General features: G+C 54.2%; 163 protein-coding genes and 1 other RNA gene (1 of these 164 only partly in view). 75 read left to right on the forward strand and 89 right to left on the reverse strand.

Features of this window, described 5'->3' with window-relative positions:
- From phoR to HP566_RS05560, 4 genes are all read right to left on the reverse strand, one after another.
- Nucleotides 1-290, reverse strand: partial view of a phosphate regulon sensor histidine kinase PhoR gene (phoR, locus tag HP566_RS05545; RefSeq protein WP_249976267.1) — the 5' portion only. It extends 1012 nt beyond the left edge of the window; the window shows 290 of its 1302 coding nt (coding positions 1-290); the start codon lies at nucleotides 288-290; its stop codon lies beyond the left edge, outside the window.
- 2 nt (nucleotides 291-292) lie between these two features.
- Nucleotides 293-982 (reverse strand): phosphate regulon transcriptional regulator PhoB, encoded by a 690-nt coding sequence (gene phoB, locus HP566_RS05550; protein ID WP_249976268.1) that lies wholly within the window; start codon nucleotides 980-982, stop codon nucleotides 293-295.
- A 110-nt stretch (nucleotides 983-1092) separates the two neighbouring features.
- Complete coding sequence (gene ubiA / locus HP566_RS05555) at nucleotides 1093-1983, reverse strand: 4-hydroxybenzoate octaprenyltransferase (RefSeq protein WP_249976269.1); 891 nt, start codon at nucleotides 1981-1983, stop codon at nucleotides 1093-1095.
- 33 nt (nucleotides 1984-2016) lie between these two features.
- Nucleotides 2017-2583 carry a chorismate--pyruvate lyase family protein gene (locus HP566_RS05560; protein WP_249976270.1) on the reverse strand — a complete coding sequence of 189 codons (567 nt, stop codon included), beginning with the start codon at nucleotides 2581-2583 and terminating at the stop codon, nucleotides 2017-2019.
- 88 nt (nucleotides 2584-2671) lie between these two features.
- Between HP566_RS05560 and HP566_RS05565 the strand changes: the two genes are divergently transcribed.
- The 4 genes from HP566_RS05565 (at nucleotide 2672) to HP566_RS05580 (ending at nucleotide 5590) form a co-directional block, all read left to right on the forward strand.
- A complete protein-coding gene (locus HP566_RS05565) occupies nucleotides 2672-3862 on the forward strand; it encodes an NAD(P)/FAD-dependent oxidoreductase (RefSeq protein ID WP_249976271.1) in 1191 nt (396 codons plus the stop codon).
- 106 nt (nucleotides 3863-3968) lie between these two features.
- Nucleotides 3969-4241, forward strand: a complete 273-nt coding sequence (locus HP566_RS05570) for an HU family DNA-binding protein (RefSeq protein WP_249976272.1) — start codon at nucleotides 3969-3971, stop codon at nucleotides 4239-4241.
- A complete protein-coding gene (locus HP566_RS05575; RefSeq protein WP_249976273.1) occupies nucleotides 4241-4597 on the forward strand; it encodes a hypothetical protein in 357 nt (118 codons plus the stop codon). Before HP566_RS05570 ends, HP566_RS05575 begins: the two co-directional genes overlap by 1 nt.
- Before the next feature lie 54 nt (nucleotides 4598-4651).
- Nucleotides 4652-5590 (forward strand): LysR family transcriptional regulator, encoded by a 939-nt coding sequence (locus HP566_RS05580; RefSeq protein ID WP_249976274.1) that lies wholly within the window; start codon nucleotides 4652-4654, stop codon nucleotides 5588-5590.
- On the opposite strand, the gene HP566_RS05585 is transcribed toward HP566_RS05580, so the two are convergent.
- From HP566_RS05585 to HP566_RS05605, 5 genes are all read right to left on the reverse strand, one after another.
- On the reverse strand, nucleotides 5569-7119 hold the full coding sequence (locus HP566_RS05585; RefSeq protein ID WP_249976275.1) for an aldehyde dehydrogenase family protein: 1551 nt from the start codon (nucleotides 7117-7119) through the stop codon (nucleotides 5569-5571). The genes HP566_RS05580 and HP566_RS05585 overlap by 22 nt on opposite strands.
- Nucleotides 7119-8006 (reverse strand): NAD(P)-dependent oxidoreductase, encoded by an 888-nt coding sequence (locus HP566_RS21710; protein ID WP_249976276.1) that lies wholly within the window; start codon nucleotides 8004-8006, stop codon nucleotides 7119-7121. Before HP566_RS21710 ends, HP566_RS05585 begins: the two co-directional genes overlap by 1 nt.
- Nucleotides 8007-8138: 132 nt before the next feature.
- Nucleotides 8139-9296 (reverse strand): M20 aminoacylase family protein, encoded by a 1158-nt coding sequence (locus HP566_RS05595; RefSeq protein ID WP_249976277.1) that lies wholly within the window; start codon nucleotides 9294-9296, stop codon nucleotides 8139-8141.
- Between the two features lie 10 nt (nucleotides 9297-9306).
- Complete coding sequence (locus HP566_RS05600) at nucleotides 9307-9801, reverse strand: hypothetical protein (RefSeq protein ID WP_249976278.1); 495 nt, start codon at nucleotides 9799-9801, stop codon at nucleotides 9307-9309.
- Nucleotides 9791-10609: a DUF3100 domain-containing protein gene (locus HP566_RS05605; RefSeq protein ID WP_249976279.1), complete on the reverse strand. Its 819-nt coding sequence runs from the start codon at nucleotides 10607-10609 to the stop codon at nucleotides 9791-9793. The genes HP566_RS05600 and HP566_RS05605 overlap by 11 nt, the downstream gene beginning before the upstream one ends.
- Nucleotides 10610-10865: 256 nt before the next feature.
- Here HP566_RS05605 and HP566_RS05610 point away from each other — a divergent pair, with 256 nt between their 5' ends.
- The 12 genes from HP566_RS05610 to HP566_RS05665 all read left to right on the forward strand — a co-directional run bounded on the left by HP566_RS05610 (nucleotide 10866) and on the right by HP566_RS05665 (nucleotide 28597).
- A complete protein-coding gene (locus HP566_RS05610) occupies nucleotides 10866-11828 on the forward strand; it encodes a helix-turn-helix transcriptional regulator (RefSeq protein ID WP_249976280.1) in 963 nt (320 codons plus the stop codon).
- Nucleotides 11829-11995: 167 nt separating this feature from the next.
- Complete coding sequence (locus HP566_RS05615) at nucleotides 11996-14206, forward strand: TonB-dependent siderophore receptor (RefSeq protein WP_249976281.1); 2211 nt, start codon at nucleotides 11996-11998, stop codon at nucleotides 14204-14206.
- 22 nt (nucleotides 14207-14228) lie between these two features.
- Nucleotides 14229-15215, forward strand: a complete 987-nt coding sequence (gene fepB, locus HP566_RS05620; RefSeq protein WP_249976282.1) for a Fe2+-enterobactin ABC transporter substrate-binding protein — start codon at nucleotides 14229-14231, stop codon at nucleotides 15213-15215.
- Nucleotides 15212-16234 carry a FecCD family ABC transporter permease gene (locus HP566_RS05625; protein ID WP_249976283.1) on the forward strand — a complete coding sequence of 341 codons (1023 nt, stop codon included), beginning with the start codon at nucleotides 15212-15214 and terminating at the stop codon, nucleotides 16232-16234. Before fepB ends, HP566_RS05625 begins: the two co-directional genes overlap by 4 nt.
- Nucleotides 16231-17274 carry a FecCD family ABC transporter permease gene (locus tag HP566_RS05630; RefSeq protein WP_249976284.1) on the forward strand — a complete coding sequence of 348 codons (1044 nt, stop codon included), beginning with the start codon at nucleotides 16231-16233 and terminating at the stop codon, nucleotides 17272-17274. The genes HP566_RS05625 and HP566_RS05630 overlap by 4 nt, the downstream gene beginning before the upstream one ends.
- 26 nt (nucleotides 17275-17300) lie before the next feature.
- Nucleotides 17301-18125, forward strand: coding sequence for an ABC transporter ATP-binding protein (locus HP566_RS05635; RefSeq protein WP_249976285.1), 825 nt, complete (start codon nucleotides 17301-17303; stop codon nucleotides 18123-18125).
- A 29-nt stretch (nucleotides 18126-18154) separates the two neighbouring features.
- The gene (locus HP566_RS05640; RefSeq protein ID WP_249976286.1) at nucleotides 18155-19486 is read left to right on the forward strand and encodes an NtaA/DmoA family FMN-dependent monooxygenase; all 1332 of its coding nucleotides are present in this window, start codon (nucleotides 18155-18157) and stop codon (nucleotides 19484-19486) included.
- A 115-nt stretch (nucleotides 19487-19601) separates the two neighbouring features.
- A complete protein-coding gene (yccS, locus tag HP566_RS05645) occupies nucleotides 19602-21806 on the forward strand; it encodes a YccS family putative transporter (protein ID WP_249976287.1) in 2205 nt (734 codons plus the stop codon).
- 212 nt (nucleotides 21807-22018) lie between these two features.
- Nucleotides 22019-23095 carry an HlyD family secretion protein gene (locus tag HP566_RS05650; RefSeq protein ID WP_249976288.1) on the forward strand — a complete coding sequence of 359 codons (1077 nt, stop codon included), beginning with the start codon at nucleotides 22019-22021 and terminating at the stop codon, nucleotides 23093-23095.
- Nucleotides 23092-25821, forward strand: coding sequence for a ribosome-associated ATPase/putative transporter RbbA (rbbA, locus tag HP566_RS05655; protein WP_249976289.1), 2730 nt, complete (start codon nucleotides 23092-23094; stop codon nucleotides 25819-25821). The genes HP566_RS05650 and rbbA overlap by 4 nt, the downstream gene beginning before the upstream one ends.
- Nucleotide 25822: 1 nt before the next feature.
- A complete protein-coding gene (locus HP566_RS05660) occupies nucleotides 25823-26938 on the forward strand; it encodes an ABC transporter permease (protein ID WP_249976290.1) in 1116 nt (371 codons plus the stop codon).
- A gap of 123 nt (nucleotides 26939-27061) precedes the next feature.
- On the forward strand, nucleotides 27062-28597 hold the full coding sequence (locus HP566_RS05665) for a DASS family sodium-coupled anion symporter (RefSeq protein WP_249976291.1): 1536 nt from the start codon (nucleotides 27062-27064) through the stop codon (nucleotides 28595-28597).
- Between the two features lie 2 nt (nucleotides 28598-28599).
- Here HP566_RS05665 and recG read toward each other — a convergent pair whose 3' ends face one another.
- Both recG and HP566_RS05675 read right to left on the reverse strand, forming a co-directional pair.
- Nucleotides 28600-30678, reverse strand: coding sequence for an ATP-dependent DNA helicase RecG (recG, locus tag HP566_RS05670; RefSeq protein WP_249976292.1), 2079 nt, complete (start codon nucleotides 30676-30678; stop codon nucleotides 28600-28602).
- Nucleotides 30675-31604 (reverse strand): hydrogen peroxide-inducible genes activator, encoded by a 930-nt coding sequence (locus HP566_RS05675; RefSeq protein WP_249976293.1) that lies wholly within the window; start codon nucleotides 31602-31604, stop codon nucleotides 30675-30677. Before HP566_RS05675 ends, recG begins: the two co-directional genes overlap by 4 nt.
- A gap of 153 nt (nucleotides 31605-31757) precedes the next feature.
- On the opposite strand from HP566_RS05675, the gene HP566_RS05680 reads away from it, so the two are divergent.
- On the forward strand, nucleotides 31758-32639 hold the full coding sequence (locus tag HP566_RS05680) for an SDR family oxidoreductase (RefSeq protein WP_249976294.1): 882 nt from the start codon (nucleotides 31758-31760) through the stop codon (nucleotides 32637-32639).
- A gap of 76 nt (nucleotides 32640-32715) precedes the next feature.
- On the opposite strand, the gene HP566_RS05685 is transcribed toward HP566_RS05680, so the two are convergent.
- From HP566_RS05685 to gmk, 4 genes are all read right to left on the reverse strand, one after another.
- Nucleotides 32716-33105 (reverse strand): RidA family protein, encoded by a 390-nt coding sequence (locus HP566_RS05685; RefSeq protein WP_249976295.1) that lies wholly within the window; start codon nucleotides 33103-33105, stop codon nucleotides 32716-32718.
- Nucleotides 33106-33197: 92 nt separating this feature from the next.
- Complete coding sequence (locus HP566_RS05690; RefSeq protein ID WP_249976296.1) at nucleotides 33198-35330, reverse strand: RelA/SpoT family protein; 2133 nt, start codon at nucleotides 35328-35330, stop codon at nucleotides 33198-33200.
- A 28-nt stretch (nucleotides 35331-35358) separates the two neighbouring features.
- Entirely contained in the window at nucleotides 35359-35619 is a 261-nt protein-coding gene (rpoZ, locus tag HP566_RS05695) for a DNA-directed RNA polymerase subunit omega (protein WP_249976297.1), read from the reverse strand.
- A 92-nt stretch (nucleotides 35620-35711) separates the two neighbouring features.
- Nucleotides 35712-36344 (reverse strand): guanylate kinase, encoded by a 633-nt coding sequence (gmk, locus tag HP566_RS05700; protein ID WP_249976298.1) that lies wholly within the window; start codon nucleotides 36342-36344, stop codon nucleotides 35712-35714.
- 136 nt (nucleotides 36345-36480) lie between these two features.
- On the opposite strand from gmk, the gene HP566_RS05705 reads away from it, so the two are divergent.
- Complete coding sequence (locus HP566_RS05705) at nucleotides 36481-37176, forward strand: extensin family protein (protein WP_249976299.1); 696 nt, start codon at nucleotides 36481-36483, stop codon at nucleotides 37174-37176.
- A gap of 12 nt (nucleotides 37177-37188) precedes the next feature.
- Here HP566_RS05705 and HP566_RS05710 read toward each other — a convergent pair whose 3' ends face one another.
- Nucleotides 37189-37440, reverse strand: coding sequence for a hypothetical protein (locus HP566_RS05710; RefSeq protein WP_249976300.1), 252 nt, complete (start codon nucleotides 37438-37440; stop codon nucleotides 37189-37191).
- Between the two features lie 107 nt (nucleotides 37441-37547).
- Nucleotides 37548-38756 (reverse strand): MFS transporter, encoded by a 1209-nt coding sequence (locus HP566_RS05715; protein WP_249976301.1) that lies wholly within the window; start codon nucleotides 38754-38756, stop codon nucleotides 37548-37550.
- A gap of 249 nt (nucleotides 38757-39005) precedes the next feature.
- Here HP566_RS05715 and HP566_RS05720 point away from each other — a divergent pair, with 249 nt between their 5' ends.
- Nucleotides 39006-39617 (forward strand): DNA-3-methyladenine glycosylase family protein, encoded by a 612-nt coding sequence (locus tag HP566_RS05720; RefSeq protein ID WP_249976302.1) that lies wholly within the window; start codon nucleotides 39006-39008, stop codon nucleotides 39615-39617.
- 61 nt (nucleotides 39618-39678) lie between these two features.
- A complete protein-coding gene (locus tag HP566_RS05725; protein WP_249976303.1) occupies nucleotides 39679-40629 on the forward strand; it encodes a LysR family transcriptional regulator in 951 nt (316 codons plus the stop codon).
- Nucleotides 40630-40659: 30 nt separating this feature from the next.
- Here HP566_RS05725 and HP566_RS05730 read toward each other — a convergent pair whose 3' ends face one another.
- The 4 genes from HP566_RS05730 to HP566_RS05745 form a co-directional block, all read right to left on the reverse strand.
- Nucleotides 40660-41658 (reverse strand): hypothetical protein, encoded by a 999-nt coding sequence (locus tag HP566_RS05730; RefSeq protein WP_249976304.1) that lies wholly within the window; start codon nucleotides 41656-41658, stop codon nucleotides 40660-40662.
- Nucleotides 41655-43043 carry a lyase family protein gene (locus HP566_RS05735; protein WP_249976305.1) on the reverse strand — a complete coding sequence of 463 codons (1389 nt, stop codon included), beginning with the start codon at nucleotides 43041-43043 and terminating at the stop codon, nucleotides 41655-41657. Before HP566_RS05735 ends, HP566_RS05730 begins: the two co-directional genes overlap by 4 nt.
- A 3-nt stretch (nucleotides 43044-43046) precedes the next feature.
- Entirely contained in the window at nucleotides 43047-44444 is a 1398-nt protein-coding gene (gene dcuC, locus HP566_RS05740) for a C4-dicarboxylate transporter DcuC (protein WP_249976306.1), read from the reverse strand.
- A gap of 202 nt (nucleotides 44445-44646) precedes the next feature.
- Nucleotides 44647-45522: a pirin family protein gene (locus HP566_RS05745; RefSeq protein ID WP_249976307.1), complete on the reverse strand. Its 876-nt coding sequence runs from the start codon at nucleotides 45520-45522 to the stop codon at nucleotides 44647-44649.
- Between the two features lie 476 nt (nucleotides 45523-45998).
- Between HP566_RS05745 and hsdR the strand changes: the two genes are divergently transcribed.
- From hsdR to HP566_RS21715, 7 genes are all read left to right on the forward strand, one after another.
- A complete protein-coding gene (gene hsdR / locus HP566_RS05750) occupies nucleotides 45999-49529 on the forward strand; it encodes a type I restriction-modification system endonuclease (protein WP_249976308.1) in 3531 nt (1176 codons plus the stop codon).
- 65 nt (nucleotides 49530-49594) lie between these two features.
- Nucleotides 49595-50779, forward strand: a complete 1185-nt coding sequence (locus HP566_RS05755) for an AAA family ATPase (RefSeq protein ID WP_249976309.1) — start codon at nucleotides 49595-49597, stop codon at nucleotides 50777-50779.
- Nucleotides 50780-50785: 6 nt separating this feature from the next.
- Nucleotides 50786-51322: a hypothetical protein gene (locus HP566_RS05760; RefSeq protein ID WP_249976310.1), complete on the forward strand. Its 537-nt coding sequence runs from the start codon at nucleotides 50786-50788 to the stop codon at nucleotides 51320-51322.
- A 40-nt stretch (nucleotides 51323-51362) separates the two neighbouring features.
- Complete coding sequence (locus HP566_RS05765; protein WP_284041327.1) at nucleotides 51363-52937, forward strand: N-6 DNA methylase; 1575 nt, start codon at nucleotides 51363-51365, stop codon at nucleotides 52935-52937.
- A complete protein-coding gene (locus HP566_RS05770) occupies nucleotides 52934-54334 on the forward strand; it encodes a restriction endonuclease subunit S (RefSeq protein WP_249976311.1) in 1401 nt (466 codons plus the stop codon). The genes HP566_RS05765 and HP566_RS05770 overlap by 4 nt, the downstream gene beginning before the upstream one ends.
- A complete protein-coding gene (locus tag HP566_RS05775; RefSeq protein ID WP_249976312.1) occupies nucleotides 54331-55683 on the forward strand; it encodes an AAA domain-containing protein in 1353 nt (450 codons plus the stop codon). Before HP566_RS05770 ends, HP566_RS05775 begins: the two co-directional genes overlap by 4 nt.
- Nucleotides 55684-55979: 296 nt before the next feature.
- Nucleotides 55980-57866, forward strand: coding sequence for an AAA domain-containing protein (locus HP566_RS21715; protein ID WP_249976313.1), 1887 nt, complete (start codon nucleotides 55980-55982; stop codon nucleotides 57864-57866).
- A gap of 201 nt (nucleotides 57867-58067) precedes the next feature.
- Here the strand turns inward: HP566_RS21715 and HP566_RS05785 are convergent, their stop codons facing one another.
- The 8 genes from HP566_RS05785 to HP566_RS05820 all read right to left on the reverse strand — a co-directional run bounded on the left by HP566_RS05785 (nucleotide 58068) and on the right by HP566_RS05820 (nucleotide 65803).
- Nucleotides 58068-58865 (reverse strand): hypothetical protein, encoded by a 798-nt coding sequence (locus HP566_RS05785; protein ID WP_249976314.1) that lies wholly within the window; start codon nucleotides 58863-58865, stop codon nucleotides 58068-58070.
- Entirely contained in the window at nucleotides 58859-60232 is a 1374-nt protein-coding gene (locus tag HP566_RS05790; protein WP_249976315.1) for an amidase, read from the reverse strand. Before HP566_RS05790 ends, HP566_RS05785 begins: the two co-directional genes overlap by 7 nt.
- Entirely contained in the window at nucleotides 60229-60906 is a 678-nt protein-coding gene (locus HP566_RS05795) for a DUF2848 domain-containing protein (protein WP_249976316.1), read from the reverse strand. The genes HP566_RS05790 and HP566_RS05795 overlap by 4 nt, the downstream gene beginning before the upstream one ends.
- A 32-nt stretch (nucleotides 60907-60938) precedes the next feature.
- On the reverse strand, nucleotides 60939-62225 hold the full coding sequence (locus HP566_RS05800; protein ID WP_249976317.1) for a TRAP transporter large permease: 1287 nt from the start codon (nucleotides 62223-62225) through the stop codon (nucleotides 60939-60941).
- Nucleotides 62222-62818, reverse strand: a complete 597-nt coding sequence (locus HP566_RS05805) for a TRAP transporter small permease subunit (protein ID WP_249976318.1) — start codon at nucleotides 62816-62818, stop codon at nucleotides 62222-62224. Before HP566_RS05805 ends, HP566_RS05800 begins: the two co-directional genes overlap by 4 nt.
- 63 nt (nucleotides 62819-62881) lie before the next feature.
- Complete coding sequence (locus HP566_RS05810) at nucleotides 62882-63946, reverse strand: TRAP transporter substrate-binding protein (protein ID WP_249976319.1); 1065 nt, start codon at nucleotides 63944-63946, stop codon at nucleotides 62882-62884.
- Between the two features lie 35 nt (nucleotides 63947-63981).
- Nucleotides 63982-64785, reverse strand: coding sequence for a putative hydro-lyase (locus HP566_RS05815; RefSeq protein ID WP_249976320.1), 804 nt, complete (start codon nucleotides 64783-64785; stop codon nucleotides 63982-63984).
- A gap of 106 nt (nucleotides 64786-64891) precedes the next feature.
- Complete coding sequence (locus HP566_RS05820) at nucleotides 64892-65803, reverse strand: LysR family transcriptional regulator (protein WP_249976321.1); 912 nt, start codon at nucleotides 65801-65803, stop codon at nucleotides 64892-64894.
- A 194-nt stretch (nucleotides 65804-65997) separates the two neighbouring features.
- Here HP566_RS05820 and HP566_RS05825 point away from each other — a divergent pair, with 194 nt between their 5' ends.
- Entirely contained in the window at nucleotides 65998-66303 is a 306-nt protein-coding gene (locus HP566_RS05825) for a helix-turn-helix domain-containing protein (RefSeq protein ID WP_249976322.1), read from the forward strand.
- A 67-nt stretch (nucleotides 66304-66370) separates the two neighbouring features.
- Here the strand turns inward: HP566_RS05825 and HP566_RS05830 are convergent, their stop codons facing one another.
- The 3 genes from HP566_RS05830 to HP566_RS05840 form a co-directional block, all read right to left on the reverse strand.
- Nucleotides 66371-66673 (reverse strand): nucleotidyl transferase AbiEii/AbiGii toxin family protein, encoded by a 303-nt coding sequence (locus tag HP566_RS05830; RefSeq protein ID WP_249976323.1) that lies wholly within the window; start codon nucleotides 66671-66673, stop codon nucleotides 66371-66373.
- Nucleotides 66674-66677: 4 nt separating this feature from the next.
- Complete coding sequence (locus HP566_RS05835; protein WP_249976324.1) at nucleotides 66678-67451, reverse strand: type IV toxin-antitoxin system AbiEi family antitoxin; 774 nt, start codon at nucleotides 67449-67451, stop codon at nucleotides 66678-66680.
- A gap of 409 nt (nucleotides 67452-67860) precedes the next feature.
- Nucleotides 67861-68739 (reverse strand): YicC/YloC family endoribonuclease, encoded by an 879-nt coding sequence (locus tag HP566_RS05840; RefSeq protein WP_249976325.1) that lies wholly within the window; start codon nucleotides 68737-68739, stop codon nucleotides 67861-67863.
- A gap of 141 nt (nucleotides 68740-68880) precedes the next feature.
- On the opposite strand from HP566_RS05840, the gene rph reads away from it, so the two are divergent.
- Nucleotides 68881-69618, forward strand: coding sequence for a ribonuclease PH (gene rph, locus HP566_RS05845; protein ID WP_249976326.1), 738 nt, complete (start codon nucleotides 68881-68883; stop codon nucleotides 69616-69618).
- Between the two features lie 58 nt (nucleotides 69619-69676).
- Here the strand turns inward: rph and HP566_RS05850 are convergent, their stop codons facing one another.
- From HP566_RS05850 to HP566_RS05905, 12 genes are all read right to left on the reverse strand, one after another.
- Nucleotides 69677-70021: a RidA family protein gene (locus HP566_RS05850; RefSeq protein WP_249976327.1), complete on the reverse strand. Its 345-nt coding sequence runs from the start codon at nucleotides 70019-70021 to the stop codon at nucleotides 69677-69679.
- Between the two features lie 18 nt (nucleotides 70022-70039).
- Nucleotides 70040-71182, reverse strand: a complete 1143-nt coding sequence (locus tag HP566_RS05855; RefSeq protein WP_249976328.1) for an NAD(P)/FAD-dependent oxidoreductase — start codon at nucleotides 71180-71182, stop codon at nucleotides 70040-70042.
- Entirely contained in the window at nucleotides 71182-72570 is a 1389-nt protein-coding gene (locus tag HP566_RS05860; protein WP_249976329.1) for an FAD-dependent oxidoreductase, read from the reverse strand. The genes HP566_RS05855 and HP566_RS05860 overlap by 1 nt, the downstream gene beginning before the upstream one ends.
- Nucleotides 72567-72872, reverse strand: coding sequence for a (2Fe-2S)-binding protein (locus HP566_RS05865; protein ID WP_249976330.1), 306 nt, complete (start codon nucleotides 72870-72872; stop codon nucleotides 72567-72569). Before HP566_RS05865 ends, HP566_RS05860 begins: the two co-directional genes overlap by 4 nt.
- Nucleotides 72847-73965, reverse strand: a complete 1119-nt coding sequence (locus HP566_RS05870) for an NAD(P)/FAD-dependent oxidoreductase (protein WP_249976331.1) — start codon at nucleotides 73963-73965, stop codon at nucleotides 72847-72849. The genes HP566_RS05865 and HP566_RS05870 overlap by 26 nt, the downstream gene beginning before the upstream one ends.
- A gap of 10 nt (nucleotides 73966-73975) precedes the next feature.
- Nucleotides 73976-74770: an ABC transporter permease gene (locus HP566_RS05875; protein WP_249976332.1), complete on the reverse strand. Its 795-nt coding sequence runs from the start codon at nucleotides 74768-74770 to the stop codon at nucleotides 73976-73978.
- A gap of 11 nt (nucleotides 74771-74781) precedes the next feature.
- Complete coding sequence (locus HP566_RS05880) at nucleotides 74782-75684, reverse strand: ABC transporter permease (protein ID WP_249976333.1); 903 nt, start codon at nucleotides 75682-75684, stop codon at nucleotides 74782-74784.
- Nucleotides 75677-76741: an ABC transporter ATP-binding protein gene (locus HP566_RS05885; protein WP_249976334.1), complete on the reverse strand. Its 1065-nt coding sequence runs from the start codon at nucleotides 76739-76741 to the stop codon at nucleotides 75677-75679. Before HP566_RS05885 ends, HP566_RS05880 begins: the two co-directional genes overlap by 8 nt.
- 92 nt (nucleotides 76742-76833) lie before the next feature.
- Complete coding sequence (locus HP566_RS05890) at nucleotides 76834-77868, reverse strand: ABC transporter substrate-binding protein (RefSeq protein WP_249976335.1); 1035 nt, start codon at nucleotides 77866-77868, stop codon at nucleotides 76834-76836.
- A complete protein-coding gene (locus HP566_RS05895; RefSeq protein WP_249976336.1) occupies nucleotides 77865-78005 on the reverse strand; it encodes a hypothetical protein in 141 nt (46 codons plus the stop codon). The genes HP566_RS05890 and HP566_RS05895 overlap by 4 nt, the downstream gene beginning before the upstream one ends.
- Before the next feature lie 48 nt (nucleotides 78006-78053).
- A complete protein-coding gene (locus HP566_RS05900) occupies nucleotides 78054-78962 on the reverse strand; it encodes a LysR substrate-binding domain-containing protein (protein ID WP_249976337.1) in 909 nt (302 codons plus the stop codon).
- 236 nt (nucleotides 78963-79198) lie between these two features.
- Nucleotides 79199-79966: an exodeoxyribonuclease III gene (locus HP566_RS05905; protein WP_249976338.1), complete on the reverse strand. Its 768-nt coding sequence runs from the start codon at nucleotides 79964-79966 to the stop codon at nucleotides 79199-79201.
- A gap of 138 nt (nucleotides 79967-80104) precedes the next feature.
- Here HP566_RS05905 and pyrE point away from each other — a divergent pair, with 138 nt between their 5' ends.
- Nucleotides 80105-80770, forward strand: coding sequence for an orotate phosphoribosyltransferase (gene pyrE / locus HP566_RS05910; protein WP_249976339.1), 666 nt, complete (start codon nucleotides 80105-80107; stop codon nucleotides 80768-80770).
- Nucleotides 80771-80787: 17 nt separating this feature from the next.
- Here the strand turns inward: pyrE and HP566_RS05915 are convergent, their stop codons facing one another.
- Nucleotides 80788-81261 carry a tRNA (cytidine(34)-2'-O)-methyltransferase gene (locus tag HP566_RS05915; RefSeq protein WP_249976340.1) on the reverse strand — a complete coding sequence of 158 codons (474 nt, stop codon included), beginning with the start codon at nucleotides 81259-81261 and terminating at the stop codon, nucleotides 80788-80790.
- Between the two features lie 95 nt (nucleotides 81262-81356).
- On the opposite strand from HP566_RS05915, the gene rep reads away from it, so the two are divergent.
- Nucleotides 81357-83426, forward strand: coding sequence for a DNA helicase Rep (rep, locus tag HP566_RS05920; protein WP_249976341.1), 2070 nt, complete (start codon nucleotides 81357-81359; stop codon nucleotides 83424-83426).
- A gap of 109 nt (nucleotides 83427-83535) precedes the next feature.
- Here rep and HP566_RS05925 read toward each other — a convergent pair whose 3' ends face one another.
- Nucleotides 83536-84366 (reverse strand): c-type cytochrome, encoded by an 831-nt coding sequence (locus tag HP566_RS05925; protein ID WP_249976342.1) that lies wholly within the window; start codon nucleotides 84364-84366, stop codon nucleotides 83536-83538.
- Between the two features lie 298 nt (nucleotides 84367-84664).
- On the opposite strand from HP566_RS05925, the gene HP566_RS05930 reads away from it, so the two are divergent.
- The 3 genes from HP566_RS05930 (at nucleotide 84665) to HP566_RS05940 (ending at nucleotide 87472) form a co-directional block, all read left to right on the forward strand.
- Nucleotides 84665-85342 carry a response regulator transcription factor gene (locus HP566_RS05930; protein ID WP_249976343.1) on the forward strand — a complete coding sequence of 226 codons (678 nt, stop codon included), beginning with the start codon at nucleotides 84665-84667 and terminating at the stop codon, nucleotides 85340-85342.
- Nucleotides 85339-86745: an ATP-binding protein gene (locus tag HP566_RS05935; RefSeq protein WP_249976344.1), complete on the forward strand. Its 1407-nt coding sequence runs from the start codon at nucleotides 85339-85341 to the stop codon at nucleotides 86743-86745. The genes HP566_RS05930 and HP566_RS05935 overlap by 4 nt, the downstream gene beginning before the upstream one ends.
- A 109-nt stretch (nucleotides 86746-86854) precedes the next feature.
- On the forward strand, nucleotides 86855-87472 hold the full coding sequence (locus HP566_RS05940) for a CBS domain-containing protein (protein WP_249976345.1): 618 nt from the start codon (nucleotides 86855-86857) through the stop codon (nucleotides 87470-87472).
- Nucleotides 87473-87550: 78 nt separating this feature from the next.
- On the opposite strand, the gene nhaD is transcribed toward HP566_RS05940, so the two are convergent.
- From nhaD to HP566_RS05965, 5 genes are all read right to left on the reverse strand, one after another.
- Nucleotides 87551-89017 carry a sodium:proton antiporter NhaD gene (gene nhaD, locus HP566_RS05945; protein WP_249976346.1) on the reverse strand — a complete coding sequence of 489 codons (1467 nt, stop codon included), beginning with the start codon at nucleotides 89015-89017 and terminating at the stop codon, nucleotides 87551-87553.
- 157 nt (nucleotides 89018-89174) lie between these two features.
- On the reverse strand, nucleotides 89175-91001 hold the full coding sequence (gene glmS, locus HP566_RS05950; RefSeq protein WP_249976347.1) for a glutamine--fructose-6-phosphate transaminase (isomerizing): 1827 nt from the start codon (nucleotides 90999-91001) through the stop codon (nucleotides 89175-89177).
- A gap of 64 nt (nucleotides 91002-91065) precedes the next feature.
- A complete protein-coding gene (gene glmU, locus HP566_RS05955) occupies nucleotides 91066-92433 on the reverse strand; it encodes a bifunctional UDP-N-acetylglucosamine diphosphorylase/glucosamine-1-phosphate N-acetyltransferase GlmU (protein WP_249976348.1) in 1368 nt (455 codons plus the stop codon).
- A 1-nt stretch (nucleotide 92434) separates the two neighbouring features.
- Nucleotides 92435-93553 (reverse strand): FAD:protein FMN transferase, encoded by a 1119-nt coding sequence (locus tag HP566_RS05960; RefSeq protein WP_249976349.1) that lies wholly within the window; start codon nucleotides 93551-93553, stop codon nucleotides 92435-92437.
- Nucleotides 93554-93583: 30 nt separating this feature from the next.
- Nucleotides 93584-94384, reverse strand: coding sequence for an undecaprenyl-diphosphate phosphatase (locus HP566_RS05965; protein ID WP_249976350.1), 801 nt, complete (start codon nucleotides 94382-94384; stop codon nucleotides 93584-93586).
- 172 nt (nucleotides 94385-94556) lie between these two features.
- On the opposite strand from HP566_RS05965, the gene HP566_RS05970 reads away from it, so the two are divergent.
- From HP566_RS05970 to HP566_RS06000, 7 genes are read left to right on the forward strand one after another with little or no spacing between them, the layout of a single operon-like run.
- Nucleotides 94557-95747 (forward strand): cation diffusion facilitator family transporter, encoded by a 1191-nt coding sequence (locus HP566_RS05970; RefSeq protein ID WP_249976351.1) that lies wholly within the window; start codon nucleotides 94557-94559, stop codon nucleotides 95745-95747.
- The gene (locus HP566_RS05975) at nucleotides 95737-96282 is read left to right on the forward strand and encodes a Na+/H+ antiporter subunit E (RefSeq protein WP_249976352.1); all 546 of its coding nucleotides are present in this window, start codon (nucleotides 95737-95739) and stop codon (nucleotides 96280-96282) included. The genes HP566_RS05970 and HP566_RS05975 overlap by 11 nt, the downstream gene beginning before the upstream one ends.
- Nucleotides 96257-96571, forward strand: a complete 315-nt coding sequence (locus HP566_RS05980) for a monovalent cation/H+ antiporter complex subunit F (RefSeq protein WP_249976353.1) — start codon at nucleotides 96257-96259, stop codon at nucleotides 96569-96571. The genes HP566_RS05975 and HP566_RS05980 overlap by 26 nt, the downstream gene beginning before the upstream one ends.
- Entirely contained in the window at nucleotides 96564-96884 is a 321-nt protein-coding gene (gene mnhG, locus HP566_RS05985) for a monovalent cation/H(+) antiporter subunit G (RefSeq protein WP_249976354.1), read from the forward strand. Before HP566_RS05980 ends, mnhG begins: the two co-directional genes overlap by 8 nt.
- A complete protein-coding gene (locus HP566_RS05990; RefSeq protein ID WP_249976355.1) occupies nucleotides 96871-97791 on the forward strand; it encodes a hydrogenase subunit MbhD domain-containing protein in 921 nt (306 codons plus the stop codon). The genes mnhG and HP566_RS05990 overlap by 14 nt, the downstream gene beginning before the upstream one ends.
- The gene (locus HP566_RS05995) at nucleotides 97788-98093 is read left to right on the forward strand and encodes an NADH-quinone oxidoreductase subunit K (RefSeq protein WP_249976356.1); all 306 of its coding nucleotides are present in this window, start codon (nucleotides 97788-97790) and stop codon (nucleotides 98091-98093) included. Before HP566_RS05990 ends, HP566_RS05995 begins: the two co-directional genes overlap by 4 nt.
- A complete protein-coding gene (locus tag HP566_RS06000) occupies nucleotides 98087-100927 on the forward strand; it encodes a proton-conducting transporter membrane subunit (protein ID WP_249976357.1) in 2841 nt (946 codons plus the stop codon). Before HP566_RS05995 ends, HP566_RS06000 begins: the two co-directional genes overlap by 7 nt.
- 9 nt (nucleotides 100928-100936) lie before the next feature.
- On the opposite strand, the gene mgtE is transcribed toward HP566_RS06000, so the two are convergent.
- From mgtE to argC, 19 genes are all read right to left on the reverse strand, one after another.
- Nucleotides 100937-102325, reverse strand: a complete 1389-nt coding sequence (gene mgtE, locus HP566_RS06005; RefSeq protein WP_249976358.1) for a magnesium transporter — start codon at nucleotides 102323-102325, stop codon at nucleotides 100937-100939.
- A 153-nt stretch (nucleotides 102326-102478) separates the two neighbouring features.
- Entirely contained in the window at nucleotides 102479-102907 is a 429-nt protein-coding gene (locus HP566_RS06010; RefSeq protein ID WP_249976359.1) for a F0F1 ATP synthase subunit epsilon, read from the reverse strand.
- A gap of 24 nt (nucleotides 102908-102931) precedes the next feature.
- Nucleotides 102932-104311 carry a F0F1 ATP synthase subunit beta gene (atpD, locus tag HP566_RS06015; RefSeq protein ID WP_249976360.1) on the reverse strand — a complete coding sequence of 460 codons (1380 nt, stop codon included), beginning with the start codon at nucleotides 104309-104311 and terminating at the stop codon, nucleotides 102932-102934.
- 76 nt (nucleotides 104312-104387) lie between these two features.
- Nucleotides 104388-105278, reverse strand: a complete 891-nt coding sequence (gene atpG, locus HP566_RS06020) for a F0F1 ATP synthase subunit gamma (protein WP_249976361.1) — start codon at nucleotides 105276-105278, stop codon at nucleotides 104388-104390.
- 65 nt (nucleotides 105279-105343) lie between these two features.
- Nucleotides 105344-106888: a F0F1 ATP synthase subunit alpha gene (gene atpA, locus HP566_RS06025; protein WP_249976362.1), complete on the reverse strand. Its 1545-nt coding sequence runs from the start codon at nucleotides 106886-106888 to the stop codon at nucleotides 105344-105346.
- Between the two features lie 16 nt (nucleotides 106889-106904).
- Nucleotides 106905-107441, reverse strand: coding sequence for a F0F1 ATP synthase subunit delta (locus HP566_RS06030; RefSeq protein WP_249976363.1), 537 nt, complete (start codon nucleotides 107439-107441; stop codon nucleotides 106905-106907).
- An 11-nt stretch (nucleotides 107442-107452) separates the two neighbouring features.
- On the reverse strand, nucleotides 107453-107923 hold the full coding sequence (locus HP566_RS06035; protein ID WP_249976364.1) for a F0F1 ATP synthase subunit B: 471 nt from the start codon (nucleotides 107921-107923) through the stop codon (nucleotides 107453-107455).
- Nucleotides 107924-107999: 76 nt separating this feature from the next.
- Nucleotides 108000-108227, reverse strand: a complete 228-nt coding sequence (gene atpE / locus HP566_RS06040) for a F0F1 ATP synthase subunit C (protein WP_249976365.1) — start codon at nucleotides 108225-108227, stop codon at nucleotides 108000-108002.
- Nucleotides 108228-108298: 71 nt separating this feature from the next.
- Nucleotides 108299-109126: a F0F1 ATP synthase subunit A gene (gene atpB / locus HP566_RS06045; RefSeq protein WP_249976366.1), complete on the reverse strand. Its 828-nt coding sequence runs from the start codon at nucleotides 109124-109126 to the stop codon at nucleotides 108299-108301.
- A gap of 15 nt (nucleotides 109127-109141) precedes the next feature.
- Nucleotides 109142-109537 (reverse strand): ATP synthase subunit I, encoded by a 396-nt coding sequence (locus HP566_RS06050; protein WP_249976367.1) that lies wholly within the window; start codon nucleotides 109535-109537, stop codon nucleotides 109142-109144.
- Between the two features lie 212 nt (nucleotides 109538-109749).
- Nucleotides 109750-110679: a ParB/RepB/Spo0J family partition protein gene (locus tag HP566_RS06055; protein WP_249976368.1), complete on the reverse strand. Its 930-nt coding sequence runs from the start codon at nucleotides 110677-110679 to the stop codon at nucleotides 109750-109752.
- Nucleotides 110680-110723: 44 nt separating this feature from the next.
- Nucleotides 110724-111497: a ParA family protein gene (locus HP566_RS06060; protein WP_249976369.1), complete on the reverse strand. Its 774-nt coding sequence runs from the start codon at nucleotides 111495-111497 to the stop codon at nucleotides 110724-110726.
- Nucleotides 111497-112162 carry a 16S rRNA (guanine(527)-N(7))-methyltransferase RsmG gene (rsmG, locus tag HP566_RS06065; RefSeq protein ID WP_249976370.1) on the reverse strand — a complete coding sequence of 222 codons (666 nt, stop codon included), beginning with the start codon at nucleotides 112160-112162 and terminating at the stop codon, nucleotides 111497-111499. Before rsmG ends, HP566_RS06060 begins: the two co-directional genes overlap by 1 nt.
- Nucleotides 112159-114063, reverse strand: a complete 1905-nt coding sequence (gene mnmG / locus HP566_RS06070) for a tRNA uridine-5-carboxymethylaminomethyl(34) synthesis enzyme MnmG (RefSeq protein ID WP_249976426.1) — start codon at nucleotides 114061-114063, stop codon at nucleotides 112159-112161. Before mnmG ends, rsmG begins: the two co-directional genes overlap by 4 nt.
- A 552-nt stretch (nucleotides 114064-114615) precedes the next feature.
- Nucleotides 114616-115374, reverse strand: a complete 759-nt coding sequence (locus tag HP566_RS06075) for an amino acid ABC transporter ATP-binding protein (RefSeq protein WP_284041329.1) — start codon at nucleotides 115372-115374, stop codon at nucleotides 114616-114618.
- A gap of 11 nt (nucleotides 115375-115385) precedes the next feature.
- Entirely contained in the window at nucleotides 115386-116057 is a 672-nt protein-coding gene (locus tag HP566_RS06080) for an amino acid ABC transporter permease (RefSeq protein ID WP_249976371.1), read from the reverse strand.
- Nucleotides 116058-116148: 91 nt separating this feature from the next.
- Nucleotides 116149-116922: a transporter substrate-binding domain-containing protein gene (locus HP566_RS06085; RefSeq protein ID WP_249976372.1), complete on the reverse strand. Its 774-nt coding sequence runs from the start codon at nucleotides 116920-116922 to the stop codon at nucleotides 116149-116151.
- A 149-nt stretch (nucleotides 116923-117071) separates the two neighbouring features.
- Nucleotides 117072-117425, reverse strand: a complete 354-nt coding sequence (gene erpA, locus HP566_RS06090; protein WP_249976373.1) for an iron-sulfur cluster insertion protein ErpA — start codon at nucleotides 117423-117425, stop codon at nucleotides 117072-117074.
- A 102-nt stretch (nucleotides 117426-117527) separates the two neighbouring features.
- On the reverse strand, nucleotides 117528-118562 hold the full coding sequence (gene argC, locus HP566_RS06095) for an N-acetyl-gamma-glutamyl-phosphate reductase (RefSeq protein WP_249976374.1): 1035 nt from the start codon (nucleotides 118560-118562) through the stop codon (nucleotides 117528-117530).
- 221 nt (nucleotides 118563-118783) lie between these two features.
- On the opposite strand from argC, the gene HP566_RS06100 reads away from it, so the two are divergent.
- From HP566_RS06100 to HP566_RS06140, 9 genes are all read left to right on the forward strand, one after another.
- Nucleotides 118784-120583, forward strand: a complete 1800-nt coding sequence (locus tag HP566_RS06100) for a chloride channel protein (RefSeq protein WP_249976375.1) — start codon at nucleotides 118784-118786, stop codon at nucleotides 120581-120583.
- Nucleotides 120584-120592: 9 nt separating this feature from the next.
- Entirely contained in the window at nucleotides 120593-121024 is a 432-nt protein-coding gene (hemJ, locus tag HP566_RS06105; protein ID WP_249976376.1) for a protoporphyrinogen oxidase HemJ, read from the forward strand.
- Entirely contained in the window at nucleotides 121024-121833 is an 810-nt protein-coding gene (gene thiD / locus HP566_RS06110) for a bifunctional hydroxymethylpyrimidine kinase/phosphomethylpyrimidine kinase (RefSeq protein ID WP_249976377.1), read from the forward strand. Before hemJ ends, thiD begins: the two co-directional genes overlap by 1 nt.
- Nucleotides 121834-121869: 36 nt before the next feature.
- Nucleotides 121870-123150 carry a glutamate-1-semialdehyde 2,1-aminomutase gene (hemL, locus tag HP566_RS06115; RefSeq protein ID WP_249976378.1) on the forward strand — a complete coding sequence of 427 codons (1281 nt, stop codon included), beginning with the start codon at nucleotides 121870-121872 and terminating at the stop codon, nucleotides 123148-123150.
- Between the two features lie 143 nt (nucleotides 123151-123293).
- A complete protein-coding gene (locus tag HP566_RS06120; protein WP_249976379.1) occupies nucleotides 123294-123563 on the forward strand; it encodes a hypothetical protein in 270 nt (89 codons plus the stop codon).
- 179 nt (nucleotides 123564-123742) lie between these two features.
- Nucleotides 123743-124351 (forward strand): RdgB/HAM1 family non-canonical purine NTP pyrophosphatase, encoded by a 609-nt coding sequence (gene rdgB, locus HP566_RS06125; protein ID WP_249976380.1) that lies wholly within the window; start codon nucleotides 123743-123745, stop codon nucleotides 124349-124351.
- Nucleotides 124344-125513 carry a radical SAM family heme chaperone HemW gene (hemW, locus tag HP566_RS06130; protein ID WP_249976381.1) on the forward strand — a complete coding sequence of 390 codons (1170 nt, stop codon included), beginning with the start codon at nucleotides 124344-124346 and terminating at the stop codon, nucleotides 125511-125513. The genes rdgB and hemW overlap by 8 nt, the downstream gene beginning before the upstream one ends.
- Before the next feature lie 53 nt (nucleotides 125514-125566).
- Nucleotides 125567-126244 (forward strand): OmpA family protein, encoded by a 678-nt coding sequence (locus tag HP566_RS06135; RefSeq protein ID WP_249976382.1) that lies wholly within the window; start codon nucleotides 125567-125569, stop codon nucleotides 126242-126244.
- An 84-nt stretch (nucleotides 126245-126328) separates the two neighbouring features.
- The gene (locus HP566_RS06140) at nucleotides 126329-127174 is read left to right on the forward strand and encodes a 23S rRNA (adenine(2030)-N(6))-methyltransferase RlmJ (protein WP_249976383.1); all 846 of its coding nucleotides are present in this window, start codon (nucleotides 126329-126331) and stop codon (nucleotides 127172-127174) included.
- Between the two features lie 3 nt (nucleotides 127175-127177).
- Here HP566_RS06140 and mnmE read toward each other — a convergent pair whose 3' ends face one another.
- The 4 genes from mnmE to rpmH form a co-directional block, all read right to left on the reverse strand.
- Nucleotides 127178-128548 (reverse strand): tRNA uridine-5-carboxymethylaminomethyl(34) synthesis GTPase MnmE, encoded by a 1371-nt coding sequence (gene mnmE, locus HP566_RS06145; protein WP_249976384.1) that lies wholly within the window; start codon nucleotides 128546-128548, stop codon nucleotides 127178-127180.
- Between the two features lie 100 nt (nucleotides 128549-128648).
- Nucleotides 128649-130337, reverse strand: a complete 1689-nt coding sequence (gene yidC, locus HP566_RS06150) for a membrane protein insertase YidC (protein ID WP_249976385.1) — start codon at nucleotides 130335-130337, stop codon at nucleotides 128649-128651.
- 115 nt (nucleotides 130338-130452) lie between these two features.
- On the reverse strand, nucleotides 130453-130854 hold the full coding sequence (gene rnpA, locus HP566_RS06155; RefSeq protein WP_249976386.1) for a ribonuclease P protein component: 402 nt from the start codon (nucleotides 130852-130854) through the stop codon (nucleotides 130453-130455).
- Nucleotides 130855-130867: 13 nt separating this feature from the next.
- Nucleotides 130868-131002 carry a 50S ribosomal protein L34 gene (rpmH, locus tag HP566_RS06160; protein ID WP_009723348.1) on the reverse strand — a complete coding sequence of 45 codons (135 nt, stop codon included), beginning with the start codon at nucleotides 131000-131002 and terminating at the stop codon, nucleotides 130868-130870.
- Between the two features lie 534 nt (nucleotides 131003-131536).
- On the opposite strand from rpmH, the gene dnaA reads away from it, so the two are divergent.
- The 4 genes from dnaA to gyrB all read left to right on the forward strand — a co-directional run bounded on the left by dnaA (nucleotide 131537) and on the right by gyrB (nucleotide 137826).
- Nucleotides 131537-133003 (forward strand): chromosomal replication initiator protein DnaA, encoded by a 1467-nt coding sequence (dnaA, locus tag HP566_RS06165; RefSeq protein ID WP_249976387.1) that lies wholly within the window; start codon nucleotides 131537-131539, stop codon nucleotides 133001-133003.
- A 50-nt stretch (nucleotides 133004-133053) separates the two neighbouring features.
- Complete coding sequence (gene dnaN, locus HP566_RS06170; RefSeq protein WP_249976388.1) at nucleotides 133054-134157, forward strand: DNA polymerase III subunit beta; 1104 nt, start codon at nucleotides 133054-133056, stop codon at nucleotides 134155-134157.
- Between the two features lie 105 nt (nucleotides 134158-134262).
- On the forward strand, nucleotides 134263-135366 hold the full coding sequence (recF, locus tag HP566_RS06175) for a DNA replication/repair protein RecF (protein WP_249976389.1): 1104 nt from the start codon (nucleotides 134263-134265) through the stop codon (nucleotides 135364-135366).
- A 39-nt stretch (nucleotides 135367-135405) separates the two neighbouring features.
- Nucleotides 135406-137826 (forward strand): DNA topoisomerase (ATP-hydrolyzing) subunit B, encoded by a 2421-nt coding sequence (gene gyrB, locus HP566_RS06180; RefSeq protein ID WP_249976390.1) that lies wholly within the window; start codon nucleotides 135406-135408, stop codon nucleotides 137824-137826.
- Nucleotides 137827-137895: 69 nt separating this feature from the next.
- Here the strand turns inward: gyrB and gmhB are convergent, their stop codons facing one another.
- The 4 genes from gmhB to glyQ form a co-directional block, all read right to left on the reverse strand.
- A complete protein-coding gene (gene gmhB, locus HP566_RS06185) occupies nucleotides 137896-138489 on the reverse strand; it encodes a D-glycero-beta-D-manno-heptose 1,7-bisphosphate 7-phosphatase (protein ID WP_249976391.1) in 594 nt (197 codons plus the stop codon).
- A gap of 7 nt (nucleotides 138490-138496) precedes the next feature.
- Nucleotides 138497-139294 (reverse strand): hypothetical protein, encoded by a 798-nt coding sequence (locus HP566_RS06190; protein WP_249976392.1) that lies wholly within the window; start codon nucleotides 139292-139294, stop codon nucleotides 138497-138499.
- Between the two features lie 301 nt (nucleotides 139295-139595).
- Nucleotides 139596-141662 carry a glycine--tRNA ligase subunit beta gene (gene glyS, locus HP566_RS06195; protein WP_249976393.1) on the reverse strand — a complete coding sequence of 689 codons (2067 nt, stop codon included), beginning with the start codon at nucleotides 141660-141662 and terminating at the stop codon, nucleotides 139596-139598.
- Nucleotides 141662-142621, reverse strand: coding sequence for a glycine--tRNA ligase subunit alpha (glyQ, locus tag HP566_RS06200; protein ID WP_249976394.1), 960 nt, complete (start codon nucleotides 142619-142621; stop codon nucleotides 141662-141664). The genes glyS and glyQ overlap by 1 nt, the downstream gene beginning before the upstream one ends.
- 109 nt (nucleotides 142622-142730) lie before the next feature.
- On the opposite strand from glyQ, the gene rfaD reads away from it, so the two are divergent.
- Together rfaD and waaF are read left to right on the forward strand one after the other, a co-directional pair.
- Entirely contained in the window at nucleotides 142731-143687 is a 957-nt protein-coding gene (rfaD, locus tag HP566_RS06205; RefSeq protein ID WP_249976395.1) for an ADP-glyceromanno-heptose 6-epimerase, read from the forward strand.
- Entirely contained in the window at nucleotides 143680-144726 is a 1047-nt protein-coding gene (waaF, locus tag HP566_RS06210; RefSeq protein WP_249976396.1) for a lipopolysaccharide heptosyltransferase II, read from the forward strand. The genes rfaD and waaF overlap by 8 nt, the downstream gene beginning before the upstream one ends.
- On the opposite strand, the gene HP566_RS06215 is transcribed toward waaF, so the two are convergent.
- Nucleotides 144716-146368, reverse strand: a complete 1653-nt coding sequence (locus tag HP566_RS06215; protein WP_249976397.1) for a sulfatase-like hydrolase/transferase — start codon at nucleotides 146366-146368, stop codon at nucleotides 144716-144718. The genes waaF and HP566_RS06215 overlap by 11 nt on opposite strands.
- 170 nt (nucleotides 146369-146538) lie before the next feature.
- Between HP566_RS06215 and HP566_RS06220 the strand changes: the two genes are divergently transcribed.
- Entirely contained in the window at nucleotides 146539-147300 is a 762-nt protein-coding gene (locus HP566_RS06220) for a glycosyltransferase family 2 protein (protein WP_249976398.1), read from the forward strand.
- Here the strand turns inward: HP566_RS06220 and HP566_RS06225 are convergent.
- The gene (locus HP566_RS06225) at nucleotides 147262-148314 is read right to left on the reverse strand and encodes a glycosyltransferase family 9 protein (protein ID WP_249976399.1); all 1053 of its coding nucleotides are present in this window, start codon (nucleotides 148312-148314) and stop codon (nucleotides 147262-147264) included. The genes HP566_RS06220 and HP566_RS06225 overlap by 39 nt on opposite strands.
- A gap of 50 nt (nucleotides 148315-148364) precedes the next feature.
- Between HP566_RS06225 and HP566_RS06230 the strand changes: the two genes are divergently transcribed.
- Entirely contained in the window at nucleotides 148365-149513 is a 1149-nt protein-coding gene (locus HP566_RS06230) for a glycosyltransferase family 4 protein (protein WP_249976400.1), read from the forward strand.
- On the opposite strand, the gene HP566_RS06235 is transcribed toward HP566_RS06230, so the two are convergent.
- A complete protein-coding gene (locus HP566_RS06235) occupies nucleotides 149498-150220 on the reverse strand; it encodes a 3-deoxy-D-manno-octulosonic acid kinase (RefSeq protein WP_249976401.1) in 723 nt (240 codons plus the stop codon). The genes HP566_RS06230 and HP566_RS06235 overlap by 16 nt on opposite strands.
- Between HP566_RS06235 and HP566_RS06240 the strand changes: the two genes are divergently transcribed.
- Genes HP566_RS06240 through waaA form a run of 3 tightly spaced genes read left to right on the forward strand, consistent with a single transcriptional unit; the run spans nucleotide 150219 to nucleotide 154022 of the window.
- Nucleotides 150219-151316, forward strand: a complete 1098-nt coding sequence (locus HP566_RS06240) for a glycosyltransferase family 9 protein (protein ID WP_249976402.1) — start codon at nucleotides 150219-150221, stop codon at nucleotides 151314-151316. The two genes, HP566_RS06235 and HP566_RS06240, sit on opposite strands and share 2 nt — an antisense overlap.
- Complete coding sequence (gene hldE / locus HP566_RS06245) at nucleotides 151306-152736, forward strand: bifunctional D-glycero-beta-D-manno-heptose-7-phosphate kinase/D-glycero-beta-D-manno-heptose 1-phosphate adenylyltransferase HldE (RefSeq protein ID WP_249976403.1); 1431 nt, start codon at nucleotides 151306-151308, stop codon at nucleotides 152734-152736. The genes HP566_RS06240 and hldE overlap by 11 nt, the downstream gene beginning before the upstream one ends.
- On the forward strand, nucleotides 152736-154022 hold the full coding sequence (gene waaA / locus HP566_RS06250) for a lipid IV(A) 3-deoxy-D-manno-octulosonic acid transferase (RefSeq protein ID WP_249976404.1): 1287 nt from the start codon (nucleotides 152736-152738) through the stop codon (nucleotides 154020-154022). Before hldE ends, waaA begins: the two co-directional genes overlap by 1 nt.
- Before the next feature lie 16 nt (nucleotides 154023-154038).
- Here the strand turns inward: waaA and rpiA are convergent, their stop codons facing one another.
- Nucleotides 154039-154713, reverse strand: a complete 675-nt coding sequence (rpiA, locus tag HP566_RS06255; RefSeq protein WP_249976405.1) for a ribose-5-phosphate isomerase RpiA — start codon at nucleotides 154711-154713, stop codon at nucleotides 154039-154041.
- Between the two features lie 221 nt (nucleotides 154714-154934).
- Here rpiA and HP566_RS06260 point away from each other — a divergent pair, with 221 nt between their 5' ends.
- The 3 genes from HP566_RS06260 (at nucleotide 154935) to ilvA (ending at nucleotide 158261) form a co-directional block, all read left to right on the forward strand.
- On the forward strand, nucleotides 154935-155741 hold the full coding sequence (locus tag HP566_RS06260; protein ID WP_249976406.1) for a MotA/TolQ/ExbB proton channel family protein: 807 nt from the start codon (nucleotides 154935-154937) through the stop codon (nucleotides 155739-155741).
- A complete protein-coding gene (locus tag HP566_RS06265) occupies nucleotides 155734-156570 on the forward strand; it encodes a MotB family protein (RefSeq protein ID WP_249976407.1) in 837 nt (278 codons plus the stop codon). Before HP566_RS06260 ends, HP566_RS06265 begins: the two co-directional genes overlap by 8 nt.
- A 176-nt stretch (nucleotides 156571-156746) precedes the next feature.
- Entirely contained in the window at nucleotides 156747-158261 is a 1515-nt protein-coding gene (ilvA, locus tag HP566_RS06270) for a threonine ammonia-lyase, biosynthetic (RefSeq protein ID WP_249976408.1), read from the forward strand.
- Nucleotides 158262-158690: 429 nt separating this feature from the next.
- On the opposite strand, the gene HP566_RS06275 is transcribed toward ilvA, so the two are convergent.
- The 3 genes from HP566_RS06275 to HP566_RS06285 form a co-directional block, all read right to left on the reverse strand.
- A complete protein-coding gene (locus HP566_RS06275) occupies nucleotides 158691-159350 on the reverse strand; it encodes a 5-formyltetrahydrofolate cyclo-ligase (protein ID WP_249976409.1) in 660 nt (219 codons plus the stop codon).
- Between the two features lie 6 nt (nucleotides 159351-159356).
- Nucleotides 159357-159539, reverse strand: a non-coding RNA gene (ssrS, locus tag HP566_RS06280) — 6S RNA.
- A gap of 41 nt (nucleotides 159540-159580) precedes the next feature.
- Nucleotides 159581-159889, reverse strand: coding sequence for a cell division protein ZapA (locus HP566_RS06285; protein ID WP_249976410.1), 309 nt, complete (start codon nucleotides 159887-159889; stop codon nucleotides 159581-159583).
- A 221-nt stretch (nucleotides 159890-160110) separates the two neighbouring features.
- Between HP566_RS06285 and HP566_RS06290 the strand changes: the two genes are divergently transcribed.
- The 4 genes from HP566_RS06290 to HP566_RS06305 all read left to right on the forward strand — a co-directional run bounded on the left by HP566_RS06290 (nucleotide 160111) and on the right by HP566_RS06305 (nucleotide 164670).
- On the forward strand, nucleotides 160111-160689 hold the full coding sequence (locus HP566_RS06290) for a UPF0149 family protein (protein WP_249976411.1): 579 nt from the start codon (nucleotides 160111-160113) through the stop codon (nucleotides 160687-160689).
- Between the two features lie 16 nt (nucleotides 160690-160705).
- Nucleotides 160706-162046, forward strand: a complete 1341-nt coding sequence (gene pepP, locus HP566_RS06295) for a Xaa-Pro aminopeptidase (RefSeq protein ID WP_249976412.1) — start codon at nucleotides 160706-160708, stop codon at nucleotides 162044-162046.
- Between the two features lie 81 nt (nucleotides 162047-162127).
- A complete protein-coding gene (gene ubiH / locus HP566_RS06300; protein WP_249976413.1) occupies nucleotides 162128-163354 on the forward strand; it encodes a 2-octaprenyl-6-methoxyphenyl hydroxylase in 1227 nt (408 codons plus the stop codon).
- A 59-nt stretch (nucleotides 163355-163413) separates the two neighbouring features.
- Nucleotides 163414-164670: a UbiH/UbiF/VisC/COQ6 family ubiquinone biosynthesis hydroxylase gene (locus tag HP566_RS06305; RefSeq protein WP_249976414.1), complete on the forward strand. Its 1257-nt coding sequence runs from the start codon at nucleotides 163414-163416 to the stop codon at nucleotides 164668-164670.
- Here HP566_RS06305 and HP566_RS06310 read toward each other — a convergent pair.
- The 3 genes from HP566_RS06310 to gpmI form a co-directional block, all read right to left on the reverse strand.
- The gene (locus tag HP566_RS06310) at nucleotides 164667-165968 is read right to left on the reverse strand and encodes a S41 family peptidase (protein WP_249976415.1); all 1302 of its coding nucleotides are present in this window, start codon (nucleotides 165966-165968) and stop codon (nucleotides 164667-164669) included. The genes HP566_RS06305 and HP566_RS06310 overlap by 4 nt on opposite strands.
- Before the next feature lie 94 nt (nucleotides 165969-166062).
- Nucleotides 166063-167202, reverse strand: coding sequence for a murein hydrolase activator EnvC family protein (locus HP566_RS06315; protein WP_249976416.1), 1140 nt, complete (start codon nucleotides 167200-167202; stop codon nucleotides 166063-166065).
- On the reverse strand, nucleotides 167202-168764 hold the full coding sequence (gpmI, locus tag HP566_RS06320) for a 2,3-bisphosphoglycerate-independent phosphoglycerate mutase (protein WP_249976417.1): 1563 nt from the start codon (nucleotides 168762-168764) through the stop codon (nucleotides 167202-167204). Before gpmI ends, HP566_RS06315 begins: the two co-directional genes overlap by 1 nt.
- A gap of 267 nt (nucleotides 168765-169031) precedes the next feature.
- Here gpmI and HP566_RS06325 point away from each other — a divergent pair, with 267 nt between their 5' ends.
- From HP566_RS06325 to ruvX, 7 genes are all read left to right on the forward strand, one after another.
- On the forward strand, nucleotides 169032-169454 hold the full coding sequence (locus HP566_RS06325; protein ID WP_249976418.1) for a rhodanese-like domain-containing protein: 423 nt from the start codon (nucleotides 169032-169034) through the stop codon (nucleotides 169452-169454).
- Between the two features lie 62 nt (nucleotides 169455-169516).
- Nucleotides 169517-170026, forward strand: coding sequence for a protein-export chaperone SecB (gene secB, locus HP566_RS06330; RefSeq protein ID WP_249976419.1), 510 nt, complete (start codon nucleotides 169517-169519; stop codon nucleotides 170024-170026).
- A 3-nt stretch (nucleotides 170027-170029) separates the two neighbouring features.
- Nucleotides 170030-170785 carry a 16S rRNA (uracil(1498)-N(3))-methyltransferase gene (locus HP566_RS06335; RefSeq protein ID WP_249976420.1) on the forward strand — a complete coding sequence of 252 codons (756 nt, stop codon included), beginning with the start codon at nucleotides 170030-170032 and terminating at the stop codon, nucleotides 170783-170785.
- Nucleotides 170786-170924: 139 nt separating this feature from the next.
- Complete coding sequence (locus tag HP566_RS06340) at nucleotides 170925-171617, forward strand: CvfB family protein (protein WP_249976421.1); 693 nt, start codon at nucleotides 170925-170927, stop codon at nucleotides 171615-171617.
- Nucleotides 171618-171693: 76 nt separating this feature from the next.
- Nucleotides 171694-172650 carry a glutathione synthase gene (gene gshB / locus HP566_RS06345; protein ID WP_249976422.1) on the forward strand — a complete coding sequence of 319 codons (957 nt, stop codon included), beginning with the start codon at nucleotides 171694-171696 and terminating at the stop codon, nucleotides 172648-172650.
- Nucleotides 172651-172714: 64 nt separating this feature from the next.
- The gene (locus HP566_RS06350; RefSeq protein ID WP_249976423.1) at nucleotides 172715-173272 is read left to right on the forward strand and encodes a YqgE/AlgH family protein; all 558 of its coding nucleotides are present in this window, start codon (nucleotides 172715-172717) and stop codon (nucleotides 173270-173272) included.
- Between the two features lie 12 nt (nucleotides 173273-173284).
- Complete coding sequence (gene ruvX / locus HP566_RS06355) at nucleotides 173285-173740, forward strand: Holliday junction resolvase RuvX (RefSeq protein ID WP_249976424.1); 456 nt, start codon at nucleotides 173285-173287, stop codon at nucleotides 173738-173740.
- A gap of 18 nt (nucleotides 173741-173758) precedes the next feature.
- On the opposite strand, the gene pyrB is transcribed toward ruvX, so the two are convergent.
- Nucleotides 173759-174784: an aspartate carbamoyltransferase gene (pyrB, locus tag HP566_RS06360; RefSeq protein ID WP_249976428.1), complete on the reverse strand. Its 1026-nt coding sequence runs from the start codon at nucleotides 174782-174784 to the stop codon at nucleotides 173759-173761.
- Between the last annotated feature and the right edge of the window lie 253 nt (nucleotides 174785-175037).

Here is a 175037-nt window from a genome sequence, read left to right on the forward strand (position 1 = left end):
ATACGCGCAAGCGTTGCGCGCAGGCGGCTTTGCGTTATCCGCTGACTCTTCTGATAGCGATACAGACGATCCAACAATTCGCCCCACATTCCTCTCGCCGCTGGCGGCTCATCATGGGGATGCAGCGTCAACCATTGGTACAGGGCGAGTAACTGGCGCAAATGATAAAACAAGCAAGCCGAGAGTCCTGCAGCCAAACCAAGGCCAGGAGCGCCCAACAACCATCCCAGGCATACCCCCAGGGTGGCTAACCAGGCAATCCGCCACAGCTCACGGCTCCATAAGCGCACGGCTACACCCGGGCGGAAAAGCGATACCCAGTGCCTCGCACCGTTTGAATGAGGTTCTGATGGGCTTCGCCCAGCGCTTTACGCAAACGACGAATATGAACATCGACAGTGCGCTCCTCCACGTACACATTGCCACCCCACACTTGGTCAAGCAGTTGGCTGCGTGTGTAAGCGCGCTCCTGGTGGGTCATAAAGAATTGCAGTAAACGGTACTCGGTGGGGCCCATCTCCAGCGCTTTTCCATAGGCGCTTACCCGATGGCTGACCGGATCCAATAACAGGCCGTTAATTTCAATCGGATCCTCTACCCCGCGGGGGGTAGTACGCCGCAGCACAGCTTTCAAACGCGCAACCAGTTCCCTGGGGGAAAAGGGCTTGGTGATATAATCATCGGCCCCAGCTTCAAGTCCTTGAATCTTATTATCCTCTTCGCCTTTGGCGGTAAGCATGATAATCGGTACTTCTGCCGTTGCCTCTTCACGCTTAAGGCGTCTTGCCAGTTCAATACCGCTGGTACCAGGCATCATCCAGTCCAGCAATAGCAAATCAGGCTGATGGTCAACCACCATGGCATGAGCATCCTGGGCGTTATCCGCTTCAAGCACGCGATAGTCAGCCATTTCCAGCGCCACCGCGATCATCTCGCGAATGGGCGCCTCATCATCGACAATCAGAACGGTCTTGGCGGTCATTCCAGGGCCTCACGGTGTTCAATGAAAACTGGTTTATATGAAACAGTTCAGTGACATGTCAGTGACGATAACACCATGACTTGATGACAATTCTATGACACTCACCGTTTTTAGCCAGTGATTGGCCACCAACTCAGTGCTATACCGGCAAACATCAGCAGACCCGACCAGTGATTATTCAGGAATGCCTGGAAGCATTTATCGCGTTCGCGATGAAAAATTAATCGCTGCTGATGGGCAAAAGTGGCAGCCATGCACACCAGCCCCAGCCAGAAAAAGCCGCCAAGCCCAACCCGCAATCCAACCCAGGCAAGGAGCGCCAAGGCGGCTATTTGCAACAAGCCAATCATTAAGCGATCGGCACTGCCAAATAGCACAGCCGTTGACTTGATACCGATTTTTAAATCATCGTCACGATCGACCATGGCGTACTGGGTATCGTAGGCCACCGTCCACAGCACATTGGCAAAGAATAGTAGCCATGCCTCAAAGGGGACATACCCGAGCACGGCTCCAAATGCCATGGGAATCGCCCAGGAGAAGGCAGCACCCAATACTACCTGGGGAAAATGGGTATAGCGCTTCATAAAGGGGTAGATAAACGCCAGCACTACCCCACCAATGGAAAGCAGAACCGTAAACCAGTTGGTAAGTAATGCCAGAATGAAGGCCGCTGCCACTAGAGCAACAAACAGCAGCTGCGCCTCGGTTTCACTGATTCGCCCGGTGGCAAGGGGGCGATGTCTGGTGCGTTTTACATGGCCGTCAAAGTGGCGGTCAGCATAATCATTCACCACACAGCCTGCAGCCCGCATCACGTATACGCCAGCAATAAAAATCAGTAGCACCTTACGCCCAGGCACACCCTCTGACGCAAACCACAGCGCCCATAGGGTCGGCCACATCAATAGCCAGGTGCCAATCGGCCGATTCAGGCGCATCAACTGTACAAAGTCCGCCACTCGAGCCCATCCCGTTGGCCGCAATAGAGAACGATCCATGCTTACCTCACAAATAAAGATGCGGGTATTAGCCTAGCGCGAAGGCAGGCCAAGATCATCCGCCATGGTGGATAAAAAATACTCTTGCACCAATAACGAAAGCCCACTGTGCAGAAATACCGAGCGCCTGCCCCATACGCTATCTGCTAATAGCGGGGAGTGATGAGCCACAAAGCAGGGGCGATGGGAAGTGGCGTGGAGTGGGCCACGTACCAGATCGTGCTGGCGAAACAGCCAACTACCCAATGAACGCTCTCCAAGTCCCTCCAGACCCTTTCCCTGTAGCTGGCCAAGCGGCGCTACAGAGCGTGCGACGACCCATGGCGTACCACCCAGGCATAGTGCTACTTCCCTCAGCCATGCATAGCGGCGTGGCGCGATGCCCAGTGCCAGCGCTTCATCCCGCCGGGGGAAGCCTGTTGTCTGGCGTAGTAAGCGCACACGAAATGGCTTAACTCCCCCCGCCGATGTTAACCGCACGGTTAATGAATCGGTGGATGCGACCCACTGCCACCAGGAGGAACTCATGGCAGGCCGTACCGCGTTAACGGGTAACCAGTGCGGAAATGATTGGGCGTGCCGGAAAGTCGAGGCCGTCACCAGGTTCTCCAAGGCAGTCAAAAAAAGGGAGGGCTAGTGTAACATGGCGCTCTAACAGGCTTTTGTTCTACCAACGTCTGGTGACTACATGCCCCCACCTATCCCGAAAACAGCTGATACCCATGCGGCGCTGGTAATTATTGGCACCGGCATGGCGGGTATTGGCCTTGCCCGTGCTCTGCGCCGCCAGGGTGACACCCGCACCATCACACTGATTAGCGCGGACAGTGGCGATGAATACAGCAAACCACTGCTTTCCACCGGCTTTGCCAAACGCCTTGCCCCTGAACAGCTAGCCCAGCGCAATGCCGCTGCACTCGCTGAAGAACTGAACGCACAACTGGTAATCCACACCCATGTTGAACATCTGGATATGGATAACCAGACGATACAGCTTAGTACCGGACAGCAGCTTGGCTATGACGATCTTGTACTGGCTACCGGGGCAGGCCCGCATAGGCCATTCAGCGTACCGGAAGAGCTGGCTGGGCGCTGTTTCACCGTCAATGACCTGGACGATTATCGCCGTTTTCATGCTGCCCTAGCTTCAGGCCCTGCACGGGTGGCGGTCATCGGTGCCGGACTGGTAGGTTGCGAGTTTGCCAACGACCTGTATGCCGGAGGGCATCACGTCAGCCTGTTCGCTCCCGAAACGTCACCACTACCGCGCCTATTGCCCGAACCATTAGGCAACGCACTGGGCAATGCGTTTAAAGAGGCCGGTATTCAACTGAGGCTGGGGCACTCCATCCGGAAAATATCACCTGGTCATCACAACGACATTGCCATTGAACTGGATAACAGGGACCGCTTTCAGGCCGATATAATATTGATGGCTACCGGCCTTGCCCCTCGCATTCAACTTGCTGAAGCAGCGGGGCTCGCTGTTACCAATAGCGGTATTCAGGTTGATCGCCAATTGCGCACCTCCCATCCTCATATTTACGCCCTGGGCGATGTAGCCTGTGTTGACGGCATCAACGCCATGTACATACAGCCTTTACAGGCCAGTGCGAAAGCACTCGCAGCGACCCTGGGTGGTTCCCCCACCCATGTGCATTTTGGTGCCTGGCCGGTCATTGTCAAAACGCCGCTGCTACCGGTGGTTGCCTATCCTCCCTCAACGCAACCTGCACAGTGGCGAATCGAGGGTGAACAGGGGGAAATGGCAGCCTTTGCCGAAGATAAAGACGGACGTTTAATTGGATTTGCGTTGACAGGCGGCTGCGTGAGAAGGAAAGTGGAGCTTTCCAGGGCAGCGCCTGCGCTGCTAGGCTGATTTTCGCCGCATTCACGACTAGTCTATGAGATGCAGAACCAGCCGGGTAATGCTTCAAACGACGCTAATGAGCTTAATATTTCTGTCACAAAGGAGATTCCTTACTATGCGCAAACCTGAACTCGCCGCTGCTATTGCTGAAAGTGCAGACATTTCCAAAGACAAAGCAGGCCAGGTCCTGAATGTCATTCTGGATGAAATCACCAACAGCGTTGCCAAAGGCGAAGACGTTGCTTTGATTGGATTTGGTACCTTTACTGTACGCGAGCGCGCAGCACGTACCGGCAAAAACCCGCAAACCGGTGCTCCATTACAAATTCCGGCCAGCAAAAATGTTGCTTTCAAGCCGGGTAAAGCACTCAAGGACGCCGTTTCCTAATGAAACTCAAGCTGACGTTGTGGCTGCTGAGCTTTATGCTCAAGCGAGCCCAGCGCCGCAAACCGCGCTTTCGTGAGCAATTGGAACGTATGCGCGGTCTGGACTGGGGGATTGCCACGGAAGACTTAAGCACTGCCCGCTTTTACCGGATGACGCCAAAAGGCGTCGTCACAGGTAAAGGTTTGCCTGTTGATTTAGACCTTGAGCTACGCTTTCGCGACCAGGGTGCCGCGTTAAAAATACTCAAAAAACCGACTCAACAGGCCTTTCTCGACGGGATGATGAACGGCGAGGTGCGCTTGGTAGGCGACTCGGCTGATATGAACAAGCTACAAAAACTGCTTAAGTATTTGTAGTCAGTCAATCATTGGCTTAACGCCTGACAACTACGTAGAGGTACAACAACAGCGATGGACATTCCTCATCAGCGGTTGGTGTACTTTCGCGTAACGCTTGAGTCTGGCTCTGTCCGACGGGCGGCGGCGCGCCTGAACATTGCCCCTTCCGCCGTAAGCCGACAGATTGTTCTGTTGGAAGAGGCGTTAGGGGCAACGTTAATGGAGCGCCAGCGCGGTGGTATACGCCCCACACCCGTGGGCGAAATGCTACTGGAGTACTGCGAGCGGCGTGGCGCGTTGGACGAGAGCTTTATCACCTCACTTGAAGCATACCAACGCCTTGAAACCGGCACAATTTCACTCACGGTGGGCGAAGGATTTGTGAGCGATCTGGTCGCTTCCCCTCTGCATGAGTTCACTCAGCGCTATGCTGGTATCCAGCTTGACATCCATATCGCTGGTACGTCAGGCATCATTGATGCCGTGGTAGAGGATCACAGCCACATTGGCTTAATGTTCCATGAACGCACACACCCTCAGCTACGCTTCTGGGCATCCAGCCCGCAACCGCTGATGGCTATCTTATCCCCCGACCACCCTCTTGCCAGCCAAACAGCTCCTCTGACGCTTAACCAACTAAGCACCGAGCCCATGGCGATGTGGGATACCAGCCATGGCGTGCGTCAAATGGTGGATCAGGCATTCCAGCAGGCCCGGATTGCCCCACGTATGGCAATGAATACTAACTCCATGGTCATCCTGGCCCAATATGTGCGCAGCGGTATGGGCATTACCTTACTACCGGCCTTTGCGGTGGCGCATGACCTGGAAACCGGCTCTCTGATTGCGCGACCCGTTGATAACCCGCTCTTCCAGCGCTCCCATGCCCATATGGTGACACGGGTAGGACGCCAGCAGCCGAAAGCCTGTATCCTGCTGTTACGCCATCTGCAACGCTGGATGCAGGCGTTTCGTGACCCGGCATTGAATCAGCCCACACCGCTGCCATAGCCAAAGGCAACACTCGCTTCGGGTGCGGTTTCCACCCAAACGCTTTGCGGTACGCTGTATTCTCGTAACCCATCAAGCCCGCTGGAGCGACCAAAACCACTGTCTCCAAAACCACCAAACGGTGACATCACACTGATGGCTTTATAGCTATTGATCCACACCGTCCCTGCTCTTAACTGTCCGGCTACCCGGTGCGCACGGGCGACATCCTGGCTCCACACGGCACCCGCCAGTCCAAAGCGGGTTTCGTTAGCTAACCGAATGGCATGGGCTTCATCATTAAATGCCATGGCCACTACCACCGGGCCAAACACCTCCTGCTGCGCTATCTCCATATCGGGGGTGACATCCACCAGCACGGTTGGCGCAATAAAATAGCCTTGCGCCTCCTCCGGCAGGCCCAAGGGTCGACACCCACCGGTTAACAGCCGTGCCCCTGATTCAACCGCCGCATCAATCATCCGCATCACCTGTTCAAACTGGTGGCGATTCTGTAACGGCCCCATGCGTGTGGCCTCGTCACCGGGTAACCCCACCTGAATCTGTTCCGCTGCGCGAGCCAAACGGGTCGTCACCACCTCAAACACCGAGCGTTCAACCAACAGCCGCGACCCAGCAACACAGCTCTGGCCTGCAGCCGCAAAGATAGCGGCCTGAGCACCTGCCACGGCCTCTTCAAGCCGGGCATCAGCGAAAACGATATTGGCCGACTTGCCCCCCAGCTCAAGCACACTGGGCACCAAACGCCTGGCCCCCGCTTCGGCTATCAGGCGCCCGCTTTGGGGAGAGCCCACAAATACCAGCTTGCTGATCCAGGGGTGCTCGGTCAACGCGGCACCGGTTGTTTTACCCAACCCATTGACGATATTGATAAGCCCCTGGGGTAAGCCGCCGTTTTCAAGTAGTTTGGCAATCACTACTGACGAGAAGGGAGTTAGCTCGGAAGGCTTCAATACCACCCCATTGCCCGCTGCAATGGCAGGGGCCAATTGCCATGCACAGGTAAACATCGGTGCGTTCCAGGGGGTGATTTGGCCCACCACTCCATAAGGCACATGGCGCACATAGTTCAGGTGTGAGGTAGGCACCGGGATCACTTCCCCGTGCTGTTTATCGCACCAGCCTGCGTAGTACTCGAACATCTCGCGTACTTTGCTGACTTCTGCACGGCAGTCACGAATCGGCTTGCCTGCCACGATGCTTTCCAACTGAGCCAAAGCTTCCTCGTGGCCTTTAAGTCCACCCAGCGCCGCATTCATCCTCCGCCCCCGTTCGCTGGCGGTGAGCGCCATCCACTGACGCTGCCCCCTGGCAGCCGCCTGTGTCGCATGCTCAATCAAGGCGCTGCCCGCATCGCGATAGCTCACCAGCGTCTCACCGGTGGCTGGATTGATCAGCGTGATCTCCTCGCCTTCGCCCTCCAGCAAATGTCCGTCAATCCAATTGCTAAGTGGTGTAACAGAGGCCAGGCCAAACCGTGCCAGCAGGTCAGCCAGTTGCTCACGGGCATGTTGACTCAGGACTGTCATCACAACGCCTCCGCTTGGTTGGTCCGCGCCAAAATCGGCGTGGCAATATGGTTAAAATCCTCACTATCCGCCGGATGCTGTGTATCCGTATGCCACGCCTCCACAACGGCTTGTAACAGGCTTAGTGGTATCCCAAGCTGTTCAGCGGCGTCCCGTGCCAGGCGCAAATCCTTACGCATCAAGCCCGTGGTAAAACCGGAATCAAACCGCTCGCTTAACACCCACTCAGGAAAGTTCACTTCACTCACCGCGCTGCGCCCCGAGCCGCTGTTAATCCCTGCCAAACAGGCTTCAGGCGCGACACCGGCCTTAGCCGCCATCGCCACCGCTTCCGCCGTGGTCAACAGGTGCGCGGCGCATAAGTAATTATTGGCAAGCTTCACCACATGCCCACTGCCAGGTCCGCCCACATGGGTACGCTTGGCAGACATTGCCTCCAGCACCGGCGCAACTCGCTCAATGGTGGTAGTCTCACCGCCCAGCAACATGCCCAGCTTACCGCTGGCAGCCCCTTTGGGGCCGCCGCTCACCGGTGCATCCAGCCATAGCAAACCGGCGGCGGAGACTTTTTCCGCCAGTTCTCGGCTAACCGCAGGATCACTGGTGGAGGTATCAATAATCACGCTGCCCTTGGGGGCAAGGTGAAGAATGCCGGGAGTGTTTTCAAGCACATCACGCACATGGGCCGAGGTGGGTAACGACAGCAGATAGATGTCGCTGGCAGGCAGTGCGTCAGGGGCAACCACCGCCAATCCCTTGGCGGCTAACCGAGCCCGTGCCTGTTCGAAGACATCACTGCCGGTTACGTTAAAACCAGCGGCTTTGAGGGTCAGTGCCATATTGCCACCCATCTGGCCAAGGCCGATGACGTTAATGGTGAAAGCCACGATAAAACTCCTTAAAGCACTCTTTAGATGAGATCGCTTTGATTAAATGCCTTGCTTGGCGCAGTCGTTCCCCTACCCATAAGGGCATATCCAGGAGCAACTAGCGGTAAACGTAATTAAAGTGGGACGAAGCTAAACGAGCAGCGTATTCACCAACTCCACCCAGTAGCGAGCCCCAAGTGGCAGCAGCGCGTCGTTAAAGTCGTAATAGGGGTTATGCAGTGAGGCGGACTCTTTGCCGTTTCCCATCCAGATATAGGCACCAGGACGTTCCGCCAACAGAAAAGAGAAATCCTCAGATGCCATACTGGGCGGCGGGTTACGCCGTACGTTATCGCTTCCCAGCAGCCGTTCCAGCACCGTTGCACACTGTTCGGCGTGTGCTGGTGTATTGATGGTGGCGGGGTAACAGCGCTGATAATCCAGTGCCGCCCGTAAGCCATGGAAGGCTGACAAATGCGTAATTGCCTCTTTAAAGCGCGCCTCAAGACGCTCTTTTAGCGCCATATCAAAGCAGCGCAGCGTGCCACGTAGCGTCACCTGCTCGGGAATAACGTTGAAGGTATCGCCGCCGTGAATACTGGTAACACTAAGTACCGCTGATTTATCCGGCGGCGTCTCACGGCTGATTAAGCCTTGTAACTGGCTTACCAGCTGACAGCTGGCCAATACCGTATCGATCCCCAGATGCGGCATGGCGGCATGGCAGCCTTTGCCGGTTAAGGTGAGTGTGAAGATATCAAACGCCGCCATCACGGCAGTATCGTGTACCGCCGCCTCTCCTACCGCCAAACCAGGCCAGTTATGCAGACCATATATCGCATCCATTGGGAAGCGCTCAAACAAACCATCCTCCACCATGGCACGCCCACCACCTTCGTTCTCTTCCGCTGGCTGGAAGATAAACACCACCCGCCCTTTAAAGTCAGGCTGCTGTTTCAATGCCCAGGCTGCACCCAGCAGCATGGCCGTATGGCCATCGTGGCCGCAGGCATGCATCTTGCCCGGCGTTTTAGAGGCATAAGCCAGGCCGGTCTCTTCGCGAATATCCAGCGCGTCGATATCTGCCCGCAGCCCGATGGTTTTACCTTCACCCAGCCGACCATCCAGCACCGCTACCACACCGGTGCCAGCAATACCGGTAGTGACTTCAAGCCCCCACTCATTTAGCAGTGACGCAATGCGCTCGCTGGTACGATGCTCTTCAAACGCCGTTTCAGGGTACTGGTGAAAGTCATGTCGCCATGCTTCCAGTTGCGTGCTTTCCGGCAGGCAAAGTGATGCCTTCATGGTCTTATCCTTAGAGCATTATGTGAGCGACAACCGCGGAACCTATGAAAGTTCCGGTAAAGACCAACAGGGCCACCAGTATCAACTTCCAGCCGGTTTGCTTAAACATGCTAAATTCCCGCCCAGTGAGGGCAAGCCCGGCATAGGCGAGCACCGGGGTGACCACCGCAAGGAAATCCACCTCAGCCAGCCGGGCAATAATCCAGCCATTACCAGGGAAGACAGGGAGCGTTGCCAGAATACTGATCAGCGACACCCAGGCCACACTGGGCAGGTAGAACGGGCATAGACGGCCAATCACCAGGCCAATGATCACCATGGCATAGAGAATGAGCATTCCCGGCAGCGCATCCAATAGCGGTGCACCATTTACCAGGTTACTGAACCAGGCAGATACGCAGACCGCCGCCAGAACCAAGGCGGTCTTGCCCAGTTGATTCTCAGGGCGTAACTCCTTCAGGGCTTCGGCGTCGAACTGATCCACCGCGGTTTCATTAGCTTTCATGACGCGCCTCCACATGCGAGTTGCCTTTCAGGCGCTTGTACATCCACTCGGTAATGGGTAATGCAATAAACAGAGAAATATAGAGCCCCGTTGCATAGGTCAGCAGATTACTGGCCCCGGCAAAGGCAAGTAGCTCATCCCTTGATGCAGGCACTGCTTCAGCCAGCGCCGCCGAGCAGGCCGCCACCATACTGCCACTGCCGACACCACAGGCCATGGCAAGGGCACGGATATCGAGAATATCCAGCGACGCAATGTAGCCCGCCATCAGGGCAAAATAGAGCGTGCCAAACATGGTGCCGACAACGTACACGCCCATAATGCCGACACCTTCCGGGCTTCTTAGTCCGTAACGGTCTGAAATAATGGCAATATTCGGTTCACGCGCAATCGAGTAGGTAGCCCCCACCGCTTCGCGTCCCATTTTGAGCACCAAAACGGCAAACGGTAGCGCCAGCAGCATGGTGCCCAGGTTGCCAAGCTCCTGGAGAATAAGCGCAGGGCCTGCGGCAATAATCTGCTCTATGGCGGGGCCAATGGTGGACCCAAACTTGGCAATAAACGGCAGAATCGCGATCAGAATAACCGGACCCGCCGCATGACTGACCGGCTTGGGAATGATGTTGCCCATGCCTGAAAACAAGTGGGGATTGAACAACACGCCGATAACAAACGCATAAAGCAGCGGTAATAAGAGGAGCGTTCCTGGCCCAAGGGGCATTCGTAAGATGCCTATCCATTCAGCAAACATGGACGTCACAATCACCAGCAGGTGAAGACGCCAGTCCAGCAGTAGTTTTAGATCCATGGGAGTGATCCTGTTTTTTTAGAGTCACTCCGAGTATCGAAAGGTTACTGTTTCAATCATAGAGCTTTTGTGCGCTATTTTTTAGAACACACTTTAAGTTGATGAGAGTTTGCTCTCATCCTATGGGGCTTAAAATGTGCAGGTAAATGAAGAATGAAAACATCTACAAGAACGCTAATGAAAATAATTATCAATTAATGTTTTCTATTGTATGATGCCTTTACCCCGTCACTCACCCTTGTGTCTCGCTTCTTTTATGACCAGAGCGCTCTGTTCTTATCTCAATGGCCCTCGCTCTTATGCAAAGTTGGAGCCCACTCCCATACCCAGCCGAGGGCATCGTCTGCTGCGGCCCGGCCTGAGCCTGTACTTCGAGCGTGGTATTGAGGCACAGGACGCCGAACGTAACGCTAATCTGGATAACAGCATCAGCCTAGTAATGCTGCTGGAGGGAGAGCTGGATCTACGCTTTGGAAACCAGCACTTGAAGCTCAATGCAGGCCGCTATGGCAGCAATAAAGTCTTCTCGCCAACCATGGCCCTGGTGACGATTAACCAGGTCGAATCGTTTTGCCGGACGACAAGACAAGGTGATTTTTCAAGGCGTATTAGCCTTAACCTGAGTCACAAGTGGCTAGAACAATCGCTGTGTGGCGATACCATCGACGACACTTCGGCAACGGCTGCTCAGTTAGAGAAACACTTGAGCACTCGGCAGTGGAAAGCCTCATCCCGTGCTTGCGAACTAGCGGAGCAGATGTTGACGCCACCACCGCTACCCCCTGAATTAATCAGCCTCTACCTCGAAAGTCGTGCGCTTGATCTCTTCCTGGACGCATGGTCACACTGTACCCGCAATCAAGACAGCCGCCCCGCTCGAGGTATCAGCACGCGCAATTACTACCGCATGTGCGAACTGGCAAGCTGGTTAAAGGCTAACACTAACATCCACCTAAGCCTTGAGCAGATAGCCACTGAGGCGAATACGACCACCGCCACCCTACAGCGCCACTTTCGCCAAGCCCACGGGCTTAGCGTATTCGAGTTTTTGCAGCATGCCCGTCTGGAAAAGGCGCGCCTGGCACTACAAAGTGAGGGAATTAGCGTCAGTGAGGCATCCGACATGGCGGGTTATTCACATACCACCAGTTTCTCTACCGCCTTCAAGCGCCACTTTGGTATATCGCCCAAGCAGGTCTTCACCAGAAAAGCGCGTTAGTGCCGCCACCCTGCGACTTTCTTTTTACCCATACGCCTCCAACAGGCAACGGTTGCTTGCTTGAAAAATGATGGGCGTGCCTATGTTTTTGCCTACCTCGCCTAAGACACCAAACGACCAGCATGTAAAAATAATGCGAATAACTATCAATCGCGGTGAGCATTTGCATGATATTCCGATCGCATTATCACACCCCCCGATACAAGGTATTGCCACTCTGCTTACTGTTGGCAGGCAGTAGCACGACGGCCAGCCCACTGTTTGCGCAGACTCAAAGCGATGACGATATCGAACTCAGCCCCCTAACAGTGAATGCCTACCGCGCTGCGGATACCATCAGCGCCGCTACCAAAACGGATACGCCACTGGTCGAAACACCACAGTCGGTAACGGTTATTGAGCGCAACGAGCTGGATGCGCGAGGCGTACAAAATCTCAACGAGGCAGCTCGCTATACAGCAGGAGTTCTGCCAGAAAGCCAAGGCATCGATAACCGCGTAGATGATCTCTATATTCGCGGCTTCGATGCGGGCAGTTTCAGCAATAACGTCACGTTGGACGGGTTACGCATTCCCTCCAACGGCAGCAATAGCTGGAACCGGGCAGCCTTCAATACTTGGAACCTGGAGCGTGTCGAAGTGCTGAAAGGCCCCTCTAGTGTTCTCTACGGGCAAATCGCACCCGGTGGGATGGTCAATCAGGTCAGCAAGGTGCCCACACTCGATCAGGCACAGCAGTTGCGCCTGCAGCTGGACGAGCACGGCCGCTATCAGAGCGCGTTTGATGTAGGGGGCGCCAACGGTAGCGAACGGGCGCGCTGGCGTCTGGTCGGCCTATTCAGCGATGGCGATACGCAAATCGATGAAACCAGCTATCAGCACTGGTTCCTGGCCCCGAGCGCTACTTTTACCTTTAACGATGACACCACTCAGTTGACCCTGCTGGGCACCTACCAGGAAAACGACGGTGGCAGCACCTTCCAGTTCCTACCCTATCAAGGCACTGTGGTTCCTGCCGCTGACGGCTATATCGATAACACCACCTTCCTCGGTGAGCCCGGCTGGAACACCTACGACCGCACGCTGTGGACCGCTGGCTGGCAGTTGGAGCACATGCTGAACGAACGCTGGAAACTTGACCAGAACGCGCGCTATACCCACGTTGACTCGCTCTATCAGGCGTCGGTGGGCAATGGTGTGCGCGGCGCGCCGCTAACGGAACTGAATACCCTCGGAGATGGGCGCATTCTGGCGCGGCGGGCAGTACAGGGCGAAGGCGAAGCCAAGGGGTACAGCATCGATACCCGCCTGGAGGGAGAAATCGAAACAGGCGATGTCGTCCACCGGGTGCTGGCTGGCGTCGACTGGCAGAAGAGCGACTGGTCTTTCTTCCGCCAAGCCGCTAGCGTCGATCCCAACGCTATCGCCATTGATGTCTATAACCCGGTCTATACTCATTTCGACTTCGCGCCGACGCTTGTCGCTCAAACCTCGACCGAAGAAACCGACGAGCAACGGGGTATCTATCTACAGAACCAGTTGGCCTGGAATCAATGGCGCCTGACCATTGGTGGCCGCTATGACTGGTTTGAAATCGACTCGCTGAATCGCCTCACCGATACCCGCTCGGTCACCGACGATCAGGCCTTTACCGCTCGCGCCGGGCTGGCTTATCTCTTCAATAACGGCTTCGCGCCTTACGTCAGCTACGCCGAATCCTTCCAACCTGCTACCGGAACCACCCGCGACGGCAACACTTTCGAGCCGACCATCGGCACCCAGTGGGAGGTGGGCGTCAAGTACGAACCCCGAAATATCGACGGCATGATTACGCTGTCGGCCTACGACCTGCGCCAGCAGAATGTGCTCACCGCCGACCCCCGCAACGATGCCGACGAAAGCTTCCAGGTACAGACCGGCGAAGTACAGATTCGCGGTATCGAGCTGGAGGGCAGGGTCACGCCCACACCGGGCTTCAGCGTGATCGGCGCGCTCACTCGTTTCGACTCGGAAGTGACACGTAACAACGACGGATACCAGGGCAACCGCATGAGCCGGGTGCCGGACTGGATGGGTTCGCTTTGGCTTGATTACTCCTTCTGGGGTGGGCCGCTTAACGGTTTGAGCGTCGCCGCAGGTGCACGCTATGTGGACGAAACCTACGGTGATCTGGGCAACTACCTGCATATTCCCGATTATACATTGTACGACGCCGCAATTCGTTACGATGTCGGCCGGGTGGGCAATACGAATCTGGAGCTGTCGCTCAATGCCAGCAACCTGACCGACGAACGCTATGTCGCCACCTGTAACGCCGCCACCTCATGCTATTACGGCAGTGGCCGCACAGTGACTGCCAGCGTCAACCTCTATTGGTAACCTACGCACTTCGGGAGACGCCATGATGCGCTTTTTACCTGCTAGCTTTCGGCCTCCATTAGTGCGTCATCTACTACGCCCTCGACAGCGTGAGGTAAGAATAATCCTTACTCTGCTAGGGCTACTGGTCTGCTCGCTTGCCCAGGCAAGCAGCTGGCCACGCAGCGTTCACAGCGATGATGGCGTTACGCTACAGCTTACAGCGCCGCCCGAGCGCATTCTCTCCACCTCAGTCACCTTGACCGGTATCCTGCTGCCTATTGGGGCGCCAGTGGTAGCCAGCGCCGCCGACGCTAACGGGGCTTTCTTTGCCCAGTGGGCAGAGGTGGCTCATCAGCGCGGCGTGGAAAATCTCTGGCCTGCCGGAAGCATTGATCTGGAGGCTATCTATGCCTTACAACCGGATCTGATTCTGGTCTCCGCCAACGGCGCCGATTCCGCCCTGGAGCAGATTGACGAGCTGCGTGCCATCGCTCCCACGCTGGTACTCAACTACGGCCAGCGCAACTGGCAGACGCTGACTCTGGTACTGGCGGATGTGCTAGAGCGACGGGAGGTTGCCGATCGCCTGCTGGAAAGTTTCGATCAGCGGCTTGCCGATACCCGCCAGCAGTTGGTTCTTCCCGTCGGCACTGCCAATATCATCAGCTACAACGGCCCCGGAATTACCAATCCCATCGCCATGGATGACGGTACCCATGCGCGCCTGCTCGCCTCACTGGGCGTTGATATTGAGGGGGCAAATCCACACTGGCATGCAGGATTCGACACGCCGGGCGACTTTGTACGTACCGAATATGAGTATCTGACGCAGTTAAAGTCTCCCACGACGTTTCTACTGCGTCGTGACCAGGACGACATCGCACCCTTTGTAGACGACCCTATCCTCGCCAATCTCCCCTCCATACGGTCAGGGCAGGTTTACGGCCTGGGCTCCAACTCGTTTCGAATCGATTATTACAGTGCCCTTGAGATCATCGAGGGTATGCGAGAGAACTTCAGCCCTTGAACCACATAGGCTCTTCCAACTGTCAGCAGCTCAATTGGGGGACACCGCTTGCATACGGAGCAGGCCTTTCCCTTCTCGTACTGCTAAGTACCGCGATCGGTACCCACGATATTGCACCTGCCGTAGTGTGGCAGGCGTTGGTTCACTTTGACCCGACGCAAAGCGACCATCTGCTGATTCGTTACTTGCGTCTGCCGCGTGCACTGCTGGCTATCCTGATCGGTGCGGGACTGGCGGCAGCGGGTGTCATCATGCAGGCACTGACACGCAACCCACTGGCAGACCCCGGCATTTTGGGCGTGAATGCCGGGGCTTCCGTGGCAGTCGCCTCCGGCATCGCGATGCTGGGCATCACCACCCCCCTGGGGCTGCTTATTTTCGGCATGGCAGGTGCCGCCGTGACAGGCCTGCTGATTCTCCTGCTGAGCAGCCTGCGCCTGGGAGGCGATCCGATACGCGTTGTTCTGGCCGGTACAGCGATTTCTGCCGTTTTGCTGGCACTCACCCACATCATTACCCTCAACAGCCAAGAGCAGGTATTCGATCAGTTTCGCCACTGGGCGGTCGGCGCCCTTCAGGGGCGCGGTCATAGCGTGCTGCTACCGCTAGCCATACCTATGCTGATCGGCTTGACGCTCACCCTGCTGCTGAGCCATTCGCTCGACACCCTGGTACTCGGTCGTGAGCTTGGCCGCGCGCTAGGGGTTCATGTTCAGCGTACTTGGTTAACCGCCGGGCTGGTGGTCATTCTACTCACGGGGGGCGCCACTGCTGCTGCGGGGCCGATCGCTTTCATTGGGCTTACCGCCCCCCACCTGGCACGCTTCTTGGTCGGAGCGAGTCATCGGCGACTGCTGCCCCGCGCGATGTTGATCGGCGCCGTACTGATGCTGGCCGCCGACACTCTGGGTCGGCGTATCGCCCACCCCGGAGAAGTCAGCGTGGGTATCATGATCGCGTTAATCGGCGGCCCCTTTCTGGTAGGGCTAGCAAGACGCAGGAGCCTGGCGCAGCTATGAAGGGAATCGCCACGACACGCCGCATATATCGACTGGGTTCGCTCTCCATCGGCATAGCGCCGCGGGTACTACTCATCAACGTGGTGTTGCTATTCATGGTCATCGTACTGGCCGTCAGCCTGCTGATGCTGGGACGTATGTCGCTATCCCCCGCCCAGGTCATTGAAGTGCTAGTGGCCCCCCAGTCGACGGGTATCGAGGGTCGCATCGTGTGGGGCATTCGTCTGCCACGCGTGTTGACCGGCCTCTTTGCCGGTGCTGCGCTGGGTGTCTCCGGTGCCATTTTTCAGTCGATTTCGCGTAATGCTCTTGGCTCACCGGACATTATCGGCTTCACCACAGGCTCAGCGACAGGTGCTATCGCATATATCGTACTGGTGGGGCAGCACACGCTCGGTATTCTGCTGGCGACCGTTGCAAGCGGAACGTTGACCGCGCTAGTGGTGTATCTGCTGGCGCGCCGTCAGGGTCAGGTCGACAGCTATCGCCTGGTACTGATAGGGATTGGCGTTGGCGCCACCCTGAGCGCACTGAACAGTCTTCTACTGGTGAAAGGCAATCTCGACAGCGCCGTGCAGGCCAATGTCTGGCTAGCAGGCTCACTCAATGCACGCCACTGGATCCATGCCCTGCCACCGTTGATAGGCACTCTGACACTGCTGCCAATAGCGCTATACGCAGCGCGTGCATTGAGCATGATCGAAATGGGTGACGATGTATCCCGTCAACTAGGCGTATCGGTCGAACGGACCCGACGGTCAATGATCTTCTGTGGTGTCGTGCTGGCTGCGCTGGCCACCGGTGCCGTCGGCCCGATCGCATTCATTGCCCTGGCCGCCCCGCAACTGATCACGCGACTAACCCGCACCCCTGGCGTTCCCATACTGGGCGCAGCGGTCATGGGGGCAGCTCTGCTGCTATCGGCTGACCTGATAACCCAGTACCTCCCTGGGCAGTTGATCCTGCCGATTGGTCGTATCACCGCCATTGCAGGTGGCATCTACCTGCTCTGGCTCTTGACTCGTCGCCACCCTCGTTAATGCCGTGTGATAGAGAAAACTCACTGATGAACACACCCTTCACTTCACAGACCCTGGCGCCTCACTCCTGGCGTCTGCAGGCCAACAGCATAAGCCTGGCCTACAGCAACACCGTCATCGTGAGCGAGTTGAGTGTCACACTCCCCGATGCGCGCATGACCGTGATCATCGGTCCCAACGGCTGCGGCAAATCTTCCCTACTACGGGCTCTCGCAGGAATCCTGACACCCACCCAGGGGCAGGTTCTGCTCGACGGCAGACCGCTGCAGCGCTACACCACCCGCGAACGCGCCCGGCAGGTGGGGCTTTTACCGCAGGTATCCACCGCTCCCGCCGGTATTACCGTGCTGGATCTGATCTCCCGAGGCCGCTTTCCCCACCAAGGATGGCTCCGCCAGTGGAGCGAAGAGGACGAGTTCGCCGTCACCCACGCCTTGGCACTTACTCGGCTGACGGGTATGGAACATCGCCGAGTCGACGAACTCTCGGGTGGACAGCGCCAGCGCGTCTGGCTGGCTTTGGTGTTGGCGCAGAATCCCTGCATCATGTTGATGGATGAACCGACGACCTATCTCGATATCGCGCACCAGCACGAAGTGCTGGAGCTATGCCTGCAACTCAACCGCAGTCAACGACATACCCTGGTCATGGTGCTGCACGACCTCAATCAGGCAGCCCGCTACGCAGACCATATCATTGCCATGAAGGATGGGAAAATTGCGGCAGCGGGCACGCCTTCTGAAGTGATTCACCCAACAGTGCTGGCTCATGTATTCGATATCGACGCCCACATCATGACCGACCCCATCACCCATACCCCCATGGTCGTTCCCATTCCCACACGACCCTAATAGTCACGACTCATCACCAGGAAATTTACATGTCTCGCGTACCCCCTACCAACAGGCCGTTATGTATCGGTTTATCACTTGCTATAACGTGGCTAACTGGAAACAGCTGGCGTCGAACCGATAGTCTGATCGAAGCGATTCACGATCCGGATTTCTACACAGAGTTTGCCCAAATGGCCGAACAAGCTCACATGGACTTTCTGTTTCGGCCTGATTCCCTGTTCGTCGACCCCGATGTACTGGCACATGCACCCGGCTTCAGTAGCCTCGATCCCACGCTACTGATGGCCGCTCTGGCACAGAAGACGTGCCGTATCGGCCTGGTGACAACGGCTTCCACCACCTTCATTCCGCCTTACCTGCTCGCCCGTCAGCTACAGTCGTTGCACCACATCAGCCATGGACGAGCAGGCTGGAACGTCGTCACCGCCCTAGATGGTCAGCAAAATTTTGGCATCGAGAGCATGCCATCAGCGGACGAGCGCTATGCCCGCGCCGATGAGTGTGTCAACGTTGTCCGCCAGCTGTGGTCAGGCTATCCCGGCTCAGCACTGCTGCATGACCGCCGTCGCGGCCGCTATGCGGATCGCCAGCAGATTGCCACCCTCGACCACCATGGCCACTTTTTCGACATCAAGGGGCCACTGACCCTGCCTTCTCACCCGGCGGGTGATGTCCCCCTCTTTCAAGCCGGTGCCTCCGACACCGGACGCGATTTTGCCGCCCGCATTGCGGATGCCATCTTCGCGGCTACCCCCAGTCTGGCTGCTGCATTGGAATTACGTAAAGACATCCAATCACGAGCCATGCACCATGGCCGTAGTGCATCAGCAGTTCGGGTACTGCCAGGGCTCAGCCTGTTTCTCGGCGATACGCGTGAAGAGGCGCAGGAGCTGTACCAGTCGTCGCTGAGCGAGCATATCGAAAGCCGTCAACACGCGTTTCTACATCAGACGCTGGGCATTGATGTATCTACGTTCGCCCCCGCCCAGCGCATCACTCAGGCGATGCTTCCGCCTCTCGACCACCCTGTAAGGAGCCGTACCCACTCCAACCTGCTGCGCCAACTCGTGGCCCGCGAGTCGCCAACGGTGGCCTCTTTGCTTAAGCGTCCCGAAGCATCTGGTTCGGCCCACTGGCAAGTGGTGGGAACTGTTGAAGACGCGTTGGTGGCTATTGAGCACTGGCATGCTGCAGGTGCTATTGACGGCTTTATTGCTCTACCTGGTGGCAGCATACGTTCACTGGAACTCACCTGTCAGGCACTGGTGCCAGCACTGGCTGAACGAGGGCTGTTTCGCAATGCCTATCGTGGCTCTACGCTGCGTGACCATTTAGGCCTCGCACAAGCAGGAAAGTGATATTCAACAGGCAGAGAAGAGAAAACGTACCAATCAGGCACTAAGATTATGGGAGAGAAATCTACCTCACAAAGGTTATACTAAGGTCTAATAACAGTGACCCATAAGAGACCCTATGCCAATCTCTCTGCCTTTGCGGCGTCTTTGGACTCTCGACAAGTTTGCCTACAGCCTGCGCGTCTTCATTGCCTTCAGCGGCGCCCTCCTGCTGGGCCTGCTCAAGGGTGATATCGCGCTGGTTATCCCTCTGTTCCTGGGCATCATTGCCTGCGCACTGTCTGAAACTGATGACAGCTGGCAGGGGCGGCTGCAGGCTCTGGCCGTCACCCTGGCCTGCTTTGCACTGACCTCCTTCGTGGTTCAGTGGCTGTTTTCCTGGCCCTGGTTATTCGCTTTGTGGCTCGCAATCTCAGCCTTCACACTGATTATGCTGGGTGCCATTGGCCAACGTTACGCCACCATTGCCTCGGGGACGCTGATCCTGTCCATCTATTCGATGATCAATATCGAGCAGCATGGCGGTGTCGACCAGGATGTGACCTCTCAACAGCTGTTACTGATTGCCGGTGCGGCCTGGTATGGGGTGATATCGGTGACCTGGTGCGCGCTGTTTTCCCGCCAACCCGTCAAGCAGAGCATGGCCAGGGTCTACAAGTCGCTTGGTGAGTTTCTGATTTTAAAATCAGCGCTGTTCGAGCCGGTACGCGGAGTGGATGTGCAGGCACGTCGTATCGCGCTTGCGCGCCAGAATGGACATGTGGTTGCAGCGCTCAACCAGGCCAAGGAGATGATTTTTCGGCGCCTTGAGGGACAACGAGGCAGCCGCAAGTTAAATCGCTACCTGCAAATCTACTTCATCGCTCAGGATATCCATGAGCGAGCCAGTTCAACGCATTATCCTTACAGTGCCCTGACCGAAGCCTTTTTTCATCATGATGTGCTGTTTCGCTGCCAGCGTTTACTGGATCAGCAGGGGCGGGCCTGCCGACAGTTGGCCAAGTCACTGCTGCTGAACCGTCCGTTCGACCACCAGCAGAGCGAGGAAGCACTGGTTGACCTGCGTGCCTCCATCGATAACCTGAGTGAGCGGGGCAATCCCCAGTGGAAGCCCTTGATACGCCCTCTGAATGCCCTGGCAGATAACCTCACCACCCTGGAAGCTCAGATCGCCAGCGCCCATAACCCAGATGCCAACGAAGAGGGCCGCGACAGCTCACTGTTTGACAGATCTCCCCAAAGCCTGCTGGAAGCCTGGAAGCGTGTACGCCTCAACCTGACGACCGGATCACCCACCTTTCGTCACGCGGTGCGTCTCGCCATCGCCCTGGTTACCGGTTACGCCATTTTGCAGTGGATCGACCCTCAACAAGGCTTCTGGATATTACTGACCACCTTGTTTGTCTGCAGACCCAATTACGCCACTACACGGCGTTTTCTGGTTCAGCGTATTAGCGGTACAATGCTCGGCCTGCTGGTAGGCTGGGCATCCATCACACTGTTCCCCCAGCCCATCATTCAAAGCATGATTGCCGTCGCGGCGGGCGTTGCATTTTTCGCCAACCGTGAGAAACGCTACGTGGTGGCGACCGCATCGATTACGCTGCTCGTACTGTGCAGTTTCAATCAGGTAGGCGACGGATTTGATCTGATATGGCCACGGCTTTTCGACACCCTGTTAGGCTCACTGATTGCCGGTCTGGCGGTATTCTTTATTCTGCCGGATTGGCGGGGAAGGCGACTGTACCGGGAAGCTGCCAACGTGCTGCAAAACCACTGCCGTTATCTGGAAGAGATCATCCACCAGTACGAAGAAGGCAAACAGGACGATCTGGCGTATCGTCTGGCGCGGCGTAATGCCCATAATGCAGATGCCGCCTTCTCCACTCGCTTAACCAATATGCTGCATGAACCGGAACACTTCACCCGGCAGGATGCCGATAATGGCCTGCGTTTCCTGGTGCTCACCAACACACTGCTAAGCCACTTATCGGCACTCGGTGCGCACCGGCACCAGCTTGCGGCAGATGAGGAGGATGCAGCTCTCGTGCCGGTTGCCAAACGGATGATTGAGATTTTGCAGCATATGGCTGCGCAACTGGAAAAGCGCCAGCCCGTTGAAGACCTACAGGAAGCCGCCATGGCGTTACTGGAAACCCTGGATGAGCAGAGCCTGGATGCTTCCGCCACCCTATACCGACCGATTCTCAGCCAGCTGCGGCTACTGGCTGAACAATTAGCCCCTCTGGGGGAGGCAGCGACACGTTTGGTGAGTAAGTCCGACGCAGCCTCCTCGGAGCCAGTAACCGCATCACGATCTTGACCAGACTTGGTTGTATCAATATCACCCAACACATAAACATAAGGCCGATATTTGTCCAGGCAGCACTGCTTCAAAAGGACATGGCATCCTGCTGTACATCAGTATATTTCGATAGGCGGCATGCCATGATGTATTAATGATCAACATGTTGTATGTGCTCTTCGCCTGAAAACGTTTAATATTAATTATCATTATCGCTTGAGTGAGTCACCATGCCTCTAACCGGTAAAAAGTCGCTCATCTGGGTTGCTATCGCTGCGCTAGCGCTGGCCGTTGTTGGCTACATACTGTGGCAAAGCCTTGCCCCTCAGGGATACGGGTCTGCCATTGCCAGCGGTAACGGGCGCCTGGAGGCCACGGAAATCGATATTGCGACCAAGCAGGCAGGTCGAATCGAGGAAATACTGGTTGAGGAGGGCGAATTCGTCGAAGCAGGCCAGCTCGTGGCGCGTATGAACACCAATACGCTCCAGGCAGAGTTACGCCAGGTGGAGGCAGAGCTGCAACGCAGCCAGAACGCGTTACAAACCGCCCGTGCGAACGTTGCTCAAAGCGAGAGTTATCTAGCGGCTGCCGAAGCGACGGTGCATCAACGCCAGGCAGAACAGAATGCTGCCCGACAGCGTTACGAACGCTCCAACAGCCTGTTGCAGCGTAACGTCATTTCCCACCAGCAAGTGGATGATGACCGGGCTGCCATGCTAAGTGCTCAAGCGGCTGTCTCGGCATCACAGGCGCAAGTCGCCGCCGCACAAGCGCAGGTAGCCGCTTCCCGCTCACAAGTGATCGAATCCGAGTCGGCCATCGCCGCCGCCCAGGCCAATGTGGAGCGCGTTCAAAGCGAAATTGACGATAGCCTACTGCATGCCGACCGGCTGGCCCGGGTACAGTACCGTATTGCCGAGCCGGGAGAAGTACTGGGAGCGGGCGGCAAAGTCATCAATTTGGTGGACCTGACCGACGTTTATATGACGTTTTTCCTACCCACCGCCGAGGCAGGACAAGTGTCGCTGGGTGACGATGTACACCTGATACTTGATGCGCTTCCCAACTATGTTATTCCTGCGCGTGTCAGCTTTGTTTCCAGCGTCGCCCAGTTCACTCCCCGCACTGTTGAAACCAGTAGTGAACGTGAAAAGCTGATGTTTCGTATCCGTGCTCGCATTGATCCTGAGCTGTTGCGTGAGCATATTCAGGCGGTCAAAACCGGGGTACCAGGTACGGCCTACGTAAAGCTTGATGCCACTGTGGAATGGCCTGATGCCCTTCAGGTAAATGTGGCGCCATGAAGAGCATTGCCTCACTTACCGGCATCTCATTGCGGTATGGGCAAACACATGCACTCAAGGCGTTGACGCTGGAAATTCCCGCTCAGTGCATGGTTGGCCTGATTGGCCCGGATGGCGTTGGCAAGTCCAGCCTGATGGCGCTGATAGCGGGCGCCCGAAAACTTCAGCAAGGGGCACTGCAGGTGTTGGGCGGTGATATGGCCAGCACCGAACACCGGCGGCTTACCTGCCCCCGTATCGCCTATATGCCCCAGGGGCTGGGTAAGAATCTTTATCCCACCCTGACGGTGCGTGAAAACCTTGAGTTCTTTGGCCGCTTGTTCGGGCAGGACCAGCAGGAGCGCGAGCGCCGCATACAGGACCTTACCCGTAGTACTGGGCTTGAAGCCTTCACTGAACGCCCTGCAGGTAAGCTCTCGGGCGGTATGAAGCAGAAGCTTGGACTCTGCTGCGCGCTGATTCACGACCCTGACCTGTTGATTCTGGATGAACCCACCACTGGCGTTGACCCTCTCTCACGTAATCAGTTTTGGGAGCTGATTGCACGTATTCGCACTCAGCGCCCCACCATGAGTGTGCTGGTGGCAACTGCCTATATGGACGAGGCTCAAAACTTCGACTGGCTGATTGCCATGGATGCCGGAGCGGTACTGGCCGAAGGCCCTCCCCAACGCCTGCTGGAAAAAACCGCATCGGCGACACTGGAGGAGGCTTTCATCCAGTTGCTGCCACAGGAGAAGCGCCAAGACCATCACGAACTGCACATTCCTCCCCGCACCCCTAGCAGCGATATCGCTATTGAGGCCCATGGTCTCACCAAGCGGTTTGGTAATTTCACTGCCGTTGACCATGTTGACTTCAGGATTGAGCGTGGTGAAATTTTCGGTTTCCTGGGCTCCAACGGTTGTGGCAAATCCACCACCATGAAGATGCTCACCGGGCTGCTTCCCTTTGATGAGGGCGACGCCTTGCTGTTTGGTCAACCCGTCGACCCCAACAATCTGGCTACCCGACGCCGGGTCGGCTATATGTCCCAGGCCTTTTCACTCTACAGCGAGCTGACCGTTCGCCAGAACCTTGATCTCCACGCGCGGCTGTTCCAGCTCCCAGAGAGTCGCTACGCTATCCGCCGCGAACAGCTTTTCTCACGCTTTCAACTGCATGAGGTGGCCGACCAGTTACCCGAACGCTTGCCTTTAGGCATTCGGCAGCGCCTTTCGCTGGCGGTTGCCGTGCTACATGAGCCGGAAATCCTGATCCTTGATGAGCCTACGTCAGGCGTCGACCCCATTGCACGTGACCATTTCTGGCAACTGCTGATTGAAATGTCTCGCCAGCAGGGCGTCACTATTTTTATCTCGACACACTTTATGAATGAGGCGCTGCGCTGTGATCGTATTTCGCTGATGCATGCCGGACAGGTGCTCGACAGCGACACGCCGCAGGCATTGATGGCAAAACGCAGCTTTCAGACCCTGGAAGAGACGTTCATTGCCTACCTGGAGGAGGTTAATGACACTCCTCAACCCGCCAGCGGGAATGAACCACCGCCAACACCCGTCGCGGTTGAGCAGGGCCACGGGGCTGGTGCTCCCCCTCGTTTCAGTCTACGCCGTCTCTTCAGCTATGCCCGGCGTGAGGGCATGGAGCTTCGGCGCGACCCCATCCGAGCCACACTGGCACTGGCTGGCACATTAGTACTCATGTTCATCATCGGCTATGGCATCACCATGGATGTTGAAGAACTATCGTTTGCAGTATTGGATCGGGACCAGACCACCACCAGCCAGCACTACACCCTGAACCTGACAGGGTCACGCTACTTCAGCGAACAGCCACCGCTACAAAGTTACGATGACATGGAGCAACGCCTTCAACGCGGTGCAATATCGCTGGCGGTCGAGATACCGCCCAACTTCGGCCGCGACCTTAAGCGCGGCCACTCTCCCGAAGTGGGCTTCTGGATTGATGGCGCCATGCCTAGCCGTGCCAATACCATTCAGGGTTATGTGCAGGGTATCCACACCACCTATTTGCAGCAGTTGGCCCAGGAGGCCGGTGTAAACAGCACCTCTCTCGCCCCTATCGATATTGCCCTGCGCTATCGCTATAACCCTGATGTGCAGAGCCTTCCGGCCATGGTGCCGGCGGTCATACCACTACTGCTGATGATGATTCCTGCCATGCTGACAGCGCTGGGCGTGGTTCGTGAGAAAGAGTTGGGCTCGATTACCAATTTCTATGTAACCCCGGTAACACGCCTGGAGTTTCTGGCGGGCAAGCAACTGCCCTACGTCGCGATGGGCATGTTCAACTTCTTGCTATTGGTGCTGCTGTCTATTTTCATTTTCGGTGTACCCATCAAGGGGAATCTGCTGCTACTGGCACTGGGAGCGCTGCTCTATGTGCTGTGCGCCACCGGCCTGGGGCTATTGATATCGTCAATTTTCAGCAGTCAGATCGCAGCCATTTTCGGTACGGCGATTGTTACGTTGGTCCCTGCCGTTCAGTTTTCGGGAATGCTGCACCCCATCTCGTCACTTGAAGGGGCATCATGGCTGATCGGGCATCTGTATCCGACTGGTCACTTTCTTATCATCAGCCGGGGAATTTTCTCCAAGGCGTTAGGGTTTTCCGACCTATGGCCCTACTTTGCCGCCCTGTTCGTCACCATCCCAATCGTGGTGGCTCTTAGCCTTGCAGGTCTGAAAAAGCAGGAGCGATAATATGCGAGCCTTGGTCAACATACTGCATTTGGGTTTGAAGGAGCTGCGTACCCTGATTCGTGACCCGGCGATGATGGTGCTGATTGTCTACGCCTTCAGCCTCAGTATTTATTCAAGCTCCACAAGGATTCCAGAAACACCGCACCGGGCTACCATTGCGATTGTCGACGAAGACCGCTCGCCAGCATCACAGCGCATCGTCGATGCCTTCCAGGAGCCCTATTTCCTTCCCCCAACGCTGACCGACGCTGCACAGATGGATCGCGGCATGGACAGGGGACGCTTCACCTTCACCCTTAATATCCCGCCAGATTTCCAGCATGACCTGATTCGTGGCACCCAGACCACCCTGCAGCTTAATGTGGACGCCACTCAGGTCAGCCAGGCATTCACCGGCGCAGGGGCCATTCAGCAAATCATTAACGAGGAAGTCAGCCGTTTTATGGGTAACGACGACGCCTCTTCCCAGCTACCGGTACAAGCCATCGTACGGGCTGTTTTTAATCCTAACCTGACCGAATCATGGTTTGGTGCCGTTAACGAAATTATTAATCAAATCACCATGCTGTCGATCATTCTTACCGGAGCAGCGGTTATCCGCGAACGTGAGCATGGCACCATTGAGCATTTGCTGGTCATGCCGGTAACTCCCTTCGAAATCATGGCCGCCAAAGTATGGTCAATGGGGTTGGTAGTGCTGCTTGCCGCCACCTTATCGCTGTATGGTATTGTCGAAGGGTGGTTGCAGGTGCCGCTTCATGGATCGATAACGCTGTTTCTGTTTGGGGCAGCCCTGCACCTGTTCGCAACCACGTCGATGGGCATCTTTCTGGGGACTATCGCACGCTCAATGCCGCAGTTAGGGCTACTGATTATTCTGATCCTGATTCCCCTGCAAATTCTTTCCGGGGGAATGACACCCCGGGAAAGCATGCCCGACTTTGTACAAAACATCATGTTACTGGCCCCTACCACGCATTTTGTTGAACTCGGTCAACACATTCTCTTCCGAGGCGCGGGATTATGGGTTGTGTGGCCTCAGTTGCTGGCTCTGATGACTATTGGTGGTGTCTTCTTTCTGTTTGCCTTGTCACGCTTGAGAAAGTCGATGTCCTGACACCGATGATGCCAATGCCCAGGAACCGTTATCCCCCCTGGCCATCACGTTAGTATCACTGCTCCCGGTAGCAAGGCCGTAACGGTAAACCGGGACTCACCTTCCGAAATGACAGGAACACAGATGTTCAATACCGTCACAAGGTTATTGCAGTATTTTAAGGCCACTGTTCCCTTCCGTATCGTACCAGCACTCATCTCTACAGCGATTCTGATCGGCCTATGGCTTCTACCCACTCCGGACGGCCTGACGACGGATGCCTGGCGACTGGTGGCTATCTTTGTGACAACGATCGTCGCCATTATTCTTAAAGTCATGCCCATTGGTGTCATGGCGCTGATGTCCATTGTGGTGGTGACCCTGACGCAGGTCACCGCCGACTCTTCTGGTGCAGCGATCAACGATGCCCTGAGCAGTTTTGCCAGTCCATTGATCTGGTTGATCGTGGTGTCGATCCTTATTTCGCGGGGGTTGAAGAAAACCGGGCTTGGTGCTCGCATTGGTTTTATTTTCATTGCCATGCTGGGCCGTAAGACGATTGGAATCGGTTATGGGCTGGCGATCTGCGAGCTGGTACTGGCGCCGTTCACGCCGAGCAATACGGCTCGTGGTGGTGGCATCGTCCACCCGATCATGAAATCGATTGCCAACTCCTTCGACTCTTCACCTGACAAGGGCACACAGGGCAAAGTGGGCACCTATCTGGCGCTGGTCAACTACCACGCCAACCCCATCACCTCTGGCATGTTTCTGACAGCCACCGCTCCCAACCCACTGGTTGTTAACTATGTGGCCCAGGTAACCAACCAGAGCTTCCACTTGTCATGGGGCACCTGGGCACTGTGCATGCTGCTTCCCGGTCTGGTCTGCATCCTGTTGATGCCATTGATCATTTATCTACTCTCCCGCCCTCAAATCACGCAGACCCCTAATGCGGTGGAGCTTGCCAAAACAGAACTGGAAAAAATGGGCAAACTACAGCCCAAGGAAAAGGTGATGATGGGCACCTTTGCTCTGCTACTGGTGTTGTGGGCAGACCTTCCGGCGTTACTACTGGGCGGCTTGTTCGGCGTGGGACCATCGGCTCTTAATTATATGAGCCTAAGCCCTACCGTTGTTGCCACCCTGGGCCTGTTTATTCTGCTGATTACCGGTACGCTCGACTGGGATGATGTGTTGGGCGAGAAAAGTGCCTGGGATACCCTGATCTGGTTTGGTGCTCTGGTCATGCTGGCCGGGCAATTGAACGCGCTGGGCGTGATTGACTGGTTCTCCAGTGGCCTGCAGGGAGCCATCAGTGCCAGCGGCATACACTGGATCATGGCCGCTTCATTACTGGTGCTGGTCTTTGTCATCTCCCACTACTTCTTCGCCAGCACGACAGCCCACATTAGTGCCATGATGCTGGCTTTCCTGGCGGTAGGGGTCAATATCGTGCCGAGTGAGTATGTCATTCCATTCCTGCTGATGATGACCGCAGGCTCCACCATCATGATGACCCTCACCCACTATGCGACCGGCACATCACCGATCATTTTTGGCAGTGGTTATGTCACGCTGGGCAAATGGTGGGGCATCGGCCTGATCATGTGCTTTTTCGAGCTGTTCATTTTTGCCACCATTGGCCTGCTATGGTGGAAGCTGCTCGGTTTCTGGTAGCACTAAACCTGCCCATAGCGGCCCGCCGCCTCTCCTAGCCAGCGCCGTATCAGTATGGCGCTGGCTGCTGGCATGGTTTGCATTTCCGCTGCCAGCAGCGTAACGCGCTCAATCAGATCACCATCGCGCTCCAGGTCGGCGATCTTCATCTGCGCCAATCCTGTCTGGCGGGTTCCCAATACTTCACCCGGCCCGCGGATTTCCAGATCCTTTTCGGCAATGCGAAAGCCATCGGTGGTTTCACGCATCACACTTAGTCGCTGCCGGGAACTTCTGGAAAGCGGTGGATGGTACAGCAGGACACAAAAGCTTTCCGTGCTACCACGCCCGACCCGGCCACGTAACTGGTGTAGCTGGGAAAGCCCCAGACGCTCGGGGTTTTCGATAATCATCAGGCTGGCATTCGGCACATCCACACCCACTTCAATGACCGTGGTAGCCACGAGCAGATCGAGTTCCCCCTCCTTAAACGCTGCCATCACCTCAGCTTTTTCACTGGCTTTCATGCGTCCGTGTACCAGCCCGATATTCAGCTCGGGTAGTGCTTGCGTCAGTTCATCCCGCGTCACTTCCGCTGCCTGGCACTGTAAGGCTTCGGACTCTTCAATCAAGGTACATACCCAATAAGCCTGCCGGCCATCACTACAGGCACGGCGAATACGCTCAACCACTTCTGGGCGGCGCGCGTCTGAAACCACCACGGTTTTTACCGGAGTACGCCCTGGCGGCAATTCATCAATGATTGAGATATCCAAATCCGCGTAGGCGCTCATAGCCAGCGTGCGGGGAATCGGGGTTGCGGTCATGATCAGTTGGTGAGGGGTTAAACCACCGGCTTCACCTTTCTCGCGCAGTGCCAGGCGCTGATGAACACCGAAGCGGTGCTGCTCATCAATAATGGCCAACCCCAGGCACTGAAAATGCACATCGTCTTGAAAAAGCGCATGGGTGCCCACCACCATACGCGCCCGGCCATCGGCAATCGCGGCTTTGGTATCCAGCCGGGCTTTGCCTTTTAGCTTACCCGCCAGCCATGCCACCTCAATCCCCAGGGGTTCGAACCATGCTTTAAACGAGCGGTAGTGCTGCTCAGCGAGAATTTCTGTAGGGGCCATCATCGCCGCCTGGCAATTGCCTGCCAACGCTGACAGCGCGGCCATGGCAGCCACCACAGTCTTGCCTGAGCCAACATCTCCCTGTACCAGCCGCAGCATCGGTACCTGCCGGGCAAGATCCAGGGTGATCTCTTCCAGTACCCGGCGCTGGGCACCGGTCAATGCAAACGGCAGTTGGGCTAAAAAGCGGGTTTGCAGGCTGCGCCCTGAGGGAAGTTCTGGCGCGCCATCCGCCTGGATACGCAAGCGCACTGCCCGTAAACTGAGTTGATGGGCCAGTAGTTCTTCCAGGGCCAACCGGCGAGTGGCTGGATGCTGGCCTTGGGTAAGCTGCTCTAAATCCACATCTGGTGGCGGCTGGTGCAAAAGATGCAGACTGGCATGCAGGCCCGGCAGGCGAAACCGTTGGCGCAGCCCATCGGGAATCACTTCAGGCAGTGCTTCGGGGGTGCGCTCCAGCATACCAAGCGCCTGCTGAGTCAGCGCGCGCAGCCGGGTTTGATGCAATCCTTCAGTAGTGGGGTAAATTGGCGTGTAGTACTCCTCTACCGGGGTTTCGCTGCCTCCGCTCAGCCGGTACTCCGGGTGATAAATCTCCAGGCCCGTTGCCCCTGCCCTGGCCTCACCGAAAGCACGTACGGTCACACCAGGGCGCAACTGCTGTTGCTGGGCAGGCGAAAAATGGAAAAACCGCAGGCTTAAAATACCGCTTCCATCACGCAGTCTCACCAGCAGGCTGCGCCGACGTCCCTTCACCACATCACTGGCGGTCACTTCACCTTCAATCACGGCTTCATACCCTGCCCGCAACTGCCCAATGGGCGTTAACCGGGTACGGTCCTGGTAGCGCAGCGGCAGATGAAACAGCAGGTCACTGACGCGCTCAACCCCCAGCCGAGCCAGCTTAATAGCTAATGCTTCGCCTACGCCCTTGAGCGCTGTCACCGGTGAAGATAGGTCGCTCATGGGGTCACGCTGGCCGTGTGAACAGGCTGTCGGCACTTGCTGATCGCCATAGACAAGGCATCAATGGCTTTGGGCCGCGGAAAGCTTGCCCGCCACGCAATCGCGACGGTACGGGAGGGTGCGGGATCAACAAAGGGGCGGCTCACCAGCATCAGGTTTTCATATTGATCGGTACCTAACGCTGACTGTGGCAGCACGGTAATCCCCAGCTTTGAAGCTACCATATGGCGGATAGTTTCCAGCGAGCCGCCTTCCGCAATCAAGGTGTTGTTGGGGCTGTTCAGCTTTTGAGTAATTGCCGGGCAGGCTTCTAAAATCTGGTCGCGGAAGCAGTGCCCTTCGCCCAGCAGCAGTAGCCGCTCTTCCAGAAGGTCCTCTTTGTTGATCGCCTCACGCTCTACCCAGCGATGGCAGGCAGGCATTAATACCTCGAAGTGTTCATCATAAATCGGCTTGGTAACCACATCCGTTTCAGTGAACGGTAGCGCCACAATAATCACATCCAGCTCGCCACTACGCAGCTTGGTGCGTAGTGTGCCGGTCATTCCCTCTTCGATATAGAGCGGCATTTGGGGCGCAGCATTGGCCAGCGCAGGAATTAAATGTGGAAACAGATAGGGCCCAATAGTGTAAATTGCCCCTATACGCAGTGGGTTCTCCAACTGATCTTTGCCTGCACTGGCCATTTCATAAATCAGGCTGCTCTGCTCCAGCACCCGTTGCGCCTGGGCAATAATTTTCTCCCCCAGCGGTGTTACCTGCACGGTTGATTTGGAGCGCTCGAAGAGCGGTATCTCCAGCTCCTCTTCAAGTTTCTTGACCGCCACAGAGAGCGTTGGCTGAGAAACATGGCAGCGCTCTGCTGCGCGTCCAAAGTGGCGCTCTTGGGCAAGGGTTACGATGTAGCGAAGTTCTGTTAAAGTCATAACGGTGCCGGCTGGCATCCTCTCGTAGTTGCTCGTATCTAATAATGGTGACAATTAACGGGATGGAAGGGACAAGCAAGCTCTATAGACGATGTCACATCTCATAGAGACTTTGTATCTGATAGGGAATATTTATCAAGAGGAGTGAGCAAGGTGAAGCTAACGGTACTGATTATCGGCTGTGGAGACATTGGCATTACCCTGGGTCGCGAACTACTCAGCGAGGGGCATCGCGTTATTGGGATACGCCGCCAGGCTGATGCCTTACAGGGTAGCGGTATTGAGCCGCTTGCGCTTGACCTCAATGACCTTGAGGGCGCTGATGCCTCTGCACTACCTCAAGTCGACTACGTTATTTACACCGTCAGCGCTGACCGGTTCGAGGAGAGCGCCTATCAAAGCGCTTATCCCGATGGCCTAAAACGCGTATTGAGCGTGCTGGAGCAGCATGAAACACCACCCCGCCGCATTTTCTTTGTTTCGTCGACCAGCGTCTACGGCCAACAGGAAGGCGAAGCGGTTAGTGAAGAGAGCCCTACTGATTCAACCAGCTTCTCTGGCAACTTAATGTATGAAGCGGAGCAGGCGCTACTTAACCACCCACTTCCAGGTACCGTTGTGCGCTTTTCCGGCATTTACGGCCCAGGCCGCGACCGCTTGATACATCAGGTGGCGGAAGGCCGCATTGCCGCCGTGACGCCGGTTATCTACTCCAACCGTATTCACCGGGACGACTGCTCAGGGATTCTGGCACATTTGATCCACTGCCAGGAGAGTGGCAAGCCCCTTGCCGACCTGTATCTGGGCAGCGACTGTGAACCCGTCACCCTGCACAATGTAATGTCGTGGCTCGCCAAACAGCTCAAAGTGGAGTCGACGGAAACCATGCAGTCCCCCCTGCGCCGTCGGGCCAGCAAGCGCTGCGACAACAGCCGTATTCGCGAAACAGGCTATACGTTCCGTTACCCCACTTATAAAGAAGGCTACGCCCAGGTACTAAAAGAGGGTGGCTTTTTAAAACTGCAAAAAGCCTGAACCCCCTGGTATAAGCTGAGCAAGAGCGAGCCAGTGGTTCGCTCTTTTTTTATGCACGACAGTGTATCAGCCAAGCTTAATCGCCAATCACCATGACCGCTTCCGCTTCCACCTGACTACCCTTTGGCAGTGCCTTTACGCCAACGGCGGCACGGGCGGGGAACGGTGATGAAAAGAACTCTTCCATTACCTTGTTAACGATTGCAAAGTTATCCAGATCAACCAAGTAAAGGTTCAGCTTAACGATATCACCAAGCGAACCGGCCGCTTCTTCGCAGACAGCTTGCAGGTTAGTGAATACCTGGCGCGCTTGAGCCTCAAAGTCATCAGAGACAATTTCCATGGTCTCTGGGTTCAGTGGAATCTGGCCCGAGAGATACACGGTATTGCCCGCTTTAATGGCTTGGGAATAGGGGCCGATGGCGGCGGGCGCTTTATCAGTATTGATAACGGCTTTATTGCTCATGGGTTCTCATACTCCTTAATGGTTGAATAGTGATTATTTTTGCCCCATAGCTATCGCTGCCAGCCGTTAGCCAGCAACGGGTACCGGAGCTATTAATTTGCCATTCGGGTTATCTTGCCAACGTTGGGCAGGTTGCGGATACGCTTAATAATGCGGGCAAGGTGTACGCGGCCTTTCACCGACAGGGTTAAGTTAACGGTGGAAAGATGTGCATCACGCTCTTCAATGCCGATACGTTCGATATTGGCATCGGCATCCGTTACCAGCCCGGCCAATTCAGCGACCAATCCGCGGCGGCTTTCAATTTCAATGCGCAGCGCAACGGGGAAGTCTTCGTCGATGGTTTCAGACCATTCGAGGGCAAACAGCTTGTCGGGGTCGTTTTTACGCTCAATAAGATTTTTGCACTCGCTACGGTGCACCACCATCCCTTTACCTACCGAAAGATGGCCCACTACCGGATCACCGGGCAACGGGTGACAGCAGCGGGCAAAGTTAAGCACCATCCCTTCACTGCCGCTAATCAGTACAGCTTTCTCACCACCTGGCCCGGAGGTCTGATCAAAACTGCCGCCATGGGCGACATCCACCAGGCGACGCGCCACTACATGCGCCATGCGGTTACCCAGCCCCAGCGCCTCTAGCAACGAGTCCAGCGAGGAGACATCCAGCTCTTTAAAAGCCTGGGTGAACACGCTTTCGTCCAGCTCTTCCAGGCTGGTTTCAAAAGGCGTAAGCGCCTTATTCAAGAGCCTGCGCCCCAGCATGATGGCTTCCGCCTGCTGTTGGTGCTTGAGGGCATGGCGAATCGCTGAGCGTGCCTTGGCCGTAGTCACAAAGTTAAGCCATGCCAAATTGGGCCGCGCACCAGGGGCAGTGATAATTTCCAGGGTTTGACCGCTTTCCAAGCGAGTGGAGAGCGGCGCCAGATGGCGATCAATACGGCAGGCAATACAGTTATTACCTATATCAGTATGCACGCTATAGGCAAAGTCAATCACTGTGGCGCCCTGGGGCAGCTCCATAATGTCGCCTTTGGGGGTGAACACATAGATATCATCGGGAAACAGGTCATTTTTAACGTGTTCAATAAACTCCAGCGAATCCCCTGCGTGACGCTGCATTTCCAGCAACCCCTTCACCCAGGCACGGGCACGGGCATGGCTACCTTCGGCAATGGGATGGGTAGTCTGCCCGGCTTTATAGAGCCAGTGGGCGGCAATACCATTGTTCGCCATGGCTTCCATTTCGCGGGTACGGATCTGCACTTCAATCGGCATACCCCGTTGACCAAACAGCGTAGTGTGCAGGCTTTGGTAGCCGTTCGCCTTGGGAATCGCAATATAATCTTTGAACCGCCCCGGCACTGGCTTATAGAGGTTATGCACCACGCCTAAAATACGGTAACAGCTGGCGACATCTTCGGTGATAATGCGGAAACCAAACACATCCATGATTTCCGCAAACGGTTTGCGCTGGTCACGCATTTTTTTATAGATCGACAACAAATGCTTCTGGCGACCAATCACCGTTCCCTGTAACGCCTCGTCATCCAGGCTCTGCTGGAGCGACGACTGAATTTCCCGCATGGCACTACGACGGTTGCCCCGGGCACTGGCCACAGCGCGCTTAATGCGCTCTGAGCGCATGGGGTGAATCGCCTGGAACGACAGGTCTTCAAGTTCAATCCGGATGGTATTGATACCCAGCCGTCCGGCAATACGCGCGTAAATCTCCAGAGTTTCACGGGCAATGCGGCGCTTTTTATCCGGCCGCAGCGCGCCCAGTGTGCGCATGTTATGCAGTCGATCCGCCAGCTTGACGATGATAACGCGAATATCCCGCGACATCGCCAACACCATCTTTTGGAAATTTTCCGCCTGGGCGACAGCTTTATCTTCAAAGGTAATCTGGGTCAGTTTGGAAACCCCATCAACCAGTTCAGCGACGGGCTTGCCAAATTGCGCTGCCAGGGCCTTTTTCGAAACACCGGTATCTTCAATAACATCGTGCAACATGGCGGCCATCAGGCTCTGATGGTCCATGTGCATGTTGGCAAGAATATTGGCAACCGCCAGCGGATGGGTAACGTAAGGCTCACCAGAGCGGCGGCGCTGACCATCGTGGGCCTGCTCGGCGTAGTAGAAGGCGCGCTTGACCTGCTGGATCTCGTCCGGGGGTAAATAGCCGCCGAGTCGATCGGCCAGGTCATCAATGGTGAACATTTACCGCGCCCCTGATCGGTTCTTAACCTTAGTCGTCGATGTGAGTGCTAGGCGTCATCGCTGGGCGAGCACGCACCGGGGCTTCAACCGGCTCATCCAGTACCGTGTGATCCACCAGGCCTGCCGCAATTTCACGCAGCGCCATTACCGTGGGCTTGTCGTTTTCCCAGGGCAGTTGAGCTTCGCGGGAGCCGCGGGCCAGCTGGCGGGCACGCTGGGTGGAAATCATCACCAGCTTAAAGCGGTTTTCAACATTTTCCAGACAATCTTCAACGGTTACGCGAGCCATGAGGGCCTTCCTGTAATGACGACGCTGGGCTGGCGTTGTAAAAAAACGCCGCCAGCCCAGCGAAAAAAAGAGTAGCGATAGAACCTGATAGATTACTCGACGCCAGGCGCCTGTGACAAGAGCGCATCGAGCAGTGGCGCGTGGCGCGCCTGCATGGCTGCCCGTGTTAGACGACGGCTGATCACCAGCGACTGGAGCTCTTGCAGCGCGGTAGTGAAGTCATCGTTGATCACCAGATAGTCATATTCATTAAAATGAGACATCTCGCTAACCGCATCGCGCATACGCCGGGCAATAACGGCATGCTCATCGGTGCCACGGCTTGAGAGACGGCGTTCAAGCTCACTGCGTGAGGGTGGCAGAATAAAAATCGACACCGCCGAAGGCATTTTCTCCCGCACCTGCTGGGCACCCTGCCAGTCAATCTCTAAAATTACATCCTGCCCTGCATCCAGCAACGTTTGTACCGCCTGGCACGATGTTCCATAGTAATTATCAAAGACCCTGGCATACTCAAAAAGCTCACCACGCTCAATCATCGCTTTAAAGTCGGGCACTTGAATGAAATGGTAGTTCACTCCGTCCACTTCGCCTTCACGCTGCACGCGCGTAGTGTGCGACACCGATACTTGAATGCCATCCAGGCTTTCGATCAGTTCGCGGACCAAACTGGTTTTACCAGCACCCGACGGGGCAGAAATAATAAAAAGCGTACCCTGGGACATGAAGCATTTCCCTAGTTGGCGAAGATGAGTCAGGCAATTGCCGAGCATAATAATTGGTGCGCAGTATCGCATACCCATGGCGTAGACTGTAGGGTTTCGCGCAGGGTGATAAGGAAAGAGTGATAAGGAGATCAGCATGCGCAGCACCATCGTTATTTTATGCGTCATTGCATTAGGTGTCGCATTACAAAAGGGCCTGATTGAAATTCCCCGCCACTGGGCTCCCTGGGCACCACTCTATATTGACGACCCCATTACCCCTGTCACTCAAATAAAGCTAAAACGATTATCCAGTGACCGGGAGGCCTGCCTGGCTGCTCTGGACACCGTACCGGATGGCGAGCTTAGCTATATCCCCATGGCAGATTACTCACCCACCGCCAACTGCCCGCTTACCAATATTGTGCGTATGCAATCCAGTAGCGTCCGTTTTAACCAAAGCTTTGTAGCCACCTGCCCCCTGGCACTGGCATGGGTCATGTATGAACGCCATGCTCTCCAACCCGCCGCCCAGGAGATAATGGGTAGCCAGATTGCCCAGGTAAACCATGTAGGCAGCTTCGCCTGCCGGAATGTGTATGGTCGCGAATCAGGCAGGCGCAGCGAACATGCTACTGCCGAAGCACTGGATGTTGTGGGTTTCCAGTTTGCGAATGGTCAGCACACTACAGTGATCAATCACTGGGATGACGGGGGAGCGATGGGAGATTTTTTACGGGCTGCCCGGGACGGAGCCTGCGATACATTTGGCAATGTACTGGGGCCAGACTATAACGCCGCGCATGCCGATCATTTCCATATGGGCATGCGAGGCTTCAGGCTGTGCCGGTAAAGCATCTGGCCGTTAATCCAGACGAATATCGTCTTCATCGGTGGCAGCACCAGTGGCAGCGCCAACTCCACCGCCAATAACCGCCCCCCGGGTAACACTGCCGCCGGTAACCGCGGCAGCACCTGCCCCCACTGCGGCTCCCACGCCCGCACCACTGGCAGCACGTTCGCCAGTGGTAGAGCCACAGCCAGCCAGAACCAGGGTAAGTGCAGCAATAGCACTTAGCGATAATACGCGTGAGAACTTAATTACCTGGGTATGCATAGGGTCATCTCCTTATGAGTTGCACCTATACACCCTAGGAATGTTTGGCGGTTATTGCCACTTTTCATAACCTAATTCATTAATAAGAAAAGCCTTTTATTAATGCATTAATGCGGTTGGGCAACCTGATAGGTGCGTTTTTCCAGCCAACACCCACCAGCAAAAATCAGCAAGCCCAAGCATGCTAAACCAGCTCCTACTAACCCTGTGCTTGACCAGCTAAAACCTGCGCTGATGGTTATCCCAGCAAGCCATGCCCCTAATGCGTTAGCCCCATTAAAGGCGGCGTGGTTGAGCGAGGCCGCCATAGTTTGGGCATCCTCTGCCACATCCATCAAGCGGGTTTGTAGTGAAGGGGCCAGCGCCATGCTGGTTCCTACCAAACCGACGAACAAAAGCCCTGTCCACACGTTATTAGCCGCGAAGTAAAATAGTCCCTGAACGACACCACACCAGAGCAGGATGGCCGGAATCGCCCGCATGAGGTTTTTATCCGCCATGCGGCCACCGATTAAATTGCCTGCGATTGAGCCAAGGCCAAAAATCACCAGTACAAGTGGCCCTAGTGACTCGCTCATCCCCGCCTGCTGAGTCAGTGTCGGCATCACATAGCTGAAAATAGCGAACATGCCACCGCAACCAATACAGGCAAGAGCCAGTGCCACTAAAACGCGCTGTTTCAACAACGCAGACAGCTCACTCAGGGGGCTCGCAAAGGCATCCAAAGGCTGAACAGGTACAAACAGCCGGATCAATACGGCGGTTAACAGGGCAATAACGCCTACGCCGGCGAACGCGATTTGCCAGCCAAACAAATTGCCGGCCCAGGTACCTAGTGGCGCTCCGATTAAAATCGCCACCGTTAACCCCAGCATTACTCTGGAAATGGCGCGCGCACGCTGGTCCACCGGTACTGCTCCCGCCGCCACCAGTGCCGCAATGCCAAAATAGGCGCCGTGGGGCAAACCTGCGAGAAAGCGCAGCCCCACAAATGACCAGAAACCAGGGGCCATGGCGCTGGCAATGTTACCCACTGCAAATACCAGCATGAGTACAATCAAGAGCAACCGCCTGGGCGCCCTGGCAGCCAACGCTGAAATCAATGGCGCACCCACCACCACGCCCAGTGCGTAGCTGCTGATCGCATAACCCACTTGAGGCACGGTAACGGCTAAATCACCCGCGACGCGGTTCATCAACCCCATGATGACGAACTCGCTGGTACCAATACCAAAGCCACCCAGCGCCAACACGAATTCGGCCAGGCGCGGGTTACGCGCCAGCCCTTGTGGTGACGATGCTGTCGAATCCTGCATACTTATCTCCTTGTGATACCGCTCTGCTGGTATCTCGATTAGCGCTAAATGATCGCAGGATTCGACGAAAGTATAAATACGCAGCATTTAAAAAAGTTAGCAGGCGAATATAACTGGCAGCGCCAAATGAGGAACCCTGACACTGTTCAAGCGTTCTTACCGAACCTATGAACAATACTTGTGCCTAAGAAAGCTAACGTAATATACGGTTCCCTTAAAAGAGGGCTCACTTAACAGCGCGAGGACGCCATGACGCCAACTACTATCGAGCAGGCCATGCAGGCGCTCGCCGAGGCGGATGCGGATATTGCCCGCGCCTACCCGCTAGTGGGCGCCCCCAGCCCGCGCCAGCGTGATCATGGTTTTGCTACGTTTTTCGGCACCATCATAAGCCAGCAGATCTCCACCGAGGCTGCCCGCGCGATCATGGGTCGTGTAAACACCCTGCTGCCGGAACTGCACGCCAAGGCAGTGATGGAGGTGGAGAGCCAGGCCCTGCGTGATGCAGGCCTCTCCTGGCGTAAGATCGAGTATGCAAAAGGGCTCGCGGAAGCGGAGCTAGCAGGTACCTTTAGCGCCGATGGCTTAGCCCATTTAAGCGATGATGACGCCATTGCCGCGATTACTGAGCTGCGGGGTTTTGGCCGCTGGAGCGCAGAAATTTATCTGATGTTCTCGCTTCAGCGCCCGGATATCTTTCCCGCCGACGACCTCGCCCTGCGGGTTGCCCTGGGCCGCTTAAAAGGTATGGAAGACAAGCCTACGCCCAAGCAGGCGCGCCAGTTGGTGGAGCATTGGTCTCCCTGGCGCAGCGTGGGTTCGTTGTTTCTGTGGCACTACTACCGGGGCGAGCCGTTATAAAGGGAGAAACCCGCTATAATCGCTGCCTTAACATGCTTACGGTAATAAGAATAATGGTGCTATGAATTTAAAAGCATTACGCCTGTTTAGGCTGACCGTATTACACGGCTCACTCTCAGCTGCGGCTCAATCCGTCAGCTTGAGCCAGCCCGCCGCCAGTCGCCTGATATCCGCACTGGAAGGGGAGCTGAAGCTTACGCTATTTGTACGCAATCACCAAAAGCTGTCATTAACCCAGGAGGGGGAACGCTTCTACCGGGAAGCCGAGCATATTCTCAATGGCGTTGAGGAGATCCCCTCTATTGCCAGTGAGATTCGCCAACGCAGTGTGGAGGCGCTGCGCATCATTACCTCTGCCCCACTGGGTGCCACCCTGTTGCCTTCGGTTGTCGGGCGGCTGCGAGCATCCTGCCAGGAGCTTAACTGTAAGATTGATATCGGCAGCCGGTTCGATGTCGAACGCCTTGTTGGCTCGCGCCGATATAACTTGGGGCTACTCTCGCTACCGGTTGAGAATGCGATTGTCGATTTATCGGTCACTCCTACCCTCAAGGCTCGCACCCAGGTGCTGCTACCTGTCGACCACCCACTAGCCAAGCAAACATACATTCCGATTGAGGCACTGGCGGAGATGCCCTTCGTTACCCTCAGACCGAAACAGATATGGCGACAACGTCTGGACCGCCTGTTCGAAACCATCGGCCAGAGGCCCAGAATCGCGCTGGAGGTAGGCTCGACCCAACTGGTGCCAAGCTTTGTGGAAGCAGGCTTTGGCTTGGGCTTGCTGGATAGAGCGTGCTGTGGCTCCAACCTTAATGGCAAAACCGTTATGCGCCCGCTATCCCCCGCAAGTGAACTTACCTATGCCTGTATTCTGCCCCCGGCCGGGCAGCGCCCTATTGCGCAACGCTTTATCGAAGCACTGCGTCAGGACCTTGAGGAGAAGTGTGAGCAGGAGCGTGAATTCGCTGACAATATCCACGTTCTGCCCCCGCCCGAACACTTTGTATAACGGTTCCAAATTGTCTCGAGCTGGAGGGTGTCAGTTATTCGGGGCCGTCTCGGGTGTCGTCACATCAAAGGCTCCTGTGCGCTCGAAGGCATCAAACTGCGCAGCGGCGAAGGAAGCAACTTTGGCGTTGTCATGACCAGCCTCCGGTACGGTCTGGAAGACCCAGTTAAAGTCCAGGTCAAAGCGGGTCGCTTGCTGCTCGGCAGTTTTGTAATAGCCCCACGCACGTTCAACACGATGATCTCCCTGTGCCATCGCTTGGTAACTACGGCGCAGAAAACGGTGCCACGGATCATTATCCTCATCGCCCACCGTCACCAGCAGGTTGTGCGCAAACAGCTGGCGTTGCTCATCCTGACCCAATTCGACCGGGGAATTCGCCAACCCATAAGGCCACTCATTGTCGGTGTCGGGTAGCGTCCACCAGCCGGCTGCCGAGCAGATCGTTGCCTGAGCATTGCTTTCGGGCACAAACGTCATCATGCGGTGAACAAACTGGCAGCCCGCGCTATGGCCAAACAGATAGTAACTCTCCCGCTCAGTCTGCCCACCCTCCTGGAGATCGCTGTAGAGGGCATCGATAACGCTAAACGACCACTCCTCGGGCGGGTTTACTTCGCCATCCTCGGTGGTCAGGTTCCCCAGGTTATAGCCTGCCACGCCGGGATAGTCTTGCGGAGAAAAGCGCGGCACCACAATAGTGAAATTGTACTGGTCTGCGGCCTCCACCCAGGCATCACGGTACTCATCGGCATTGCGCCGTATCCCGGTTAACACGAACACGGTAGGCGTTTGGGCGTCAGCCCCTTCGGGGACGTAGTGGTACACATCGATGTGTCGCTCTGTATCCCGCAGCGTAAAGGTAGTCATACCACTTCCCGTGGCAAGCACCTCGCCTGCCATAGCACCTGTTGCCACGCCAATGCCACCCAGCAGCAGCCATGCTGGCCACGGGTTTGCCCTTGCGATCCGGTTTGCTTTGGCCGGGCTTTTTAAGCTCACCGAGTTATTAGCTATTGTTGTTATCATGCGGTTTCCTCATTGAGTGTGCTCCTCAAGCGCTTGGCACTGGCCTGCGCCGACGCCGCTAACTGCAAGGCAATCTGACGGCTTTGGCCGGTGTAGTGAAGCGGATTAAGCGCGGCTTCCAATGCCTGCCGCTCGCTGTAATGACGGCGTACGGTGTCATGCTCGAACAGGGTAGTGGCGAAGGAGTTACCGGTGTCTTGGCTGCGGGTAATCGCCTCATGGACAAGGTCGTGGGCCCGCTGGCGCCCAATGGACCTGGCCAGTTCCAGCATCACCTGCTCCGACATCAACGGCGCGGCATTGGCCATTAACGTTTCCTGCATACGGGCAGGGTTGGGTAGCAGCCGTTCAAGCAGGGTTTGCTGGCTAACTGCCAACTGATACGCCAAAGCCCCCGCCTTATCCAGCAGCGTATAGAGGCGGAAATTGCAGGCGGCATCTCCTTCATGGGAGGGAAGCGCGGTTTCCAGCGCTGGCGCGGCCAAACTTCTTAGCTCCCCCGCTTGGGCGAGCAAATTGACAGCATATTTAGGGTTGAACTTGTGTGGCATAGTACTGCTGCCCACAACACCTTCATCCTGGTCTTCTGAGACCTCTTCGAACTCATTGGCCATTAAGGTATACAGCTCTTGCCCCATGCGTTCACAGCCCGCAGCAAACAGCGCCAATACCCCGATATACTCGACCAGCCCATCAACCGCCGCGCGGGAATGCACCCGGGAGACGCCCAACCCTAGGCGGCCAGCCATCGCCTGCGCCAACGACTGGCCCTGTTCGCCATAGCTGTGCATGGCACCACTTGCCCCGCCGAAAGTGAGCACAAAGGCCCGCTTTTCGGCTAACTCAAGTCGCTGGATATTGCGTTCCAGCTCCTCTATCCAGCCCGCGACCTTGTAGCCAAACGTGATGGGAAGCGCATGACGACGATTGGTTCTCGCCACACAGGGCCAATCAGCTCCCTTTTCGGCCAATGCGGCCAGTAGCTCTAGCTGATTGGCCAGCCGCCCTTTAAGCCAGCGATGGGCACACTGCAACTGCAGTACTTTTCCGGTCAGAATGATGTTCTGAGTGGTCGCACCAAGATGCACATAGCCGCCGGCATCACCATCACAACGCTCTGCCAGTGCCCTCACCAGAGACATCACCGGCGACATGGTGCGTTCAATATCCGCCGCCAGCGCGTCAACATCCAACTGCTCTAGCATGGCACAACGGGCGATCTCGTCAGCGGCCTGCTGGGGAATCATCTCAAGTTCCGCCTGAGTCAGCGCCAGGGCACGCTCCACTTCCAGCCACGATTGCCAAGTGGCCTCGCGGGAGAACAGTGAATCGGCAGAATCAGGCAGTGTTTCACACGCCATGAAGGTTTCCTTGGTCGGCATCATGGGTTACTCAAGTCCAATAAACAATGCGGTATAGATAAACAGCATCACCAACGCGCCAATCAATGGGATGGCTGTACGCTTGACGATATCGATAGGGGAACAGCCAGCCGCTTCACTGACCGCAATAATCACACCCGAGACGGGAGACAGCGCACGCGCCAGCCCTGCTGTGAATTGCAGCGGCAGTAGAATCGCAACAGGCCCCGCCAATGACGTTGCCGTGACGCTAGGCGCAAGCCCGGCAAAAGAGAAGAACGCGGCATTACCCGAACCGGTAAGAATGGTCGTTACCGCTACCAGCAAACAGGTAATCAGTATCATGCCGAACAGCCCAAAGCCAACGTTCTGAGCGGAGCCGATCATAAAATCAATCGCACCAATTGCTGTTAACCCCGCCGCGAAAAACTCCGCGCAGATAATCAGCGAGATGATGGAGGTAAACATTTGCCCCATGCCCTGAAAGAAGGTCATAAAGCCTTTAAATACCGCCTGGAGCTCGTGCCGCTTACGAAACATCTCGCAGAATAGCCCCAGTACCGCCCCGATGATCATCGCTGTCACGACGCCAAGCTCTATCTGATGAATCAGCAGTTGGCTGAAGATCAGGATCATGCTGAGAGGCAAAATCGGCAACAGGGCGTAGAAGGCGGGAATATGCGCTTTTTGATCAGTAGTGCCTGAGTCCTCTACCACCCCGAATGAAGCATTTTGCTCGGGAACATGCCCACTACGACGATCGAAGTACTTGGCGCTAAAGTAAGTGAGAATGCAGATTACCGGCACAATAAACAGGGCGGCGGGTACCTGATACTGGGCGAAGTAGATCGCCACATCCATATCGGCGGTATAAGCCGCCAGATTGGCAGTACCTGAAGCAGGCCCCAGATCCAATACCGACGTGGTACCAATCATGGCCGCAGCAGCGGCTTTACTGACACCCAGCCTGACCAGGGTGGGATAAAGCGTGACCAGGAGCAGCATGGCCAGCCCGGCTGCACTGGGTATAAAAATATTCAGCACCTGCCCCACGGCATAGCCCAATGCCAGCACCACATAGGGTGCCTGCATTCTCAGCAATGGCCGAGTGCCGATATTGACCATCGCCTGAGTCGCGCCAATGTGATCCATATATTTGGCAAACCCACCGGCCGCCATAATGATCAACCCAAGCCCAGCCAGGCGATAGGACATGATCTGATGGATGAACTCGAAGATATCGAAGCCTGACCACCCACTGGATTCGATACCTTCAAACAGCACCGACTGCGCCGGAAAAAAGGCAGCCGTTAGCGCAAACAGCGCTAGCCCCGCCAGCAGCAGCACCGTTTGCGGCTGGTATTTCTTGATGATCAAGGTACCGGCTGAGGCGGTTACCGTGATGGCAAGGAGGAACGCAATCATTTTCACTTCCCGTGATTTTATTGGTGTCATCACGGTAGGGAGGAGTGACTGCGCTTGGCTATTGCAATTTTGCTATGTGCCCATCACATTGCTGCATATTCCTCTATGTGCATGATTAATCAGAAGATAAGGAAACTAATGCGAATAGCTTCCCACACTGGCTAGACCAAAGTTGTAGCGCCAAATCCGCTTGGTACCGGCGCTAAACGTGTAGCCCACCAAAGCGCCCGGCCTGATAATCCTCCACCGCTTGAGCGATCTCTTCACGGGTATTCATCACAAAGGGGCCATGGGAGTAGACAGGCTCATTAATCACATCCCCATGGCCAAACAGCAGGCGCGCATCGCTGCTAGCTTCGATAACAACACTATCGCCATCGCGGTCTACTTCGATCAGGTGGCGAGGGTGAACGGGCTCACCGCCCACCTCAACGTTCCCCTCTACGACATAGAGAAACACCTGCCGCCCAGCTGCGCTGGGTAGCTGCTCCCGAGCACCGGCAGGCAGCCGTAACGTAGACATAAACACGCCAGTTAGCGACTCGATAGGCCCCGCCTGCTCCTGCCACTGCCCGGCAATCAGGTTCAGCTCACCGCCACCCGGTAAGCCAATGGCAGGAATCGACGCCTGCTGCAGCTCCACATAGCGCGGCTCGCTCATCTTCAAGCTGGCTGGAAGATTGACCCACAGCTGCAAAATCTCCAACGGGCCGCCCTCACGCAGAAACTCCGGTGGCGAAATTTCCGCGTGCACGATGCCACTGCCCGCCGTCATCCACTGCACACCCCCTTGATGGATAACGCTTTGGTGTTTGGCACTATCCGCATGGGCAAGCGACCCTTCCAGAATAAACGTCACCGTTTCAAACCCACGGTGTGGATGCGGCCCAAAGGGCAGCCCCCGGTTGTTAGCCGGGTACACCTGCGGGCCGTGATGATTCAAAAACAGAAACGGATCAAGCTGTTCAAGCTTTGGTCCTGGCAGTGGCCGCCGGGTGACCAAATCACCGATATCATCCCGCATGGCAGAGTGCTGGGCGACGACACGACGAACGGATTGAGCATTGGCTGATAGCATAACGTACTCCTTACAAATATCCCCTAGCGTAAAATCTACGCCTGCTAATAAGGAGTGAATAATTTGCCCCGGCTCATTGAAGGAAGTTGGTAGAAGCGACTGTCACTCAGAACTCCATCACCACCGTCACGCCGACACCTTCAAATTTATCTATGTTCATCAGCGCATCAATCACCTGCTCCTGGGTATCAGAAGTGAATCATTTGCCTCTGTGAAATCGCAGAGAGTTGTTGGCTACTCGTCTAACAAGAGCCGCTATTTGCGGCATAGTGTTTGTCGTAATTTTCCTAAGAGGGTCTAGGGAACAAGAGCAGGCACATGCTGTTGAACAGCAGAAGATAGGTAAGGCGCCTTTTACATACATGGTGCCGTCTCTCAAAAGTAGACTTAGCAAAGCACTTTATATTTCATTAATATGGATTTCTATTTTGTGGCAGCGATAAAGCAAAAGTGCAAAGAAATGGAGAGTAAAGAGAATGACAACTACCCATCCCCCCAGCAACTTTGGCTTTTTAGCAGAGCACGCTGCGCTATTTGTCGAACTCTCCACCGCTGCTGAACACGCCTTTGTTAGCGACCCTAACACCACCTTGATCAAGCTGCGTCAATTGGGGGAAGCGCTCGCTCAGCATATGGCGGCGCTCTCCGGGGTTGAGTTTGATAACCAAACCAGCCAAGCCGACCTGCTCTACCGCTTAAACCGCGAGCTGCACCTGGAGCCTCAGGTAAAAGAGCTATTCCACACCCTGCGTATTGAAGGCAATAAAGCGACCCATCAGTTTCGTACCCGCCACAAAGAAGCCATGGATGGCCTAAAGCTGGCCCGCGAACTGGCTATCTGGTTCCACCGCTCGTTTGGTAAAGCAGGCACCGCCTTCAAGCCTGACCCTTTTGTACCGCCCGCCGACCCCAGCGCCCAGCTGCGCCAGCTTCAAAGCGATATTGAAAATCTCCGCCACGAGCTTCAACACGCCAATAAAGCGCTGGATAGTAGCCAGCAGCTTAGCCAACTGGTCGAGCAAGAGAAGCAGGAGTATGAGGCGCTGGCGTTTGCCATGGATGAAGAGTCCCGCGCCCTGGCAAAACAGGCCCAAAGCAACGAACAAGCATTAACCCAGCAGCAACACGCTTACGAAGCCAAAATCCGCGCCCTGCAAACACAGCTCGTCGCACAGGGTGAAAGCAGCGTTAACCAACAGCGCCAGCAGGTAGCCAGTAAAACCAAAGCCGCCAGCGACACATTAGTGCTGAGTGAAGAGTTAACACGGATACTGATTGATCAGCAGCTCAATGAGTCCGGCTGGGAAGCCGACAGCCAAGAGATTACCTTTCAAAAAGGCGCTCGCCCCGAGAAAGGTACCTACCGCGCTATTGCTGAATGGCCCACTCAGCCAGTGCATCAAACCAATGGCCAAAAGGAACGAGCAGACTATGTGCTGTTTTGCGGCTTAACGCCGATTGCCGTGGTCGAGGCCAAAAAAGAGAACGCCAATGTGGCGGGCAAGATTGACCAATCCGAGCGCTACAGCAAAGGTCTAAGCGTTGAGCCACCACAGGTCGGTGCCTGGGAGCTTGCCGGGCGCACCATTGCCTGGCCCGCCGATGAAGAAGGACACTTTAAAGTACCTTTTGTGTACTCCTGCAATGGCCGCCCCTATCTGCCCCAGCTAGCCGAACAGTCGGGCACCTGGTTTCGCGATGTGCGAGAGCCCAGCAACACCCGCCGCGCCCTGCCTCGCTTTCATACCCCCGGCGGCCTGTTAAACCTGCTGGAACGCGATAGAGAAAACGCCGACAAGCTGTTGAAACACGAGCCATTCGGTTACCTGCGGTTAAGGGAGTACCAGCAAAAGGCGATTCTGGCGACTGAACATGCATTGGCCCACGGCACCCGCTCTGCCCTGCTAGCCATGGCCACGGGCACCGGCAAGACGCGCACCATCATCGGCCTGATGTACCGGTTTCTAAAAACCGAGCGTTTTCACCGCATTCTATTTCTGGTCGACCGTACCGCCCTTGGCGATCAAGCCATTGATGCCTTCAACGAAGCGCCGCTGGAGCAGAACCAAACCCTAAGCAAAATCTACAATGTGGCAGAGCTTGGCGATATGGCAGCAGAAGCGGAAACCCGCGTGCAGGTGGCCACCGTGCAGGCTATGGTGAAGCGCATTTTTATGAGCGATCAGCCACCGCCAATTGATCAATTCGACTGCATCATTATCGACGAAGCCCACCGCGGCTACACGCTAGACCAAGAGATGACCGAAGGCGAGCTAGCCACACGTGACGCCAGCCAGTACCTCTCCAGCTATCGCAGGGTGCTTGATTACTTTGATGCAGTCAAAATCGCGCTGACTGCCACCCCGGCCAAGCATACCAGCGAGATTTTCGGCAAACCTGTATACACCTACTCCTACCGGGAAGCGGTGGCGGACGACTGGCTGATCGACCACGAGCCGCCCATACGCTATGAAACCCTGCTGACCCAAGAAGGCATCCAGTTCGAGAAAGGTAAGCCCATAGAGGTGATCAACACCCAAACCGGCGAAGTCGATACCACTGAACTAGAAGATGAGCTGCGCTTCGACATCGACGCCTTCAATCGCCAGGTCATCAACGAAAACTTCAACCGCGTAATCTGCGAGCAGCTAGCCGAAGAGCTAGACCCGTTTGGCGATGAAAAAACGCTGATTTTCTGCGCCACTGACCTTCACGCTGATATGGTCAAACGTCTGCTGGATGACGCCTTCAAAGCGCTCTATAACGGCAGCTACCACCAGGCAGCAGTGGCTAAAATCACCGGCAAAAGCGATAAGGTCGACCAACTGATCAGGCGTTATAAAAACGAGCGCTACCCCAATATCGCGATTACCGTCGATCTACTTACCACCGGCATCGACGTACCGAAAATCTGCCACTTGGTATTTATGCGTCAGGTGCGCTCGCGGATTCTTTTTGAACAGATGATTGGTCGTGCCACCCGACGCTGTGATGAGATCGGCAAGACCGTGTTCACCATCTACGACCCGGTGGATATCTACGCCGCCCTGGCGGAGGTCAACACCATGAAGCCGTTGGTGCGAGACCCCAGTATCAGCCTTGAGCAGTTGGTAGATGAATTGACCGATGAGCACCAGTTGGAAAATGCGCTAAATAGCCCCGGCGAACAGCAGGGCGAAAGCCAGGCAGATGTAGTGCTAAGCCAGCTCAGTCAAAAAGTGATGCGAGTACTGCGCAAAGCCGAGACCAAAGCAGAAAATAAACCCGCGCTTAAACAAAAGCTTAATGACCTGCACAATCTATGGGGCGTGGAGCCCAACAAACTCCATGAGCATTTACATAAGCTGGGGCCAAGGGAGGCATCCAAATTTCTTCGCCAGCATAGCGGCTTGATACACCAGCTAGCCGAGGTGAAGCACCTAGTGGGCAGCGAACGTATGCCGGTGATTTCCGAGCACGATGATGAGATACGCGAGCGTAGCCAGAGCTACGGCGTCCATAAACGCCCGGAAGACTACCTGGATAGCTTCAATGCGTTTATCAAAGAGCAGATCAACCAATCTGCCGCCTTAGCCGTGGTCGTCAACCAACCTCGCGACCTAACCCGCCAACAGTTGAAAGAGGTTAAAGTGCTGCTGGATAACCACGGCTACTCGGAAGCCAACCTACAAAGCGCCGTGCGCAACCATACCAACCAGGATATTGCCGCCAGCATCATCGGCCACATTCGCCGCGCTGCTCTCGGCGAGCCATTAAAGCCGTTTGAACAGCGCGTGGCCGATGCCATGGATCGCCTCTACACCCAGCACGACTGGACGCCCAACCAACGCAAGTGGCTAGGAAAGCTGGCCAAACAGCTTACCAAAGAAGTGATTCTGGATCGGGAGACCGTCAACCAGCTTCCCGCCTTCCAAGGCGGCGCCAAGCAGCTGGATAAAGTGCTTGGGGAACAGTTGGACAGCGTGCTGGAAGAGTTAAATGAGGCAATATGGCCAGAAACCGGCTGATTTCACCTTGATACCACAACGTTAAAAGCGCAGAATCAACAAAATCCTGTTGAATTTTGAAGAATATGATCAAAAACCTGAGCTTCAGAAATTTCTACAGCTTTGCTGATGATACCGTCATCGACTTTGCCTTGGGCAAAAAGCCCACACCCACTGGCTACGATATCGATATCAATGGCGAACGCTACAACAAAGCCATTGCGGTAGTCGGCGCCAACGGTTCAGGTAAAACGCAATTCCTTAAGCCGTTGGCATTTCTGAGCTGGTTTGCCTCCGAGTCTTTTTTAGGTAGCGACCCTGATCTTGATATTCCTTTTGCTGTCCATCGGTTACATGCTGACGAACCATGCCGCTTTGAGCTTGAGTTTATGATTGGTGGCATCGGCTATCGTTACCAATTGGAACTGACGCCTAAAGAGGTCATTTTCGAGGCGCTCTATGAAAAAACGAGTGCCCAATACAGTTATTTATTTAAGCGTGAAAAAACACAGCAAGGGTATAGCTTTAAACAAAAAGGCTTTCCGTTTCCTAAAGCCCAAGCCGAGAAGCTCCGTGGCAATACGTCACTGATCAGCGCTGCCCACAGCTACGATATCGCTGAAGCGAAGTCCTTCATCGAGTTTTTTGACCGTATTGAAACCAATGTTGTCAGCACGGGACGCCGCCACTTTCAGCACGGTGAGGTGGTGGGCGCCGCGGCAAAGTTTCAGAAAGCACCCGATTTGCTCAAGCGTATGTCAGACGCCATGAGCACGTTTGATCTCGGTCTAAGCAGTGTTGAAATACGCAAGCTGACAGGGCGAGATGAAACAGGTAAGGAAGAGGATGTGTTTGTTCCTTTTGGCCTGCACAAAACGGACGATGGCCAAACGTTTGAACTGCCCTTCTTCGAGGAGTCCAGTGGCACTCAGTCTGCGTTTGTGCTGCTTCAGCCTATTTTGAACGCCCTGCAAAAAGGCGGCGTTGCCGTTATCGACGAAATCGACAATGACCTGCATCCGCACTTGGTCCCGCACCTGCTGGAGTGGTTTGAATTTGACCACACAAATCCTCATCAGGCGCAGTTGATCTTCACCTGCCACACCCCCGAGGTGCTGAATCTACTGCAAAAGCATCAGGTCTACTTGGTCGAGAAGCGCAACCAAAACAGCGAGGCTTGGCGATTAGACGATATGACAGGCCTGCGCTCCGACGACAACCTGTATGCCAAATATATGGCCGGGGCCCTTGGCGCCACCCCGGAGCTGTAACTGATCATGGCAAGGAAACATACTCACCAGCGGCGCCATCGGCAGGCAAGTAAAACGGCCCTGTTGATTGTAGGTGAAGGCCCAGACGATCAAGCCTTTATTAAGCATATGCATCAGCTGTTTCGATCTGACTACTCAGACGTTAAGCCAACGATAGAAAAGCAGTCAGGGGGCTCGCCCGGTAATATCATTACCAATGCCACTCGAAAATATGGACACCTGGCATTCGACCAGCGCTTTCTTGTGCTGGATGCCGATGTGCCACCTACCCAGCAGGATCGCGACAAAGCTTCAAAATACGGCTACAAAATTATCCTCTGGTCGCCCACCTGCCTTGAAGGAGCCCTGCTAGAGGTACTGGGTGAACGAGTCATCGGCCATGAAACCGCTCAGCAGCTAAAAAATCGTTTACACCCTCGCTTGGCTGGCAATCACACCCAGCCAGCAGCCTACGCAGTGCTATTCCCCAGAGCCGTGCTTCAAGCATCAGAAAACATCTCGGTCAATACAGTCCGCAACGCCCTTGCAGGACAACTCATTTAATACCTCCGCTCATCATTAAAGCGGGTTAAAAGGCTCCTCCATGACTAATAACGACATCGTTCAAAAACTCTGGAATCTGTGTGACGTACTGCGCGATGACGGCATCAACTATTCCGACTACGTCACCGAGCTGGTGCTGCTGCTGTTTATCAAGATGGTGCATGAGAATACCGAAGCGGGCATTCTGAAAAAGCACCCATTGCCGGAAGGTTGTCGCTGGACTGACCTGAACAATAGGTCCGGTATTAACCTGCTGGACGACTACAAACGTATTTTGCTCAGCCTCTCCAGTGGTCGCGATGGCACCGGCCGCTTAATTCATACCGACCCACTGATCAGCGCCGTGTACGCCGATGCGCAAACCCGCCTGCGGGAGCCGCGCCATTTAGAACAGATGATCAAAACCCTGGATCAGATCGACTGGTTCAGCGCGCAAAAAGATGGCCTGGGCGATTTATACGAAGGGCTGCTGGAGAAGAACGCCAGCGAAACCAAATCCGGTGCGGGCCAGTACTTCACGCCCCGAGCGCTGATCAACAGTATGGTACGTTGCTTAAAGCCCCAGCCCGGCGAGCTGATTCAAGACCCAGCAGCGGGCACCGCAGGCTTTTTAACCGCTGCCGACCAATACATCAAAGAGCACACAGATGACTTGGCAGACCTGGATGCCCAACAGCAACTGTTTCAGCAAAACAGAGCCTTTGTAGGCATTGAACTGGTGCCCGGCACCCGCCGCTTAGCGCTGATGAACTGCCTACTACACGATATGGAAGGCGACGATGAGGGCGTGGTGCATCTCGGCAACGCTCTAGGCCAAGCGGGCACAAGCCTCGACAAAGCCGATGTAATACTGGCCAACCCACCTTTCGGCACCAGTAAAGGGGGTGACGCCAGCATTACCCGCGACGACCTAACATTTAAGACCAACAATAAGCAGCTCGCCTTTCTGCAGCATATTTACCGCAACCTAAAACCCGGTGGCCGCGCCGCTGTAGTTCTGCCGGATAACGTGCTGTTTGAAGCGGGCGTGGGCACTGATGTGCGCCGTGACCTAATGGACAAGTGCAACCTGCACACCATCCTGCGCCTGCCCACCGGTATTTTTTACGCCCAGGGCGTGAAGACCAATGTGCTGTTCTTCACCAAAGGATCGGCAAAAGACAAATATCAGGATACCGGCTGCACCGAGAACGTCTGGGTGTATGACCTGCGCACCAATATGCCGAGCTTTGGCAAGCGCACGCCGTTCGGTAAGCAGCACCTAACACCCTTCGAAGCGGTTTATGGCGACGCCCCCAACGGCCAAAGCCCACGACAGGAAGGCGAGTGGTCGTTCAACGCCGAAGAGATCGCCGTCGATACGGATGCGATGGAAGAGAACCAAAACGTTGACGACGACCGCCTCGCTAAATCCCGCTGGCGCTGCTTCAGCCACGAATGGATTCGCGACACCAAGGGCGACTCGCTGGATATCAGCTGGCTCAAAGACAAGGACAGTGTGGATGCCGCTGACCTGCCCGAACCCAGCGTGCTGGCTGGTGAGGCGATGAGTGAACTGACAGCAGCTATTGGTGAGTTAGAAGCTCTGATCTCGGCCTTGGAGAATGAGGCATGACTGCCCCAAACAACATACCAATAGGGTGGGCGCACTGCTCACTCGCCGATATCGTTACGCTAAATCCAAAGAATGAAGCAAACCCCGAGCAAGTGGCTGGATTCGTTCCCATGGCTTTGGCTCCTACTAGTTACCACGGCACTTTGCATTTTGAAGAGAAACTGTGGGGTGAAATTAAAAAGTCCTATACCAACTTTGCAGATGGGGATGTCATATTCGCCAAAGTGACCCCTTGTTTCGAGAACGGCAAAGCTTCTATTGTTCGTGGTTTGCCTAATGGTATTGGAGCAGGCAGTTCAGAGTTTTATGTTCTCAGGCCTGCTAGCAAAAATATTTCATCAACACTGATTTTTTCGATCATTAAAAGTCAGCCTTTTATGCAGCAGGGCGCGCAGAACATGACCGGTGCTGTAGGCCTGCGCCGAGTTCCACGTGCTTATGTTGAAGCCTTTCCAATTGTGCTGCCTCCTGCTGCCGAACAAAAAGTCATCGCCGATCAACTCGACACCCTACTGACCCAGGTGGAAACCACCAAAGCCCGCCTTGAGAGCATTCCCGAGACCCTCAAACGCTTCCGTAAATCCGTGCTGACAGCAGCGGTGAGTGGGCGGTTGACGGAGGAGTGGCTCAGAGAAAAAAGTACCCAAAAAGAATCATGGCCAATACTGACTGCTAAAGAAATCTGCGAAAAAGTTCAAAGTGGTTCCACACCTAAAAATAATCCATTCGAACAGAATGGCACTGTGCCATTTCTCAAGGTTTACAATATCGTTGACCAAAAAATTGATTTTGAGTATCGCTCACAGTTCATCACTGAGGAAGTTCATACTACAAAGCTAAAACGCTCTATCGGTTATCCGGGAGATATTCTGATGAATATCGTAGGGCCTCCTCTAGGAAAAGTTGCGATCCTTCCGGATACACACTCTGAATGGAATCTTAATCAAGCACTAACTCTATTTCGGCCGGATTCTGGGAAGTTACTACCCAAGTTTTTGTACTACGTCTTATGCGAAGGATCTTTAGTCCGAGACGTAACGCATGACCTGAAAGGTATTGTTGGCCAGGTAAATATTTCTCTGACCCAGTGCAGGGAAGCTAAGATTCCGTGCCCACCGTTGACAGAACAAACCGAAATCGTCCGCCGTGTGGATCAACTCTTCGCCCACGCCGACGGTATTGAGCAGCAAGTCAACCAGGCGCTGGCGCGGGTGAATCACCTCACCCAATCCATCCTCGCCAAGGCCTTTCGCGGCGAACTGACTGCCCAGTGGCGCGAAGATAATCCTGAGCTAATCAGCGGTGAGAACAGCGCCGAGGCGCTGCTGGAACGCATCAAGGCAGAGCGGGCGGCGAAAGTGCCAGCCAAACGGACAAGGAAGAAGGCAATAGCATGACACAGGCAGAGACCATCACTCCCTCGGCCCAACAGTGGCTTCGTTACTGGCGCAATTCGTTGGCGGACGCTGAGAGCGGCCGCGGGGCGCTGACCAAAAAGGAGCTGGGACAAACTGAGAGCCTGGAAAGTACCTTTTATCGTGAAGGGCGTCTGCCGCCCGAACATTCAGTGCTACAAAAGCTGTTCAAAGGTGAACCAGAATCCGTCCGGCTGGTACGGGTAATGTTACGGCCGGCGGTTTACAAGGTGCTGCAGGAACACGGGGCTAAAAAGCAGGCGCTTTTCCCCGATGTCATAACCCCCTTAATCTGTGGTTTATGGGTGTCCCGCGACGGTCATTTGATTCCCGCCGAGCCGCCTGTCATCCCCCGTGATCTTCTTCGCCCCCAGGCCGATGACCGCTTTACGTTGGCTGACGTTGCGGATCAGGATCGCTTCTTGAGCAAGGCTGAACCTAAGGTCTGGTCAGAGAGCGAAGCGCAAACGCTGCTTGAGAAAAGTGAGCAAGACGAACACCAGACACGATGGAAAACGTATTACAATATCTCGCGTCAATTGTTCGACGAGCTGTGCCCGAAAGAGTTGCTTAAAACGGCATTCGTGAGCGCGGATGAAGCACGAATCGTCAAGGTTGATGAACAGCAGGGCGCTGCGCACCATATCATTAAGCTCTACGACTGGCTTTCCACCACAGATAAGCCATTGCCACTGCTAGACACCTATGCCCTGGCGAAGGTCGAACAGTACCAAGCTTGCGTAGAGCCATTATCGGGTATGTCGAACCGTCTTGGTCACGCCAATACGCTATACCCCCTGGCAGTTGCCCAACGCGATGCGTTGGCACAGGTCATGGCGATGGAAGAAGGTGAGGTGCTGGCGGTCAACGGCCCACCGGGAACAGGGAAAACCACGTTCGTTCTGTCAGCCGTCGCTTCGCTATGGGTAAAAGCCGCGCTTGATCAGATAGAACCACCGTTGATTGTGGCAGCTTCAACCAATAACCAGGCTGTCACCAATGTGCTTGAAGCCTTCGCCAAGGAGTTTGAAGAAACGGATGACGCCTTCGGTGGGCGCTGGCTGCCTGAGATCACCAGTTACGGCGGCTACTATCCGGCCCGTAGCAAAGAGAACGAGGCGGCAAAACACTATCAGACGCCATCGTTCTATCGCCGTATCGAATCGCCGGAGTATCTTGATAGCGCCGAGTCGCTGTTTATGCAACGTGCCCGCCAGGCCCTTGGTGATGAGACACTTGATCGTATAGATAGCGTCCGAGAGCAGCTCCATCAACGGCTGGAAAGTAAGCAGGCACAACTGTCTACCTTGCAACAGCACTGGACGGTATGAGAGGCGCTTCAAACACAGCTGATTAAAACGCTGGGAGATACGCCCGAGGAAACGCTAGCGCGCGAGCAGAAGGTACTCGCCGCTCTTCAAACGGATCACGATGCCATTCAGGCAGACCTCAAGCAGTGGCAACGCTTCTGTGCCGAAGAGCCAATATGGCTGTCACTGCTAGCCGTGCTACCACCGGTGGCCAAAAAGCGCAGTTTGAGACGAGAACTGTTTATCGATGAGCACCTTAGCGCTGATACGCAGCGGTTGATCGAGCAAGCGTCAGCGGCGAGCGCTCCAGAGTCCGTGTGAAACCATGGCTAGCTAAGCAGCGCGAGGCCATTGAGCAGAAAGCAGCCTTCCTGACAGAGTGCCAGCAATGGCAACAAGAGGCAGAACTGGCGACGGCAAAGCTCGAATCCGCTTATCGAGAGCTGAGCCTCGATGAATTACCGGCGTCTTTTGGCGCCTTTGATCAGAGGCTGGATACATCGCTGCGTTTTCACCTCTTCCAGCTGTCCGTGCATTACTGGGAGGCGCGTTGGCTCGAAGAGTGCGCGGAGCGTTCAGAGGAGCTGGCTGAACAAACGGCCAAAGGGCGTGAAAAGCCGGGCCTTAGTAAAGTGCGCCCCCGCTGGCGTCGACGCATGATGTTGACTCCCTGCATCGTTTCGACGTTGCACTCGTTACCTTCACACATGACCCACAGCATATTTGAAGGCGAAGGCCAGTATCGGAACGAGTACCTCATCAATGAAATTGACCTGCTGATTATCGATGAAGCGGGGCAGGTGGCCCCTGATGTGGCAGGAGCGTCCATAGCACTGGCCAAGCGGGTACTGGCCATTGGCGATGTGCATCAGATTAAACCGGTTGCCACACAGTCACAGGCAGTCGATGTTGGCAACCTTTCTCATCAAGGTATCATGACAACCCTGGATGAGTATGAAGGGCTGCGTGAGGGTGGGCGCTCCGTGGTCGATGGCAGCGTGATGCGGATCGCTCAGCAGGCCAGCCGTTACCATTATCTCGAACAGGCCGAACCGGGTATGTTCCTGCGCGAGCATCGCCGCTGCCTAAACGACATCATCGCCTACTGCAATGACCTATGCTATCGAGGATTGCTGCAACCACTGCGCACCACATTGGCTACTGATCACGAACTGCCGCCCTTTGGCTACGTGCATATTGATGGCCGGGCTGAGACACCACCTTCAGGCAGCCGTATTAACCGGCTTGAAGCGATCACGATAGCCGAATGGCTGACAGACCAGCGTGATCGGCTGGAAGCAGTGCATGGCAAGCCACTGGAAAAGATTGTAGGCATCGTGACCCCTTTCAAGGCACAGGCCACATTGATCGAGATCGAGTGCCGAGCACGGGATATAAAGGTAGGCCGCGGCGACGGTGAGATGACAGTCGGTACCGTGCATGCCCTGCAAGGAGCCGAGCGCCCTATCGTCATTTTTTCAGCCGTATACTCGCGGCACGACGATGGCAACTTTATCGACCAAGACCCTTCGCTACTTAATGTAGCAGTATCACGAGCCAAGGATAGCTTCCTTGTGTTTGGCGATATGGATGTGATTGGTAGAGGTGCACGAGGAACGCCGCGCCACTTGCTTGCCCGATATCTGTTTAGCAACGAGCAAAACGAACTAGCGTTTACCCCCAGCGTTGCTCGTCCTGATCTACTCGCGTTTTGCCAGACGCCTCGGATCATTAATGATTCTGAAGCGCATGATCAGTGCATTCGAGAGTTGCTTGAAACCGCTCGTCAATGGGTCGCCATGGTGTCTCCTTGGATCTCTTTAAGGCGTCTTAACGAAACGGGCCTACTGGAGGCGTTGCGCCAAGCTTCTCATCGAAATATCGCGATTACGATTTATACCGATCACCATTTCAATACCACCAGCAATAACGTGCCAGATGAAGGTAAAAAGCAGCGCTTTGAACAGTGCTGCAAAGCGTTATCAGAAATGGGACTGACCATTAACGTGGTTCATCAGGTACACAGCAAGCTGATCATGGCCGACGATAGGTTCTTTTGTGTGGGATCTTATAACTGGGCCAGCGCAGCGCGAGAAGGCCTATATAAAAATATGGAAACTTCTATGCTCTATAGCGGGGATTTAAGTGAGGAAATACAGATTCAGTTAGCAGCGTTGGATGGACGTATTCTTTTAAGCAAATAATCAGGTAAAGCTCGGCTGAGGCCGAGCTTTAATCAATTACTCAATGTAAATAATTCCTACCCACTATATTTCGTCATCTTGTAAGTTGCTTTTCAAAAAACGGCAACTAATGTGTTGCTATAAATCATAAAAGCAACTCAATTGATGACATCGCCATGCCGTTACTGAATCAAATCAAAAAGCGCCGTGTTGCATTAGGCTTCAAACAGAGTGACATGCAAAACGCCGGGCTCGCCATTGGCTAAACATGAACAAGCTGGTACTAACAGCCAGCGAGGCGAGCAGGGCCAAAAGAAAGGTGGCCAGCGGGGTCACTGTACCAACCAAGGTAGCGGTGACCACGCCAAAAGCCACCAAACTTAGCATGCCCTGCTGCGCCATGCTCACGGTGGCGCGGGCCACCTCGACGCCATAGCGCTGGTGAAGGGTCCAGCCAATGGTGAGCAGGCCAATAGGGAAGCCCACCAGAATGCCGGAAAGCAGTGGACCGGCATTGGCCGCCAGGGTTGTTGCGATGCTTACCAGCATACCGGCGAGCACGCCACGCAGAACCAGATCGAACCAGCCCGAGGCGGCTACCACCCTGGGCGGCGTCAGTCTGAGGTAGCGCTTCACAGTTTCGGCCAACAGTAGCGCCATGGTGTACATCAGCACCGCCATGGCCACCCCGCCCGGGAGCCGCGAGAACAGCAGCACCGCAGGTATCCAGCACAGCGTCGCCAGCGCCAGGCTGGCCCTGGCGCCCAGCCGCTTGGCCGAGACCACGAAGCAGATAGTGAATACCAGCGTGGCGACCAGGGCGTGCAGGGTCGAGAGTACCGCCTCGCGAATAAACGCCGGCGACTGCTCCTGGAGCATGAAAAAGTAGCCGGGCCCCAGCACGATCGGCATGCCGGCAATAATGCCGCCTAGCCTGGGGCCCAGCTTGCCCACCGCGATGGACACGCCGATGACCACCGCCGCCGTGGCCACCAACTTGGCCGCCAGAACGCTCAGCATCGTGGCTGTATGGTCTCTTCGATGGCCAGGGCCTGGCGCAGTAGCGTGGCATCTGTGCCGTTGCGGCCGACCAGCATCAGCCCGCAGGGCAGCTCTCCCGGAGCGTGGTTGGGCAGCGTGATAGCGCACAGGTCGAGCAGGTTAGCCACCGTCGGGTTGCGCAGCACCAGCAGGTTGAGCCGCGCATACTCCTCGTCACTGGCCACCTCCTCAAGGCGAGGCGGGGCCACCGGCACGGTGGGTGCCAATAGGCCATCGAATTCGGCAAGCCAGGCATCGGCCTGATGCTGACGTTCGCGACGACGCTGCAGCAGTTCGAGGTAATCCGCTGCGCTCAAGGCGGCGCCTTTCTCGATCCGCGAGCGAACGCGCGGGTCGTAGCGGTCGCCATGCTCGTGAAGCCATTGCCGGTGCAGGTAGTAGCTCTCGGCGGCGGTAAACCCACCCCCTTCCATCAGCTCCGGCAGGCTGGCCAGGACCGGCGCCGGGGCCTCGATGAGCGTAGCACCGGCCTCGCTCAGCAGTGTCAGGCTGCGGGTAAAGGCGTTTTCCACCGTTGCTTCCATGCCGTCGAGCATGTAGTCACTAGGCACAACAAAGCGACGGCCCTTCAACGGCAGCGCGATGAGAGGCTGACAGGGCTGCCCGGCGAGCACCGCATCCAAGCGGGCGCAGCAGGTCACGCTGCGGGCGATGGGGCCGATCGAGTCCAGGCTGTCCGAGAGCGGCAAGACTCCCTGGCGCGGAACGCGAGCCTGGGTGGGCTTGAAACCGACCAGGCCACAAAAGGCCGCGGGGATACGTACCGAGCCGCCAGTGTCGGTGCCGATGGCCGCCGCCGCCATCCCCAGCGCCACTGCCACGGCAGAGCCTGAGGAGGATCCGCCGGGGATACGCCCCGGGGCGAGCGGATTGTCGGGAGTACCATAGTGGGGATTGAGCCCCAGCCCGGAGTAGGCGAACTCGGTCATGTTGGTATGTCCGGTCAGCACCGCTCCTTCACGGCGCAGTCGGGCGACGATAACCGCATCCCGCTCGGCCGCCGGCTGCCACCCCTGGGAGCCGGCATGGGTCACTTCGCCGGCCACATCGAACAGCGCCTTGAGGGCAATCGGCAACCCTGCCAGCTGCCCCGCCGGCACTCCGTCTGTACGCAGTCGGTCGGCGGCGGCCGCCTCGGCACGCGCGCTGCGCTCGAAGCGGCGGGTATAGACCTGGGCCTGGAGATCTTCCCGCTCATCGCTGTTCTTGAGGCAGACATTGAGCAGTTCACTGGCTTGCCAGCGACCGTCTCGCATGCCATCGAGCAGAACGTCGAGGGTCGCGGAGTGGCCCTGAAGCGGCTGCAAGGGCGTGGGGTGGCTCATGCCACCACCGCCAGCGACTGGACGGCGTAGCGGTGCTCCAACTGGCGTCCGGTGACGGGATCCTCGAGCACCATGCGAAACGCCTCGGAGGCTCGCACCCCGCCGATCACTGGCAGGGTACCGCACAGCATCACTTGGCCAGGTGCCAGCTGCGGCTGCTCAAGCCCGAAGCGCTTGAGCAGCTCGGCGGGATGCAGCAGCCCCGTCACGGCGCCTTGCTGGTAAAGGACTTCCTCGCCGTCGAAGGTGGCATAGGCGCTCATTTGCAGGCTGTCCCAATGCTCGATCACACTGTCCAGGCGCCACAGCTGCTGGCTGACCGGCTTGACGCAGACCTGCTTGGAATGTGCCACCGACCAGGCTTCAGCCTCTCGGTCGGTATGATCAGAGCCAATGCCCATCAGGGTGCCTTGGGGCGTGCCAATCAGCACGATTTCCACCTCCCCGCTAGAGGCCTCGCCGAGCACCTGAATATCAGCCGCGGTGATAAGCTGGTTGGCCGCGACGCGGTAGAACAGCGGCGTACTGGAAGGCGGTGTGACGCCAATCTCCTTGAGCTCCTCAATGTGCTCGTCAATGGCCGCCTGCTCGCGCCCGGCCCAGCCGGCAATGATCAGTTCCTGTACCTCGACGTCGATGGGTTGTGCTGTCTCTGCGAGATAAAACGTTGTCATGAGGACTCCTTTGTTGTAGGTGGTGTTCAGGGCTATCCACGCACCAGGTTGGGCAGATACATGGCGACCGACGGAAACACAATAAGTACGATGGCCATTAAGAACATGATGCCGACGTAGGGCATGGCACCCAGCATCACATCGTTGAAGGAACCGCCCTGGCGAACCCCCTGCACCACATAGAGGTTAAGGCCCACCGGCGGGGTGATCAGCGCCATTTCGATCAGCAGGATCAACAGGATGCCGAACCACACCGGGTCAAAGCCCATGGCGATAATGATCGGGGCGACGATGGGGATAGTGATCACCATCAGCGACAGCGTCTCGATAAAGAAGCCCAGCACGATGTAGAGCGCGATCACCAGCATAAGCGTCGAGTAGGGGCCCAGGCCTGCTGACTCCAGAAAGCCGGTCAGCTCCCGGGTAACCCCGGTGGAGGCCAACACGAAGTTGAGGAAGTAGGAGGCGATGATGATCAGCATAATCATGCCGGTGGTACGCATAGTGCCATCTAACGCCTCAATGATGATGCCCAGCGATAGCTTGCGCATGAACAGCGCGATCAATAGCGCCCCGATCACCCCCAGGGAGGCCGCTTCGGTGGGCGTCGCCCAGCCAGCATAGATCGAGCCCACCACGATGCCGAACAGGATCAGCACCGGCACCAGGTGCTTGAGCCCCGAGAAGCGCTCGCCCCAGGTGTGGTGGGTGCTTGGGCCGCCAAGGGTGGGGCGCCACAGGCAGATTAGCGCCGTTCCGACCATGAACAGCACGGCCAGCAGAAGCCCCGGCAGCAGCCCCGCCGCGAACAGCTGGGGAATCGAGGTTTCGGTTAGGAAGCCGTAGACGATCAGGTTGATGGAGGGAGGAATCATGATCCCCAGGGTGCCCCCGGCGGCAATCGAGCCAGTGAACAGCTTGGGGTCGTATTCCATCTCCTTACCCTGGGGGAGCGCCACAGTGCCTATGGTGGCCGCGGTAGCCACGCTGGAGCCGGAGGTGGCAGAAAACAGCGTTGCGGTGCCGATATTGGCATGCAGCAAGCCGCCCGGCAGCCACGATAACCAGCTCTCCAAGGCGCGGTAGGTGCCCTTGGCGATGCCAGTACGCACCAGGATTTCACCGAGTAGTATGAACAGTGGAATGGCGATCAGCAGGAAGCTGTCCGAGGCCGACCAGAGCACGTCGCCCATCGCTCTGACTAAAGGGAACGGCGAGAAGAACTCATCCAGGAACAGTCCCAGTGCAATCAACGTTGCTGCCACCGGTACACTGATCAGCAGTAGCACAAGGAGAACCAGCAGTGCGAGTAAAATCATGACAGGGCTTCCTTGTTTTCGTCGTTTATCTGCTCATCCAGCGTCGGGCTACCGGCCAGCCGCTGGACACCTTGGATGTCTCCTCCCAGCAAGCCAAACAGCACGCGTAGGGTAAGTAGGCCGACCGCAATGCTGAACCAGGTTAGACCCAGCAGCCACAGCGCCTGAGGTATCCAGATGGGGGTACCGAGGGGCGTATTGGCGGTGGCGCCACCGCCGTAGGAGTCGCTGGTGATCCCGAAGGCAGAACCCACCACCAGGATGCAGAACAGCGCCATGGCCAGCAGCGCGACCAGATCCAGAACACCACGCACCTTGACAGGAAAATTCAGGTACAGGGCATCAATGCGGATATGCGCTTTGCGCATCAGGGTGTAGGCGAACGACCAGCTGGCGCTGATCGCCATGATATAGCCCGTGAGCTCGGTGGCATGCACAGCAGAGCGGCCCATGAAGCGCCGCGATAGGACTTCGACAGTCACCATGATCACGGTCAGCAGGATCAGCACGCCACCGGCACGCGCCAACCACAGAGAACCGATTTGTACCATATCCAGAAGTTTGTCGAGGGTAGTGTTGACCCGTGCGAACATGTCTCTCTCCAGATCGGAACCAGACTGTCGTGCAGTCTGGTCGCCGACAATGATCCAGTGCGATTACTTGGCCGCTGTCAGGCCCGTCACGGAACCAATGGTCTCGTTCCAGCGATCGACCCACTCCTGGTCAACGCGGTTTGCCCAGTTCGGCAGCAGAGTCTCCTCGAGGTGGCGAGTGGCCTCGCTGAAGTCCTCATCCGTTGCTTCCACCAATACCATGCTGCCGACATCGCCCCGCGTGCACTCGCCTTCACCGGTCAGGCAGGCAATCCCCTCACGAGTTTCCTCCACGGCAGACTCCCATACGGGGTTCTCGTAGTTGTCGTGGATCTCGCTCATCAGCCACTCCTGGGTTTCGCTCGAAAGCGACGCCCATTTGTTGCCATTCATGGCCGTGACAACGTGATCCCAACCGCCCACCGGCAGCGGATAGAGGTGCGTAGAGACTTCATGCCAGCCGGAGCTGAAGCCTGATAGTGATCCAGTTACGGCGCAGTCGATAACACCGCGCTGGAGCGCACCAGGGACTTCGCTAAAGTTGAGGGTGATGCCCTCGGCGCCCAGCGCTTCTAGGAACTCTGCCGTGGTTCGTCCACTGGCGCGTACCTTCTTGCCAGCGAGATCCGAGAGGCCATCGATCTCGACGTTGCAGAAGACCATCTGCGAGGGGTAGGGCACCACTGCCAGTAGTTGAGCATTCTGATAGCGCTTGGCAAAGGCATCGGCCAGCACCGGACGGTAAGCATCCGCCACTTCCCTGGCGGTTTCCACGTCCGGTGCCAGCATCGGCATATCCAGCCCCTCGAGTTCAGGGGCATCCTGCACGGCGTAGTTGATCACAGTGGAGGCGATCTCCACCACGTCACGTCCCATCAAGCGGTAGACCTCACCACCGCTAAGCCCCATCTGGTCAAAGGTGGTGACATTTGTTGAAATGCGTTCGCCAGAGGCCTCTGGAATATGGCGCTCCCAGAAGGGACGCTCGAAGTTTTGGTACAGCGATAGACTGCTCCAACTGCCGACATAGGAGAGGCTGGTTTCATCGATCTCCTGGGCAACAGCATGGGAGCCAGTGACGGCCAGGGTGATGGCAGCAGCTGAGACAAGGGAGTTTCTTGTAATCATTGCATGTTCCTCACTTTCTTCGGTTTAGGTGGGGGTTAAAACAGAGCCAGGTGGCTATCGGGTATATCGCTTACCAGCATATGCCCGGGGCTGTGAGTAATAGCGAATTCGATACCCGCATCGATCAACACCTGCTGCGGGGTGACGCCGCAGGCCCAAAAAAGCGGAATCTCATCATCTCTCACTGACACGCTATCCCCGTAGTCGGGAGAGTCGATGTTGGTGATGCCTATCAGGGCGGGATCCCCGATGTGTACTGGGGAGCCATGTGCCTGGGGATAGCGGGTGGTGATCTGGATGGCACGAATGGCGTCGGCCGCCGAGTAGGGGCGCATCGACACCACCAGGTTGCCGCCAAATCCCCCCGCCGTAGTGAGGGGGATCGTGGTGTTGAACATGGGGACGTTGCGGCCTTGCTCGATATGCCGCACCCCTAGCCCGTCGTGCTGCAAGGCATACTCAAAGGTGAAGGAGCAGCCCAGGGCAAAGGTCACTAAATCATCACGCCACTCGGCGGTTACCTCCACGACGCTGCCGCTGGTCTGACCGTTTCGATAGACGCGATAGGCGGGCAGGTCTCGAGCAATATCCACATCTCTGCCAAGCGCCTCACATCCCCTTGCGCCAGGCTCACTGACCGCCAGCACCGGGCACGGCTTGGGGTTGGCCTGACAGAAGCGCATAAAACCGTTGGCTTGCGCTTCGGGCAGAATCACCAGATTGACTTGTACGAAGCCATTGGCCAGTCCCGCCGTAGGCACTGTCAGCGCTCCCTCTCTGGCAGCGTGACGAACAGCTAACGGAGTAGAATTCGCATCTATGGGGATAGCTGATGACATGGAAGTCTGCCTCTTGAGTGCACAATCACTAAAGCTAAGGCAGAAGCAGTGATTTATACAATTCGGAATTTAAAATCAGTATTGATCAATAATTTGGATCAATAGCCTAGACGAGCTCATTTAGTGGTGAGTCATAGAGGTGGCTCCCGGAGACAACGCTGAAAGCAATTTCAGCCACTGCTTGCACAACATTGTCACCTGGCGCAACGCTGTATGCTGCGTTGAAAACCAAATCCGGAATAGATACTTCCACCTCGAACTGCTTGAGCCGCCCCATCGCCAGCTCCTGCTGAATGATCTCGCGAGGCAGTGCGCTGATGCCGATACCGTCGACCGTCATGCGAATGATGGTGGAGAGTGAAGAACTCGAATGAATCCGCGTCGAGTGGTTCATAGGATCCACCAGGGAGCGAATATTGGTATAGGGCTGGCTCTGGCGCGGATAGGTAATAATCGGCCAAGTAGCTAGACCGGCTGGCGACAGAGGTGTGTCGGGAATTGCTAAATGGGGACTTGCCACCCAGACCAGCGAGTAGCGGCAAAGGCGTCGATTGATCATACCCGGCTGATTGACCTTGCCCATCAGAAAGGCGATATCAATGTCGTGATTGACCAATTTATCGGCCAGATTGACGGAGATGTCGACATCAAGCTCCAGGTTAATCGCCGGGTAAGCCTCACTGACCCTCTCGATCATCTGCGGCAGCCAGGTATGGGCAATGGTTTCTGATACGCCCAGTCGAATAGTGCCGTGAATGGCCGTTGGCTGTGCGACTACTTGCAGCATTTCGCTGTGTAAATTCAGCATTTTCTCGGCATATACTAGCAATTCGCGACCCTTGGCGGTCAATTTGACATGCCGGCCTATCCGATCAAACAGCTCCACGCCCAACTCTTCCTCAAGCCCCGCAATGCGTGCTGATACCGACGGCTGGGAAGAGTACAGTCGCTTCGCGGCTGCTCTAAAACTACCTAATCGCGCGATCCATACAAACGTTTTTAGCGTGCGAATATTCATGCAAACCGTTGCTCCTGAACTGGTTTGAATTTCCAGGGCATTATTTTATTACCCGACATGTGTGGCGCGCTTACTATCAGCAACAAAGCGAACCAACACTCACCCAACCATGTCATCTTATAGATTGCTTTTTAAAAAAATAGCAACTAATGTGTTGCTATAGCCTGAAAAGCAACTTATTTGATGACATCAAAATGCCGTTACTTGATCAAATTAAAAAGCGCCGTATAGCGCTAGGCTTCAAACAAAGTGATATGCAGATGCGCGTTGGCATGTCGCGCCAGCAGTATCAGCGGCTTGAAGCCAGTGGCAACCCGCGCCTTAACACATTAGAGCTGGTCGCTAAGGGGTTAAACAGTGAGATTATGCTGATTCCTCAAGAGAAGCGCGAAGCGGTACTGGCCCTGCTCGCAAGTCATACAGCGGGCGCACCCTGCTCCGACATTGCGGATAATGTCATTGATGCCCCGTGGAAAGGCTTGCTAGGGGATGATGATTAACAGTGCAAAGGCGGGGTAAATGGATCGATTGAGCAAGGCCAGCTCCCCAGCCCTTGTGTGCCGAGGATTAGACGCAGGGCGTCCGCTTTATCCTGGAAAGCTCGAATAACCCGAGTATTGTCGATGCTGGCCGTGATGGTGGAAGCCAGGGTAGGGTATCCAGATTACTCTTGATGCTCTGCAGTGCTTCATGCCGTTCCAGCATGGGCAGGAAAACCAGATCGATATCGACCGAAAGCCGGGGAAAGTCACGAACGAACAAATTGATAGCCGCTCCACCTTTGAGGGCGAAACAGTCGTGCCGGGAAACGAAGGGAATCAGCCACAGCAACAGCTGAACTTGCCGATAGTAGTGGCTTTGTCTGTCCATATTCTTACATCTCCTTCGGCACGGTAATCTGCCAGGTTGGCTCCAGCTTGCCGCCTTTAGCAATCAGTCGTTTACCGGTTCCCAGCGCATACTGATCCGGTGTCAGGTGCTTGAGCCAGGCGTGTTGGTGTCTTCCTGCCAGCCAGAGAAAGAGTCGTTTTGCTTTAATGCTGCTACAGGTTTTCAGCAAGGCGTCCAGCTTGCGAGGTGAAAGGTTGTGCAGTCCTTGCACAAGCTGGTCGGCATGTTCAAAGCTGATGGTATTGGGCACCGCTGCCAAGAGCTCCAAAATGGCTTTCTCTGGACAGGAATAGTGGAGTGGGGGCAGCGATACTTGCCAAGTGTCTTGCCGGAGGTACTTATCGTCTTGCATCAGCGTCTCGGGCCACAGGCGGCGCGTTCCGTGCCACTCAAACTGTGCCGGAACATCGATTCTGCCCAGCCATCGGGGAAGCGCGGCATCGGAATAGAGCTGAACCCTTGGCTTGCTTCCCTTGGGCAGATAATGGCCAAGGCCTTCCAGCTCTAACGCGCTCAAGCCTCCGACATGGACAGGAGCATCGGACATGCGTTGCAAAGAGGCAACGATTCCTTTCCACGACAGCCTTGCTTCCTGCCTTGCGTAAACACCGGCTACGAGAGGGATCAGGGTCTGGCTGCGCACCGCATTGTCCAGAAAGTGCAGGTTGAGCCCTTGTGCCTCCAGCCATGATTTGGTGGCTACCATATCCAAGGGCAGCACCTTCTGTAACTGCTGTCTGGCTTCAGTATTCAGCATGACTGGCCTCAACGTAGTTTGTAAATCATCAAATATACGTTGATTATTGACGTGAATTATACATTTTTCAAACCAATTTAATTTTTAAGTTTGTTGATTTGTTACTTTACGTCAATTACTGCCGTTAAAATTATGATTTTCAAACTATTGCCATGGTGCGGCCAGTAATTCCATTTTCCGCGTACCGGTTGCAATCAAAAAAGCACAAACTAAATAGTTCTCTCGACCGAGCTGTGCCGGCAGCTCTTGCGCTTGATAAAGAATTCAACGAATTCGGATTAGGTAATTGGCGGATTGATACCCACAACTACCCAAACTTAGCAGAGCTCACACGAACATCATGACTGTAAAATTACATAACCATTTGATTTATATTGGTTTAAAGAACGGCATCGAACACCCAAGAACATCACTCAATATTCTGAATCTGCTCCCGCATCTGCTCGATCAGCACCTTCAGCTCCACCGCGCAGCGGGTGGTGTCGGCAACCACGGATTTTGACGAGAGCGTGTTGGCTTCACGGTTGAGTTCCTGCATCAGGAAATCCAGGCGGCGACCTTTGGGGCCTTTTTGGCCCAGTTGGCGGCGCACTTCTTCCACATGGGCCGTTAGGCGATCCAGCTCTTCATCCACATCGGCTTTTTGGGCCACCAGCACCAGCTCTGCTTCCAGGCGTTGCGGGTCGAGTTCGGTTTTGGCGATTTCCAAACGCTCCAGCAGTTGGGCACGTTGGCGCTCCAAAATCTGCGGCAGCAGGCTGTGCACGGTAGCGACCTGCTCGCTGACTGCGGTGAGGCGGGTGGTGATCATTTCGGCAAGCTTTTCGCCTTCCCGGACGCGGGCATCGATCAGCTCGTCCAGGGCTTGGTCAAACAGCGCTTTGGCGGCGGCTTTAATGGCATCCTGATCGAGGTGCTGGGTTTCCATCACTCCAGGTTGGTTGAGTAGCGCAAGCGTGGTAGGCGGCACCGCGCTGGGCACCTGCTGCTGGATAGCCGCCAGGGCATCGGCAATCTCTTTGAGCCGCTGTGCATTCACTGCTGGGGCCAGATTGGCTTCAGCTGCCTCAAAGCGCAGGCTGCACTCCACTTTACCCCGTGCCAGTCGCATTCGCAGGGCATCGCGCAGTACCGGTTCCAGCTCGCGAAGCGTATCCGGCAGGCGGAAGTGGGGTTCCAGATAGCGCTGGTTAACCGAGCGTATTTCCACCTGCAGGGTACCGAAAGGAGCAGCCTGCTCGGTGCGGGCAAAGGCAGTCATACTATGTACGTGGCGTGAGCGAGCCATGATGTTTCCTGTTAAAAGCGCATTTGTGCCAGTCTACCCGATCTGGTGCCAGTTGATATGATCACCTTGAATAGGCCCATCGGGGAGCGCGTTGACGTGTACAATGGGGGGCTTTTCCAACTGATATTGATGAGAGGTGCTATGCGTCCTGACGTTGTTCGCCCCAGCGGTCGCCAAGCCGACCAGCTCCGAGATATTCGCTTAACCCGCGATTACACCCGCCATGCGGAAGGTTCGGTACTGGTGGAGTTTGGCGATACCAAGGTGCTGTGTAATGCGAGCGTAGAGGCGGGCGTACCGCGCTGGCTGCGTGGCAAAAATCAGGGATGGGTGACCGCTGAGTACGGCATGTTGCCGCGCGCCACCCACTCGCGCAGCGGCCGCGAAGCAGCCAACGGCAAGCAAGGTGGCCGCACCCTGGAAATACAGCGTTTAATTGGCCGCAGCCTGCGCGCGGCGGTGAACCTGAAGAAGTTGGGTGAATTTACCATTACCGTGGATTGCGATGTGATCCAGGCCGATGGCGGTACCCGCACGGCGTCGATTACGGGTGGCTGCGTGGCGCTGGTGGATGCGATTCGCCACCTGCAACGGGAAAAGAAGATCAAGGGTGATCCTTTCAAGCAGTTGGTCAGCGCGATTTCCGTGGGTATATACAAAGGCGTACCGGTGCTGGACCTGGACTACCCGGAAGACAGTAAAGCCGATACCGACCTGAATGTAGTGATGACCGAAAGCAGCGAGCTGATTGAGGTACAGGGCACCGCTGAAGCAGGCGCGTTTAATCGTGCAGAGCTGAACGCCATGCTCGATCTGGCTGAGAAAGCGGGTGGTGAACTGCGTGAGAAGCAGCGCGAGGCGCTGGGCATACGTGGATAGGATAGTCTAGCAAACACTATTGCTGTCGAACTCTTTCGCCAGCAATAGCTATATGCCTTTACTTAACAGCAGTCACTACTAATTCCAAAAGAACATTCTCTCCAAGGTCAGCAACACCTAACGTGGCTCGGGCTGGAAGATGGTCAGCATCAAACCATTGAGTCCATACCTCGTTCATACCTTTCTTGAGATTCAAGTCAGAGACATAGGCAGTTGCGGTAACGATTCGCTTATTATCTGTACCTGCTTCGGCTAGATAGCTTTCCAGTTTATCAAGCACTTGGCGTGTTTGACCTGCCATATCAAGCGTAAGATCATCAGCAATTATTCCACCAAAGAAAACAAACCCATTCGCTTCTACAGCGCGGTGCATAATAGGTGTTTGGATATGTCGTTTAATCATAATAATCTCCTGTTTGCCTTAATTGGCGTACGTGAACTCATCCTGTTTAGGACAAGGTGTTTGAAACCTTTGAATAGAAAAAGGAGTGATCGGCAGCTTAGGCTCTCGTTCCATGGCAAGGTCGGCGACTATTTCTCCGGTAATGGGGCCTAACTGATAGCCATGAGCTGAGAACCCAAAAGCGTGAATAACATTGTCGTGTTGGCTGCTAAGACCTATTACAGGAATGTGATCCCGCATGACGGCTTCGACGCCTGCCCAGGTTCGCATGATGCGTGCCTCTTTCATGAACGGAAACAGACTGACGACGGTATCGGCATTCTCTGCCAGTCCACCTAAACGGGTTTCCGCGACATGGCGGGCAAGATCCACGACTCCACGTACCCCACCTCCGATCAAAACAGTACCGTTCTCAAACTGCTTAAAAGATAATGGCCGCGACGTGGCGCCCACTACCGTCCCTAAAAATGGCGATAGTCGCTCAGTGATCATCAGCATGGGAGCTTCAGCCGTAAGAGGAACCGGCTCTCCAAGCCATTTGCAAAACTCTCCTGCCCAAGCGCCAGCACAATTGACCAGCAAATCGGCATCGAAACGCTCTCCGCCACTGCTCAGCTGCCATCCGTTGCTCTTAGGCTCAAGGGCAGTTATCTCAATACCTTCACGAAAGCAGGCACCCTGACGTTCGGCTTCGCGACGCCAAGCGGTAACAGTGCGGTAGGGGTTAGCATAGCCATCACCATCGCACGCCAGTCCTCCTGGGCAATGGCTTGCCAAGGCAGGCAGCCGCTTATATAGCTCATCACGGCTGAGAAGCGTTTCATGGCAAAACCCCAGATTCCGCACTTGGCACTCACGCTCAATGAGGGTAGCCATATCATTATCGTTTTCAGCCACTTTGATTTGCCCAACAGGACGAAACCCACAATCGTCACCGACAATACTCGTCATGTTCAGCCAGCGTTCCCAAGCAGCTATCGCTAACGGTATCTCTGCCGGGTGCCTGCCGAGCCTACGTACACCACCAGCATTGACGCCCGAGGCATGGCGACCGGCATAGGCCTTATCAATGACAGTGACCTCATACCCTTGATTGCTTAATCGCAGCGCAGCACTGCAACCATGAAACCCCGCGCCCACAACCACTACTCGACGAGGCATCAGCCTTCCTCCGCCGCCTTTGCAAGCTGGCCGAGGGTGATCGGTTTGAAAGGTGGTCGCAGCCTGTAATAGCCGGTTTCTTCAACACTCTGCTGATTGGCATCTGCCAGCAGTTCGCTCACGGTAATACCGCACATACGGCCTTGACACGGCCCCATGCCACAACGAGTGAACGACTTAGTTTGGTTGGGCCCTCGGCAGCCCATTTTGGCCATACGCCGGATTTCTCCGCCGGTTACCTCTTCGCATCGGCATGCTAGCGTATCGTCATCGGGTAAACGCCACTGTTTTGCAGGTCTATACAGCACATCAAGAAAAGGCCTAATCGCGGTGTCACGCGCTAGTGCTTTACGAATTGATTGGGCGCGTTCAGTACTGTTCGCCAAGGTTAATTTACCTAGCGCCAGGGCAGCCCCCAGCCCCGCTAATTGACCTTGCATGGCCGCGGCCTTGGCTCCTACGATACCGCCTCCATCACCCGCTACGGCAAGACCTTGGATATCGGTGTTCAGCCACTCATCCAGACATGGTCTCCAAGCTAATTGCTGCTCATCCCACTCATGGTGGCAATCCACCGCCCGAGTGATTTGGGTATTGGGGATAACGCCTTGATGAAGTAGCAAGGTAGGCGTTTCAAGTGTCTGCCATTGATCATCGCCCTGTTGCTTCCATAAAACGCGCTCCAACTGACCACTACCTTCGGCGCGCAGAGCACTTACGTCTCTAATATGGCGAACACCTGCACGGCGTAGTTCACGTAATAGTCCCACCCCCTTTAATAAGGTGCTGGCATTACGTAACGCACCGGGAACGTACTTGAGAGCGGCGCAATAGCGATTCCGTGGCGTAGTATCAAGAATGGCCGCCACCTCAACACCTGCGCGCAGATACTGAACAGCCAGTAGCAATAACAATGGGCCACAGCCTGCCAGAACAACGGGGGCTTGGGGCACGACCCCCGAACTCTTGAGTAATATTTGACCACTACCGGCCGTCATTACTCCAGGTAACGTCCAACCAGGGATTGGCATTGGCCGCTCCATCGCACCCGTGGCAAGGATGATATGTCGCGCACGGATCATCTCGACCTTGTCATCGTGTAACAGGCCAACCTCCCGCTGACGGGTCAATTGCCACACCATGGTTGCAGGTCGGTAATCAATCCGTTGGTCTGCAAGCCCATTGATTAGAGACTCACCTGACCAGTACTCCTCGTCAAGGATGTGGCGGCCACGCAAAGGGGTACGCTCCAGGGCACGATAAATCTGCCCTCCCGCTGCAGGCTGCTCGTCTATTATCACAGGAGTAATATCATGCTTCAGGGCGGTCGCTGCCGCTGCCATACCTGCCGGGCCCGCACCTAGAATAACGAGGTCATGTGTGATCATGAGGTTAGCCTCCTGGCACCTTGCTGCACATGAATACGCATACCATCACGAACCTCTACCTGGCAGGCCTGGATGTTGGGGTTACCATCAACTTCTACTAGGCACTCAAAGCACACACCCATCATGCAGTAAGGAGCACGAGGGGCATTACTGACTGGCGTGCTACGACAAATACTAATACCGGAAGTGAGTAGTGCCGCTGCAATGGTATCGCCAGAACGTGCCGTCAAGGTCTGCTCATCAAAGTGGAAAGTCACCATCGGTCCAGTGGTGGCTTCAGGCGGGGATAGGCGTTTGAACATGGAATCTCTCCGCAGTAAAAGGGGCAATTTCAGCGGGCGCTTCCGCCCCCGCGAACCAGGGAGCCAAACACTTCGCATGAGCAGCAGCTAATGTCACACCACTATGGCAACACGCGACAAAGGCACCTGGGTGAGTTTGGGATGCTTGGTACAACGGATAGCCATCAGGCGTCATGACCCTTAATGCCCCCCAGCTTCGCACCACCCGGGTATCAGAAAGTGCTGGTAGCGCCCGCACGGCACGCCGGGCAATTTGGGCAAGCACAGGCGTTTCGGTACCATCATTGAAACCAACGTCTTCATGGGAGTCGCCCATAAGAATCGTGCCTTCTCCCGTCTGGCGTAGATAGGTCGTTGGCAAGTTGAGCAGTGGCCGCACTCGTTCGGTAACAAGAATTTCACCGCGATTCGGTATTAACGGTGCATCCAGACCTACCTGCGGAGCCAGTTCACGATTACCCAGCCCTGCTGCCAGGATGACGCGATTAGCCAAAATGGTTTTTTGACCACTCTCGACTACATAACTTTCTCCTTTACGCCGAATACTTTTTACCTTGCCAATTGGTAAGAAGCAGCCACCATGACAACGTATGCCTGCATGTAAGGCCCGTAATAAATAGAGGGGATTGGCGTGCCCATCCCAGCTTGACCACGAAGCGCCAGTAACGCTTTCACCAATTTCGGGAATCAAGTCCCGTAACTGGTTATGATCCAGCATGTTGAATTTAAACTGTCGATCCGTGGCCTGAGACAATGCTTTAAGATCTACTTCACGAGCCTCAAGCTCCGCACGGCTATAGCAAAGATGCACTCCTCCGGGGTTATGGTGCTGAGTAGCGACCCCCGTCAGCTCAAGGAGCTCCTGAGAAAGTGTCGACCACATGGATGCAGAACGCATACTCCATAGGGAATAACGCGGTATTTCCTGCCCCTTTCCCTGAACCCATACCAATCCAAAATTGCCACGCGAGGCACGATAGGCCACATCTCCTTCGTCCACCACACTGACTTGGTGGCCTTGGCTGGCCAGTCCATAGGCAATTGCACTGCCTACCAGCCCACCGCCAATGACGGCGAAATCACACTGCTGCATAGCTGGCTCCTTACCTCTTACCGATGAGAACTTTGTCAATTCCATAGAATCGGTCCAGCAACACCATGAATAACACCGTTAATACAATGAGCACGGTAGAGACGGAGGCGATTAATGGGTCGACGGTATGAGCAATGTGGTTATACATCTGCACAGGCAGCGTGGTTGTGCTGGGCGAAGCCACGAAAATGGTCATCGATAATTCATCAAAGCTGGTAGTGAAGGCTAAAATCCAGCCACCTGCGACCCCGGGGAGAATCATCGGCATGGTGATACGCCGAAACATCGTCCATTGTGAAGCCCCTAGCGACAAAGCGGCTTTTTCAGCACTGCGATCCATTCCAAATACTGAAGCCATCACTAAGCGCATGGTATAGGGCATAACGATAATGACGTGTGATGCTACCAGTGCCCAGAAGCTACCGTAGATACCTACTCGTGAGAAAAAGCCAAGAAAAGCGACGCCTAACACAACATGGGGAATCATTAACGGTGATAAAAATAAGCCCACTAACACGTCACGACCACGGAATTGGTAACGGACAATGGCCAATGCGGCAGGCACAGCTAAAACGACCGAAAAACTTGCTGCCGCTATCCCTAAATAGAGGCTATTCCAAAACGCTCGAATAAAGTCACGGTGATCCAGAATGGCCGTAAACCAACGTAAAGAGAAGCCATCCGTTGGGTATGAGAGATAGCCATGAGGTGTAAATGCCACCAGCATTACGACTGCCAGGGGAGCCAGCAGAAAAACGACAAATAGCGAATGAAATATCAGAGCGAGTTTGCTATTACGTAACATCGTAGTGACTCCTAGCCTAGAGTGCGACGGAAACGCCGCTCCATCATGCGGTTATAACTCATCACCACAGCGACATTGGCCACCAGTAAGACAATGGCGATCGCTGCCCCCATGGGCCAGTTCATCGTATTGAGATACTCATCGTAAGCGGCAGTGGCAGCTACTTTTAGACGGCGACCACCGATAATGGCGGGGGTGGCAAAGGCGCTGGCGGCTAAAGCGAAAACAATTAAGCTGCCAGATAATATGCCCGGTAATATTTGAGGAATAACCACACGACGAAAAACAGTGGCATGACTGGCGCCTAACGATAAACCAGCATGCTCCACTGCAGGATCAAGTTTTTGCAGAGCAGCCCATACGGAGATCACCATAAGCGGGACCAATACATGTACCAGCGCAAGAATTACGCCAGTATGGGTGTACATCAAATTACCCGTGCTTGCCTCAGCAATACCAATGCCCTCTAACAACTTGCCTAGCAAACCATTTCCGCCAATCAACAATACCCATCCAAGCGTTCTTACCACCACTGAAATTAACAGCGGTGCCAAAGTGATAACCAGAAATAACGAACGCCACGGATTACGCATACGCGAGAGGATATAGGCCTCTGGCACGCCGATCAGAATGCACAGAACCACTACCGCTATACTGATGCCGTAGGTACGTAAAAATATTTCATGAAAGTAACTATCACTCAGTACCTCCAGGTAATTTTCGAGGCCAAATGAAGAAACAATACCCAACGAATAATCAAAGCTATTAAAACTTAGGATTAGCGTCATGATTAGTGGCATGCCCAGCAAGGCAAGAAAGAAAACGGCACCAGGCGCACTTAACAGCCAAGGAATCGGATTAATGAGCCGGGTACGTGGAGAAGATGGATATAGGGGGGAAATAAGCTCAGCCATTTACTTGTTCCCCTAAAACCTGTACCGCACCTTCCTGCCAGTGGATACCTACATCATCACCTACCGCAGCCCCCTGCGCTCCCAAATTCGGTTGAGTGACCAATAGCTCGCCAACACTACTATCGACTTGATACAGCCAATGGTTACCCAGAAACAATCTTGTACGAACACGTCCCTGTAACTTGCCAGCAGCTTGCTGCGTTAGTTCCAGCTTTTCTGGGCGAATCGATAACTGAATCTGGTCTCCTTTAATATCGTTGGGTACAGTAATTTCCAGCTGGTAATCACCAAGTTTAACGTGAGCTTGTCTGCCTTCACGCTGGTCTATATGGCATGCCAATAAATTAGTCTTGCCAACAAACGAAGAAACAAAGTTATTTTTAGGGTTTTCATAAGCAGCAAAAGGCTCATCCACCTGCACCACTTTTCCCTGATTCATCACCACGACGCGATCGCTAAGCGAGAGCGCTTCCGATTGATCGTGTGTAACCATTAAGGTTGTCGTGCCAACCTGCTGCTGAATATTACGCAGCTCGATCTGCATATTTTCTCTTAATTGTGCATCAAGGTTGGATAGTGGTTCATCAAGTAACAACAACGGCGGGCGAATTACCAAAGCGCGGGCCAAAGCGACTCGTTGACGCTGCCCACCGGATAGTTCGCGGGGATAGCGATCGCCCAGGTGATCAAGGCGAACCAGCTCCAGCGCCTCACAAACCTGCTGGCGGCTTTTACCGGCGGGAACTTTACGCATTTCAAGGCCAAACCGCACATTTTCCGCCACGGTCATATGGGGAAACAGGGCATAGCTTTGGAAAACAATTCCAATGCCCCTTTGATTAGGCTTACAGGATGTAATGTTCTCGCCATTCATTAAGATCTGGCCACGGGTAGGCTCAACGAAGCCAGCTATCATTTGCAGTGTCGTGGTTTTACCGCACCCCGATGGGCCGAGTAACGAGACAAATTCACCTTGGGCAATATCAAGCGTGATGTCTTGTACGGCAGCATTGCTGCCGTAACGCTTGGTCAAGGACTCTAAGCGAAGAAAACTCATGGCAGGAAACTCCTGCACACCCTTCCCCAACGAGCTGAAGGCAAGGGTGTGATGGCTTTAGTGGGTAGTAACGATGGATGAGTAGCGCAGGCCTAGCGCTCGACCTGACGGTTCCAACGATTGGTCCACTCGAGGCGGTTAGGATTGATGACATCCCAGTCCACAGCCACTAACTGGTCGACTCTTTCACCATAGGGGAGAGTTTCTACCAACTCATCAGATAACTCTGCATACCGTTGCGCTGGCCCCCAACCTTGTGTGTCAGCCAGTAATTCCTGCGCTTTTGGTGTTAACAGGTGCTCAATAAATGCCTCAGCCAGCTCGTGCTTCTCGCTGCCTTCGATCACACAGGCAGCCACCATCAAAGCAACCGCCCCCTCTTCAGGGTATGCAAAAGCGCCCGGGAAACCTGTGTTGGCAAGTGCACGTAAGCGCCCACTCCCCCAAACCGACAGGGCTATTTCCTCATTCTGGAATAACTCGGACATTTTGCCTGCTGAAGGCTCGAAAGAAAGGATGTTAGGTGCAGCTTGCTCTTGCATGAACACGAAGCCAGGGTCAATATCACTTTCACTTCCCCCATTTAGACGCGCTGCCATTACCAAAGCATGTACACCATAGGTATTGCTAATGGAAGGAACGACTAGTTTACCGGCGTATTTTTCATCGGCCAGATCGTTCCAGGAGCTAGGCGGTTCCCAGCCATTACGCTCAAACATCTCAGCATTATAGGCAAACCCTGAAGCAACCAAACCAACACCAACAGCCTTATCATCTGGGAAGCGCGCAATATCGTAGACATCATCCAGCATGGCGGTATTTTGCATTGATGAGCAGAAGCCTAAGTTAATGGCCTGGTACATTGGGCCATCATCCATCAACACTATATCCAGCTCCTGATTACCACGTTGAGCTTGCAACTTGGCTAGCGTATCGGTGGAGTTCCCGGCGACATAGATGATTTCAGCATCATGTTCCTCAAGGAAAGCTGGAATGATTTCGTCGCGCATGGCTTGTTCGGTAGAACCACCATAGGAGCCGACATATAGTGGTTCAGCAAAAGCTGTATTCATGCCCAAAAATACTAAGCCTACCATTGCGGTCGTTTGTCTATTCAGTCTATTCATTTTTGCAGTGTCCTGTCATTGATGTTGATGTTTTGATTGTTATTATCAATGGCCGCCACCGCTTCTGTTATTACTAGAAAACGGTCAGAAGGCGTGGGCAGTGCGACCTGCAATGAAGCTAGCATTGCCTCAGACATCAGGACTAATGCCTTTTGTTAGACACTCTATTCGCTAATGTTATACCTTTACTGAGATAGTGGGGTATCGAGTTGATTAGCAAGGTGTATTTTTACTTCCTCAATAAACTCCAGCACTAAACGTGATGGGGGTCGAAAAGCAGGAAGCACGACACTATAGTGGAAAGGTATTTTTGGTTGAAAAGGACGAACAATCAAGCCACGTGAGGCGTAACTACCTGCAGTAATAGGGTCAATTAGCGATACCCCTGCTCCTGCTAAGACCAACTCACATGCAACGCTCGATAATTGTGTTTCTATACGCATGCGACGTTTAACACCCGCTTGGTGAAAAACATGATCTATAAGCGGCCTTACATCCTGCGTCTGACCTAACGAAACAAATGATTCTCCTTCCAGGTCTTTTACAGTAATCATCGCCTGCTGTGCTAATCTATGATCAGGCAGCATCACTAAGCGCAATTCACCGCATGCAATAGAACGGATAGTGACCGAGGGGTCCTCTAAATGCATGCCTATCAAACCTGCATCACACTGCTGAGTTGCCACCCATTCCAATACACGTTGCGAGCTATGCGCTTGTAATGAAACAGTTATTCCCGGATGACGAGCTGAAAAAGCGTGAATCATGGGAGGTAATGCACTTAGCGCAAGGGCTGGCATGCAACTTAAAAAAAGTCTGCCAGTTCGAAACTCTCGGATCTCTTTCGCAGTATCAGTAATTTTATCAAGCCCCACAAAAGCACGATCAACATCTTCATATAAAGCCAGAGCTTCAGGAGTGGGAATCAGGCGCCCCTTGTGCCTTTGAAATAACGCAAAACCTACGTAATACTCCAAGTCACCTATCAAACGGCTTACTGCTGGTTGAGAAACATGCAGCGTCTGCGCTGCCCGCGTAACCGTTTTATGTATCATTACCGCACGGAAGGCTTCGATCTGCCTAAGATTAATCATTCAGAGTCTTCTCCCGAATGTAATAGAGAGGCTTGCTAAAAGTGCAGCCTAAACAGATCAATGAAGTCCTTTGCGAGCCAGAAAATATTAAGGCAGTGAAACTTTTGACGAAATATATAGTGCTTATTTTGAGCCTACATAGCTCCCCTATTATTTGGTTCTAACCTTTATATAATCGCCAACAGGCCAGCAAAATGCTGGCCTGTTGGCAGTGCGACGCGGGAAGTAGCTAACGCTTAAAGCGCTAAATCATACTCAACGATCAGCGGTGCGAACTCAGAGAAGGTCGCATCGTAATCAATCCACGCGTCAACCACATGGCGGCGGAAGTTGGGACCAACCAATTGGTAATCGATCCGCCAGCCTTCCTGGCGCTCACGGGATACATCCTGATCAAGCTTAGGCCACCAGGTGTATTCGCCAGCATCGCGATTGATTTCGCGGAAGGCGTCGATAAACCCAGTTGGACCCAGCACCTGATCCATCCAGGCGCGCTCTTCCGGACGGAAACCAGAGGTGAGTTGGTTATCCGACCAGTTAGCCAAATCCACCGTTTTATGGGCAATATGCCAGGTACCACAGATGATGTATTCGCGGCGTTTACGCGACATCTTCGTCAGGTACTCCTGGAACTGCTCCATAAACGCCTGTTTGGCTTTTTGGTCACTTCCATCAGGCATCAGGAAAGTGGCTATACTGAAGCGGTCATAATCCGCCTGCAGAAAGCGCCCTTCATGGTCACACTGAGGGAAACCCAGGCCATACATAATGGCCTTGGGAATTTTGCGGCAATAAAGCGCCACACCGGCGAACCCGTCTTCTTCAGCATCCAGAAAATAGCCTTCATAGCCTTCCGGATAAAGAATATGGTCACCCAGTTCAAAACTTTTTGCCTTGATGTTCTGCACGCAGACCACATCGACATCCTGCTGAGCCAGCCAGTCCAGGAAGCCACGATCGACGGCATCACGTATACCATTGACATTGATGCTGGCAATTTTCATAAATCGTCCCTTTTGCGTCGCTGCTGTATGATACCCGACGTTTAGACGTTTGGGTAAATAGACAAACCAAATCTTGCTATTTAGCCCCATTTTATTGTTGCGTTTGACTTACATTCCTATCGACAAGAGAAAACCACTGTGGCCACCACTCTACAACCCTACCAACGCGATTTCATTGCCTTCGCTATTGAGCAGGGCGTGCTCAAGTTTGGCGAGTTCACGCTTAAGTCAGGGCGAGTGAGCCCTTACTTCTTCAATGCGGGTCTGTTTCAGACTGGCCGCGCCCTGGCCAAACTGGGCCGCTTCTACGCGCAGGCGATTGTTGATAGTGGCCTTAAGGCGGATGTGCTGTTTGGCCCTGCCTATAAGGGAATTCCACTGGCGGCGGTGACCGCAGCGGCTCTGGCCGACCATCATGACCTGGATATGCCTTATGCATTTAACCGTAAAGAGGCCAAAACCCACGGAGAAGGCGGCAATATTGTTGGCGCGCCACTGGCGGGCGATATTCTGATTATCGATGACGTAATTACTGCCGGCACCGCCATTCGCGAGGTCATGGGCCTGATTGAGCAGAGCGGTGCCCGCGCGGGCGGCGTGATCATTGCCCTTGATCGCCAGGAACGTGGCCAGAGCGAGAAAAGCGCTATCCAGGAAGTGCACGCCCAATACGGTATGCCCGTGGTCAGCATTGTCACTCTTGAGCAAGTGCTTACTTACCTTGAGGAGCATGCCGGGGGTGAAATGCTGGCATACGCTGAAGCCGTTCGCGCTTATCGTGACCGCTACGGCATTGTGGGATGACTTTCTGAATTAATCGCTTACTTGATTGGTAAGGCGCCAGTGTAGTTTTGCTGGCGCCACGCTTCATAACTGACAATGGCGACTGCATTCGAGAGGTTCAAACTGCGGTTATTGGGCTGCATGGGGATGCGCAACTTTTGCTCGTCAGGCAGCGCGGCATGAACCTCGGGCGACAGCCCAGCGGTTTCAGATCCAAACAGCAGCACATTGCCGGGCGCATAGGGGGCATCACTGTGGGCTCGGGTACCCTTGGTGGTAATCGCCCAAATAGTGCGCCCCTGCATTGCACTTTGAAACGCCGTAAAATCAGCGTGGCAGGTAACATTGGCAAGGTCGCGGTAATCTAACCCGGCACGACGCAGCTTTTTCTCTTCGAGATCAAAGCCCAGCGGTTCAATAAGATGTAAACGGCAGCCATTGTTGGCCACCAGGCGCATAATGTTGCCTGTATTGGGTGCCATACGCGGTTCAAACAGCGCTACTTCAAACATCACTACCTGCCTATTATTCGCTCATTGTGCATTCGCCAGCGCTGCCGATTGTAATGGAAATTGCCAGGAAACACTTGTAGAGGTCACCCTTAGCCATGACGCCCCAACCGCCCAAAAGCATTCTTAGCCGCATTAAGGGGCTAAACCCGCGCCAGCAGGAAGCGGTGCGTTATATCGATGGCCCCTGCCTGGTATTGGCGGGAGCAGGCTCGGGTAAAACCAGTGTGATTACCACCAAAATTGCCTATCTGGTGCAAGAGTGCGGGATGAGCGCGCGTAGAATCGCGGCAGTGACCTTTACCAATAAAGCCGCCCGGGAGATGAAAGAGCGCGTGGGGAAAATGCTGAAAGGCAAAGAAGGCCATGGGCTAACGGTTTCCACCTTTCACAACCTGGGGCTGAATATCATCCGCGGTGAGCTGAAAACCCTGGGTTATAAACCGGGTTTTTCGCTGTTTGACCCGGAAGATGCCAAGGCGCTGCTGCGGGATTTGATGAATAAAGACGCCCAGGTAGATGCCGAACAGATCAATTCGGTACAGGCCAAAATATCCCAGTGGAAAAACGATCTGGTGTTGCCTGGCGACGCACTTTCCCATGCGGCTGATGATGACGAACATTTCGCTGCGCGGGTGTACGAAGCGTACGTGCGTCACTTAAAAGCCTACAACGCGGTGGATTTTGATGACCTGATCCTACTGCCGGTGGTGCTACTCAGCCGCGACCCGGAGGCATTGGCCCGTTGGAGGCGCAAAATCCACTATATGCTGGTGGATGAGTACCAGGACACCAACGTCTCCCAGTATCTGTTGGTTAAACTTTTAATGGCGGAACGGGCCACCTTCACCGTAGTGGGCGATGATGACCAGTCGATTTACGCCTGGCGGGGTGCAAGGCCTGAAAACCTGGTGACCCTGGGTGAAGATTTTTCACGCTTAAAGGTTATCAAACTGGAGCAGAATTACCGTTCTACCGGCACGATTCTGCGGGCGGCCAATACACTGATCAGTAACAACCCCCACGTGTACGACAAAACCCTGTGGTCGGATATGGGCGACGGCGCGCCCATTCGTGTGATCGTTAACCGCCATGAAGAGGCGGAAGCGGAACGGGTTGCCAGCGAGATGTTAACCCGGCGGATCAAAGAGAAAACCGAGTGGCGCGACTTTGCGGTGCTCTACCGGGGTAACTTCCAGGCTCGGTTGCTGGAACTCAAGCTCCAGCACTATCAGATTCCTTACAAACTTTCCGGCGGCACATCGTTTTTCTCGCGCAACGAAATCAAAGACACCATGGCTTACCTGCGGCTGCTGATTAACCCTGCCGACGACAACGCGTTTTTACGCATTGTGAATGTCCCCCGCCGGGAAATTGGTCCTGGCACCCTGGAAAAACTCGCTAACTATGCCACCGAACGCTCGATATCACTGTTTGCCGCCTGCCATGAGCTGGGGTTGGAGCAAACACTACCTACCCGCGCCGTGGAGCGGCTATCACGCTTTACCCATTTTATTGATGGTGTACGCAAGCGTATGGATCAGGGCGATGCGATTGCTGCGATCCGCGATATGCTGCGTGATATGGATTACGAGGCGTGGCTATACCAAAACGCCAGTGCCCCTACCATTGCCGAGCGGCGTATGGGCAATGTATGGATTTTGATCGACCAGCTGGAAAAGTCGCTCAATCGAGACCCGGAAGATGATATCGCCTCTGAAACCACCGAAACTGATGGCGTGGAAGCAGCCATCTCCCGTCTGGTACTGCGGGATATTCTTGAGCAGCAGGCTGAGGAGGATGATTCCGACCGGGTACAGTTATTGACGATGCATGCCTCCAAAGGCCTGGAGTTTCCCCACGTCTACTTGATGGGCCTGGAAGAGGATCTGTTACCCCATCGTAACGCCATAGAGATGGGCAGCGTGGAAGAGGAGCGTCGCTTAGCCTACGTGGGCATTACCCGCGCTCGGCGGACATTAACGTTAACCCTGGCCCGTCAGCGTAAAGCCTACGGCGAGCTAATGGATTGCCAGCCCAGCCGCTTTCTAGACGAACTGCCCGCTGATGACCTGGAGTGGGAAGGCCACGCCGATAAAGAGGACCCGGAGAAGAAGCAGGCACGCGGCAAAGACGCCATTGCTGGGTTACGCTCGCTGTTGGGTTAAGGCAACCCTAGCGTTATTAACAAAGTGATAGACAAAAAATATCCACAGGGGGTTTGAACAACCCGCCTGTGGATAACACATTGGTGCAGCTAGCTAGTAGCGCGACAAATTACTCAACTTCAGCGACCATGTAGTCAACAATCGCCATAACTTCTTCATCTTCAAGACGCAGGTTGCCACCTTTAGGCGGCATAGCGCCGATACCGTTAATGGAGTTGGCGTACAGCTCATCGATACCTTTCTCTAAACGTTCGGCCCAAGCGTCCGCATCGCCCAGTGCCGGTGCACCAGCAACACCGGTAGCATGACATGCGGCACAACCCCCGCTGGCATAAAGCGCTTCGCCATCCAAGCCGTTACCATCGCTGGCGGCCGCTTCTTCACTGGCGGTAACCTCATCATCTACGGCTTCATCATCTACAGCGGCGATGTCTTCACCAGCGCCTTCGTCGGCTGCGCTCTCTTCAGTTACAGCTTCTTCATCAGCAGCGCTTAATTCGGGCACTTCCATCACCGGCTCTACCAGGTAGGCGGTAGCTGCTTCCACTTCTTCATCAGACAGGTTGGGATTACCACCACGGGCAGGCATTGCGCCAATACCGTTGATGGAGTGCTCCAGCAGTGTGGCAAAGCCTTGCTCTGTACGCTCGGCCCAAGCAGCTTCATCACCACGCACCGGGGCACCAGCGGCACCCGTTTCGTGACACGCCATACATACGCTGTTATAGATACCGGCGCCATCCACACCGCCACTACCATTGCTGGTACTAGAAGCAGGTGCTGACGCTGTACCGCAGTCCTGGCCCTGTAAACAGAGTTGCCCTACCGGCGCCAGGCGCTCGGCCATTGCTTCACGTGCGGCGTCTTCGGCATAAGCACTGGATGTGCCTGCCATGACGCCGAAGGCCGCCAGCCCGCTCATGATCAGCTTAGATTTCACTCTCACCACCTCTTGAGTATTGTCATAAAACTTTTTGTGCTTACCCCCTGCGCGCGGCACAGCGCCGCCACCAACCTTCGGCAACCAAGACGCCAAGACGTGCATATGGCGGTAGTATACCGAGAACACAAAGAGTAAGAAAATGCTACTAAGCGCGGCTATTCAACCTACTTTGCTCTTAATCATGAAAGTGCTTGCTGAAATATAGAGCGGTTGGTTGAAAAGTGGTCGTCATGGTGACGACATGTCATGTTAAGCACACAGTTGCCGCTTTGAATGAAAGGAGTCATCAGCCGCTATGCGCATTCTATTGGTAGAAGACGATCCCAGTCTGGCTTCGGGCATTCGGTTAGCCCTCAAACCTGAGCACTATACGGTAGACCATCTCACAGATGGCGAAACCGCATTAAATGCACTCAAAAATGAACCCTTCGATGCCGTGATTTTAGATTTAGGATTGCCTCGGGTAGACGGCATGGAAGTACTCAATGCCGTACGCCGCCATGGCATTTCTGTACCTATTCTGGTGCTGACCGCCCGGGACGCAGTAAACAACCGCATCGCTGGGCTGGATGCAGGTGCCGATGATTACCTCACCAAACCCTTTGAGGTCGATGAACTTAAAGCCCGACTACGAGCTCTGCTTCGACGCAGCCAGCACCAGACCAGCTCTGTGCTGGAGTGTCGCGGCATTCACTTAAATCCGCAAACCTTAAGTGTTGTCTATCAGGACCAGGAAATTGCGCTTTCACGCCGGGAACTTACCCTGTTGCATGAGTTTATGAGCCACCCAGGCCGCGTGTTCACCCGCGATACACTTACCCGCCTGGTATATGGCTGGGAAGAGGATGTGGAGAGCAATGCCATAGAAGTACATATTCACCATTTGCGGCGCAAACTGTTTCCTGAAGTGATCCGTACTGTGCGGGGCATTGGTTACGTAATGGATAAAACACTTCAGGAAAACAGGCCATGATGTCGATTCGCCAACGCACACTGGGGCTGACTCTACTGGTATTCGGCATCAGTATGTTAGTTATTGGATTTATTAGCTACCGTTATGCCGCCCAGGAAATTGAAGAGTTATACGATGCCAGTCTGGCGCAAAACGCTCGCCTGCTTGAAGGCCTGCTACAGGCACCACTGTCAGACAGTGACCGCGATATCCTGCTACACAGCCTGGAAAGCACTCTCTTAGAGGTACATGAAGTAGAGAGTCTAGCGCCAGGGCACCGCTATGAAAGCAAACTGGCCTTCCAACTGTGGGAGGATGATCACCTGCTGCTGCGTTCGGCCACGGCGCCCGAAGCACCTCTTGCCCAGCAACCTTTGGGCTATTCAACAATAACCGTTGGGGAGCATGACTGGCGTGTTTACGTGCTGGAAGTGGCAGATTCATCCAAACGTGTGGTCGTGAGCGAACGCGAGGATGTACGCGGAGAACTGATCAGCACAGTGGCACTCCGTACGTTATTGCCGGACCTGTTCGGGCTACCGCTACTGACCATTTTACTGTGGTGGTCCATTGGCTGGGGATTATCCCCCCTTTCACGCATGGCGGAGCAAATTCGTGACCGTGATCCCCACAATCTTAAGCCCCTCTCTGTCCATCCATTACCTCAAGAGCTAGGTACTATTGCGGGCGCCCTTAACCGGTTGCTGGAGCGGCTACATACGATGCGCGTACGCGAAAAACGTTTTATTGCCGATGCCACCCACGAATTGCGCACGCCATTGGCTGTGCTCGACTTACATGCCCAAAACGCGCTGACGGCGGATAATACGGAAGATCGAGAAGAGTCACTTCATCACCTGCGCAGTGGCGTGGCCCGTTCTACCCGCATAGTCACGCAACTTCTCACACTTGCCCGCCTGGATCCAGAAGGAGAACCGTCGCCAGATTTCCGGCTCTCAAATGTGCTGCACGAAACCCGCGAAATGTTAGCAAAACTTTTACCTCTTGCGGTTAAGCGCCAACAGCAGCTTTTTCTGGATGCGGATGACACCGCCCAGTGGCAAATAGAAGAGGAGGCTGGCGCTATCGAAACACTGGTGCAGAATTTGGTAGGCAATGCCATTCAACACGCTCCTGAACATAGCACTATCACAGTTACTCTCGAGGCTACCCCAATGGGAGTGACGATTATTGTGGATGATCAGGGGCCAGGCATTCCTGAACATGAACGTAGCCGCATGATGGAGCGCTTTCAGCGTGCCGGCCCTGGCGCCGGCGCAGGACTGGGGCTCTCTATCGTCGAGCAATTAGTTAAACGTCACGGTGGGCTGCTACAACTGGAGGATGCACCTAATGGGGGGTTACGCGTTCGTGCCGTTGTTGCAAGAACCGCCTTAAGCCAGCGCCGAGCGGCTGAAATATAACAAGGGATTAACACCCTTAAGGCTACCGTAAGAATTCCGTGCAACTGTGAAGGTACAGGGTAGGCGATCAACACACGACCTGCTTCTTCATACAACGGAGGTTCCCCCGATGATCCAGATGATGCACTCACCAAAACCACTTGTTCAGTTCGGTGCCACACCACTTTTAACCCAACCCGCAGCGAAACAGCTATCGCCTGAAAGTCCTGCCATATCAGTGCTGACGGACTTCTCTGTCGTCATGCCACAATCGGTTGCCGATGATACGCCGATCGACGAAGCCCATCTTAAAATGCGCCATGGTGGCGTTCGCCTGCTGTTTGTCATGGACAACAAGGATCACTGCGTTGGCGTACTTACAGCAAAAGAGGTTATCGGGACCCGACGCATCAACCTGGCCATGCAGCAGCGCAACATTGACCGTCAGGAAGTAACGGCAGGAATGATCATGACACCATGGCACACTCTCAGTGCCATGCCCATTACGCAGCTCTCCTCGCTCACTATTGAAGACCTGGTGCTGTCTATGGAGAGTTTCACCGAACAGCATCTACTGGTTACTGAACAGAATGCCAGCCAGGAGTTGAGCGTACGAGGTATTATTTCAGCAACGGATATTCAGAATGCCATGGGTAAACGGGCGAACACTAAAGTGCCTGATACCGTCGTCCCCATTGCCAGCAGCTTTGCAGATATTTGCAAAGTGATTACTGGGCATGACTTGTAACACCCCACAGCCCTTATCACGCCCTGCTCATTTTAATAATGGCACCGCTCCAGCGGTGCCATGTTATTTACATCATTGCTAAAACATTCCGGCGTTAATGAACAAATGCGCCACCACGCTGGCCATATATCCCAGCAGAATCGCTGGCGCCCAGCGCAAATGTACGGCAAAAGTGTAGATGCCTCGCGCCTGCCCCATTAAAGCGACCCCCGCTGCCGACCCCATTGAAAGCAGGCTGCCGCCCACACCCGCTGTCAGGGTAATCAGCAGCCAGTTACCTTCCGACATATCCGGCGCCATCGATAGCACAGCGAACATCACGGGAATGTTATCAACCACTGCAGACATCAAACCCAGTACCACGTTGGCCCAAACCGGATCCCAGTTACCGTAAAGCGTTTCAGACAGCAGGCTTAAATAGCCCATAAAGCCCAGGCCACCCACACACATCACAACCCCGTAGAAAAACAGCAGCGTATCCCACTCTGAGCGGGCAATACGGCTGAAGATATCAAAGGGAACGACGCTGCCCAGTTGCTCAAGCTTTTTCCAGTCGCCGCGACGGGAGTAACGTTCCCGTTTACGCTCCAAGGAGCGTGGTAGACTGCGACGCAGGTAATAGCCAAAGAACTGCAGCAGGCCAAGGCCGAACATCATGCCCATGGCAGGAGGGAGATAAAGAATAGAGTGGCATAGCACCGAAATAGCCACGGTGACTAAGAACAGCACAATGATGCGACGTGCGCCCCGCTTCAGCCATACATTTTCAGTCAGTGTGGCAGGCTGCCGGTTGACGATGAAGAAATTCATAATCACTGCTGGCACCATGAAATTCACGATAGCGGGGATCAAAAGCGCGAAGAAGCCGCCAAACGGCACTTGGCCTGCCTGCCATACCATCAGCGTGGTGATGTCACCAAATGGGCTAAATGCGCCGCCAGCGTTGGAAGCCACCACAACGTTAACACAGCATAAACTGATGAATTTTTTATCGCCTTCGGCCACTTTCAGTACGACGGCACACATCAACATGGCCGTGGTCATGTTGTTGGCAATGGCAGAGATACCAAAGGCAAGAAAACCAGTAATCCAGAATAAGCTGCGGTAGCTAAAACCTTTACGAACCAGCCATGCACGCAGAGCATCAAACACCCGGCGCTCTTCCATGGCATTGATATAGGTCATTGCCACCAACAGGAAGAGCAGTAACTCCGTGTACTCTAACAATGTTTCACGAAACGCCATTTCCGCTTCTTCAGGCATACCTGCCTGAACATATACCCAAGCCACCATGGCCCAGATAATCCCTGCGGCAACCAGCACAGGCTTGGATTTACGCATATGGATGAGTTCTTCACTCATCACCAGCGCATAAGCAAGAATAAAAATAACGACGGCAGTAATCCCTGCCAGCGATGCGGTTAGATCAAGAGGGCCGGTAGCGGCAAATGCAAGGGAGGGGAATGCAGATAAACAAAGTACTATCAACAACCAGGCAACACGGCAATTGGAATGCCGGGCAACATGGGCGCTTGGTGGTTTCATGGTGGCGTGACCCTGGAAGGTTAGGAAAAGAACGCCACAATAATAAGCACACTAATCAAGTGCTGCAATGCAATGATCGCGGGTAAGAGGCTGCTATTCGCCCTACCTTACAGAGCATGTTGAAATCCCACAGCTGCAACTTATTTTTCCACACCGATTACTCTACCGTTACGCTCTTCGCCAGGTTACGCGGCTGGTCAACATCGGTTCCTTTCAACACCGCGACATAATAGCTAAGTAGCTGTAAAGGCAGGGTATAAAGTAGCGGTGCCAGTGCCTCATGAACGTGGGGAAGCTTCATCACCCGGATACCATCCTGGTCGTTGATTCCCACTGCCTGGTCGGCAAAGACGAACAGTTGCCCTCCCCGGGCGCGTACTTCTTGTAAATTGGATTTGAGCTTTTCCAACAAATCGTCGTTAGGCGCCACCGAAATCACCGGCATTTCACTATCTACCAGCGCCAGCGGCCCATGTTTCAATTCGCCAGCCGGGTACGCTTCAGCATGAATATACGAAATTTCCTTTAGCTTTAGAGCACCTTCCAGGGCAATGGGGTAGTGGGCACCGCGCCCTAAAAACAGAGCATGATGCTTTTCCGCAAACGCCTGGGAGAGTGTTTCTATCTGGCCAGCCAGCCCAAGCACTTGCTTGCAAAGCGCGGGCAACGATTGCAGGGCTGCGACAATCTCGGCCCGCTCTGGCTGACCTTTGGCTTTGCTAACCGAAAGCGTCAGCAGCATTAAGGCAACCAGTTGGGTCGTAAATGCCTTGGTGGATGCCACACCAATCTCAGGGCCTGCATGGGTCATCAGCGACATATCTGATTCACGTACCAAAGAGCTGCCCGGTACATTACAAATAGCCAGTGTGCCCACATAGTGAAGGGTTTTGGCAAAACGTAATGCGGCCAGCGTATCTGCGGTTTCTCCCGACTGGGATAGCGTGACAAATAGCGTGCCATCGGGAACCACGGGGTGGCGATAGCGATATTCAGAGGCAACTTCCACCTGTACGGGCACCCCGGCATAACGCTCTAGCCAGTAACGCGCCACTAATCCCGCATGATAGCTGGTGCCACAGGCGATAATATGGATTTGACGCGTATTCTGAAACAGTACCTGAGCCTCCGGGCCAAAGCTTTCCACCAGGACGCTGTTGGTACTCAACCGCCCCTCCAAAGCAGCACTGATCACCTCAGGCTGCTCAAAGATCTCTTTTAACATGTAATGACGGTACTCACCTTTACTGGCAGCACCATCGCCATGCTCAAAGGTGTGTACAGGGCGCTCCACCTGATGGCCATCCCGGTCAACAATCTGAATGGCCCCCTGCTCCCGTATCTCAACCAGATCGCCCTCTTCCAGATAAATAAAGCGATCCGTGACTTGCAGCAGAGCAAGCGGGTCAGAAGCTAAAAACGCTTCGTCTATTCCGACCCCCACTACCAAGGGGCTGCCCTGGCGAGCCCCCACCACGACCCCCGGCTCTACTACGCTCATTACCCCAAGTGCATAGGCGCCGCCCAAGCCACTAACCACTTCCTGGGTTGCTTCAAACAGGCCCAGCCCGCTATTCAGCTTATCTGCCAGCAAGTGAGCAATTACTTCGGTATCCGTTTCTGAAGTAAAGGTATAACCATTAGCCTGGAGCGCTTGTTTGATATGCTCGTAGTTTTCAATAATGCCGTTATGTACCACAGCCACTTGATCACTACTGTGATGGGGGTGAGCATTCGCCTCTGAGGGCTTGCCGTGGGTGGCCCAGCGGGTGTGGGCAATCCCTGACATACCGGGCAAGGGCGCATTGTCCAACTGCTCTGCAAGGGCCGCCACCTTGCCCAAGGCACGGTGGCGCGTCAGCGACCCATTATTGAGCACCGTCATGCCAGAAGAGTCATAACCGCGGTACTCCAGGCGTTTAAGCCCTTCCAGCAGTATTCCTTGCACATTACGTTGTGCAACCGCAGCGACGATGCCACACATGGGGTTTCTCCTTGGGCAATATTTTAAAGCGCTCTTGAACCTATCGGCTCAGATAACGTTCAATCTATTTAGACGTTGTAACCGGGCGTGGCCAATCGGCTTTCTCCAACTGGCGACTGCGGGTCACTGCCAGGGCGTATTCGCTCACATCCTTGGCAATGGTAGAGCCTGCACCAATGGTGGCACCTTTGCCTACCGTTACCGGCGCCACTAATGCGCTGTTCGATCCAACAAAAGCATCATCGCCAATCACCGTACGATGCTTGTTGGCGCCATCATAGTTACAGGTGATAGTACCTGCACCCACATTCACATTCCGCCCTAAATGGGCGTCACCAACATAGCTTAAGTGATTAATTTTACTACCTTCACCCACGTCGGCGTTCTTGGTTTCGACAAAGTTTCCGACTTTCGCCTTCACTGCCAGACGCGTACCGGGCCTCAGACGTGCAAACGGCCCGATTTGATTCAGGCCCGCCGCTACGGTTGAGTCAATCATACTATGGCTCTCAATCACGCTCTCGGCACCAATCGTACTGTTCTTAATCACGCAATAAGGGCCAATCCGTACCCCTTCCCCCAGTTCAACCTCACCTTCAAACACACACCCCACATCAATAAACACATCATGACCACAGCTAAGCTTACCGCGCACATCAAGCCGCGCAGGGTCCGCCAGGGCAACCCCTTGCTCCATGAGCGAATTGGCAAGCTGTTGCTGGTAAACACGCTCCAAGCGCGCCATTTGAGCACGGTTATTCACCCCTTCCACCTCAACTGCCGTGGCTGGCTGGGTGGTACAAACGCTAACGCCCTCTCCTGCCGCCATGGCAATCACATCGGTCAGGTAGTACTCGCCCTGGGCGTTTTCTGCGGAAAGCCTGGGCAGCCAACGTTTTAGTTGGCTACTGGTCATTGCCATAATGCCGGTATTGCATTCGTTAATAGCAAGCTGAGCACTATCTGCATCTTTTTGCTCAACGATTGCCACCGCCTCTCCATCGGTATTACGTACGATACGTCCGTAACCGGTGGGGTCACTTAACGTAACGGTTAAAAGCCCCATATGCTGCTCATCAACCTGGGCCAATAAGGCAGCGAGAGATTCACGGCGGATAAGTGGCACATCGCCATACAGGACCAATACTTTACCGTTACCCAGCTGATTTTGGGCCTGGGCAACTGCATGTCCTGTACCTCTCTGTTCCTTCTGTACAACAAAAGAGACAGTGCTCGCCGCCAGTGCTGCCCGAAGTCTATCAGCACCATGGCCGATAACCACGTGCGTTCTTGAGGGGGAAAGACCAGCGGCCGTATCCAACACATGCTGAACCAACGGCTTACCGGCCAGGGTATGTAACACCTTGGGAATTTGCGAGTTCATACGAGTGCCTTTACCCGCAGCCAAAATGACAATATCGAGTTCTTGCATATTATTCACCTGTGGGTGTTTGGCGGTTGGCTATCGAGGATTCCCAAACTTCAATCCCCAGCTCGTTCATCAACGTCTCACCAAAATAGTGGACGAATGCCGGGCTTGCGAAACTGCGCCAATGGCCTTCATCATCATTGATCAACATCAGTACATTTAGATTGTTTTCCATGGCCATCCGCATACCGGTTTCGCTGCCAACAACGGTCAGGGCAGTCGCCCAGGCATCTGCCCAGGCATTCGAGGGGTGAAACACTGATACCGAGGCAAGGTTATGGGTGACAGGGCGGCCATTGCGCGGATCGATCGTATGTGAGTAGCGCTCTCCATCCACCTCAAAATAGTTGCGGTAATCCCCTGAGGTGGCTACCGAAATACTTTCCAGTGGAAGCACATGCTGTGCCTCTGGCTGACCGTTTTGGGGAATCTCAATACCTATCCGCCAGGGTGTTTCACCCTCCTGGTCACGGTGACCGCGGGAGATCAAATCACCACCTAGGTTAACCAGGTAGTTTTCTATGCCCTGTTGATCAAGGTAAGCAGCCACACGATCCGTTGCATGCCCTTTCGCAACGCCTGACAAATCGGCAAATACCTCTCGGGTGCGCCGTGCCTGCATATTTTGGGTATCCACATCAATGGCGTCATACCCAATAATGGCTAAACGTTCGCTCAACTCGGCTTCAGAAGGCACTTCTTCGGTGCGCGCCTCAGGGCCAAAACTCCATAAATTGACCACATCACCCACGGTAATATCGAAGGCACCGTCACTTGCCTCTGCCACCGAACGGCTGATGGCAAGCACTTCGACCAATTCATTGGAGAGCGGCTGCCACTCGTTAAGGGGAGCCTGGTTAAACACAATAAGCTCTGCATCATCACGATAGGTGGACATCGCCTGATCAACACTTTCAAGCTCGGCCAGAAACCCCTCTTCCAGCGCATTGGCCTCTCCTTGGGTTAACGGATCTACCACGGTAACCTGGTAAAAAGAACCAAAAATGTCGCCTTCAAACCGGACAGGTGACTCAAGTGGCCGGTCATTTTCCGAACACCCCGTCAACACAACGGCGAATAACAACAGTCCAATAAAGATTACCGAACGCTGATTGCATCTCATTTTATTTCCCTTGAATAAAACGCACGGGCGTTAAAAATGGAAAAACCACAGCAGCCAGGCACCAAACAGTACGCGGTAGACGACAAATGGCTGCATTCCAAGTTTTTTAATGAATACTAAGAAGTAGTGTATACAGAGGTAAGCGCTTAGGCCTGACAGTAGCGTACCCGCCAGCATGGCTGTCAGGTCAAAAGCGTGGGGTTGTTTAATTAAACCGACGGCTTCAAGGCCACCTGCCAGCACAATCACCGGGATAGAGAGCAAAAAAGAAAACCGCGCGGCGCTTTCCCGGCTCATCCCCACCAGCAATGCAGCCGTAATGGTAATACCTGAACGAGACGTTCCCGGAATAAGCGCCAACACTTGTGCGCCACCAATGATCAACACGTCCTTAAGGCTCATCTGGTACTCACTGCGCGTGCCTTTATTCTTCCAGTCGGCGTAACCAAGCAACAAACCAAAACCAATCAGAGTGGCTGCAATGATGAGCGTAGAACGCATATAACCCGCAATAACATCGTGCAGCAGAAAACCAACTATGCAGACAGGGAACGTGGCAATAACGACCCACATTGCCAGTCTGGCGTCTTCATTCACCCCCTTGCCACGAAGTGCTGCCAGGCTACTCGTCACCATGTGCCATATTTCGTGACGAAAATAGATGACAACCGCACTTAAACTGCCTAAATGAAGCGCTACATCAAAGGCAAGGCCTTGATCTTCCCAGGTGGTTAAAACTGGCACCAGAATCAGATGTGCTGAACTCGAAATGGGTAAAAATTCCGTTAGCCCTTGTATTAATGCCAACACCACTACCTGGAGCCAATCCATAGGTCATCCTGTTTTACGTCGTTTAATATAGTGTTACCCGCTTGCAGTGGCGCTAAGGATACACATCCATTAATTCATTGTCCGCACGATAGGTCAGTGCAAATTATCAAGAAGGCATAGAGCTACGCTACAATAAGCGTCTAATGAAATGTGTGTCCCTATAAGGTACCTCATGACTCAGACCGTAGAATCGCCAGTGGTTCCCAAACGCGAGCTGGATAGCCAGGAAGCCAAACGGGTTACCTATATCGGCGCCTGGCTGGATGGCCTACTCAGCATTGTCAAAGTGACGGTAGGATTTCTGGTTGGCTCAGCCGCACTGATTGCCGATGGCATTCACTCGCTCTCTGATCTGGCCACTGACGGCTTCGTTCTGGCGGCCATCCACTATGGACGTCAGGAACCAGACGATGACCATCACTATGGTCATGGGCGCATCGAAACATTGACAACACTGCTACTTGGCAGTGTGCTGATCTTTGTTGCCGGCGGTATTGCCTGGTCAAGCCTGGCACGTCTGTTCGGCGGTACAGCGGTCAATGCCCCCGGTACCGTTGTCATTGTAATCACTGTGATCGCCTTAATTAGTAAAGAGTGGATCTTCCGCTATACCATGCGTGTGGCAAAACGCGTGCAATCAAAATTACTTGAAGCCAACGCCTGGCACTCCCGTAGTGATGCCCTCTCAACCGCTGTTGTACTGGTCGCGTTAATCGGTGCGCAGTTTGGTTTCGGCTGGCTGGATGCCATTGCCGCCATTATCGTTGGCCTGCTGGTGGGGAAGGTGGGCTGGGACTTATTGTGGGAATCAGCCCGTGAGTTGGTGGATACTGCACTACCTGAAGATGTTCAGCAGCAAATGTACGAGGTAGCCTGTAGCGTGCCCGGAGTGGATAGCGTACACGACTTACGCACTCGACAATCCGCTGGATGGGTAATGGTCGACCTGCATGTGGTCGTCGGCCCCAAAATCACAGTATCAGAGGCTCATGAAATCGGTAACGAAGTGAGCCGACGCCTGCGCCATGAGTTCCCACTACTCACTGATGTTATTTTTCATGTTGACCCGGAGGACGATGCCGGAGAAGGCGACCCAAGCCGTCTACCCGGTCTACCGTTACGCCCGGAAGTGGAAGCCGCCCTTGATGAGCGATGGAGTAAGCACCCGGTGTGGCGCACACTGAACGAACTACAGCTGCATTACCTGGATGATAAAGTATCGGTATCGCTGATTATTGATGATGCGGTTAACCAACCCCCTCAATGCCTCGCCAGCCAGCTAAAAGGACTGGCTTACGATATCGAGTGGCTAGGCCATGTGGAGATACTGTTCATTACTCGCGCAGCTAGTAATGCACCTTGATACTTTCAGAGTAAGTAGATGGCTTAAACGGTGGCGACCGCCTCCCTGGCCTGCCTTGTTACTGCGTGTCGCTGTTTACAGCGGTCTATGGTGGGTAATCACTGAAGGTAGCGGAAGCGGCTGGTTAGGACTCGTACTGGCACTACTAATCGCACTGTGCGCACCACTCAATGTGGCAACATGGCCACAGCAATTGCGCTGGCGAAGGCTACCCCTCTTCATTGGTTTTATGCTTAAAAACAGTCTTTTTGGCGCACTGATAGTAGCACAGTTGGCACTGTCTCGACGCTGCTCTGCTAATACGCATACGCGTACTTATCGCTTTCGCTTATTAAAGGGTCACCCACAGCAGTTACTTATGGCTAACCTGGTTAATCTGACCCCTGGCACACTGACGTTAAGGCTTGGCTGCGATACGCTCTCTATCCATATCCTTCACTACCAACCGCAAATAGAAGCGCAGCTTATGATGCTTGAAAGCCACATCGCTGCGCTCTATGGTTTGGATCATGAGCCTTGGGAATATGAATATTGAAGAGGGATTACGGATCGTTTATATAATGGCCAGCATTGTACTACTGGCCAATGCAGTGGTATCGCTTTGGCGTATTTATCGTGGCCCCACCAGTGCTGACCGCATGCTGGCGGTAGAGTTTTTCACCACCTCAGCGCTGGCCATTATACTGCTGTTTAGCACTTACTTTACCCTACCCGCACTGGTGGATATTGCCCTGCTATTTGCCTTGTTGGCTGCACTAGGAACCGCTAATTTCGTTGTCAGGCACCATCCACCCAAAAGAGAGGAGCCAGATAACAATGCGTGAGCTGCTGGGTGCAGGGTTTATTCTCCTGGGTATTCCCTTCTTTATTGCCAGCACAGTTGGGCTACTACGCTTTCCTGATGTTTATACCCGCCTGCATGCACTGACCAAAGTGGACAATGTCGGTTTAGGGCTGATCTGTTTAGGGCTTGCTGTGCAAGCCAGCAGTATTGCTGTCGCCCTTAAGATAGTGCTGATTTGGGGGCTGATTCTGCTAGCCTCAAGTACCGGTGCTACATTGATCGCTTCCTCAGCCCTGCGTCACGGACCGCCCCCCCTGCGCAGTGATAGCGACGACTCCCATGCTGGTCGTTGACCTACTGCTCGCCTTGGCAGCTTTGGCCACTGCAGGGCAGTGCCTGCTGCTACCGGGTTTATTTCGTGCCGTCGCCAATTTAATGGCCTTTGGATTGGTGATGGCGCTTATTTGGGTGCGGTTGGAAGCTCCTGATGTAGCACTTGCTGAAGCCGCTATTGGCGCAGGCATTACGGGTGCCCTACTGCTTACTGCCCTGGGGCAACTGCCTGCGTCTCAGCGGGATATTCAACCAGCCCGTGATGGCTTGCCACGCAGGATAATCCCCATCACCATATTGGTGCTGTTAATAACCGGGATGTTGTGGGCAGCCATACTGGGACTCCCCAAACCTGGTTTGGTGGAAGAGGTCGCAACACTGCTCCCAGAGAGCGGCGCTGAGCACGCGGTGACCGCACTTCTACTTAACCTGCGGGGTATCGATACCTTGCTGGAAATTACCGTTATGCTTTGCGCAGTTGCCACCATCTGGTCACTGCAACAGGCAATCCCACCCCCAACTTTGAGCCACTACTATCCTGGATTACCAACCCTGGCGCGTTGGTTACACCCGTTGTTTTTATTAATGTTTAGCTATTTTCTCTGGCAAGGTACCCATGCGCCAGGTGGTGCTTTTCCGGCTGGCGCCTTACTAGGTGCCGGGGGGGTGTTACTGCTGTTAACCGGTAGCATTGCGTGGATGTACCAACGGGCTTATAACCTGCTTCTGCGTTGGTTATTGGCGGCAGGGCTGCTGCTCTTTCTAATCACCGCGTTAGCTGGTTTGCTGATGACCGGTACGCTCTACGGTTTGCCGCCGCGATTAGCTGGCTACTTTATTATTGCCATTGAAGTAGCTACAGCACTCTCAATCACGCTTATGCTGATGACATTTTATTTATTTGGGCGACCGGGAGCACAGCAATGAGGCTTATTTTTGCCGACACAGCGCTAACCAGCGAGACACTTTTCGCGCTGCTTGCTGCTCTTCTGATGGCACTGTCACTAGTCAGCGTATTTACCACTCGCCATCTGATTCGTCGCCTGCTGGCACTCAATATACTCTCTAGCGCGGTGTTTTTGCTGATGGTGTTAACAGCTCGCACTACCGATGGTATTGATCCGGTTCCCCACGCTCTGGTGCTGACCGGTATCGTTGTCTCTGTTAGCACCACTGCCGTCGTGCTGGCGCTCTATTTACGTCGCTACCGTATGAAACCACCATGCTGATACAGCCTTTTTTCGGTGTCCCTTTAAGCGTTAGCAGTGTTCCCGCACTATTAGTCATCGTTCCATTACTGCTGTGTGTCGCAGCGTTTACACGGCTATTACGGGTTGGTCATCAGTTAATCATTGGGCTGTCTCTGATAGCGCTGGGCAACGTCTCAGGAGCCTGGCACCTTGGCCTCAGCCCCGAATGGCCACTAGGCGGCTGGGCGCTACCGATAGGCATACACTGGCGCCTTACGCCCACCGCACTTGCATTAATTAGCTTAACCACTGTGGTAGCCACCGCAGCTAGTCTGGCAGCCTGCAGTGAACGGGCAAAACAGCGCGAATACTGGGCGCTATGGTGGTTGATGTGGGCGGCACTTAACACCCTATGGCTAACCCGTGACGTGTTCAACGTCTATGTGGCACTTGAGTTATTAACCCTAAGCGCTGCTGGCTTAGTGGCGTTATCACCCAAAGACCCCTACGGCTTTTCAGCGCTTCGTTACCTGCTGGTAGCGCTTATAGCATCGATACTGTATCTGCTTGGGGTGGGACTTATGTATGGTACCCATGCCACGCTGGATATCGACTTACTCAGCGAACGGGCATCTTCTGACGCGCTGCATGCGAGTGCGGCACTGTGTATGACGCTTGGGCTGATGATGAAAACAGCGCTCGTGCCTTTACACAGCTGGCTACCCCAGGCCCATTCCCGAGCTACCCCGCCGGTTAGCGCCATGTTGTCCGCCGTGGTCGTTGCCGTGGCGCTTTATTGGCTATGGCAACTATGGCAGGGGCCCTTCCTCGGGCTCTCTATGCAGCCCCTGTTTGCCTTTTTAGGCGGCCTTTCACTGCTATGGGGTGGGTTTAATGCGCTCCAACAAACCCAGCTAAAGCGCTTGATTGCCTACTCGACGATTTCTCAGATGGGCTACGTGCTGCTGGTGCTGAGCCTTTCACCAGAATTCAGCGCTTATCCATTGGCCCAGCAAGGGGCCACCACACTCCTGGTTGCCCACGGTTTAGCTAAAGCTGGACTATTTCTAACCGCTGGCTATCTGGTGGTTTATCACCAAGGCGACCAGTTACATCGATTCACCGGCAGCGCTTTCCAGTTCCCCTGGCTCTGGGTGGGATTTGCCCTATCAGCGGCAAGTCTGGTAGGGCTACCGCCCAGCGGTGGCTTTGTTGGCAAATGGTGGCTTTTTATAGGGCTGTGGGAACAGCAACGCTGGTTAAGTGCCATAGCCTTTCTACTGGGAACACTGCTTACTGCCGCTTACCTGGCCCGTGTACTTGCCATTGCTTTACGCCCAGCGGTTAGCTCCCAAGCAAAGGTTTCCTCCCCCACCTTGTTAGCATTAACTCCCCTACTGCTTGGCAGTTTAGCATGGGGTATTGGCATTACTTTACTGATGCAACATGGCTATTTTTCACTTCCTGGCATTGACCGTACCGCCGCTTTTTTTGCACTACCGGCACTGCTGATTTGGCCACTGGTACTCGCTTGGCAGCACTGGTGCCCGTCACCACCTTCGCGATTTTTCACCATACTGCTGTGGGTGAGCGCACTGCTTCACGCCGTTGCACTTACTTCTCAAGAGTGGCTGACGTTTTATACCGCGCTTGCCTGGCTGGGGGTGATGGGCTGGCTACTAATACTGCATGGTACAAACCGCGCCGACGCGCACTCCTATTTAGCGATGATGCTGATTGCCGAAGTGCTACTCTTTGCGGCAACTGCTGGCCTGGCGCTACAAGGTGAATTGGCGTTTGAAATAGCTGCCTTTTCTGCTGTATTCGTGCCAACTGCACTCCTGCTAGGCAGCGGCTTAGCCATTAAAGCTGGCGTGTTAGGTGTGCATGGCTGGCTACCCATTGCTCATCCCGCAGCGCCTGCCCTGGCCAGTGCGTTACTGTCAGGCGTGATGATCAAGCTAGGGATTTTTGGGGCGCTACGGCTCACCCCTGATAGCACTGATGGGCTACCCCTCGGGCAACTTCTGTTTTATTGGGGGATGCTCGGGGCGCTATATGGCGGTGTGCGAGGTGCTTGCTCACGCACACCCAAAACCGTGTTGGCATGGTCTAGCGTGGGCCAAATTGGCCTGCTTTCAGCGGGGCTGGGTATATTGTTATGGACGCCTGAGAATGCAGCCCTGCGCACCACACTGATGCTATTGGTGATTAGCCATGGCCTCGCCAAAGCGACGCTATTTATAGGTGCAGGAGAGTGGCAGTGGCTTTCCAGCAAGCAGCGACTGTTGATTGGCAGTGGCATGGCAATCGCCGCGCTTTCACTGGTGGGCGTGCCATTTAGCGGCGGGCTGTATATTAAAAGCTGGCTGACCTACGCAATAAGCAGCCAAGGCCTGGCAGGCGGGCTATTAACCCTGGCTAGTTTCACGACTACAGGGGCAATGCTGCGTTTTGGCTGGCTGTTACTAAAACACCCTGTTACTACAGCATCCAGCCCCCAAACTTCTGGAAACCGTTGGCTCTGGGGAGGATGGTTCCTGCTATGCGCCAGTGCCTGGTTAGTGCCGCTTATCTGGTGGTGGTGGCTGCCCTACCCTGGGAGTTGGTTGGCAGCGAATATGAAAGCCTTTGGGGTAGTGATTGTGAGTGGAAGTGCTGCCGTGGTATTTGCATATTTGCACACCACCCTCGCCCTTCAGCCATTGATGCCCCTACTGCTGCCTCGGCTGGCATGGGGCCAGGCAAGCCGTAGTAGGCTTGCCTGGGTAATTGAACGCCAGTTGCGGCATTGGCCCGTCATCGGCCTTATGCTGGTAGCCATCTCAGCGCTTTTTTTATGGATGTACCTGCCACATGGCGTTTGGGGTTAGGGCCGTTAGTTACATGCCCAGATCGGACAAAATGACAGTGGCAATACTGAAGTAAATTAGTACACCTGTAGCATCAATTAAGGTGGTCACCAACGGCGCTGATGCCGTTGCAGGGTCAACCTTGAAGCGCTCCAGTACAAATGGCAAACACATCCCAATCAAACTGCCAAACAACACGATGGTGACCATGCTGAGCGCAACAATAATGGCCACTGCCTCACCACCACGGAAAACACCGATGGGTGTCACTGCGACAGCCATGGTGATGCCCAGAGCACCTGCCACTAACAGCTCTCTGCCGAGCATTTTGCTCCAGTCCTTCACGCCAATATCACCGGTAGCCATACCACGTACCATCAGTGTGGCAGCCTGAGCACCGGCATTACCACCACTACCAATCAGCAGAGGAAGGAAGAATACCAGGGCAACCTGGGCGGCTATCGTATCCTCGAAATACGCAATGCCTGCCCCTGAAAACAGATTGGCAAATACCAGCAACACCAGCCATGTCACCCGTTTGCGGTAGAGGCTCCATAACCGCACACGGCTTACACCATCTTCCAGTTGACCGATAGACATCCCCTTGTGGATATCTTCTGTTGCTTCCGATTCGGCAACGTCCATTGCATCATCGTGGGTCACAATGCCCACCATGCGTCCATCAGCATCAATCACCGGCAGTGCAAGCAAGTCGTAACGGGCAACAATACGTGCCACTTCTTCCTGCTCTTCGTCAACCGGCGTGCTGATCACATCCTTAATCATGATGTCATCTACCAGTGCACCAGGACGGGCGACCATCAGTTGGCGAAGCGACATGGTGCCTATCAACTGTCCATCACTGTCGAGAATATAGAGCTGATACACCGTTTCTGCGTCAGGTGCTGTTTGACGTACCCGCATCATCGCCTGGGACACCGTCATGCCACTGGCTATTGCCACATAGTCAGAGGTCATGATGGCGCCCGCAGTGCCTTCTTCATAACTCGATAAGCGCTTTAGGTCTTCCCGCTCCTGATGCGCCATGCGGCGTAGCAGCGCCTCACGGCGGTCTTCTCCCAACAGATTGAACAAATCCGCACGCTCATCAGAGCCCATCTCTTCCAACAGCTTAAGTACCTGGGTATCTGAAAGCTCGCCCACCACTTCAAGCTGGCTTTCACCAGGCAGGTAGCCAAGTACGTTGGCAGCACGTTCGGTGGAAAGAATATCCAGCACCGATAGTGCCGCCGACAACTCCTCATCCTCTTCGATGAGTTCTTCAAGCACCTCACCAATATCCGCCGAACGAATTTCCGCCAGTCGTTCGGTTAGCAGCTCTTTGCTCGGTTCCTCTTTCACCAGCTCGTCAAGCAGCTCGATTTTTAATTCCTGCAAGATTTCATCGTTCAATGACATCGCTATCTCCCTTTGTGCAGACGCGTTTTGCAGATGAGTTGTTGCAGACGAGCGTCACATGGCTGAATGCGTTCCATCATCTTATCAGACAAAAAAAACGCCCCTTGAACCCTAACGGGTTCAAGGGGCGTTTTGTTCACGCAAAGCGTGTTTTTAGCCTTTACCCGCCTTTTTACGCAACTGCTGAATCGTTCGCAACTGTGCAACGGCTTCGGCAAGTTCAGCGGCAGCACGGGTATAATCCAGCTCTGCAGACTTATCATTAAAGGCTTTCAGCGCTTGCTGACGCGCTTCTTCAGCGGCGGCCTCGTTGAGATCGCCAGCACGCGCAGCCGCATCGGCCAGAATCGTCACCACATCCGGCTGAACTTCCATAAAGCCGCCAGAGACAAAGAAGTTCTCTTCCTTGCCATCATCGTGGATCACACGGATCGGACCCGGCTGAAGCTCGGTCAGCAACGGGGCGTGCCCCGGCAAAATGCCGAGGTCACCCATAATCCCGGAAGCGACCACCTGCTCAACGGTACCTGAGAAGATAGATGCTTCGGCGCTGACGATATTGCAAGTGAAGCTATTCGCCATAGCGAATCCCCCTAATGGACGGGATTACTTCTTCATCTGGTTGGCTTTTTCGACAGCTTCGTCGATGGAGCCGACCATGTAGAAGGCCTGTTCCGGCAGATCGTCGTACTCACCTGCGAGGATTCCCTGGAAGCCACGGATGGTGTCTTTCAGCGACACATACTTACCGGGCGAGCCAGTGAATACCTCAGCAACGAAGAACGGCTGCGACAGGAAGCGCTGGATTTTACGCGCACGGGCAACGGCCAGCTTATCTTCATCAGACAGCTCGTCCATCCCCAGAATCGCGATAATGTCCTTCAGTTCCTTATAACGCTGCAGAACGTTCTGTACGCCACGGGCTACTGCGTAGTGCTCTTCACCTACCACCAGCGGATCCAACTGACGCGAGGTGGAGTCCAGTGGGTCAATCGCAGGGTAAATACCCAACTCGGCAATGGAGCGTGCCAGTACTACGGTAGCGTCCAGGTGCGAGAAGGTGGTGGCCGGCGACGGGTCGGTCAAGTCATCCGCAGGAACGTAAACGGCCTGTACGGAGGTGATAGAACCGGTTTTGGTCGAGGTGATACGCTCCTGAAGAACCCCCATCTCTTCCGCCAGTGTCGGCTGATAACCTACCGCAGACGGCATACGACCCAACAGTGCCGATACCTCAGTACCCGCCAGAGTGTAACGGTAGATGTTATCGACGAACAGCAGTACATCGCGGCCTTCATCACGGAATTTCTCGGCGATGGTCAGACCGGTCAGTGCTACACGTAGACGGTTGCCGGGCGGCTCGTTCATCTGACCATAGACCAGCGATACCTTGTCGATAACGTTGGATTCGGTCATTTCGTGATAGAAGTCGTTACCCTCACGCGTACGCTCACCAACACCGGCGAATACAGAGTAGCCGCTGTGTTCGGTGGCGATGTTGCGGATAAGCTCCATCATGTTAACGGTTTTACCTACACCGGCGCCGCCGAACAGGCCAACTTTACCACCCTTGGCAAACGGGCAGACCAAGTCGATAACCTTGATACCGGTTTCCAGCAGCTCGTTAGACGCTGCCTGATCGGCATAGCTCGGTGCTTTACGGTGGATCGGCATACGCTCTTGCTCACCGATCTCACCTGCTTCATCAATCGGCTCGCCGAGCACGTTCATGATGCGGCCCAGCGTTTCCTTACCTACCGGTACGGAAATCGCAGCACCTGTGCTGGTTACGTCCAAGCCACGTTTCAAGCCCTCAGTGGAGCCCATGGCAATGGTGCGTACCACGCCGTCGCCCAGCTGCTGCTGGACTTCGAGGACGGTCTCAGCATTAGAGACCTTCAGCGCGTCGTAGACCTTGGGCACAGAGTCCCGCGGAAACTCTACGTCAATCACCGCGCCGATGATTTGTACGATACGTCCGCTCATCTTGGTTCCTCTCAAAAACCTGCAAATGAAACCTGTCTACCGGGAGCCGCCTAAGCGATGGCTGGCTCCTTAGGCGTTATACGGCAGAAGCGCCGCCGACGATCTCGGAAATTTCCTGGGTGATGGCGGCCTGACGGGCCTTGTTGTATACCATCTCCAGATCGTCGATCAGGTTGCCCGCGTTATCAGTGGCACTCTTCATAGCGATCATTCGGGCGGCCTGTTCACACGCTCCGTTTTCGACTACCGCCTGATACACCTGCGATTCGATGAATCGAACCAACAGGCTGTCTAGCAACGCCTTGGCATCCGGTTCATACAGGTAGTCCCAGCTTCCGGGACGGGCGTTTTCGTTGTCATCCTTAGCGTCTGCACCCATATCAGGCGACAGAGGAAGAAGCTGACGTACTACCGGTTTCTGCGTCATGGTGTTAATAAATTCGTTATACACCACGAACAGACGGTCGAGACGTCCTTCATCGTACGCTTCCAGCATGACCTTGACACTACCGATCAAACCCTCAACGGTGGGTGCTTCCCCTAATCCGGTTTTAGCGGCAACCAGATTGCCCCCATAGTTGCGGAAAAAAGCACCGGCTTTAGAGCCGAGGGCACAGAAGTCCAGCTCAGCGTCCTGCTGTTTCCAGGCCATGGCTTCTTTCACCACCGCCTTGAACAGATTGACGTTTAAGCCACCGCACAGGCCGCGGTCAGTCGACACTACGATGAAGCCAACGCGGCTAACAGGACGCTCCACCATATAGGGGTGTTGGTCCTCTTGCTCCACGTCAGCATCAGCAATGTGGGCGACTACGTTGCGTATCTGCTTAGCATAGGGCTGACTGGATTTCATCAGATCTTGCGCTTTACGCATTTTAGATGCAGCCACCATTTCCATGGCACTGGTAATCTTTTGCGTATTTTTAATGCTCCCGATCTGGGTGCGTATCTCTTTTGCAGCTGCCATAGCGATCTACCTTTCGTTCGTGGCTCTCAGAAAGCACGCAAGCCCGCCCATAGGCGGGCCGTACATTACCAGCTCTGAGTCGCCTTGAACTTCTCGAGACCCGACTTCAAGCCATCCTGAATCTCGCCGCTGTAGTCGCCGGTCTGGTTGATCTTGTCGAGCAGGTCGCTGTGCTCAGACTTCATGTAATCGTGCAGGGCACGTTCGAAGTCCAGCACTTTATCGACGCTCACGTCATCCAGGTGACCTTCGTTAGCGGCGTACAGAGACAGCGCCATTTCCGCAACTGACATCGGCGAATATTGCTTCTGCTTCATCAGTTCGGTAACGCGTTGACCATGCTCAAGCTGCTTACGGGTTGCCTCATCAAGATCAGAGGCAAACTGCGAGAACGCTGCCAGTTCGCGATACTGAGCCAGAGCCAGACGGACACCGCCCCCCAGCTTCTTGATGATTTTGGTCTGCGCAGCACCACCGACACGGGAAACCGAGAGACCTGCGTTAATCGCCGGACGAATACCGGAGTTAAACAGGTTGGTTTCCAGGAAGATCTGACCATCGGTAATCGAGATAACGTTGGTCGGAACAAACGCAGACACGTCACCACCCTGGGTTTCAATGATCGGCAACGCGGTCAAAGAACCGGTTTTGCCTGTCACTTCACCATTGGTGAACTTCTCAACGTAGTCAGCGTTAACACGTGCTGCACGCTCCAGAAGACGGGAGTGGAGATAGAAAACGTCACCCGGATAAGCTTCACGGCCCGGCGGACGACGCAGTAGCAGCGATACCTGACGGTAGGCCACTGCCTGCTTGGACAGATCGTCATATACAATCAGTGCGTCTTCACCACGGTCACGGAAGTACTCACCCATGGTACAGCCGGAGTAGGCGGCCAGGAACTGCATCGGCGCCGGGTCGGCAGCACCAGCAGCTACAACGATGGTATGCCCCATCGCACCGTGCTCTTCCAGCTTGCGTACTACGTTAGCGATGGTCGACTGCTTCTGACCAATGGCAACGTAAACACAGGTAACGCCTTTGCCTTTCTGGTTGATGATGGCATCAATGGCAATGGCGGACTTACCAATCTGACGGTCACCGATAATCAGCTCACGCTGACCACGGCCAATCGGCACCATGGCGTCGATGGATTTCAGACCTGTCTGGATTGGCTCATCAACGGACTGACGGGTAATAACGCCAGGCGCTACTTTTTCTACCGCATCGGTCAGTTTGGCGTTGATATCGCCTTTGCCGTCGATGGGATTACCCAACGCATCGACAACACGACCTACCAGCTCGGGGCCTACCGGTACTTCAAGAATGCGACCGGTACACTGAGCGGTCATACCCTCTTCAAGCAGCAGGTAGTCACCCAGAACAACGGCACCTACGGAGTCACGCTCCAGGTTAAGTACCATGCCGAAAATGCTGTTAGGGAATTCAATCATTTCACCAAACATTGCGTCTTCGAGGCCGTGAATTTTCACGATACCGTCGGAAACGCTGACGATGGTGCCCTGATTACGGGCTTCAGATGCGACGTCAAGCTTCTCAATTCGCTGCTTGATGATGTCGCTGATCTCGGAAGGATTCAGTTGCTGCATGCCATGTCCCTCAGACTCAAGCGGTCAGCGCTTCGGAAAGGCGATTCAATCGACCACGTACCGAACCGTCAATGACGGTATCGCCGGCACGCAGGATGACACCGCCAATAAGCGACTTGTCTACCTGAGTAGTAATGGAGATTTCGCGATTCAGACGTTTCTTGAGCGCGGTTGCTAGCTTGGTCTTCTGCTTGCTGTCCAGCTTATAGGCTGAAACCACAGTGACGTCGATACGTTGCTCGTGCTCTGCGCGAAGGTGTTCAAACTGATCAGCGATAGCGTCCAATGCCGTGAGCCTGGATTGACCGGCTAACGTGCTCAGAAAACGCTTGAACGCATCATCTGCGTTGTCTGCCAGCATGTCTGCCAACAGATTCGTTTTCTGTTCGCTGCTTAGTTTGGGACTACCTAACAGGCCAGCAACCTGGCGATCTTTAACAATCGCACCCACCATTGCCAGCGACTGTGACCAAGCGTCAAGCACCTGCTGATCGCGCGCGTATTCAAACGCCGCTTTGGCGTAAGGACGAGCGACGGTAGATTGTTCCGCCATGGGTCACCTCCTTACAGTTCTGCGGCAAGCTTATTCAGCAAGTCGCGGTGCGCTTTCTCGTCAACAGAGGCCTCAAGAACACGCTCAGCGCCTACGATGGCAAGGTGAGACACCTGCGCACGCAATTCGTCTTTCGCGCGATTGATTTCTTGCTCAATTTCAGCCCGAGCACCCGCAACCAGACGTTCGCCCTCGGCACGTGCTTGTTCGCGTGCTTCTTCAATCATTTGGGCAGAACGCTTATTGGCCTGTTCGAGAATCTGAGATGCCTGCTCTTTGCTTTCACGCAGCGTTTGCTCTGCACGCTCTTGAGCCAGCTCAAGATCGCGGGTAGCACGGCTAGCAGCGTCCAAGCCATCAGCAATTTTCTTTTGACGCTCATGAAGCGCGTTGCTGATCGGAGGCCACACATACTTTATGCAAAACCAGACAAAGATCGCGAAGGCGATCGTCTGCCCGATAAGCGTCATGTTGATATTCACAGGGATGTACCTCTGACAAATTCGTGGCGACCGGAGTGAAACAAAACCGAGCGGTTATCCGCTCGGTCAAGCTGCATTAACCGGCAACAACGAAAATCAGGTACATCGCGACACCAACACCGATCATCGGAACAGCGTCAAGCAGACCAGCCATAATGAAGGTACGAGTTTGCAGCTGGTCACTTAGTTCAGGCTGACGTGCCGTGTTGTCCAACAGCTTGCCACCCAACATAGCAAAGCCAAAGCCAGTGGTCAGAGCGCTAACACTAATGATGAGGGCGGCAGCAATGTAGACGATTTCCATGATAAAACTCCTGGTAGTGCGTTAGTTTCAAGGGTTTAGGTTGAGGGTATTGTGCAAAACGTTGCTCTTGATTAGTGGTGCTCGTGTGCAGCGCTTAAATATACGACAGATAGCGTCGTAAAAATAAAGGCTTGCAACGAAATCACTAAAATATGGAAGATGGCCCAAGGCACATCCAACATCCAAATTGCCCAAAACGGTAATAGCGCAATAAGGATGAAAATCACTTCACCGGCAAACATGGCTCCAAACAAACGGAAGCCAAGGCTAATGGGTTTAACCAACAGGCCAACAATTTCCAGAATCAGGTTGAAAGGTGCCAGCAGCCAGGTATTAAAAGGAGTCAAGGCAAGCTCTTTACCGAAACCAGCCACACCCTTCACTTTGCAGCTGTAGTAAATAATCATCAAAAACACACCAATCGCCATCCCCAGCGTGGCGTTGATATCAGTGGTCGGCACTATTTTCATGTACTCAAAGCCGAGCTTTCCGAACAGTTGTGGAAAATAGTCTACCGGCACCAGTTTCAGACTGTTCATTAGCAGGATCCACATGAACAGCGTGAGAGCGATAGGACCAATGTGCTTATTTTTCCCGTGGAACGTGGAGCGGGTCAGGTTTTCGATGAACTCGATAACCATTTCCACAGCATTTTGCAAACCGCTTGGTACGCCTGTCGTTGCCGCTTTGCCAGCTTTACGGAATAGCCAAAGGAACAATGCCCCCATCGCTATTGACCAGCCCATAGTGTCGAGGTGAATAGCCCAGAACCCCATTTCGGTTGCTTCGGTAGAGGTGGACGCTATTGACCAGCCGTTCTCCGGGTGCTTTCCGAACGTAAGGTTCTGGAGGTGGTGCTGTATGTAATAGATGGCCGATACTTCGTTATCCGCTGCCATACTGCTTCCTCAGGTTTAAAGGGTTGACCGCTCGCGCACAAGCCAAGGCGTAAGCCAGTACATGAGTTGGGCCACCACATAGGCGACAAAGAAAAAAGCTGGGTTTGAGGGCGGCACTAGAGAAAATACCAGCGCAAATAGCGCCACCGTCAAACCAAACTTACCCATTGCTGCTTGATACAAATTAAGTACGTTGCGTCGGGGTTGTTTGGCGCTACGCCGTGTGCCACGCCACACAAAATAGATAGAGGGCAAGACACTGACTCCCCCACCCACAAACGCGGATAGTACTGCCTGGCTACCAGATACCGTTCCTGCCAGTATCATGATGACCATCGTCGCAACCAACTGGGCTTGAAAGAGCCTTTTAAAATCCAGTGAACGGCGTCGGTGAGTAGATACGTTTTGCACTATATTCACTACTCCATACCGCTATCTACTACGTTCGGCGTTATTACCTGGCGCTTACCGTTCAACGCAACCTTTTGACAAACACCGGCGGATTATAGGGAAGCGCTATCACACCTTCAACCGAAGTTGCACGGATTTCGCGCGTTCAAGCGCTGACTTGCGACCAATGGGCTAAAAAGTAGCCATTTCTAACCGCTTCTTTAATAAGCCTGCTATTTAATATGAGCCAGGATGCCGTCAAGCTCTTCAAGGCTGGTATAACGGATAGTGACTTTTCCTTTCCCTTTTTGACCGTGGTCTATAGAGACTGGGGCGCCCAGCAATTCTCCCAGGTGTGTTTCCAGTCTTGCCACATCGGGAGTTTTGGCAGCGCGTGGCTGAGGTAAATCAGGTGCCTGGTTAGCCTGCACTTTTTTGACGAGCGCTTCGGTAGCACGCACGGTAAGATCATTATTGACCACTTCGTGGGCTACCTGGCGCTGTTGGGAACTGTTTAACGATAACAGGGCACGGGCGTGGCCCATATCCAGGTCACCGCGCTCCAGCAGCGTTTGGACTTCCGGATCGAGTGCCAACAAACGTAATAAGTTGGCTACCTGAGTGCGGGACTTACCTACGGCATCAGCAATTTGCTGTTGGGTAAGCTCAAACTCATCACCCAGGCGTTTCAGTGCCAGCGCTTCTTCAATGGCATTGAGGTTTTCACGCTGGATATTTTCAATCAACGCCAGCGCCAGGGCGACTTCGTCACTGACCTCACGGATGACAGCAGGAATGACATCCAATTCAGCCAGTTGTGCTGCCCGCCAACGCCGCTCACCCGCAATGATCTCGTAGCGCTCTTTCCCAACAGGGCGAACCACAATGGGCTGCATTACCCCTTGAGCGCGAATGGAGTCAGCTAGTTCTTCCAGGGCTTCCGGCTGGATATCCCGCCGAGGCTGGTACTTGCCTCTGGACAGCTGGCCCAAAGGCAGGCGCTCCAAGCGGTCAGCCGCCACGTCCTTGGGGGTAGCGGACGATAGTGGTGCTTCTACGCTATCAAGCGTTGCACCACTGGTAAGATCTAAACTGTCACGACGACGGGCGCCCGCACCAATCAGGGCATCCAGGCCTCGTCCTAGCGCGCGTTTACGCGTCATTCGCTTCCCCTCGAACTTTTAGCACTACGTTACAGCGACATACGTTACAACGACAGTCGCCGAATCATCTCTTTCGCCAACACACGATACGCCTGGCTACCTCGTGAAAAACGGGCATATTGCGTTACTGGCAGCCCATGACTTGGCGCCTCAGCCACTTTTACGTTGCGTGGAATAGTGGTTTTCAGCAAGGCATCGCCAAAGAAATCACGTAGCTGTTTATCAACTTCCCGCGTCAAACTGGTGCGCTTATCGTACATGGTGCGCAAAATGCCTGAAATAGCCAGCTCAGAATTCACGCTTTGCTTGATCTGTTCTACGGTATCCAGCAACGCCGATAACCCTTCCAGTGCGTAAAATTCACACTGAAGAGGAATCAGCACCCCATTTGCCGCCGTCAGTGCGTTGACGGTAAGCATATTAAGTGACGGCGGACAGTCAATCAGCACAGCATCATAGTCGCCAGCAACGGTATTGAGTGCCAGCGATAAGCGGCTTTGCCGCTGATCAATATCCAGCAGTTCCACTTCAGCGGCGGTTAAATCGCCATTCCCCGGTAGTACATCGAATTTTACCGGAAGGTGACGGGCACGCACGATGGTATCGCTGGCGGAAGCATCCCCCAATAGAACGTCAAGTACGCTTTTTTCCAGTTCATACTTATCGATGCCACTCCCCATACTGGCATGCCCCTGAGGATCCAAATCCACCAGCAGCACACGGCGATCAAGGGATGCCAAACTTGCCGCAAGATTAACGGCTGAAGTGGACTTGCCTACGCCGCCTTTTTGGTTGGTCAAGGCAATGATCTGGCTCACTACTCAACTCCTTTTGGGGTCAGAATCAACAGCTGCCGCTCGGCCGTTTCAAAGGGTACGCTCAACAGGTGCCGCTCCTTGAGCGCTACACCTTCGGGTAATTCACGCAGCTCGTCGTCTGCTCCAGGGCCTTTCATCGCCAGCCACTGGCCATTGGCCGCCGGTAAGTCCTGAGTGATTGTGACAAAGTCTACCAAGCTGGCAAAGGCGCGTGAAATCACTTGATCAAACGCATGACCATGGAACTGTTCGACACGAACCTGAGTGGGTATGGCATTGGTAAGCCCAAGTTCCATGATGGCTTGGCGCTGAAAGCGCACCTTTTTGCCGTTGCTATCCAGTAACGTGACCTGAAGTTCCGGCTTGAGAATCGCTAACACCAGTCCCGGTAGGCCAGGTCCAGCGCCAACATCCAGCAGTCGCGGGCCATGCACATAGGGAGCTACCGCAGCGCTATCCAGCACATGGCGGGAAACCATCTCTTCCACATCCCGTACTGCTGTGAGGTTATAAGCCCGATTCCACTTGTGCAATAACGCCAGTAGGCTGAGCAATTGATCGCGCTGTAGCGTACTAACGGTTAAGCCGAGTGCTGCTAACCCTTCATCCAACCGTGGGGCAACCGCACCAGGCAAATTGGACAGCAGCGGTTGAAAACGACTCATCCGTTGACTGCCTCGGTGTGCTTTACCAAATGACGTTTTTTTAAATGAATCAATAAAATAGAAACAGCTGCTGGTGTCACACCTGAAATTCGGGCAGCGTGCGCAAGCGTCTCCGGTCGCGCTTCACTTAGTTTTTGGCGGATCTCATGGGAGAGTCCTTCTACACGCTGATAATCCAGCTCTGCGGGTAGCGGCATGGCTTCATGGCGCTTGAGTTTATCGATTTCGTCCTGTTGACGGTCTATATATCCCTGGTATTTCGCTTGGATCTGTACCTGTTCAGCGACCGCTTCATCTTCAACACCGCCACTCTCCATCCCTGGCAGTTCCACAATATCAGCATAGGTGAGTTCCGGACGTTTAAGCAGATCACTTAAGCAGTATTCCCTGGACAGTGGTTTACCGGTTTTTTCGGCTATCTTGGCAGCTGCAGCACTATTGGGCTGTACCCAGGCCGTGGCAAGGCGCGTGGTTTCACGCTCTATTGTTTCGCGCTTTTGGCTAAACGCTGCCCAGCGTAAATCATCCACCAGCCCCAGCTCACGCCCTTGCTCAGTCAGGCGCAGGTCGGCGTTATCTTCACGTAGCAACAGGCGGTACTCTGCCCGTGAGGTAAACATGCGGTAGGGCTCTTTGGTACCCATGGTGATCAGGTCATCCACCAACACGCCAAGATAGGCCTCATCACGACGGGGGTGCCAGGCATCCAGCTGTTTGGCCCGCCGCGCGGCGTTCAGGCCCGCCAGCAGCCCCTGGGCGCCAGCTTCCTCATAGCCTGTTGTGCCGTTAATTTGTCCAGCAAAAAACAGGTTGTGGATAAATTTAGTTTCCAGGGAGTGTTTTAAATCCCGTGGATCAAAGAAATCATACTCGATGGCATATCCTGGTCGGGTGATATGCGCGTTTTCGAGCCCTTTAATTGAGCGTACTACCTGAAGTTGCACGTCAAAAGGCAGCGAGGTGGAGATACCGTTGGGGTAAAGCTCGTGCGTATCCAGGCCTTCCGGTTCGATAAACACCTGATGACTCGATTTGTCGGCAAAACGGTGCACTTTGTCTTCAATCGACGGGCAGTAGCGCGGACCAATACCTTCAATCACCCCTGAATACATGGGCGAGCGATCAAGATTGCCAAGAATAATCTCGTGGGTACGCTCATTGGTGTGCGCAATATGGCAGCTCACCTGCTGGGGATGCATGTCACGCGACCCAAGGTAAGACATCACGGGCGTTGGTGTGTCACCGGGCTGCTCTTCAAGCTGAGAGAAGTCAACCGTTTTGGCATCAATACGTGGCGGTGTACCGGTTTTTAGCCGGTCGACGCGAAATGGTAAAGCACGCAAGCGTTCCGCCAATGCGTAGGAAGGCGGATCGCCTGCCCGACCACCACGACTTTGATCCAGCCCGATATGGATGACACCACCAAGGAACGTACCTGTGGATAACACGACGGACTGTGCATGAAAACGAATGCCTGTTTCGGTGATAACACCACGAACAGTATCGTTATCCACTATCAGGTCACCCGCTGCCTGCTGAAAGATCGTCAAGTTGGGTTGGTTTTCCAGCATTCCACGAATCGCCGCTTTGTAGCGAATGCGATCAGCTTGAGCACGGGTGGCACGCACAGCGGGCCCTTTACGGGCGTTGAGGACACGAAACTGAATGCCACCTGAATCTGTGGCAAGCCCCATTGCACCACCAAGTGCATCAATTTCTTTAACCAGGTGGCTTTTGCCAATTCCACCAATTGCCGGGTTGCACGACATTTGGCCGAGCGTCTCGATATTGTGGGTTAGCAATAGGGTTTGACAACCCATACGAGCAGAGGCCAGTGCGGCTTCAGTTCCCGCATGGCCACCGCCGATGACAATCACGTCAAAGCGGTCGGGATAATTCAAGAGACACCTCTTCTTGTGCCATTCGGCACGAATGTTGTGAGTCAGTACATCGGTACTGATCGTAAGCCCGCCAGTATAAACCTCCTGTGGGTAACCGTCAGGTTTTTCCACACCCCATCCTAACCAGTCAGCTACTATTAATAACAAAATAAAAATATATAAGAGAAGTTCTGTTAATGTTGTAACTAATGGTGTGGACAAATTCTGTGTATAACTCAATTTATTCCATATATATCAATTGATTAAATTGTTAACCTATGCGTGGTTAAAGGGCGGAGTGCCTGCGTAGAAGCGGTGTCTGACCTGTGGATGGAATGCTGCCTTATCCACAGGGCTGGATGATAAGAGGTTATCCACCGCTCCATACCTTGTTTGTTACCGCACCTGTGAACAAGACTGCATTGAGGTGATTAAACCCTCTGAAGGCCTAGCGGGAGGGAGTTACAAGGCAAACGGGAGGGGAAAATAAAAAATAGTATCCACAGGCGAAAAAAATGGCCTGTCGCTCTGACAGGCCATTAAATGAGCAAAAATCAGGGGTATGGCGTCGCTTTAATGCTTCAATACCCGTGCTAAAAATGACCTGGTTCGTTCATGCTGAGGGGTATCAAATAGCTGTTCTGGGGTTCCTTGCTCGGTTATCTCTCCTTTATGGATAAAGATGATGCGATCGGCTACTTCACGTGCAAAGCCCATTTCATGGGTGACAATCACCATCGTCATTCCCTCTTTAGCCAGCTCACGCATGGCATCAAGCACTTCCCCAATCATTTCAGGGTCAAGAGCGGAGGTTGGCTCATCAAATAGCATGAGCCTGGGTTCCATGGCCAGTGCACGGGCCAGCGCCACGCGTTGCTGCTGGCCGCCAGAGAGCTGGCTGGGATATTTGTCTGCCTGGTCGGCAATGCCTACCCGCTCTAACAGACGTTTTGCCGTCTCCTCGGCATCCTGGCGGTTCCAGCCGCGTACTTTCATGGGGGCGAGGGTGATGTTATCGAGCACGCTAAGGTGGGGAAACAGGTTGAACTGCTGAAACACCATACCCACTTCGGTACGAATGGTTTGCAGGGCTTTACTGCTTTTGCCGTTGGGCAACAGCTCATTGCCATCCACATCCAGTGAGCCGGACTGAAACTCTTCCAGGCCATTAATGCAGCGAATCAGTGTTGATTTGCCTGAACCGCTGGCGCCAATGATGACCACGACTTCGCCAGGGACAATCTCAAGGTCAATAGTATTGAGCACGTGCAGGCTGCCAAAATGCTTATTGAGCTTCTGCATACGCACAATGGGTTGTGTAACGTTGTTCATTGCGCTTGTCCTTATTGTCCGACGAGGCCTCTACGCTCCAACTGGCGCAGGATGATGGAGAGGGTCCAGGTGATGGCGAGATACATCAGTGCCACCATGAAATAGACCTCAAGGGCGGTGAAGGTGGTCGCGATGTAAATTTGCCCCTGGCGTACCAGTTCACCCACGCCAATCACGGAGAAGAGTGATGTATCTTTAATACTGATAATGCCCTGATTACCCAGTGAAGGAATCATGCGACGGAAGGCCTGGGGCCAAATCACATAACGGAAGGCCTGGGCGCGAGATAGCCCCAAAGAGAGTGATGCTTCGCGCTGGCCTCGCTCAATGGATTGCACACCACCGCGGACAATTTCGGAAATATACGCGCCTGAATTGATAGCGATGGCAGCAATCCCTGCCACCAGGGCATTGATCGGACCTCCCAACAATTGCGGCAGGCCATAAAAGATAAACAGCACCTGAACAAGAATGGGAGTACCGCGAAATACCTCAACATAGAAAATGGCTGGCCAGCGTAACCAGCGTACGCGGCTGATGCGCAATAAACCGAAGAAAATACCAATAAAGAAGCCTATGGCGAGGCCTCCGAACGAGATCATCAGTGTCCAGGGGATCCCTGGTAGCAAATAAGGTATTGAGCGAAAGGCCGCCGCCCAATCAAACTGAAAAGTGACTTCCACGCGCATTTCTCCTGAAAGGCAACCAAACAACACAGGGCCGGGGGCTAGGCCGCCCGGCCCTGTGTTGATGATTTAGTATTGGAGCGAGGTATTAATCTTCGCTGGGAGACTCGCCAAACCATTTCTCGTAGATTTCATCGTAGGTGCCATCTTCGTGCATTGCCGCAAGCGCTTCGTTGGTCGGCTCTACCCATTCACTACCTTTATGGAAAACAATGCCGTATTGCTGGCCTTCATATAGTGGGCCTACCACTTTGGTACGGCCTTCCCCTCGGGTTTGGGCGAAGTAGGCAACATTGGGTGCATCATAGAATGCAGCATCAACATTACGGCCTAACAGGGCCATATACATATCGCTGTTGCCTGGGTAGGGGGTAATGTCGGCATCATCACCCAACTGCTCTTGAAGGAAATCGTAGCTGGTGGAGCCTATACGGGTGGCAATGGAAAGGCCGACGAGATCTTCGATGGTCTCAACATCGTCATTATCGGCACGGACAATGATTTGCAGGCCTGAATCGTAGTAGGGGTCTGAGAAGTCGACGATTTCTGCACGCTCTTCAGTAATTGTGACCCCTGCAATGGCGATCTCCTGGCTACCGGTTTGCACCGCAGGAATAATGCCTGCGAACTCCATGGTAGTGAGGTTTATTTCAAAGCCAGCCCGTTCAGCCACTTCATTGATGATATCCATGTCGAAACCGATCATTTCACCGCTTTCGGGATCCATCATTTCAAACGGTACGAAGCTGGGGTCTGTGACGACGTTGACAGTGGGAGTATCGGCAGTGGCCAAGGTAGTCGTGCTGGCAAAACCCACCGTTAAGGCGGTGGCAATAGCTGTCTTGGTAAATATAGGCTTCATTAGTTTCCCCGTGTTTTATATTGTTGTCAGCGATACTTAAAGAAGGTTTTTCTTTAAAAAATCGTGTTAACAACCGTTATTGACCTTTCAACCTTGGCGAGAAACCGCCAAGGCGTCAAGTTGCGGGGAGGGGTTGCAACTAACGTTAGCTAGACCATAAATGAGGCGCCACAACCACAGGTAGTTGTGGCGTTGGGGTTTTGAACGCGAAAGCGCGCCCCGGCAAGCCCCTCTTCATAGTCGATGGTTGAGCCTACTAAATATTGATAAGAGAGAGGGTCTACCACCAGGGTGGCATCACCAAATTCGATCAGGGTATCGTCATCGGCAACGTTCTCAGCAAAGTCAAAACCATACTGAAAACCTGAACAGCCACCACCGGTGACGTAAACGCGGAGTTTAAGCGCAGGATTGCTCTCTTCGCTCATCAACGCTTTGATGCGCTTACGTGCACTATCAGATAACAGTAGTGGGGTTGGAACAAAAGCTTCTGCACCGCTCATGGGTACCTCCCGCGAGCTTTAAAAACGAATAATCGGCATTGGGGGGTGATTATGGGTAATTCCCAGCAAATTGGTCAACTATTGCTGGGAATTCGTCGAGGCTTAAGGCATCAGGGCTGGGGCGTTAAGGCCCATCTTCTCATCAAAACCAAACATTAGGTTGAGGTTCTGGACTGCCTGACCAGAGGCGCCTTTGACCAGATTATCAATCACCGAGAGCACCACCACGGTATTGCCATTGCCAGGGTGGTGAACCGCGAGTCGGCAGGTATTACTGCCTTTAACGCTGCGGGTTTCCGGATGGCTGCCAGCAGGCATGACATCCACAAAGGGCTCATTGGCATAGCGTTGTTCAAACAGTGCCTGCAAGTCGTCAGGCTCCTTTGTTAGCGTACTATAGAGTGTAGCGTGAATACCACGAATCATCGGTGTCAGGTGGGGAACAAAGGTCAGCCCTACCGGATTTGGCTGCATATCCGCCAGCCCTTGGCGAATCTCAGGCAAATGGCGATGTCCGGCGGCACCATAGGCTTTCATGGATTCGCTGGCTTCGGCTAACAGCGATGCTACTTTAGCGCCACGGCCTGCCCCCGTAACGCCTGACTTACAGTCTGCAATTAGCTGTTGATGGTCAATTAATCCTGCTTCCAATAGTGGCAGATAGCCCAATTGAACAGCCGTGGGATAGCAGCCAGGTACAGCAATCAAACGCGCTGTTTTAATCTTTTCCCGATGCATTTCCGGTAATCCATAGACCGCTTCTTTAAGGAGTTCAGGCGCTCCATGAGGTTGGTCGTACCAGCGACTCCATTCATCGGCATCGCGTAAGCGGAAATCCGCAGACAGGTCGATCACACGGGTGCCATTATCGAGCAACTCGCCTGCCAGGGCATGGGCAACACCATGGGGGGTGGCAAAGAACACTGCGTCCATTGCTCCCAGCATTTTGGCATCGGGTTCGCTGAAGGCCAGCGTGTCGTAGTGGCCACGCAGGTTGGGATACATATCGCAAACCTTGGTGCCAGCTTCCGAGCGTGAAGTAATCGCTTCTACACTGACTTGAGGATGCTGGGCGAGGAGACGCAACAGTTCTACACCCGTGTAACCCGTGCCGCCGACAATACCAACCTTAATCACAAACCACTCCTTGCGCGTTACGCACGTTAATAGCTGTCTATTAAGACACCCCAATAATTAACAGCCTAATTAAATGACTCCAGGCTGTCGAAGCGTATCCAGCTATGATACACAAGAGACGTGGCTCTTAAGAGCTCTCAATGGTACCAACAACGGCTGCTTATTTTTAATAAAACGAGCAACCCGCTAAAAAACGAAAAATAAGCGCAAGGATGATCGTTGTGGCTCGCTTTTCCCGATCAGATTTCACTCTGGAGAGTTTTCGTCGCCAATTGGCGAACATTGATGCATTGCCGCAGCTCTGTGTGCTGGGGTTGGTTTCCGGGGTGATAACAGGAGCGGTGATGGTGGCCTTTCGTCTGCTGCTTGAGGCAGGGGCTGCACTCTATATGCCTGACGGTAATCCGGAAGGGTTTGAAAGCCTGGCTCCCTGGCTACGGGCGTTACTCCCTATAGTGGCAGTGAGTGTGATTGGCGTATTGCTTTATCGTCAAAAGGCAGCGGCGCGCAAGCTGGGGGTGGGCCATGTGATTGAGCGATTATCCTATCATCAGGGGCGCTTTCCGCTACGCAACTGGCTGAACCAATGGTGGGTAGGCGTTGTTTCCGTGCTGGGGGGGCTTTCTGCCGGGCGTGAAGGGCCTGCCATTCATTTAGGGGCAGCCGCATCAAGTGGGTTAGGACTTAATCTAAGGCTACCCAATAACAGCCTGCGTGTGTTAGTTGCCTGTGGTACAGCTGCTGCCATTTCAGCATCATTTAATACGCCGATCGCCGGGGTAATCTTCGCCATGGAAGTGGTGATGATGGAATACACTCTGATGAGTTTTATGCCGGTTATTCTTGCCTCCACCATGGGGGCATTGGTAGCCCAGGTGGTATATGGCAACGAGCCTGCATTTCGGATTCCAGAAGTTGCCCTTGGTTCCTTAATGAATTTGCCCTGGGTTGTTGTCATAGGGCTGTTCATTGGCCTATTGGCCGGGCTATTCATTCATATATCTCGTAGTCAGCAGTTACAGGCGTGGCCGCTATGGTTAAGGTTGGCATTTGTGGGCGTAGCGACAGGTGCTGTGGCCTGGTGGTTCCCAGAAATACAGGGGATCGGTTATGACAGCGTAGCGGCAGCGCTTAATAATCAACTTGAGCTTAACGTGTTATTCGCCTTGATGATTGCCAAGTTATTGATTACTGCCATTACTGTCGCGGGTGGAGTACCCATAGGTATTATTGGACCGGTATTGGTAGTGGGGGCCGCTACGGGTGCCTTGGGGGGAATGCTGGGTGGTTGGTTATGGCCGGACAAAGCGGCAGACCCAGGGGTCTATGCCATGCTGGGTATGGCTGCCATGATGGGGGCCGTATTGCAGGCACCGCTGGCGGCATTGATGGCACTGCTTGAGCTGACGCATACGCCCCATATTATGCTACCCGGCATGTTAGTCGTGGTGGTTGCCTGCTTAACGTCCCGCCAACTAACTGGTTGTGAAGGGTTTTTTATCAGCTCAGTGCGATACGGCCTGCACCCGCTGCAACAACCGTTAATGCAGGCGCTTTCCCGTGTCTCAGTGCCGGCGGTGATGGAACGGCATCTGGTGCGCACGGAACGAATGATCACCCCTGATCAGGCTCGCCGTTTGCTGGAGACCAACCCGGTTTGGCTGGTCATTGAGCGTTCACGTGAAGAAAAGCCTGTACTGGCGTTGAAAGCCGCCGAGTTGGCTCGCTGGCTGCTGGAACATGATGAAGCACTACAGGGAGAGGTGCCACCAGATGACGAATTAATAGATTTACTCGAGATACCTGGGCAACGACTTGAAATGGCGCCTATTGGGTTACAGGCAACCTTGTCAGAGGCCTTTTTAAAATTGCAGGGCGGCGCCTTTGGTGCTCTTTATGTTGTGCACGGCTATAGACCAAAGCAGCAGCGAATTTCAGGTATCATCACCCGTGGTGCTATCGAGCGTTATTACCACTACGCCGATCCGCGGGAATCTGACCCCCGCGATCCTACTGCTTAAGGAGAGACAATGTACCTATGGGTGAAGGCCATTCATTTGATGGCTGTTATTACGTGGTTTGCCGCCCTGTTTTATTTGCCGCGTTTATATGTGTATCACGCAATGGCGCGGGATAAAGGCGATGCACAGGCGATAGACTATTTCAAAACCATGGAGCGTAAGCTCTACCGTGGCATTATGACTCCGTCCATGATTCTTGTTTTGATCTTCGGTGGCTGGATGCTTTACCTGGTACCTGGCTGGTTTAGCCAAGGATGGATGCATGCAAAACTCACGTTTGTGGCACTACTGATTGCTTACCATCATGTATGTTTGATTTATTTAAAACAGTTTGCCCAGGCTCGCTGTACCAAGAGTCATGTTTTTTTTCGCTGGTTTAACGAAGCGCCCGTCATTGCCCTGGTTGCGATAGTTATTCTGGCCGTTGTGAAGCCCTTTTGATGCGCCAATCACTTCCTCCCGTTGTACTCGTGCTTGCAGGTCATGACCCTACTGGTGGTGCCGGTCTGGTGGCTGATAGTGAAGCAATTGCTGCCTGTGGTGGCTGGGCGGCGACTATCCCTACCGCACTCACTGTTCAAAATTGCCATAATGTGACGCGTATCGTGCCTGTTGATCCTAATGGCATGCGTCAAATGGCTGAGGCACTGAGTGATATGCAGATTGCGGCGATCAAGCTTGGCCTGCTGGCAGATGAGCCGACGTTGAGGGCTGCGGAACAAATTATCCGGCGCTTTCCTGGTGTGCCTGTGGTCGCTGACCCGGTGTTGAAAGCAGGCGGTGGTGCTGAGTTATCCACAGCTGTTTTGCATAAACTGTATGTGGATCGTTTGTTACCACTTGTGGATATTTTGACGCCTAATCGTTTTGAGTTAGCGGCACTGACACCTGATATTGCCGCTCCCTACGATGATACAGCCCGGGCAGTTGCCTTACTTTCACAGGGTTGTCAGGCTATTTTGGTGACAGCAACCGATGATCCAGTACCAGGTAATGAGCAGCAGGTAGTACATACACTACACTCACCAGATACCACCCGGCAGTGGCAATGGCCACGTTTACCGGAGCTCTTTCACGGTTCAGGCTGCACGCTAGCCTCCGCTATTGCTGCACGCTTGGCTGTAGGTGAGCGCTTACCAATAGCCTGTGAGCAGGCACAGCACTTTACCTGGGAATGTTTGTCTCAGGGTTATCAACCACCCAGTGGCCAGTGTTTGCCTAATCGCTTGCCACGCACCGTACGCTTTTGATCTCATTGGCAGTAAGCCATAAATGTTGAGGATGCCATGACCACATCTGCTGAACTGTTTGACCTAGCGAGCCGCCATATACCTGGGGGGGTTAATTCGCCTGTCCGAGCGTTTAAAGGTCTTCATCGCCCACCTGTTTTTATGGAGCGTGCCCAGGGGGCTTATCTGTTTGATGTGGAGGGTAATCGCTACGTTGATTATGTTGGCTCCTGGGGGCCGATGATTACCGGGCATGCTGATCAGGATGTACTGGCGGCGGTGCGTGCGCGGCTGGACAATGGCTTATCGTTTGGGACTCCCACGGCTGTTGAAACCACCATGGCAGACCTGATCTGCGAGATGATTCCCTCCATGGAAATGGTGCGCATGACCAGCTCGGGTACCGAAGCCACTATGTCCGCCATCCGACTGGCACGCGGCAGTACCGGACGTGACAAAATCGTGAAATTCGAGGGCAACTACCACGGGCATTCCGATTCGCTGCTGGTCAAAGCGGGTTCTGGTGCTCTCACCCATGGTGAACCCAGTTCCCCTGGTGTTCCAGCGTCGCTTGCTGAGCACACTATTACGCTTTCGTTTAACGATCCGGAAGGCGTGGAAGAGTGCTTTGCTGAGGTTGGTGAGCAGATAGCCTGTATCATCGTAGAGCCTGTGGCTGGAAACATGAACTGTATTCCTCCCCAGCCGGGTTTTTTAGAGACGCTTCGCCGTGTATGCAATGAGTACGGCAGCATCCTGATTTTTGATGAAGTGATGACGGGGTTTCGCGTCGCCTTAGGTGGTGCGCAAGCGCACTATGGCATTACCCCAGATCTCACCTGCCTGGGTAAAATTGTTGGTGGTGGAATGCCTGTCGGTGCCTTCGGTGGCAAACGCGACATTATGCAGAATATCTCGCCGTTAGGGCCCATCTACCAGGCTGGTACGCTTTCAGGTAACCCGTTGGCTATGGCAGCAGGTGTGGCGCTGTTAACCAAACTACAGGTACCCGGCTTTCATGATGCGTTAACTCAACGGGTTAATACGTTGTGTAATGGGTTACAAGAGCTTGCTAATGCAGCCCGTGTGCCAATGTTGACGCAGTCAGCGGGAGGAATGTTTGGCCTGTTTTTTACCTCGCAGACGCGGGTAGATAATTTTGCCCAGGCTACGGCTTGTAACCCCGATGCTTTCCGCCGCTTTTTTGGCGCCATGCTGGATCATGGTGTGTATTTAGCACCATCCGCATTTGAGGCAGGTTTTATGTCCAGCGCCCACACCCCGGAAGATATTCAATTCACCCTGGACGCAGCAGAGAAAGCCTTTTCCGTTATGTAATGCAGATAATGCCAAGTCGTTTCTACTGCTACACTGCAAGAGCCGCTCATATCGAGCGGCTCTTGTGGTTCATAACGCTGTTAACAACCGCCATTGTTTCGATTGACTTAACCGCGAGCGTAGTCGCCGCACAGGAGCAGGATATGACACAGATCCACATCACCATGGGCGGTTCGCCAGGCGCTGAGTTTTCTGCCCACTGGCGTATTACTCATGAAGGTGAAACCACAGAACACGTAGAAGAGCATGGTACGGTGCCTGCGGAATTTACGTTTAAAGGAACAACACTAGAGGGAACGGTAACATTGCTGACGGATGATGAGCGTCTTGAGGTGGATATCGTCAAAGGGAGCCATCGTTCACGCTCTTCCACCCAAGGTAAAGGTGGGACGCTGACCGTGAGTGCTCTTTAACATCTTTAAAAGTACTAACATACTAATTTTAAATAACTTTCCTTGTTTTTGAGAAATCTGGCATTGGTTCAGGATGAGTGAGCATAAATTTGCGCACGATATCTTAAACAGCGCCATGTTGGCTTTAGATGCCAATTCGATCAGCGTAAACTGAGTGCTTCACACATGGAGGTTTCCTTATGTCAGCGCTCAATACGCTTGTGTTAGCTAGCGGTAATGCTGGAAAACTTAAAGAGTTCAACCAGTTGCTTATGCCATTAGGCTTGAATGTCCGTCCACAAGCAGATTTTGGCGTACATGATGTCGAAGAAACGGGTCTGACCTTTGTTGAGAATGCGCTCCTAAAGGCTCGGGAAGCCAGCCGGATCAGTGGATTACCTGCGTTGGCTGATGACTCTGGCCTTGAAGTTGACGCACTCCATGGAGCACCGGGTATTTATTCGGCCCGCTATGCCGGAGAGCCAAAAAGCGATCAGCGCAATAATGAAAAATTGCTAAGTGCTTTAAGCGATTGTGCTGAGGGGCAGCGCACCGGGCGTTACTGGTGTGTATTGGTATATCTGCGCCATGCAGAGGACCCTGTGCCTGTTATCGTACAGCGCAGTTGGGAAGGCGAAATTTTAGCGCACCCCCGTGGTGAAAATGGCTTTGGGTATGATCCGTTGTTCTGGTTGCCTGATCAGGGTATGAGCGTTGCGGAACTGCCCAGTGAAACCAAGAACCGCCTTAGCCACCGGGGTCGAGCGTTGCAGGGCCTGGTTGAACTGCTGAAGGTAGCGCATGGCTGAGCTGTTGCCACCTTTATCCCTCTATATTCATACCCCCTGGTGTGTGCGTAAGTGCCCTTACTGCGATTTTAACTCTCATGAACCCGGCTCTGGTGAGCTTCCAGAAGCGGCCTACCTGAACGCATTGCTAAATGATTTGGATGGTGATCTTGCGCTCGCTCAAGGCCGTATTATTCAGACCATTTTTATTGGTGGCGGTACACCGAGCTTGCTATCGCCAGCCTTTTATCAGTGGCTATTCAACGAGATACGCCTACGGTTGCCATTTGCTTCAGATATAGAGATTACCTTAGAGGCTAATCCAGGCACCACCGAGCAACGCCGGTTTATCGGTTATCGTGAGGCGGGGATCAATCGGTTATCACTCGGTGTCCAGAGCTTTCATGCTGAGCAGCTAAAAGCGCTGGGTCGCATCCATAACGGCCAGGAAGCCATCCATGCCGTGGGTGAGGCGCGCCAAGCCGGTTTTGACAATATCAATATCGACTTGATGCATGGCCTGCCCAGACAAACGCCTGCCCAAGCCATGGAGGATATTGACCAGGCGTTGTCTCTTTCACCTGAACATCTCTCCTGGTATCAACTGACGCTGGAACCTAATACTGCCTTTTTCTCGCATCCTCCCGTGTTACCTGAGGAGGAGGCACTTTGGGATATCCAGGAAGCCGGTCATCAACGGCTTGAACAGGCAGGTTTTCACCGTTATGAGATATCTGCCTATGCCATTAAAGGCCGGCAAAGTCGCCACAATATCAATTATTGGCAGTTTGGTGATTACCTGGGAATCGGTGCAGGTGCCCACGGCAAGCTGACAGTGGTTGATCATCAAGGGCAGTGGCAAATAGAAAGGCGCTGGAAAACACGCCAGCCCGATGCTTATCTTCGGCGCTCTAATGACCCTCGGGGGTTTGTGGCGGGTAAGCAGTTAATTGCGATTGATGAACTGCCCCTGGAATTTGCCATGAACGCACTACGTTTAACCGATGGTGTCCCGATGCGTATTTGGTCAGCTCATACGGGGCAACCAGCAGAAGCGTTAATTGCCCGGTTACAAAATGGCCATGAAAAAGGACTTTTGATGGAAATGCCTGAAAAGCTGCGTGCATCACCGCAAGGTCTATTATTCTTGAACGAGTTGTTGGCACTAATCAGTAATGAGTGACCAGCGATAAATAGTGCAATGACCCAGAAGAGAAGATAAACAAGGAGTGAGTGATGCGTATTTCTCGACTACTGACCCCGTTGGCGGCTGCCATTCTGGTAGCGGGTTGTGCTACTTCTGATCCTTATGGTGGCCAGACCCAGCGTTCCAGTACCGCGATGGGCACGGGTATTGGCGCAGCGGTGGGTGCCGCAGCAGGTGCACTATCAGGCGACGGCAGTACCAGCCGGCGTGACCGCGCACTGATCGGTGCTGCCGTGGGCGCCGCTGCCGGGGCGGGCGTAGGTGCTTACATGGACCGTCAAGAGCAGCAGCTGCGCGAGAATCTGCAAGGGTCGCGTATTGAGATAGATCGCCAGGGCGATGATATTGTGCTTAATATGCCCAGCAGTGTAACCTTTGGCTTCGACTCCTCCGAGTTGACTGCAGATGCGCGTCGTGCACTTGGTGAAGTGGCTAATGTTCTGACTCAGTATACGGACACCCGCGTTAATATTGCCGGGCACACTGATAGTGTCGGCGATCCCAGCTACAACCAGCGGCTTTCTGAGCGCCGGGCTCAATCGGTGGGGAGTTATCTAAGCCAAAACGGGGTTTCTTCTGCACGCCTCAACACCATGGGCTATGGCGCTAATCAACCTGTAGCGAGTAATGATACCGAACAGGGACGGGCCCAAAACCGCCGGGTGGAAATTACCCTTACCCCCACCGGAAATGGCCAAGGGTACTAGGCCATTAACCGAATCGGCATTGCTGTTGAAAGCCCGCTATGCTCACATAGCGGGCTTTTTACGTTTAACTGCTAGTGAGCTGCCATGCTGTCCTACCAACACGCTTACCATGCCGGTAACTTTGCCGACGTGCAGAAACATCTGACACTTTACGCGGTAATAGATCATCTATTACGTAAAAAATCAGCTGTTACATATATAGATACGCATGCGGGTAGAGGCCTCTATCCATTTGCGACAAAAGAGACACAGCGGTTGCAAGAGTACCGAGAGGGGGTCTGGCCGCTATGGCTGTTACGCAGCCAATTTTCCAATCCGCTGGTAAATGCGTGGTTAAAGACACTGGAAAGTGCCCAGCCAACCGTTGGTGAGTTTACCCACTATCCTGGTTCACCCTGGTGGCTGTCGCGCTCGTTACGTGAGCAGGACAGGCTCAGGCTGTTTGAGCTTCATCCAGGTGAGCATCAGCATTTGAACGCGCAATCACTGCCTAAGCAGGCGCAACGCATTTATGGGGATGGTTTAGTGGGGTTAAGCCATCAGGTACCGGTTGCGACGCCACGTTTATGCGTACTTATTGATCCCAGCTATGAACGCAAAGTCGAGTATCAGGAAGTGGTGGAAACCGTCGTATATACCATGGGAAAGGTACGCCATGCGGTGGTGATGATTTGGTATCCGTTATTACCGGCAGGCCATCATCACGCGTTGGTGATGGGGCTGAAAGAGAGCGGAATAAGGAAAATCTGGCAAAGCGAGCTGCAACTGCGTGAGCATAATGAGCAAACCCATGGTATGTACGGTAGCGGTATGCTGATTATCAACCCGCCCTGGGGGCTGGATGAGCACCTGGCTGCAGCAATGGCGCAAATTACACCACAGCTAGGTACCACAAGCCGCTACCATGCAGAATGGCTGGTAGCGGAGTAGGTCTCATTTACCGATGCAAAAGCTCCCGAATATTTCCCCCAGCAGATCATCAGCGCTGAATTCACCGGTAATTTCGCCTAAGGCGTGTTGGGCATCGCGCAGGTCTTCAGCCAACAGCTCACCTGCTCCGTAACCCTCCAGCTGGGCGCGTCCTGCTTCCAGTGCGGCCATGGCACGGTCCAGGGCATCCAGATGGCGACGACGTGCTGAAAAGCGTCCCTCTGTTGTGGCTGAGAAGCCCATGATGGCTTTGAGATGGCTTTTTAGGTTATCCACACCGGCTCCCGTTTTGGCGGAGAGACGCACAATAGGAGTGGTTGTGGATAAATCAGTGCCGGGTTGCTCAGCGCTGTTGTCAATTTTATTACGCACCAGGGTGAGGCGCTGTTGATCGGGCAGCCTGGCTACAAACTCTGGCCAAATGGCCATGGGGTCGGTGGCATCAGTGGTGGATGCATCCACCAGCAGCAGTACCCTGTCAGCTTTCTCTATCTCTTCCCAGGCGCGGGCAACGCCAATCTTTTCCACCGCATCGGGTGTGTCACGTAACCCGGCGGTATCAATAATATGCAGCGGCATCCCATCAATATGGATATGCTCCCTGAGCACATCCCGGGTTGTACCGGCGATATCCGTGACAATCGCCGTCTCCTGCTCGGTAAGTGCGTTAAGCAGGCTGGATTTGCCCGCATTGGGACGACCTGCGATAACGACGCTCATGCCTTCACGCAGCAGGGCGCCTTGGCCGGCTGACCTGCGCACCTCCGTTAACGCCTGCTGAACTCCCTCCAAGTGATGGGCAACATGGCCATCGGCAAGGAAGTCGATCTCCTCTTCTGGAAAATCGATGGCGGCTTCGACATATACACGAAGCTCAATAAGCCGTTGTACCAATGCGGAAACTCGCTGTGAAAACTCACCCTGGAGTGAGCGAACGGCGTTTTCTGCTGCCGACCGGGAAGTGGCATCAATCAGGTCGGCAATGGCTTCTGCCTGGGCAAGGTCTAACTTGTCATTGAGAAAAGCACGCTCAGAAAATTCACCGGGGCGTGCTAACCGGGCCCCCAGGTGAACGCAGCGCTCAAGCAGCATATCCATGATCACTGGCCCGCCATGACCCTGCAGCTCTAACACGTCCTCGCCGGTAAACGAGTGCGGTCCGTTAAAAAGCAGTGCGATCCCTTCATCAATAGCATCTTCAGCGCCGTTAAAGGGGCCATAGTAGGCGTGGCGTGGGGTAGGGCAGTGTCCAAGTATAGCGGTGGCGATATCACGGCAGGCAGGGCCTGATACGCGGATAATGCCGACACCGCCACGGCCAGGTGGCGTTGCCAGGGCGGTGATGGTGTCCTGGGTATAAAGTCGTTCGGCCACGGCGTTTCTCGTTTGTGGGTTAAAGAGGATTGTGAAGTTCTTGGGCCTAAAACGCCAGACCCCCGCAAAGGCGGGGGTCCGGTGAAGTGAGGAAAGCGTATTACTTGGTTCGCATACCTTTGCCCACGTTCGGGTCTTTTTCAATATTTCGCGTGATCACATACTGCTGCGCTACGGAAATAATGTTGTTGACTACCCAGTAGATAACCAGACCTGCTGGGAACCACAGGAAGAAGAACGTGAAGATAATCGGCAGCATCTTCATGATCTTCGCCTGCATGGGGTCGGGCGGTGTGGGGTTCAGCAATTGCTGAACATACATCGACACGCCCATCAGGATTGGCAGAATAAAGTAGGGGTCTTTAACCGACAGATCCTGGATCCAGAACATGAACGGCGCATGGCGAAGTTCAACCGACTCAAGCAGCATCCAGTACAGCGCGATAAACACCGGCATTTGTACCAGAATCGGCAAGCAGCCACCCAAAGGATTAATCTTTTCCTTTTGGTAGAACTTCATCATCTCCTGAGACATTTTCTGGCGGTCATCGCCATACATCTCTTTGAGACGCTGCATTTCCGGGCCAAGCTTACGCATCCGCGCCATCGACTTGTACGCCTTGGCGGAGAGCGGGAACAGTGCCAGCTTCACCAGTAACGTCAGCAATACAATCGACCAGCCCCAGTTACCAACCACATCATGGATTTTGTCCAGCAGCCAGAACAGAGGGTTGGCGATAAACCATAGCCAGCCATAGTCAACCGTCAGACGCAGGTTCGGGGCGACCTGCTCAAGGTAGTCCTGAACTTTAGGGCCCATATACAGCGTTGCGCTCAGGGTCGCTTCGCCATTGGCTGTGACAGTGCTGGTGGGACCTGCAAATGCGGCTACATTGCGGCCACGGGAGTCGGTGGTCGCGTAGTAGAGGTTTTGCTGATTTTGTGCAGGCGCCCAGGCAGATACAAAGTAGTGCTGGATAATAGCAACCCAGCCACCCTGAGCTTCACGGTTTTCGAAGCGGCCACGCTGAATATCGTCAAAATCGATTTTATCGTAGCGCGTATCAGGTGTTGAATAGGCAGCCCCTATGTAGGAACTCATACCCATTGCGACACCGCTGGATGGGTCTGGACTGTTATCGCGGGCAAGCTGCCCAATAAAGCGTGCACTTACAGGATCATCTGTATTGTTAGCCAGGAAGTAGCTAACATCGACCGCATAGCTGCCACGTTCAAACGTCAGCCGCTTGATCACATCAACACCATTGACGTCGGCTGTCAGATCAACGTTGAGTTGGTCATCATTATTGCCTAAACGGTATTCGGTGCGCTCCGGTGTAAATACGATGCGGCTGGCTTGGCCATCAATCTGCAGCCCAGAGCGAGCAACATAGCTGCGTGTAGCATTATCAGAAAGCAGCACGTAGTTACGGTCTGAATCCAGCGTCAGCTTATGCTGAGGCAACGCAGCGTAAACGATATCACCGCCATGGGGATCAATACGCACGTCGAGAACGTCGGTAGAGACAGCAATAAAGTCACGGCTTGCTGTTTCACTCTCTGTCTCGCCCGGCATGTCCTCGCTAATGGCACTCTGAGGAGTCGACACACTGGGAACAGCCAACTCATCACCATTACCGGCGTTGCCGTTCTGTGCCCCATTACTGCTTTGGGTAATGTCAGGCGTCGAATCGTAGGTTGTCTGCCCGTAATCCTGATTCCACTGTACAACCAGTAAATAGGCGAGTACCGCCAGTGGTATCAGTAATAAAAGTCGTTTTACGTCCATGAGGGTTCTGCCCGATGGGTGGTGAACATGCTAATGGCGCAGTGTCATTTACTCGACCCATGACACACGAAAGCCTGCCAGGCGGCAGGCCGAGGTCGAGCGGCGAGGTGTGTCGTCAAGTGTCACGTGTTATGCCTGCTAATAGCGGAGGCGTAGCTACTGCCAGGGCATCACGCTGCAGTCGTTTCCACATACCGTCTAACTGACGGTATAGCGTTTCGTTATCAATATCCTGCACACCACGCTTAGCCAGAACCACTATATCCACAGAGGGTAAGTGATCTTGACGCAGCCGGACGGACTCTCTAACGAGGCGTTTGAAGCGGTTGCGATCAACAGCGAGCTTCACATTTTTTTTGCTGACTACCAGTCCAACGCGAGGGTGACCCCGAGTATTCAAGCGTGCTAGCGCCATCATACCTTTGCCATGAACCTTTAAGTCTGCTTGTTCAAACACGTGACTAAAATCCCCAGCGTTTAGCAAACGTAAGCACCGGGGAAAGCCTTGATGCGGCACACGCAATCCGAGATCAGGCGCTCAGACGCTTGCGGCCTTTGGCGCGGCGGCGTGCGATAACGGCACGGCCGTTTTTGGTTGCCATACGAGCACGGAAGCCATGCGCGCGCTTGCGCTTGAGAACGCTGGGTTGAAAAGTGCGTTTCATAACTCGTTATTCCCACGTGGTTTAGGACGGAAAGTGAATTCCAAAAGACCCGGTCCAGTGAGGAGCTAGCCGGGTAGATTTAATTCAAGACCGGAAATTGTAGAGACTTCCCGCGTCGGGTGCAATTTTTCCTTGCACAAAAAGCATCAAAAAGGCAATGGCGATTTCGCTGACCGCTAGTCCATTGCTTGAACAAGACCCACTATTATTACTAATTAAGTAGTTTAAAACCTACTGTTATTAATAGTGGGGATACAAATTGTGGATAAGCCATTTATTATCAAATTTATCAACAGATTAAAATCATAAAAAATCTGTGCATAAACATAGAATAAGAACTAAATAAGCTGTGAATTAGGTGTGATCAATGGATATGAACCCATCCATTTATGGCTTTATCCTCATCCCCTCCCAGGCTTTTCCCAATAGCTTACGAAAAGTTGTCCACAGGCCAAAAAGAGCCTTGAGTCCGTGTGGATAACCGCTTCGTTGAGCGCTACAATGGTCGGCCGTTTTCAACCGATGGTGAGATGAGTGTCACTCGCGCTTTGGCAACAGTGCCTGGACTACTTGCAGGACGAACTGAATTCACAGCAGTTCAATACCTGGATACGTCCTTTGCAGGCAGAAGAAGGAGGGTCCAATGAGCTGCGCTTATTGGCGCCGAACCGCTTTGTGCGCGACTGGGTGAGTGATAAGTACGCTAAACGGATAAGTGAATTGATCCGTGAGCTTGCGCCCTCCAAGCCTCCCAAAGTCAGTTTAACGGTGGGTAGCCGACGCCCCGCGTCACCAGCGCCACAACCCAGAGAGCTAGGCAACCCTGTCTCGGCTGCACCTTCTCAGCCAACGGCACCAGCTATACATACGCCACCACGTGGTGATATCGCGGATGAACGGGAGATAGATCAACTGCGTGAAGAGATACCTGGTCGGCGTGCTAATGAGCGTCAGGTACAGGTCGAGGGCAGTCTGAAGCATAATAGCGGCCTCAATCCTAATTTTACTTTTGATACCTTTGTTGAAGGTAAATCGAACCAGTTGGCCCGTGCGGCCTCCCGTCAGGTTTCAGAGAATCCTGGTGGTGCCTATAACCCGTTGTTTTTATATGGTGGCGTTGGTTTAGGTAAAACCCACTTAATGCATGCGGTCGGTAATGCGTTAGCTGGTCGTCGTGAAAACGCCCGGGTGGTTTATCTGCACTCAGAACGCTTTGTTGCTGATATGGTAAAAGCATTGCAGCTAAACGCGATTAATGATTTCAAGCGCTTTTATCGCAGTGTCGATGCCTTATTAATTGATGATATTCAATTTTTTGCAGGGAAAGAGCGCTCACAGGAAGAGTTTTTCCACACCTTCAATGCTCTTTTGGAGGGGGGGCAGCAGATGATCCTCACCTCGGATCGTTATCCTAAAGAGATCAGTGGTGTTGAAGAGCGTTTGAAATCGCGCTTTGGATGGGGGCTCACCGTTGCAATTGAACCGCCGGAGCTTGAAACCCGGGTGGCTATTTTGATGAAAAAAGCCGATCAGGCTAACGTTGATTTACCCCATGATGCCGCTTTCTTCATTGCTCAAAAAATTCGCTCCAACGTACGTGAACTTGAAGGTGCGCTTAAAAAAGTCATTGCTGACTCCCATTTTATGGGTAAACCCATTACGCAGGACTTTATCCGCGAATCACTGAAGGATCTTCTCGCACTGCAAGATAAGCAGGTGGGGGTCGATAATATTCAGCGAACAGTGGCAGAGTATTACAAAATTAAAGTGGCAGATTTGCTATCCAAGCGGCGTTCGCGTTCTGTCGCACGGCCCAGGCAGGTCGCTATGGCGCTAGCAAAAGAGCTTACCAATCATAGTCTACCGGAAATAGGTGATGCTTTTGGTGGGCGTGATCATACGACGGTGCTGCATGCCTGTCGTAAGGTTAAAGCATTGCAGGAAGAGAGTGCGGATATTCGCGAGGATTACAAAAATCTGCTGCGTCTGTTAACCAGTTAACCCTTGTTGTAGGTCGCATAGGCCTTACAGGATATAAAACCGGAGTATTGATGAAATTTTCAATTTCCCGAGAGGCGCTTCTGCGTCCACTGACTCTGGTGGCGGGCGTGGTAGAAAGGCGCCAAACGTTACCTGTGCTCTCTAACGTATTGATTGAAGTTGAGGGTGATCAAGTTGCGCTCACTGGAACCGATCTTGAGGTCGAACTGGTAGGGCGTACGGTTGCCAGCCAAGTGGATCAGGAGGGGGCGGCAACGGTTCCCGCGCGTAAGCTGATGGATATTTGTAAGTCTCTGCCTGACCAGTCAGAGATTCAGCTTGGTGTTGAAGAGGGAAGAGCCGTCCTGCGTAGCGGACGTTCGCGCTTTACGCTCTCAACGTTACCAGCAGCCGAATTCCCCAATATTGAAGATGCTGATGGCAGCCAAGAGCTAAGTGTGCCCAGGGGTACACTAAAGCATCTGATTGAGGCGACTTCTTTTGCCATGGCTCAGCAGGATGTTCGTTACTACCTAAACGGCATGCTGCTTGAAATTCAGAGTAATTTACTGCGTACTGTCGCTACCGATGGTCACCGCCTGGCAATGTGCTCACGGCCAATTGATGTGGTTGTTAGCCAGTCACAAAAGTTGATTGTGCCACGTAAGGGTATTCTGGAACTGTCGCGTTTACTGGACGATAGCGATGAGCCAGTCAGCTTAACGCTGGGGGCTACTCACGTGCGAGCCCATACGGGTGATTTCACTTTTACGTCCAAGCTGATTGACGGCAAGTTCCCTGACTATGAGCGTGTTGTGCCACGTAATGGCGATAAGGTCCTGATCGCTGAGCGTGCCGAGTTACGCCAGGTATTGTCACGTACGGCGATTCTTTCCAACGAGAAGTACCGTGGGGTACGTCTTTACCTTGAGGAAGGCAACCTTAAGGTGATGGCAAACAACCCTGAGCAGGAAGAAGCCGAAGAGAATGTGGCTGTTGAATATAATGGTAGCGCTATGGAGGTCGGTTTTAACGTTGGTTACTTGGTAGATGTCCTTTCCGTACTGGATGAAGATCGGGTTCAAATGACATTGGCTGATCCAAACAGTAGCGCGCTGTTGGAAGAGCCGGGTGGTGGCGATGCTCTCTATGTCGTTATGCCGATGCGCTTATAACAGCTTTAAGCCTTTTGGTAGAGCGGCGCTTCTGACAGCAGAAGCGCCGTTTTCACGTTTGGCACGGATGACAAGATTAATGGTCTTATCAGGCAGCAACCGTTAATGAGCATGACACGATTAAGTCTTCAGGGCTTGCGCAATCTGGCGCCACTGGACATGTCTCCTTCACCCCGCATCAATGTGATTTATGGCGTTAATGGTAGTGGCAAAACAAGCCTGTTGGAGGGGATTCATATTTTAGGGATGGGGCGCTCTTTTCGCACCCGTCAGCTTAAGCATGCTATTCAAGCTGAAGCACCCTATATGACGCTCTACGGGAAGCTGGCTGGTGACCCCGAGGTTACCCTTGGGGTTAGGCGGTTGCGTGCTCAGAGAGAGCTGGAGCTGCGTCTGCGAGGTGATAAAAGTGTGCGTTTGGCTGATTTGGTTGAAGCCATGCCATTGCAGCTGATTAACCCAGATGCCTTTCGTTTACTGGAAGGTTCTCCCGCAGGCCGGCGTGAATTTTTGGACTGGGGAGTGTTTCACGTGAAACACCACTTTCTGGATGCATGGAAGCGTACGCGTCGAGCGGTGAAACATCGGAATGCATTGCTCAGGCGTGGTAGAATAGACCCCAGCGAAATCTCAGTATGGGAGCAGGAGCTGGCCATATGGGGCGAGCAAATGGATGTACTGCGCCGCGCGTGGTTCAGTGATTTTCTGCCTGTTTTTGAACAGACGCTTGAACAGCTGCTGCCTGTACCAGGCTTAACACTTCGTTATGCCCGGGGATGGGATAAGCAGAGATCTTTAGCCGAGGTATTACGAGATAGTCGTGAAACCGATCTACAAATGGGTTTTACCCAACAGGGGCCTCAGCGAGCGGATCTGCGAATTCGGCTTAATAAACAACCCGCTGTTGAAGTGCTTTCCAGAGGCCAGCAGAAGCTGGTGGTAAGTGCCTTAAAGCTAGCCCAGGGGCGGCTTCTGGAAAGCACAGCAAAGCGGCACTGTATTTATCTGATTGACGATTTACCTGCGGAGCTGGATGAACGTCATCGCCTTCGATTTTGTAAATTACTGGAAGATATGCAGTGCCAAGCATTTATTACCAGCGTCGACCCCACCGCTTTAAGCGGTATGTGGCAGCCCGAAACAGCAGTCGCCATGTTTCACGTGAAACATGGCGCGCAAGGGTTAAGCCAGTTATTAACGGATGGGTAGGCGACACGGAATGAGACAGACTTCACGACGGAGTGGTCAATGAGCGAGCAGGCTTACGATTCATCAAGCATCAAGGTGCTCAAAGGGCTAGACGCAGTGCGTAAGCGTCCAGGTATGTATATCGGTGATACCGACGATGGCACCGGGCTGCACCATATGGTTTTCGAGCTGGTGGATAACTCCATCGATGAAGCTTTGGCAGGCCACTGCAGCGAAATTCGAGTGGTCATCCACCCGGATGAATCGGTAACCGTGAGCGATAACGGTCGGGGTATCCCAACCGAACTGCACGAGGGTGAAGGCGTCTCGGCTGCTGAAGTTATTATGACGGTCCTGCACGCTGGTGGTAAGTTCGACGATAACTCATACAAGGTATCGGGTGGACTTCACGGTGTCGGTGTTTCGGTAGTTAATGCGCTTTCCGAAGAGCTGCGTCTAACTATTTGGCGTCAGGGTGAAGTGTTTGAGCAGATTTACCACCATGGTGTGCCGCAAGCGCCACTGGGTGTTGTGGGGAAAACGGAAAAAAGCGGTACCCGCGTACATTTTCGCCCATCACCTGCCACTTTTGCCAATATAGAGTTTCATTACGATATTCTGGCCAAACGGTTGCGCGAACTCTCTTTCTTAAACTCTGGTGTCGCTATTCGTCTAATGGATGAGCGTAGCGGCAAAGAAGAGTTGTTCCATTATGAAGGTGGTTTAAAAGCATTTGTTGACCACTTAAATAAGAACAAGACGGTTTTAAACCCTGTATTCCACTTCAATGCTGTGCGTGAAGATGGCGTCGAAGTTGAAGTGGCCATGCAGTGGAGTGATGCATTTACCGAAAACATTTTCTGCTACACCAATAATATTCCTCAGCGGGATGGCGGTACGCACCTGGCTGGCTTCCGGGCAGCGCTTACCCGTACGCTGAATCACTATATTGAAGCGGAAGGGCTGCTTAAAAAAGCCAAGGTGAATACGTCTGGGGATGATGCTAGAGAAGGGTTGACAGCGATTATTTCCGTAAAAGTGCCCGACCCGAAATTCTCTTCACAAACCAAAGATAAACTGGTTTCCAGTGAAGTTAAAACAGCGGTTGAGCAGGAAATGGGCCGCCTGTTTGCTGAATACCTGATTGAAAAACCGAGTGAAGCAAAGTCCATCGTCAATAAGATGCTGGACGCCGCCCGTGCGCGTGAAGCAGCCCGTAAAGCGCGTGATATGACCCGCCGTAAAGGTGCACTGGATATAGCGGGGTTACCGGGCAAGTTGGCTGACTGCCAAGAGAAAGATCCCAGCCAGTCTGAGCTTTACCTGGTGGAGGGTGACTCAGCAGGGGGCAGTGCCAAACAGGGGCGTGATCGTCGTACCCAGGCCATTTTGCCGTTGAAAGGTAAAATCCTGAACGTCGAAAAAGCGCGCTTTGATAAAATGCTCTCCTCAGCAGAGGTGGGTACACTCATCACGGCTCTGGGGTGTGGTATTGGTCGCGAGGAATTTAACCCCGATAAGCTGCGTTACCACTCAGTTATTATCATGACCGATGCCGATGTGGATGGCTCGCACATCCGTACGCTGCTGCTGACCTTCTTCTTCCGACAGATGCCTGAGCTTATCGAGCGTGGGCACATCTTCATTGCCCAGCCTCCGCTTTATAAAATTAAGCGTGGTAAGCAAGAGCTTTATTTGAAAGATGAGCAGGCGATGATCGACTACCTAACCACCACCGCACTGGATGGGGCCGGGTTATATGTAAATGCTGATGCTCCAGGTATCGCCGGGTCCCAACTTGAAGCACTGGTTAATCAGTATCGCAATGTTATGAAGCGTATTGACCGGCTTGCCAGGGTGTATCCGATTGAGGTGCTTAAACAGGTTGTTCACACGACGCCGCTTCAGGGTGAGGCGAGCCTTAAAGACCGCGTTACCATGGAAAACTGGATTGCTGAGCTGCAGAAAGCCATGGATGACAAGGTAGCCTATGAAGGTGGCCCTCGTTACCACTTCTACCTGCAGGAAGACAGTGAGCGCGGACTGCAGTTGCCAGCTGTCTCGCTAATTGCCCATGGCGTTACCACTGAGTATGTATGGGGTCTGGATTTCTTTGAAAGCGCCGATTACCGTGCTATTGCAGGTCTAGGCGAAACGATTAATGGGTTATTGGAAGAGGGCGCCTATATCGCTCGTGGAGAGCGCCAGAAGCAGGTTGCACACTTCTCTCAGGTGATAGCGTGGTTGATGCAGGAAGGCCAACGTGGGCTCTCTGTTCAGCGCTATAAAGGCCTTGGGGAGATGAATCCTGATCAGTTGTGGGAAACCACGATGGATCCGGATAGTCGCCGTATGCTACGGGTTACCATCGAGGATGCTGTTGCGGCCGATATGATGTTTAACACCTTAATGGGTGATGAAGTTGAGCCTCGCCGTGATTTCATTGAAACCAATGCATTGGTGGCTAACCTCGACGTCTAGAATGTTTCACGTGAAACATTACGGTAAGCTAGTACGATGACGCCGTTTCCCACAGAGGAACGGCGTTTTTTATGGCGTCATGTTTTGTTGGCAAAGCCAGTTGGTAAAAGCAGCAAGGTCAGGGAAAACCTTTGCTTTCTCAAGGCCGATATTGTTTGCCAGTGTCTTTTCACCCTTGCCGGTTGTAACCAGTACGCTGTGACTACCCACTGCATCGCCTGCCTGAAGATCGCGCAGGCTATCACCTACCATCCAACTGCCTTTCAGGCTCTGCATACCTAACCGCTGCTGAATCTGTAACAGTAAGCCAGGTAGAGGTTTACGGCATTCACACTGATCATGCGGCCCATGGGGGCAGTAAGCGATATATGCAATGCGTCCACCTTCCGCTTCGACAAGGGTGTTTAAGCGCTCATGCATGGTGTGAAGTGTCGCTTCATCATAATACCCTCGTGCAATGCCGGACTGGTTGGTGGCGACGACAACGGTAAAGCCTGCCTGGTTGAGCTTGGCAATAGCAGCGATTGAAGAAGGGTAGGGGATCCACTCATCAAGCGACTTAATATAAGCATCGGAGTCGTAATTAATGACTCCGTCGCGGTCTAAAATCACCAGCTTATCAGGCGGCGGTATGCAAATGGGAGTTTTGGAAGTTGGTTGCATTAATGCTCTACTTTGATCGCAATTGTTGATCTAACACAGACAGCGCATGAAGTGTAATGGCAATTTTCTTTCCATCACTACCAAGGCGCCGGAAAGGAAAACGCTTTAAACGCAAAAGGCGGGGCAGTGTAGCAAGAAAGTTTTCTCGAACTTCAGGTTGTGCCTGGCTTAATCCATCAATTAACGCTGGCATCAGCCGTTCGCGATGAAGCTGTCGTTTACTGAGTTTGCCATAAAGCGAAAAAATAAAGCAGTGCCAATCCCTGACCTTGCAGTCAGTAAGAGGGTGGTACTCACCGGGGTCGGTCTCGAAATCAATAAATACCACGCCTTCCTTATTAACTAATATGTTGCGTGCAAATGCCTCACTAAGATAGCACTCCCGAGCATGTACATCGTTCAGTGCCTGAGTGCTCAGCACCAAGTAGTGATCAATTTCGTCGGCGTTTTGTGTCGTAATTAGCTTGTCCAATAGGGTTTGCGAGGGTTCTCCTTCACTGCCCGCATCTGCCAGTAATAGCGCCTGTGGAGACTCTGCCAATATGGTGGGTACTGCAATGCCTGCCTGTGACAAAGATTTAATCCGGGCTGCTTCCTGGATAACGCTCTGCTCTCCACCCAGGTTAGGTACTGGCTTGAGCGCTTCAATACGAAGCAAACGGGCCAACAAGCTTAGTGGTAGATAAGCAAGGCGTGAGTTTCGTTTGGCCGCTTTTTTTAGCCATACCTTCTGTCCATCCACATTATAGGAAGCCATATTGGCTTGTTGTTGGGGTAGGGTATCGAAAAGGAAAAGATCATACATTGGCCAACTCCATGGCGAAGCAAATTTCGCTAGCTCGCCCTGAATTAAGACAAGACGCTTAGTTTAAATGTTTCATTAATTTTACCTTGTTGTTTCACGTGAAACAAAAAATGGCCGGGAGCGATTTTTCATATCGCGGAGCGATAACCGAAGGTGACTGCCATGGACGGGGCCTAGTCATAACAAAAAAATTGTTGGGGTTTATTACGACGGCGATGATAGCTTGAAGAGTGGCGGCCACAATAAAAAAGCCTGGCTCTGAGTAGAGCCGGGCTTTTTTTGATGAGCTATCGAATCAGGACTATTGTGGCAGCTGAGAAATATCTGCCACTTTCAGGAACAGCGCCTGAAGGCTAGCCAGCAACGCTAAGCGATTATGGCGAATGGCATCATCATCTGCCATTACCATTACCTGATCAAAGAAGGCATCTACAGGCTCGCGTAGCGTTGCCAGCATGTCTAGCGCTTGCTGGTAATCGCCTGCGGCAAACAGCGGTGCTACCTGTTGCTGGCTGGCGGTAACGGCACTGAACAGTGTCTTCTCAGCTTCTTCCTGCAGCAGGTTCTGATCAACCTGAGTGCTGCCGTCATGCTCCTGTTTGCTCAGGATATTGGAAACACGCTTGTTCGCAGCGGTCAGGGCGGCTGCTTCCTCCCGCTGAGCGAAGGCTTTAACCGCACGCAGGCGGCGAGCGAAGTCCAGCGGCTTGGTGGCCGGGCGGGCACGCACGGCTAGATACATCTCTGCAGTGATACCTTCTTCCTGGCCCCAGGCGCGAAAGCGATCCAGCATATAGGTCAGCACATCATCCACTAAGCCATCAGCTTTGGGCAGGTTCTGGTGCTGGGTGGCTGCCATCTGCAGTAACTCGCGCAAGTCGAGATTAAGCTCACCTTTTACCAGAATGTTCAGCACACCAATGGAGGCACGACGTAGCGCGAAGGGGTCTTTGGCGCCTGTAGGGCGCTGCCCAATACCGAAGATGCCTACCAGCGTATCTAGGCGGTCTGCCAGCGCCAGGGCCTGGCCGGTCAGGCTTTCGGGAATAGCGTCGCTAGCGAAGCGGGGCAGGTATTGCTCTTCCAATGCCTGAGCAACCTCTGCGGGCTCGCCGTCCTGCTCAGCGTAGTAGCGTCCCATAATGCCCTGGAGTTCGGGGAATTCGAGTACCATTTCGGTCACAAGATCGCACTTGGCAAGCGCAACGGCGCGTTGGGCATAGGCAACATCGCCATGAATTTGCTCAGCAATAAAGGTAGCAATGGCTGTACTACGGCGTGCCTTGTCGGCCAGCGTGCCTAACTGCTGCTGAAACACCACGCTTTCCAACTGAGGAATGCGCGAGGCCAGGGTGCGTTTACGATCGGTGTCGTAGAAGAAAGCGGCATCCGCCAGACGTGGGCGAATCACTTTTTCATTACCGGAAATCACCTGCTGAGGGTCGGCGCTGTCGATGTTTGAAATAGTGATAAACAGCGGCTTCAGTTTGTCCTGGTCATCCAGCAGGTGGAAGTATTTCTGGTTGGCCTTCATGGAGGAGATCAGGCACTCTGCCGGCACCTCAAGGAAGCGCTCATCGAAGCTGCCGGTCAGTGCCACGGGCCATTCAACCAGACCACTCACTTCTACCAGCAGATCTTCGTCGATAACGGCCTTGGCTTCCTGCACTTCAGCTTCTGCCAGTACCTGCTCGCGGATGCGCTCACGGCGCTGTTGGCGATCGGCTAAAACGTAGGCATTTTCCAATGCGGCGAGGTAATCATCGGCGTGCTCAAGCTGGATGGCATTCGGCGCGTGGAAGCGATGGCCATAGGTGGTACGGCTGGCCTGTAAGCCGAGGGCCTCGGCAGTGATCACCTGGTTACCGTAAAGGGCAACCAGCCAGTGAACCGGACGGGAGAACTCAACACGGGATGCACCCCAGCGCATGTTCTTTGGCACGGGCAGCGACTGTAGTGTTTTACGTACCATCTCAGGCAGTAACGACTGTACGCTTTCACCCTGCTGCTGCTCGCGGTAGCCAAGCCAGGTGCCTTTATCGGTTTCCAGATGAATCAGCTCATCCACGCTAACGCCACAGGAGCGGGCAAAACCTTCAGCGGCTTTGGTGGGCTCGCCATCTTTAAACGCAGCCGCCAGGGCAGGGCCGCGGCGCTCGACTTCACGGTCAGGCTGTTTGTCGGCAAGTGCCTTTACCTGTACCGCCAAGCGGCGTGGAGTGGCGTAGGCGGTGACGCTTTGAAATGGAATCTCGGCCTCTTGCAGGCCTTTTTCAATACTTGCTGCAAAGGCGTCAGAGAGCGCGTCCAGCGCAGTTGGGGGAAGCTCTTCGGTGCCCAGTTCTAATAGAAGCGTATCAACAGCCATTATGCGTCTCCCTGGTCGGCTAGTAGTTCACGGCGCAGGGTTTCAGGCGCCATGGGGAATCCTTCTGCTTTGCGCGACTCAAAGTAGGCGGTGGCCACGTCCCGCGCCATGGTGCGAACGCGCAGAATAAAGCGCTGGCGTTCGGTGACAGAAATGGCGTGCCGGGCGTCCAGCAGGTTAAATGTGTGGGATGCTTTCAGCACCTGCTCGTAGGCAGGCAGCGGGAGGCGGGCCGCCAGGAGTTTGCTGCACTCTTGCTCCTGATGGTCGAAGGCAGCAAACAGCTGGTCAACATCAGCATGTTCAAAGTTATAGGCTGACTGCTCACGCTCGTTTTGCAGGTAGACATCACCGTAGCTGACTTTGCTGCCATCCGGCGCGATTGCCCATATCAGGTCGTAAACGCTGTCGACGTTTTGCAGGTACATGGCAATACGCTCAAGGCCATAGGTCAATTCGCCGGTAACGGGGTAGCACTCAATCCCGCCAGCCTGCTGGAAATAGGTAAACTGGGTAACTTCCATGCCATTGAGCCATACTTCCCAGCCAAGGCCCCAGGCTCCCAGGGTGGGGGATTCCCAGTTATCCTCTACAAAGCGCACATCGTGCACCAGTGGATCAAGGCCCAGGCGCTTAAGGGAGCCTAAGTACAAGTCCTGGAGGTTACTGGGCGAGGGCTTCATTACCACCTGGAACTGGTAGTAGTGTTGCAGGCGGTTGGGGTTTTCGCCGTAGCGACCATCCGTAGGACGGCGGGAAGGCTGCACATAAGCAGCGTTCCATGTTTCTGGACCAATTGCCCGTAGGAACGTCGCGGGGTGGAAGGTGCCCGCGCCAACTTCCATATCGAGGGGCTGAAGGATAACGCAGCCCTGTTCTGCCCAGTACTGTTGCAGAGCAAGGATCAAGCCTTGAAAGGTCGACACATCGGGTGTCGATTGGTTTGTCGAGACACTCATCGCGGAAAGCACCGTTGGCCATGAATTCATAAGCCGTCAAGTATACAATCACAGGCAGATGGGTTATAGGCACGCAAGCCAAAGAGCCGCTTTTGGTAAGGAGAACGAGATGATCGTTGTAACAGGTGGGGCCGGTTTTATCGGCGCCAATATTGTCAAAGCGCTTAACGCCCGTGGCCGTGAAGATGTAATGGTGGTCGATGATCTGCGTGATGGCACCAAGTTTGTCAATTTAGCGGACTGCACCCTCGCCGACTATCTGGATAAAGATGACTTTATTGCCCGGGTAAAGGCGGCGTTACGTGGTGAGTCGGTCGACTTGCCGACGATCGAGGCTATTTTCCACGAAGGCGCCTGCTCCGATACCACGGAGTGGGACGGGCACTACATGATGGAGAATAACTTCGAATACTCGAAGGTATTGCTCAATTACTGCGAAAAGCTGGGTATTCCTTTTTTGTATGCTTCGTCGGCGGCCACCTACGGCGGTAGTGAAGTCTTTAAGGAGGCGCCCGAGCATGAGAAGCCGCTTAATGTATACGGCTACTCGAAGCTGCTGTTTGATCAGCACGTGCGCTCGCGCTGGAACGAGTTAACCACCCAGGTGGTGGGTTTCCGCTACTTCAACGTCTACGGGCCGCGGGAGCAGCATAAAGGCAAAATGGCCAGTGTGGCGTATCACAACCACCTGCAAGTCTGTAATGATGAAACCCTTAAGCTGTTTGGGGCCTATGGAGGCTACGAAGCCGGCATGCAGAGCCGTGACTTCGTTTACGTGGGCGATGTGGTGGATGTGAACCTATGGTTCTTGGATAACCCCGGTGCCTCCGGTATTTTCAATCTGGGAACCGGTCGTGCAGAGCCATTCAAGGCCATAGGAGAAGCGGTTATCGATTTCTATGCTAAGGGAGAGATCGATTACATTCCTTTCCCGGAAGAACTGAAAGGGCGCTATCAGAGCTATACCCGTGCCGATATAAGCAATTTGCGTGCGTCAGGCTGTGATGTGGAGTTCAAAACCGTTGCCCAGGGTGTGAAGGCCTATCTGGAGTGGCTGAATGGCTAATTCCGCCAAACGCCTGTTGGTGGTGGGCCCCTCATGGGTGGGCGATATGGTGATGGCCCAGAGTCTGTTTATGACCTTGAAGGCCCGCTATCCCGGTTCCTCGCTTGGGGTGGTTGCGCCAGCCTGGTCACAGCCAATTCTTGAGCGTATGCCCGAGGTGGACGAGGTACTGCCGCTAACAGTGGGGCATGGTGAATTTGGCCTTGCCAGCCGCCGCGAGCTGGCCGCTCGACTGCGTGGATGCTTTGATCACGCCATTGTGCTGCCGCGTTCCTGGAAAGCGGCGCTGGTGCCTTTTATGGCGCGCATTCCTCAGCGTGTGGGTTTTTTAGGGGAGCACCGCTATGGCCTGCTTAAGGAACGGCGCAAGCTGGATAAGCAGGTGCTGGACCAGACCGTTAAGCGCTTTGTTTCCCTGGGGTTGTCGCAGGACGAGGCCGAGCGGGGCGATTTTGCCATTCCAAAGCCGCGCCTTACTATCGACCGGGATAATCTGGTGAATTTGCGCTTAACCCATGCGCTATCATCCCGCCCGGCCATTGGTATGATGCCGGGAGCAGAATACGGGCCTGCCAAGCAGTGGCCATTGAGCTATTTCCATAGCCTGGCTGCCCGGTTGATCAGAGATGGCTTTGAAGTGCGTGTGCTGGGTGGGCCCAAGGATCACGCAGCGGGAGAGGCGATTGTCCAAGGGCTCCCCCATGCGCATAATCTGTGTGGCAAAACCCAACTGGCAGATGCCGTGGATCTGTTGGCAGATTGCCGACAGGTGGTGACGAACGATTCGGGCTTAATGCATGTAGCCGCCGCCGTTGGTGTACGTATTCAAGCCATATACGGCTCTTCCTCGCCCGCTTATACGCCACCCCTGACGGATAACGCGGCTATTCATTATCTGGGGCTCTCCTGCTCACCCTGTTTTGAGCGTCACTGCCCATTAGGCCACACCAACTGTTTAAACCAGTTGGGCGTCGAGCAGGTTTATCAAGCGATACGCGACGATAAGCAAAGCGCCGGGGGCGCAATTGTTAACGCATAATATCCATTTCGTTGGCCTGATCTGCGGGTGTTTCGGTTACCTGTTCCGCCGGGCTCTCTTCGGAGTCGCGTCTCTGAGGAGCAAGCCCGTCCCATAGACGATGTTGTAAGGCGGTCTCTTCACGCAGGCGTTCATTGAGCACATTGAGACCGTGTACCTCTACCAGTGTGGGCTTATCGCTCAGCAGAGATGCGCCGAGGCCGGCACGGTTATCATACAGCGGCAAATCCATGGCATCCAGAATGGTGGGAAATACATCCAGCATGGTAGCGTCACGGCGAATCCTCCGGGGAGTGATGCCTTCGCCCAGCATAATGAAGGTGTTATCACGATCCAGCGCTGTCAGTTGATCCCATACGGATACGCGCATGGTGAGGTGATCGCTGAGCACGACCACCAGGGTATTGTCGAGTAGCCCTTCCTGCTCTAACTGCTCGATAAAGTCGCGTGCCTGCCGGGCGGAACACTCCACTGAGTAAAGAATATCCTGGCCATCGAAATCCCCCTGGCGATCAAGGCAGGTTTGCGAAGGAAAACCGCTGGGCGCATGGCCTGCAATGCTTAAATTCACGACGGCCCACGGGCCATTATCCTCTTCGCTTAAACGGCGAATTTCTCGTGCGGTAAAATCGTATAACGTATCATCGTAAAGCCCCCAGCTATTGACATAGTCCGGATCATCCATTTCCGGCGCAAGCTCCTCTTTCCCCTTCACCGTATCGAACTGATGCCCCCGGTAGAAAAGCCCTTTACCGGCAAACTGAGTACTAGCACCGCCCAGGTAACTTAGCCGGTACCCTTGGGCTGCAAGCACATCTCCCAGGCAGTCGACACCCGGTACAACCTGGGAGAGAGGTTCGAATTGGCTATCGTGCAAAAGTCCCGCCGGCATCAGGGGCACACCGCACTGGCTGGCAATCATACCGGCCATTGTCCAGCCGGTATTTTCCATTTGCCGTATACCTTCAAACGCAATGCCGCGCTCGCCAAGTGCCTCTAAATCGGCATAGGCATCACCAAACATCTCATGGCTATAGGTACGCTCAATACTTTCCAAATACATCAGAAGTAAATTGGGGGCATCTATCTGGTCTTCGGTGGGAGGGGCCATATAACGCCGGTCGAGCCAGGCTCCGTCGTCAGTCACGATCGCAGCACTACGCTGGCCCAGACCGTATAGCAGAGGGTTGCCAGCCAGCAGTGCAATGGCAATAAACCGTTCTAGCAGCCGCCAGCGCTGGTCGTGGCGGGTGATCCAGGTAACAGAGACCAGTACTGCCAATACGATCAGGGTGTAGAACACCGCCAGGAACATCTTGCCTGCTCCCCCATGTTCTGCCATGCCTGCTTGAAGGTGGAAAAACACAGCGCCCAGATCGACGTTACCAAAACTATCGGCGAGATATACATAGATGCCAAATAGGCTAATAGGTAGTAGTGACCATGGCCATACTGCACGATAGCGTGCATTGACAGGCGTGCCCCAGCGCAACTTCAAGCCAATGCCCATCCACAGGAATGCAATAAAAAATAGCGTCCACCAGGGAAGACGGGTCAACACCGTGACGGCATACCCCAGGCTGAAACCAATTATGAGAAGGGGCAGCCAAGGGGTAAGTTTTAGTGACGTTAACGGGGGCATGCCGTCTCCCTTATTCCAATCTCTTAAAATGAGCCTGCCAGCTTACCAAATGTGGCACGTATGAGGTTGATGAATGATTATAAAGTGTCCGTGCTAGCATAAGGTTTTCCTTTGTTCTGGGTATGGATAAGACGCATACCTTATTAATCTGCCATTGGTAAAGGTGACTCGTGCCAATTTCCGCCGTACTGATTGTCAAAAATGAAGCACACCACCTGCGAGAATGTCTGGAAACGCTCACTTGGGCGGACGAAATTGTGGTGCTGGATGCAGGCAGTCAGGATGAGACCTGTTCAATTGCCCGTGAATTCACCGAAAACGTCAGCGTGAATGCGGATTGGCAGGGGTTTGGCATCCAGCGCCAGCGGGCGGAGTCCCTGGCGCGCCATGAGTGGATTTTAATGGTCGACGCGGATGAACGCGTTACGCCTGAATTACGTGACAGCATTCAAAAGGCGATTAAGCAGCCCCCGGCTGCGTACCGTGTTAACCGTCTTTCATGGTGTTTTGGGCGCTTTATTCGCCACTCTGGCTGGTATCCTGACCGTGTACTGCGCCTCTATCCAAAAGGCCAGGCAGGCTATAACGCCGCGTTGGTGCATGAAAAGCTCATGGTAGAGGCAGGGCTGAGTGAAAAGCCATTATCCGGCGATCTGCTGCACTACACATACCGCGACCTGCGCCACTATCTGGAGAAATCGGCGCATTATGCCCAGGCGTGGGCAGAGCAGAGAGCCGCGCAGGGCAAGACCGCTACGCTTTGGCAGGGTATTAGCCACGGACTTGCCTGCTTTCTTAAGATGTATCTTCTCAAAGCGGGCTTCAAGGATGGCAGGCAGGGGTTGCTGCTGGCACTGCTTTCCGCTCACTCAACCTTCGCCAAGTACGCCGACCTATGGATTCGTACTCAAACTTCCGAGAAGCAACGCTGAAATTTGCTCGGCAGCTGCGTTGATATCAATAGCCGTCATATCCTGCTGGTCGGCTCCCGGCGGTGGGCTAAACGCTAAACGTTTTTTGGCACTGTTGCAGGTTTGCCAGCGCAGCGGTGTTGCTGAGCGCTTGGCGGGATAAAACCCAGCCGTTGCTATGTTTAAGCAGCCCGCAATATGCAGCGGACCGGTAGAGCCAGCGATCAGCAGTTCCGCTCCGGCAAGCTGAAGTGCAAAGTCCGCCACATTGCCGCTGGCAGGCAGGTGTCGGGCAGCAATATCCATCGTGGCCAGTTGATCAACCAGCGTTTGGGCATAAGGCGTCTCATCAGGGCCTGAGCTAATTAGCCAGCTAATCGTTTTTTTGTCAGTAGTGCATTGATGTATAAGAGAAATAAGCGCCGAATATTGATCGATAGAGAGATTGACTGCTGAGCCGCCGCTGCCAGGGTGAACGACCACCACACGCTCAGCCGGTTGTTGAGCACTGATTAGCCCTTGGCGTTGCCGCTGGCGAAGAGCATCGCTCAGTGGCCAGAAGGGGGGCGAGGGCTGCACTGAAAGCGTTAGTGAAAGCCGTGCAAGCAACTCGCAGGCCAGGTCCACGTTGTACTGATACTCAGGTTTCGCTGAGTGGGAGCGGCGCTGGCGTATACGCACGTTATAGAACACCTGAGCCCACTTGGTGGCAGGGGCTACGCGCAATGGAATACCGGCTCGCCACCCCAGCCAGCCAATTCGCGGAGTTGAAAATAGCGTTAATAGCGCATCAAAGCCTGATGCTTTCACTTGGCTGAGCAGTTTCTGCTGAGCTGGTTTATCAGCGCTGTTGCCGGGGTCGATAATGACGTCATCCACCCACGGGCAGGCATGGGCCAGTGGCGCGGTATAGGCCGGTACCAGCACAGTGATATGTGGCGTAGGCTGCGCGTTTTTAAGACATGCCAATGCTGGCCATGCCAACATAAAATCGCCAATTTTGTCGTTGCGTACGACAAGTAGTTTCTGCGCCATGGTTTAGGCCCCGTTAATTGCAGCCTGTATACTACAAGAGATGGAAGGGATTGTTTAACGGTGCGGCCTGGGCAGGTGATGAGATGGCGGATAAGGTACTGCAGCTGTGTATGTCGGATGGCAAGGGTGGAATGGAGTTATATGTTGACCGCATTATTGAAGACCTGAAAGAGGAGGGTTGGGAGGTCTTCGGCATCTGCCTTAAAAATACAAAGGTTGAGGCGTATATGCAGCGCAATAATGTGCCTTATAGAGCCTTCAAAAGTAATGCAGGGGCACTGTTAAATATAGGGAGACTCCGGCGCTGGTTAGTGGAAGAAAACGTTAGGGTTATCCATTGTCATAAGTCCAGTGACTTAAGGCTAACGACGCTTTTAACGCTTTTATTGCCGGGGTTAAAAGTACTCTATACCGACCATGTGGGTGGGCAGCGAGCTAAAAAAAGCCCCTATCATCGGCTTGCTTATGGAAAAGTAGACCGCGTTTTATCCATTAGCCAAGCGACGTACCAGCGTAACGTTACCAACCTGCCAGTGCCTAGCGAACAGGTGATCTGTTTACCTCATGGGGTCGATATTAATACCTATCATCCTTGCGGTGATGTGAATGCCATTCGTGTTAAACGCGGGGAGCTGGGTATACCAACTGATGCGATAGTCATCGGCCTGCCTGGACGTGTCACCCCCGGTAAAGGCCAGGATGTTTGGGTAAAAGCGCTACTCGATCTGGACCCTACATTGAACTTCTATGCGCTCTCTATTGGTGGTACCGATTACGCCTCTGGGGGGGTGGAAAGCTTTTATGCGAGCCTTCAGGAGCTGATTGCCAAGACGCCGCTGGCAAGCAGAATCGCATTCCTGGGGCATCGCAACGATCTGGCAGAGATACTGCCGCTACTCGATATTGTCTGTGTTCCTTCGGAAAATGAAGCTTTCGGGCTGACCATTATTGAGTCCATGGCATGTGGTATGCCGATTATTGGTTCCAATACCGGTTCGTTACCCGAACTGGTGGATACCGCTTCAGGCGTACTGGTAGGGCCTCATGATATTAATGCCTGGCGTGGGGCAATGGAGCAACTTATTCGCAATGGCGCCCAGCGGGAAACCATGGGGAAGGCTGCCAGACAGCGGGTTGAGCAGCACTTTAGTAATAAGCAACATGTGAAACGTCTAATAGAGATTTACCGCTCGGCGTAACCGTGATGGACGTGTGACATAACGGCGGCTACCTTGGCTGGGGAGCTGAATTTAGCCACCGAACGTGAAAGACGAGCCAGGTTTCCTGACTGCCACTTTCCAGTTGGTCGCAACCGACAGCGATCCAGATCAATCAGCCAAGGTATGCCTAGGGGGTCAATCAGAATATTACGGGCGTTAAGATCCACATGATCGAGGCCCGCTTGATGAAAGCGCTTGATCATGGCACCAACGCGCCTGAGCAAAATAGTGTCGGTGATATCATCACTCAGTAACGTCGCCAGTGCCTTGGCGCCAGGAACCCTAACGGTTAAGAGTGCGGCTTCATAAGTGCTACCGTAGCGAGTAACGCAGCAGGCAACCGGGCGTGGCACAGGCAGGCCCTGTTCAAACAGCAAAGTGGTTAAGCGCAGCTCGCGAAAGGCACGAGTGCGCTCTTTTCCCAGCCACAGATAACGCTTTGCGCTCAGTTTGGCGACTAGGCCGCCACGGCGATAAGGGCGTAATACCCACTGTTCTGAGTTACTGGCCTGGAGAAATAAGCTACTGCCCCGTCCAGGCGCTTCCCCCACCACTAATCCCCTCTCACGCCAGTAATCGGCGTTGAACAGAGATGGATGAAGTTGGTGTGACGTGGCGGCGTCACTTAAACTGTCTGCATCATGTAAAATCAGACTATTTCTCTGCCGGAGTGCCGCTAAGCGCATGAAGCCCTCTCTGCCTGCTCAACCCAACCATATTGCCATTTTGCGCCTCTCCGCGTTGGGAGACGTGTGCAATCTCGTGCCCACGGTGCGGGCGTTGCAGCGCCAATGGCCCCAAGCGCGGATTACCTGGATTATCGGCAAGGGGGAGCACAGTTTACTGGCGGGGCTCTCTGGGGTCGAGTTCATCGTTTATGACAAAGCGACCGGTATCGCCGGTATGCGGGCATTGTGGAAGGAACTTGCCGGGACGCGTTTTGATGTGCTGCTGCATATGCAGCAGGCCATTCGCGCCAGTGTGCTCTCACTTGGGCTCAACGCCAATGTCCGTGTGGGCTATGATAAAGCCCGTGCCAAAGATGCCCAGCACTGGTTCACCCAGTATCAGCTGGCACCGCACCCCAATGCCCACGTGTTGGAGTCGTTTATGGACTTTGCCCGGTTACTGGGGGTTAAGGACACTCATCTGGAGTGGAACCTTGCTGTTCCCCACGTCGCCTACGAAGAGGCGCGGGTCATCAGTGGCGATGCGTCTTATCTGGTGATTAACCCCTGTAGTAATGCGCGCTTGCGCAACTTTCGCAACTGGTCGGTAGAGGGGTATGCCAGCGTTATTGAACATGCCTGGGTACAGCATGGTCTGAAGAGCGTATTGACTGGCGGTGGCAGTTCCCTTGAGAGAGAAACAGGTGACCAAATTGAGGCCTTGTGCCAGCCCGGTAGCGTCATTAATGCTATCGGCGGAACCTCCCTTAAAGGCGTGTTGGCATTGATTGATAAGGCCCGTGCGGTGATTGCCCCGGATACGGGGCCAGCACATATGAGCAATGCCATGGGTACGCCCACCCTGGGCCTTTATGCCACGACCAACCCCCAGCGTGCTGCTCCTTACCTATGGCGCGATTTTGCGGTAAATGCCTACCCCGACGCCGTGCGTACCTACCTGCATAAGTCGGTAGAGGAGGTAAGCTGGGGGCAGCGTGTTCGCCACGCCGATGCCATGGACTTGATTAAAGCCGACGATGTGATTGCCAAGTTAGATGCGTTGCTTGCACATACGGTAGAGCAACCAACAACAGGATCTGTGGATGAAAGTTGATTTAACCGCCCTAGAGCATGCCCGTGTATTGGTTGTCGGAGATGTGATGCTCGACCGCTACTGGCATGGCGCTACTTCGCGTATCTCGCCAGAAGCGCCCGTGCCCGTGGTTCGGGTAGAGGATGCCGATGATCGTCCCGGCGGTGCGGCCAATGTGGCACTCAACGTCGCTTCTCTCGGCGCTCATGCCGCTCTGGCGGGAGTGGTGGGTGAGGATGATAATGCTGAATTGCTGTCAGCCCGGCTTTCAGCATCTAATGTGAGCACTTACTTTCAGAAAAGCCCAGATATACCAACGATTACCAAGCTGCGTGTGATGAGCCGTAACCAGCAATTACTGCGTCTCGATTTTGAGCAGCGCCTGGATGCGGTGGATACTGCAACGCTGCTGGCGCAGGTAGAAAAAGCACTACCCGATTGCGATGTGGTGATTCTTTCCGATTATGGTAAAGGCACCCTGAACCAGGTAGAGCAGCTTATTCACATGGCACGGGCACATGGCAAGCGGGTCCTGATTGACCCCAAAGGCCAGGACTTTGCAAAATACCGCGGGGCTAGCTTGATCACCCCCAATTTAACCGAGTTTGAGGCCATTGTAGGCCCTTGTGACACCGACGTGGAACTTGCCCAACGAGGCGAAGCGCTACGCGCCCAGTTGGAGCTGGAAGCACTGCTGATTACCCGTAGCGAAAAAGGGATGACCCTGATTCGGGAAGGCCACGCTCCACTGCATCTGCCCACCCGAGCCCAGGAAGTATTCGATGTCACTGGGGCGGGGGATACCGTCATTGGTTTGATGGGCTTGGCGTTGGCAGCAGGCCATGCATTACCCGAGGCCATGATGCTGGCCAATCTTGGCGCCGGGCTGGTGGTTGCCAAACCGGGGACCGCCACGCTTTCGATTGCCGAGCTCTATACCGCACTGCATGGCGATAAGCTCGCTGAATTTGGTGTAGTTGAGCCAGCGCTACTGGAGGACGCCGTGCGTGCTGCCCAGTTGCGTGGCGAGCGGGTGGTGATGACCAACGGCTGTTTCGATATTCTTCATGCGGGGCATGTGGCCTATCTGGAGCAGGCGAAGCGACTGGGAGACCGTTTAATTGTGGCGGTCAATGACGATGCTTCTATTGCCCGATTAAAAGGTCCAAAACGCCCGATTAACCCGCTAAACCGTCGTATGCAGGTGCTGGCAGGGCTTGGGGCCGTGGACTGGGTGGTGCCATTCAGTGATGACACCCCGGCGGCACTGATTGCGTCCGTACTACCCAATATCCTGGTTAAAGGCGGTGATTACCGACCAGAGGATATTGCGGGCGGTGAAGCTGTCATTGCCAATGGGGGAGAGGTCAAAGTCCTCGGCTTTGAAGATGGCGTATCGACCTCGGCGATGATTAGCTCGATTCTGGACCGCGAGGCTTAATGGCGCAGTCAGTGTGGCCTCGGTTGGTCTATTCGGCAGCACTCTACCTGCTGTCGCCTCTGATTGTTTGGCGTACATGGCGAGAGCAAGTGCCCACTTACTCACGCTTACAGCGGTTAGGTGTGCGCCTTGGCAGACTGCCCCCTTCGCCGCGTATTTGGCTACACTGCGCTTCGGTGGGTGAGGTGCGCGCTGCCCGGCTATTGATAGAAGGCCTGCTGGCGCGTTATCCCCGGCATAGCCTACTACTTACCACCATGACGGCGACCGGTGCCCAGCAGGCAGAGGCGCTGATGAGCGAGCAACCCGCAAGTGATCGAGAGCGGGTTGCCCACTGCTTCCTACCGCTTGATTTTCCAGGCGCGGCCAAGCGCTTTATCACGCGGGTTAACCCTGTCCTCGCCATTATGTTTGAAACCGAACTATGGCCCAATGTATTGCATGTCTGCCGCCAGCAGTCGGTTCCCGTGGCAGTGGTGAATGGGCGGTTATCTCCACGGGCATTTAAACGCTATCAGCGTCTCCGCCTGCTAATGGCGAGTGCCTTGGCTAACGTGACGTGGTTGGCGGCTAAGTCCTCAGAAGACGCTGATCGTTTTCAAGCTTTAGGCTGCCACCCCGATGTGACCAGTGTGGTTGGGTCGCTTAAATTTGAGCTACCTATACAGGAACTGGTACTGGAGGAGGGTAAGCGCTTACGTCTCCAGTGGGGAGAAAGGCCTGTGTGGGTGGCAGGCTCAACCCGTGATGGTGAAGAAATAAAACTGTTGAACGCGCATCAACAGGTTTGCAAACGTTTTCCTGGGGCGCTATTGGTCATGGTGCCACGTCACCCTCAGCGCTTTGATGAAGTAGCCAGCATATGTGTTAATAGTGGATGGGTACTAAGCCGTCGTAGTCAGCAACAGGCAGTTACTGCACACACCCAGGTTTATCTGGGGGATACGCTGGGAGAGCTGGCAGTGCTATATGCTGCCGGGGACGTGGCTTATGTGGGTGGTAGCCTGGTCCCCTTGGGTGGCCACAACGTGCTAGAACCCGCTGCCTTGGGCCGACCAGTGCTGTGTGGCCCCCACCTGGAAAACTTCTCTGATGTTGCCGCGCCGCTGCTGGCAGCCGGCGCCCTCCACCACGTGGCGACCCCGGAAGCTCTGGCCTCTGCTGTCAATGCTTATTTCGGCTCGCCCAGGTGTGCATTCGCGCACGGAAAAGCGGGACGCGAGGTAGTCGACACACACGGTGGCGCATTGGAACGCACACTAGACGGCTTGGGTCGGTGGCTGTAGCAACGCATCAGGTACGTTAGTTGAGCGCGGTGCGCTCGACCCCTTCGGGCTTGCCTAGCAGTAGAACGTCTGCGCCACGGGCAGCAAATAGGCCGTTAGTGACAACCCCCACAATGGCATTGATGCTTGCTTCCATCGCCACTGGATCGTCGATCATAAAATCAAAGCAGTCGATAATCTGGTTACCATTGTCCGTCACCACCCCCTGGCGATAGACAGGGTCAGCCCCTAGTTTGACCAGTTCCCGTGCCACGTAAGAGCGTGCCATGGGAATCACCTCCACAGGGAGCGGAAAATTCCCCAACTGGGCAACGTACTTTGAGCCATCGGCGATGCAGATAAACCGCTTGGCACAGGCAGCCACAATCTTTTCACGAGTGAGCGCAGCACCACCGCCTTTAATCATTTGTAAGTGAGTATTTACTTCGTCTGCGCCATCGATGTAAAAGGGAATGTTGCCAACGCTGTTCAGCTCAAAGACTTCAATACCTAACTCCGTTAAGCGTTTGGCACTGGCCTCTGAGCTGGCGACAGTCCCCTTAAAGCGATCACGTAGTGGGCCCAAGCGGTCAATAAACAGGTTGGCCGTGGAGCCGGTGCCAATGCCTAACACGGTATCTTTTTCCAGCTGTGGTTCAATTTCTTTAATCGCTGCGTCCGCTACGGTAGCTTTTAATTCATCCTGGTTCATGGTCAGCCTGGTGAGTCAGAGAAGAGGAGATCGCGTTAGTATAGCGGTCTAAACGTTACCTGCCGATGGCAAAGCGGCTAGTCAGTTTTCGGATTTAGTTTATTTGCCCACCTAAAAACTAGGCGTCTGCTGTTTGATAAAGGTTATTGGTTGATGGGTATCATTGTGTACACGGACAATGTTCAATAGTATTTTAGTCTATACAAGTTCAGAGGATAACAATGGATCTAGCCACGATAGTCGGCATGGTCGGTGCCATCGCAATGATTACTGGGGCGATTTCTATCGGCGCCTCTCCGATGATCTTCCTTAATACTCTCAGTCTGCTGATTGTGGTGGGGGGAAGCCTGATGGTAGTGCTCTCCCAGTTGCGCTTCTCTGAATGCCGCATGGCGCTGCGTGCCGTGAGCCGTGCATTTAAGCACAGTCTTCCCGATACGGCTTCTACCATTGAAGAGGTGTTGGAGATCTCTAAGCTGGCTCGCAAACGCGGCTTGTTGGCACTGGAGGATTTCGAGGCCAGTTCCCGCTATCTCAAGCAGGGTTTGCAGATGCTTGCCGATGGGTTTTCCGCTGAGACGGTTAAGGAGGTGCTCGATAAGGAACGCCTGATGACGCTGGATCGCAATCAGGCTGGGGCCAGAGCTTTTACCATGCTCAATGAGGTGGCGCCCGCCATGGGCATGATTGGTACCCTGATCGGTCTGGTGCAAATGCTTGCCAACATGGATGACCCCTCTTCCATCGGCCCTGCGATGGCCGTCGCCTTGCTGACAACACTCTATGGGGTGCTGATTGCCAATGTGATTGCCAAGCCGATAGCTGAGAAACTTGAAACGCGAATGCATCAGCAGGAAAAGCTACAAGCGCTATGGACAGATGCACTGTTGGTGATTCAAGAGGGAAAAAATCCACGCATCGTCGAGCAGATGTTACTGGCCTACCTGCCAGATGAGGTTCGGGATCGCCGTAATGCTAAAGAAGTCGAGCCAGCTAACGCAGCGCCGGGTGAAGAGCCCAATGGCTAAGCGAGGTCGTCGCAGTGGACTGATCCCCCCTTGGATGGTCACCTACGCTGACCTGATGTCGTTGCTGCTCTGCTTCTTTGTATTACTGCTTTCGTTTGCTGAGATCGATCTGATTCGCTTCAAACAACTGGCTGGTGAGATGGCGGAAGCATTTGGGGTACAGCGACAAGTGCCTGCAGAGGTGATTCCCATGGGCACCAGTGCGGTCTTCGACCGTTTCTCACCAGCGAGACCAGAACCCACCTTACGTGATGAGGTGCGTCAGTCGACAACCCCTGAACTGACTCGCCACGATACTCATCGCCAGCAGTTTCAGCAACAGATTGAGCAGCGTGTTGATCAGTGGCATCTTAAAGTCAAGGATGCGTTACGCGCTGCCGTCGATGAAGGGGGTGTGCGGGTCGAACGATATGACGCCAACATATTGATTCGCATTGATGAGCAAGGCTCCTTTCCGTCGGGTTCCGCCGACGTTACAGGGGGGTTTGCTGAACTGCTGCACGCGCTCTCAGTGACATTGGCAGAGCTGCCGGGTGATATCGCCATTGATGGCTATACCGATGATGTACCTATCCATAGCTCCCGCTTTCGCAGCAACTGGGACCTCTCAGCCATGCGTTCGGCCACGGTAGCAAATATTCTCCTTGATAATGATGAGTTAGAGTCTGGTCGGCTGACAGTGATAGGCCACGCGGATAATCGCCCGCTGGCACCCAATGATTCTGAGGCGGCAAGAGCGAGTAACCGCCGCGTGGAGATCACGTTGCAGCTTGGTGAGGCGGCGGAGCGTGAAGTGCTTGCTGTCATGCCGCCACCTTCTGAGGGTTAGAGTGTAAGGCCCTTCTGGATGTTTTGACCTCGGCATAACCTGAGACCATTGAGTGGTGATAAAGGTGGATAATATCTCATGGAGACGGAAAGTCTGTCCGTTTCCTAGACGCCGCTATACGTAATCTGCTACCAATAAACGCTTTTCCGTCCACGCTTTTCCCTTGGGATACCCGCATGCTCGAAGCAACCGTCAAAAAGATCCTCCAAGCCCGTGTTTACGAAGCCGCTTGCGAGACACCCATTTCTCCCGCTCCCTTTTTGTCGCGTCGTTTCAATAATCAGATTTTAATTAAGCGCGAAGATCTACAGCCGGTGTTTTCGTTCAAAATCCGTGGTGCCTACAACAAAATGGCTCAGTTAACGGAAGAGCAAAAAGCCAGGGGAGTGATTGCAGCCTCCGCAGGTAACCATGCCCAGGGGCTGGCGATGGCCGCTAAATTAATGGGTGTTAAGGCTGTTATCGTGATGCCGCGCATTACCCCGGATATTAAAGTTCAGGCCGTGCGCGCGCGTGGTGCCAAAGTGGTGCTGAAAGGAGATGCCTTTGCCGCAGCCGCCGAACATGCCCAAGAGTTGATAAAAGAGCACGGCTATACCTATATCCCGCCGTTTGATGATATCGATGTGGTGGCAGGTCAAGGCACCATCGGGGTGGAGATTTTGCGCCAGCATAGTGGCCGGTTAGATGCGATTTTTATTCCCGTGGGTGGCGGTGGCTTAATTGCCGGGGTCGCGGCTTACGTTAAGTATCTGCGCCCCGATATTAAAATTATTGGCGTGGAAGCGGAAGACAGTGCCTGTTTGAAAGCAGCTCTTCAGGCTGGCAAACGGGTTGTGCTTGATCAGGTCGGTGTGTTTGCCGAAGGCGTGGCGGTGGCGCAGATAGGTGAAGTACCGTTCAAATTAATGCGTGACCTGGTGGATGATGTCATCACTGTTAACACGGACGAGATGTGTGCGGCGGTAAAAGATATTTTTGAAGACACCCGCGCTGTGGCTGAGACCTCAGGCGCACTCTCACTGGCGGGGCTTAAAAAGTACGTGCAACAAACCGGCGCCGAAGACGAGACCCTCTTATGTATTAACTCGGGAGCGAATACCAACTTTGACCGGCTGCAGCATATTGCTGAGCGTACCGAATTGGGTGAGCAGCGCGAAGCCATTCTGGCCGTCACCATTGCCGAGCAGCCCGGCAGCTTCAAAAAGTTTTGCCGCACGCTGGGTAAACGTATGGTGACCGAGTTCAGCTATCGCTACGCCGCAGACAACGAAGCGCATATCTTTGTGGGTGTGCAGGTGAAGCCTGGTGGTGATGACCGCCAGGCGGTCATTGATAAGCTCCGTGAAAATGGCTATCAGGTGGAAGACCTTACTGATAATGAACTGGCTAAGCTGCATATCCGCCATCTAAGCGGTGGCCGGCCTCGTGAACGGTTTGAAGAAGAGCTTTACCGTTTTGAATTTCCTGAGCGTCCTGGTGCGCTGATGAATTTTTTAACCCAGTTACCTCATGACTGGAATATTTCGCTGTTCCACTACCGTAACCATGGTGCGGCTTATGGGCGTGTGCTGGTGGGAATGCAAGTACCTAATAGTGATCGTACTCATGTAACCGAGTATTTAGACGCTATTGGCTACCGCTATTGGCAGGAGAGTGATAACCCTGCTTACCGGCTGTTTATGGCATAAATTAGTGTAAGCGCTTACTTACTTTCTGTGCCAGACTAGCTAAGAAGAGCAAACCGACTGAAGCGTTTAATTAAGGGTTAAAAATAGCGCTTTTAGCAGTTGTCAACAGACCCTCAATAGCCCTATAGTCGTCAGAGATATTAAGGCGGTGTGTCATCTTCCCAAAGGTAGAGCCTAGGTGACGCACTAAGGGTAGTTGGCAACTGTGAAAGACGTTGGAGAAGAGGCATGCGGCGGAAGAAGCCTGACATGGTGATGGCGTTAACGGTGGTGTTTTTATTAGGGGTTCTTGCCACTGGGTACGCGCAAGCGTTATCGGGAAGCTAAACGAAAGCGTTCCTTTCACCCGGCAACGATATCGCTGCCAGCATTCGTGCTGACTGAACTACTGGGCTATGAAACAGAGACGCTATACGGGCTGATCCTTTATTATGGGGTCAGCCCGTTTTTTATTGGCCGAAGAATCCCCCGGTCGCTGACTACTGCATCAAGGGGGATATCCCACTCCTCCACAGGTAGGGTTTCAACATGCTGGCAGGCGTGGGCGACCCCTATCAAAGCTGGCGAGGGGCCCGGGCGGCGCATAAAAGCAAGGCTACGGTCATAAAATCCGCCACCCATGCCCATCCGGTTTGCCTGCTCATCAAAGCCCACCAGCGGCACAATGAGTGTATCCAGTGCCCAGGCAGGAAGACGATTATGCCTGTTGGCTGCAAAGCGTGGGCAGGGTTCCACAATACCAAAACGATTTTTGACCATTGGCGTGGTATCACGGTAGGCCACAAACCAGAGACGATTGGCACTGAAAGGGCGCAGTACCGGCAGGAATATCTCGACGTTACGTTGACGCAACCAGGGTAATAGAAGGGTGGGGTCAATCTCGCCGTTCACTGGCAAGTAGAGACTGATACGTTTGGTGCGGCGAAGTTCTGGCAGGAGTTTTAAGCGTTTACACAGTGAAATGGCGGCTTGGCGCTGCTCGTGTGGAGAAAGTGCTCGCCGCCTGCGCTTAAGCTCGCGTCGCAGGGCACGCTTATCGTCAAACACGCGGCTGTTACAAATGGTCTTATGTAAAGTGATATCGTGCATTACAAAGTGTTCCCCAGAGTGCCGCTGTCGTTCTGGCCCTGAACCTACTGGTTCAGGTGGGTGGCCGCAGCCAGACCGTCAGGCTTTCCGACGCACGGACATGCACACGGGCCTGGCTAGCATTTGGCCCCCTGGGTACTGCGCATAGGCTCGAGGGACTATAACGACTGGCGCACACCCCAGAGAACTCCTCTATCCTAACAGAGCCGGTGCTAATGCCAAAGTATCGGTTAAGGTTCTTCGTGGCGGCGCGTTTTGGCCAATGCCCGTTCAAGCTTGTCATTTAAGCGACTTAGGTTGGCTTCACCGGCGCGATGCTCGTCTAATGTTTCAAGCAATTCGTGGGTAATATTGAGGGCTGCCATAATAGCGACACGCTCACTGCCAAGCACGCTGCTTTGGGCATTGATACCTTGCATGGCGCGGTCTAAATAGCGAGCAGCGCGCTCAAGCTTGGCTTCTTCCCCCGAATCGCAGGCAATGATATAGCTGCGTCCCAGTAGGGTGATTTCTTTGGTTGGCCGCTTAGCGTTACTCATCAAAGGCTCCAGCACGGGCCAGTAAGGGGCCCAATGCGTTAACATCACTACAAAGGAAGGGTGGCTGTGCTCACTATAAGAGAGCCGCTTGCGCGGGGTCAACGCGCAGAGGTGAGCGCTATGCTATTCCCCTAAGTTATGAGGGCACTGTTTTGATGAGCATGTTTTGATGAGCGCGTGTGGCTTATTTATCTCCATTACCTGTAAAGCGAGTTATTACCATGTCTCTTATTGACGAACGCCAGGACTTTTCTGACGTTGCGGATGTTTTTCTACTTCATGGCAGCATGCAGTCTCCCGCTTTTCTGGATGGACGCCTGTGTGCATTGCTGGCACTGCGTGATATCTCTGCTGAGGCTTGGCTTGAGGAAGTTTGCCTGAGTCTGGGAGTTGAGCAACCCCGTGATCCTGCCAGTGCGGAACGGATACTAGGCTGGCGCCGCCAAACACTGGAAGCGCTGAGCGCCAGTGATATGAACTATGCACCGCTACTTCCCGATGAGCTGTTTTCCCTGGGCGAACAAGCCCAGGGGCTTAAAGAGTGGGTGTTGGGCTTTATGGAAGTGGTTGAAGAGGCGGTTGACGACACATTGCGTGAACGCTGGTCACCAACGCTCCAGGAGGCTATTGATGATCTGGCAAGTCTAGGGCAGATCGAAACCAATATTGATGATAACTCTGAAAATGAGAATGATCTGTTTGCGTTAACTGAGCATGCCCGTATGGCCGCTATGCTGCTCTATACCGAGCAGCATCCTGGGCTGCCACAGGTAGAGCAAACCGACGCCCCCGTACATTAAACTGCCAGGAGTTGTTATGTTGCCCGAGTTACTGCCCCGCCCAGCTGCTATTGCGCCTGAGGAGTACCGTCAGCGCCGAGAGGCCTTAATGGCACAGCTGCCCAAAGGGGCGGCGCTTATTGTGCCCGGTGCATCGCTGGTAACGCGCTCCCATGATAGCGAGTATGCGTTTCGTCAGCAGAGTGATTTCTACTACCTGACAGGTATTCAGGAGCCTGATGCATTGCTGGTGCTGTTGCCTGGTCGTGAAGCAGGCCAAAGCGTGGTGTTTTGCCAGGACCGCGATCCCACCATGGAGTCCTGGACTGGACGACGGTTGGGCGCCCATGGGGTGGAGAGCCTGCATGGCATTGACCAAGCGTTTGAAAATGCGGATCGAGATGAGCAGCTATCAGGTCTGCTAGTGGGGTGTGACTTACTGTATCTCCCACTGGATAACTCCGAGGCCATTAGTATCGCCGAAGAGGCCCTGGCCAATGCCCAGGCAGGGCAGCGCCGTGGTAAACCAGCGTTGAAAGGGTGGCTGGACAGTCGCCCGTTGATTCATGAAATGCGCTTGATCAAAAGTCCCACTGAAATAGCGTTACTGCGCCATGCAGCCGTTATCTCGGCTCAGGCGCATATTCGCGCCATGCGTACCTGTCGTGTCGGGTTAAGCGAATACCAGTTACAGGCAGAGTTGGAGCATGAATTTGTTTGGCAGGGAGCCAGTGGGCCTGCTTACAGTACAATTGTTGGCGGTGGCGCAAATGCCTGTGTGTTGCACTATATTGAAAATAGCGCTGTGTTGAAGCCAGATACGCTGGTACTGATTGATGCTGGGGCTGAGTTTGATCTCTATGCTGGGGATATTACCCGCACTTTCCCCGTCAATGGCCGTTTCAATGAAGCACAACGTGCCCTGTATCAAGTTGTGCTTGATGCCCAGGAGCGTGCCATTCAGGCCGTTGCTCCCGGAGTTACGCTAGTCGATATCCATCAGGGTGTTGCCTGGGACCTCACCGCTGGACTCATCGCGTTGGGGCTGCTGGAAGGGGATGTGCAGGCGCGAATCGATGATGAGAGCTATCGGCGCTTTTATCTGCACTCTACATCTCATTGGCTGGGATTGGATGTACACGATGTAGGCAGCTACCGACTGGATGAAGAAACGCCGCGTCCTTTAATGGCTGGCATGGTGATAACCATTGAGCCCGGTCTCTATATCCCCTGTGAGGATGATATTCCGGTGGCCTATCGCGGGATGGGTATTCGTATTGAGGACAATATTGCGGTGACCTCGTCTGGACATGAAGTGCTTACCTCAGGCGCACCTAAGCAGATAGCTGAAATTGAAGCACTAATGGTCAAAAAATAACTAGTAAGCAATGTAAAGTTTTTGTTTATGTAAAATACGTTACGAAATTACATTTCTATCAATGGCTTCGCGGAGAGGGCAATGCAACAGGCTGAGCGAGAGGGGCAAGCATTTACTCACGATATCGCGATAGTGGGAGGTGGGTTGGTGGGTGCTAGTCTGGGCTGTGCACTGTCCCCGCTTATAGAGCGCTATGGGTGGCGTGTGGCGATTATTGAATCGGCAGCCCTACCTAAAAATGCCCAGGAGGTATCTTGGCAGCCGAGCTTCGATGGCCGGGCCAGCGCTATCGCAGAAGGCTCTGCCCAGCGTTTTAGCCAACTGGGTGTATGGGAAGAGATGCGCAAGGAAGCCGCTCCCATCAAGCGCATTCACATTAGTGAACGTGGGCGTTTGGGAGCCGCACGATTAAGTGCTAGCGAGCTGGGCGTGGAAGCATTAGGCCATGTTATTCCCAACGCCTGGATGGGGCGCGTACTGCATCAAAAGCTGCAGCAGTTAGCCATTGAGTGGTATTGCCCTGCCAAGGTAGATCAGTTGACGCCCAAGGCCAAGGGCCACCACTTGGTGCTATCTAATGGCAGTGAATTAACGGCACCGCTTACTATACTGGCTGACGGTGGACGTTCTGGACTCAAAGAGCAATTGGGTATCAGTAGCCGTCATTACTCCTATGAGCAAGCCGCGTTAATTGCCCATGTGGGCGTCAGCCAGCCCCATCAAGGGGTTGCCTACGAGCGTTTTACAGCGCAAGGACCAATAGCACTGTTACCCCTACCAGGCCAAGCCATGGAGCTGGTGTGGACGCATGGCAGCGGCACTGAGCAAGCGCGACTGGCCCTTTCCGACCGAGAGTTTCTGCATCAGCTGCAGGCTGCCTTTGGTGATCGTGTGGGACGCTTTACCCATGTTGGCCAGCGCCTTAGTTACCCCCTGTCTCTGGTGACGGCTGAAGAGCCGGTAAGGCCTGGGTTGGCAGTGTTGGGCAACGCGGCCCATGCATTACATCCCGTTGCGGGCCAAGGGTTCAACCTGGCGCTACGCTCGGTGATGGATCTGGTTGAGGCGTTGGAGCGGGGTGCTCAGAGTCAGCGAGCGCTGGGTGATATGGAGACGTTGCTGGCCTTTGAGCAGTGCCGTGCCCAGGACAGGGCTAATGTGATTCGGTTTAGTGATGGCTTGGTGCGGTTGTTTGGCTACTCGTTGCCGTTGCTCTCTCATGCACGGGCGGCTGGGCTGGTGAGTCTGAACTTGATTGGCCCCCTGCGCCGGGGGCTGGCGCGGCGTGCCATGGGGCTGGAGCGTTAGTGAATGCGCTGTTGTAAACCGGTGTGTAGCAGCACAACGTTAGTAAAATAGGGAGTGCGATGAAGACGCAAACAGCGGCAACGAAAACTCCGGTTGAGCATTTCGATGCGGTAGTGGTCGGCGCTGGCATGGTAGGTACGGCGCTGGCGGGGTTACTGGCGAAGGCAGGTATGCAGGTGGCATTGGTCGAAGTAAAAGACACTCCGCTAATGCTAACAGCCTTTGGAGATCATGACCCCCTGCCAAGGGTGAGCGCACTGACACCGGTTTCGCAACGGCTGCTGACCCACCTGGGCGCCTGGCCCGCCATAGCGGCGACACGAGTGACGCCCTACCGCTATATGCAGGTGTGGGATGCTGAAGGTAGTGGCAATATCCACTTTGCGGCTGATGAGGCGGGCACGCCGGTACTCGGCCATATTGTTGAAAACGACGTCACTTTGGCAGCGCTTCATGAGAAAGTGCTGGCGCTGCCAACGGTAAGCACGTTCTTTGGAGCGACAGTGAGTGCTCTGCAAACCACTGACACAGGCCGTTGGCTGGTGCTCAATGATGGTCGCCAGCTACATGCGCCACTACTAATCGCCGCCGACGGTGCACGCTCTGCCTTACGTAAACTGGCCGGCATCACGGTATCGGAAGATGCCATGGGGCAGGATGCAGTGGTTACTACCGTGCATTGCGAAAAAAGTCATGGCGCCACGGCGCGGCAGGCATTTATCGCTGGAAGCCCGCTGGCCTTTTTACCCCTTACCGTAAAGGGGGATGATCGCTACTGTTCCATCGTCTGGTCAACAACGCCGCAGCACGCAGAAGAACTGGTGGCTCATTCCCGTGAGGAGATGGGGATGGCGTTGGAGGGTGCCTTCGGCCATCGGATGGGCAAGGTACGGGTGGTGGATAGTGCCTACCGTTTCCCCCTGGTGCAGCGCCATGCGGCACACTATGTAGAGCCGAACTTTGCACTCGTTGGCGATGCTGCCCACAGTATCCATCCGCTGGCGGGGCAAGGGGTAAACCTGGGCTTTATGGATGTGGCCGTGCTTGCGGAAGAGGTTATCCGCGCATGGCAGCGCGGCGCACCCTGGGGAGCGTTATCCACGCTGCATCGCTACGAGCGCCGTCGTCGTCTCGATAACAGCGCAATGCTGGGGCTTATGAAAGGCTTCAAAGTGCTGTTTGGCAGCGAAGCGCCAGTCTTAACATTGGCACGCAATATGGGCATGAGTGGCATGAATCAGTTGGTGCCGTTAAAGCGTGTGATTATGCGGCAGGCCACCGGCGAACGGGGGCGCCTGCCGCTATCGTGCCGTTAGCGATGCCGACGATCCACCACGTTGAGCGCCTTAAGAAGATTCAGAGCTTCGCTAAGCTGGTAATCATCGCGTAGCCGCTCTGCCGCAGCTGCACGTTCTCGTGGTGAGGATTGACCGCTTAGATGGCCATCAAGGTCAGCTTCACGAATTTCACGTCTTCCTTCAGCGACCTCCAGACGGCCGCGCACTACCTCCACGTCCGGCTCAATACCCTGTGCCTGTATTGAGCGGCCATTGGGTGTGTAGTAAAGCGCGGTGGTGAGCTTAAGCCCTTCACCATTGCCCAGCGGCATAATCTGTTGAACCGAGCCCTTACCAAAACTTTCGGTACCCATAATGACGCCCCGGCGCTGATCCTGCAGCGCGCCGGCAACAATTTCAGCCGCCGACGCACTACCGCTATTGATCAGTACCACCAGTGGCACATCGCTTGCCGGAGTGTTCGATGAGGCTGAAAACGACATTTCAGTATCGGAAAGCCGTCCCTCGGTGTAGACAATCAAACCTTCATCAAGAAACAGATCAGCAATGCCGACGGCAGCCTGTAGTACGCCACCTGGATTATTACGTAAATCAAGGATGAGGCCATCAAGTGGCTGGTCACGTCCCATACGCTCCAGGGCCTGGCGTGCCTGGTCGGTAGTGCGTGACTGAAACTGACTGATACGCAAGTAGCCGTAGCCAGGCTCCAGCAATTCGTGTTTGACGCTTTCACTACGAATGATTTCACGGGTTAGGGTAAATTCGCGCGGTGCGTCCTCTCCTGAACGCAGCACAGAAATATGTAGTTGGCTGCCTGGCTCGCCACGCATCAGGCTTACCGCTTCCTGAAGCGACATACTGTCGGTGGGTGTGCCGTCGATGGCGACAATAATATCCCGGGAAAGCAGGCCTGCGCGGGAAGCAGGGGTGTCATCAATGGGGGTAATCACCACTAAATGACCATTTTCGGTGCCTACTTCAATACCAATGCCACCAAACTCGCCTTGGGTCGATTCGCGGAGGCTTTGATACTCCTCTTCATCCAAATAGGCTGAATGGGGGTCCAGTTCACTTAGCATGCCACGCATGGCATTGCGTAACAGCGTGCGATCATCCACTTCTTCCACGTAGCCGCGCTTGATGCGCTCAAACACTTCGGCGAAGGTCTGAATCTCTTCCAAAGGGAGATCGTCTACGGCGCTATTACCAGTAGGTTGGGCCGCCAAAGGTAGCGGGGCTAACAGCAGGGCGAGTGGTAACAGGCTAGCCAAGAACCGCTTGGCGGGTGCCGGTACCTCGGTAACAGATAGCGTCATGCAGACTCCGCAGGGCGAAAGGCAGCGCGTCACTGCGCTGCATTAGTTTAGACATTGATACTGGATTGGACATGAATAAAGTCAGCTTATCCCGTCAGCGGCGTGCAATCCAACGTTGAGGGTTAATTGGTTCTCCACCCCGACGCACTTCAAAGTAAAGAGCGGAGCCGGCCTGACCACCACTGTTGCCCACCCTGCCAATTTCATCGCCGCGGCTTACCTGCTGGCCAGGGCGTGCACTGAATTGCTGTAAATGAGCATACAACGTCATGATCTGGTCACCATGATCAATGATCAGTAGATTGCCAAAACCGCGCATCCAGTCAGCGAACACTACACGGCCGGTATGCACTGCCGTCACCGCCGTGCCTTCACTGGCCTGAATCACAATGCCGTTATAGTGCATGCCGCTACGCCGCTGAAAATCTGCGGTAATGGATCCTTGCACAGGCCAGGGTAAATCGCCCTGCGTGCGGGTGATATGGGTGGTGGGAGTCGGTTCGGACAAGCGGGCCAGTTCTGCCTGAATAGCCCGTAGTTGCTGCTCGGCCTGCTCTCGGCTCTGATTAAGGTCAGCCAGGCGGTCGGCTTCACTGCCGTAACGATCATCCAGAGTGGTTACGACACTGCGTCGCTCCAGCGTACGTTGAGCCAGCAAGGCGCTTTGGGCTTCAAGCTCCTCGGATAGCGCATCAAGCTGAGTTTGTCGTTCGTCAAGCTCCGTTTGTGTATCCGCTAGCGCCGTGTCCAGCCGTGCTATATCTGCCAAACGCCGCTGACGTGCCTGGTTTAACCGGTTAAGGTAAGCCTGCATGCGGTCAAGTTCAGCCGGATCGCTTTGGTTAAGCAGTAGCTTAAGCTGTGGTGTTGGCCCCAGCCGGTAAAGAGCAGCCAACTGCTGCGCTAGCGCAGCATACTGACCAGCGCGTTCTGTTTCCAGGCGGTCACGATGCCGATGCAACTGATTCATCTCGTCATCGAGCTGGCGGCGTTGCTGTTGCAGCTCATCCAGCCGCTGGTGAGTTTGAGCAAGTTCCGTTTCCACTGCCTGCAGCTCTCGCTCGGCACTGTCCCTGGCTTGCCCGGTTGCACTGAGTCGCTGGGACAGCGACTCAATCTCCTGGCCCAGGGTATCCAGTTGCTGGCGCGCGGCACGTTCATCCTGCCCGAAACCAACGGGTGAGCACAGCAGCAGTAACACTGCGCTGAGTGCCACCACTCTCCGTATTGCCATTAATTCAGGCGAATCAGCGGTTTCCCGGTCATTGCCTCGGGAATAGGTTGATTCATCATGGTCAACAGTGTCGGCGCTAAATCACACAGACGGCCATCCTCCAAGGTGCCTTCTCTTTCGCCGACATAAATCAGGGGTACCACAAAGGTAGTGTGGGCGGTTTGTGGTGCACCGGTTTCCGGGTGGACCATCTGCTCGGCATTACCGTGATCGGCAGTGATCAAGCAGGCTCCACCTGCGCGTTCAATGGCTTCCACGATGCGGCCAACACAAACATCAACGGTTTCAATGGCTTTCACCGCAGCGTTAAAGTCGCCGGTGTGACCAACCATATCGCCATTGGCGTAGTTACATACCATTAAATCAAAACGTCCACTGTCGATGGCCTCCACCAGTTTGTCGGTGATTTCAAACGCGCTCATTTCGGGTTTTTCGTCGTAGGTTTTCACATCCCGTGGTGAAGGAATCAGGATGCGCTCTTCCCCTTCATATTCGGCTTCGTTACCACCAGAGAAGAAGAACGTGACGTGTGGGTACTTCTCGGTTTCAGCAATGCGTAACTGGGTCAGGCCACGTTTGGCAACTACCTCGCCCAGGGTATCGGTCAGGTCGGTGGGCGGGAAGGCGGCAGGGGCCGGAATATCAGCTGCATACTGGGTCATCGTCACCAGGCCGTCGCCAGCAAGCAAAGGGCACATGCGGCGCTCAAAACCGCTGAAGTCAGGCTCAGTGAAGGCGCGGGTTAGCTCTCTGGCGCGATCTGAACGGAAGTTGAGGAAAATTGCCGCATCGCCATCCTGTAAGGTAATGGGCTTACCATTGTCTGGCACACTGGTGGCGGCCACGAACTCATCGGTTTCCCCTCGTTGGTAGGCGTCGCGCAGGGCGGTTTCAGCGCTGGAGGCGATGTACTCGGCATGTCCCTCGGTGAGCAGGCGGTAGGCTTGCTCTACGCGCTCCCAGCGGTTGTCTCGATCCATGGCGTAGAAACGACCAATAACGGAAGCGACAAAGCCATGATCGGCTCCCACCAGCTCTGCCAGACGAGCATTGGCGCGCTCAATGGACGTCAATGCGCTTTGTGGTGGCATATCGCGCCCATCCAGGAATGCATGGATATAAATGCGCTGGGCACCGCGTCGTGCTGCCAGTTCTGCCATGGCAATAAAGTGGTCTTCATGGCTATGTACACCGCCAGGCGAAAGCAGCCCTAGCAAATGTATGGCACGCCCGTTGGTCACTGCGTCATCAATCGGTTTTGTGAGTACATCGATCGTATCCAGGTCGCCATCTTCAATTGCTTTGGTGATGCGGGTGAAATCCTGGTACACAATACGACCCGCGCCGAGATTCATATGGCCCACTTCTGAATTACCCATCTGCCCGTCAGGCAGCCCTACGTGGCGGCCGTCGGTGTGGACAAAGGCGTGGGGGCGGTTGTTCCAAAGTGTATCCATCACCGGCGTGTTGGCCGCGGCCACGGCATTGTGGGCGCTGTCAGGGTTGTGGCCGTAACCGTCCAGAACGATCAGTGCCACGGGGCGTGGAGTAGATGTAGCCATAAAAAAAACCTCGTTAAGTTGGTCAGCCAAGCGACGGGAGGCGCTGTTTGAAACGCTGTTGAGAGTATCGTTGAGGGAGTCTCAAACAGTTTTCAGACAACACCTGATGAATCGGGGTCGCGACAGACGTCCGCTTGGGGCATCATAACGCAGGCAGCCGTTTGGCGTCATGGCCTGCGCGGAATGCCGTGTGACGTGTATACTTGTCGCGTTTCTGACAGTGGCTAGGCCGCTTTTTTCTGCATAGACCAAGAGATTGTGTTCACGATGATCGATCAGCTGTTCGAATTCGTAATGAACCACCCCCTTCTAGTGGGGGCATTTTTGCTGGTACTGGTAGCGTGGATTGCCTATGAAACGCGCAGTGCAGCCTCGAATGCCGTGACCTCAACCCAGGCCACCCAGCTTATCAACCGCGAAGACGCAGTGGTGCTGGATATTCGAGAAAGCAAAGACTTCAAGGCCGGGCATATTGCCGGTGCCCGCAACATTCCTCAAAGCAGCCTCGACAGCCGCATGAGTGAACTGGAGAAAGTGAAAAACCAGCCGATTATCGTGGTATGCAAGCATGGCCAGAGCTCCGGCGCTGCCCAGGCAAAGCTTGCCAAGGCGGGTTTTGAGCATGCAACCAAGCTCAAAGGCGGCATGATGCAGTGGCAGGCCGATGGTCTTCCAGTGGTTAAAAAGTAATTAACCGCTGTGTATTGCCGCTTACCTTTATATTTATTGGATGAACAATCAGGAGTATCCCAATGGCGGAAGATAACAACACCCCGCAGGCAGGCGCCGCAGAAGGTGAAAAGCCCAAACTGAAGTTCTCTCTACAGCGTATTTATGTGAAAGATATCTCGTTTGAAGCGCCCAATTCTCCCTCTGTGTTTAAGCAGGCATTCAAACCCAAGGTCAATCTGGACCTTAACACCACCAGCAAGAAAATTGCTGATGACCAGTACGAAGTGGTCGTCAAGGTGACTGCCCAGGTGAATGATAGCGAAACGGGCACTACCTCATTCCTCGCTGAGGTTGAGCAAGCGGGCTTGTTCCGCATCGCTGGCATTGAAGGTGCACAGCTGGAACAAACATTGGGTGCATTCTGCCCCAATCTGCTGTTCCCGTATGCCCGCGAATGCGTTGATAACCTCGTCAATCGTGGTGGCTTCCCGCCACTGATGCTGGCGCCGGTAAACTTTGAGGCCATGTACGCCCAGCGCAAACAGCGTGAAGCACAGCAGGCCAAGCAAGCAGCTGAGAATACCCACTAAGCAATGCAAGTGGCCGAGTGGTACACCTTACACGGCAAGATGCCCCGCCTCTACGTACCTGCCGCGTTTGCGGCAGGTGAACGCTTGACACTTCCAGAAGGCCCCGCACGACACGTTACCCGGGTGCTGCGTATGGGGGAAGGTGATCCGTTGGTACTATTCGACGGCTATGGGCAGGAGGCGGGTGTGCATTTGGCCGATATTGGCCGCAAGCAGACCACGGTGAGTATTGAGGCGGTCTGGCCGGGCAGTGGTGAGTCGCCCCTGGCGGTACATCTTGGCCAGGCAATCTCCAAAGGTGATCGCATGGATTACGCCATCCAAAAAGCCGTGGAGCTTGGTGTGGCAGCCATTACCCCGCTCTATACGGAGCGGGGGGATGTGCGCTTAAAAGGCGAGCGTGGAGAAAAAAAGCGAGCGCATTGGCAAGCCGTGGCAGCGAGTGCATGTGAACAGTGCGGGCGCGCAGTCGTGCCCCCTGTCTATCCTCCACAGCAACTTGAAGAGTGGCTGGCAGAACGCCATGAGCCGCTACGCTTGATGCTCCATTTGGCCACTGGCAACGCCTTTGCCCATCACGCTCCACCTGAGTCCATAGCGCTGTTAATCGGACCGGAAGGGGGCCTGAGCGACACAGATATCAGTGTAGCCACAGGCAATGGCTTTACGCCGTTAACGCTTGGGCCGCGGGTACTCCGTACTGAAACAGCTCCCGTTGTTGCATTAACGCTGTTGCAACACCACTTCGGTGATTTGTAAGTGCTTACTATCAGGCCGCTATCCTGCATAGCAGTGATAGCGGCTTTTTTGTGTCTGACGACTGAGCCTTTCAGTGTTGCTTTGCCTTGTGTTGGCAAGGGGCCATAATAAAGATCTATTTTCTGTAAGGACGGCACCCATGGTCCGTGAGTCACACTCATCCCCTCGATCCGTCAGTGATGCAGCTGCCCAGTTGGGTGAAGTGGCGTACCTAACGGTTACGGCCGTCAATAATATTGGCGCATTTTTACAATGGGGGCAGCCGAAGGATGTGTTGCTACCGTTTAGTGAACAACATTTCCGTCCTGACCCAGGTAAAAGAGTGCTGGTGATGTTGTACAGCGACGACCAGGGTCGGCCAGTTGCCTCAATGCGCCTTGATCGCTTTTTAACCGATGATGCCTGGGCCCTTGAAAAGGGGGATGAGGTATCAGTGGTGGCGGCAGACCGAACCGATTTAGGTATGAAAGTGGTGGTTAACCATCGCTACTGGGGATTGATCTACCAGGATGATATTACCCAGCCATTGCGCCGAGGGCAGTCACTCAAAGGGTATGTTAAGCAACGTCGGGATGATGGCCGGGTGGATATTTCATTACTTCCCCCAGGAGCGGCTCGCCTGGATGTCGTGGGTGATAAGGTGCTGAAAGCACTACGTGAAAGCGGCGGCTATCTACCTTTGGGAGACAAAAGCGAAGCCCACGAGATTAAAGCACGACTGGGCGTCAGTAAAAGCGCCTATAAGCAAGCCATCGGGCGGCTGTATAAGCAGCAGTTGATCACGCTGGAACCTGATGCTATCCGGCTTGTACCCGGTGTGCTAACCGAGTAGCCACTGCCTGAGGTTGGAGCCATGCAGACAGTGCGGCATACTGCTTACCTATTGTTCATGTATGGATTGTACCCCGATGAGCCAATCAACGTTGCATCTCGGTGTGGTGATGGATCCCATCAGTGACATCGCCTACAAGAAAGATACCACTATGGCCATGCTGTGGGAGGCCCAGGAGCGTGGCTACACGCTGCACTATATGGAGCAGGAGGACCTGTTCCTGAATGCGGGGCAAGCCTATGCACGTATGCGGCCATTAACGGTGCATCGTGATCCACATCATTGGTACGACCTGGGAGAAGCAGATCAACGCCCTCTGGTTGAGTTGAATGTGGTGTTAATGCGTAAAGACCCGCCGGTCGATGCTGATTTTACCAATGCGGTTCATCTACTCGGTTTTGCAGAGCGGGAAGGCGTATTGGTGGTCAACCCAACGGCTGCCCTGCTGCAGTGCAATGAAAAGTTATTTGCTCAGCAGTTCCCGCAGTGCTGTGCGCCCACGGTGGTATCCAGCCGAGACGATGTGTTGCGTATGTTCCACGCCGAGCATGGTGATGTGATCTTTAAGCCGCTTGATGGCATGGGTGGCACCGGTATTTTTCATATCGGCCCAGATGGCCGCAATATGGGAGCTGTGATTGAGCAGCTGACGCTGCGTGGCCAGCGACAAATTATGGCGCAACGCTACCTGCCTGAAATTAAGGATGGCGATACACGCATCCTGATAGTGGATGGTGAGCCCGTGCCCTATGGGCTGGCACGGATACCTTCTGCTGGTGAAACCCGGGGCAATCTCGCGGCTGGTGGGCGTGGCGTAAGCCGCGAGCTGACTGAGCGCGACCACTGGCTGATTAAGCAGGTACAGCCCATGATCCGCGAAAAAGGACTAATGTTTGTGGGCTTGGACGTCATTGGTGATTACGTCACCGAAATTAACGTTACCAGTCCCACCTGCGTGCGTGAAATCGATGACCAACGTGGCACCAATATTGCTGGGATGCTGCTGGATGCTATTGAGCGTCGACTGGCCTAACCGTTGAACGTATTCGCTAAATGACGCGAGGCCTGCCGAATGATGGGCGGGCCGTAGGAGACGCATGCAAAGTTTAAAGCACCACTTTTTAATGGCAATGCCGCACCTGGATGATCCTAACTTCGCAGGTAGTCTGATTTATCTTTGCGACCATGATCACAATGGTTGCATGGGGGTGATTGCCAATCGGCCACTCGAAATTACGCTGGATGCTCTATTTGAGCAGCTATCGTTAGGTGGTGACGATAGTCCCTATCGCAATGCACCAGTTTACTATGGTGGGCCCATGCACAAGGATCGTGGCTTTATTTTGCATATTGGTGATAGCCAGGAGTGGGATTCAAGCGTTCAGGTGGAGGATGGCATCGCGCTGACCACATCAATGGATATTCTTCAAGCTCTGGCAGATGGCAGCGGTCCTGAGCACTTCCTGGTCTGCCTCGGCTGTGCAGGGTGGGATGTCGGACAGCTTGAAGACGAGTTAAAGGAGAACGCGTGGTTAACCGTGGAGGGACAGGGGGCTGTGTTGTTCGATACCCCACCCGCTGAGCGTCTATCTGCTGCCGCCGGAATTCTTGGCGTTGACCTTAACCTGATGACCCGTAATGCAGGGCATGCGTAATGGCTGTATTCAATGGCTGAACCAGGGCAGCGCTTGATACTTGCATTTGATTTTGGCACTCGGCGTATTGGCGTTGCGGTTGGTAATGAGCTGCTTAACAGTGCTCGGGAGTTGGCACCGCTACCTGCCCGGGATGGTATTCCTGACTGGAACCTTGTCACGCGTCTGGTGGATGAGTGGCAACCTGACCTGTTTGTGGTTGGACTACCGCTTAATATGGATGGTACCGAATCGGCAATGAGTACCCGGGCGCGAAAGTTTGGAAATCGACTGCACGGCCGCTATGGCAAGCCCTGCGACATGGTGGATGAACGTGGTTCCACTCGCGAAGCAAAGCATATTGCCCACGTAGCAGGCCACCGCGGTAACTATCGTGAAGAAAGTGTCGACGGGATTGCCGCTGTGCTGATTTTAGAGGGGTGGTTTGCCCACCAGGAAGGTCTTCCTGGTGGGCGTAAATCGCATTAAGTAACCGACACTAAAGTCCTACCGGTCCAGTGTGCCGATTTGTGCGGGTACAAACCAATGCACTGGCCGCAGATCTTTTTCGATTAGGTCATCCACTTTTAATAGCGTGGCAAAAATAGCCATCCGCATTGGGATGCCGTTATCCGTTTGGCGGAAAATCGCCAAACGCGAGTCGCCATTAAGATCCACATTCAAATCATTAGCACCCGGGCGACTATCTCGGGGGAGAGGGTGCATCACCATCGTGCTCTGGCTGCAGCGCTGGTCAAGAAAATCGCGGTTAACCATAAAATCATCGGAAAGCCCCTGAAAGCTTTCATTCATTTCATCGGTGAACCGCTCTTTCTGAATTCTCGTGGTGTACACCACATCCAGATCAGAGAAGTCACTGGCCAGTGAATCGCGCTGCTCAACACGGTGGCCGCGTGACGTTACTAAATCAATCAGTTTGGAAGGCATCTCTAGGCCGGGAGGAGAGACCAGTGTAATGCGCATTGGATCATAAAGTGACAACAGCTTAATCAGTGAATGCACGGTACGACCATATTTTAAATCACCCGTGAGCAATATATGCGCACCGTTCAGTGATTTGCCCAACCGATAAAACTCCTTATCAATCGTATAAAGATCCAGCAACGCTTGACTGGGATGCTCGCCAGGGCCATCGCCACCGTTAATCACCGGTACATGAGTGGCGGCGGCAAATTCAGCGACTGACCCCTGATCCGGATGGCGCATAACAATAGCATCGCAGTAACCACTCATTACCCGGCTGGTGTCATAGAGCGATTCGCCTTTCGCCATAGAAGAGAAGGTAAAGCCCGTCGTATCGCAAACACTCCCCCCCAAACGGCAAAAAGCAGCATTGAAGCTCACGCGGGTGCGTGTGCTTGCTTCAAAGAACAAATTACCCAGCACGGCGCCTTCCAGCACCCGGGTCACCTGGCGGCGGCTGGCTATAGGTTCCATGCGCGCTGCAACGCGCAGAAGATGGTCAACGCTTTCGCGCTGTAATGAATCGACAGTTAACAGGTGCTGGCTCATCACGGACCTCAGAGAGAAGTGGGCGTTGGGTGCAACAGGTCTTAGTGTAACCGCCAATGAAGCGCCATCGAAGCACAGCGTCACTGATTCTGAAACTTTTTTACACAATCCTCTTGCCAAGCCGGTAGCGAATCCGTAAAGTACGCATCCGCTGCCGGGGACGCATGGCGTTGCCAGCGGTGCATAAGGTTGAAAAAACCTTGGTTTGTCAGAGGGTTGGCGAAAACGCTGCCATGCTATTAAGGCACGTATT

The organism is Vreelandella olivaria, from assembly GCF_023507745.1.
Taxonomy (GTDB): domain Bacteria; phylum Pseudomonadota; class Gammaproteobacteria; order Pseudomonadales; family Halomonadaceae; genus Vreelandella; species Vreelandella olivaria_A.

Excerpts from the sequence above, each read along its gene's own strand:
- HP566_RS05965 (WP_249976350.1), bottom strand. The coding sequence starts at position 94,384 with ATGGATTGGCTCCAGGTAGTGGTGTTGGCATTAATACAAGGGCTAACG.
- HP566_RS06275 (WP_249976409.1), bottom strand. The coding sequence starts at position 159,350 with ATGCACGATATCACTTTACATAAGACCATTTGTAACAGCCGCGTGTTT.
- HP566_RS05880 (WP_249976333.1), bottom strand. The coding sequence starts at position 75,684 with ATGGCTGAGCTTATTTCCCCCCTATATCCATCTTCTCCACGTACCCGG.
- HP566_RS06190 (WP_249976392.1), bottom strand. The coding sequence starts at position 139,294 with ATGTATGATCTTTTCCTTTTCGATACCCTACCCCAACAACAAGCCAAT.
- HP566_RS05630 (WP_249976284.1), top strand. The coding sequence starts at position 16,231 with ATGAAGGGAATCGCCACGACACGCCGCATATATCGACTGGGTTCGCTC.
- hemL (WP_249976378.1), top strand. The coding sequence starts at position 121,870 with ATGACCACATCTGCTGAACTGTTTGACCTAGCGAGCCGCCATATACCT.
- HP566_RS05570 (WP_249976272.1), top strand. The coding sequence starts at position 3,969 with ATGCGCAAACCTGAACTCGCCGCTGCTATTGCTGAAAGTGCAGACATT.
- waaA (WP_249976404.1), top strand. The coding sequence starts at position 152,736 with ATGGCGCAGTCAGTGTGGCCTCGGTTGGTCTATTCGGCAGCACTCTAC.
- ubiA (WP_249976269.1), bottom strand. The coding sequence starts at position 1,983 with ATGGATCGTTCTCTATTGCGGCCAACGGGATGGGCTCGAGTGGCGGAC.
- atpA (WP_249976362.1), bottom strand. The coding sequence starts at position 106,888 with ATGCAGCAACTGAATCCTTCCGAGATCAGCGACATCATCAAGCAGCGA.
- HP566_RS05715 (WP_249976301.1), bottom strand. The coding sequence starts at position 38,756 with ATGCAGGATTCGACAGCATCGTCACCACAAGGGCTGGCGCGTAACCCG.
- atpB (WP_249976366.1), bottom strand. The coding sequence starts at position 109,126 with ATGGCAGCGGATAACGAAGTATCGGCCATCTATTACATACAGCACCAC.
- HP566_RS06260 (WP_249976406.1), top strand. The coding sequence starts at position 154,935 with ATGGATCTAGCCACGATAGTCGGCATGGTCGGTGCCATCGCAATGATT.
- gmhB (WP_249976391.1), bottom strand. The coding sequence starts at position 138,489 with ATGCAACCAACTTCCAAAACTCCCATTTGCATACCGCCGCCTGATAAG.
- HP566_RS05895 (WP_249976336.1), bottom strand. The coding sequence starts at position 78,005 with ATGTCTGAGGCAATGCTAGCTTCATTGCAGGTCGCACTGCCCACGCCT.
- HP566_RS06225 (WP_249976399.1), bottom strand. The coding sequence starts at position 148,314 with ATGGCGCAGAAACTACTTGTCGTACGCAACGACAAAATTGGCGATTTT.
- HP566_RS05575 (WP_249976273.1), top strand. The coding sequence starts at position 4,241 with ATGAAACTCAAGCTGACGTTGTGGCTGCTGAGCTTTATGCTCAAGCGA.
- HP566_RS05915 (WP_249976340.1), bottom strand. The coding sequence starts at position 81,261 with ATGTTTGAAGTAGCGCTGTTTGAACCGCGTATGGCACCCAATACAGGC.
- HP566_RS05735 (WP_249976305.1), bottom strand. The coding sequence starts at position 43,043 with ATGATGCCGACCAAGGAAACCTTCATGGCGTGTGAAACACTGCCTGAT.
- pepP (WP_249976412.1), top strand. The coding sequence starts at position 160,706 with ATGTTGCCCGAGTTACTGCCCCGCCCAGCTGCTATTGCGCCTGAGGAG.
- HP566_RS05730 (WP_249976304.1), bottom strand. The coding sequence starts at position 41,658 with ATGATAACAACAATAGCTAATAACTCGGTGAGCTTAAAAAGCCCGGCC.
- HP566_RS06340 (WP_249976421.1), top strand. The coding sequence starts at position 170,925 with ATGGTCCGTGAGTCACACTCATCCCCTCGATCCGTCAGTGATGCAGCT.
- HP566_RS05760 (WP_249976310.1), top strand. The coding sequence starts at position 50,786 with ATGGCAAGGAAACATACTCACCAGCGGCGCCATCGGCAGGCAAGTAAA.
- atpD (WP_249976360.1), bottom strand. The coding sequence starts at position 104,311 with ATGAGCGGACGTATCGTACAAATCATCGGCGCGGTGATTGACGTAGAG.
- HP566_RS05930 (WP_249976343.1), top strand. The coding sequence starts at position 84,665 with ATGCGCATTCTATTGGTAGAAGACGATCCCAGTCTGGCTTCGGGCATT.
- atpE (WP_249976365.1), bottom strand. The coding sequence starts at position 108,227 with ATGGAAATCGTCTACATTGCTGCCGCCCTCATCATTAGTGTTAGCGCT.
- HP566_RS05935 (WP_249976344.1), top strand. The coding sequence starts at position 85,339 with ATGATGTCGATTCGCCAACGCACACTGGGGCTGACTCTACTGGTATTC.
- rbbA (WP_249976289.1), top strand. The coding sequence starts at position 23,092 with ATGAAGAGCATTGCCTCACTTACCGGCATCTCATTGCGGTATGGGCAA.
- HP566_RS05790 (WP_249976315.1), bottom strand. The coding sequence starts at position 60,232 with ATGAGCCACCCCACGCCCTTGCAGCCGCTTCAGGGCCACTCCGCGACC.
- HP566_RS06010 (WP_249976359.1), bottom strand. The coding sequence starts at position 102,907 with ATGGCGAATAGCTTCACTTGCAATATCGTCAGCGCCGAAGCATCTATC.
- HP566_RS05870 (WP_249976331.1), bottom strand. The coding sequence starts at position 73,965 with ATGCAGCAGTGTGATTTCGCCGTCATTGGCGGTGGGCTGGTAGGCAGT.
- HP566_RS05815 (WP_249976320.1), bottom strand. The coding sequence starts at position 64,785 with ATGTCATCAGCTATCCCCATAGATGCGAATTCTACTCCGTTAGCTGTT.
- glmU (WP_249976348.1), bottom strand. The coding sequence starts at position 92,433 with ATGCAAGAACTCGATATTGTCATTTTGGCTGCGGGTAAAGGCACTCGT.
- HP566_RS06055 (WP_249976368.1), bottom strand. The coding sequence starts at position 110,679 with ATGACGCGTAAACGCGCGCTAGGACGAGGCCTGGATGCCCTGATTGGT.
- HP566_RS05860 (WP_249976329.1), bottom strand. The coding sequence starts at position 72,570 with ATGATCACACATGACCTCGTTATTCTAGGTGCGGGCCCGGCAGGTATG.
- ruvX (WP_249976424.1), top strand. The coding sequence starts at position 173,285 with ATGGCTGAACCAGGGCAGCGCTTGATACTTGCATTTGATTTTGGCACT.
- rph (WP_249976326.1), top strand. The coding sequence starts at position 68,881 with ATGCGTCCTGACGTTGTTCGCCCCAGCGGTCGCCAAGCCGACCAGCTC.
- fepB (WP_249976282.1), top strand. The coding sequence starts at position 14,229 with ATGATGCGCTTTTTACCTGCTAGCTTTCGGCCTCCATTAGTGCGTCAT.
- HP566_RS05615 (WP_249976281.1), top strand. The coding sequence starts at position 11,996 with ATGATATTCCGATCGCATTATCACACCCCCCGATACAAGGTATTGCCA.
- yccS (WP_249976287.1), top strand. The coding sequence starts at position 19,602 with ATGCCAATCTCTCTGCCTTTGCGGCGTCTTTGGACTCTCGACAAGTTT.
- gmk (WP_249976298.1), bottom strand. The coding sequence starts at position 36,344 with ATGTCCCAGGGTACGCTTTTTATTATTTCTGCCCCGTCGGGTGCTGGT.
- erpA (WP_249976373.1), bottom strand. The coding sequence starts at position 117,425 with ATGAGCGGTGCAGAAGCTTTTGTTCCAACCCCACTACTGTTATCTGAT.
- HP566_RS06325 (WP_249976418.1), top strand. The coding sequence starts at position 169,032 with ATGATCGATCAGCTGTTCGAATTCGTAATGAACCACCCCCTTCTAGTG.
- HP566_RS05640 (WP_249976286.1), top strand. The coding sequence starts at position 18,155 with ATGTCTCGCGTACCCCCTACCAACAGGCCGTTATGTATCGGTTTATCA.
- HP566_RS05660 (WP_249976290.1), top strand. The coding sequence starts at position 25,823 with ATGCGAGCCTTGGTCAACATACTGCATTTGGGTTTGAAGGAGCTGCGT.
- HP566_RS05805 (WP_249976318.1), bottom strand. The coding sequence starts at position 62,818 with ATGTTCGCACGGGTCAACACTACCCTCGACAAACTTCTGGATATGGTA.
- secB (WP_249976419.1), top strand. The coding sequence starts at position 169,517 with ATGGCGGAAGATAACAACACCCCGCAGGCAGGCGCCGCAGAAGGTGAA.
- gshB (WP_249976422.1), top strand. The coding sequence starts at position 171,694 with ATGAGCCAATCAACGTTGCATCTCGGTGTGGTGATGGATCCCATCAGT.
- atpG (WP_249976361.1), bottom strand. The coding sequence starts at position 105,278 with ATGGCAGCTGCAAAAGAGATACGCACCCAGATCGGGAGCATTAAAAAT.
- HP566_RS05605 (WP_249976279.1), bottom strand. The coding sequence starts at position 10,609 with ATGGATCTAAAACTACTGCTGGACTGGCGTCTTCACCTGCTGGTGATT.
- ilvA (WP_249976408.1), top strand. The coding sequence starts at position 156,747 with ATGCTCGAAGCAACCGTCAAAAAGATCCTCCAAGCCCGTGTTTACGAA.
- HP566_RS05865 (WP_249976330.1), bottom strand. The coding sequence starts at position 72,872 with ATGTTCAAACGCCTATCCCCGCCTGAAGCCACCACTGGACCGATGGTG.
- HP566_RS05995 (WP_249976356.1), top strand. The coding sequence starts at position 97,788 with ATGAGGCTTATTTTTGCCGACACAGCGCTAACCAGCGAGACACTTTTC.
- HP566_RS05755 (WP_249976309.1), top strand. The coding sequence starts at position 49,595 with ATGATCAAAAACCTGAGCTTCAGAAATTTCTACAGCTTTGCTGATGAT.
- HP566_RS05875 (WP_249976332.1), bottom strand. The coding sequence starts at position 74,770 with ATGTTACGTAATAGCAAACTCGCTCTGATATTTCATTCGCTATTTGTC.
- recF (WP_249976389.1), top strand. The coding sequence starts at position 134,263 with ATGAGCATGACACGATTAAGTCTTCAGGGCTTGCGCAATCTGGCGCCA.
- HP566_RS05675 (WP_249976293.1), bottom strand. The coding sequence starts at position 31,604 with ATGACTTTAACAGAACTTCGCTACATCGTAACCCTTGCCCAAGAGCGC.
- rsmG (WP_249976370.1), bottom strand. The coding sequence starts at position 112,162 with ATGAGTCGTTTTCAACCGCTGCTGTCCAATTTGCCTGGTGCGGTTGCC.
- rpiA (WP_249976405.1), bottom strand. The coding sequence starts at position 154,713 with ATGAACCAGGATGAATTAAAAGCTACCGTAGCGGACGCAGCGATTAAA.
- rpoZ (WP_249976297.1), bottom strand. The coding sequence starts at position 35,619 with ATGGCTCGCGTAACCGTTGAAGATTGTCTGGAAAATGTTGAAAACCGC.
- HP566_RS05770 (WP_249976311.1), top strand. The coding sequence starts at position 52,934 with ATGACTGCCCCAAACAACATACCAATAGGGTGGGCGCACTGCTCACTC.
- HP566_RS05785 (WP_249976314.1), bottom strand. The coding sequence starts at position 58,865 with ATGCTGAGCGTTCTGGCGGCCAAGTTGGTGGCCACGGCGGCGGTGGTC.
- HP566_RS05710 (WP_249976300.1), bottom strand. The coding sequence starts at position 37,440 with ATGCATACCCAGGTAATTAAGTTCTCACGCGTATTATCGCTAAGTGCT.
- HP566_RS06135 (WP_249976382.1), top strand. The coding sequence starts at position 125,567 with ATGCGTATTTCTCGACTACTGACCCCGTTGGCGGCTGCCATTCTGGTA.
- HP566_RS06140 (WP_249976383.1), top strand. The coding sequence starts at position 126,329 with ATGCTGTCCTACCAACACGCTTACCATGCCGGTAACTTTGCCGACGTG.
- HP566_RS05830 (WP_249976323.1), bottom strand. The coding sequence starts at position 66,673 with ATGGACAGACAAAGCCACTACTATCGGCAAGTTCAGCTGTTGCTGTGG.
- waaF (WP_249976396.1), top strand. The coding sequence starts at position 143,680 with ATGGCTAATTCCGCCAAACGCCTGTTGGTGGTGGGCCCCTCATGGGTG.
- HP566_RS05800 (WP_249976317.1), bottom strand. The coding sequence starts at position 62,225 with ATGATTTTACTCGCACTGCTGGTTCTCCTTGTGCTACTGCTGATCAGT.
- HP566_RS06215 (WP_249976397.1), bottom strand. The coding sequence starts at position 146,368 with ATGCCCCCGTTAACGTCACTAAAACTTACCCCTTGGCTGCCCCTTCTC.
- HP566_RS05820 (WP_249976321.1), bottom strand. The coding sequence starts at position 65,803 with ATGAATATTCGCACGCTAAAAACGTTTGTATGGATCGCGCGATTAGGT.
- dcuC (WP_249976306.1), bottom strand. The coding sequence starts at position 44,444 with ATGATTGCGTTCCTCCTTGCCATCACGGTAACCGCCTCAGCCGGTACC.
- HP566_RS05650 (WP_249976288.1), top strand. The coding sequence starts at position 22,019 with ATGCCTCTAACCGGTAAAAAGTCGCTCATCTGGGTTGCTATCGCTGCG.
- HP566_RS05585 (WP_249976275.1), bottom strand. The coding sequence starts at position 7,119 with ATGACAGTCCTGAGTCAACATGCCCGTGAGCAACTGGCTGACCTGCTG.
- HP566_RS05900 (WP_249976337.1), bottom strand. The coding sequence starts at position 78,962 with ATGATTAATCTTAGGCAGATCGAAGCCTTCCGTGCGGTAATGATACAT.
- HP566_RS06240 (WP_249976402.1), top strand. The coding sequence starts at position 150,219 with ATGAAGCCCTCTCTGCCTGCTCAACCCAACCATATTGCCATTTTGCGC.
- HP566_RS05980 (WP_249976353.1), top strand. The coding sequence starts at position 96,257 with ATGAGCCTTGGGAATATGAATATTGAAGAGGGATTACGGATCGTTTAT.
- HP566_RS05855 (WP_249976328.1), bottom strand. The coding sequence starts at position 71,182 with ATGCCTCGTCGAGTAGTGGTTGTGGGCGCGGGGTTTCATGGTTGCAGT.
- hemW (WP_249976381.1), top strand. The coding sequence starts at position 124,344 with ATGGCTGAGCTGTTGCCACCTTTATCCCTCTATATTCATACCCCCTGG.
- HP566_RS06075 (WP_284041329.1), bottom strand. The coding sequence starts at position 115,374 with ATGAACAACGTTACACAACCCATTGTGCGTATGCAGAAGCTCAATAAG.
- HP566_RS05725 (WP_249976303.1), top strand. The coding sequence starts at position 39,679 with ATGAATTTAAAAGCATTACGCCTGTTTAGGCTGACCGTATTACACGGC.
- HP566_RS05635 (WP_249976285.1), top strand. The coding sequence starts at position 17,301 with ATGAACACACCCTTCACTTCACAGACCCTGGCGCCTCACTCCTGGCGT.
- HP566_RS05580 (WP_249976274.1), top strand. The coding sequence starts at position 4,652 with ATGGACATTCCTCATCAGCGGTTGGTGTACTTTCGCGTAACGCTTGAG.
- HP566_RS05745 (WP_249976307.1), bottom strand. The coding sequence starts at position 45,522 with ATGCTATCAGCCAATGCTCAATCCGTTCGTCGTGTCGTCGCCCAGCAC.
- rfaD (WP_249976395.1), top strand. The coding sequence starts at position 142,731 with ATGATCGTTGTAACAGGTGGGGCCGGTTTTATCGGCGCCAATATTGTC.
- HP566_RS05705 (WP_249976299.1), top strand. The coding sequence starts at position 36,481 with ATGCGCAGCACCATCGTTATTTTATGCGTCATTGCATTAGGTGTCGCA.
- glyS (WP_249976393.1), bottom strand. The coding sequence starts at position 141,662 with ATGGCTGTTGATACGCTTCTATTAGAACTGGGCACCGAAGAGCTTCCC.
- HP566_RS05970 (WP_249976351.1), top strand. The coding sequence starts at position 94,557 with ATGACTCAGACCGTAGAATCGCCAGTGGTTCCCAAACGCGAGCTGGAT.
- gpmI (WP_249976417.1), bottom strand. The coding sequence starts at position 168,764 with ATGGCTACATCTACTCCACGCCCCGTGGCACTGATCGTTCTGGACGGT.
- HP566_RS05960 (WP_249976349.1), bottom strand. The coding sequence starts at position 93,553 with ATGAGATGCAATCAGCGTTCGGTAATCTTTATTGGACTGTTGTTATTC.
- nhaD (WP_249976346.1), bottom strand. The coding sequence starts at position 89,017 with ATGAAACCACCAAGCGCCCATGTTGCCCGGCATTCCAATTGCCGTGTT.
- HP566_RS05595 (WP_249976277.1), bottom strand. The coding sequence starts at position 9,296 with ATGAAGGCATCACTTTGCCTGCCGGAAAGCACGCAACTGGAAGCATGG.
- hemJ (WP_249976376.1), top strand. The coding sequence starts at position 120,593 with ATGTACCTATGGGTGAAGGCCATTCATTTGATGGCTGTTATTACGTGG.
- HP566_RS05610 (WP_249976280.1), top strand. The coding sequence starts at position 10,866 with ATGACCAGAGCGCTCTGTTCTTATCTCAATGGCCCTCGCTCTTATGCA.
- HP566_RS05990 (WP_249976355.1), top strand. The coding sequence starts at position 96,871 with ATGCTGGTCGTTGACCTACTGCTCGCCTTGGCAGCTTTGGCCACTGCA.
- HP566_RS05975 (WP_249976352.1), top strand. The coding sequence starts at position 95,737 with ATGCACCTTGATACTTTCAGAGTAAGTAGATGGCTTAAACGGTGGCGA.
- HP566_RS05850 (WP_249976327.1), bottom strand. The coding sequence starts at position 70,021 with ATGATTAAACGACATATCCAAACACCTATTATGCACCGCGCTGTAGAA.
- yidC (WP_249976385.1), bottom strand. The coding sequence starts at position 130,337 with ATGGACGTAAAACGACTTTTATTACTGATACCACTGGCGGTACTCGCC.
- phoB (WP_249976268.1), bottom strand. The coding sequence starts at position 982 with ATGACCGCCAAGACCGTTCTGATTGTCGATGATGAGGCGCCCATTCGC.
- HP566_RS06305 (WP_249976414.1), top strand. The coding sequence starts at position 163,414 with ATGAAGACGCAAACAGCGGCAACGAAAACTCCGGTTGAGCATTTCGAT.
- HP566_RS05825 (WP_249976322.1), top strand. The coding sequence starts at position 65,998 with ATGCCGTTACTTGATCAAATTAAAAAGCGCCGTATAGCGCTAGGCTTC.
- HP566_RS06265 (WP_249976407.1), top strand. The coding sequence starts at position 155,734 with ATGGCTAAGCGAGGTCGTCGCAGTGGACTGATCCCCCCTTGGATGGTC.
- HP566_RS05885 (WP_249976334.1), bottom strand. The coding sequence starts at position 76,741 with ATGAGTTTTCTTCGCTTAGAGTCCTTGACCAAGCGTTACGGCAGCAAT.
- rdgB (WP_249976380.1), top strand. The coding sequence starts at position 123,743 with ATGTCAGCGCTCAATACGCTTGTGTTAGCTAGCGGTAATGCTGGAAAA.
- HP566_RS05600 (WP_249976278.1), bottom strand. The coding sequence starts at position 9,801 with ATGAAAGCTAATGAAACCGCGGTGGATCAGTTCGACGCCGAAGCCCTG.
- HP566_RS06350 (WP_249976423.1), top strand. The coding sequence starts at position 172,715 with ATGCAAAGTTTAAAGCACCACTTTTTAATGGCAATGCCGCACCTGGAT.
- thiD (WP_249976377.1), top strand. The coding sequence starts at position 121,024 with ATGCGCCAATCACTTCCTCCCGTTGTACTCGTGCTTGCAGGTCATGAC.
- HP566_RS06315 (WP_249976416.1), bottom strand. The coding sequence starts at position 167,202 with ATGGCAATACGGAGAGTGGTGGCACTCAGCGCAGTGTTACTGCTGCTG.
- HP566_RS05810 (WP_249976319.1), bottom strand. The coding sequence starts at position 63,946 with ATGATTACAAGAAACTCCCTTGTCTCAGCTGCTGCCATCACCCTGGCC.
- HP566_RS06235 (WP_249976401.1), bottom strand. The coding sequence starts at position 150,220 with ATGCGCTTAGCGGCACTCCGGCAGAGAAATAGTCTGATTTTACATGAT.
- HP566_RS06030 (WP_249976363.1), bottom strand. The coding sequence starts at position 107,441 with ATGGCGGAACAATCTACCGTCGCTCGTCCTTACGCCAAAGCGGCGTTT.
- recG (WP_249976292.1), bottom strand. The coding sequence starts at position 30,678 with ATGAGCGACCTATCTTCACCGGTGACAGCGCTCAAGGGCGTAGGCGAA.
- HP566_RS05565 (WP_249976271.1), top strand. The coding sequence starts at position 2,672 with ATGCCCCCACCTATCCCGAAAACAGCTGATACCCATGCGGCGCTGGTA.
- HP566_RS05840 (WP_249976325.1), bottom strand. The coding sequence starts at position 68,739 with ATGGCTCGCTCACGCCACGTACATAGTATGACTGCCTTTGCCCGCACC.
- HP566_RS06000 (WP_249976357.1), top strand. The coding sequence starts at position 98,087 with ATGCTGATACAGCCTTTTTTCGGTGTCCCTTTAAGCGTTAGCAGTGTT.
- gyrB (WP_249976390.1), top strand. The coding sequence starts at position 135,406 with ATGAGCGAGCAGGCTTACGATTCATCAAGCATCAAGGTGCTCAAAGGG.
- HP566_RS05775 (WP_249976312.1), top strand. The coding sequence starts at position 54,331 with ATGACACAGGCAGAGACCATCACTCCCTCGGCCCAACAGTGGCTTCGT.
- mgtE (WP_249976358.1), bottom strand. The coding sequence starts at position 102,325 with ATGTCATTGAACGATGAAATCTTGCAGGAATTAAAAATCGAGCTGCTT.
- HP566_RS05940 (WP_249976345.1), top strand. The coding sequence starts at position 86,855 with ATGATCCAGATGATGCACTCACCAAAACCACTTGTTCAGTTCGGTGCC.
- pyrB (WP_249976428.1), bottom strand. The coding sequence starts at position 174,784 with ATGAGCCAGCACCTGTTAACTGTCGATTCATTACAGCGCGAAAGCGTT.
- HP566_RS06335 (WP_249976420.1), top strand. The coding sequence starts at position 170,030 with ATGCAAGTGGCCGAGTGGTACACCTTACACGGCAAGATGCCCCGCCTC.
- hsdR (WP_249976308.1), top strand. The coding sequence starts at position 45,999 with ATGACAACTACCCATCCCCCCAGCAACTTTGGCTTTTTAGCAGAGCAC.
- HP566_RS05905 (WP_249976338.1), bottom strand. The coding sequence starts at position 79,966 with ATGAAAATTGCCAGCATCAATGTCAATGGTATACGTGATGCCGTCGAT.
- HP566_RS06085 (WP_249976372.1), bottom strand. The coding sequence starts at position 116,922 with ATGAAGCCTATATTTACCAAGACAGCTATTGCCACCGCCTTAACGGTG.
- glyQ (WP_249976394.1), bottom strand. The coding sequence starts at position 142,621 with ATGAGTGTCTCGACAAACCAATCGACACCCGATGTGTCGACCTTTCAA.
- dnaN (WP_249976388.1), top strand. The coding sequence starts at position 133,054 with ATGAAATTTTCAATTTCCCGAGAGGCGCTTCTGCGTCCACTGACTCTG.
- HP566_RS05665 (WP_249976291.1), top strand. The coding sequence starts at position 27,062 with ATGTTCAATACCGTCACAAGGTTATTGCAGTATTTTAAGGCCACTGTT.
- HP566_RS06120 (WP_249976379.1), top strand. The coding sequence starts at position 123,294 with ATGACACAGATCCACATCACCATGGGCGGTTCGCCAGGCGCTGAGTTT.
- HP566_RS05720 (WP_249976302.1), top strand. The coding sequence starts at position 39,006 with ATGACGCCAACTACTATCGAGCAGGCCATGCAGGCGCTCGCCGAGGCG.
- glmS (WP_249976347.1), bottom strand. The coding sequence starts at position 91,001 with ATGTGTGGCATCGTCGCTGCGGTTGCACAACGTAATGTGCAAGGAATA.
- HP566_RS06310 (WP_249976415.1), bottom strand. The coding sequence starts at position 165,968 with ATGACGCTATCTGTTACCGAGGTACCGGCACCCGCCAAGCGGTTCTTG.
- mnhG (WP_249976354.1), top strand. The coding sequence starts at position 96,564 with ATGCGTGAGCTGCTGGGTGCAGGGTTTATTCTCCTGGGTATTCCCTTC.
- rpmH (WP_009723348.1), bottom strand. The coding sequence starts at position 131,002 with ATGAAACGCACTTTTCAACCCAGCGTTCTCAAGCGCAAGCGCGCGCAT.
- rep (WP_249976341.1), top strand. The coding sequence starts at position 81,357 with ATGACGCCCCAACCGCCCAAAAGCATTCTTAGCCGCATTAAGGGGCTA.
- HP566_RS06290 (WP_249976411.1), top strand. The coding sequence starts at position 160,111 with ATGTCTCTTATTGACGAACGCCAGGACTTTTCTGACGTTGCGGATGTT.
- HP566_RS05685 (WP_249976295.1), bottom strand. The coding sequence starts at position 33,105 with ATGAGCAATAAAGCCGTTATCAATACTGATAAAGCGCCCGCCGCCATC.
- HP566_RS05765 (WP_284041327.1), top strand. The coding sequence starts at position 51,363 with ATGACTAATAACGACATCGTTCAAAAACTCTGGAATCTGTGTGACGTA.
- HP566_RS06285 (WP_249976410.1), bottom strand. The coding sequence starts at position 159,889 with ATGAGTAACGCTAAGCGGCCAACCAAAGAAATCACCCTACTGGGACGC.
- HP566_RS05690 (WP_249976296.1), bottom strand. The coding sequence starts at position 35,330 with ATGTTCACCATTGATGACCTGGCCGATCGACTCGGCGGCTATTTACCC.
- HP566_RS05795 (WP_249976316.1), bottom strand. The coding sequence starts at position 60,906 with ATGACAACGTTTTATCTCGCAGAGACAGCACAACCCATCGACGTCGAG.
- hldE (WP_249976403.1), top strand. The coding sequence starts at position 151,306 with ATGAAAGTTGATTTAACCGCCCTAGAGCATGCCCGTGTATTGGTTGTC.
- ubiH (WP_249976413.1), top strand. The coding sequence starts at position 162,128 with ATGCAACAGGCTGAGCGAGAGGGGCAAGCATTTACTCACGATATCGCG.
- HP566_RS05890 (WP_249976335.1), bottom strand. The coding sequence starts at position 77,868 with ATGAATAGACTGAATAGACAAACGACCGCAATGGTAGGCTTAGTATTT.
- HP566_RS05835 (WP_249976324.1), bottom strand. The coding sequence starts at position 67,451 with ATGCTGAATACTGAAGCCAGACAGCAGTTACAGAAGGTGCTGCCCTTG.